A 227,346-nucleotide genomic window follows, 5' to 3' on the forward strand; every position below is an offset into this window, starting at 1 on the left:
GGCGAGCGTGGAATTAGCAAAGGCTGATGAAAGGGAGTTTTCAGCAATCTGAACTGCTTTTTCCCTTTCTCCTGAAGGAGCAGAAATGGCCGAGTGGACTGCCTGTCTTGCTTCCTGGAATAGTTTATTGCCCATTGCTATATTCCCCCAAGGGAGGATTCGCGTACATCTGCCATTTTCCGTGCTTCGGCTTCTGCGTAAGTGGTGTGGTACGGAATTCGATCAGCGTGCTTTGATACACTGTCAGCACCTTGCTGTACAAACCGTTTAGACTTGTTTCGTTTTCCCATCCTTAACCCCTCCTTAGAATATCCGAGCGTAAATGAAGCAGCTGTCTGCCTCGTATATAGTATGTACACAAGGAAAGCAAATGATGAAAAAACTTCGCGCCTCCCGCTCCAATCAACAGGGAAAGCGGGATAAAAAAAGCCATTTTTCCCTCAAAATCGGGAGAAAAATGGCGATTTTGTTTGATTCAAACTTGATCTTTGAAAAGACTGCTATTTCTTATAGTGCCTTTAAGCTTAGTGCATCATTCAGGTAAACGCCGACACCGTCTTTTTCATTGGAGAGGGTGGTTTCATTTGCAATCGATTTGACCACGTCAATCCCGTTATCCATGGCAATCCCTCTTCCGGCATATTCGAGCATGTCGAGATCATTGTCCTCATCCCCGAATGCAATAATTCTTTCAGGCGGGATATGGAAGTATTCTGAAGCTTTTCGGAGTCCGACAGCCTTGTTCAGGCCATATTTTACAATCTCAATGACATGCCATGGAGCTGCCCAGCTGCGGTGGTCAATTACTTCTGCATGTACTTCGGATAGATGGCTGCGAATTTTCGCCAAATCCTTTTGATCCGTATGAATCAACATACTCGTTGGCGATGTACGAAGGAATTTGCGCAAATCGCCCGTTGTCACCTCTGGGTTTCCCATTCCGAATATATCGAGGAGCTTTTCATCATGGTAATGAAAATAAACATCATCGATCACTTCTGCAATAATATTATGAAAATCGAAAGAATCGAGCGCATCGACGATGTCCTTAGCGACATCAATAGAAAGCGGAGAGTGATGAACACCCCAATTTTGGTCAAGTGGGTGGTGGATATAAGCACCATTGAAGTTGATTATCGGTGTGTCGAGACCGAGTTCATGATAATACATTTCGCTCGACCTGAATGGTCTTCCAGTCGCAATCATCACAACATGTCCTTCTTCTCGGGCTCTGGTGATCACTCGCTTGTTTACGTCTGAGATGGTCTTGTCATCTTTAAGCAGTGTGCCATCTAAATCTAGTGCAATCAAATGTTTTTCTGTCATATTTACTCCTTCTTGTACTCTTTTTATATCAGATATGTGGTAATTCCGTGCCTATTGTTGGACGCCGGAAAAGAAATAATAATACAATCAATTATAGGCAATTATAACAGCACTGTTTCCATGGATGATTAATATTCTACATGCTTTTTGTAAAAAAAACATGCTGTAAGCCTCATCTGCTAAGACAGGAGGGTCATCATGATAGCGATTGAAAAAATAAGCATAGACAATATTCCCGTTCTCCATGTTGTGAAACAGGATAGCATCAAACAATTACTTCCTACAGTATTCTTTCTTCATGGCTTTACAAGCACAAAGGAAACAAACTTGAATTATGCCTATCTCATGGCTGAAAAAGGGTTGAGAGTGGTACTGCCTGAAGCGCTATATCATGGCGAAAGGGGTGGCGACAAAACAGACAAGGAGTTGGGCTTCTCTTTCTGGGAAATTGTTCTTAATAACATTAAGGAACTAGAATCACTGAAGAACTACTTTACGGACAAAGGTCTCACAGATTCTGCTAAAATCGGTGTTGCGGGTACATCTATGGGTGCCATCACTACGCTGGGAGCGCTTAAGTGTTATGAGTGGATTTCCAGTGCGGTGAGCCTAATGGGGTCTCCAGCTTTCAGAAAACTGGCAGAATGGCAAATCGCAGAGACGGAAAAACTTGGTATCAGTCTTCCCTTTACGGAAGAGCAAACCGCAAGATTACTCGCTAGAATATCGGAGTATGACATTAGCCTTCACCCGGAAAAGCTATCTGGCAGACCTTTGTTATTCTGGCATGGAAAGCTAGATTCTGTAGTTCCGTATGAAGGCGCGGAGGATTTTTTTGAGGAAGTGAAAGAGGATTATAAAAGCTTCCCTGAAAAACTCCAGTTCATTTCAGACAGTCACGCAGGTCATAAAGTCTCCAAGACAGCTATTCGACAGACTGCAGAATGGTTTGAACTTCATCTCAACAGGCAATAGTTTTCATGACGGTGACAATAAGGTATGATTAAGTTTGCATTCTCGTACTTATGAAAGGAGCGGACAGATTTGGATAGAGAAATGAAAGAAAGCATCATGGGTGCACTGGAAATGGTGGTTGACCCTGAACTTGGCGTCGATATTGTCAATCTTGGTCTTGTTTATGATGCTGAAATGGATGAAGAGGGAAACACGACTATTACAATGACGCTAACATCGATGGGCTGTCCTCTCGCAGGAACGATTGTTGACCAAGTGAAGCACTCATTATCTGATTTACCCGAAGTAAAAGATGTGGAAGTAAATATTGTCTTTAACCCGCCATGGACGAAAGATATGATGTCAAGATACGCTAAAATAGCGCTTGGTGTAAGGGATTAAAACGTGTTTTACAAACCAATATATTAAAAGCCAGCCCTCCGGGGCTGGCTTTTATCATACATGCACGGATAATTGTGACAGAACTGTGTATTGTGAAGTCCGTCACACCCTGGGCTGTTCTCCTATGATAGCATGATTTCAACAAGGAATCCTAAAAAAACATTTTAAAAAAATATAAGATCAGGGGGAAACATCATGCCCAGAATTATGAGTTGGAATCCAGAGGATACGAAGTTTTGGGAAGCGGAGGGGAGGAAACATGCACAGCGAAATCTTTGGATCTCCGTCCCGTCTTTGATGATAGCTTTTATTATTTGGCAAATTTGGTCGGTTGTCGCCATACGGCTTAATGATATCGGATTTACTTTTTCACAGGAGCAATTGTTTACACTCGCAGCACTTCCAGGCCTTGTCGGGGCAACATTAAGGTTCTTTTATACGTTTGGAACAGGAGCTTTCGGAGGGAAGAATTGGACAGTTTTTTCCACGGGAATCCTTTTAGTCCCAGCGCTGGGAATCGGCTTTGCTGTGCAAAATCCTGATACTCCCTATTGGGTAATGGCTCTTCTTGCCGCATTATGTGGACTTGGCGGCGGTAATTTCTCTTCTTCCACAGCTAATATCAGCATGTTCTTTCCGAAAAGGGAGAAGGGGACAGCTCTTGGAATAAACGGTGGCCTTGGAAACATGGGAGTTTCTGTTGTTCAGTTTATTACACCTCTCGTCATTGCCTCAAGTACGTTTGCATTTATTGGCGGCAGCAGTGAAGGGCAAATAATGAAAGATGGAACAGAAATTTGGCTACAAAATGCTGCCTTTGTCTGGGTCATTCCCATCATTATCTTAACGATAGCTGCCTATTTCGGAATGGATAATCTTCCGGGAGCGAAACAATCTGTTCAGGAACAATTTATCATCGTAAAAAGAAAGCATACTTGGATTATGACAGTATTGTATGTGGCTACTTTCGGTTCTTTTATCGGTTATGCCGCAGCTTTCCCGCTATTGCTAAAGTCGCTGTTCCCAGAGCATATAGGGTTAGCTTTCTTAGGAGCTTTCCTAGCAGCTGCTGCACGCCCTGTAGGAGGGTGGATTTCTGATAAATGGGGCGGTACAAGAGTTACTTGTATGACGTTTATTATCATGGCAATTGGTGCGCTTTGCGTCATATACTTCTCACAAGAAATGAATTTTGCAGGCTTTTTAGCTTCATTCCTGCTCCTTTTCATTGCTTCTGGAATTGGTTCAGGTTCCACTTTTCAAATGATTCCGGATATTTTCCCTGCGAAAGAAGCAGCTCCGGTACTTGGATTTTCTGCAGCTTTTGCGGCTTACGGCTCCTTTTTTATCCCTAAGCTGTTCGGCTGGAGTACTGCGAATACAGGGACACCGATTAACGCGCTTTATTTCTTCATTGCATTATATGTGGTTTCATTTGGGTTGAACTGGTACTACTATCAAAGGGAAAGTGCAGAAATGAAGCTTTAAGAAGACGTGAAAAAGGAAGGAGTACAAAAAGTATTCCTTCCTTTTCCTATTCGATGCTGCAAAAGACAGCAGGGCAATTTTCACAGCCTATTTCATCTTTCAAATATTGAAGATCATGGACAGTGATTTTGCTTTTTTTGATGGATATTATCTTATTTTTTTTCAGTTCATTGAGAATCCGGTTAGTGCTTTCACGGGTAGTCCCGCAAAAGTTTGCCAGATCTTGATTTGTGAGAGGAAGGTCAATTAGGGTGCCGTCTTTTTTCTTTACTCCATAACTGTTCGTCATGCGAATCAGCGTGGAAAAAAGGGCGCCTTTTTTTCCATTCAGAACAAGGTCTCGGAACTTTGTTTGAGTTTTTCTAAAGTGATCGCTCATCCATTTCATAAATTCAAATGCAAGAGAAGGGTTGTGAAGAATCTCTTTTTCAATCACACTTTTCTTGATTGCAACAATTTCTCCATCTTCCAGTGCAAGTGCACTCAGTAAGTATTTTGGGGAATCGGTAAACAATGTTAATTCGCCACATAAATCGTTCTCTCCGCAAATTCTTAAGGCAAGCTCTCTCCCGTCCTTTGTCACTTTGCTGATCTGTATTTTTCCTGAAAGGATGAGATAAAGTTCTTCCGCTTCCATTCCTTCTTGGAATAAATAGCTTCCTTTTTTGGTGCGGATTGTTCGATCGGAAAAACGGATTAGTTCTTTTATTTCAATGGATCGGGTTGGTTTATTTTTATAAGTCATATTCATCCTCCTTCTTCGGAGTAATACTCTTTCACATATTAACATGAGCATAGTGTTAATTATGATGCGTCTTGATTCTGTTGAAAATTTGTCACTTTTAAACAGTAATCTGTTCACATTTTTGTTACAGATAAGACGGAAAATAAGGAAGATACTTAAAAGACTTCAAGATTTTACGAAAGAAATGTGTAGTGTTTATGTCAAGTTTGCAAACTTTAGGGTATAGGATTGAATGTAAAAGTTTTTTTCTTTTTCTATAGTATGATAGACGAAAATGTTTTTATCAAGTGTGAGAAGATTAACTGAATATCTCATTTATTACTGTTACAATATAGGTTAACGAACTTCTTTAATTGGAGTTGATGTTGGTGGAAAAAAAACATATCAAAGATAAATTGGACAGGCCGCTTCGTGACTTGCGTATTTCTGTTATTGACCGTTGCAATTTCCGATGCAAGTATTGCATGCCTGCTGAAATTTTCGGTCCGGATTTTAAATTCCTCCCACGTGAAGAATTGCTTAGTTATGAAGAGATTGAGCGGATTGCACGCATTTTTGTTAGGCTTGGTGTTGAAAAGATACGATTGACTGGCGGGGAGCCGCTGTTAAGGAAAGATATGCCTGTGCTGATTAAAATGTTATCTTCCATTGAAGGGCTTTCTGATATTGCGTTGACAACAAATGGAGTTCTGCTTCCTAAGCTTGCAAGGCAGCTTGCAGAGGCTGGGCTAAAGAGGGTAAACGTAAGCCTTGATAGTCTCAATGATGAATTATTCGGAGAGATTAATGGCAGGAATGTCGGCGTTGCTCCTGTATTACAAGGAATCAAAGCAGCGAAAGAAGCAGGTTTAGGCGTGAAGATTAATATGGTCGTGAAAAAAGGTTTAAATGACCAAGAAATACTTCCAATGGCAAGCTTTTGTAAAAAGGAAGAAATTGAACTCAGGTTCATTGAGTTCATGGATGTTGGAAGTACAAATGGTTGGAAAATGGATGATGTTGTGACAAAGAAATCGATTTTTGAACTTGTGAATAGCGAATACGATTTAGAAGAGACAGAGCCAGCTTATTTTGGAGAGGTTGCCCGCCGCTATCGCTATAAAGGATCCGATGTTCATGTAGGATTTATATCCTCTGTTTCGGAGTCATTTTGTTCAAGCTGCACAAGGGCGCGGCTTTCAGCGAACGGACAGATTTTCACTTGCCTGTTCAATGGAAACGGACTGGACATTCGTGATTTTATGCGGGACGGTGCGAAAGATGAAGAAATCAAGGATAGGATAATTTCTATTTGGAATCATCGTTCAGATCGGTACTCTGATGAAAGAACAGCAGAGACAATCGCGAATAGGAAAAAAATTGAAATGTCTTATATCGGTGGCTAAGGTCCTGGGCGAAAAAGCTCTGGACCTTTTTGCTTCATTTCGTTCTGATGTTTCCAACTGGCTCTCCAAAGGGTAAAGACCATTAAAGAAAATTATCATGACTAAATTCAGATGGAGATTGCCATGTTAAAAAGAAGAGTAGAGTTTATGTTTGTGCCAATATTATTGCTTTCCCTATATATTATGCTATTCACCTATTTCAGCTTCGAATGGAAGCTGTTTTTTTCCTGTGTTTATTCGGGAATTATCCTGTTCAGTATTTTTTCGCTTTTGCTCGAGAACAGGAGTCCTAATGAAACACTCGTGTGGATGTATGTTTTGATATTTTTCCCGGTCCTTGGCTATGGGTTTTATTTATTTTCAGGTCAGCTATATTTGAAAGGGTACCTTTTCAAAAACAAGCGGTCGTCGGCAAGGGCAGAATGGGAAAGAATGATGAGGAAGGAAGTAGAGCCAGACCTATCTTTCCTGAAAGATAATCAGCTCTGCTTCGCTAAGTTTGCCAAAAATACATCACTTACCCCAATCACTATTGGCTCATGTTCTACAGTACTTCGCAATGGAGAAGAGACTTTCGCTGACATTATGGACAGGATTGAAAAAGCAGAGAATTTTATCCATATCGAATATTATATATTTCGATCTGACAGGCTTGGAAGATTAATGATAGAGCGCTTGATTTCTAAGGCGAAGGAAGGAGTGGAAGTGCTGTTCATTTATGATGCAGCAGGAAGTCTTAAGTTCCACTCAAAGGACACAAAAAAAATGGAAGAGTCAGGGATAAGGGTTTACCCGTTTTCTCCGCTAAAATATGGTTTCTTTAACCAAAAATTCAATTTCAGGAATCACCGTAAAATTATTATTATAGATGGAGAAGTTGGATTCGTTGGCGGGCTGAATGTCGGGATGGAGTATCTTGGACTTGATGAGAATATCGGTTATTGGCGTGATACTCATCTTCTTCTAGAAGGTGAAGCTGTCTATTCACTTCACAATGTTTTTCTTCTCGATTGGGAGTATGTCAGCGGCGAGAAAGTGATGGAAAGCCATCGCGCTGATAAGGAAAGATCCGTTGTTCCTGACGATTTGCAGGATGGTGCAATCCAGGTTGTGGCGAGCGGGCCAGATACCCAGCAGGGAATTATGAGCGATCTCTATTTCACCTTGATGTCGTGTGCAAAGCAATCGATCTGGATTGCAACGCCATACTTTATTCCGGATGAAGCGATTAGAACAGCGTTAAGAACCGCAGCAGCTAAAGGAATCCAAGTTAGGGTGCTTGTACCTGAAAAAAATGACAGCTTCTTGACGCAATATGCAAGTGAATCTTACTTCTCTGAGCTGCTTCGATATGGAGTGGAAATATACTCCTACAAAAAAGGTTTTTTACATCAAAAAGTAGTTATAGTGGACGGAAATCTTGCCTCGGTCGGTACCGCGAACATGGATATGAGGAGTTTCCATCTTAATTTTGAAGTGAATGTATTCTTATATGGATGCCCCTCCATACAAGACCTGGTTGACGACTTTGAAGAGGACATTACGGAAAGCAATAAGATTGGAGCAGTGGAGCATTACAAACGAGGATTTGGACAAAAAATAAAAGAGTCAGTAGCAAGACTTTTTTCTGGAGTGCTATGAAAAACGACAAATCCGTCACAATAAATTCCTAGTGAGGTTTGTCATCTCTGCCTGTTTCCTATACGCTTATAGGTGTAAGAATACGTATGAAAAATATCGTGAAGAGGAGTTGAAAGGATGCTTGAAAAAAGGATTCCGATACAGATCGGGGAAGCCGTTAAAAGGGTGATGAATTATTATCAAAATGGCAAGACGGAGTATATCTCTATCATGGATAGCGCAGGCAGGTACCTCTCAGAGGATCTAGTTGCAACAAGTGATGTGCCGCATTTCGATAGAGCTCCTTATGATGGGTTTGCCATACGGGCAGAGGATACAGCAACTGCTTCTCAATCTAATCCAATATCTTTCAAGGTGATAGACAGTATCGGAGCGGGAATGGTATCAGCCAAAAAGCTCGGCCCTTTTCAGGCTGTGAGAATCATGACAGGAGCTCAGATGCCGGAAGGCTCTGATGCGGTAGTAATGCTAGAACTTGCGAAGACGGATGCAAACGGCGATAATGCGACAATGACAGTGAAGAGGGTACATAGAAAAGGCGAGAATGTCTCCTATCAAGGGGAGGATGCAAAGAAGGGTCAAGTGCTAGTTGAAAAAGGGACATACATTAATCCAGGGGTACAGGCAATGCTTGCTACCTTTGGATATGCGAACGTTCCTGTAGCTCGTAAACCGGTAGTTGGGCTGTATGCAACAGGAACAGAGCTTTTGGGAGTGGGCGATGAACTTGAACCTGGAAAGATCCGCAACAGCAATTCTTATATGATTGCTGCTCAAATCAAACGGGCAGGAGCCGATGTCCGTTATTTTGGACAGCTTCGTGATGAGTTTGATACATGTTTCCAAGCGGTAAAGGAAGCGATCGAGGAAGTGGACTTATTCATCACCACAGGAGGCGTTTCAGTCGGCGATTATGATTACTTGCCGGAGATATACAAGAAGCTTGAAGCAGAAGTTCTTTTTAACAAAGTGGCGATGAGACCGGGGAGTGTTACGACAGTAGCCCAGCTGGGAGGCAAGCTGCTTTTTGGTCTATCGGGGAATCCCTCTGCTTGTTATGTTGGGTTCGAGCTATTCGCAAGACCTGCTATCAGAACAATGCTTTTCAGTGAAACGCCACATCTGAGGAAAGAAAGTGCGGTGCTCGAAACTGATTTTCCAAAAGCAAACCCATTTACCCGTTTTGTAAGAAGCTCCGTGAGAATTGATTCTGGAAAGCTTGTTGTTAAGCCTAGCGGCAAGGATAAATCGAATATTATTATGAGTCTTGCCGGAGCAAATTCGCTTATGATACTACCTGGTGGATCGAGAGGCTTTGAAAAAGGAACACAAGTCGATGTACTTCTCTTGGAAGATCAGGTTGGAAGTAAATGGCCATGGTAAAACCGGTTATCTACCAAATTGCCGGTTACCAAAACAGCGGTAAGACAACCGTCATTTCCGCATTGGTAAGAACGCTAAAAGAGAGGGGTATGAGGATAGCGGTCATCAAACATCATGGTCATGGAGGAATGCCGGATGTGGCGTCCGAAAAGGATTCCGGCCGGCATATAAAGGCCGGGGCTATCTATTCTCTTGTGGAAGGCGGCGGCCGTTTAGTCCTGCATGCTGAAAAGGAAAAATGGAGTCTTGAAGAACAACTTACACTCCTCATTTCACAGCAGCCAGATGTGATTCTCATCGAAGGCTATAAAAAGGCTGATTTTGAGAAAACAGTCCTAATTAGAACTAAGGATGATCTACCTTTGCTTGAAGAACTAACGAATGTTGCTTCAGTCTTAGTAATGGACAGTGCACTCGAAGAAGGTGTTAATGGATATCCTGTTTTTGTTACAGGTTCAGCACAAGGATGTGAATGGATCGTTAATCACATCATGAAGAAAAGGCAGTAGGCCGATATGATAGCTTCTTCCGAAAAAGATGGCTTCAAAAAAAGTTCGATTTATTGACATATTAGCGACATATATCACTGTGCTGAATGGTTGCCAAGGCTAAAATGTGTATTGTGTGAGTTTTGCAAACATATAGCCAGGGGTGAAGGTTTTGGATATCGGTCTAGTGTTATTGTGGGTTGTTTTTCCGTATATGGTAGCAGCAGTTGTTGCAATGAGCCTAATCTGGCAATTAGATATTACAAACGAAGGCAATGAAAAATCGGTTAAGGGATTCAAGAAAAAGCTTTTATCCTATATCATCTGGGCTCTTCTTCTGTTAAGCAGCATTACTGGTTTGGCAATGGTGATAGAATCCGGTATGGGTAACGAACCAGCAAAGTTATTGCGCTGGCTGTTAAGCATGGTACAATTCCATCCTGATATTGATATGGTTAGGAATGTTTCATTACTTTCACGAATCCATTTTGTTATCGCTTTTTTATTTTTATCTTTCCTTGCGTGCAGCAATAAATTAGTCTATTTGATGAAACCACACCTATATTGGAAGAGGATCAGGACCAAACTAGTCAAAAGGCATACGTAATTTTAGGTTATGAATAAAAAGGAAAATATTCCTTTAATAATCCTTCGCTTCCTTGATAACACTAAGTTTGCAACTAAAAGTTCAAGGGGGCATGGACAATGGGACAAAACCATCAATTCAAGCCAGGACAGAAAGCTCCAAATAATGGCATATATGTAGAAATAGGTGAAACAGGGAGCACGGTGACAGAGCCGAAGCAGGTGAAATTAAAAACAGGAGATACTTTTCCTGATACATCCAACCATAATCGAATATGGACATACAAGCGGAAACCATGAAAAACAATATAATATGTGAAAATTTGTAATAAGCCATCCATACCGGATGGCTTTTCCTCTTTTTCAAAAACAACTATAATGATAATTAAGGTCAATAATAGTCAAAATGGGGGGATACCATGGATTTTAATGGGATGACGGAAAAGCTGCAAGAGGCTTTTTCTGGAGCGCAATCGTTAGCAGCGGCAAACAGCCACCAGGAGGTCGATGATATTCATCTGTTCCTAGCGTTGCTAAGGCAGAAGGACAGCCTTGTAATGCTGATCCTGGAGAGGGCCGGCAAGAACATCACCTCGTTTTTTTCCAAATTGGAGAGGGAATTGAAAAAGAAAACTCAAGTCTTCACGAGTGGAACAGAACAGGGGAGACTATATATTACCCCGCAATTGCAGAAGGTGCTAATTCGGGCTGAAACCGAAATGAAAACCTTACATGATGAATTCTTGTCGGCCGAGCATATTTTGCTGGCTTTAGAAGCAGAGAGCAGTTCTGCTGCAGGAAAGGTCATCCGTGATGCTCGTATTACTAGGGACTTGTTGCTAAAAGAAATCAAAGAGATAAGGGGGAATCAGCGGGTGACAACGCAAAATCCAGAGGCTGTCTACGATGTATTGAAAAAATATGGCCGTGATCTTGTCGAAGAAGCTAAATCCGGAAAGATGGATCCCGTAATTGGAAGAGATGGCGAAATAAGAAATGTCATCAGGATACTATCGAGAAAGACAAAAAATAATCCTGTTTTGATTGGAGAGCCCGGCGTCGGAAAGACAGCGATTGTTGAAGGTCTTGCACAAAGGATTGTCCGAAGGGATGTTCCAGAAGGATTGAAGGATAAAACAATTTTCTCCCTGGATATGAGTTCGCTGATTGCTGGCGCAAAGTTTCGCGGGGAATTTGAAGAACGTTTGAAGGCAGTGCTCCATGAAGTAAAGAAAAGCGAAGGGAAGATTTTGCTATTTATCGATGAGATTCATACGATTGTAGGAGCAGGCAAAACCGAAGGTGCGATGGATGCAGGCAATATGCTGAAGCCGATGCTGGCAAGGGGAGAACTCCATTGCATTGGAGCAACCACGCTGGATGAGCATCGGAAATATATTGAGAAAGACCCTGCATTAGAGCGGCGTTTTCAACAAGTATTAGTGGAAGAACCGAATGTAGACGATACCATCTCCATCCTCCGCGGTTTGAAGGAAAGGTTTGAGGTGCACCATGGTGTCAACATCCATGACAGGGCAATAGTTGCAGCAGCAACTCTTTCAGATCGTTACATTACGGACAGATTTCTTCCGGATAAGGCGATTGACCTTGTCGACGAAGCATGTGCCATGATTCGGACAGAAATAGACTCCATGCCTTTTGAACTCGACGAAGTGACAAGAAGAGTCATGCAATTGGAAATTGAGGAAGCCGCACTTCAAAAAGAAAAAGATGAAGCAAGCAAAGAGAGGCTCTCGGTCCTTTTGAAAGAACTAACAGATTTAAGGGAAACTTCGGCAGCGATGAAAGCAAAATGGGAAAAAGAGAAAAAAGGAATTCACCATATCCAGAATAAAAAGGAAGCATTAGAAAAGCATCGCAGGGAATTGGAAAAAGCCGAAAATGAGTATGATTTGAACAAAGCTGCAGAACTTCGCCATGGAACAATCCCTGCGTTAGAAAAAGAGATTGCTGCACTTGAAAAGGAAACAGGAAGAGACGGAGAAGAAAAACTCCTTCGGGAGGAGGTTACAGAAGAAGAAATTGCCTCGATTGTTGCACGCTGGACAGGAATCCCTGTCACTAAATTGGTGGAAGGGGAAAGAGAGAAACTCCTTCGTTTGGAATCAATTCTTCATGAGCGTGTGGTTGGCCAGGATGAAGCAGTAACCCTTGTAGCTGACGCGGTTTTGAGGGCCAGGGCTGGAATCAAGGATCCTGACAAACCTATTGGTTCTTTCCTTTTTTTGGGACCAACTGGCGTAGGAAAAACGGAGCTTGCGAAGACGCTTGCCCAATCGCTTTTTGACAGCGAGGATCATATCATTCGAATTGATATGTCTGAATACATGGAAAAACACGCTGTTTCTAGACTTATTGGGGCACCTCCTGGATATGTCGGGTATGAGGAAGGCGGGCAGTTAACCGAAGCTATTAGGAGAAAGCCGTATTCGGTTATCCTGCTGGATGAAGTGGAAAAGGCACATCCTGAAGTGTTTAATATTCTTCTGCAGATGCTGGACGATGGAAGGATTACAGACTCCCAGGGAAGGACTGTTGACTGTAAGAATACGGTCATTATAATGACATCCAATATCGGCTCACATTTTATTTTGGAAAATAAAGGAGAGGAAATATCCCAGGATATAAAGGAAACGGTGTTAGGCCAATTACATCAGCATTTCAGACCGGAGTTTTTAAACAGGATTGATGAATTGATTCTCTTTAAACCACTGGGTTTAAAGGAAATCAAAGAAATCGTGACAAAGCTGATGGTAAAACTCCAAAAGCGGCTTCAAGACCAACAAATCACGATTGAGATCAGCGATGCAGCCAAACAATTTATTGCCGAGAACGGGTTTGACCCTGTATTTGGAGCCCGTCCACTGAAGCGATATATTCAGAGGAACATTGAGACAATGGTAGCAAAAGAAATTATTTCCGGCTGTGTCCGGAGCGGTAACAAAGTGATCATCGACCTGGAAGGAAAACATTTCTCTGTCAAAATCGGATAGAATGAAAAAAGCCATCTTTAGGATGGCTTTTTCATTGTCTTCAGTGGGAAGCGTGTCCCGATGCAGAAGAGTCCTCCGGAATGATAAAAGGAAGTATGTAAATCAGGATAGTCGCTCCTACTGCAAGGATGCTTCCTTCTTTAAAATCATATCCAACCCCGATCATTGAGCTTGAAACATAAGTGAGCATTTGGATGAGAAGGAATGTCCAAAAAAACGTCCATACATATTTCATTCATTTTCACCTCAATGTATATTGAATCTTTTTCATCTTATCATAACGCTGTAAAATAATAAATGAATTTAAAAAATTTGTGAAGGTTTCTTTCTTCATAAAATGGGTTTGCTTGTGTAGGCAAATCCCCGTTCCTTTTAAACGGTATCCCATACAATATTATGAACAAACTGTGCAAAGGAGCGAAGAAAATGGAGACCCGGAACTTCAAGTTGGATACCGAGTGGTGCGTGGTTCATTACCCTGACAGGCCAAATGGTTTCGGTGTCCTGCTGATTGGTGACGAAAGGCATTTTGTGGACAGCGAAAGTAGTTTTTGGACCCAAAACGAAGGCAAACGAATATTTCTGCAAAAAGTCAGGGAGAAGGGCTATACCGTTTTCACATCTAATTTTTACGGAAAAAACTGGGGAAGTGATGCTTCAGTCAATATGGCTCGAGAACTTTATACCTATATCATGCGCACAGAAATCATGAATGATAAAATCCACATTCTGGCTGAAGGTATGGGAGCGCTTGCCGCCTTGAAACTTATCCATGAAGGAAAGATAAATGTCCGATCATTGCTCTTAATCAACCCAATCCTGTCCCTGACCCAGCATTTAGAACTAGAAAAAGAGCATAAATTTTTTCATAAAAAATTGTTAAAAGAACTGAGAAAGGCTTATGGAATGCCAGATAGTACGTTTGATAACAGTATTTTGAATGAGGAAGTTACTTTGCAGGATGTATCAGTTCCTGTTAAAATCATTCATGTTTTATCCGGGAACAGAGCATACCGCCAATCTATGCTGCTGAGAGAATATGATGCAATGTGGAGAAAAGAGAAGTTGCCTGTATCCATTATTTATATGCTACCAGAAAAGAAACCACAGCTGCCTTATCAGGCAATAAGATTTTGGAAGAACAAGGAACAAATTCTTTAAATCAGAAATACGTCATAGGATAACATGACAATACCTATGACGGAGGGCTCGGATGGAAGGTGTAATTGTTTATCATTCATATGGATTCATTGGATTTAGTTTGTGTAAGCAATTGCTAGAAAATGGGGTTGAAGTACTTGGAATTCATGATAGCGGTAAATCTAGCGCTGAAATAGAAGTGAAAAATATGGAAATCGGACGAAATGCTAATTTTTCTGAATGGGGCGATGGACTTTCACCTGCAATTATGGAGACAAGGTATTCGAGAATGATCGTACCCCTCCTGGATTTGTATATGGAGGAGTGGGGTGAGGAAATAGATATAAGTAGCGTCTTTCGGACAAATGAGATTCAGCTTTCTGAGGACTTTCGTGTGTCTTTTATTGTGCCGAGAAGGTGGCTCTTCCAGCCGGAAGAAATGGTGCCAGTTTTTCGCCACTTGCTAGCGTTTCTTGAGCAGAATTCAATCGGCTATCAAAAGATTTTTACTCCGACATTGTATGGTCCGTGGCAGTCTGAAGAATATTGTTTCCAACAATTAATTAAGGGTGTTGAACTTGGTATTGATCGTATCCCTTCTTTGGGAAAACGGGAGGACACGGAAGATGCTCTTTATATTGATGATGCAGTTCCCTATCTAATTGCACTAATAAAGCTTGGGAAAGGGGAATATTTGCTCCAAAGCGGAAATCCTGATTCCTGGTACCAATGTTATAACGTGATTCTATCGTTGTCCGGCTGCAAAAGTCCCCAAACAGACTTTTGCGGAGAGATAGGAGATAGCAGAAATAGCCCAAGACATTTAAGAGGAATCAAACGAATTACCGTAAAGGAAGAGGGTGATCTCAAAGAAAAAATAGCATCGCAAACACGACATTATGCACGAATCCGTTCATTTCTAGGAAAAGAATAAGCGAAAGCCTTTTCTTTTCCTTGCTTGCAAAGGTAAAATAAGAGAAATTACAGGAACAGAAAATAGTTGCAAAGGAGGGGGAGAATGGGTAGGAAGAGCATTTTTCTCATTTTACTGTGCATGCTGCTGATTTCTGGATGCGACCAGCCACTCCAAAAAGGGAAAATTGACAAAGTAGGTCTCTTGGTACCTGAAACAATTAATGACCAAGTATGGGGAACGAAAGGATACCATGGACTTCTGAAAATCCACTCCTACTTTGATGCGGATGTTTTTTATGAAGAAGGTGTGGATTCATTAGCCAAGGTCGAAAAATCTGTAGAGGACTTCCACAAAAAGGGGGTCAATTTAGTATTTGGCCATGGAAATGAATATGCAGAGTATTTCAATCGGCTATCGAGTAAATATCCTGATATGCACTTTATCAGCTTTAATGGAGATGCAAAAATGGACAACACAACGAGCCTGAATTTCGAAGCATATGCTATGGGTTTCTTTGGCGGAATGGTTGCTGGCCATTGTACGAAGAGCAATAAGATATCCATTTTGGCTGCATATGAATGGCAGCCGGAAGTGGAGGGATTTTACGAGGGTGTTATCCACGAACGTCCAGAAGCAGATGTGGATATTCGCTACGTTGGGCATTGGGATGATGACAAGAGAGCAATGGAAATTTTAGAAGATGCCATTTCCGATGGTGCCGACATAATCTACCCTGCTGGTGATGGATATAATGTTCCTGTTATTGAAAAAGCAAAGGAGAAGGGTCTCTATGTGATCGGTTACATATCTGACCAATCTGATCTTGGCAAATCTATGGTCCTTACAAGCACCGTTCAACACGTGGACGAGCTTTATCTTCTTGCAGCAAAAAGGTATAATGAAGGTAAGCTGGAATCAGGAAATTTTTCGTTTGATTTTAAGGATGGAGTTATCTCGATGGGAAAGTTCAGCCCGAAGGTAGACAAAGGGTTCAAAGAACATCTGAGGAAGGCGATTAAGAAATATGAAAAAACGGGGGTATTGCCGAGCAGTTAATGCAAGCATCCCGGAAGGAAAAAGGAGTACCATAACATGAATCAAGACAGAAGCCTGCAGTTTCTGCAAATAGCGATGAAGTATCTTCCTGAAGCAAAGGAAAAACTGGAGGGGGCAGGTGTTGAACTGAAGCCTGAAATGATCGCCCCGTTTATGGATATGTTCACGAAGGTAATGAATGAAGCATATGAACTGGGAAGAAATGAAGCACTGAATAAGGAAGACGAATAAAAAGCTGCGGCATTAGCCGCAGCTTTTTAATTTTTATTTAGGCGGGTTTGTTGATTTCTGCTTGAGAAGCTAAGCGTTCCGCAGTGTGTGCAGCTTGCCTCCTCGGCAATTTTATTTCTTCGGTAAGAACTGGTCCAAGAGGGGGCGGGCTTTTCGGAAGAGTGGCCGCAATTCGTTTGCCGCTGTCATGAAAGCATCGACATGCTGCAGCAATGCATCAACTTCAAATTGCTCAATGAAACCAGGTTTTTCAGTTTGCTGATTCTTTCCCATGCTTCGTCTGTTATCTCCGAACATCATTCGGGAAAAGGGATCCCCTCTGCCGGATTCGTGCTGATTTTGTTCAGTGTTATTACTATCCACAGTACATTCCTCCTATTTAGCACTTTTTATCAATTTATGTCTGTCAGCCCGGAATGGTATGGACAGATGCGGAGAAGAAATTTTTATTGAGAAAAAAGGTTTAGAATGTTAAAATTAGCACCAAGTCATAATAATTGATATAAATAATTGATCTTATACATTTTCATGAAAAAGGAGTGAAGGATCATGAATGTGGGGATAATTGGGTCGGGACGCTATGTTCCTGAGAAAATCGTAACAAACCATGATTTAGAGAAAGTCATGGATACCTCGGATGAATGGATTAGAACACGGACTGGAATCGAAGAGAGAAGAGTGGCAGAAGATGATATCAATACATCTGATATGGCCTATTATGCAGCGCTGCATGCGCTAAGTGATTCTGGCATTGAAGCAGAGGAACTTGACTTGATACTCGTTGCTACCGTATCACCTGACCATCCTTTCCCTAGTGTCGCTTGTCTTCTGCAAGAACGGCTGGGAGCAAAGAAGGCCGCTGCATTAGATATAAGCGCAGCCTGTGCAGGTTTTATGTACGGAATCGTTGTGGCAAAGCAATTTATCGAGAGCGGAACCTATAAGCACGTGCTAGTTATCGGAGCAGAAAAACTGTCTAAAATAACGGATTGGAACGATAGGAATACAGCAGTGCTATTTGGTGACGGTGCTGGAGCAGTTGTATTGGGGAAAGTGAGCGAAGGACGAGGAATTCTCTCATTTGAGCTTGGTGCAGACGGATCTGGAGCAAAGCACTTGTACCAAGAAGATTTCATTGTGATGAACGGCAGGGAAGTTTTTAAGTTTGCAGTAAGGCAGATGGGTGAAAGCAGTCTGCACGTTCTTGAGAAAGCTGGACTCTCCAAAGAAGATGTCGATTTCCTTATCCCCCATCAGGCAAACATTAGAATAATGGAATCCGCCAGGCAGCGCTTGGAGCTACCGATTGAAAAAATGTCCAAGACGATCCATAAATACGGAAACACATCAGCAGCTTCCATTCCAATTTCCATGGTAGAGGAATTACAAGCAGGAAAAATTAAGGATGATGATGTCGTTGTCATGGTTGGTTTCGGCGGGGGACTTACCTGGGGCGCTATCTTGATGCGCTGGGGACGTTAAAAGCGGATAGAGAACGCTTTACCAATAGTTGAATACTAGTGAACTGTATATTTGGAAGGAGCTGTGTTAAAACAATGCAAAAACGTAGGGTTGTAGTAACAGGGGTCGGGGCTGTCAGTCCGATTGGTAACGATGCAGGCACAAGCTGGGAAAATGCTAAGGCTGGGGTTTCCGGAATAGGGGCCGTCACTCGCCTGAACGCAGAAGAATTCCCTGCAAAAGTGGCAGGAGAAGTAAAAGACTTCAACATAGAACAGTTCATTGATAAAAAAGATGCAAGGAAAATGGATCGCTTCACACACTACGCTGTGGCGGCTTCGATGATGGCAGTGAAGGATGCAGGCCTTGAAATCCATGATGGCAATTCCCATAGAATCGGTGTCTGGATCGGATCGGGTATCGGAGGAATGGAGACATTCGAACAACAGCATGAAACCTTTATGAAAAGGGGATACCGCCGGGTAAGCCCATTCTTCGTTCCAATGATGATTCCTGACATGGCTGCAGGACAGGTTTCTATTACTCTTGGAGCAAGAGGCTTCAATTCCTGCACGGTTACGGCTTGTGCAACAGGAACGAACTCTATCGGCGATGCTTTTAAAGTGATTCAGCGCGGTGACGCAGATGCGATGGTAACGGGTGGTGCCGAAGCTCCAATTACAAAAATGAGCTTTGCAGGATTCTGTGCCAACACTGCGCTTTCGACTAATCCTGATCCACTAAAGGCGAGCAGGCCTTTTGATAAGGACAGAGATGGTTTTGTCATGGGTGAAGGATCCGGTATCCTTATTTTAGAAGAATTAGAGCGTGCACTCTCAAGAGGTGCAAAAATTTACGCAGAGATTGTCGGCTATGGAGCGACAGGGGATGCCTATCATATTACTGCTCCTGCACCTGAAGGGGAAGGCGGTGCCCGTGCGATGAAGGCAGCGCTTGAAGATGGCGGGTTAAACCCTGAGGATGTTGGTTATATCAATGCTCATGGTACAAGCACAGGGTATAATGATAAATATGAGACAATGGCAATTAAAAGTGTGTTTGGCGAGCACGCATACAAACTTGCAATAAGTTCTACTAAATCAATGACAGGCCATTTGCTTGGTGCAGCAGGCGGAATTGAAGCAATCTTTACAGTGTTGGCACTGAAGGAAGGTGTCCTTCCTCCAACTATTAATTACGAAACTCCAGATCCTGATTGTGATTTGGACTATGTTCCAAATGAAGCAAGAGATGTTGTAGTTGATGCAGCATTGAGCAATTCTCTCGGTTTTGGCGGACACAACGCTACACTTGCATTTAAGAGATATAACGGTTAATTTTTGAGGACAGAGGACAGGCGGATGCCTGTCCTTTCGTTTGTGGAACATTAAATAATTGAGCAACCTAGGTGTTACCTTATATATATCTTTGATACCGCAGACATCCTCATTATATAAGCATCATGTTGAAATAACTTCCGCGAGTATCCGGTTGATTGATGAGCACTGGAGATGGTATAACATTGCTCCCGTCGGTAAAAGTTCTGACGTATTCTTCTAGGAACCATATGCTATATAAACAGAATGTGGGAGGAGAAAAGATTGGGGTAGTCAGGACAAATCATCTTCTGGAAAAGTATTGCAACCAGCCTGAAAAGTTATGTAGGTTATTGCTTCCTTCCTTTAAGAGAAACAGGAATATGTCAGCGTATCAGTATTTAAGAAGTTTTGGAATGTGTAAACCAGGACCAGTTAGCAAAGCCATGTTAAAAAAATTGGAAAAACAAGACTTTTGGAAAAAAACAGATGCATTATATAAGAAGTACAAGAAGAGTTGGAAAGGTCCGGAAATTTCCGTGTTTATATTGCCGATCGATGCTTCCAACAGACGGCTTATGATAGAGGGAAAAGGGAAATCTGGTGTGTCTTTTCCTGATAGGTTATTCCTTTTTCTATCCCCTGAGGTGGAGAGCCTGCAGCTGGAAGCAATTTTTACCCATGAGTATCATCATTCCTGCAGGCTGCAAGCGCAAAAGAAAGACTTATCACAATATACTTTGCTTGATTCCCTGATCATGGAAGGTCTTGCTGAACATACTGCTGAAGAAGCTTGCGGATCAGATCATAGGGCTTCGTGGTGTGAACGACTGAATGAAAACGAATTAGAGTACTATTGGGAAAAGCATATAAAAAAGAATCTTGAAGCCAACAGAGAGAATTTGATCCATGATAAGATATTATTTGGGCAGGGCGGATTTCCTCCGCTGCTAGGTTATACGGTTGGCTATGCTCTTATCAAACAGTTTAAAAAAAATCAACCCCTCACTGTAAAAGATTCCATTGTCCTACCTTCAAGTGTTTTTTACCGTGAAAAGCTTTATTCCTGAACATATCAATTTAGGAATAATTTAACTCTTGCCTGACCATACTGATATAAAAACAGAATGCTGAAGCGAGGGGTTGTCGATGTTATATCTTCACGATGTTTGGGTGAACTGGTTCGAGGGGGAGGAAAATGGCTACAATGTATGTCATTTTCATGAGTGGCGAAAAGATGACGGAGTAGAACTTCTTGATCAAGTACCGTTGCTTAAAATTGAGTCGGTCTTATTCCGATACATTGAAAATGATTTATCTGAATTGCCGCAGCAGCTTCTCGATGATATTTACCGGAAAGCCTTTTTAAGAAAGAACCATGAGCGGAAGCAGTTAGACCATTGCTTTGTTGCAACAGATGGAACAGGTATTCTTGCTGTAGATACAATAGGGTACAATATTCCAATCAGAAAAAGCAGACTAATCCCGAGACAGGAACAGCTTGTATACGAAATGGTAGAGAATCAGGAAACAAAAGTTTATCATTTCAATGATCAAAGCGGTTTGAAAGATTTTCATATTCTGTCGCCTTCACCAGAAGTGATGAGAGGACTCACAAGGAAGGAAAGGCAGCTTAAGCAGTTGTTGTTTATGGCGCTCGATCAGCTTCAATCATCCGGAAATACGGCGGAAGTCAGGTATTGGCTAACAGAGTGGTGCCCAGAAAGATATGAAGATATTCAGCAACGGTCATTAGAGCAAGCTTGGGATGAGCTCTACAATGAAACGAAATTTGGGTGGTCGAGGAAGCACGAAGCTTTCTGTGAAAATATTATTAAAGGCCAGCCTTTTTTTGAAAAGCTCTGGGAAATGGAGCATGGACCGAAAGTGAATTAAGGGGAAAAACAAGCGCGTTTCCACTTGGAAACGCGCTTGTATTCTTTATTTTTTCTTTCTTCCAAGGCCCATAGCATTTTCCATTTTCTTGAGCATCTTACCTGCTGCTTTGTTGGCCTTTTCCGCCCCTCTGTCCAGAATATCATCAAGTTCCTTGGAATCGACAAGTTCAAAGTATTTTTTCTGTATCGGTTCAATTGCACCTGCCACTATTTCTGCGACATCATTTTTGAAATCCCCGTATCCTTTCCCTTCGTAATCCTTTTCGAGATCTTCAATACTCTTCCCGGAAAATAAAGAGCAGATGGAAAGAAGGTTGGAAATCCCGGGTTTGTTTTCCTTATCAAACTTGACAATACCCTCAGAATCAGTAACTGCGCTTTTGATTTTCTTCATGATCTGCTTTGGATCGTCTAGCATAGAAATGGAGGCTTTCTGATTCTGATCAGATTTGCTCATTTTCTTTAGCGGATCTTGCAGGGACATAATTCTTGCACCAACCTTAGGAATCCTTGCTTCCGGAATAGTGAAGACTGGACTGTATTTTTTGTTAAACCGTTCTGCAAGGTCTCTTGTCAGTTCAATATGCTGCTTCTGATCTTCTCCCACCGGCACAAGATCCGTTCCATAGAGAAGAATATCTGCAGCCATGAGAGGAGGATATGTCAGGAGTCCAGCAGGAATAGCTTCCTTACCTGCTGACTTATCTTTGAACTGGGTCATTCTTTCGAGTTCTCCAATGTATGCGACACATTGCATCATCCATCCTGCCTGAGCGTGTGCAGGAACTTCCGACTGGATGAAAAGAGTAACTTTTTTAGGATCTAGACCTGAAGCAATATAGAAAGCGGCAAGACTACGAATATTTTTCCGCAGTGCCAGTCTGTCCTGAGGTACGGTGATCGCATGCTGGTCGACGATACAGATATAGCAGTCGTAATCTTCCTGCAGCTCAACAAACTGCTTGATAGCGCCTAAATAGTTGCCGAGCGTGATGGTCCCACTTGGCTGAATCCCGGAAAAAATTGTTTTTCTCATCGTGTTCACTCCTAAAAAATAATATAAAAAAGACCATTCTCCCTCTATAAATAGGGACGAATGGTCCGTGGTGCCACCCTAATTGCCCGCGTTGCGGGCCGCTTGATACATGCCAAAAATAGCGCATGTTCCTCTTAACGCAAGGATTACGTCCGCGGATACTTAGCTTTCCCCGCGGGAGCTCGAAAGTCCATTCCTGCTGCAAGGCTGTTTGTTTTCACCTGCCACAAACTCTCTGAGAAACCTGTCTCAGCAGTACTACTCTTTGTCATAGCTTCTGTTTGAAATACTGTTAAAAGAAATTATAATGTTCTCTCACATGTAAATCAAGTGTATCTCTTCCTTACCTATAGTAGGCTGCTAATGCGGCAAGCATTAGCAGCAGGTTGAACAATCCGGCCATAGCAAGAGGGAAGTAGTTAAGGGAAACAATTTCTGAAAGGGGGGTGATTTCCTCTTCTTCTTTTGTTTCTAATTTATTCCGCGACCGAAAAATCACTCTGAAGGAATGGGAGATATTATCGAAGAAGCCGCCTGTTACCGTATAAAGCAGAAGTGACAATAATAGCATACCGCCTGCAATATAGAAAGAAAAGTTGATGTAATGCAGCAGCGTAAGCTCTCTCTCCATTGCAAGAGATAGCAGGAATACAAGTATTTGCATTGAGACGGTTAAGTAACATATTTTCTTCATTTTCCTCTTCCACCTATAAAATAATTATATTGTTTAAGACTTAACTCATTAATGTAATCATATATTACAGCTAAACAAAAGGCAGTGAAACCCCTCTTATTGGTTATAAGTCACTATTATAACACACTTTTTTTAACTATCTTTATTGCGAATGTTTCAGCTCTGTAAATTTTAGCAGAAAAAATATTGAACATTTTTTTGAGTAAATGTATAATAGAGAATGTAAAAAGTTTTCAGAAAAATAAATAAAAGGGGGATTACACTTGAAGAAGTCAAAATTATCGTTGTTTTTAGTCCTAACTCTAGTTTTTTCTTTGGTCCTAAGCGCCTGCGGTGGCGGCAAGAAGGAATCAGGGAGCGGTAGTGAAGGAGAAGGCGAAAGCAGCGCAAAACAGGAAATCAAAATCCTTGATTCTTCCGAGATTCCAACAATGGATACAAGTCTTGCGGAAGGTTCAACTAGTTTCACTTACATTGCAAACGTAGGTGAGGGGCTTTACCGCCTGAACAAAGACCATAAGCCAGTTCCGGCGATGGCAGAAGGCAAACCGAAAATTTCTGAAGATAAGAAAGTTTACACTTTCAAACTTCGTGATGCTAAATGGTCGAATGGCGATCCTGTAACAGCAGACGATTTTGTCTATGCATGGCAGCGTGCAATTGATCCAAAGACTGCTTCTCCTTACGGTCCATACATGATGGATGGGAAGATCAAGGGAGCAAAAGAAATCACTGAAGCAGGTGCTGCAAGCAAAGAGTATGACCTAAACACTCTTGGTATAAAAGCAATCGATGATAAGACGCTAGAAGTAACACTTGAGCAACCTTTCGTATTCTGGGAAGACTTGTTCGCATTCCCTACTTTCTATCCAATTAACAAGAAATTCGTTGAAGAAAAAGGCGAAAAATATGCAAGCAATGCTGAAAACCTTCTATACAATGGTCCTTTCAAGCTGACAAAGTGGGAAGGAACGGACGCTACTGACTGGGTATTGGAAAAGAACGAAAATTACTGGGATGCAAAGAACGTAAAGCTTGAGAAAATCTCTGTAAACGTTGTTAAAGATTCCAACTCTGCAGTAAACGCTTTTGAAGCAGGCGAAACTGATATGACAGGTCTTCTTTCTTCCGATATCGTGCCGCAATACGAGGGAGATGACAGAATGGTCAGCTGGCTTGAGCCAACTGTATTCTGGCTGAAGATGAACCAGCAAAACGAAGCACTGAAAAATGTTAACATCCGTAAAGCAATTGCACAAGGATTCAATAAAGAAGATCTTGCTAAGAGCATCTTGAACAATGGATCGATTGCTGCAAACTTTATGGTTCCTAAAGATTTTGTAGAATTTGAAGGAAAAGATTTCCGTGAGAAGCATGGCGATCTAATCAAGTACGATCCGAAAGCTGCTAAAGAAGCATGGGAAAAAGGTTTGAAAGAGCTTGGTGTGGACAAACTTGAAATTCGCTACCTTGGTGGAGACACTGAAGCAGCGAAGAAAACTGACTCTTACATGAAGAACCAGCTAGAAAAGAATCTTCCAGGTTTAACAGTTAAGCTTGAGAGCGTTCCTTTCGCTGTACGTCTTGAGCGTGACAATTCTCAAAACTATGACCTTCAGTTTGCAGGATGGGGACCTGACTACGGTAACGCTATTTCCTTCACAGACCTTTGGTTGACTGGCGGAGGAAGCAACCGTATGGACTACTCTAATCCTAAATATGATGAGCTGATCAAGAAAGCTCAAACCGATTATGCTACAAAGCCGAAAGAAAACTGGGAAGCTCAGCAGGAAGCTGAAAGAATCATGATTCAGGAAGATGCAGGTATTGCGCCGGTTTATCAACGTGGTGCCAATATCCTTCTAAATCCTAACGTTAAAGGTCTTGCAATCTATAACTATGGTCCTGACTATGCATTCCAGTGGGTTGAAGTAAAAGGCGAATAATAATTGTTCTCGCAAAGCTAATAATCTTGTTAGTCAAAAGAGAGTATATTCGAAAATATACTCTCTTTTTCCCTGTAAGCAAAGTGTCGGAAAATAGCAAATATTGAAATAATATAGGAGGTGTACATATGGGAAAATACTTGGCCAAAAGGGTCCTCTATATGTTTATCACTCTTTTTCTCATAGCTTCCCTGACTTTCTTCCTCATGAAGATTATCCCGGGAACCCCATTTGCAAGTGCAAATAAACTATCGCCGCAGCAAGTGGAAATTATGAAAGCGAAGTACGGGCTCGATAAACCTGTACCGGTACAGTATGTTACGTATTTAGGAAAGCTTGCGAAGGGAGATTTGGGTATTTCCTTCCAATTTAACAATACACCAGTAACTGATTTGATGATAAAGCGTCTCGGCCCTTCTGCCCAATTAGGATTTCAGGCAGTATTCTTTGGAACAATTGTGGGATTGCTGCTCGGCGTATTTGCAGCATTGCGGCAAAATACATGGGTGGACTATGGTGCTACATTCCTTGCGGTACTGGGGAAATCGATTCCAAATTTCGTGTTTGCAGGTTTAATGCAGTATTATATTGGCGTTAAGCTTGGCCTGCTTCCAGTTCTCTTTTGGAAGGGATTCGAATACACCATTATGCCGACAATCGCGCTTTCCATGTTCCCGATAGCAATTGCAGCGCGGTTCATGAGGACAGAAATGATTGAAGTGCTTGGCACTGACTATATTACTCTCGCAAAAGCAAAAGGTGCAAGCTTCTTTGAAATCGCTTTTAAGCATGCATTGCGCAACGCTTTAATACCACTTATCACGGTGCTCGGTCCGCTTACGATTTCGTTGATGACCGGTTCTCTTGTAATTGAACAGATTTTTGCAATTCCTGGACTTGGTGAACAGTTTGTAAAAGCGGTCAATGTGAACGACTATCCTGTCATCATGGGGACAACCTTGCTGTTTGCATTCTTGTTTGTTGTTGTCATCCTTATCGTAGATATCCTCTACGGAATCATCGATCCGCGGATCAGGCTGTCAGGAGGTAGCAAATAATGGATAGATCAGACATCAAAATTCCTAAGGATCGCTTTCGGCCCGCTGTTATTGATTCCTCGAAAAGTGAAGAAATCAACAAGCCAAGTCTGAATTTTTGGCAGGATGCATGGCTTCGCGTAAGAAAAAATAAAGGCGCAATCGCCAGTATGGTCATCATGTTGATAGTTGTTTTGCTAGCGTTTATTGGCCCTCTTATTAGCGGAAAAAGCTTTAGTGAACAAACAGTTTCCCATAATCACCTTCCACCAAGAGTCCAAGGTCTAGAGAATATAAGCTGGCTTCCTTTTGATGGAACAGAAGTCAACAGGGCAGGAAAAGAAATCAATGTATACGAGCAAAAAGGCATTGACGAGTACTACTGGTTTGGTACGGATGCACTTGGCCGTGATATTTTTACCCGCGTATGGAAAGGTACGCAAATCTCTCTATTAATTGCCTTTCTCGCTGCAACAATTGACTTGATCGTCGGGGTTTCGTACGGGGCAATTTCCGGCTACTTTGGCGGAAGGCTTGATAATATTATGCAGCGGATTACGGAGGTCTTGATTGGTATTCCAACACTTGTTGTCGTAATTCTTATGATACTCGTACTCGATCCAGGTATCATCTCCATAGCGGTCGCGCTCTCTGTAACAGGATGGGTAGGAATGGCAAGGGTGGTACGTGCCCAGGTGCTGAAAGTAAAGGAGCAGGAATTCGTACTTGCTTCCCGTACATTGGGTAATTCCCATAAATCTATTATTTACAAACATATTTTGCCTAACCTGGCCGGCGTCATTATTATCAACACTATGTTTTCAATTCCAAACGCGATTTTCTTCGAAGCTTTCTTAAGCTTCATCGGACTTGGTCTGCAGGATCCACAAGCATCGCTGGGAACCCTTGTTAATGAAGGATTCAAAGTGTTGAGGTTGCATCCGCATGAAATGATTGTGCCTGCAGCAGTCATCAGTATTCTCATGATAACTTTCAATATGCTGGCAGACGGATTGAGAGATGCTCTGGATCCGAAAATGCGCGACTAAGAAAGCAGGTGGACAGAATGACAAATATTTTAGAAGTTAAAGATTTGAATATCTCATTCCATACGTTTGCAGGGGAAGTAAAAGCAATTAGAGGCGTTAACTTCGAACTGAAAAAGGGGGAGACACTTGCGATTGTCGGTGAATCAGGTTCCGGGAAATCTGTTACGACGAAGGCAATCATGAAACTCCTTCCCCCGAACAATTCTGAGATAAAAAAAGGGCAGATACTTTTCGACGGTAAAGACTTAACAAATCTGACTGATCGTCAAATGCAAAAAATACGCGGTAAGGATATATCGATGATATTCCAGGATCCAATGACGTCGTTGAATCCAACAATGACGATTGGAAAGCAAATCATGGAGCCGCTTATTAGGCACCAAAATATGAGTAAAGCTGCGGCAACGGAGAGATCCTTACAGCTATTGCGTCTTGTTGGAATTCCGAAGCCAGAGCAAAGAATCAAACAATACCCCCACCAATTCTCGGGTGGGATGAGACAAAGGGTTGTCATAGCCATTGCGCTAGCTTGCAATCCAAAGGTGCTTATTGCCGATGAGCCGACAACCGCTCTAGACGTTACAATCCAAGCGCAAATTCTTGAACTAATGAAGGATTTGCAGAACAAGATTGAAACATCGATCATTTTTATTACACATGATCTTGGTGTTGTCGCTAACGTAGCAGACCGTGTTGCCGTCATGTATGGAGGCAAAATAATTGAAATCGGAACGGTAGATGAAGTGTTTTATAATCCGCAGCATCCATATACATGGGGCCTTATCAGTTCTATGCCAAGCCTTGATGCAAGGGATGAAGAGCTTTATGCTATCCCGGGAACGCCTCCAAACTTGCTTCACCCGCCAAAGGGCGATGCGTTTGCACCGAGGAATGAATATGCAATGCAAATCGACCTGGAAGAAGAACCTCCTATGTTTAAGGTATCTGACACTCATTATGCTGCTACATGGTTGCTGCATCCTGATGCTCCAAAAGTTGAGCCGCCTGCAGCAGTAGTGAAGAGAATGCAGAAATTTTCCGGTACGAAATAATGGAGCGGGAGGGCAGGAGCATGCAAAAAAAGGAAAAATTGCTTGAAATAAGGAACTTAAAACAATATTTTAATATTGGAAAACCGAATGAGGTAAAAGCCATAGATGGAATCTCTTTCGATATTTATAAAGGCGAAACTCTTGGACTTGTTGGTGAATCAGGCTGTGGGAAATCGACTACAGGCAGGACTATCATCCGTTTGTATGATGCTACAGAGGGCGATGTTTTCTTCAAGGGAGAAAGTGTCCATGGAAAAAAATCCCGTTCGGAACTGAAAAAGTTCAATCGCAGTATCCAAATGATTTTTCAGGATCCTTATGCCTCTCTCAATCCGAGGATGAAGGTATCCGATATCATTGCTGAAGGCATTGATATTCACAACTTAGCTAGGAACGGGAAGGAACGGATGGAACAAGTATATTCCCTTTTAGAAACTGTCGGTTTAAACAGGGAACATGCTAACAGATATCCGCATGAATTCTCCGGAGGACAACGGCAAAGGATTGGGATTGCAAGGGCGCTTGCCGTTCAACCAGAATTTATCATTGCAGACGAACCTATATCCGCGTTGGACGTTTCCATTCAGGCGCAGGTTGTCAATTTGATGAAAAAACTGCAACATGAAAAAGGTCTGACCTATTTGTTTATTGCCCATGACCTCTCGATGGTTAAATACATTAGTGACCGAATCGGTGTCATGTATTTCGGGAAATTGGTGGAGCTTGCTCCAGCAGAGGAGCTTTATAGCAATCCGCTCCATCCATATACACAATCACTGTTATCAGCTATTCCGCTTCCTGATCCGGAATTTGAGCGGACTAGACGAAGGAAGACATACGACCCATCGAGTCACCAGTACGCTGATCATGAAGAAGTAATAATGAGGGAAGTGAAGCCAGGACACTTTGTACATTGCTCTGAGCAAGAGCTAAAAAAATACCAGGCACAATATAAGAGCTAAAAAAACGATCTCATTTGAGATCGTTTTTTTTATGAAAAATGTTTAATGATTATTAAATAGGGAAAACATTTTTATGTAGCAAATTATCTTTTCTGTCCTCCGACTGTTTTCCACCCAGTTTGCATTTTGTCTGACTTGCCCTTAAACTCGGATTTGCGTTTGCCACCAAATAAAGTTTCTCCAATGCCATTTGTAAAAACACCCATTAGCGCGGTCATGCCGATCACCAGCAAAGCAACAATCATCAAATCTGCAATATAATCACCCATTAATATTGCCCCCTTTAATGTGAAGATAAGAATCACGTTATCCATGTCTCCATTATTATTTTATCGGATTGGCAACGCATTTGGAAGTGTGAAAGTACTGCGTCGGGATATGAAAGATAAAGAAGGAAGGGAGCAATTCTATGCATTGGTACGATAAATTGAATCAATATTTCCCGGTAGAGGAAATGAAGTCCCAGGAACATATGGAAGCATTGCTAAAGGAATATCCTCAGGTTTATCGCAAGGATGAAGGACAAAATCATGTCTTAATGTATGTAGAGATGGATAGTTTCATCTTTGTAGACTACCTGTTTGTTTCGAAAAATGCTAGAGGGCAGCGTCTTGGCCATAAGCTGCTTACTCGCCTGAAAGAAAAAGGAAAGCCAATCATTCTGGAAGTGGAGCCAATCAGCGAGGATGATATGGATACGGAGAAGCGCCTCCGGTTTTATAAAAGGGAGGATTTCCATCATGCCAGTTCTATTCGATATTCAAGGCGTTCCCTTGCAACGGAGGAAATTAACAGAATGGAGATTCTTTACTGGACACCAGGGGAGAAAGATGAAAAAGCAATATATGAAGCAGTGAAAACAACTTACAAAATGATTCATACATTTAAGGATAAAGAGCTATATGGAGCTACCTATGATGCTGTAGATAAAGTTGTTACAATAAAAACCCCTGAGTGGAACCTGCTAGAAGAGGTATAAACACTATTTAGTTTTCATTATTGGAATCTTAATTGAGAATGAATGAAAATAAAAAGCGAGGTTTTCTTGTCCTTAAATGGGGTAATAAACAAAAAGTAGAATAAAATTTTCTAAATGACCGTTCTCACCTCCCTAAAAGGAAAGCTATTAACGAATAAATATAATAGTGCAATAGGGCGGCCTAAAAAATTCATTAAAAATGTTGAAACTTTTTGTGACTTTATCCGTCTTATATAAGGACGGCAGGAAGTTACATAAAATCTTTTTTATTATTTTTTATGGAAAAAGCATACCCATCCTTCAATTGATGGTGTATAATTAATCTATAGAGATTACTAAATTAGAGTTATTTTAAACTAGGATGCCGCATCATTTTATTACTAACATATAATTGTTAACTTAAAGGGAGTGTGAATTAACCAATGGTCACTTTATACACTTCACCAAGTTGTACTTCGTGCAGGAAAGCTAAATCATGGCTTGAAGAGCATGAGATTCCTTATCAGGAACGGAATATTTTTTCAGAACCTTTGTCCATCAATGAAATAAAGGAAATTCTTCGAATGACAGAAGACGGAACCGATGAAATCATCTCCACCAGATCGAAGACATTTCAAAAACTTGATGTGAATCTTGAAACAATGCCACTGCAGGATTTGTTCGAATTAATCAAGGACAATCCGGGCCTCCTACGTCGACCTATTATCGTCGACGAGAAGCGCTTGCAAGTTGGTTATAATGAAGATGAAATACGCAGGTTTCTGCCTAGAAAAGTCCGTACTTACCAGTTGCGTGAAGCACAGCGCATGGTCAATTGATAGAGCTGCCCCGGTTTATTTTTACCGGGGTTTTCCTGTGTCTTCAAAAGACAGATTAAGTTTTTTCTGGGTAAAAGCTGGTTTTTGGATTATCAGGAGATTTTATTTCCCAAAAGTCTTTTTTTATCATAAAATATAAGTACAAGGCGGTATTATTTTTCTTACAGAGAACGGATGGCCGATTGGAAAGAATGCAATATGGGTATAGATAATAAATAAGCTTTACGGGGGTATTTTGTCCCTTCAATCCTTAGTCTGGAAGGGAGAGAGTAGAATGGAAATCGAACGTATAAATGACCACACAGTAAAGTTTTATATTTCGTATATGGATATAGAAGAGCGCGGATTTGACCGGGATGAAATCTGGTATAATCGTGAGCGTAGCGAAGAACTTTTCTGGGAAATGATGGATGAGGTTCATCATGAGGAAGAATTCGCTGTAGAAGGGCCTTTGTGGATTCAAGTACAAGCGTTAGAGAAGGGACTTGAGGTGCTTGTGACACGTGCGCAGCTTACAAAGGACGGACAGAAGTTTGAGCTGCCCGTTCCTGATGAAAAACTGAAGGATTATCCTGTCGATGAGAGGATAGAAGAGCTTTTGGATCAGCACTTTAATCCGAAACCAGACGATAGCGAGGATTCTGCTTTCGAGGACGAGCTTGACTTTATGCTTGTATTCCCGGATTTTGAAGATGTACTGTCGCTTGCAAAACGATCCTTGCCTGAGACAATAAACACATCTTTGTACAGCATGGATGGGAAATACTATCTGTATGTAGATTTTCCAGAAGAAGTATTTGTGGACGAGGACGAAATAGATGACCTTTTAAGTATTCTCCTCGAATACGGACAGGAATCAGCTGTTACGATTCACCGCCTGCAGGAATACGGCAACTCAATAATAGAAGAGAATGTTTTTCATGTTCTCAGGGGATACTTTTCCTGAAGTTAAGCCGGTTTCAATCATGAAATCGGCTTTTTATATAACTATTTTTTCATGAAAGTCTATTGGTCTTAGAAAAAAGGAGCGAAAATGAAAAACACTGTTAGATTGATTCTATTTATCGGGATTTTGGGGGCAAGTTATTATTTTATCAATGATACGCTTGGTATTAACTTTCTTGGTTACGCGAGTATTTTCATGACCCTATCTGTTGTATTAATTGGTTTCGTTATCTTCCTGGAAAACAGACACCCGACCCAGACTCTCACATGGTTAGTTGTACTTGGAAGTTTTCCGGTTGTCGGGTTTATTTTTTACTTGTTATTTGGCCGCAGCTACCGGAAGGAAAGGATGTACAGAAGGAAGTATTTCCTCGATAAGAAGGCTTTCCTTATGGTGGAGGGGGATAGCGAGAGAGCCAACATGGAAAAATTGATGAAAATGGGGGATCAACACCAAAAGCTTTTCAATTTAGCACAAAATATTGGGAACAGCCCGATTTCCTTCGCAACAACTACGGAAGTTCTCAATAATGGTGATGAAACATTTGGAAAGATACTGAAGGAATTGCAAAAGGCAAGGCATCATATTCATCTTGAGTACTACATTGTCCGGCATGACAGAATTGGCAAAGACATAAAGGATATTCTTATCGAAAAAGCACAACAGGGAGTCAAAGTTAGGTTTCTTTATGATGCTGTTGGTTCATGGCAGTTATCACATGAATACATAGAAGAAATGAAGGCTGCAGGTGTGGAAGTACGGGAGTTTGGTCCGGTGACGCTTCCTTTTCTTAATAGTAAATTCAATTTCCGAAACCATAGGAAAATCGTTGTTATCGATGGGTCCGTTGGTTTTGTGGGCGGATTGAATATTGGAGACGAGTACCTTGGCAGGGACAGTAACTTTGGTTTTTGGCGTGATACTCATCTGTATATTAATGGAGAAGCTGTACGAAGCCTGCAATTGATCTTCCTTCAGGATTGGTACTATATGACGAATGAGAGCTTCCTTACTCCGGAGTATCTGTCACCACCTCTTCAGCATCAGGGAGATGGCGGAGTGCAAATGATTGCAGGCGGACCGGATAATGAATGGAGTGTGATAAAACACATATTTTTCTCCATGATTGCTTCCGCGAAAAAAAATGTATGGATCGCATCCCCATACTTTATCCCTGACGAGGATATTCTTACAGCAATTAAAGTTGCCTCGTTGAGTGGTGTGGATGTAAGGATTTTGGTACCCCAGCGTCCAGATAAAAAAATCGTCTTTCATGCATCACGCTCTTATTTTCCTGCACTATTGGAAGCTGGTGTGAAAGTGTACGAGTACAAGAAAGGATTCATGCATAGTAAAATCGTTATTGTCGATGGAGAGCTTGCATCAATTGGAACTTCGAATATGGATATGAGAAGTTTCCATCTCAATTTCGAAGTGAATGCGTTCCTGTACCAGACAGAGAGTGTGAAGCGCCTAATGGAGGAATTTGAAAATGATTTGCTGGATTCCGTTGAAATTGAGGAAAATGAATTTAATCGCCGGCACTTTGGCTACAGACTGATTGAATCGACTGCAAGGCTTCTCTCTCCGCTTCTTTAAGTAAACACAGTTTTTGATCGTACTTTATCATATAGGCAAACTTGAGTTCCAAAGAGTTTGTCTCTTTTTTATTTTTATGGCTTCCCTGTTCCATGCTTCCGCAGGAGTCTTCGCGTCTTTTACTCCAACAAACAGGATTGAATTACCGTATGGATCTTTCTTCCCGCTTCTTTAATAAAACGTAGCTAAAGGTGGGGTATATTGTGAAATTTTTATGTCTAGCAGGATATTCGCTAGTGATCGCGAAAAGAGTATGGTGGAAGGAGGAATGAAAATGTTAGTTGCGTTAAGGGAAAATGGCGAACGCTTTTCCCTTGGAGAAAAACGGGAAAAAGCTGCGTTGGAAAAGCAAAGAAGAGCAGAAGTATTTTATTGTCCCTGCTGTGGTAAGAAAGTGCTAATGAAGCTGGGGAATAAGAAAATATGGCATTTTGCCCATGAAAGTGGGTGCGGCTGCCCTGGAGAGTGGGAGAGTGAAACAGCGTACCACCTTGCCGGGAAATTGGAAATATACCGGTTCCTTTTGCTAAACGGAATAACAGCACAATTGGAGGAGTACGTACGGCCCACTCGACAGAGAGCAGATGTGATGACAGTGTTCGGGAAGAACAGTGTTGCCATTGAATTTCAGTGTGCAACCGTTGAGGAGAATGAGCTGAAAAAAAGGACAGGACAATATGAAAGCATTGGAATAACCCCGGTTTGGATCCTTGGTGGAAAGAGATTGAAAAGGGTGGCAGCAAATATCGTCTCGTTAAGTGCTTTTGATGCTAATTTTATTCGAAAAAGTAATGATGGCTGGTTTCTCCCATATTTTTGTCCGGATATCCACAAATTTATTATTCTTACAAGTATTTTTTCTGTTTCCGAACGGCGATTTCTTACAAACATAACCGTTTTCAGCCATGATGAAATCCATTTATCTCATTTGATGGAACCTCGTTTTCAGGAGCATCTCTCCCTTTTCGAATGGCAGAAAGAAATGGCGAAATATAAGGCGAGTCTTTCTGTATATCCTTCTGTATATAAACGACAATTATTTTTAGAACTTTATCAACATAACCTCAACCTTCACTTATTGCCCCCAGAAATAGGACTACCGCTTAAAACCTCCATTTATTTAGAAACTCCTCCACTTATATGGCAAGCATATTTTTATATTGATTTTCTCCATATTTTTCAACACTCAGGGAAAGTTACCAGAAGCTCGCTTTATAGAGCTTTTCTAAGAAGAATCGACAGGGGAGAAGTTCGTTGCAGGCCGCTTCCATTAGTACTGGAACATCATTTCAGCAAGGCTATTGATGAATACCTTGACTTGCTGATTTTAACTGATTCGATTGAAGAAAGAGATGATATTTTTTATCCGCAAGCTTCATTCTTTGAGAAAGTGATAACTGGCGAATGGCCTGCTTATGCGAAACATTTTTTTTCAAAAAATGAAAAAATCATCAGCAATCATCTTTCAAAAGGCTTTTTCCTTAATGAATCCGGGAAAAGGAGTGTAAAATAAACAGTAGGAGTTCAAAATGATGGTGATGTAATCTTTAGGGCTTTAAGCCAGGATGGAGGATAAGAAATGGAGAGTAATGAGATTGTAAAGAAGCTTCCGGCAAGAAATGAAATCCCTGTGGAGGATACATGGAGGCTTGAGGATATTTTTTCATCAGATGAAGCTTGGGAGAAGGAATTTAGAGAAGTGAAGGAAATGGTACCTGCTATTCGCGATTTCCAAGGTAAACTAGAAGAGTCAGCAAAAGGGCTATTCTCCGCACTACAGTTCCAGGATCGTTTATTAGAACGACTTGGGAAGCTTTATACTTATGCCCATATGAAATATGACCAAGACACAGGCAACTCCTTTTATCAGGGACTTGATGACAGGATTAAGACTCTTTATGCACAGGCAAGTGCGGAACTGGCATTTATCGTACCTGAAATCCTTTCCATTGAGGAGGGCAGGATTTCAGAATTTCTTGAACAGCTTCACGATCTAAAGGTGTATAAACATGCGCTTGAAGAAATCAATCTCCAGAGGTCGCATATTCTTTCGGCAGAACAGGAAGCGCTTCTGGCGCAAGCTTCAGAAGTAATGAACACCCCTTCTGTGACCTTTGGAATGCTGAATAATGCCGATATGGAGTTTCCGTCCATCGAGGATGAAAATGGGAACAAAGTGGAAGTCACTCACGGACGCTATGCGACATTTTTAGAGAGCGGTAACAGACGTATCAGAAAGGATGCGTTTAAAGCGGTATATGATACCTACGGAAAGTTCAGGAATACACTTGCTAGCACTCTTGCGGGAACAGTGAAAAAAGATAATTTTCACGCAAGGGTACATCATTATCAATCCGCTAGGCATGCTGCACTTGCGGCCGACAGCATTCCAGAAACAGTCTATGATAATCTTGTTTCTACAGTGAACGAACAGTTGGATTTGCTGCATCGATATTTGAAACTTCGCAAAAAGGTACTCGGGGTCGATCAGCTTCATATGTATGACTTGTATACGCCGTTAGTTCAGAACGTTGATATGAAGATTACATACCCAGAAGCGAAGGAAATCGTCTTGAACGGTTTGGCGCCACTCGGAAAAGAATACGTATCAGTGCTGAAGGAGGGGTTCGATAACCGCTGGGTGGACGTTCGTGAAAATAAAGGTAAGCGAAGCGGAGCCTATTCTTCAGGAGTTTATGGTACAAATCCCTATATTCTTCTTAACTGGCAGGATAATGTGAATAATCTTTTTACGCTGGCGCATGAGTTTGGGCATTCTGTCCACAGTTACTATACAAGAAAAACACAACCTTATGCGTACGGTGACTATTCCATCTTCGTAGCAGAGGTGGCTTCGACATGTAATGAAGCTCTACTGAATGAATATATGCTTAATAATGTCGGTGACGAGCAAAAGCGCCTGTATTTGCTGAATCACTATCTTGAAGGATTCAGAGGAACTGTTTTTCGCCAGACAATGTTTGCGGAATTTGAGCATTCTATCCATCAAAAAGCACAGAATGATGAAGCATTGACAGCGGAGTCTCTGACGGAGGATTATTACGAACTCAACCGTAAGTACTTTGGTACGGAAGGTATGGAAATTGATCGGGAGATTGGACTCGAATGGGCAAGGATTCCGCATTTTTATTACAACTATTATGTTTATCAATATGCTACCGGGTTTAGTGCAGCTACTGCACTCAGCAAAAGGATCCTTGAAGAGGGGGAACAAGCGGTGGAGCGTTATATCGATTTCTTGAAGGCTGGAAGTTCGGATTATCCTATCGAGGTATTGAAGCGTGCAGGAGTTGACATGACAAGCTCCCAGCCGGTGAAGGATGCGTGTAAGGTATTCGAGGCGAAACTTTCAGAGATGGAAGATATCCTTTCCTAAATAAAAATTTCAGCTTCCGTTTTTAAATCCTTTGAACCGCTGACGTCCGTTCAAATGGCTGAATAAAAGGAGCAGCGACAAGAAAAGGATAGGCGAACTAAGGTAGATAGGAAAGAGATGCATCAGAGCAAGAAACTGGAGGCAGAGCGATATAAGAACAAGGAAAAGAATAATCGTATTAGTTAACATTTTTTTCATTGCTATCCTCCGAATGCTGTTTGTAAGAATTTTATGCGGATACTCCTTGAAGGATGTCCGCTTTATGACAATATTGTGAAAGAATTCGCAAAGTGGTTGTTCATACCTCTTTCACGTGGTATATTTATCTCGTGAAGTTGATCACAAGCAAACATATACCCCTTTGTTTGACCGTGAAAAATTTCTCCCATCCCCTTTGTTCGTATTATATAGAAAAGACCTTGCGGAATTGCCGCAAGGTCTTTTTCTGTTCTAATGCAAGAAAAAACCGCATTTGGTATGCGGTTCAAGCATCGGTGTATTTCCAGAACACCCCGTATTTTGCGGGGTGCTGTTCGACCTTTTGCTTTAGCTGAAGTTTTTTCAATTCTTTTTCAGCTCTGTTCATGCTCATATCATAAACAACGGAAACTTCCTTTGTTGCAACTGTCCGGAAATGTTTTAAGAAAGTTTCCAGCGGGGGAGGAAGGGAAGGTTCCGGACTTTCAGGCAGCATTTCCTCTAAGATTTGCACATATACCTCGTAAGGATAGTAGCCTGCAATCTTAATTCCCTCTTCTTCTACATTTGCATTGAAAAATACAAGCGTCGGAATTTCATTGACTTCCATCTCTGAAGTAATTTTTAAATCACATTGAAACGCACGTGCTGCAGAGGCGGAATGTATGTCTGTCACAAATTCTTCCACATCTAGTCCAATACTTTTTGCGCAATTCTTTAAAACTTCAAAATTCGAGATGTTTTGCTTTTCTAGGAATAATACTTCCTGAAGCCTCCTTAAAAAGCGGTGCCCTTTTCTTCTTCCCTGAAGCTCTGCAGATTTGATTGCAATGGATGCCAAGTAAGGGGATGAAACAGGATTTTCAAACCAGAGATTCCCATCACAGGACATTCCAGTACGGCTTGCTGTTCTTTCCCAAAGGTCCGCTATTGTCTCGTAGCGCTTTTTTCTGCTCATATTCAAGGTAGCAAGTTTGCCGCTCAGTATATGGCGAAGGGTGAAATACTTTCCGTATTCGATCTGCAGTTTCTTCATGATAGGCTCTAGTGCCCAACACTCTGGGCATAGAGGGTCGACGAATATATATATTTCCAAAGGTTTTTTCTCTTGACTAGAGCAGGCTTTGAGCCCTGGATACATCAAATCTTCCCGTTTCCACCTCACAGCTGGTCACCATCAAGATGTAAATCACGTGTATTAACCATATGCTGGGCTGTCAGTACAAGCCTTGAGAACAAATAATCTCTGATATTTCCGTGGAGTCCACATTCGTCCATCGCTTTTTCCATGCAGGAGAGCCATGCCGCAGCTCTCTTAGGCGTGATTTCAAAAGGCAGGTGTCGAGCCCTGAGCATTGGATGCCCATGCTCTTCTGTATACAAAGGCGGTCCGCCTAAATATTGAGTCAGAAACTGCTTTTGTTTCCGAGCCGTTTCTGTTAGGTCGTCAGGAAAAATAGGAGCAAGATCAGGATGCTGCGCAACGTGGCCATAAAACAGGTCAACAAGCCGGTGCAGCTGGTCCTCGCCGATGGCTTCGAACGGTACAGGCGTTTTCTCGACCATTTGGATAACTCCTTTTTAGTTATTATATTATGTTTTATATTTTAGCAATGCTATATAGTTATCTCAAACAAATAGCTTAAGACCATCTTGTACTTGAACAGTGGTTTGTTACTAATGTACACAAAAAAAACGTTCCTTACCACTTTGGGGTATGGAACGGCTGAGAAAAATTTATCCAATATATGCTTCGGTGACTTTCCTTACATAATCTCTCGTTTCGTTAAATGGGGGAACTCCGCCATACTTATCGACATTTCCCGGTCCGGCATTATAGGCTGCAAGTGCAAGTTCCACGTTGCCATTATAACGGTCCAGCATTTGGCGAAGGTATTTGCTGCCGCCTTCAATATTTTCTTTAGGATCAAAAACATTATTCACTCCAAGTCCCCTTGCAGTCTGGGGCATTAGCTGCATGAGTCCAGAAGCACCGCAATAGCTGATAGCATTCGGGTTAAAATTCGACTCCTTCTTAATCACTGCTTTAATCAGCTTCGGGGAAAGGTTATATTTCTGTGCCGCCTCTTCAATAATGGAATCGAAATCTGTTTTTTTGCCCGATAGCTTTGTAAGACCGACTGGAGGAAGCGCCGAAGAGCTTACTGCCATAAGAGGCGGACGGTTTTCCTTTGCAAAGGCATTACTTGCAAGGGCTTGGGCTTTCGCCGAGCCAAGAAAATCATCTAGTAGATTTGCGAATCCTTCTGATTGGCTTGAAGCAGGGTTGCTGTTGAAGTTTTGAAGAGCACTTAATTCAAGCATGATTTTGAGCTGGTTAATATCCATTTCGTCTACCCACCTGACATTACTAATGTTCTGTTCTGATTATTCTTCTTGGAAATTGGAGAACTTACGTTGATAGAAACGTTTAATTTTATTATCGGTTTTTCTCAAAGGAATATGAAGTTTTTCCAGCAACTCCCTGAAATTTTTTGCGCCTTCTCTTTCATCAGTGACTTCATATTCGAGTTCATAATCGTCGTGCCCTAAGTAAGTGCTATAGTCCAAAACGATAAGGCCGTTATTATAGTGTTTTTCTGCTCGGAAGGTTTTTAGACTGCCGAAACATACTAGGTGACCCGATGACGGTAAAAGCTCCAAAAGGGCATCTTTCACAGGACCGTCGGGTATGATGGCAGAGAAAAGCATTTGTTCTAATTCGGTGGAATTGATATCCTGGTTGATTTCAAGCAGCCCGACTTCTGCAGGCTGCTTTAATGTTATTTCCATATGGTTTCCCTTTTGCCTGATTCTTAGCGCGGAGTTGCTGTTTTTCAAATGGAAGTCCCGGGTATCAAAGTAGTGGTTCACCTGTGTCTGAAAGTCTTCCTGGTTGATGGAGAAATAGGACTGAAGCGTTGCAAATTCCTCCGGGAGGAGAATATTTTTGAATTCGATCTCGATGTTTTCTGACATACATAGACTCCTTTCATCATCTTCTTCTTTATTATCCTGCTAATTCGGTTTAGCATCAATGTGTAGGAGAAATTTTCATCAGTATGGTAAAATAAGAAGAACTTATGGAGGGTGAAAAGATGACTGAAAAAATACATATTGAACAAGGAAAAATCGAAAACGGAAAGCTCGTATTTACTGTTGGACATGCTGTTAATCTGCAAAATTGCACTGGAACAGGGAAGATGCTGGTTGATTCTGACAATCTGGCTTTTATTTACATTGCAGAGCAGGGAGAGGCATATACATATTTCGCTATACCGGAAAAAGTATGGCCAGAGTTAAAATCAGCATTGGATGATAAATTTGAAGTCGTAGCGAGTGATGGAAAGGACACCTTGCTCTTTACCGGCATTAAGGAGGAAATGGAATACCTGACCGAAAATATAAAAGGAAACAGCAATTATGGGGAAGATATGGTTGCGGCTGTAGAGAGAATTTTTTAATGAACAGTATAGAAGGTTGAGTTGAACAGATTCGGGTGAGGTGAGCAGCAATGAAACAATGGGATTTGTTTCTGGAGCCATATAAGCAGGCGGTTGAAGAACTGAAAGTAAAGCTTAAGGGGATGAGAAGCCAATACGAGCTGAATGCGGAGCATTCTCCTATTGAATTTGTCACAGGAAGAGTAAAACCGATTGCAAGTATCCTTGATAAAGCAAATCAAAAAGGAATTTCCCTAGACAGGCTGGAGACAGAGATGCAGGATATTGCAGGATTACGCATGATGTGTCAGTTTGTCGATGATATTAAACCGCTTGTGGAAATGTTAAGGAAACGCAATGATTTTGCCATCATCGAGGAACGAGATTACATCTCTCACAAGAAAGCAAGCGGATATCGCTCTTATCACGTAGTAATCGAGTACCCTGTGCAGACCATTAATGGGGAAAAGAAAATACTTGCAGAAATTCAAATTCGCACACTTGCCATGAACTTCTGGGCAACGATCGAGCATTCCTTGAATTATAAGTATGAAGGACAGTTCCCTGAAGACATCCAGCTTAGGCTGCAGCGTGCAGCGGAGGCAGCATTCAGACTCGATGAGGAGATGTCTATTATCAGAAATGAAATCCAGGAAGCTCAGGCGTTTTTTACACGAAAGAAAGAATTGCAAAAGGACGGGAATAAAACAGGTGCCTGACCAAAACTGCGTTTCAAAAGGAGGAGCGGCAATTGAAGTTCACAGTCACGTCAAAAGGAGATTCAAGGTCCAATTCGCTGGCACAAAAGATGAGGACCTATTTACAAGATTTTGACCTTACATATGATGAAGAACAGCCAGACATCTGTATTTCCGTAGGCGGTGATGGAACCCTTCTCTATGCGTTCCACCGTTATTCAAGCAGGCTGGACCGCACTGCTTTTGTGGGTGTGCATACAGGTCATCTCGGATTCTATGCAGATTGGGTTCCAGAAGAAATTGAAAAACTTGTGATTGCCATCGCTAAGACGCCATTTCAAGTAGTGGAATATCCTTTGCTTGAAGTGATTGTTCGCTATCAGAATGGCGGCAGGGAGACCCGTTATCTTGCGTTGAATGAGTCCACCGTCAAAGCGGTGGATGGCACTCTTGTAATGGATGTGGAAATTCGCGGCCAGCATTTTGAAAGGTTCCGCGGGGACGGTTTATGTATTTCTACACCTTCTGGCAGCACAGCATACAATAAGGCACTGGGGGGGGCGATTCTCCATCCTTCACTGTCAGCTATCCAGCTGACAGAAATGGCGTCCATCAATAACCGAGTGTTCAGGACGGTTGGTTCCCCGCTCATCCTACCTGCACACCATACATGTATCTTAAAGCCGGTGAACCGGACAGATTTTCATATGACAGTTGATCACCTGACGCTATTGCATCATGATGTCAAATCCATTCAGTTCAGAGTCGCTGATGAAAAAATGAGGTTTGCACGCTTTAGACCTTTTCCATTTTGGAAAAGAGTACATGATTCTTTTATTTCCGATTAACACGAATTCAGGAGTTTGTCATGAATAACTTCAAATTGCGATGGAAGGTTTCGGTTGATGAGAAAAATAACAGCCTACGGGATTTTCTGAAAGGAAAGTCAATCTCAAGGTCTGCGTTAACCGATATTAAGTTTAAAGGCGGTAAGCTGCTTGTGAATGAGGAGGAAGTGACTGTTCAAAAGGTTCTAGATGTGGAAGACATCGTGGAAGTGATTTTCCCTAAGGAAGAACCTTCAGCAGGCATCATCGAAGAACGGTTCCCGCTGGATATTCTCTATGAAGACGATTACTTTCTCGTCATCAATAAGCCTGCAGGGATGAGTACAATACCTTCACGTGAGCATCCCGCTGGAAGCCTTGCCAATGGGCTTATAGGGTATTACCGTGAAAAGAATATAGAGGCAACTACACATATCATCACAAGGCTTGACCGTGATACATCTGGAATCGTCCTTGTTGCAAAGCATAGGCATGTTCACCATTTGATGAGCGAGCAGCAGAAATCCGGTAGCGTGAAGCGCTCCTATGAGGCGTTGGTAGAAGGGATTCTTCAGGAGGATGAAGGGGTAATCGAGGAGCCAATAGCCAGGAAGCCTGACAGCATTATTGAACGCCACGTCCATCCGAGCGGACAGTATGCCTGTACACTATATAAGGTTATTCAGAGATATCAATCTTTCACGCATGCTGCAATTAGTTTAAAGACGGGGAGAACCCATCAAATACGTGTCCATATGGCTCATATGGGGCATCCATTGGTCGGTGATGATCTTTATGGGGGAACCACAGCTGGAATGTCACGGCAAGCTCTGCATTGCGAGAAAATCACCTTTGTTCACCCCTTTACGGCCGAGGAGATGGTTTTTACCGCAAAACGTCCTATGGATATGCAAAAAGCAATAGAAGAAAGCAAGCCGATATGAATTCCGGCTTGCTTTCTCTTTCCTTAAAAAAGGTTTTGTTAGGACAATAAAAAAAAGAAATGCTACTATTAGGAGCAGATAGATAGGGGGTGCGGAAGATTGGCGGAAAATAACGAATCGCTCTCAAAACAGCGTTTAACAGAAGATGTAATCCTGAAAGCCCTCATGAGAGAGGATATTGATGTTTTTCGGGAGGAATTTCTGGAACTTCACCCTTATGATCAAGCTGCTATTTTTTCGTCATTGGATGAGGAAGGACGAAAGAAGATGTATTACTTTCTTTCGCCTGATGAGATGGCTGATTTGTTTGAGAACCTAGAAGGGGAAGAAGAAGAATATCAAGATGTTCTCTCTGAGATGAGTCCGGACTACGCAGCAGAAATGCTTTCAAATATGTATGCGGATGATGCTGTTGATGTATTGAATGAGCTTGATAAGGATCAGGTAGCGAGTTATCTCACCATCATGGACAAGGAAACAGCAGAAGAGATCAAAGATCTTTTGCATTATGAAGAGTATACAGCAGGAAGTATCATGACGACGGAGTATATTGCGCTGGCTGCTAACCAGACTGTTCGCTCAGCCATGTACATTCTGAAAAAAGAAGCCCCGAGGGCGGAAACCATTTACTATGTATATGTAATTGACGAGGACAAAAGGCTGGTTGGTGTCATGTCCCTCAGAGATTTAATCGTTAGCGAGGATGACAGCATGGTATCGGAAGTAATGAATGACCGCGTCGTATATGCTATGGCAGGCGAGGATCAGGAAGAAGTCGCAAGAAAAATGAGAGATTATAATTTCCTCGCAATTCCTGTTGTTGATTTTCAACACCACTTGCTTGGAATCATTACTGTCGATGATATCATCGATGTTATGGAAGAAGAAGCTTCTGATGATTATTCGAAACTTGCAGGTATCGCGGATCTAGATGGGATTGACCGCAATCCAATTGCTGCTGCACGCAAACGCCTTCCATGGCTCGTTATCCTCTTATTCCTCGGAATGTTTACCGCAAGCCTAATCGGAAAGTTTGAGGATACGTTAAACAAGGTGGCAATCCTTGCTGTTTTCATTCCATTAATTGCGGGTATGGCTGGTAATACAGGAACCCAGGCACTTGCCGTTGCGGTAAGAGGAATTGCAACAGGAGATTTTGAAAAAGAAAGTAAGCGAAGCATCATAATCCGTGAAGCAGGCACGGGATTCATCACTGGATTGACTTGCGGTGTGCTCGTTACGTTAATTGTTTATTTTTGGCAGGGAGACATTTTCCTAGGGGCGCTAGTTGGAATATCGATATTTTGTACGTTGATTGTTGCAACACTTGCGGGCTCTCTCGTTCCACTGTTCATGCACAGAATGAATATTGACCCTGCGGTTGCTTCTGGACCGTTCATTACTACAATCAATGATATTATCAGCATCTTGATTTATTTTGGGATTGCATCAGCCTTTATGGGTTATTTAACAAAATAGAGAGGAGATGCTGCTATGGAACATTCGGGAATTCTTTCTCTTGTTATTGTTATGCTGACAGCATTTTTGACACCAATTTTTCTCCACAGATTCAAGCTGAATTTGATTCCTGTTGTTGTTGCTGAAATTTTGATGGGACTTATCATCGGGAAAAGCGGTTTTGATCTTGTGCACGAAGATGCTTGGCTCTCCACGCTTTCCTCGCTTGGTTTTTTATTTCTCATGTTTTTGAGTGGCCTTGAGATTGATTTTAGCGCATTTTCTAATAATGGGAAGAGGAAAAAACTGCCGAATGGGAGGATGGAGCCAAACGCGTTTGTAGTTTCCTCTGTTGTTTTTTTAGGTATATTTCTCCTTTCTTTAGGTTTATCTTATTTATTTGTAGCGGCAGGCTTTATTGATAATCTGCTATTGATGATTCTGATTATCTCGACCATTTCTCTTGGTGTCGTAGTGCCTACTTTAAAAGAAGCCCACTTAATGAAAACAAATATCGGACAGATTATCCTCTTGGTTGCTGTCATTGCTGACCTCACCACAATGTTATTGCTTGCAGTTTTTGTCTCGATTTACGGTGATGGCGGCACCAGCATGTGGCTTTTGCTTATCCTGTTTGCAGCAGGTGTGGTGCTATATTTTATTGGGAAGAGGTTCAAGAACCGTCAGCTTGTAGAAACACTTGCTACAGGTACGACCCAAATTGGTACACGGGCAGTTTTTGCCCTATTAATCATACTTGTAGCGATCTCTGAAACAGTCGGGGCAGAAAATATCCTTGGAGCTTTTTTGGCAGGTGTACTCGTTTCCATGCTTGCGCCTAACCAGGAAATGGTTCAGAAGCTGGATTCATTCGGCTATGGTTTTTTGATTCCAATCTTTTTTGTTATGGTTGGTGCGGAACTGGATGTTTGGTCCTTATTAAGTGAAAAGAAGCTGCTGCTGTTAATTCCGCTTTTACTAGCTGCTCTATTGCTTTCAAAAGTATTGCCTGTCTTCATTTTGAAAAAATGGTACGGAACGAAGACTGCATTAGCATCAGGGTTCTTACTGACATCAACCCTTTCGCTTGTCATCGCAGCTGCAACGATTGGGAAGAGGATGGAAGTAATTTCAGTAGAAATGGCTGGCACACTTATTCTTGTTGCGATTATTTCATGTGTCGTCACACCAGTGATGTTCAAAAAGCTGTTTCCAAAAACGCCTCCGGGAGAACGAAAGGTATCCATTTCGTTTATTGGAGCAAACCAGATGACTTTGCCTGTCTCAAGGGACCTCCAATCCTCTTTATACGAAATTGCCCTTTACCATACAAAGCAGGAAAAAACAGATAAAACAATTGCAAATACTGTTTTCAATATTTGTGAAGTGGATGATTATTTGGCTGAAACGCTTGAAGAAGCTGGTGTCTTTTCCGCAGATATTGTTGTCATTTCAACGGGGGAAGAGGAAGCGAATGCTGAGCTTGCAATGGCGGCGAAAAAGAACGGTGCCGAAAGGGTCATTGCAAGAATAGAGAGTCCAGAGCTTGGAAAAACCCTCACAGCAAATGAAATTGAAGTGTTTTCAGTCCTTCTGTCATCAACAGTTCTATTAAAATCACTGATTGAATCCCCAAGCATCATGACACTTCTTACCAACCAGGATAATTCTCTCTATGAGATAAAAATGCTTAATGAGCAATTCGATGGAATGATGCTCCGCAGATTTCCATTCACTGGGGATGTCATTTTTGTCAGGATTCTTAGAAATAATGAATCGCTCGTACCGCATGGAGATACGGAACTCCTGCTCCATGACCGGCTGCTTGTCACCGGATCGTCGCAGTATGTCGATGAACTGAAGCGAGAACTTGAGTACTGTGAGTGGTGCTAACCATATTGTTGGCCTGTCGTAGTCATGTTAGCAGGCTTTTCTTTTTGTTGGAGATAGTGTAATATTAGTACTAGGTACTAATATCATGTGTCAAATAGGGGGATGAGGTTATGAATCTATCAATGAACGGAAAAACCTTTGTTGTCATGGGAGTTGCAAATAAGCGAAGCATTGCTTGGGGAATTGCAAAATCATTACATGATGCAGGAGCAAACTTGATTTTTACATATGCTGGTGAAAGGCTTGAAGGAAGCGTAAGAGACTTAGCCTGTTCTTTAAATGAAAACTATCTTGTCCTTCCTTGTGATGTGACTAAGGATGAGGATGTTGCCAAGTGTTTCGCGGAAATAAAGGAAACTACTGGCATTATCCATGGAGTTGCCCACTGTATTGCTTTCGCCAATAAGGAAGAGCTTCAGGGCGATTATACGAACGTTACGCGCGACGGGTTCCTTCTTGCGCATAATATCAGTTCTTATTCATTGACAGCAGTGGCAAAAGAAGCAAAAGATTTGATGACAGAAGGTGGCAGCATTGTCACGCTAACGTATCTTGGCGGAGAGCGTGTCATGGAGAACTATAATGTAATGGGTGTTGCAAAAGCATCCCTTGATGCAAGTGTCCGTTACCTTGCTGCCGATTTTGGCAAGCATGGAATCCGTGTTAACTCTATTTCTGCAGGACCTATCCGTACGCTGTCTGCGAAGGGAGTAAGTGATTTTAACGTCATTCTCCGCCAGATTGAGGAGAAGGCACCGCTTCGCAGGAATACAACACCGGAAGAAGTCGGCGATACTGCATTGTTTTTGTTCAGCGATCTCTCAAGAGGGATTACAGGAGAAAATATCCATGTGGATTCCGGATACCATATCATTGGATAAGAAGTACTGTCTGCTAACAAGTTTAGCAGGCTTTTTTTTGCAATAAATGCTGTTTTTGATTGAACCTTCAACACCTTCCTGTCCTAAGCATATACTGTCATGGGAAATTAACATTGAGCGGGGAGGGTAGAAAATGAAAGATGATTCGCGGAAGAAGGCTGCTGAAGGTAGGCCATTGCTATATATTAACCAGCCGGAATTTGAATTGGATGGCTTTGTGATGCAGCGGACATACCGTAACAAGAAGAGCTGTAACAGCTGCGGAGAAAATACAGGAGCATCTCGTGAAAGCAGTGATCACGATAGCGGCCAAGGGGATGGACGGGTAGCAATTGAATTTGAAATGGATTTGAAGGATTTGCTTCGAGGGGATTCTGGTATCAATATTACAGACCTCGAGCTATCGCAAGAGTTAGAAGATAAATTGAAGAAAGCAGAATCTATTTATCTAAACGATGATCTCGGTTTTCAAGCTCGCGACACAGCTGAAGCTGATGAGAGAAAGAGCAGCGATGAATCGGAAGAAATTAATCGATCAGAAGAAATTAATGAATCAGTTGACCATCACCAACCGCAAGAGGAACGGATCACACAAAAAGCAATCAAAGAACTTATCAGGAAGCTTGTTCATTATCCACCAGTGCTCGATCGTCCCTTCTGTGAAATAACGTATGAGGGGAAAAGTATAAGGGCTCAGGTGCTCAGTAAACGCGGTAGCAAGGTAAAGTTAAAGATGGGAAGACGACATAAGCTTGTTGAAATCGACAGCATTGAAAAGATGAGGTTGATTTAACGAGAGGAGGGAATTCTAAAAAGAATTCCCTTTTTGCTTTGGATTTTGAAAAAATAAAAAGGGCTCCAATAGCCCTTTAACAAACGCTCCTGATAGGAGATACCGATCCTCAATCAGGAGCATAATTTTTCTCATTTCTTTAGACATTGATTGGAGACAGACATGTTACTCCACAGAAGCAGTTCAAGTCGACGGTGATGCAAGAACCTGTTTCTTCTAACACTTCGCCGGTTAATGCGTTTAACAGGTCGATTGGATCGGTCTTCAGACCACTCTTGATAACAATAGTCGGATCTTTGCTCAAAAGTTCAAGCGTTGCACAGCATGTCTCTGGATCCACGTCATTTACTCGGAAAATTGGGGAAATAGGAAACTCAAAAACGCGTTTATTAGTTGGCGGTGTTGGAGTGGTATCAATAGCTGCCCCTATTCCTACGAACGGAAGGCAAGTGTTTTTGCATGTCAGGATAACAGGGATAGTGTTGAATCTTCCGCTGCTCACACCGCCGACCAGTTCATGGATAGCGTTGTTGCAGCTGAAAGTGCAACTGCCTGGTCCATCTACTTTATCCTGGGCTTCCACAATCGCGAGAAGGGTATCACAAACACAATTGCTTGTGTGGTACTCAGAATTGCAACTCATGGTTTTTCCTCCTTGATGGAATAGATTATTTTTCATTAACAGGTTATGATGGCGGGCGGAAAATGGAATAGGATATCCGCCCATTTTTTCCTAGCGGTTAAATAATGTTTGCCGCTTCTAGGTAAGATAAGATTTTTTCTACGCACTCTTTAACGGTAGAACGGTCTGTTTCAACGATAAGTTCAGCTGTCATGGGCTCTTCATAGGGTGCGTCTATACCTGTAAAACCCTTTATTTCTCCATTGCGTGCTTTTTTGTAAAGACCTTTTGGGTCCCTTCTCTCACATTCATTTACACTGCACTTCACATATATCTCAATAAACTTTTCTTTAATCAGTTCTCTGACCGTTTCCCTGTCCGCAATATAAGGGGATATAAAAGAAGTGATGGTAATGATTCCAGCATCAGAGAACAGCTTCGCCACTTCTCCTGTCCTTCTGATATTTTCTTTCCTGTCGATTTCACTAAAACCAAGATCTCTATTGAGTCCGAACCGAAGATTATCTCCATCCAGGTGGAAGGTCTTTAAGCCCCTGTTAAATAACTCCCGTTCGACTTCGACCGCAAGCGTGGATTTCCCTGAACCAGATAATCCTGTCATCCAAAGGACGCAGCTTTTATGCCCAAATGCGTTTTCCCTGTCCGATGACTCTAGCTTCCCGGAATGCCAAGTAATATTCTGTGTTTTCAAACGATCATCCCTCCCTGTTACCCATTACTAAAAAAAAACACTACCATACATTATGCCGGAACAGAGAAAGCTGAAACTGAAAAAAACGAATGATTCAAATATCATAAATTGGAACGCAGTTCTTAAAAAAAAATTCATAAAAGCATGAGTGCATGTGGAAAATATGGGTGTAGAATCAGTGAATATGGATGGGAAGGGAAACGTATGAGGAAATTATATTTAATCACCTGCATTTTGTTTCTGGGAACACTCTGTCTTATTTTGCCCGGTTGCCAAAACAGAACGTCGGAAGATAGCAGGAAATCATTAGTGCAACAAGTGAATCCGGAACCAGCACAAGTCGAGGGAAATAACAAAAAAGATAAAAAGCTTGCCTTAAAAGTAAAGCGCGATATTCAGTCACTCCCTCAAATTTATGATGTCGCTGTGGTGAGAGGGAAAAAAGATACGCTTGTTGTCTATAAGGTTAAGCATATGCACCGGATGAGGATGAAGCAAATTGAGAAGGACATCAATAAAATGTTGGAAAAAAATTATCCTAAGGAAAACTTTACCGTCTCAAGTGACTTTAAAATTTTCATTGAAGCAATTGAGCTGAAGGATAAAATGGAAAACCAAAGCTATTCTGAAAAAGAAGCAGAAGAGAAGCTGCAGAAGGTAATTGAACTGAAGAAAGCGATGACTTAGGAAGGGAGATGGCATAATTGGGAAGGAAAACAAGCCCATCACCAGTCGAAAAAGGGTATCAGGAACTGCAGAAAAAGCATGAATTAAAACGACCAGTATTTAAAAACTGCATAAGGGCATTTCTTGTTGGAGGATTCATTTGTACTATTGGCCAAGCCATCACTTATTTTTATATATATTATTTTGATTTTACTGAACAGACTGCAGGAAACCCTACTGTTGCAACCATGATTTTCCTCTCCATGCTGCTAACGGGATTTGGCGTATATGATCATATTGGCCAGTTCGCAGGGGCTGGCAGTGCGGTTCCCGTTACGGGGTTTGGAAATTCAGTTATTTCCGCAGCAATTGAACACAGAACGGAAGGAATGGTACTTGGTGTTGGTGGAAATATGTTCAAGCTGGCGGGAACGGTGTTATTGTTCGGGGTGTTTTCAGCGTTCATTGTCGCGCTTGTGAGGACCCTACTTACAATGTGGGGGGTGTTATGATGCTGAAGGGAAAGCAGTCGTGGGTATTTCAAAATCGACCTGTCATTGAGGCTTCTGCAGTTTCTGGAGGTCCATTTGAAGGAAACGGGAGGCTAGCCGAAGACTTTGATATCATTCATGAGGATCTTTGGATGGGCAAAGACTCTTATGAAAAGGCGCATACTCTCTTATTAGAAGAAGCCATAACAACAGCAATCAAAAAATCGGGGTGCGAAACGGAAGAAATGGAATTTATGCTTGCTGGTGATTTGATCAATCAAATCACTCCCTCCAGTTTTGCAGCTAGAAGCTTATCGATTCCTTATTTTGGATTATTTGGCGCATGCTCCACATCAATGGAAGGATTGGCACTTGGCTCTTTCATTATTAATTACAATGGGGCGAAAAAGATTGTAACAGGTGCTTCAAGTCATAATGCTGCTGTGGAGAAACAGTTCCGCTACCCGACTGAGTATGGCGGACAAAAGCCTCCTACTGCCCAGTGGACAGTAACCGGAGCGGGGGCTGCAGTTCTTTCCAATAATAAAAATAAGGAAGGCAAGCTCGTTACAACATCTGCTACGATTGGTAAAGTAGTTGATTTGGGGCTATCCGACCCTTTTAATATGGGAGGGGCGATGGCTCCTGCTGCTGCCGATACAATCATTGCCCACTTCAAGGATATGGAGATTGACCCTTCTTACTATGATCTAATTGTGACAGGAGACTTAGGCAGAATAGGACAAGAAACCACATACGAACTTCTCCGAAAGTATGGTGTGATGCTGCAGCGTGAAAGGTTCGAGGACTGCGGGCTCCTTATCTATAAAGAAGATCAACCAGTTATGTCTGGTGGGAGCGGGGCCGGTTGTTCAGCAACAGTGCTTTATGGTCATTTACTTAAACAAATGCATAAAGGAATCTACAGCAAAATCCTGGTTGTTGCTACAGGAGCACTTCTTTCTCCGCTGTCTTTTCAACAGAAAGAAACGATTCCATGTATAGCACATGCAGTTTCCATCGAGATGTCCGACTAAATTTATAAAAGAATAACAGAAGGAGGAACCATATTGTTTCCGATGTTTTTTTGGGCTTTTGTCGTTGGGGGGCTAATTTGTGTGATCGGACAGCTCATGTTTGATGTGGCGAAACTTACTCCAGGGCATACTATGAGCATCCTTGTAGTTTCAGGCGCAGTTCTCGACGGCTTTGGCCTGTATGAACCGCTGGTAGATTTTGCGGGAGCAGGGGCAACTGTACCTATTACAAGCTTTGGGAACTCCTTGGCACATGGTGCACTGATGGAGGCAGAGAAGCATGGCCTCGTAGGAGTTCTTACTGGCATGTTCGAAGTAACGAGTTCAGGAATTTCTGCAGCCATCGTTTTCGGATTTATTGCAGCACTCGTTTTCAAGCCTAAAGGTTAAAGAAATGCATAACTGTCGTGCACCATTCTAACGCTCTTTCATAATATGTAAAGTAGCTTATGAAGGAGCGTGAAGAATGATGGATAATCACTTCTTTAAAAATGTGGAAAAGAAAACGGGAGTAAATATGAAAGATATACTTGATTTGGCTGGATCCCTCCAGAATGCCAATTTCAAGGATGAAAGCACAGTCCGAGGTGTTATTCGCAGGGTATCACAAATTGCTAACAAACCAGTATCGAAGGAAATGGAAGAGAAAATCGTCCAATCCATTGTTAAGGATGGGAAGAATCTCGATTTCAATTCAATTGCCAAGATGATGAATCAAAAATAATGCCTATCCATAAAAAAGTCAGGACCAGCAGTTAATCTGGTCCTGTTTTTTAGATTGGAGCTTTTTTTAGTTTGCTTATAAACCTTGAAGGAAGCGCTTTTCTGCCCCTGCGGTGGAGCGGTACGGATAGGAATAATGTCTCCTGCGCTCTTGTAATTCCCACATATAAGAGTCTCCGTTCTTCCTCGATAGCAGATGCATCACCCTGGCATAAAGTATCTAAAGCAAAATCATGAGGCAGACTTCCGTCAACCGCTCCTAGAATGTATACCGTTTTATATTCCAGTCCCTTGGAACGATGAATGGTACTGAGCGTAACAGCAGCAGGAAAGGATTTGGACAGCTGCTTTATTTCTCTATTCATACTGTTCATATGATCAGCATGATCAAGGAATTCAGAGAGGGTACTAAAGCTTCTTGCGGCTACCTTAAGGTCGCGAATGTCGTCTGATCCTTTTTCCATCCCGTTGCCTTCGTTTCCTCTTTTCTTAATGAAATCCTGGAAGCCGATTTCAGTCTCTACTTCCTGTATGGCTGCTATTGGGGACATTGTCCGGAGCTTTCGCACGAGACGAGAGAGTCTTTGCAATTTCTTTTCCTGAAAAGCAAAGCCTGTTTTCACATAGGAGAGAGACTCCAGCATGGTACAATCTTTCAAGATACTCTCAGCTTGAATATCACGATAGGCGCTTTGTTTTAAAAATAAGGATGGAAGGATATCTTTGATTGCCCGGGGATTATCCTCATTCAAACTAAGCCGGAAATAGCCCAGCATTCCTCTAATAATAAATCTTTCATAAAATGGGTCGATGTCTTGGTCCAACCGGAATGGGATACTGGATGAAGCCAGCCTTTCAAAAATCGCCCTTCCAGATGTATTAGTTCGGAAGAGGATGGCAAAATCGCTTGGATTTGCACCGTTTTCTATCCTTTCCTGTATATCAGTAACGACCATCGTTGCTTCTTCTTCCTCATCATAAGGGTAGAAGAGGATAGGATATTGCCCGTGAGCATGCTGAGCTTTCATCTCTTTTTTATGTCTTGTACCATTTTCGCTAATGATTATGTTAGCTGTCGACACAATTTCTTGGGGAGAACGGTAATTTTGATCGAGCACCACAACTTTCGTGCCTTCGAATTCTTCTCGGAAACGGAATAAGTAGGAAGGATCGCTTCCCCTAAATGCATAAATCGATTGGTCGTCATCCCCGACAGCACAAACATTCTTCGTTCTCTTCGACAGCATTTTGATCAGTTCATATTGCACCTTATTGATATCCTGGAACTCATCGATGAGAAAATGTTCGAAACGGTTTTGATACGCTTCCAAAAGATTGCTGTTTTTCTTGAAAAGGCGGTGGCAGCCAAGAAGCATATCATCAAAGTCAAATAAGGAACGAGCAGTTTTTATTTCCTCATAATGTTTGTATAAGAGTGCTGCTTTTTCCTCCCAGGCACTAGAAGCTTTTACCTCATCGGGTAGAGTCATCGAATTTTTCCATAGTCCGATTTGTTGGAGTGCTATATCATAGGCGAACTCTTTTTCATCGAGACCAAGTTTTCTCCCAGCTTCTTTCAAAATCTGATCCCGCATCCAATCTTTCTTCAAAAGACGGTCGCTAGACCATCTTTGTCTGTCATGGTGTGACAGAATCCGATAAAAAATACTATGAAATGTCCCAGCGACAATTTTTGAAATTCGATTTTGATTCATTGCAGGATACAGGGTTAGCCGTTTTTTCATTTCAGCTGCGGCTTTAGCTGTAAAGGTCACTAACATCAATGTATTCGGTTGCACTTTCTTTTCTTCCAAGAGATAGGCTGTTCTAGCAGTCAGAACCCTTGTTTTTCCACTTCCCGCGCCTGCAATGATAAGCAAAGGGCCTTCTTGTGCGTGGACTGCTTCCAATTGGTTACTATCGAATGTAATACCAGAATGGAGAAGTTCTTGTGCGTAGCCTGCTTTTTCGGATGGAACACCAGGACGGGAAGGTGGAATAGACGCCTTGGTGATAAGGGACTGGGCAGGTGTGAAACCATCGGAAGGTTCCATAATACCAATAGGACGGGATTTCGGCATTTTAAATCCATTTTGTTCAATATAATCGTTCTTTTTCTCGCAAATTGTTGAGTCAGCATTTATGGAAATATCTCCACAAGAATTTTCTCTATTGGGGTGATGCTGGAATTTTGGTTTTTTTATGATACCAAGCTGCAGCCGCACGGAAGCCCCGCATTGCGGACAAGATAGCAAGCCTTTTTTTCCGTCATCATACAGTCGATGCCAATCTGACCGGGGATAGTCTTTGAGACTGATCAGCTTATTTTTATGTATAACAGTGTTCATTCTATTTCCTTCTCCCAGGCAAAATTACATACTTTTAATCATAACAGACCGACGCTACAGAAAAAAGTCTGAATAGAGGTTTATGACCCTCATAAAGAAGGGTATAGAGAAGTATTATATAGTGAAGAAAATAAAGAGGCAATATAATGCTGTGTTCCCGGGAGGTAGAAAAATGGGATATATACTTCCAATGAATAATACGAGTTTTCAATATATGAACTATGCGGACAGAGACGCTGCAGCAGAATTTCATTCTAACGGAGTAGAACCGCTTCGAATCATCCAAAAACTCAGTCCGGCCAAGAAAGGCCAAGAGGTTATTGCAGACTCCCAACAGAGGCTGCTATTCGAAGGCAGGCAGCAAAGGGCGTTGAAACGCAAGGTGAACGATGAAGTGTTAAAGAGGACATATGCCGAGGTGACGGGGAAAGGGCAGCATATTTCTTTATCCATTTAAAAAGACTCCTGCTTATTTTGCAGGAGTCTTTATCGTTATAAGTCTTTTTTCATTGTCCTATGAGGAATGCCCGCATCCATAAATTCCTCCGAAATAATTTCATAGCCCAGTCTTTCGTAAAAAGGGATGGCTTGAATCTGTGCGTTAAGCTTCAGTAAATTTATTTTTTGCGATTTAGCGTAATTCTCGATTTTTTCCATGATGGCAGATCCTGCACCTGTGTTCCGTGCAGACGGCAGAACACAAATTCTCTCTATTTTGCCAATACCATCTATTGTTAGGAATCGGCCAGCACCTGCAGGTTCTCTATCAAGATAGAAGACAAAATGTGCAGAGGATGACTCAAATTCATCTAACTCCTCTTCTTCAGGGACATTCTGTTCCTCGATGAAAACTTTCTTGCGAATGTAAAAAGCATCCTGTAGACCCTTTTCACCATGAACATGCTTTACTTCTTGGGTCATAATGAAGCATTCCCAAGGCGGAAAGTCTCATACACTGTCCAAGATCCGTTATCCAGCTGATACAGTAGGTGGATACGATCGGCATGTTCGTCGAATTGGATTGTATTTAAACGCAAGGTGCCGTATACATCGGCGTGTTCTGCATCAGACATTTCCTGTCCGAGCGTGATATGTGGAACAAATTTATAAGATGTTTCACTTTTAAAAGCAGCCTTCAATTCTTCATGCAGATTTTCAAGCTCTTCGGTAGGGTCAACTTTCAAATAAATAACATTATTGACAGGAGAAAACGAGCTGAACTTTGTGACTTGAAGATGAACGGGATTGAATTTTTCTGCAATTTCACTAATTTTGTTCGCAATTGGCCCAATCTCTTCTTCAGTCGCTTCGAACGCAGATTTCAACGTGATATGCGGCGGAATCAGAGCGTAATGCGGGTCGTAACGCTTGCGGAAAGAATTTGCATAATCTTGGAGTTTTTTCGATGGAAAAATAACAATCCCAAATTTCATAAGACTACCTCCATTTTCTCTATTTTTATGACTTGAATCATCAAACTTAACGGGAAGTTACCCGCATTATAACAAATATTCTAAAATTATCATATTGAAAAAGCGTGCTTTAGGCTAAATTCCATAGGAAAACATTTTAGTGAGCGCGGTTCTTAGGTTAGGCTGCCAGTAAGTCCATGTATGGTTTCCATCGAATTCCTCATAATCGGCATGAAACCGGCTTGTTAAAATTGCAGAAAGCTTGCGGTTCGGAGTTAGGAAATCCTCTTTCTTTCCACTTGTTGTAACAACCTCCTTCTCCTTGTTCCCAATGGTATGATAGATGCCAAGGAGGGAAGGATCAGAAAAAGCTTCCGCGGCATCCAGAACCGATTGATCCACATATGGAGATTGAAGAATAACCTTCCCAAAAGTATGGGGATATTCAAACGCAGCCATAAGGGAAACCGTTGCTGCAAGGGAATCGCCTATCAATGCTCGACCTCTTCCCATATGGTAGGTTGGATATTCTTCATCAAGGAATGTTACCAGCTCATGCGCAAGGAATCGGATATAATCCTTATGCTGTTCTCCATCTGGATGGTATTTCCGGCGCCGGTCTTCGACGGATTTATAGGGAACTCCTACAATAATCAGGTTTTCAATCTCTCCTGCGGCAAGCAATTCATCTGCCACCCGACCGATTCTTCCTAACTGAAAATAATCCCGTCCATCCTGCGCAATAAGTACGGTGTATTTATATAGAGGAGAAAAGGATGCTGGTAAATAGACGAGCAGTGTCATTTCTTCCTTTAATGCTGCACTATCCAGCGTAAATTCTTTGATTGTGCCTCTAGGGTAATTCATCACGGACCTCCAATACAACAATAATCACAAAATTTTCTTATTTGTTAAGATATTGTAGCATAATAACATGGAAAAGTTCTAGTTTAAAGGCAGATAGCAGAAGATAGAAGGCTATCAGTAAGTTGGAAAGCAGGAAACTTCCGAATTAGTGTTAAAAAGTTTACTTTATTCCTATCAATATTCCAAGGAAACAAGGTTTATTTTTCAAGGTTATGCTAGGTTAGACTTGACTCCATTTATATTATTTGTGTAATATTATCATTAATATTGTAATAATTATAAAAAAGGGGGAAATTTTCAAAATATGAGAAAAAAGAGTTTTCTTATTTCATTGATTTTGCTTCTTTCTCTATCGATGCTGCTAGCGGCATGCGGTGGAAAAGAGAGTAAAAAGGCAGGCGGAGATGGCAAGAGCGGAAAAGCAGAATTTATCAGTATTTTAACTGGTGGGACAGGTGGTACATATTTCCCGCTTGGAGGATCTTTTGCCAAAGTCATAAAGGATGAAGCGGGAATCAAAGCTGATGCTGTAACGACAGGTGCATCCGCTGAAAACATTCAATCCCTTAAGGATGGCAGTGGTGAAATCGCTTTTTCGCAAACAGATATAGCTTCCTACGCTAAGGAAGGCAAGGAAATGTTCAAGGACAATAAAATCGACAATGTGAAAGCAATTGGAACACTATATTCTGAGACAATTCAAATCGTAACGACCGAGGAATCTGGGATTAAATCTGTTAAGGATCTAAAAGGAAAGAAAGTTTCCGTTGGAGCTCCTGGTTCAGGAACGGTCGGAAATGCAAAGCAAATACTAGAAATGTACAGTATGAGTTTTGAAGATATTAAGAAGCAGGATTTGAGCTTTGATGAGTCAGTGGAAGGATTACAAAACGGCACAATTGATGCTGCTTTCGTTACAGCTGGAACACCTACAGGAGCTGTAGAGCAATTGACTGCAACAGAAAAAGTTGTCATCGTCCCGATTGAAGCCGACAAAGCGGAAAAACTAATCAAAAAGTATCCATATTATACATTGGATAAAGTGCCTGTGGGCGTATACAAGCTAAAAAAGGAAGTGCCGACAGTTGCAGTCCAAGCAATGCTTGTTACAAGGGAAGACTTGTCTGAAGAAACAGTTTACGAGGTAACGAAGGCTTTGTTTGAGAACATGGATAAAGTAACGCATGCAAAAGCAAAGCAAATCAAACCAGAGAATGCATTGAAGGGTGTAGGCATCGACGTACATCCTGGTGCACAGAAGTATTTTGATGAAAAAGGAATTAAAGCATCAAAATAATATCCTTAGGGGAGCAGGCCAACGCAAAGGGCCTGCTTCCCGCATCTTTATGTATGGGAATAAAGGGAAATATCATTTCTATCTTTAGAAATAGGCGGCGTGATGGAATTGAAAATGTATAGGAATAAAAAGGGGATTTTTATTGTGCTAGCTGTTCTTGTGGTGATAGGCACACTTGTGATTCCCTGGAGATATTCTTTAGTATTATCCTCGCCAGAAACCGATAAAGTGTTCGCTTATGTTCCAATGAAAAAAGGCGGCAAATATAAAATGCTTTACACCCACTCCATTCACCTCAAGCCTGTCATCGAAAGCTATAAAATATTACAGAATGGCAATATTCGGCAATATGAATTAGAGTATGAGGACTTTGCCATCGGTATGCCGCAGAATGCGTTGCCAGGAGAAAAATTCGTTATGGAAGACGGCAAGTACAAAATTCTTCAAATGAAGAGGGACTTTCGCAGCTATAACCTCAGTGTGGGAAAGGTAAGGGCGAACCATACATTAATATGGCGGGATAAAAAGTACCCACTTTCTCGTTTTGTAGAACCGGGAAGCATTGTCCGGTTCAGTGTGGAAAGAATTAGTTTAATAGAAATGCTGGAAGGAGTGAACATCCAGAATGGTTAAGAATGAAACACTGTCAATGGAAGAACAGCAAGCGTTACTAGAGAAATACGATCCAGAGGCAGGGACAAGAAAACTGAAAGGGATATTGGGGTGGCTGGTTTTTCTCGGACTCCTAAGCTTCTCCCTGTTCCAACTGTATACAGCAGTGTTTGGCGTGCTTACTGCACAGCTTCAACGAACGATTCATTTAGGTTTTGCACTAGCTTTGATTTTTCTTTTATTTCCTGCAAGAAAGAAAAATTTAGTCAAGCATAAAGTCGCCTGGTATGATGTCCTCCTCGCAATCGGAGCGGTTGCTGTAGGGGCATATTGGCCTTTGATGATCGATGAGCTAACGATGCGTGTTGGCCGCTTGACAGAGCTGGACTTTTATATCGGACTACTGGCTATCGTGCTTGTACTGGAAGCAACGAGAAGGACGGTTGGCCTGCCAATTATGATTATCGCACTCCTCTTTATTGGTTACGCGCTCTTTGGTCCGTATATGCCTGGCTTCTTCGCTCATGGAGGACTTGAGCTTGATAGACTCGTCCAAACAATGTTTTTTACGACTGAAGGGATACTTGGAACACCACTGGCGGTATCTTCCACCTATATTTTCCTCTTCCTTTTATTTGGAGCATTTCTTGTGAAAACAGGAGTAGGGGAGTATTTCAATGATCTCGCAGTTTCGATTGCAGGCAAAAGAGTCGGAGGCCCAGCGAAAGTCGCCATTTTTTCCAGTGCTTTGCAGGGAACAATTAGCGGAAGTTCTGTTGCCAATGTAGTAACATCTGGATCTTTTACGATTCCAATGATGAAAAAGTTAGGCTACAGAAAAGAATTTGCCGGTGCAGTAGAAGCTGCAGCATCAACGGGCGGTCAGCTGATGCCGCCTATCATGGGAGCAGCCGCTTTTCTGATGGTCGAGTTTATTGGAAACGGAATTACCTATTGGGATATTGCTAAGGCAGCTGCCATACCTGCAGTTCTTTATTTTACAGGCATTTGGATCATGACCCATTTTGAAGCCAAAAGGACTGGTTTACGCGGCCTTCGAGATGAAGAAATGCCCGATAGGAGAGAAGTGCTGTCAAAAATTTATTTATTGCTTCCAATCATTATAGTCGTTGTATTAATGATGACAGGCATGTCGATAATGTGGGCAGCATTATGGTCCATTGTAGCGGCGGTTATACTAAGCGGTATTAAAAAAGAAACTCGGATGAGCTTCAAAGAAATTGTGGAAGCGTTAGTCGATGGTGCACGTTCAGCACTTGCTGTTGCAGCTGCTACTGCTGCAGCGGGAATTATCGTCGGTGTCGTTACCAAAACGGGACTTGGTCTTAAAATGGCGAATGGACTTATTGACTTGGCAGGAGGCGAGCTAATCCTCACGCTCATTTTCACGATGCTCGCAGCACTTGTCCTTGGCATGGGGTCGCCGACAACGGCAAACTATGTAATCACTTCTACCATCGCAGCTCCAGCGCTCATTAATTTAGCAGTACCTGCATTATCTGCTCATCTGTTTGTATTTTATTTCGGCATTATCGCCGATATCACTCCACCGGTAGCGCTCGCAGCGTTTGCAGCCGCAGGAGTCTCGGGTGGAGAGCCAATTAAGACAGGTGTCAATTCGGCGAAATTAGCGATCGCAGCCTTTATTATTCCGTACATTTTCGTTCTCTCTCCACAATTGTTAATGATTGATACAACTTGGCCGTACCTCATTTGGATTGTATTTACAGCATTTGCCGGAATGATGGCAATAGGGGCAGGAATTATCGGTTTCTGGATGAGAAAGATGTATTGGTTCGAACGAATTGCTGGTGTTGCCGGAGGATTGCTGCTCATTTATCCAGGGAAGGTCTCAGATATTATTGGTCTAAGCACTTTCGCAATTCTGCTTGCAATGCAATTTTTTATCAAGCGGGAAGATAAATTGAATTTGGAGCAGACTGGATGATAGTTAGGGAGCCTTCAAGGTTGAGGGCTTCCCTTTTTTTATAACTGGATACGATGATGGGAAGTAGATAAGATGCGGCTGCGTTTGAAAATTCGAATGCCTTTTCGGGAGGGTAATATTCATGAGAGTGTTGAAATTGACAGAAAAATACGCACATATCTACAGGCAGATTAGACTTGATGCGTTAAAGAATAACCCTGAAGCATTCGCCTCAAGCTTCGAAGAGGAGCAAGCATTGCCGGAAGCTGCATTTGCTGCGAGATTAGGTAACGAAAGCTCTTTCACGTTTGGTGCATGGATTGGGGAGGAATTGGCCGGAGTTGTGACATTATCCTTTGAAAAAAAACGAAAGCTTTCCCATAGGGCTAATATATTTGCCATGTATGTTACGCCCAAAAATAGAAACAAGGGAATCGCAAAGGCACTTATGAATGAGGCAATAATGACAGCAAAATCAATGGAGAGTATTGAACAAGTTATCTTGGGGGTAGTTGCGGGAAACCTTTCAGCAAAAAAGCTTTATGAAAGCTTAGGCTTTAAAACCTATGGATATGATCGAAATGCCTTAAAGATTGATGGATATTATTATGATGAAGTATACATGGTGCTGTATTTGTAAAAAAATCAGGACCGGAAAAACCGGTCCTCGTTCAATCTATTAGCAACCATCTATTCCACAGGAGTCTCCCAGGACAGGATTGCTGTCACTGCTTTCTTTTTCCATAATTTTTTCAAGCATATCCTTAGTATGAAGACCTTGTACACGGCGTTTTCCGATGAAAAAGGTAGGTACAGACGTAATTTGTGCTTCTTCGTAAGCATGTCGAAGACTTTCTTGGTGTTTTTCCTTGAAAGTACGACTTCTAAGAGATTGTTCGAAACTCTCCTGATTGAGACCGACAGAGGATGCAATGCTAGCAAGTTCCTCTATATTGCCAATGTCTTTGCCGGTTACCCAAAATGCCTTTAACACCGCTTCTGCATACTTATTACCAAGGCCCTTCGTTTTTGCAAACTGATAGCCTTCATGGGCGAGATGTGTGTGTGGCATAGGATCAATATGTAAGGGCAGGTTCATATTAACGCCAAACCGCTGGGACATCGGCTTAACTGACTGATTCCAACCTGTTTGGATAAACTCGCTCTTTGGCGAATGGGTCTTATGCGGGATTGGTCGAAGTTCAAAAGGCATCCATTCTACTTCCACATCTTTTCCTTTAATAGCTTCCTTTAGCGGAGCCTCCGCTATATAGCAAAACGGTCAAACATAATCAGAATAAATACGGATTTTCAAGCTCATTTAATATACCTCCATTCGTATAATAGTATTCTAATTGCACTAGCGGGAATTTTCCAATAATACGCTTGTAATACCTTAATTTTTCATTCCTGGTGCTCGTTACCCGAATGTTAGCAAATCATCTTTTCAGGCTAGAAATTACTTTTATCGAGAAAAACAAAAAAGCCTTGAATCCCTTATCACATAAGGGATTCAAGGCTTTTTTCATTGATGATTCCGACTGGGTTCGAACCAGCGACCTCTACCCTGTCAAGGTAGCGCTCTCCCAGCTGAGCTACGGAATCGTTATTTTGTTTGTCCCGGTTAGGACATAAATAAATATATAATGATTTAGAATAAAAGTCAACATTTTTTGTTTACTTTATTCTATATGGATCATGGCAGCTATTGTCTATATTGAAGTTTACATATTAAGTAGAAACTATTGAAATTATTGTGTCGGAAATTTCTTTCAAATAAATAAAAAATAAAGAAAATTATTTACAATGATGCTCGCTATATGCTATATTTCAGTTGGAAGCGTTATCAATAATTACAGTTGGGGGTCACGTTAACATGGAACTAGATAAATTCAAAGGGATATTTCCTGCTTTTTATGCTTGTTACGATGATGATGGAAATGTTTCAGAGGAACGGACGAAGAATTTATGTACTTTCCTTTTTAAAAAGGGTGTAACAGGGCTTTACGTTGGAGGCAGTTCTGGAGAATGTATCTATCAAAATCTTGAGGAAAGAAAGGCGACCTTAAAGTATGTCTCCGATTGTATGCGTGGGAAGCTGACACTGATTGCTCATGTCGGCGCACCTTCAACAAAAGAAAGTGTCATATTGGCAAAGTATGCAGAGGACTTAGGCTACAATGCCTTGTCCGCCATCCCGCCGATCTATTTTAAGCTTCCGGAAAGCTCGATCTTTAAGTATTGGTCTGCAATCATCGAATCTACAGAACTGCCATTTATTATTTACAACATCCCGCAGACGACTGGATATACCTTATCTATTGGGCTGTTTAAAAGACTGCTAGAGAATGAGAAAGTTATTGGCATAAAGAATTCTTCTATGCCTGTTATGGATATCGAAAGATTTAAAGCTGCAGCACATGAGGATTTTATCATTTTCAATGGACCTGATGAACAGTTTGTAGCTGGCCGATTGATGGGGGCAGACAGCGGAATTGGCGGAACGTATGCGGTTATGCCAGAATTGCTGCTCGCAGCAGATACATTTGTTCGAACTGGTAACTTTGGTGACGCAAGAAGAATTCAAAAGGATATAAATGACATCATCATCTCTCTTTGTTCCCTAAATGGCTCGATGTATTCAGCCATCAAGGAAGTACTGAAACAGGGAGGAGTCAATATTGGAAGTGTTCGCGGTCCCTTAGAACCTGTACATGGTGATGATTTATTGAAAATAGCGGACATCAAGATACAAATTGAGAAGGCGATTGAGAAGTATGCAGGGAAGAGCAAGTGATAAAAGGATTGTATGCTTTGGAGACTCCAATACCTGGGGCTACAATGCTCAATCAGGCGAAAGATTCCCAGCAGGCGTACGCTGGACAACTCTTCTAGCAGACTTACTTGGTGGAGAATTTCAAGTAGTGGAGGAAGGCCTGCCCGGAAGAACAAGTGTGATGGATGATCCATTATTCGAAGGGCTGAATGGCCTTACATATTTACATCCATGTTTAATGAGCCATTCTCCAATTGGACTGATCATCATAATGCTTGGGACCAATGACACGAAAGCAAGATTCCATCTTACTTCCTACAATATTGCACAGGGAATTACAAGACTTGCCTATAAGGCGAGTAGGACACCGGTAGGGCCTGATGGACAGTTTCCCCGAGTCTTAGTGGTTGCGCCTCCTCCCATTCACAAACAGTACTATAAAACAGAAATCGGGAAATCAATGGGAAAGCATTGCGATGTTAAGTCTGAGGAGCTTGCTATGCATCTGGAAGAACTATTATCCGAAACAGGTATCGATTTCCTTAATACAGGCAGGAAGGTTCCGATGAATACGATTGATTTTATGCATCTCGATGAATACGGGCACAGGCTCTTAGCCAGGCTTGTTTTCGATAAAATTAAAGATATTTTATAAAATGTTAGGAGGAGAAATGGATGTTTAAAAAAGGTTTTCTAGCTTCATCGATGGCAATGATATTGGTCCTGGGCATTCTATCCGGATGTACAGGAAATGATTCAGCAAAGACAAATGGTAAATCAAAGGACCAGGTGGAGATTTCTGTTTGGCTGACTCCTCAATGGAAGGGTGTCATGGATGGTTCGGAAAAGGGAGCGGATTACGACAGCTTTCTTAAGCACGCTGGAGAAAAGTTTGCAGCCCAGTACAAGGAACATGATGTAAAGGTAAATGTTGAAGTTATTGCAGGGGACCAAAGAGATGAACTCCTTAATGTTAACCTTAATGGTGGAACACCTCCCGATGTCTTTTTTGAAAGCGTATTCGCAATGGGAGATTATGTCCACAGAGGAGCTTTAGTACCGTTGAATGACATTGTTGATGAAAAGGCAAAAAAGGATATTGCAAAGAACTATTGGGATAGTGTCACTTTTGGTGATGATATTTATTTTTATCCGTTCTCTCATATGCCTGGTACATTGGCTTATAATGCCGATATGTTTAAGGCCGCGGGACTGGATGAATATATTGGTGATAAAAATGAAATTAAGACATGGAAACTGGCAGACTATGAAAAGATTCTCAAAGCTTTAAAAAAGGACCTGCCGAAGGATAAGTATCCAAATGCCTATCCGATGGCGTTGTACGCTCTCAATAACCAGGGTGATACATGGAACCTTGCTTATTTTAGAATGTTTGGCAATCCATTCTTCAATGACAAAGGAAACATTGCTCTAAATGATGCAAATGGCATAAAAGCAGCAGAGTGGATGAAAAAGATTTATGATAGCGGTCTGACAAATCCTGGTGCTGAATCTGTGTCTTCCAACGATGCGAACGCGATGTTCCAGAATCAGCAGCTTGCAATCAGCTTCACGAACTCTGTCTTGGCAAGTAATGCAAAAGCAGATATGGAAAGCGGAAAGGCACCAAAATTTGATATGAGGCTTGCAAATATCCCTTCTGAAAGTGGAAAACCTTTGACATTCACCTATGTCACAGGGGCTGCAGTATTTAACACCGAAGATAAAACGAGAATGAAAGTGAGTAAAGACTTTGTAAAGTTTATGTCGACGGATCCAGAATTAGTAAAAGCATCAAAGAACGGTGTACCTGTCAGAACATCTGTAGCCGAAGAGTTTAAGGGAGATAACCCTATTTTTGCGGCATACGATGAGAATGCCAAGTATATGTTCAACTTTACGGGCAATGTTCCTGGTTACAGTCAATTAAGACAAATTCTTTATCCGGAGCTTCAAGCCCTTTATACGGGTGAAAAAACAGCCGAACAAATAGTAAAGGATTATCAGGAAAAAGGAAATCAAATCATTGAAGAGTCAAAAGCAAACTCGGTGATCTATAAGAAATAATCTTGATCGCAGAAATAGATGGCAATCTTAAGCTCTCATCGAGAGCTTAAGATTGTTATAGAAAGGTAGGGGATTCCTATGCGAAATAATCAGCCGTCCATGAGAGAAAACCTGACTGGATATTTATTTATAGCACCGCAGCTTATGCTGTTTCTGGTGTTTATCGTTTATCCAATATTCGAAGGCATTCGTTTAAGTTTGTTTCGAATTAATTATCAGCAAGAAACATTTGTTGGCTTAGAAAACTACAGCAGATTATTTGCTGATCCCGTCTTCCTGCAGTCAACCATCAACACGGTAATATTTGTGGTTTGTATCGTTGCTTTAACCGTGGTTTTTGCCATCTTTGTTGCTTCGGCCATTTTTGATAAAAATGCTAAATATGTCTCTTTCATCAGGGGGAGTTATTATATCCCGGTAATGGTGTCAATGGTAGTAATGAGTATGGTGTGGAGCTTTTTACTCAACCCGGCTAATGGTCTTATTCCTTTTGCTGCCCGACAACTAGAAATGGTTTCAGTTAATTTCCTGGGGGATAAAAGCCTTGTATTGCCCGTGATAATCTTTATTACATTTGCAACTAATATAGGCCAGGCTATCATCCTTTACGTTGCAGCTATGATAGGTGTACCGAAAGACGTATTTGAAGCTGCAGAAGTGGATGGAGCAAGCAGGATGACGATTATCTTTAAAATCCTCATTCCTCTAGTAAAGCCAACAACGATATATATTATCATCATGAACATCATTGCTGTATTGAAAATCTTTGTGGTCATCCAGCTCCTGACAGGTGGAGGACCGAATAATGCATCAACTACTCTTATGTATTATTTATATAACAATGCCTTTAAGTATAATCAGCTAGGCATGGCATCAGCTGTAGGTGTCATTATGTTTTTGATCACATTATTATTATCAATCCCGCAATTAAAAGCTATGTTCAAAAAGGATTAGGGGTGAAGAGCGATGGTAGGAAACAAAAATAGGAACAAGAAGAAAAAAGAAAAAATGGACATCATCTCGAATGGTGTAGTCATTTTCTTTGCCCTGCTAAGTTTATTTCCACTTTACTGGTTAATGACCAGCTCCTTAAAGAACAGTTCTGATGTCGTCAAAATGCCGCCGGACTGGATTCCCAAAACGATTTCGTTTGAAAATTACGTAGACGTATTCAACAATCAGCCAGCTTTAAGATGGGCATTTAATAGCACTTACGTATCTCTGGTTTCTACTATTGCATTGATCATGGTGAGCTGCCTGGCTGCCTATGCCTTCTCAAAGCTTCGATTTAAGGGGAGAAACATTCTATTCATCATATTTATTTCAAGCCTTATGGTACCAAAAGAGGTAATGATTGTCCCTTTGTTCAGGATTATCCAAGATTTTGGTATGGTTAATACCCTTAACGGTATGATTTGGCCCAATGTGGCTACTGCTTTTGGTGTATTCATGCTTAAGGGATTCTTCGATGCTATTCCAGACTCCCTGCGTGAATCGGCAAAGATGGATGGAGCAAGTGAATTTACCGTATTCTTTAAAATCATGCTCCCGATGGTGAAACCAGGTATTGGAGCCTTATTTATTCTTAATTTCGTTCAAGTTTGGAACGATTATCTCTGGCAGCTAGTCGTAGGTCAGGATGAAAACTCGAAGACGTTGATGGTGGGAATTGCAACGTTGATGCAGGATTTAAATCCAAACTTTGCATACAAAATGGCAGGTGCTACTGTCGCGGCAGTTCCAATGCTCCTGATTTTTATCCTTTTCCAGCGGTATTTTACCAAGGGAATTTCTATTGGGGCAGTTAAGGAATAATTTCAAGAAACGGAGGTGGGAAGAATGCGCAACAAGAATAACGTACTGGAGCAATTAAACGGGAAACTCATTGTATCATGTCAGGCACTCCCAGAAGAACCGCTGCATAGCCCATTTATTATGGGAAGAATGGCATATGCCGCAATGCTTGGGGGGGCAGGCGGGATTCGTGCCAACAGCATTGAAGATATTAAAGAAATTAAAGGAACGGTTGATCTGCCGATTATCGGGATTATTAAACAAGTGTACAGGGGATCAGATGTCTTTATCACTCCTACAATGAAAGAAATCGAGCTACTTATCAATGAAAAGGTGGATATTATCGCCCTTGATGCCACCAAAAGAGTTCGGCCAGATGGTAAATCGATCAGCGAAGTATTCCCAATCATACGCGATTCATTTCCAAACCAAATATTCATGGCGGATTGCTCTACACTGGAGGAAGCGGAGGAGGCTTTTAAGCTAGGTTTTGATTGTCTAGCTACAACCTTAAGTGGGTATACGGCCTACACAGAGGACAGGAAACTGCCGGATTTTGAATTGATGGAAAGTATGGTGAACGCCTTTGATATTCCAGTGATTGCTGAAGGAGGAATCTGGACTCCTGAAGACCTGGGGAAGGCCTTTAGTATTGGAATCCATTCTGCTGTTGTTGGATCTGCTATCACCCGGCCGATGGAGATAACTAAAAAGTTCATAAGCGCGATTAAGGCGGAATGAAAAATGAGAATACTCGCAGCAGACATTGGCGGTACAGCTATTAAACTTGGACTATGCGATCAAAACGGAAACATTGAAAATTTTAAAGAATACCCGTCAGATAGTAAAAGAGGCGGGAAGTATCTAGTAGAAAATTTAATTCAAAAAATCGCCGAGTATCCGGATATTGATGCAATTGGCATCAGTACTGCTGGTCAAGTGGACCATACAGAAGGATTTATTAAATATGCGAACGACAATATCCCTCAATACACTGGGATGCGATTAAAGGACATATTGGAGAGTGCCTTCAACGTACCGGTAAAAGTTGAAAATGATGTGAACGCTGCGGCATTAGGAGAGAGCTTTTTTGGAGCAGGCAGGACCTTCGATAATTTCCTTTGTATAACCTTCGGCACGGGAATTGGTGGAGCCATGGTGTTGAATTCCAAGATTTATAGAGGGTATAATGGCATTGCAGGTGAGTTTGGACATATCATTACGCATCCAGGAGGGAAACCGTGTAATTGCGGAGGCTCTGGGTGTTACGAAACCTATGCTTCAACATCAGCTTTAGTAAAAGAAGCTATACAGATAGACAAAAAATATATAAATGGCAGGATGATTTTTGATGGCATCGTTCAAAAAGATGCTCGGTTAGAGAGAGTTTTACACCAATGGATTACAGAAATCGCACTTGGTTTAGCCTCTTTAATTCATATTTTTAACCCGCCGGCTATTATAGTAGGTGGCGGAATAATGGAGCAGGAGATACTGGTAAAGTTGATTAATGAAAGAGTCAAGGATTTCACCATGGGGAGTTTTTCAGATGTGAAAATTCTAAAAGCTGCTCTTGGTAATAAGGCAGGAGTTCTTGGAGCAGGGTCCCTGTATATGAAAAAGGAATACTAGTAGAGGTGCATAAATGGCATACCAAGATATATTTTCTCTTATTCATTCAAGGTACACTTCTTTTACGAACACCGAAAAAAAGGTTGCTGACTACATCCTCTCAAATACGAAAGATGTAATCTATATGTCGATAACCGATATAGCAGATGCTTGCAATGTTGGGGAATCGAGTGTTTTCAGGTTTTGTAAAACCATGAATTTAAAAGGCTATCAGGAATTTAAAATTGTATTGGCCCACAGTATATCTTTGGAGGATGAAACGCCACAGCTGTCGAGCCAGATTACGATGCAAGACACCATTCCTGAGCTTTCATCCAAAATATTGTCAACTAACGTTCATGCACTGACCGAAACTTACAATTTTATCAATGAGCAAGATGTTGAAAAAGCTGTAGAAAGAATGATTCAGGCTGAACGGATCCATTTCTTTGGAGTAGGATCTTCCTTAATGACAGCAATGGAAGCAAAAAATAAATTCATGAGAATCACAAATAAGACAGAGTGTTCCATCGATTCACATTTGCAAATCATGTCTGCGTCTTTATTGACCGAAAGAGATGTCGCGGTACTTATTTCATATTCCGGTTCCACAAAAGATACAATCGAAATTGCAAAGGTTGCTAAACAAACGGGGGCCAATACCATATGCATTACAAGGTTTGCTAAATCCCCCCTCACCAATTATTCTGATATTACCTTATTATGCGGGGCTAATGAGGGACCGCTTCAAGGCGGTAGCCTTACAGCCAAGATATCCCAGCTTTATCTTTTAGACCTTCTCTATTTTGCTTATTTTAAGGGTACAAAAAAAGAGTCTCTCTATAATAAAGAACAAACGGCAAAAGCTGTGGTCGAAAAAATGCTTTAAGGTTCGTGTTGAATAGTATATGAATGCTAAAAAGTCTTGAATCCTGTATAACGGTCAAGGCTTTTTTGTATTGTAAATTCGAATGGACAGAAAACACTAGGTGGGACTAAATGCAGGAAATAGGGAATGCCATCATGCTGGTCAGGATCCCAACGAGTTTGGGTGTCCTTATTAACTGGTGAAGACAGCTTATATTTTTAATTATTTACTAAATAATCAATATATGGTAAGTTTATTATACCGACGGTCAGTATTTTAATAGGAGGTTTAAAATTTGAGCAGAAAAAATGATTCAAAGAAGACAATGGAATCAATTCTATCCATTTCCGCTAAACTATTTCTTCAAAAGGGATACGATAAAACGAGTATCCAGGATATCATCAATGAATTAGGGATGTCCAAAGGGGTGATTTATTACCACTTTCATTCAAAAGAAGAAATATTGGCTGCTATCATGAATCGAACATTCGAGGAGTCGACTCAACGGTTGAATGAAATGGTATCCAGTACGTCTGCAGCCAATGCAAGGGAAAAATTAAAGATTGTATTGGAACAGAGTTTGAATAGCCAAAAGCGATATTCTTTTGAGGACGTATTAGAACCTCATGTGAAAAATCCGCAATTTATTGTCGCTAGTATTCAAAGTACACTTGTTAAAAGTGCCCCAATTTTGGAGGCAGTGATTCGTGAAGGCGTGAAGGATGGTTCTATTCAGACTGATTATCCAAAAGAGTGTGCAGAGGCTTTCTTAATTTTAATCACGGTATGGTGCAATCCGATATTCTCGAAGCGAAATCAAGAAGAGACGATTAAGCAACTGAAATTCTTGCAGCAAACGGTAAAACTTTTAGGTATGGATATCATGAGTGATGAACTAATTCGCAAATTGGTAAGTACCTATGAACAGGATGGTGAGATTGATGGAGATTGAGCATGCAATAAAAACAAGTCGTTTAAAAAAAGTATTTGATGGAAAGGAGGTTATCCAAAAATGTGATATGTCATGGCGGCATTTTCGACATTGGCATCTGCCATGTTTACAAAATTCATTATAGAAGAATACTCTGGAAAACGAGCAGTATTGCTGTTTTCTTATCCTATTAAAAGGAGCAAGGTGATGCTTGCTAAAATATTTAGTGTCTCTTTCTATACCATTGTTTCCATGTTGATCACCTATTCATCCATTTTACTCATATTTACTGTATCTGAAAAATTTTTCCTATTGTAAATGGTACTTATACATTAACGTTATTCTTCCAAAGCATTAAGCTCGCTGCTTTTTATTCTATCTCCGCTGCTTCAGTAGCTATCTTCTCCGTTGGAATTGGTTTTATAAAAAAATCAGTGCCTGTGACTATTCTTTCTGCTGTTCTCTTATCCTCGTTACTATGCAATATTATGATAAATACGTTAGAAAACAATATCAGTGCCATGATTTTTGCAGCAATGTCAAGATTTTTCGGATTGTTTGTTATTTTATCCTTTTTGAGAAATGTTAAACAAATGGAGGTAATGTAATGGAGCAGAATATAGACCGTATACTTGAATCAATTTTTGAAGGTGCAGGCGTACAGTTCGCTAATATTTTTCTCAGTTTATTTTTTCTTTTGGTTGGTTTGGCGCTGTTAAAATCGTCCGGAACAAAAAAGATAGGGGGGTGGACCTGTATAGGTATTGGTTGCCTAGGGATAATCAGCGGAAGTATTCAAATTCTTTTTTGAGGGGTATAGTACTAGAGGATAATAGTAAAAATATCTGATATAATGAAATTAATCATAATTTGAACGCAATTTCTTGGTTCGAATAAACAGGAGGTTTCAAATGATTTCTAACTTATATCCTTATCTTGTAATGAACGGAAATGGACAGGAAGCTGTTCAGTTCTATAGTGCTGCTTTAGACGCTAAGATACTCAAAATCCAAACTTTCGGAGAAATGCCATCGCATCCTGACCATCCTCTGCCTCCAGGAGCAAAAGATAGGGTACTGAATGCTCACCTGAAGGTTGGAGAATTCGATTTAATGCTTTCGGATACCTTTCCAGGACAGGATTATGATATTGGGTCCCAGGTAACGGTTGCTGTTATGGTAAACGGACTGGATAAGACAAAGGAAGTGTTTGATAAACTGAAGGATGGCGGCAAAGAGTTAATGGCACTTCAGCCAACTTTTTGGAGCCCGTTGTACGGACAGGTAACCGATAAATTTGGTGTAACATGGCAGGTTTCTGCGGAAAACCAACCTCAATAATCATCCTGTTATTACTAAAGAGCGATCGCTTAAGTATCATGCGGTCGCTCTTTTTACTATGCTTCTTTTGTTTGTCCTCGCCTTGCCATTTTTCTTGCCATTAATACTTGGGGAAGAATAATACCCGCGAGGATAAGGGCGACTCCGACCCACTGCATCGGAGAGACTACTTCTCTGAGTAGTACGATGGAAGCGATCATAGCAGTCGGGAGTTCGATTGCCCCAAGAATGGTTCCAAGACCGGGGCCGACTTTTGGCGCACCTATCGTAAAGCAAATGTTCGGAACAACAATACCGAATAGTGCTAGAAATAGAATAAAGTTCCACAAGCCAGCCTGCATGGAACCGTCTACGATAAAAGTAGGTGGGAAAGCAAGCGAGATGATGATAACCGCCCCTGTTGCCATTACAAAGCCCTTTAAGTATGGCGGAACTTCTGTTGCAATTCGGCTGCTAACAAAAACATATAGAGAAAAAGACAGTGCCGCAAGCAGGCCGAAAATCGTTCCTTTCATATTAAAGTTTTCAGCCATTCCTCCGGAAATCCCCCCAGCGAGCAATGTTCCGATAAACAAAATGAAAACAGAAATAAGCTTTTCTCGGCTTGGAAAAGTCCTGTTAGCAATTGCTTCAATGACAACTCCAATCCAGGCAAATTGAAATAAGAGCAGAACAGCAATAGAAGCAGAAAGTTCTTCTACTGCAAAGCCGTAAAAAATCCCCGTCATACTCATTGTTGTTCCAGCAATTAGTAGCTTAAAAAAATTCTTCTTAGTAATCTTTTTCTTTGAAAAGAACAATGCGAGCAGCATAAGGCCGAGCCAGCCGAATATATATTGCCCGCCAACGAGTGCCTCAATCGAAAATCCATTATGAAGCCCCAGCTTAACAATCGCTGAAAGCAATCCGTAAGAAAATCCCCCTAGAAGTACTAGAAAGGGATACTTCCATGTTTTCATATTATTCTACTCCTTTCTATCAAGTGTTTTTACAATAAAAAACGCCCGCCGTCCATTAAAATGGACAGCGGGCGACTGAAACAGAGCAATAACTCTACAAAATTTCGCCTCTCGCTTATAATGCGAGTTTGGGTATTTCCTAATTAATATGCATAGTTTAACAGCAGGATGAACGATAAGTCAATAAACAATTATCCTAAATAAATATTAAAATTTTCTGAAAAGTATTTGACTTTTTACTATTGACACGTTATCTTTAATTTAAATATATAACACTAATAAACTATCACGATATTTTAACGTCATATAAAATTGTATTTTGTGTAAGTGGGAGGAGAGCATTTGATTTTACATGAAATTGAGACGAAAAGCCGTGATTTTATTGAAGATGTTCAGCTACAACGGCTCAAATCCGTTGTAGAGAAGGTTGCGTCAACGGTTCCTTTTTATCGTGAAAAGTTTAATGATGTAGATTTTTCTCCTGAAATGCTGAATCGTTTGACTGATGTGAAAGCGCTTCCCTTCACTGAGAAACAAGATTTGCGTGATCATTATCCATTTGGGTTGTTTGCAGTCCCGGCTAACGAAATAGTGAGAATCCATGCTTCATCTGGCACAAGCGGTAAGCCGACAGTGGTGGGTTATACGAAAGCAGATATCGATATGTGGGGAGAAATTGTGGCAAGAGCGATTGTGCTTGCGGGAGGGGAGCCTGGCAAGACGCTGCACAATGCTTACGGATATGGCCTTTTTACAGGTGGACTTGGCCTTCATTATGGAAGTGAAAAGCTTGGTGCTGTAACGGTTCCTGTATCTGGAGGAAATACAAGGAGACAGATTACGTTAATCGAAGACTTCCGTCCAGAAATTATTTGTGGTACTCCTTCTTATATTCTCAATATCGCTGAAACGATGGAAGAAATGGGGAAAGACCCGCGTAAAACCTCTCTCCGATATGGGATTTTCGGTGCAGAACCGTGGTCGGAGGAAATGAGGAAGAAACTTGAAGAAAAGCTGAATATCAAAGCTTGTGATATTTATGGAATAAGTGAAGTGATTGGACCGGGAGTGGGGAACGAGTGCCATGAAGCCCAGGACGGTCTTCATATTGCTGAAGATCATTTTTTTGTCGAAGTGATTGATCCAGAAACATTAAAGCCTTTGCCCGATGGTGAAGAAGGCGAACTAGTTTTTACAAGCCTGACAAAGGAGGCGTTTCCGGTCATTCGTTATCGGACGGGAGACATCGCTTCTCTCAACAGAGAAAAGTGCTTATGTGGAAGGACGACTGTCAGGATGTCCAGGGTAAAAGGAAGAATCGATGACATGCTGATTATCAACGGCGTCAATATCTTCCCATCCCAAATAGAACATTGTTTGCTGACAATATGCGAACTCGCACCTCATTATCAAATTGTGATACTTCCTAAAAAGAATTTAAAAGTAATGGAACTGCATGTCGAAATGAGCGAAGAGCTATTCAAAGCTATTGGAGAGGATCCAATTTCCGAAAAGGTCTATGCTTTAGAACAGAGGATACAATCTTACGTCAAAAGCGAGTGCCTTATTTCCATGGAGGTTCGTGTGCATAGGCCTAAAACCATTCCTCGTTCGGAGGGAAAGGCAGTGCGGATTGTTGATAAAACGAAGCAGCCGATTGGCATGTAATGTAAAGGGGGAAACATCTTGGTAAACATAATATCCGCCGGACAGCCGACGGAAGAAGCGAAATACGAACAGTTTATGAAGCGGATTGAGGCGGGGGAGAAAATAGAAGCGGAGGATTGGATGCCGGAAAACTACCGGATGACGCTCATCAAGCTGATTTCCATGCATGGAATCAGTGAAATCATGGGAGCTTTGCCGGAAAAGGAATGGGTTCCCAAAGCACCAACGCTAAAAAGAAAGCTTGGGATCATGGCAAAGGTCCAGGATGAAATGGGCCACGGTCAGCTGTTGCTGCGGGTAACCGAGGATTTGATGAAGCCGCTTGGAAAAACACGGGAAGACATTCTGCAGGATCTTCTATCTGGAAGGTTGAAGTTCCACAACGTTTTTCACATGGAAACGAAATCTTGGGGAGATGCAGGTTTGATCGGCTGGCTGGTAGATGGAGCCGCAATTATCACGCAGACAAATATGCTTGATGCCTCCTATGGTCCATATGCACGGGCACTCAAGCGGATCTGTGCGGAAGAGGTTTTTCATGCTCAGCATGGAGAGGCAATTATCTTGGCTCTTGCGGAAGGAACAAAGGAACAGAGGGCAATGGTGCAGGATGCCTTAAATCGCTGGTGGGAAGCACTTTTGATGTTCTTTGGACCAGGAGATGCTGCGACAACAGGAACTTCAAAACAAGATACTACCATAAAGTACAGAATCCGGACGAAAACGAATGAAGAACTTCGCCAGGATTTCTTCACAAAGTATATCCCCCGCGTATTATCTTTAGGGTTAGAACTTCCGGATGAAGAGATGTACTTCGACAAGGAAGATGGGTTGTGGAAATATCAGCAGCCTGATTGGAGCAAGTTCAAGGAAATTATCCAAAACAAAGGACCAAAATCAAACGAAAGGCTTCGGCTGCGAGAAATTGCCTATAGCAATAATAAATGGGTTATTGATGCGTTGCAGCATTAACGCGTCGGGGGACTGTCCCCCATCGTGGTAATGCGATACAGGGAGAAAGGAGGGAATGAGAGTGTCTGAAAGTGGTTTTTATCAGGAATTTGAGGTATTCAGCAAACGCAGTGATACCTCACCTATACAATATCAGTTTTCCTTGCTTGCACCGAACAAGGAATTAGCGTTAGTTATGGCTCAGGAAAACTTTATGAGGCGGGAACCGGTCGCGGATATATGGGTTGTCAAACGAGAAGATATTCGAAAAATGACATCAGAAGAGCGCCAGTCGCTTCAGAGAATAGACAACAAAGAATATCGCAATACGAAAGGCTACGGTTATTTAAAGAAAAAATGGCGGCATTACGAGCAGGATATGCTTGATGAAAAGGAGATTCTTTCATGGGGAGGGAAACAGAAGACATGATCGTGAACCAGAAGGATATGTTACAAAAAGAAGGATACTTAGAAGCTGTAACACACCTCCTGTTCCAGCTTGCGGATGATGACTTTATCCTAGCTTACCGTGGCTCTGAATGGCTCGGGCTTGCGCCGCATATCGAAGAAGATGTTGCTTTTTCTTCCATCAGCCAGGATACGATGGGGCATGCTGCGATGTTCTATTCCCTGTTGGAGGAACTAGGGGCTGGAGATGCAGACAAACTTGCACATGCGAGACTAGCTAAAGACCGAAAGAATGCGATTTTACTAGAATTAGCAAACGGACCTGGAACTTACCTTAATGAGCCGCAATACGATTGGGCATTTACGGTTGTAAGGAATTTCTTCTATGTCCAAGCCAAGAAAGTAAAAATTCTTTCACTAAAAAATACATCCTATCAGCCAATGGCTGAAGCAGCAGTGAAGGTCAATATGGAGCTATATTACCATCTGTTACATTGGAAAACTTGGTTCATGCAGCTCATAGGAGCAGGTGGCGAGGCAAGGACTAGGATGGAAAAAGCAGTTACTGATGTTTTTAAGGACCTTGGTGGGCTGTTTTCGCAAGGGGCAACAGCAGTTGCATTTGGTGAAAACCAATTGATAGATACTGAGGAGCAGCTAATTGCAGCATGGAAGCATGAAATGACGCCAATCTTTGATTCTCTTGAAATGAAGATGCCTAAAAAATTCGGGATGGAAAAAGGAGACGGGCGAAACGGGGAGCACACACAGGATCTTGAGGCAGCTATTGAGACCCTTAGCGAGGTATACCGTCTCGACGTAAAGGCAAGCTGGTGAGAGCATGCTGAGGGAGAAGGTATTAGCGGCGCTCCAGTCGGTGAAAGATCCAGAAATTGATAGTATCTCGATTTTGGAGCTTGGCATGCTGGAAGACATAACATTTCATCAAGACAGGATTTCTATCAAACTGATTCCGACATTCATGGGGTGCCCTGCACTTGATATTATTAAGAAAAATGTGGAAGAGACAGTAGCAAAGGTGAAAGCAGACGAAAAAATCGAGGTAATCTTCGCTCTTCATCCGCCATGGACATCCGATAGAATAACAGATACTGGGCGCGAAAGATTAAAGGAATTTGGCATTGCGCCTCCGCCAATATACATTGCTGAATCAGGAGAATGGCAGGCAGATTGCCCATATTGCGGCTCGACGTATACAACGCTCGAGAATTTATTCGGTCCGACTGCCTGCAGAAGCATTCTTTATTGCAAGGCATGCAAAAATCCTTTTGAAGCGATGAAGCCCGTTTCTACGCTTATGTAATATGGAGGCACTAATAGATTTGAGTTAACTAGCATACATTAGCATAGACCAACAAAACTTTTGATAGAAGGAGAGAGAAAACGATGGTAAAACTAATTGCATTATACAAGCATCCAGAAAACAAAGAAGAATTTGATAAGCATTATTTTGAAATCCATGCGCCCCTTACTGCTAAAATCCCTGGTCTTCAGAGAATGAAGGTAACTCGTTTCACTGGGAGCCCGATGGGAGGAGAAGGGGAATACTACTTAATGTGTGAAATGTATTATGCCAATCATGAAGCAATGAAGGCAGGAATGAAATCTCCTGAGGGGAAGGCTTCTGGAAAGGATGCAATGAGCTTTGCCGGGAACTTGATTACTTTCATGATCGGTGAAGAAGTGGATGAGTAAAAGCTATGAGACTATTGAAACAACTTTAAGAGGGAAGGTAGGCCATATTGAGCTTAATCGCCCTAAAGTTCTGAATGCACTTAACCGAAAAATGGTTTCGGAAATTCTCTCTGCTATGGAAGAGTATGATAGGGACGAAAACGTCAAAGTCATTATTTTATCAGGAAAAGGAAGGGTTTTTGCTGCGGGTGCCGATATCGATGAAATGATGAATGCTAGCGCAATAGATTTAGAAAAGCTCAACCAATTTACAGATTGGGACCGGATAACATGGATTAAAAAACCGGTGATTGGCGCAATACACGGTTTGGCATTGGGAGGAGCCTTTGAACTTGCTCTATGCTGCGATATGCTTTTTGCTTCCGAACATGCTGAGTTTGGATTTCCAGAAGTGAATCTCGGTATTATGCCTGGAGCAGGAGGGACACAGAGGTTGACTAAGCTTGTAGGAAAAGCGAAGGCAATGGAGTGGATTATGAGCGGCAACCGGATTACAGCGACGGAGGCCCAGCAGCATGGCGTAATTAACCGAGTTTTTGCTGAAGAGGTGCTGTTCGAAGAAACGCTGAAGTTCGCCTCAAAGATAGCAGAACAAGCGCCATTGGCAGTCAGATTGATCAAAGAATCGGTTCTGAAAGCAGTGGATTACTCTTTATATGAAGGAATGCAATTTGAACGGAAAAACTTTTATCTTCTTTTTGCATCACAAGATCAGAAAGAAGGGATGCGGGCATTTAAGGAAAAACGCAATCCTGATTTCAAAGGAAGATAGGGGGAGATTTGTTGCAAACGATTATTTATGAAGTTGAAAGCAAGGTTGCATATATAAAACTGAATCGCCCTGAAAAGCTAAATGCATTTACCCAACAAGTTAATAAGGAAATAACGATGGCAGTAAAAGCTGCTTCCCGTGATGAGGCAGTTCGGGCAATCGTCATTACTGGCGAAGGAAGAGCGTTTTGTTCTGGGGAAGACCTATCGGGTGTGACAGATGAGATGGATCATGGCGAAGTGTTAAGAAAACGCTATACGCCAATGCTTCTGGAAATCGATCGTTGCGAAAAACCTATCATTGCGGCAGTGAATGGAGTCGCAGCAGGCGCTGGAATGAGTTTGGCGCTGGCAGCCGATTTTCGAATCGCTTCTGAAAAAGCCAGTTTCATTGAAGCCTTCATTCATGTAGGGCTTGTCCCTGATGCGGGGAATTTGTACCACTTAACGAGAATGGTGGGCCACGCTAAAGCGATGGAGCTTGCAGTCTTTGGAGAGAAGCTAACAGCGCATAAAGCAAAGGAAATCGGTATCGTGAACGAAGTGTATCATGCTGCCGAATGGGAAGAAAGCGTTACAGCCTACGCCGAAAGACTTGCGAACATGCCGACAAAAGCAATTGGTCTGATAAAAAGAAACTTAAAAGCTAGCTGGAATAATAGCTATGAAGATTTTCTTGAACGAGATGCACAGGCCCAGCGAATTGCAGGGCAGACAAAGGATCATAGCGAAGGAGTGGCAGCTTTTCTGGAAAAAAGGAAAGCGAGTTTTTCAGGAAGCTAGTTTCCACATTAAATGAATCTTAATAAAGAGGAGATGTTCGTATTGGCAACAATAAAAGAACAAAAGTTTGAAACCCTCCAAACAAAACGTGAACGATATCAGTTGATCATCAACGGACAGCGTCAAGATAGCGTCAATGGAGATACTTATCAAGTATTTAATCCAGCTACAGGAGAAGAAGTGGCAACAGTTTCAAAAGCATCAAGGGAAGATGCTGAACAGGCAGTACAGGCTGCCCGAAATGCATTCGATTTTGGAAAATGGCGTCATTTTCCTGTGAACAAAAGGTCCAGAACTTTGAATAAAATTGCTTCTATCATGCGTGCGAGATTCAATGAACTCGTTGAGCTGGAGATCCTCGATACGGGAAAATCGCTTTCTGCGGCACAAGGACAAGTCATGCAGGCAATCGAGGATTTTGAATTCTACGCAGGTGCGATTGTCAGCCATCGTGGAGCTGTCAACAGCATGCCTGGCGCATTCCAAAATATAACGGAAAAAGAGCCTGTCGGCGTTTGTGCGCAAATTATTCCGTGGAATTATCCGCTGATGATGGCCGCGTGGAAAATTGCCCCCGCTATCGCTGTGGGCTGCTCTGTGATTGTAAAGCCTGCTTCGCTTACTCCGCTTACAGCAATTGTACTCGGAGAAATCTGTGTGGAAGCGGGTGTCCCAGAGGGTGTAGTTAACGTCATCCCGGGCTCCGGTTCTGATATCGGAAACTACTTAGTGGAACACGACAAAGTGGACAAAGTGGCATTTACCGGGTCAACGCCTATTGGAAAAGATATCATGGCGCGGGCATCCAAGACGTTAAAACGTGTCACTCTTGAACTTGGCGGGAAATCTCCAAGCATAATTTTTAATGATGCAGATGTTGATGCCGCGGTGGATGGATCCCTATTCGGGATTTTCTATAATACGGGTCAATCGTGCGAAGCGCGTTCAAGACTGTATGTCCATGAGGGTATTTATGATACATTCATGGAGAAGTTTGTCGAGAAAACGAAAATGCTGAAGCTTGGAAATCCGTTCGATAAGGATACGCATGTTGGAGCAATTATCAGTCAACATCAAGTGGATGTAATCGACAGCTATGTGCAATCTGCTGCGGAAGATGGAGCGATGATTCTAGCAGGAGGCAAGCCAGCGGCACCGGAAGGTTTTGAAAATGGCTGCTGGTATGAACCGACGATTATTAGTGAGACAAACCACAGCATGAAAGCGGTCAAGGAGGAAATATTCGGACCAGTTGTCGTCGTGATGAAGTTTAAAGATGAAAAAGAAGCCATTCAGTTAGCGAATGATAGTGATTACGGCCTTGGATCAGCGGTTTGGACCAAGGATTATGGCCGGGCAACAAGAGTTTCAAAACAAATTCAAGCAGGAATCGTTATGGTGAACTGTCCGTTCTCTGCATTTCCTGGAACTCCGTTCGGTGGATATAAGCAATCAGGATTTGGCCGTGAATTATCGATAGAGACACTGGATCTCTATACAGAAACGAAAAGCATCGTTTCTTATTATGGCAGCAGGCCATTGAACCCATTCAATTTATAAAAATGCAGCGAGCACTCACGATCGGGTGCTCGCCTTCATGATGAAAGAGAGGCATATATAATGAAGAAACTCGTCATTATTGGTTCCGGTGTCATGGGAAGGGGAATTGCCTACGTTAGCGCACTTGGAGGCTTTCATACCTTCCTTATCGATATTGAAGAAAAACAGCTGGAGAATGCACGGAGGGACATTGATGCGATTTTTGAAAAAGGTGTTTCCCGCGGGAAAGTAACAGAAGAGGAAGCAAGGAATGCTAGCGAGCGGCTAACTTATTCTAAATTTTTATCAGAGAATATTAAGGATGCGGATATTGTCATTGAGGCAGTACCCGAAAAAATCGATATCAAGAAATCTATTTTTGAAGTGATGGATCAGCATGCACCATTACATTGCCTATTTGCGACAAATACTTCGACGATGAGCCCAACGGAGATTGCTTCGTTTACAAAACGGCCAGATAAAGTGATAGCGATGCATTTTTTCAATCCTGTTCATTTAATGCCATTAGTTGAAATCGTTCGCGGCTTGGAAACAAGTGATGAAACAGCTCAAGCAATCTCCCTTGTAGCAAAACAAATGGGGAAGGAGACGGTTACTGTTAATGAATTTCCTGGCTTTGTTACAAGCAGGATCTCAGCGCTTGTAGGGAATGAAGCCTTTTACATGCTGCAGGAGGGCGTTGGAACAGCTGAGGAAATTGACAAAGCTATCAAACTTGGTTTGAACTATCCGATGGGTCCGTTTGAATTAGGCGACTTAGTTGGCCTTGACACAAGATACAATAATTTAAAATATCTTCACGAAAAGCTCGGAGAGAAATACCGGCCTGCCCCGCTTTTGGAACAGTATGTTAAAGCAGGAAGACTTGGTAGAAAGACAGGACGAGGCGTTTACGATTATCGGAATCCTGTGAAATCATAGTTGAAATGGAAAGAGAGGAGCTGCAATGAGGGAAGCGGTCATCGTTGATGCAGTGAGAACACCGATAGGAAGATACAATGGCAGTTTGCGTCATATTCGGCCGGATGATTTAGCAGCGGTCGTTATTAAAGCATTGGTTGAGCGCAATCCGCGAGTTTCCCCTGAGTGTATTGAGGAAGTTATCATGGGGAATGCCAACCAAGCAGGGGAAGATAACCGAAATGTTGCCAGAATGGCCGGTTTGCTCGCTGGTTTGCCCGTAGATGTGGCAGGAACGACAATGAACAGGCTTTGCGGTTCTGGTTTAGATGCGGTAAATTATGCTGCCAGAGCCATCATTGCAGGGGAAGGCGATATCTTCATTGCTGGAGGTACGGAGAGCATGACGCGCGCGCCTTTCGTGATGGCAAAGGCAAATAAGGAGTTTCCAAGAGGAAACATGGAAATGTTCGATACGACGATTGGATGGCGTTTCATCAATTCAAGACTGGAAGAACGCTACGGGACGGACAGCATGCCGCAAACGGCGGAAAATGTTGCGAAAAGGTATGGCATTTCTCGCACCGCACAGGATGAGTTTGCAGCAAAGAGTCAGCTTCGTGCACAAATAGCAATGGAGACAGGAAAATTCAAGGATGAAATTATTCGTGTAATCAGTGTCGATCATAAAGGGAATGAATCTGTCATCGAAAGAGATGAGCACCCTCGTCCAGGAACAACTGCGGAAAAATTGGCTCGTCTTAAGCCTTTATTTGACAATGGCACCGTAACAGCCGGAAATGCTTCCGGTGTTAATGACGGGGCTTCTGCGCTTCTATTAACGAGCAGGGAAAAAGCAGAAGAACTTGGATTAGAACCCCTTGCTCTCTATAAGGCTTCAGCTGTCGCTGGGCTCGAACCTTCCATCATGGGAATGGGACCAGTTTACGCTGCCCAAAAGGCATTGCGCCGAGCAAAGCTTTGTATAGAAGATATAGGGTTAATGGAGTTGAACGAGGCTTTTGCTGCACAATCGATTGCATGCATAGAAGAACTTGGAGTGAATGCTACTAAGGTGAATGTGAATGGTGGTGCAATTGCTTTTGGCCATCCGCTTGGTGCAAGCGGGGCAAGAATCCTGACAACGCTTGTCCATGAAATGAAGCGCAGTGGAGAAAAGTTTGGCATGGCAACAATGTGTGTCGGCGTTGGGCAAGGAATTGCAACAATTATTGAAAATATAGGAGAGAAGCGATGAAAAATATTCTTACACAAAAAGAAAATGGAATTGCCTATATTACCATTAACCGTCCGGAAATTTACAATTGCTTCAATTATGAAACGCTTGGGGAGCTAGGAGAGACAGTTGAGAGCCTGCATCATGACAATGAAACAAAAGTGGTGATTTTTACCGGTGCTGGTGAGAAGGCTTTTAGTGCAGGGGCAGACTTAAAGGAGCGGAAAAATCTGACCTCAGATGAGGTTATTCGCAATGTGCACAAAATCCGCGATGTCTTTCAAGCGGTATCAGAATTGCCTCAGCCGACCATTGCTGCAGTGAATGGTGTCGCTTTCGGAGGCGGCTTTGAACTCATATTAGCCTGCGATTTCAGGATTGCATCGAGCAATACACTCATGGGTTTAACTGAAGTAAGCTGGGGAATTATCCCCGGGGCTGGAGGGACCCAACGTCTTACAAGGCTGATCGGTGAAATGAGGGCAAAAGAGCTTATTCTTACAGCAAGAAAAATTCGTGGAGAAATGGCAATGGAGCTTGGCATCCTTACTAGTATGGTCGAAGCCGGCAAGGTAATGGAAGCTTGTCGGGAATTGGCAGAAGAAATCATGCAAAATGCACCGATTGCTGTAAGGCAAGCGAAATACGCTATTAGTAGAGGCTCTGGGGTCACTCTGGAAACAGGACTCGCTATTGAGACAAAGGCATATGAAGTGACGATTCCAACAAAAGACAGGACCGAGGCGCTCCAAGCATTCAGCGAAAAGCGCAAGCCGGTTTTTACGGCGCAATAATGGAAAAATCCATAGAGAGAGACTCTATGGATTTTTTCATTTCTAAAGTAGTGATAATATTGTAAAATATCTTATAACGGTTTCTTTCCGTCTAATAAAAATAAAGGATGATTATAGTTTGAACACAAGGTCGATGATATTTACACTTTATGGTGATTATATTTACCATTATGGAAGCAAAATTTGGATTGGCAGCCTCATTCGCTTATTGAATGAATTTGGCCATAACGACCAGGCAGTAAGGGCGGCTATATCCCGAATGAATAAGCAGGGTTGGGTGCAGGCCGAGAAGGTCGGCAATAAAAGCTATTACTCTCTCACTCCTAGAGGTCAGAAGCGGATTGATGAGGCTGGCAAGCGGATATTCAAGCTTAAACCAGAGCAATGGGACGGAAAATGGCGCATCCTTATGTACAGCATTCCAGAAGAAATCCGTAATATTAGGGATGAACTTAGAAAGGAATTGATTTGGAGCGGTTTTGGCTCGATGTCTAACAGTTTTTGGATATCTGCGAACAGTTTGGAACGCGAGGTCCATGATTTGATAGAAAAATATGATATTACGCAATACGTTGATTTTTTCCTTGCGGAGTATAAGGGACCTCATGAAAACCAACGCATTGTTGAGAAAAGCTGGAATCTAGAAGAAATCAATATGCGATATCAGGACTTTATAGGTGAATATAGTCAAAAATACATCATCGATAAAAATAAAATAGCAAAAGGAAGCATGACGGAAGCACAGTGTTTTGTAGAACGGGCAAAATTGGTACATGAGTACCGGAAATTCCTGTTTTATGATCCAGGACTGCCGGAGGAACTGCTTCCGGATAAATGGTTAGGGAGCCATGCCGCCTCACTTTTCAGCGAATACTATAAAGAGCTTGCAGAACCTGCTTCCCGCTTTTTTGAATCTGTATTCAGTGAAGGAAACGAGCTCAAAAATAAAAATGCAAATTATGATGTATTGGATCACCCCTATATTTTAGAATAATTGTGTTTAAAAGGACTTTTCCTTGCTAAGCGTATAACATGAAAGAGTAAGAATCATATGTTACCTTTGTGGAATAAGAAAAAGGAAGGAGAAATGACTTTGGTTAACGGTGATGCAAAAAAAGAAGAGATTCTTCAAGCTTTTCATTTTCGGCATGCAACAAAGGAGTTTGATCCCTCAAGAAAGATTCCGGAAGAAGACTTTGACTTTATTCTAGAGACGGGAAGATTATCTCCAAGCTCTTTTGGCTTCGAGCCATGGAGATTTCTAGTGATTGAAAGCAAGGAACTGCGCGAGAAAATCCGCAATACCGCATGGGGCGCCTACGGTAAGCTTCCGGAGGCAAGCCATTTTGTTGTCATCCTTGCCCGGACGATAAAGGATACAAAATATGATACTGATTATTTGAAGGACCACTTTTCAAAGGTAAAAGAACTGCCTAATGATATGATGGAGAAATACTTAGAGAGAATTGAGGAATTTCAAAAAGAAGATTTTCGATTGCTCGAAGGAAATCGGCCGCTTTTTGATTGGGCATCAAAACAGACATATATTGCTTTGGCCAATATGATGACAGCTGCAGCACAAATAGGTGTGGATTCCTGTCCGATTGAGGGATTCAATTCGGATAGCATGAATCAGCTTCTCGAGGAAGAGGGATTGCTGGAAGATGGTCATTTTAAGATTTCAGTAATGGTTGCCTTTGGCTACAGAGTAAAGGAACCAAGAGAAAAGACCCGCCGTCCATTTGAGGATGTAGTAAAAAGGGTTTAAAGGAAAACCGAACGGCAGCGGCTTTGGATTGGCCGCTGCCTATTTTTATTTGGATAGCTCCTCTTTATACTCCTTTCCTTTTTGAACGTATGTATCAATGGACAGCTGTATCAGTTCTAAATCTTTTTCTCCTATTTCCCTAATGACCTTTCCTGGTGAACCGACTACAAGCGATCGCGGTGGAATAACTTTACCAGCAGGGATAAGGGTGTTTGCCCCAATAATGCACTCTTCACCGATGACTGCTCCGTCAAGAATGGTGGAACCCATCCCGATGATGCATCGGTTATGGATCCTACAGCCATGAAGAATCACATTATGCCCGACTGTTACTTCGTCTCCAATTTCAAGTGGGGACCCTTCGTAAAGATGGCATGTTGCATTGTCTTGGATACTACAGCTCTTGCCAATAGTAATGGTATCTTCATCTCCACGCAAAACAGCGTTAAACCAAACGCTTGAATTTTCTCCGATTACTACATCTCCAATAATATGGCATCCAGGGGCTTGGAATACTGTTTCATGAACAGATGGCTGTTTTCCATTATAGGAAAGAATCAAAATGACCACTCCTTTTCTTAATTGTCAAAATCTTAAAATTAGTATAACATTAATTTAGCGAAGGAGGAATTTTTGTGAATGGAATAACCTCAATTCTAGGAATTCATTATCCTATTATCCAAGGTGGAATGGGGAATATCAGCAACGCTATTTTAACAGCAGCTGTCTCTGAAGCAGGCGGCCTTGGAACAATAGGAGCAGGAACGATGACGGCAGATGAAGTAGAAAAAATAATTATAGAAACAAAGAAGTTGACAGAAAAGCCATTCTCTTTAAATGTTGCGCTCAGTGTGTCGCCCAACCCTATGGCAATCCTAAAGCTTGCGGTAAAACACAGGCTTGCTGTTGTAACGCTCTCGGCAGGCAATCCTGCCCCATTCATCGGTAAACTTCATGATGAAGGAATAGTAGTGATTACCGTTGTGGCATCTGTTAAGCAGGCGGAAAAAGCAGAAAAAGCTGGTGCTGATATTCTTGTAGCGGAGGGCTTTGAAGCGGCAGGTATCAATTCCGCTTTGGAAACAACCACCCTTGCCTTGATTCCGCAGATTTTGAACAGAGTGAACATCCCTTTAGTTGCGGCCGGGGGAATTGGAGATGGAAAAGGACTTGCTGCAATGCTCTGTCTCGGTGCTAGCGGAGTCCAAATGGGTACAAGGTTTATCGCAACAAAGGAAGCCCCTTTTCATGACTCATACAAGCAGAAATTATTAGATGCAAATGACCATGGAACAGTGATTGTAGGCCGCTCAGTCGGAAAAATACGGAGGCTTCTGGACACATCCTATGCGCATTGTTTGCTCCAAAGAGAAGCGGAAGGGATAACACCTGAAGTCTTTGCCGACTTGACGACAGAGGAAATACATAAGAAAGGAGCACTAGAAGGCAAGGAAGATGAAGGGTTCATGAATGGCGGACAGGTTTCAGGATTGATTACGGATATTCCTTCCGTTGCCGAACTTCTCGACCGGATGATGGAGGAGGCAAGGGCGGCGCTTTCCGCAGCAGGAAACAAGATAGGATAAAAACATGCTTTTACAAGCATGTTTTTTATTTTGAAAAAAAATGCTTGCTTGTCATGGCAGAAGGTGGTTTAATTAAAAACAAAAAATCATAAGATACTAAATTTTTTGAATATATTGACATCAATTCTTCGTGGTGTTAATATAACGTTGTATTTACGGTGTGGAAGCTTACTATCATATGTTAACAGCGTAATCAAAAATAAGTATCATTCGGCAAATGTATTGCTTGTCGGAAGAATATTAAGGGGGATGGGAATGAGAAAACCAGTTAAGGCGATTTCACTAGTTCTAGCAGGCGTTATCATGCTGGCAGGGTGTGGCGGAAAAGAAGTGACAAGTGAAAATGGCAAGAAGGAAAAAATGGTGAGTGTTGGAATTACGCAATTTGCAACGCATCCTTCCCTTGATGCTGCTACGAAAGGTTTTAAAGAGGCAATGGCTGAAAAAGGGTTTAAGGAAGGCAAGAATGTAGATTATGACTTCCAAAATGCCCAGGGAGACCAGAATAATACTTCGACAATTGCAAACAATTTTGTCGGGGACAAGGTTGACCTCATTTTTGCGAATGCTACGCCTAGTGCTACTGCAGCACTGAATGCAACAAAAAATATTCCTATCATTTTCACTTCGGTGACGGACCCTGTTGGCTCCGGATTAGTAGAATCATTAGACAAGCCTGGCGGAAATATCACCGGTACAACGGACAATCATCCTGATGCTACGAAAAAGACGATTGAGTTTATTACAGAGGAAATAGGAGCAAAGAAAATCGGCGTGATATATAACACCGGCGAACAGAATTCCGAGGTTCAGTTAAAAGAGGTGAAGAAACTTGCAGAAGCGAATGGAGCGAAGGTGACGGAAGCTTCCATCTCTACAACAGCAGAAGTCAAACAGGCCGCAGAGTCGCTCGTAGGAAGAGTGGATGCAATTTATATTCCTACAGATAACACGGTAGTTTCTGCTTTAGAATCCGTCATTTCGGTTGCAAATAATAAAAAGATTCCTCTTTTTGTAGGAGAACTGGACTCAATGAAACGTGGGGCTGTTGCTGCTAGCGGTTTTGATTACTATGATATCGGTTACCAGTCAGGATTGATGGCGGCGGAAATCTTGTCCGGAAAGAAAAAGGTTTCAGAGCTGCCTGTGGAACTCCCAGTATCTCTGACACTTACTATCAACAAGAAAGCTGCAGAGGCACAGGGTGTAGAAGTGAAGGAAGAATGGGGAAAAGAAGCGAAATTTTTTGAGGAATAGAGAAAGGATGATCAGCATTGTTCACTGCGATATTTGGAGCGTTTGAATCTGGCATTATATATGCCATTATGGCTCTTGGAGTCTATTTATCCTTTCGAGTTTTGGACTTTCCTGACTTGACGGTGGACGGCAGTTTTGTTACAGGAGCTGCCGTTGCAGCAATCATGATCATCAACGGCGTGAATCCGTATGCTGCTACTCTTGCTGCGCTTCTTGCAGGTTTCGCAGCAGGTTGCTTAACCGGAATCATTCATACTGCTGGAAAAGTAAATGCACTACTTTCTGGGATTCTGATGATGATCGCCCTCTTCTCCATTAATTTAAGAATAATGGGGAAAGCGAACCTTCCTCTGCTTAATAGCGAAACTGCCATGACTTCTGTTAGCGGCTTTGCTGAAAAAACTGGATTGGATGGTGTTCTCAATGGCATTTTGATGAAAGCAGGACTAGGAGAAAACCTGCCAAAATCTTGGGGAATCATTCTTTCGATGGTCATAGTCACCCTTGCAATAAAATTTCTCCTTGATGCATTTCTGAAGACAGAAGTAGGGCTGGCCATAAGAGCGACAGGTGATAATAAGAGAATGATTCGAAGCTTTTCCTCGAACACCGGTTTGATGACCATTCTTGGTTTAGGCCTGTCCAATGCATTGGTTGCTTTTTCAGGTGCTCTGATTGCCCAACAAGGAGGTTTTGCTGATTCGGGAATGGGAATTGGGATGATCATCATTGGATTGGCATCTGTCATTATTGGCGAGGCCATTTTCGGGACAAAATCGATTGCCAGGACTACCCTTGCGGTCATTGGCGGAGCCATTATATATCGTCTTGTTGTCACGGTTGCACTAAGAATAGAGTTCCTCCAGCCGGGGGATATGAAATTGATTACCGCGGTTATTGTGGTCATCGCATTGACCACACCGAAAATAGCCTCAGCATATAAGGAAAAGAAACGAAGGATCAGCCGGCGTTTGGAAGGGTTTGCTCCAATCTCCGTTCCTGCAGGAAGGAAGGGTGAAACTAGTGCTACAGTTAAATCAGATTAACAAGATTTTTAATGAAGGGACACCTGATGAGAAAGTGGCATTGAACAATATTAACCTTACACTTGAAGAAGGTGATTTCGTCACTGTCATTGGCAGTAATGGTGCTGGTAAATCAACCCTGATGAACATGATCTCCGGGGTGCTCCAACCTGATCATGGTTCGGTACTGCTGGGCGGGAAAGATGTAACCTACTTGACGGAGTACAGACGATCTAAATGGATCGGGCGTGTTTTCCAAGACCCTATGGCAGGCACAGCTCCAACAATGACGATTGAAGAAAACCTTTCCATTGCATACAGCAGGAATAAAATCCGGACATTAAAAAGAGGTGTTACCAAAAAAAGGCGGGAATATTTCAAAGAAGTATTGGAATCTTTGCACCTTGGTTTAGAAGAAAGGCTTTCAGCGAAAGTGGGACTTCTGTCAGGAGGTGAGAGGCAGGCACTTTCGCTTCTAATGGCAACTTTCACAGAACCTTCTGTCTTGCTCCTTGATGAACATACGGCCGCTCTAGACCCATCAAGAGCGGAACTGATTACGGGACTGACAAAAGAAATCGTCGGAAAATACGGACTAACTACCATTATGGTGACACATAATATGCAGCAGGCCATTGATCTCGGCAATAAACTAATTATGATGGATAAAGGTCAGATTATCCTTGAAGCAGATGAAAAGGAGAAGGAAAAGTTAACGATTGAAGATTTACTTAACGAGTTTCAGCGAATTAGAGGTATAAAAATGTCGAGTGACAGAGCCCTGCTAAGCTGATGATTGTCGGTGCTTCCTTTTAGGAAGGCCGGCTTTTTTTAGATTAAAACGAAACTAACGCATAAATTAAAATTATATTACAATTGTTTTTTGAAAATATTAAAATTTCTTACAATTTATTGACTAATCGTTTAACGTGATGTTATGATATCGTTAAATAAACGTTATACATATAAACATGGTGAAAAGGTGGGATGGAATGCGAAATGGATTTGGAGTCGGTATTTCAGCCGATATGGAAGTGACCGTAACGCCAGATATGTTTGCTAGTTTCAATGGTGAACTTGTTCATCCTGTCTACTCTACTGTATCGATGGTTTACCACATGGAATGGGTTTCGAGACAGACAATCCTTTCCCATCTGAAAGATCATGAAGAAGGGATGGGAGGGGCAGTTGCCATCAAGCATGTCGCTCCATGTATGGAAGGGGACATTATAAAATTTACTGCTACTGTTACCTCATATCGAAAAGACACTGTTATTACGAAGGTAAGAGCAGAATGCCAAGGCACTCTTGTCGGACATGGAGAGGTAAAGCAAGTAATATTGCGAAAAGATAAGATTGCCAGTTTCATAGACAGAAAAAATTAAATTTTTATTATTTGAAAGCGCTAACATTACTTAACGCATTAAAGGGGGAAACAAGTGGATATGTTTGAGAAAATAAATGAGCATGAACAAGTTGTCTTTTGTAATGATGAATCAACAGGTTTGAAAGCTATCATCGCCATTCATAGCACAAGTCTTGGCCCTGCGCTTGGAGGCTGCAGGATGTATCCATATACATCAGTAGACGATGCACTAGAAGATGTTCTAAGACTGTCAAAAGGGATGACGTATAAATGTGCAGCAGCAGATGTCGATTTCGGAGGAGGAAAGGCGGTTATTATCGGCGATCCTGAGCGAGACAAAAGCCCTGAATTGTTTCGTGCTTTCGGGCAATTTGTGGAGTCAATCAATGGGCGTTTTTATACAGGAACCGATATGGGAACAAGTCCCGAGGATTTCATCCATGCGCTAAAGGAAACCAATTGCATAGTAGGTGTGGATGAAGCTTATGGGGGCAGCGGAGATTCCTCCGTTCCCACTGCCCAAGGAGTAATCTATGGGCTTCAGGCTACAGGCAAGGCAGTTTGGGGAAGCGAGGACCTTTCCGGAAAGTCATATGCGATACAAGGTCTAGGAAAAGTAGGCTTCAAAGTGGCGGAAGTGCTGCTGGAACATGGAGCTGACCTTTATGTTACAGATATTAATGAGGCGGCCATCGATAGTATTACGAAAAAAGCACGGAAAATGGGCGCAGGCATTAAGGTTGTAAAACGTGACGAAATTTATTCACAGCCTGCCGATGTATTCGTTCCTTGTGCCCTTGGTGGAATTCTAAATGATGATACAATCGACGAGCTAAAGGTAAAAGCAGTTGCCGGTTCGGCTAATAACCAGCTAAAGGAAGAAAGACATGGTAAATCACTTCAGGATCTGGGAATTCTTTATGCACCAGACTATATCGTTAATGCAGGAGGGCTCATTCAAGTCGCGGATGAACTATATTCTCCTAATAAGGAGCGTGTCTTAAGAAAGACAAAGGCTATCTATACCTCCTTGCTGAACGTATACAAGCAAGCAGAAAAAGAAGGTATTACTACCGTTAAGGCTGCCAATCTATTTTGTGAAGACAGAATTGAAGCGAGAACGAGAAGAAACAGTTTCTTTTCTCATATGAAAAGGCCGAAATGGGCTGTCAGGCTATAAGAAGAACTAACAGAATAATCATGGTGGACTTCAATATGATAAAAGTCTAAGTTGGAGGTGGTCTTATGGAGGAGCAATTCCCCATCTTAACCATTATGGATGCTAACGGGCATATTGTATCCAAGAATGATGAAGCCCTTGTGACCGTGGACAGGGTCAAGGAGTTTTATCAGGCGATGGTGAAAATACGCTTGTTTGATAAAAAAGCAGTAAGCTTGCAGCGTCAAGGACGAATAGGTACTTATGCACCATTTGAGGGACAGGAAGCAGCACAGGCAGGAAGTGCGCTTGCACTAGAAAACAGCGACTGGATGTTTCCAACTTACCGTGATCACGGAGCTGCAATACTATTTGGGCATTCATTGAAGAATATACTGCTGTTTTGGAATGGAAGAAATGAAGGCTGCATACCGCCTGAAGGGAAGAATATCTTCCCGCCTGCCATTCCGATTGCTACGCAGATTCCCCATGCAGCAGGTGCGGCGCTTGCTGAAAAGAAAAAAGGAACGAAAAACGCCGCTATTTGCTATTTCGGCGATGGAGCAACTTCTGAAGGTGATTTCCATGAAGGTTTAAATTTCGCTAGTGTGTTCCAATCACCAGTTGTCTTTTTTTGCCAAAATAATCATTATGCTATTTCCGTTCCAGTGACTAAACAAATGAATTCACCTACCATTGCGCAAAAAGCATTATCTTATAGTATTCCTGGAGTAAGAATCGATGGAAACGATGTCTTTGCGGTTTATTCTGAGACGAGGCGAGCGCTTGAAAGAGCAAGACGCGGCGAGGGACCGACATTAATTGAGGCGGTAACTTGGCGATATGGCGCACATACAACGGCGGATGATCCAACAAAATACCGAGATCAGTCGGAAAGCAACAACAAGCGAAAGGAAACAGACCCGCTGCTACGCCTTGAAAGGTGGCTGAAGCAGCATGGCTCCTATGAGGATAGCTGGGTTCGGGAAATAGAAAATGTCGCAGGGGATGAAATTGATCGCGCAATTCGGGAGATGGAGAGTTCTCCAATCGCTGATCCTGCTGCAATTTTTGATTACGTATTCGAAACGCCTACTTGGACGATTGAGAGGCAAAAAGCGGAATATATTAAACTTTTGCGAGGAGGTGCCAAATGAAGGCCGCATTAATGACAAAAAATCTGACGCTTATTCAGGCGATAACAGATGCACTTGATGTCATCCTTGAATCTAGAGAGGAAGTTGTCCTTCTAGGGGAGGATATCGGTGTCAATGGAGGTGTCTTTCGTGCTACTGCCGGCTTGCAGGAGAAATACAGTGAAGACCGAGTGATGGATACACCACTGTCGGAAGCAGGTTTTGTCGGTGCAGCGGTCGGCCTAGCGGTGAACGGTTTTCGGCCTGTTGTGGAAATACAGTTCCTAGGATTCATTTATCCTGCTTACGAGCAAATTATGACGCATGTTTCAAGGCTCAGAATGCGGACGATGGGGCATTATCATGTACCGATGGTTATTAGGGCTCCGTATGGTGCGGGTGTAAGGGCGCCTGAAATTCATTGCGATAGTACAGAATCGCTTTTTACCCATATGCCAGGGATCAAGGTTGTCTGTCCGTCAACTCCATATGATGCAAAAGGACTTTTAATTGCTGCGATTGAAGATAACGATCCAGTACTTTTCCTTGAACCGATGAGAAGCTATCGAGCAGCAAAAGAAGAAATACCAGAAGGGGTTTACAGGGTCGAGATTGGAAAAGGAAAGAAGTTAGCAGAAGGCAGGGATGTCACTGTTATTGCTTGGGGAGCGATGGTACCCATTGCCATGAAAGCAGCAGAGAGCATGAAGCATAAAGGGATAGGTTGTGAAGTTCTTGACCTAAGGACATTATACCCCTTAGATAAAGACTTGGTAATCGAATCTGTCCAGAAAACGGGAAGAACCGTCATCGTCCATGAAGCTCACGAAACAGGCGGTATTGGAAATGATCTCGTTTCACTCATAAATGATGAGGCTTTTCTTTATCAAAAAGCACCTGTATCGAGAGTGACAGGATTTGATACCCCTGTCCCTTATTTCGGATATGAGGATCATTACTTGCCTACACCTAGGCGTGTTGAAGCAGCAATTGAAAAAGTAATGAGATTTTAGGAGGTGCGAATATAGTGGAAGTAAAGCTTCATGATATAGGAGAGGGAATGACGGAAGCGGATATAAATTGTTATTTGGTGAAACCTGGGGATGTGGTTAAGGCTGATGAACCTCTCATTGAAGTACAGACAGATAAAATGACAGCAGAAATTCCTTCTCCAATTGCCGGGATAGTCCGTGAAATACTAAAGAAGCCCGGCGAGACCGCAAAGGTGGGGGAAACGCTTCTTATATTGGGAGCGAGTGAGGAAACCGTTGATAAAAAGGAAATAACGGGCAGCACGCCGCCAAGAATTCTCGCATCACCATATACACGGAAAATTGCCCGGGAAAACACGATAAGTATCGAGGAAGTTACAGGCACTGGTCCTGCCGGAAGAATTACAGAGGGTGATGTTTTACAGCTGGTAGAAAAGCGGAAGAATGAGGTTTCGAGGATTTCAAAACCTGCTTCCGAAAAGGTTACGAACTCTTCGGAACCTATAACCGAAACCCTTTCGGAAGGTTCAGAACCCGTATTTGAACGGAGCCATAGGGAAAATGCAGCGCAGCAGCTTCAAAAAGATGAGAATGTCAAATTGCCATTTCGAGGACGGCGTAAAGCTATTGCCAAAAAAATGGTCCAGTCCCTATATACTATTCCGCATTGCACTCATTTTGAAGAAATCGATATGACAGAATTAATGCTGCTGAGAGAGCAATTGAGAGAGCATAATCGGCAAGTATCGGCAACGGCTTTCTTCATGAAAGCATTATCGGTAGCCTTGAGGGAGTATCCTGTATTTAATGCAAGGTTGGACGAGGAAAGAGAAGAGATTGTTCTATTGAAAGAACATCATTTAGGGGTTGCGGTGGATGCGCCTGATGGATTGGTTGTTCCGGTACTTCACAATGTGGAGCGCAAGAGCGTTGGAGAGATTCATCAAGAATGCAAGGCAGTGACGAAACAAGCGCTAGACGGCACGCTTTCGCTTAAGGCAACAGCCGGCGGTACTTTTACAATCAGCAATGTTGGACCGCTCGGAGGGAGTATTGGAGCTACGCCGATTATCCAGCATCCCCAAACTGCGCTTATCTCCTTTCATAAGACGAAGAAAAGACCTGTTGTCATCAAAAATGATGAAATTGCTGTCCGTTCGATGATGAATATATCGATGTCCTTTGATCACCGTGTTGCCGACGGAGCAACAGCCGTTGCATTCACAAATCGTTTCAGAGAACTAATAGAAAATCCGAATTTATTGGTTTTGGAGTTGAGATAATGGTTGTTGGCGAACTAGCGCATGAACGGGAACTTATCATCATTGGCGGTGGACCAGGGGGATATCATGCTGCCATTCGAGCGGCGCAGCTTGGCAAACAAGTAACATTGGTGGAGAAGTCCCTGCTCGGAGGCGTATGCCTGAATAAAGGCTGTATCCCTTCCAAAGTGTATACACATGCTGCAGAAAGATATCATGATGCAAAACGAAATAAAGAACTCGGAATTCTAACCTCCCAAATCACCATAGAACTTACGAAGCTTGCAGACTATAAAAATAGAATGATAAGTCAGCTTCGTGAAGGTGTGAAGTCATTATGCAGAGAAAACAAGGTGGAGATCCTGAAAGGAAATGCGTTTTTCCTATCGGATGACAGAATTGGCGTAGAAGAGGGGGATTGCTATGAAGTATATCGTTTTACTTCCGCGATTATCGCCACAGGAGGGGTGCCGCGCAGCTTGGAAGGGGCTCCTACAGATGACTCGAGAATCTTCAATGCTTGGAATATCTTCGAGCTGACAGAAGTCCCTCATTCTCTTATCGTCATGGGAGATGATTACATTGCGCTTGAAACAGCGATGGCATTCCGCTCATTCGGTTCTGACGTAACCATCATTTTACCTGAAGGAAAAAGTGGCTGGGATTTTGATGCATCGATCAACCGAGAACTTACAAGAGTTCTGAAAAAATCAGGTATCACCGTTTTGAAGAATACAAGTTCAATCAAAGTGATAGCTGACAAGGATGATATTTCCGTTAGTTTAATGAATGAGACGAAACAAAAACTGTTCACGGGAACGCATCTTTTCTATTCACTTGGCATCGAGCCAAATATAGATCATTTAGGAATCAACCGGATAGGTATCGAGCTTTCAGAGGATGGTTTTATCCTCACAGATTCCTCATGTAGAACTTCCATTCCTCATATTTATGCTGTTGGGGATGTAGCTGGAGGAAAGGCGCTTGCTTCAAAGGCGATCAGACAAGCAAAGGTTGCTGCAGAAAAGATTGGTGGGGAAAAAAGTGAAGAAGATTTTACTTATCTGCCAACAGTCGTGCAGACAATTCCTCCTATTGCAGTGGTCGGTTTGACGGAAGAAGAAGCAATTGAGAAAGGGTTTCAAGTAGGGACAGGAGAATTCCCGATTGCTTCAAACGGATATGCTTCGATTCTTGGGAAAAAAGAAGGATTGGCGAAAATTATTTTTGATAAGAGAACGGATTCCCTTTTAGGTGTTCACCTCATGGGGCAAGGTGCAGTCGAGATGATCTCAAATGGAATCACCGCACTGGAGATGGCAGCAAGACATGAGGATATTATCTTTCCGTCTTACCCTCATCCAAGCGTGAATGAAGCTTTTCTTGAAGCAGCAGAAGCCTTGAAAGGTAGCGCTATCCATCTACTCCCGAAAAAACAAGGCGTGAAAGTATAGTTGTACTGCTTTATCGCATAACAGTATTATAGCTTTACATCATGCTCTTGAGAAAAGTAGATGGATAATTGTAAAATAATTTGGAATATTTATAAAATAAAAGGAGGCGACAGTATGCAGAAGGTAACAAATTTAACAGGGATGACACAAAAGGATTTCTTTCCGGTTAAAGAAGTTGATTACCTTGAGCTTTATACAGGAAATGCAAAGCAAACCGCACACTATTTCCAGACTGCTTTCGGGTTTAAGGTCGTGGCCTATTCAGGGCTTGAAACAGGAAATCGCGAAACGGTTTCCTATGTTTTACGCCAGGAGAAAATCAGGCTTGTTATAACAGGCTCGTACACGGAAAGCAGCAGAGTAGCAGCGTTTACAAAAAAGCATGGTGATGGAGTCAAGGATATTGCTCTTACTGTTGAGGATGTGGAGGAAGCATATAAAGCAGCGGTGAGCCGAGGGGCAATTGAAGTGCAGCCTCCTATGGAAGTGAATGATGAGGATGGGACAGTAAAAAAGGCTGTTATCGGTACATATGGTGACACCATCCATACGCTTGTAGAACGGAAAAACTATCAAGGTATATTTCTTCCAGGGTTTGTATCCTATAGTACCACGGTTTCCAATGAAGAAGTTGGTCTAATCGGAATTGACCATGTCGTTGGGAATGTCGAGAGAATGGAAGAATGGGTGAATTATTACGCAAATGTTATGGGATTCAAGGAAATGAAGCATTTTTCCGACAAGGATATCACGACGGAATATTCTGCCCTCATGTCAAAGGTAATGCATAATGGAGGTCGGATTAAGTTTCCAATCAATGAACCCGCAGAAGGGAAGCGCAAATCGCAAATCCAAGAATATCTCGACTTTTATAATGGGCCTGGTGTTCAGCATCTGGCTGTATTGACGGAGGATATTGTTAGCACTGTAGCTGCTCTAAGGAAAAATGGAGTGGAATTTCTTCAAACTCCTGATTCTTACTATGACATGCTATCGGAACGGGTTGGCGAGATTGATGAAGAAATAGAGAAGCTTCGCGAGCTTAGTATTCTTGTCGATCGGGATGATGAAGGTTATCTTTTGCAAATTTTTACGAAGCCAATTGTCGACCGTCCGACATTATTCATTGAAATTATCCAACGCAAAGGCGCCCGAGGTTTTGGTGAGGGGAACTTCAAAGCGCTGTTCGAATCAATTGAACGAGAACAAGAAAGACGTGGAAACTTGTAATGATGACTAGGGGGGCAAATGCTCCCTTTTCGTCATGAACAATAGGAGGAAGAGTATGACGATTAAACCACGGGAGGAAATTGTTCCAATTATGCCATATGCCCTTGGCGATTCAGTCGAGGAAGTAAGGCGTCAATACGGGATAGATAATGTCAGGAGAATGTCTGAAAATGAAAATGTTTATGGCTTCTCTCCGCTTGTAAAGGAAGCATTAGCTCAGGAAGCAGCTAGTCTTCATCGATATCCGAATGGAATGGCGATAGAGCTTGTTCAAAGGCTGTCCAGCTTTTATAGGGTAGAGGAAAACCAGATTCTTGTGGCAAACGGGTCGGAGGAAATTATCCGGCTTATCGTGCGCGCCTATCTTAATCATAGTGAGGAAGCCATTATGGCTGATTTAACCTTCCCGCGTTATAGAACAAATGTTTTGATAGAAGGTGGTAAAGCGGTAACCGTGCCATTGAGGGAGGGGAGGCATCATCTTGAAGCGATGATTGATGCGGTGAACGAAAGGACTAAGGTGATTTTCGTCTGCAATCCGAATAATCCAACTGGTACGATAATTAGGAAAAAGGAACTTTTCCAGTTCCTTTCCGCTATTCCATCTCATGTTCTGGTTATTCTCGATGAAGCATACTTTGAATATGTTCAATGTGATGATTACCCCGACTCCATCTCGCTGCTGCAGCAAATGAAAAATCTTGTGATATTGAGGACTTTTTCGAAAATCTATGGGCTTGCGGGGCTGCGTATAGGATATGGAATAATGAATAGTGAAATTAACAACAACCTCCACAAAGTAAGGGAAGTCTTTAATGTAAACTGCATGGCGCAGGCTGCTGCATCTGCTGCATTAGCTGACAAGGAGTTCGTTTTGGAGGTTACAAAGAAGAATGCAGTGGAACGGAAATTTTTAAAAGGTGCTTTTGAGCAATTAGGGATGGAATGTTACGATTCGGAAACAAATTTCCTTTTTGTGAAAGCTAATCCCAACGAGATAATGAGGCTGAAAGAGAACGGTGTACTCGTAAGGCCATTTGCGATGAAGTCCGGTGGCACTTTGGATTCTTTCAGGATAACGATTGGAACAAGGGAAGATAACGAATATGCAATTGCTGTGCTGCAAAGCCTTCAGGAAAGAGTGGTATGAAAAATGGAAATTAATCCGGCATCACTGCAATGGAAAGATGCTTATAAGCTTCTTGTAGGTTCTATCCTGCCGCGACCCATCGCTTTTGTTTCAACCACCAATGCTTATGGTCAAGATAATCTTGCTCCTTTTAGCTTCTTTACTGCCATATGTGCGAACCCAATGATGGTTTGTTTTTCTCCAATGCGGAGGGGAAGCGATGGGAAAAAGAAAGATACATTACGTAATATTGAAGAAACAGGTGAGTTTGTCATTAATATCGTTGGAGAGCCACTAGTACAACAAATGCATGCATGCAGTGCAGAATTGCCATACAATGTTGATGAATTCGAAGCGGTTGGTCTCGGTAAAGAACGCAGCATAACGGTGAAACCTCCGCGGGTAAAAGAATCGCTAGTTCATCTAGAGTGTGTTTTGGACCAAGTCCTGCATTATGGCGAGGAGGCAGGGGGAGGCAGCCTTGTAATCGGCAAGGTGCTCCATGTTGCAGTCTCAAATGAACTATATAAAAACGGTCGAATCAATACAGAAAAATTAAATCCAGTTGGCCGAATGGCAGGAGCAGCCTATACACTGCCAATGGCAAAAATGTTTGAGATACAAAGAAAATAGGTGGAATCATGAAATTTTTAACATTTGTAGACAATGACGGGGCAAATCGAGCGGGCTTGCTGATTTCGGGTGATAGATTGATTGACATTCATCATAATTCAAATGGATTCCTGCCAGATAATATGCTTGATTTCCTTCGCGGCCAAGAGCAGTACATGGAATATATCCGCTCTAATCGTTCGTTATTGGAAAGCGGTATTACCTTTCGGCTACCGGATACTTCTTTAAATGCACCGCTACCTAATCCTGTTAGCATGAGAGACTTTTATTCTTTTGAGCAGCATGTGAAAACAGCCAGAAGTAATCGCGGGCTAGATATGGTGCCGGAATGGTATGAATTCCCCGTGTTTTATTTTTCTAACCACCTTGCCATCACCGGTCCAGAGGAGCAGATTTATTGTCCACCAGGCTGCTCCTGGCTTGATTACGAACTGGAAATCGCTTGCGTCATTGGAAAGGAAGGAAAAAATATTAAAAGAGAGGAAGCGGAAGAGTTTATTTTTGGCTATACGATCATGAATGACTGGAGTGCGCGGGATATTCAAAGAAAAGAAATGAAAGTCGGGCTTGGCCCTGCTAAAGGAAAAGACTTTTCGACATCAATAGGGCCTTATCTGATTACAAAAGATGAACTGCAAAGCAAGAAGTCTGGAAAAGGTTTTGATTTATCAATGGTTGCAAGGGTAAATGGAAAAGAACTTTCCAGAGGAAATACAAAGGATTTATATTATTCTTTCGCTGAAATGATAGAACGTGCTTCTCAGGGGACAACATTATACCCTGGTGAAATCATCGGTTCCGGAACTGTTGGCACAGGATGCATTCTTGAACTTGGCACTGATACGCATGGCTGGCTGGAACCAGGGGACTTGGTAGAACTTGAAATAGAAGGCTTAGGCGTCCTGAAGAATGAAATAGGGAAAGAAGGTGTCTAAATGTATTATCGAAAGCTTGGAGAGATTCCGAAAAAACGCCATACAATTTTCCGAAGAGAAGACGGGAATCTCTTTAGAGAGCAAGTAATGGGAACAAAAGGTTTCTCCGGAACCCAGTCCATTCTTTACCATCACCATATGCCGACAGAAGTAGCGGCATCTGAATATGTAGGGAGTTATTTGCCAGAGTATGAAGAACAAAGTTCCCTCCGGCATAGGCACTTTTTAACGGATAGAATGAAAAAATGCGGTGATGGACATACGAGTAGGGAATATTTGCTTGGGAATGAGGATTTGCTGATCGGGACAGCAATTATCACGGAACAGATGAAATGTTACATGAGAAATGGTGACGGTGATGAAATGTTCTATATTCACCACGGGTCAGGTATCATCGAAACGATGTTCGGAAGCATTCGCTATAAAGCGGGAGATTATATCATCATTCCAATCGGAACAGTATATAAGGTGATGCCGGATCAAGGGCAAACGACAAAAGCCCTATTTGTTGAATCCTTCAGCCAAATCACAACGCCGAAAAGATATCGGAATGAATATGGCCAGCTGCTAGAACATAGTCCGTTTTGTGAGCGGGATATTAGAGGACCGGAGAAGCTCGACACATTTACGGAAAAGGGCCATTTTGAAATACTGACGAAATCACGCGGACATTTGCACCGCCATATCCTGAACCATCATCCTTTTGATGTGGTTGGCTGGGATGGTTATTTGTATCCATGGGCGTTTAATATCTCCGATTTTGAACCGATTACCGGAAGGATCCATCAGCCGCCGCCAGTCCATCAGACTTTTGAAGGTCAGAATTTTGTTGTATGTTCTTTTGTACCGAGGCTATATGACTATCATCGTGAAGCCATTCCCGCGCCTTATTATCACAGCAATGTTAATAGCGACGAACTGCTTTACTATGTCGAAGGAAATTTCATGAGCCGCAAGGGCATCAAGGAAGGATCAATTACATTGCATCCAAGCGGAATCCCTCATGGCCCTCACCCGGGAAAAACAGAGGCGAGCATCGGTAAAAAAGAGACGCTTGAGCTAGCTGTGATGATCGATACCTTCAAACCGCTCCGCATTGTAAAAAAAGCGCAGGAAATAGAAGATGAAAGCTACATGTACTCATGGTTACCATCATAAATGATTACCCGTCTTGAAATATTAGCGAGTTCTTTTCCTTTAAAGGACCAACGATAGAATTTGCGCTATCGAACAAAAGAAGATAAAGAACAGTCCGTCCATGCTTTTTTAGGGCGGGCTGTTCTTTATTTCTTTTACGATGGTGGTAAAATAGCGAAGTTGACGAATTCCATTACCTGTCCCCACTTTATGTATATAGTCTAAAGCTATAAATATATTGACATATTGTATTGGTATTCTCATACTTAAATCAAATGATAATTCTGACTTTAAGAGCGAAGGAGGAGCCATGTATATTAAACCAGTGAAAGATATTTGGTCTGGGAGGACCGACAGTGAAACGGATATTCGCAGCTTCCGCTATCATCAGCAAGTAAAGATGATGGAAATTCAGGAAGATGGTGAGGGAGAAACTGCTTCAGCGCTACTGGGATTTTCTTGTGATGAAGGTGTTAGAAGAAATGAAGGAAGGCAAGGTGCAGCAAAAGCCCCACTTGCAGTAAAACAAGCATTGGCAAAATTGCCATGGCATTTGCCTGAAAGTGGGATAGTGTATGATGCAGGGAACATTGCTTGTGAAGGAATTAATATGGAAGAGGCGCAAGAAGAGTTAGGAAAAGCGGTATCTTCTTTGCTAAAGAAAAATATAACACCAATCATCATTGGCGGTGGCCATGAAACCTTTTATGGACATTATCAAGGGGCGAGAGAATATATTGGAGAAGATGCTAAGCTGGGGATTATCAATATCGATGCACACTTTGATATGAGGCCATATGATGCCCAAACCAGTTCAGGAACGATGTTCAGGCAAATTCTAGATCAAGACAAGCTTGCCAACTACCTATGCCTTGGGATACAGCAATCCGGTAATACTGCTGCACTTTTCGATGCAGCTGAACACTATGGAGTCAAATATTTGATGGAAGATCAAGTCTCTGATGGTAACCTTCAATCATTATTTATTGAAATTGATTCCTTTGTACAAAAATGCGATGCACTTATCCTGACGCTTTGCATGGATTCGATTGATTCCTCCTATGCCCCAGGTGTTAGTGCACCAACCCCATTTGGACTTCATCCAAAAATTGTTCGGAAACTGGTAGCCTATATCACTTCAATTAACAAAACACTGTCATTTGATTTATGTGAAGTGAATCCAGAGCTTGATGAGGGGGGGAAGACGGTTTCAGTGGCAGCAAATATGCTGCATACAGCAATGATGGGGTTTCACAAGATGAGAGGTGTATGAATGTGGCATTGGGAATTTTCCTGAGCATGGCACCTGTGAGCTTTGGTAACTTTATTCTGTTCAAAGTTTTTGAAAAAGAGGACGATGCTTCTGTAATGCCAGGCGGATATACAGATCATTGGCTTGGTGCAATTCCGAGTGCAAATATCTAATTTGTCTGGGAACGATTTCATAAACGACTTAAATTAATTGAAATAACGCAAGAAAGTGGCAGTTCCAAATGGATAATTTGGAGCTGCCACTTTCTTGCTAGAGTGGGGACTTTCTTCTTCCCTCTTTTTACTTTCATGTTTTTTTCATAAAACCGTAAAAATAAAAAGAACATGTTGGCTGTTATTACTCTTATAGTTATAAGGTATATATCCTGGATTGATTCTATAAGGGGAGAAAAACATGTTAAGAGAAATGCTGCTTGAGAAAATGGGGCTGAATTTGGAGAGAGCGCTTGAAAAATCTGTACAAAAGCTTCCGGTTATTTGGATTAGCGCTCTGGAGTGTACAGGGTGTAAAGAGGCGTTGATTAGGACAGAATATCCTTCACCTTCTAGTACATTGATGGACTTTTTTTCGTTTGAATACAGTGAGCTTTTATCAGCAGCAAGCGGCCAACAAATCGAAAACCATAAAAAATCTATTATGAAAGCGTTCGCAGGTGAGTATATTCTTATCGTTGAAGGAAGTGTTCCATTAAACAGTGAGTATTTGTTGGTTGCAGGTAAAAGTGTGCGTGAAGAGCTACGCTACGCTGCTTTTCATGCGAAGGCTGTTCTTGCGGTCGGAAGCTGTTCCTCATGGGGAGGTTTGCCGCAAGCGAGCCCAAATCCGACAGGTTCGGAAGATATTTCAGCACTAGTTCCCGACCACACACCGCTTGCTTTAATACCGGGATGCCCACCAATACCTGAAGTCATAACAGGTACGCTTTTATATCTTTATTTGCATGGACAGCTGCCCGAACTGGATAAAAAACAAAGGCCAAAAATGTTTTATCAAACAACGGTTCACATGACTTGTCACCGGAAGCATTACTTTGATAAAAAGCTGTTTGCTGAATCGTTTGAAGATGAAGGTGCCAAGAAAGACTATTGTCTTTTGAAGCTGGGATGCAAAGGGCCTTCTGCCTTCAATGCATGTGAATCCCTTGGAATTGATCGCTGTATTAAAGCGGGAATCCCATGTATGGCTTGTTCTGAGAAGGGGTTTTGGGATAAAGGAGGCTTTCTTCCTAGAAAGAAAAAGGGTTAAGGGTTTGGATTTATGTGGAAAAATGAATCATGAAGTTTATGGAGATAATAAGCATCGATATCCTTAGAAAGGAATGGATGCATATGTCTTTAGAATGGTTCGACAGAGTAACAGCAGAGCTACAGGAAAATTTACAGTCAATATGCGATAAGTATGATCAGGCAGGACAAATGCAAGTGGAGAAGAGCTCTAAACACCCTCGAATAGAATTTTTCGTGGAAATAAATGGAGATGAAAGAGAATATTTTTTCACGTTGTTCTTTGATCCTTATAATGAGGAATTCTATATGGAAACGTATGACTTTGATTATGAGCAGCCAGCGAGGACCATTCTAACTGATATTGAAGATATCCTTGATGCTATTCATGAAAGCTTTCACGAATATTTGGATGCCGATTTAGAGGATGAATATGATAATGAAAACGATGCTTTCTCCGCAGAGAGTGACGGGGAAGACAGTCAGGATGACGCAGAGGACTACCTCAAAAGTGTTGATGTTGAATGGGAGACACCTGAGGTGACTGCGGTAATGTACGAAGATGAAGTGGAAGTATCTTATAGATTTGGCATTCTCGTAGAAACAGGTGATGGAGTACTCCAACGAGTTAATCGAATTTGGACAGAGGATGATGAACTGATCAAGGATGAGACTAACTTTATCTTTTGTAAAGAAGAAGCAGGAACCATTATATCTTTGATAGCGAGCCATATGGACTTAATGCAAGAGTATGGCGGGCAGGAATAAGAGCGAAGGCATCGGTGCAATTGCACGGATGCCTTTTCACTTTATTTTGAATTTTATGTGACATAGAAGAACGTGCTTATGACAGTCTGCAATGATGCTATTGCATTGAACTTTTGTGAAGACTATAATTAGAGGCTGACAATGTTGTCTGCGGGCTGTACATAGCAATTATTCGCGTTTATTACTTTTATGTTCAAAGCCTAAAGAGAAACAAGATTGGCAGAAAACAATAGGGTGAAGGGCAGGGAAATAAATTGAAAGCTATTTTTAAAGGCTATCAAGCTACCATTTTGTTGCTTCTTGCTATTTTAGCAGGAGGTGCAGCAGGTCTTTATTTTGGTCCTGATGCAACAGTCGTAAAGCCGTTTGGGGATTTATTCCTAAATTTGATGTTTATGATTATTGTTCCGCTTGTATTTTTTAGCATTGCATCAGCAATTGCCAACATGAATGGAATGAAGCGGCTTGGAAAAATAATGGGGAGTATTTTTCTCGTCTTTGTTATCACTGCGGCAATCGCAGCAGTTGTAGGTTTTGCGGGGACATCTATGATGGATCCTCTCGGTAATGCGGACGTATCGTCCATAAAGGAAATGATGAAGGAGGCAGGGAAAGCAGAAGGAAAAACGGAAGAATTATCCTTCCTGTCCCAGCTTGTATCAACCTTCACTGTACCGGACTTTTCGGAACTGTTTTCAAAAAGTAATATGCTGCAGTTGATCGTTTTTTCTCTCCTTTTCGGTCTGGCGACTTCGATGACAGGAGAAAAGGGTCGTCCTGTTGCAGAGTTCCTTTCTTCTGGAACAGCGGTCATGATGAAAATTGTTCAATTCATTATGTACTATGCACCAATAGGGCTTGGCTGCTACTTTGCATCAGTTGTAGGCGAATTGGGACCGCAAATTCTTGAAGGGTATGCTAGGGCGTTTGTTCTTTATATGCTCCTGACAGTATTATATTTCTTTGGTTTCTTTACCCTTTATGCCTTTATCTCTGGAGGGAGAAAAGGGATTAGCGTCTTTTGGAGGAATGCCGTTGCACCATCTGTGACAGCTATTGCAACTTGTTCAAGCGCTGCTAGTATTCCAGTCAATTTGCAGGCGGTCAGAAGGATGGGCGTACCAAAAGATATTGCAGAAACAATTATTCCTCTTGGGGCAAACACCCATAAGGATGGATCGGTTTTTGGTGGTGTCCTTAAAATCGTATTTCTCTTTAGCCTCTTTGGAAGAGATATGACTAGTTTCACTAGTATCATGAGCATCCTTGCAGTCTCTTTCCTTGTTGGAGCTGTTATGGGCGCTATTCCAGGTGGAGGAATGATAGGTGAAATGCTCATCTTAAGCGTATTTGGTTTCCCGCCAGAAAGCCTGCCGATTATTGCGGTCATCAGTACAATCATTGATGCTCCTGCTACCCTATTGAATTCGACAGGAAATACAGTTTGCGCAATGCTTGTTACGAGGTTAGTTGAAGGGAAAAGTTGGATTGTAAATACTGTGACAAATAGCAAACCAGCCGCTTCATAAAATATGTGAAAAGTAACATCCAGTGGGGATTTCTTCACTGGATGTTTTTTTGCAGATCATAGTTATGCAGTAGTATAATGGGAATGAAAGCCAATAGTCTAATAGATTGGGGAGAATAACATGAATAACCACGAAATTGACTATGTTATACATGGAGACGATATGCAGTTTGTTGAAGTAGAACTAGATCCATCGGAAACAGTTATTGCGGAAGCTGGAAGTCTTATGATGATGGAAGAAAATATTCGAATGGAGACCATATTTGGGGATGGATCTGGAAACGGAAGCTTTATGGGGAAATTGTTTGGTGCGGGGAAAAGGCTTCTGACCGGAGAGAGTTTGTTCATGACAGCGTTTACCAATGACGGCCTTGAAAAAAAACATGTCTCATTTGCTTCCCCTTATCCAGGTAAGATCGTTCCGTTAGATTTAAGTGAGCTTGGTGGAAAAGTGATTTGTCAAAAAGATGCTTTTCTTGCTGCAGCGCAAGGTGTTGAGGTTGGAATCGAGTTTCAACGTAAAATTGGAGCAGGTTTTTTTGGCGGTGAAGGATTTATCATGCAGAAGCTGGAAGGCGACGGGATGGCATTTGTCCATGCGGGCGGTACGATTATCGAAAAACAGCTCGCGCCTGGGGAAGTACTGAGAGTAGATACGGGCTGTCTTGTTGCCATGACAAAAGATGTTGATTACAACATCGAAATGGTAAAAGGGGTTAAAACAGCTCTATTTGGCGGTGAAGGATTATTCTTTGCAACCTTGAGAGGTCCCGGAACAGTGTGGATTCAATCTCTGCCATTCAGCAGACTTGCCAGCAGAGTCTTTGCAGCAGCTCCGCAGAGAGGATCAGGAAACAGAGACGAGGGCAGTGTTCTTGGCGGCGTTTTTAGAATGTTGGACGGAGACTAATTTGTTGAATATTTTCCGCACTGTATTTACAGAAAAGGAAAAGCGAGGGAGCAAGTTGTTGATGCCTTGACATGAGTGGACAAAGGAATGGAGAAACAGCTAAAAAGACAGCCTATCTTGGCTGTCTGTCTTTATATAAGGCTACTGGATTTTTCGATGAACAGTTTAGAGACCAACGAAAGGGTTCTATCCTTATTGGTTGCCAAGTAAAAACTTCTTTCCTCAGTAAATCCTTTTATTTCATGCACAGAGACCATTTCGTTTTCACGGAAGGAGGCAGCGGCTATTTCAGAAACAAATGCTGCACCAACACCTTCTTTTACTAGCTGAATCAAGCTTGTCCCCGAATCGGATGTTGCAACAATATTTAGCTCTTTTTTGGAGATACCCATTTCTTTGAAATTTTTTTCAAGAATCGAATTTGTGCCCGATCCCGATTCTCTCATAACGAGCGGCAGGCTGAATAAATCTTCGATGGAGACAGCTCCTCGCAGTCTCCTTTCGAGTGGAACGATAAGGACTAGCTTTTCCTTAAATAAGGGGAAGTAACAAAGTTTTTCATCTTCATACTTTTCTCCCAATATCCCTATATCAACAAAGCCATTGTGTACTTTCTCCGCAGCACTCTTGGAAGAAGATTCGGAAATATGAAAGGTAGCAAGTGGATGTTCCTTGCGAAATTTACGAATCATTTTCGGTAAGAGATACTGTCCTGGACCGGAGCTTGCCGCAATTTTAATTACTCCGGAATATTCAGGACTTCCTTCTTTTAAATCAAGTATTGCCTGTTCTTTAAGAAGAAGAAGTTTCTGAGCCCATTTATATAATCTTTTCCCATGGGGAGTTAAGAGGACTTCCCGTCCTATTCTGTCAAACAACTTCATATTGAGGGATTTTTCAAGCGCTTGTACATGAGAGCTAACGGTGGACTGACTTAAGAAAATATCCTCTGCAGCCTTTGAGAAGCTTTTATGTTCCACGACCTTTGAAAAAACATAAAGCTGATGTAAGTCCATACCGTTTTCCCTCCATCTATATAAAACTGTTGATAGCTAATTGCTGTAATAGCCTGACGCAATACATATGCGAGGATACCATGATAATGTGATGAAATCAATGTTGACAAAAGAGAAGAAAATAAAAAAACCGCCGAAATCGGCGGCAAAAAGGGGATTGGGGGGTAAACAATCCTATGCTCATGCAGGGCAATGGAGCAATCGTGCTGAATATGCCAATTGGGAGAAGGTTTTGCTCCATGCTCATGTTCTTTGTTTATCCTATTTACACAAAATAAAACCTATTTCGGGTAAAAATTTATCACAGCAGAAGCTGCGTTTAACTTAGAAAAAATAAAGGTATTATTCTAGTATCCGCAAGAGCGGAAAGATCCCACCTGAAGGAGGAATATATCATGGCAAAAACAGTACTAGGTGTATATGAAAACCAAAATGATTTAATCCGAGCGATTGAAAACTACCAAGATAAAGGTTACTCTGTTCAGGACTTTTCTATTATTGGGGAAACGGAAGACCTTTCAGAAGCATTGGGTATGGATAATGCAATCGATAAGGAAAACATTGATGGTGAGGGACATAAGAAAGAAGGGTTCTGGAAGAACTTAATGTCAGCTTTTGACGGTGACGTAAATCTAGGAGGAAATGGCCTTTCCTTGGAAGACAGGCTGACAACCATCGGCTTATCCGAGGAGGATGCGCAAGAATATGAAGAGGATGTTAGAGAAGGAAGAATCATCCTTCTAGCGGACAGAGATGTTATTGGTTCAGGGGTGTCCGTTGATCTAGATTCAAATAAAGGTCCTTTGTCCAAACGAAATGGCCTTTATGGAGACAGAGTGGATGGCACTGAGACCGAACAAACCCTGAAACTTAGGGAAGAAGAGATCGAAGTATCAAAAGATCGTGTGCAGGCGGGAGAGTTATATGTAAATAAGGAAGTAGTCGAGGAACAAAAAACAGTCAATGTACCTGTCACACACGAAGAAGTATATGTGGAAAGACGTTCAGTTAATGATCGGGATGCTGGCAAGATTGCGGATGATTCCGAAACAATAAGAGTTCCCATTATGGAAGAAAAAGTGGAAGTAACCAAGCGTCCCTTAGTGAAAGAAGAATTGGTTATTACCAAGAGAGAAGTACAGGATACAGAACAGGTAAAAGAGAATGTGAGACGTGAAGAAGCGAAAATTGAAAAAGAGGGAGAAGGAAAAATCAACCGGATGGAAGATAGCCCTTGAAAACCTCTTTAATTATGGACAAGCCCGGGAGTTTTGCTTCCGGGTTTTGTTGTGTTACAAATGATGTAATGTTAAAATTGTTTTATAACAGAGCAAGAAAATTGTTGTGCAATTTTCTGTTTTAACATATAATTCGAAATATACGAAATATTTTTTTTGAAAAATGGGGGGATTTTTTTGGAGGGTTTTATCAATTCATTAGTCGGAGTGTTATGGAGTGCGCCTGTAATTTATATTTGCCTTGGCATTGGGCTGATCTTTTCTATTCTGACACGTTTTCTGCAAGTCAGGCATTTAAAAGATATGATCAAACTGATGTTTCATGGGAAAAGTTCTGATGCAGGAGTATCTTCCTTCCAGGCATTGGCCATTGCTCTTTCTGGCCGCGTCGGTACAGGGAATATCGCAGGAACCGCTACTGCAATCGCGATGGGGGGGCCAGGGGCTGTTTTCTGGATGTGGACGATTGCCTTTATCGGTGCATCAAGTGCATTTATTGAATCAACGCTTGCGCAAATATATAAGGTAAAGCAGGGAGGAGTTTACCGGGGAGGACCTGCTTATTATATTGAAAAAGGAATAGGGAAAAAATGGTTCGCTGTTTTGTTCTCATTGTCTGCACTGCTTGCGATGAGCATCCTTATGCCGGGAATCCAATCCAATTCCATTGCGGCCGGAATGAAGAATGCTTTTAATGTGGATGAAGCTATTACCGGAGGCGTGATTGTCCTGTTGCTAGCGGGCATCATCTTTGGGGGAGTTAAAAGGATCGCTACGGTTGCGCAATATGTCGTACCGTTTATGGCTTTTGGCTATATCCTTGTTTCACTAATTATCGTAGGAATGAATATTGGTGAATTACCTTCAGTTTTTTCTTTGATTTTTAAAAGCGCTTTCGCGGCAGATTCAATGTTTGGCGGGATTGTAGGAAGTGCAATTGCATGGGGAGTCAAACGGGGAATCTACTCTAACGAGGCTGGCCAAGGAACAGGTGCGCATGCGGCTGCAGCAGCGGAGGTTTCGCATCCTGTTAAGCAGGGACTCGTTCAGGCATTTTCTGTTTACATTGACACATTGTTTGTATGTTCAGCAACTGCCTTTATGATCTTGTTCACAAACTCATTTAATACATTTGGGTCGGATGGCAAAACACTATTAGTGGAGAATCTCAAAGGTGTGGAGGCTGGTCCCGCATTTACACAGGCAGCTATTGAAACAGCAATTCCGGGATTTGGTGCAGGGTTCGTAGCGATTTCTCTCTTCTTCTTCGCCTTTACGACAATCATGTCCTACTATTATATTGCAGAAACGAACATTGCCTATCTCACTAGAGGCAGGGACGGAAGGTTGCCAGTGTTCTTGTTGAAAATAGTTATTCTCGGAGCTACATTCTATGGTGCTGTTAAGGCTGCCAACTTGGCTTGGGCTCTAGGTGATGTGGGGCTTGGTTTGATGGTTTGGATCAACCTAATAGCAATTGTTCTGCTTGCGAAGCCAGCTCTTATTGCACTCAAAGATTATGAAGATCAGAAAAAACGTGGACTGGATCCCGTATTCAACTCCACAAAATTAGGAATAAAAAATGCAGAATATTGGGAAACAGAATACTCGGTAGAAAATAGTAAAAAAGAAGTCTCATAAAACAAAGGAAGAAAGGGGGTTAACTCTCCCCTTTCTTCCTTTGTTTTTTCTTTGAAAGCAAGAATATTGTGCTTAAAATTAATAAAGAGCCAAGCCATTCTATTGGCCCAAACGGTACGCGCAGCCAAATGACTGCAAGAAAAGCGGCGGATAAAGGTTCCACGCTTGCAAGAAGGCTGGTTTCTGATGCTGAAATATAATTGAGGCTTTCCATATAAGAATAGAATGCAACAAGCGTTCCAAAAAAAATAACAAAGCCGATAGCCAAAAGTGCAACAGCAGGAAAACTTTCGGTATAGCGCCAAGGGGGATGAATGAAGCTGGAACATATTCCCCCAATCATCATTCCCCAGCCTACAGTCAACACAGACCCCCATTTTGATAGCAGCTTTCCAGGTTGCAACGTATAAAAGGCTAAGGTAAGAGCAGAAGCGAGTCCCCATATTAATGCAGCAAAAGAAATTTCCAGTGCACCTAGATTTCCCCTTGTTACAAGCAGGATAGTTCCGGTGATTGCGAAAATCACTGATAGTATTTCTAATCTAGTTGGCCATTTCCTTGAACGGATAGCAAGGTAGCACGTAATCAAGACTGGGGCTAAGTATTGTAAGACAGCTGCAGTTGCAGCATTGCCATGTTCAATTGCTGAAAAAAACGTGTATTGGACACCAAGCATCCCAATGATTCCAAAGATAAGAAGGCTTAATCGACTTTCTTTGTCCTTCCAAATTCTCCAGATATTTCTCTCCCCTGTATAGCGTGCATAAAGCAGCAGCAGCAACCCGGAAGCCAACAAGCGTACATTCACAAGCCACCCTGTAGTAACTTCATGCGAATCAAATAAATATTGAACCACTGTGCCTGATATTCCCCACAGTCCGGCCCCCATTATCACAAGAGTAAAACCTTTTAGTCTCCCATTATGTAGCATCAGTCCTTTTTGTCTCCCCATTCCTATCTCCCTTTATTAAAAAACTCATTATTTTTGTTCTTAAAAAAAATCCTACATGTTCGCTTTCCTTCCGGCAACCTATTTTTTATAAACTATTCTCATGAAAATTTTTGTAAAAAAGTGAAACGTTTTGCTGTTGTTATTTAAAGGGTAAATAGGGAAAAAACTAAAGGAGGTTTGTCATGAATAAGAGGCTTTTAGGGTTAATTTCTATCGTATTTATCATCATTATTGTTGCTGGCTTTGCCATGTATGAAGGAAAAAAATCCGAGGATACGAAAGAAAAGCAGATTGTTGCTTTTGGAGACTCACTTACATACGGTTCTGGAGATGAGAAGGGATCAGGATATTTGGGAAGCCTTAAGACTATGCTGAACGAACGGAAACAGAACGTGCATTACAAAATCACGAATCACGCTGTATATGGTCTTGAATCCTCAGGTGTGCTAAAACAGCTTTCCGATATAAGGGTAACTGCAGAACTTGGAGCCGCTGATTATATCATTCTCTTTATTGGAACAAACGACTTATTGAACAGTAATGGCGGTGGCCTGAAATCTATCAATGAGGAGAAAATAGCTTATGGAAAGGAGGTATTCGTTGATAATCTCGCAGGAATCTTAAAGATCCTTCAATCAGAGAACGAAGAAGCGCCAATACTTCTAGTGGGACTGTACAACCCTTATCCACATAAAGAAAGCTATGATAAAATCTTTAAGAACTGGAACAAAGAAATAGTTTCGGTTGCTAAATCAAACTCAAGAATAAAATATATTGAAACAAACAATTTGTTCGAAAGAGGAAATAAAAAGCAGTATTTCAGCGATTCTCTTCATTTGAATGATAAAGGTTATGATAAAATAGCAGAGAGGCTGTTGGAAAAAGGGAAATTTCAATAAAAACTTCAGCCTCCAATTACGTTGGCTGGAGAGGAAAGCAACATGCAACGGAAAAGAAAGAGAAATAGAAAAAAAACATCACGGCTTTTGTCTTGCTTGCTTGTTGGATTGGCAATTCTTTTATACATCGAATTTTTCCATGGAGTTACACCATTCACGATAAAAGAAGCGCCGATGCCCACCGGGCTTCATCCAGAAGTGGAGATGAAAGCAGAAGCATTGGTGACAGAGGCGGCAAATAAAGGCATTGCCATAAAAATAACGGATGGATTCAGGAGTTCACAACAGCAGGATGAATTATATCAGAAAGGAAGATCGCTGGAAGGTCAGATTGTAACCCATGCAGAGGGTGGGGATTCCTACCATAACTACGGCCTCGCCATTGACTTTGCTATTATCACATCTGATGGCAGAGTGATTTGGGATATGGATTATGATGGAAATGGAAATGGTAAATCAGATTGGATGGAAGTAGTCGCTTTTGCCAAATCTCTAGGGTTCGACTGGGGAGGCGACTGGATTAGGTTTAAGGACTATCCTCATTTACAGATGGACTTTGGTTTATCTATTCGGGAATTAAAAAGAGGGAAACGTCCGCCTGGCAGTGAAGCAGTAGAGGAAAGTTAGTTTGAAAGCATGAAATTATCAGATGTAATGATAGTTTTCTAGAGAAAAGAGGCAATCCTAACGTTTTTAGGGATTGCCTCTTCTTTTTACATTATTTACTTTCTTGTACTGATGCTGCTTGAAGGTATGGTTTACCAGTCTTACTGAATTGTTTTAGTACAAGGGAGGGTCCGCCAAGAACAAATAAATAACGTGCTTCGATTACTTGCTTCATAAAGGCAGCGAAAAGGCCAGAAATACGAAAGCCAAAGACTTTACCAACAGCTGCTGTGGTACCGATTGAAGCAACCGTTCCCTTATGATGGTATTCAAATTCTTTTTGTGATTCTCCTCTCAGCGCTGCTACAATGTTGGGGGCACACGCTTCCGCTTGCTGGATGGCAACCTGCGCTGTTGGAGGGAGACAGCTGTTTTCTGATTTCGGGAAGTAAGCTGAGTCGCCAATGCAATAAATGTTTTCTGTGCCGACAACTCTCAGATACTGATCAACTTCAATTCTTCCACGGTTAAGTTTAAAATCTAAAGATTCAAGGAGCTTATTCCCTCTTACTCCTCCAGACCAAATCAAGGTTTTGGAAGGAATGGAAGTACCATTATCAAGTTTAATGTCGGTAGCATTATATTCAAGGATTCTAGTAGATGTCATCAATTCGACGCCATGTTTTTTCACATATTTAGTGGTAAATTCAATTGCTTCTTGATCAAAGCCCGGTAGGACATTTTCAGAAGCTTCAATATTGATAATTCGAGTAAGATTTACTGGAATATCGTATTTTTTGCAGAGCGCAGGGATTGCTTCAATCAACTCTCCTACAAGCTCAATACCCGTAAATCCTGCACCTGCAACAGTAAACGCTAATCTAGCTGGGTCTTTATCAGACTGATATGATTCAAACTGGTTAAGGATGTGATGATAGATGGCCTTTGTAGTTCTAAAGCTGCGAATTTTCAGCGCATACTCTTCAATTCCTGGAATGCCAAACGTATTGACATCGAAACCTAAAGCAATGAGAAGATAATCATAAGAAAGTTTATCACCATTCTCAAGTAATACTTCCTGCTTTTGTTTATCAATGAATTCAACTGTTCCTTTTTTAAAGGAAACTTTATTTGTCTTAAGCAGATTGGGGATGTTCATAATAATCTTGTTATCAACAGCAGTTCCTGCACCAGTTCTGTGCAGCTGTGTTGCGATATAATGATAGTCATGTTTATTAACAAGCGTTACTAAAGCTTCATCGTTCTTTAGCATTTTTTCCAACTTTCGGCTTGCAACCAGGCCACCGTAACCTCCACCAAGGATGACTATTTTAGGTTTTTCCATGATTATATTCCTTCTTTCAATCAGTATTATAAAATGTGAAGAGATTCACAATAATTCCCGAAAAATAGGAGCCAAAAGCCCAAAACTCTTTCACTGTCATTTTCTATCATTAGCTTACGATAAATGCAGTTTATCCGCAAGGTTGTTTGGAATAGAAATTATGGCAAAAATGAGGCGGAAAACGGGGAATATATAAGGGAAAGGGGAAGTGCCCAAATGGGAGCGCTTCCCTTTGTATAATTATGAATTCTCCAAATTTAACGTCTGAGGCGGTTCGTCATTATTCATGAGTCTGACTGTATCAGGAGTGATTTTTAACACAATATAATTGGGATCGTCAGGCCCATCAATCCACTTGTCCATACCATCTTTCCAAATTTCTGACTTTAACTTTTCGTCTTCTATGATTTGGGCTGTTCCTTGTATCTCTAAATACGCATCCCCCATGCCGTCTCCTGTATAACCAAGGAGGATATGAACGTTCGGATTTGCCTCTATTTCTTCTGCTTTGTAAGAATCTTTAGTGGTTGGAGTATATAGGGTCAGACCTTCGTTAAAGAATGTCATATAGCGAGAATGCGGCTTATTATCTTTTACTGTTGCCAGGGAACCGACCTTATTGTTTTCTAAAAGGGATAGGATGTCTTTTCTTAAATTGTCGCTCAAAATAACTCCTCCTTGCAGTTTTACTATCATTATTCCTTGTTTCCTCGAAATCATTCTGAATAAATGAATGTGTTAGAGGTTATGATCAACATCCATATTGTATTTTTTTTCGGAAGAGGAAGTATCTTTTGAGTGACGCCCTTTTTTTTCTTCCCGTTGTTCTTCTTTTAAATCTTCAAGCGGAATGGGATCCACCGTTTGTTCCTCCTCAAACATATCGTGAAGCGTTTTATTTTCTGTCAGAAATTGCTCTGGGTTATCCATGCTTTTCCTGTTATTATTATCGTTTTTCTTTGTATTCATCAGTCTAATTCCTCCTTTCATTTATTGTGTTATGCCCTTAAGTTTATTTATTTCTGTTTTCCTCCTGTGGTTTTTCAGGTGCGCGTTCAGGCTCAATGTCCTTTCTGTTTGCTTTCTTTTCTTTTTGCTCGAGGGAATCGTTGTTTCCTGTGTTTTTATTCATTAACCATTCCTCCTTTTTGTTTTTCGTTTCCTTAAACCGTACCCGCTTGAGAAAGAATGAAACAAACCTATGATGCATCTATCCGTCGTACTCAATGCCTCTAGTATTGGGAAGAAAGCAGCCAACAATTTAACCTGATTTTCGTTTTCAAGGGTAGGGTTAATGTCATTAAGATAATCGCTTGGAGTTAAAACTTCTATTTACCTTTTAGCTTTCATAACTTTTATAAGGAATGAAGGAAAAGGGGGAAGGAAAATGATTATATTTGAGGGGGCGCAAAAAAAAGTAGACCCAGGAGGTCTTGGGCATGTGGAAAAAATTATCTTTTATTCGCTTACATCCTCGAGAGCCATTTTCCGTTATATTTCCAAGGGGGAGCTTTTATTTGATCTCATGCTAAGGAAAAATATTATTGGTTCTGCAAGAGCAATGCTTGCTGGAGGAGCAGCATTCACTTCTTTTGAGAATTCCTCCTTTAATCCTGCCTATTGGTCACGTACATCTTCCGGATATCTTCTTCGCCCAGACGTCCTTCCTTCCGATGCGGTTAGGGATGTCTTTGTAAATGGAAAGCTTTATGGATTTGAGTGCTCTACAGCAATGGTGCTCATTTTCTATAAAGCTGTACTTGAATCGATCCGTGAGTCAGATTTCAATTATTTATTTGGCGGACTGCTAGTTTGGAATTGGCAGCATGATCCTGATTTAGCAATAATCACTCTGCTAGGAACTGAATTTATCCCAGGTGATGTAGTTTATTTTAATAATCCAGAACATAGGAAACCTATTTGGCGCGGGGAAAATGCTGTTGTCATGGAAAATAAATTATACTATGGGCATGGCGTTGGGATAGTAACTGGAGAAGAGATGATTGCTGGCCTGAACTCATTGCGAAGGAAGGACGCTGTCATAAGCGCCTATCTTCTTCCTCAGCATAGCAGATTAAATATCCGATATCTTTACCGTTTTTCTAAATATGCAGCGCTCGCTTAAAAAAACCTTTAGCGTTTAGAGAACGAATGAACTACAATTCCATCCACTCCAGTCGCTCGTAACTGTTCCGCTTCCGACTTGTTAGCGGCTGTCCAAACAATCATTTTCAATCCATGTTGATGAGCTTTTCGTACTAAGCTAGACTTTAACATCGTGCGTTTGGGGTTAAAGAAATCAGCAAATGCGGTAATTCTTCTTAGCTCCCAATTAAAAACACCATATGGTCTGTGACGGACAAGGAGTCCACGAGGAACACCCGGCAGCAGCCTTTTCATTTTGACTAGCGAATTGCGGTCGAAAGATTGGATAATGACAGGGTGCATCCCGGGTGAATCAAGGCCGAAATCCTTTAGAGTCTCCGCGACCTTTGCTTCTATTCCACGATAGAGGGAGGGTTTTTTCAATTCGATAAGAAAACCGATTTTTCCTCGGTATCTCTCCAGTACTTCGGTAAAAGCAGGAATTGTTTCTCCTTTGAACCTAGAATCAAACCAACTTCCGGCATCTAGCAGACGTATTTCCTCAAAAGACATTTCTCCCACTTTCCCTTTCCCATTTGTTGTTCTATCTACAGTGTGATCATGAATGACAACGAGGGAGCCATCCTTGGTTTGCTGGATATCAAGTTCTATGAAATCTGCTCCGTGTCGAAGCGCTGAATCAAAAGAAATGATTGTATTTTCTGGATAGTTCCCAGCGTCTCCCCTATGGCCTGCTAAGAAAGGTCTCTTTGTATTTGTATTTAGATCGAGTGAATTTCCATGAACGAATCTTTGCATTTTTTCACCTGTTATTTCTTTTTATTTTTAATGGTTTTTTTCTTCAATTAGAATGGGCAAGTACGTCTGTACACATGCTAACTGCCAAAATATTGGGCTCTTTTTTATTGTTTTTATCATTGCACATTTTAGCTCTTCTGAATAGGATGTATTGACAATCCAAAAGGAGGTAATTTCAAATGTCAGACGGTTGCGGTTATGGCGGAGGCTTCGCCCTGCTAGTAGTATTGTTCATTTTGCTTATCATCATTGGTGCTTCTTGGGGCTACGGCGGATTTTGCTAATACTTTAATATAGCGGAAAACCGTAATTCCTGTGAAACTCCTTCCAGGGCGATACAGTCTAATTTGACTAATGGTCCCTATTCCGAAAAAAAGGAGGCAACCAAACAATGGGCTACGGATATTGCGGAGGTTATGGTCATGGCTGGGCATGTGGAAATTATGGAACAGGCAACAGCTTTGTGCTAATCGTTGTCTTGTTCATTCTCCTCATCATTGTAGGCTGTGCATGCTACCATTAAAAGATTTGAGAAAAAAGCAGCGGGGTACTCCTGCTGCCTTTTTAATGGAATGGCGGAGTTTGCTTGTAAAATACTTGGGTATAGGTTACTTGGTTAGCAAGAATACATATACAGGAGAGGGTTTAATATGAAAAGAGTGTTTGCTGTCTTCGCTATTTCATTTTTGCTGATAGCTTTGCTGGCAGCTTGCACATCCGGTAAAAAGCTGTCAACAGGTGAAAAGACGAAGGACGGTCGGACAGTTGTTAGATTCTGGTCCTTCTGGGGATCGGAAACGAGAAGACCTGTCATTGAGAAAATCATCGGGGACTTTAATGAATCACAGAATGATATTGTTGTGAAACATACATTTTTGCCTTGGGGAGATATTTGGACGAAAAACCTTGCTTCTATTGCAGCTGGTAATCCTGCAGATGTTATTATCAATGATATTAATACAGTTGGCCAAAGAGCAGAAAATAAACAAGTAGAAGATTTAAGCAAATATATAGATAATGATTTTTCAAAAGGCTTTTACCCTCATCTTTGGGAGACAATTGAATATAAAGGGAAACCATACGCAGTTCCGTTCAATACGGATACAAGGCTTCTCTTTTATAATAAGGAAGCTTTCAAGTCTGCGGGTTTAAATCCCTCAAAGCCGCCTGAAACGTGGGAGGAACTGTCAATTTATGCGAAAAAACTTGATATAAAAAAAGGCGGTAAGTATGAGCGAATCGGTTTTTATCCACTTTGGGGCAATTTAGGGGCATCTTTCTGGATGATAAATGCTGATAACGGAGTGGGATTTCTCGATAATGGGAAGTTGGCGATTAATACAAAAAGGAAGATTGAGGCTCTCCACTGGATGATCGGATGGAAGGAAAGACTCGGGAATCGTACTGTACAAGCTTTCCAAGCGGAATTTGGAAGCGAGCAGGCAAACCCATTCATTGCGGGTAAAGTAGCGATGTGGGGAGATATTGGGACCTTTTATACCCAAATAAGAGATTATGGAAAAGATATGGATTTTGGTGTTGCTCCACTGCCAGCTTTTAAAAAAGGGTCTGGGCATTATGCTGAAGGAGGAGGATTCGTCGCTGAAATACCAAAGGGAGCAAAACACCCTAAGGAAGCGATGGAATTTATTAAATATTTAACAGGGGAAAAGGCGCAGAAATATTGGGCGCTGAAAAACTTTGACAATGTTGCGAATCGAAACGCTTCGAAGAGTGCGGCTTCTGAGATGGAGGGGAAGGAAAAAGCAGTTTATCAGGCAGCGGTGAAAAACTTGGAAGTAACAAAATTATTCCCTGTTCCGGTTGAGTACCCGGATTATCACAGCAGGCTGAATCCACACATCGATAATGCGCTGTTAGGGAAAATCAAGCCTGAAGAAGCATTGAAGAAAGCGGAAAGCGATGTAAAAAAAATAAAGAAGCAGTAATCCAGTTAAAACAAGGAAGGGGAACTATTCCATTTTTATCTTTGTTATTACAAATACTTTATCGAAAGGTCCAAAATCTGTTCTAGTTCAAAAGGGTAAAATCAAGCCCGGAAATCATGATTCCTCATGAATTTCCGGGCTTTTGATGATTTGGGACCTTTCTTGCTTCCAAATTGCGTAATCTGATAATTCATCTGAAACTTGTTTAAGTACGTAACCGAGCACTGCTACATCATCCACAATGCCAAGTCCAATAAGAAAGTCTGGTACAATATCAATCGGAGACACAAAGTAGAGGAGCGCTGCAACTATTGTAACTATTGTTTTAACGGAAACTTTTCGGTATTCGCCTTTTCTCCAAGAACGGACTAGCTCAATAAGTAATGAGAGACTTTTCCAAACATCCTTTAGGGAACTTCTCCTATGAGTGGCTTTTTTTCTTGCAGCGCTAATCAGTCTATCTGTCTTTTTGGGATCTCTAACATAGTCCTTTGCTTCACCAATATAATTGCGATAACCTTTTTCTATTCTTTTCCTTCCAAGCATTTCTTTGCACTCCTTCATAGTCCAATGTCGCTACCTTACGCTCTACCCATTTAAGATGAGCCATAAAACCCTTTTACTTTCCTGTTTATTTTTTCCGGAATTCTGCATCTCATTACTTAATCATCTAAAAGGGTTTTACCAATACCTTTTCATGGGGTTTACCGCCTGTCTCCTGGTGGAAAAGTATATTAAGCAGAAAATGAATTGAAATGGGGCTGGTAGGATGATAACAATAACATCAAACATTGACGGAAAGCAATTCTCTCTGCTTGAGGTGAAGGATGCATTGGAGCCGCTAGGTTTCGTTATGAACGGGAATTGGGAGTATGATCATGCTTATATCGACTATAAGATGGGAGATAACCATGGGGACCAACAATACTTGCGAATACCGCTCAAATCTCTACAAGGTGATCTTGGGAGCGACAATGCCCGCATTATGATTGGTACACCATTCCTTCTTGATCATGAGTTTAAGAATGATGTGGATGAGGAAGGAAATATCGGGAGTGTCTCTGCTTCCTTCAATCAGTTTAAACCTCCTGAAGATGAGGATGCACCATTTCCGGAAGAATACATTGGAAAAGCAAAAGACATTATGAGCGAAGCAGAAGCTGCTTTGGCTAATGAAGACGTCATTTAAAAGGTAGTCTCTTTTTAAAGGGACTGCCTTTTTCCTTACGGTTTGTGGTGATATAATTCATTTATACCGAGTTTTCTAGTAATGGGAGAGTGACTAAATCAATGGAACACAAGCTCTACTATAAAGACCCATACATAACAAGCTTTTGGACTGAAGTGATAGATACAGGCAAAGATAATTCAGGAAGAGATTTTGCAGTGCTGAAGGAAACTGCATTTTATCCTACTGGAGGCGGACAGCCCTTTGATACAGGTATAATTGATGGAGTACAGGTAATAGAAATAGAGGAAGTGGATGGAGAAATCAGACACTATCTAGAACGGCCGGTGGAGAAGAAAAAGGTTCATGGCCAAGTGGACTGGGAAAGACGTTTTGACCATATGCAGCAGCATTCTGGTCAGCATATTCTTTCTGCCGCTTTTGAAGATTTATTTGATATGGAAACGGTTGGCTTTCATCTCGGAAAAGAATTTGTCACCATTGATTTGGATACACCAGAACTAGAGGAAAAAGTGGCTCAAGAGGCGGAAAAGGTCGCCAACAAAATTGTCGCGGAAAACCGCCCTATTATTGTCAAATGGGTAGATGCTGAAGAAGCGAGAGAATATCCGCTTCGAAAAGAACTCTCTGTTGAGGAAAATATCAGGTTAGTCATGATTCCTGATTTTGATTACGGAGGCTGTGGCGGAACCCATCCTAAAAGCACTGGAGAAACAGGACCAATTAAAATACTTGGCTGGGAAAGACAAAGGAAAAAAATACGGCTGGAATTTGTCTGTGGGCAAAGAGTGTTGAAGCAGTTGCAAGCAAAGCAAACCATTATAAGAGAACTTTCAGGAATTTTGAACGCACCTGAAGGAAAGCTCCCAGAAGCAGCAGAAAAGCTTGTCCAAAATGGAAAGTCTTTAGATAAAGAGGTTGGAGAAGCTCGAGAAGCATTAATTAGAATGGAAGCGGAGAAGTTGGTAACAGATGAGCCAGCAAACTTCTATTGTAAGGCTTTTGAAGGAAGGTCTCTTCAAGAACTTCAAAAGCTTGCTAAATTCGCCATCTCCTTTAATCAGAAAGCGGTATTCCTGCTAGTTTCTAACGATGGAGAGCGACTGCAAGTGGTGTGTGGAAGAGGAGAGAATGCCGAGGGGAATATGAAAGATACATTGACAAATGCCCTTTCGCTCATAGAAGGAAAAGGCGGGGGAAATGAGGCTTTCGCTCAAGGCAGCGGTAAAATGCTTATTAGCCCGGAGGAATTATTGCGATGCTTAAAGACTTCTTTAGAAGCGTGAAAAAGTTGAAAGCGAAGGCTTAATAGTATAATTGAATTTATTACCATTTAAAATTTTTCCGTTCTCCCTCATAATGTAGACAAAAGATAAGGGGGAATGTTAAGCATGTTTGCAATGGAAAAAGGTTCTATGGAGGAAGTACTGTTAATTCTTCAGGATATCGGCCTGCAAATCAATGATTACGAAAAAAAGCAGTCGATGATTTCAGTCAAGACCTTCAAAGAACTCTTGGAGTTCAGCATTTCCATCGCCCGCCGCACCAATGAAGTTTCGGAAACAATCGATGAACTGATTGATGATATAGAAAAACGGTTATAGTGGAATAGCAGTCTGGGTCTCCAGGCTGCTGTTTTTCTGTCAGCTAGTATTATGTTAAAAGCCGATTGCAAACTTCGTTCTGTAAGGATAAGATTGGAGTTATGAGGTTTTTAAGCAATAGAAGACTGATATAGAGGGAACCCAGCGGCTCACATGTTCCATGGATGTTTCCCTAGAAGAAAGGAACTATGCGTATGCAAAAATTTGAAGATAAAGTATTATTCCGCCGGACTTTTGCTATCATTTCCCACCCGGATGCAGGAAAGACGACATTAACCGAAAAGCTGTTATTATTCGGAGGCGCCATTAGAGATGCCGGTACTGTAAAAGCGAAGAAAACAGGGAAATTTGCAACAAGTGACTGGATGGAAATTGAAAAGCAACGTGGTATATCCGTTACATCTAGTGTTATGCAATTCGACTATTCAGGTTTCCGTGTCAATATCCTCGATACACCAGGACACCAAGATTTCAGTGAAGACACTTACCGAACTTTGACTGCCGTTGATAGTGCCGTCATGATTATCGATTCTGCTAAAGGGATTGAGGAGCAAACTTTAAAGCTGTTTAAGGTTTGCCGGATGAGAGGAATCCCGATTTTCACTTTTATTAATAAGCTAGACCGCGAAGGGAAGTCTCCACTTGAGCTGCTTGCGGAGCTTGAGGAAGTGATGGGAATCGAATCTTATCCAATGAACTGGCCGATAGGTATGGGCAAAGAATTTCTCGGAATCTATGACCGTTTTCATTCGAGGATAGAGCAGTTCCGTGTTGAAGAAGAGGATAGATATATTACGCTTACGGATGAAGGAGAAATTGACGGAGAACATCCACTGAAAGATTCTCCGCTCTATGAACAGATGCTTGATGAGATCATGCTTTTGAATGAGGCTGGAAATGAGTTTTCAGAGGAACGTATCAATAACGGAGAATTAACTCCAGTGTTTTTTGGAAGTGCGCTTACAAACTTTGGTGTGCAAACCTTTCTTGAAGCCTATTTGAAGTTTGCTCCAGAACCACAGCCGCGGAACAGCAGTGCTGGTCCAATCAGTCCACTTTCTAGTGATTTTTCGGGGTTCATATTTAAGATTCAGGCGAATATGAATCCTGCCCACCGTGATCGTATTGCATTTCTGCGAATTTGTTCTGGAAGCTTTGAACGCGGAATGTCTGTAACGCTTCCTAGAACAGGTAAGTCAATCAAGCTAGCCCAGTCAACGCAATTCATGGCGGACGATCGCAGCACAGTTGATGAGGCAGTCGCTGGTGATATCATCGGTCTTTATGATCCAGGTGTGTATCAAATTGGCGATACAATCGTTTCAGGTAAAGGGTCTTTCCAGTATGAAAGACTCCCGCAATTTACACCGGAGCTTTTTGTCAGGGTTACAGCAAAAAACGTTATGAAACAAAAACATTTTCATAAAGGAATTCAACAGCTTGTTCAAGAGGGTGCAATCCAGCTTTTCAAGACGGTGAAAACAGAGGAGTACTTACTTGGTGCAGTCGGACAGCTTCAATTTGAAGTTTTTGAGCACAGGATGCGCAATGAGTATAATGTGGAAGTGCTCATGGAGAGTGTCGGATCAAAGATTGCCCGATGGATCGAGGACGAGGATATTAATGAAAACTTATCGAGCTCTAGAAGTCTCCTTGTCACCGACCGATTCGATAAGAAAGCATTCCTGTTTGAGAATGATTTTGCACTGCGTTGGTTCCAAGACAAAAACCCTGAAATAAAATTGTACAATCCAATGGATATGCATCAATAGGTAATGGAAGAAATGATTTCCAGGAGAAGGCCCCCGATTTGCCGCTTTATGGCAAATTGGGGGCCTTTTTTTAAAACGCCTTTTTGGCAATAGTGAGTTAATATGGCCGTGGGTCTTGACATATAACTACTATCACCATATAGTAAAAAAACAAACGCTTTTACGCATAAAAGCGTTTAAGTGAAAAAGTAAATGACGGGGGAAACAGATATGCAGCAACGACAAAAGGAACTTGCAATCAATCCTGCTGAGGCAGCAATACTTACACTAATTCTATTGGCATGCATATCATATTGCATCATCGTGCTTGAATTAGTACCGCACGTACCAGTAGTTTTTGCCATTATGGGCCTTTTCGTGTATGGAATGTTGAAAAAAGTTCCAGTCCGTTCCCTTGAAGCAGGGCTTACAGAAGGAGCAAAAACAGGACTTGGAGCCATCATGATTTTCTTTTTTATCGGTCTTCTGATATCGAGCTGGATGGCAAGTGGCACCATTCCTACCTTTATGTATTATTCTTTTGAATTACTTTCAGGTAAATGGTTTTATGCCATGACATTTGTTATCACTACAGCTATAGGACTTAGCATTGGAAGTTCCTTAACGACTTCTGCCACTGTAGGAGCTTCCTTTGTTGCCGTTGCAGTAGCGATGGGGATTTCCCCGGCAATAACAGCAGGGGCAGTAGTTTCAGGGGCGTTCTTTGGAGATAAGATGTCGCCGCTCTCTGATACGACAACGCTTGCTTCTTCCACTCTAAAAGTAGATTTATTTGAGCATATTAAGAATATGACATGGACAACCATCCCGGCATTTATCCTGTCGTTAGTTATGTTTATCTTCTTGTCGCCGGACGATCCAGGTGCCGGCTTTGAGAAAGTATCGACGATAAAACAAGAACTTGTGGCTATGAATCTTGTTCATTGGTATTCTCTTATCCCGTTTTTCCTTCTCGCTGCCCTGGCAATAAAGAAAGTTCCTGCGATTATTACGCTCGGATTAGGAACAGTTTCTGCATTGCTTATAGCCCTATTTATTTCCGAACCGGGAAAGTATAACGAACTGTTGATGTCGCTTTTTTCTGGTTACAAAGCAGAAACAAAAGTGGATGAAGTAGCTTCATTGCTTTCAAGAGGCGGACTTGAGAGTATGATGTTTTCGGTTTCTCTCGTCCTGCTAGCCCTTTCCATGGGCGGTCTCTTATTTCGATTAGGGATTATTCCGGCACTATTGAAAGGTATCAGCAGGGGATTGGAAAGTACGGCTGTTTTATTTAGTTCAGCAGCAGCTACTTCCATCGGAATCAATTTTCTTCTAGGGGAACAGTATTTATCCATCATCCTCACGGCAAATACGTATGAAGATCATTTTCTGAAAGCAGGACTTCATCCGAAAAATCTTTCAAGAATTCTGGAGGATGCCGGAACAGTAGTTAATCCCCTTGTGCCATGGGGGGTCTGTGGGGTTTTTTTGACACAGGTTCTTGGAGTTCCAACCATTGAATATTTGCCATTTGCGTTCTTTTGCCTGCTTTCTCCTATCATGACCATTCTTGCGGGAATTACAGGTAAAACAGTGACAAGGCTAACTAATAGATTGGAATAAACAAAGGCTGCCGATATTGGCGGCCTTTTTTGCAGGATTTCAAGAGAAAAAAACTAAAATAAACCTTCATCAAGTATTAAGCATGGAAGGAATAGGATGAATCGATTACAATAGATGTTGCAGTAGTCTGAAAGGAGCTAGGTTATGAAAATAAGCGATTTTTCGATCAGGAGACCGGTCTTTACCATTGTGACCATGTTTCTTGTTCTTGTCCTAGGAGCAGTTTCGCTCTTGAATATTCCTCTTAAACTCATTCCTGAAATTACTCCTCCTGTGGGAGTAGTGGTAACAAACTATAGCGGTGCAAGCCCTCAGGAGGTTGTCGAAAAAGTAACGAAACCGCTAGAAGCGAATCTAGCAACCACTCCCGGTATCAAGACGATGACTTCGACTTCCCAGGAAGGATCTAATCTTATCCTGATGGAGTTTTCCTGGTCGACGGATATCGAAGAAGTACAGGATGAAATATTGCAAAGGATCGACTCAGCTCAGCTTCCTGATGATTCGGAAAAGCCAAGGTTTCTAAAGTTCGATCCATCCCAGTTTCCAATCATTCAGCTCTCTCTCCGCTCAGATGGAAACAGCGATGTTCTCAGGGAACTTGCAGAAGACTTAAAGCTTCAGCTCTCAAAAGTAGATGGTGTGGCGAGTGTCAACCTGTCGGGTACCTCAGTGAAAGAGGTGAAGGTAGGCCTTGATCAAGAAAAATTAAAGCTTTATCGATTAAGTCAGTCTGAAGTCGTGAATATAATCCGAGCGAACAATGTATCCATGCCTGGAGATCCTATTTTGACAGAAGGAAAAGAACTCACGACAAGAATCATCAGCTCGATGGATTCCATTGACAGCTTGAAGAATCTCGCCGTGACAAGTGAACCACAGACAGGAAAAAAAATTCTTCTTTCCGACATTGCAAATGTCTCGCTTGAGAAGAAGGATGATCGTACCATTACGCGAACAAATCAATCGCCTTCGGTTCTCTTGAGCGTGCTTCAGCAATCCGATGCTAACACAGCTGCCGTCTCTAAGGATTTTACGCAAGAGCTTGAGAAGCTGTTGAAGAAGGATAAATACGATGGAATAGAATCAGAGGTAATGTTTGATCAGGGGGATTATATAAAGCTTGCAATCGGAAATATTTCTAACTCGCTTTATGTTGGCGGAGCTCTTGCGATGGTTGTGCTTTTCCTCTTCCTGCGTAACGTAAAAAGCCCGCTGATCATCGGAGTGGCAATTCCTTATTCTGTTATTTTTACGTTTGTGCTAATGTTTTTCTCCGATTTTACACTTAACATTATGACTCTTGGGGGCCTTGCACTAGGCATTGGAATGCTTGTAGATAACGCCATTGTGGTAATAGAGAATATTTATCGGCACCTTTCGATGGGAAAAGATTCAAAAAAGGCAGCCTTCGATGGCACGAAGGAGGTAGGCGGAGCAATCACAGCCTCAACGCTTACTACTGTTGCCGTTTTCTTGCCAGTCGTTTTTATCTCCGGGATCATTGGTGAATTGTTTACTGAATTTGCTATGACTATCTCGTTCAGCCTATTGGCATCGTTAATCGTAGCGCTGACTGTCATACCAATGCTCGCAGGCCGGCTTTTGAAAGCACCTAAAAAAAACATGGAAGCGAGAAGGCAACGTTCAAAGCCGATGCGCTTTCTTGAGAATGCCATCCGCTGGAGTTTGAGACACCGAGCAATTCTTTTGGTTTCCACCCTTGTATTGCTTATTGCAGGCGGAATTGGTCTTACTAGGGTTGGAACACAATTTTTGCCGCCTTCAGATGAAGGATTCTTTACTGTCAGCGTAAAACTGGAAAACGGTTCAGCACTTTCTGAAACAGAAAAAGTGATGAAGACACTTGAAGAGAGACTGAAAAAAGAAAAAGACGCTGAAGTTTATGTTTCTCTTATTGGAACTACTCAGGAATCATCTTTTAGAGGCTCTACTGAGTCAAAAGTAGGAGAACTATACGTAAAGATGAAGGAACTGAAGGATAGGAAAAGAAGTACATTTGAGTTTGTGGACGACGTAAAGAAAGATATGGAGAAGGCTGCAAAGGCTGCCAATCCAACTGCTGAAGTTTCTTTTAGTATGCAGTCTACTAGTGGCTCGAGTCCCAATACCCTTACTTTCAGCGTAAAGGATACGGACAAGAAACGTCTAGATGAAGCAATTGACAGCATCTATCAGGCTCTGCGGAATCTTGAAGATGTTAATGAACTTTCCACAGATAGAATGGATGAAGTGGAAGAAGTGCAAATCAATATAAACCGTGAGAAAACCCTTGCACAAGGATTGCTTCCAGCCCAAATTGCGCAAGTTGTCAACGATGTTACTAGGGGAAGTATGGCAACGCAACTAGTGGATGAGAATGGTTCTGTCAACGGAGTGATTGTCGAATATGACAAGAAGGTCACAGAAAATATTGATGGACTGAAAGGATTGCAAATCAAAAAGAGTGACGGAAGTTATATTCCGCTGGAAGCTGTTGCAGATATCGTGAAGGGTAGCGGTCCTGTGAGTATTCAGAGAATAAACCAACAGGATGCTGTTCAATTCACACTAAAGTATAAGTCTTCCACAAACCTTGGCCAGATTTCGAAAAAAGTAGATAAAAAGATCGAAAAATTAAATCTTGACGAAGGTACAGAGGTTACTTTTAGCGGTGATAGGGAGCTGCTAGAGTCCTCCATCGATGATTTGATGCTTGCACTCGGCTTGTCTGTGTTGTTCGTATATCTTGTAATGGCAGCTCAGTTTGAATCGTTAAAATATCCTTTTGTCATCATGTTTACAATGCCGCTGATGATGATTGGAGTTGGGGCCGCACTTGTCTTCACCAACACACCTGTGAGTCTGACGGCTATTATCGGGGTTATCGTTCTTTCCGGTATTGTCGTAAACAATGCGATTGTTATAGTCGATTATATCAATCAGCGGAAAAGAGCAGGTTTTACGACATATGAAGCAATCATTGATTCGGTAAAAGACAGGGTAAGGCCGATCCTGATGACCGCCTTGACGACAATACTCGGTCTTGTTCCACTAGCTCTCGGGGTTGGAGAGGGAACAGAAATGAACCAGCCGATGGGCATTGTAGTAATTGGGGGGCTTATCAGCAGTACTTTCCTTACGTTGTTTATCATTCCGATCGTATACAGCCTTTTTGATAAAGAGACGAGGAATATGAATAAGATGTATGCGACACCGGATGGTCATCTTGTACCAGGTTACATTCTAAAAGGCAAAAAGCGGTATGTACCAGAGGAACTCCGCAGAGGTGCAGAAGAAAGTGATAGGAATGAGACCGCTTTGGAAGAACGGTATGGGAAATATTCAAAAGAGGAAATGGCAGTTATGCTCGAAGAACTGAAAAGGTTATTACAAGACGGCACCGGAAAAAGTAATTAGTCTAGGGGCATCCAGTAAGGCGATTTTTCGCTTATTGGATGCCATTTTAATGTTTTGATAGAAGAGGAAAAGGAGATGTCTCAATGAATGATGTCGAAGATAGAAAAATTCTCTCTGCATACTCACCAGCCACAGGAAAAAAACTTGCAGACATAGAAGTTACACCGTTAGAGCAAGTAGAGTCTTATTATAGAAGGTCTAGGGAGGCATTTGATAGGTGGAGCGGAAACATGACCGAAAGGATAAAGCTTCTGCGAAATTTAAAAAAAGTAATAATAACAGACATGGCCGAAATTGCCAAACAGATTTCGGGTGATACTGGAAAGCCTCTAACAGAAGCTATCGTTGCAGACATTATGCCTACCCTTGATGCAATCGACTATGTAATCCGTCATGGAGAAAAGGAAATAGGCCGGAAAAAAGTAGGTACTCCCCTTTTGTTGATCGGAAAAAAATCCTATATTGAGTATATGCCGAGGGGCGTTGTACTAGTCATATCCCCGTGGAACTATCCATTTCAGCTTGCGATGGTCCCGGTCATAAGTGCTCTTGCTGCTGGGAATACAGTTATCCTTAAACCATCAGAAGTGACGCCAATTGTGGGGAAATGTATGGAGCAGCTATTTAAAAAAGCATGGTATCCGGAAGGGGTAGTTCAAGTTGCTCATGGAGGAAAAGAATTAGGGGCTGCATTTACAAAAGGAAAGCCAGATTATATCTTTTTTACCGGCTCTGTAAGAACCGGTAGGATGATCCAAAAGCAAGCTGCAGAGGACTTAATCCCTACAACCTTGGAGCTGGGCGGTAAGGATCCGATGATTGTCTTTGCGGATGCCAACCTTGAGCGGGCAGCTAAGGGGGCTGCATGGGGAGCTTTCACAAATTGCGGTCAAGTTTGTATGAGTGCAGAGAGATTATATGTGGAAGAAGGGATATTTGATAAATTTCTCGTCCTCTTGAAAAAAGAAGTGGAATCTCTGATCCAAGGTGCTGGAAGTGATGATGACATCGGATCCATGACTTTTCAGGCACAAAAGCACATCGTTCGTGAGCAGTTAGATGAAGCACTTGAGAGGGGAGCTAAAATAGAAATTGGCCAAACACTAGAAAATTGGTCAGAGGATATGTACATAAAGCCGACAATCGTCACAGGTGTTTCACATGATATGAAAATCATTCAGGAAGAGACGTTTGGCCCCCTGCTGCCAGTTGTTCCTTTCCGGTCTGAAGAGGAGGCGGTAGGGTTAGCCAACGGCACAGAATTTGGCCTGAATGCAAGCGTTTGGTCAAAGGATATCGAGAAGGCTAGAAGAGTGGCTTCTAGACTAGTATCAGGTGCTGTTGTTATAAATGATGTCATCGTGACAGTTGCAAATCACGGCCTTCCATTTGGCGGGGCAAAAAAAAGCGGTATTGGACGCTATCATGGGAGCGCTGGATTGCGGATCTTTTGTCATGAGAAAGCAATTGTGGAGGATCGAGGCAGGAGAACGGCTGAAATTCAGTGGTACCCTTACCGGGGTAAGTATTTCTTGTTCTTGAACCTTTTCAAAAGTTATTTCAGTGAAAGAAGAGACTGGGTGACGTTTATTAAAAGTTATATAGCGCTAATTTTGTCACGGTAGGTTTAATGATTTCACTAAAAGTACAGATTTTTGGAGGATCATTAGGACCTGTCTTTTTACCTATGTTTTTTTTAATACCTGGACTGGATATAGGAATGTTCTTACGTGAAATGCGCACCTGATGTAAAAAAGATAAAAAGAAATCAGAATGAACTGGAAAAATAATTTTATTTTTTCACCCCCAAAGCTTTTTCCCTCACCTCGTAACGTTTTAGTGAAAAGCGGCCGCTTACCAACATCATAGGTGGTAGGAAAGAAGATGACATTATGTGAAATGATGAATGCTAGTTTTGAAATAATCGATGAAGAATCTGAAAAGGTTGCCGATAATAAAAAGGATGAAGCTGTAGCGGGTATTGAAAAAGACGATATTGTTGATGATCGTGTGGAGGAAGAAGGTACTAAAACAGTCAAAGAGTAACACCGAAGAAGGCAGCGGGCATGCAGAAAGGGGCCACAGATTAAAGGCAATAAGAATAAATAAACGAAGGCAAAGGGAAGGTTGAACCTCCTTGAACGATAAAATCGGAAGATATCTTCACGGCTATCTTTTCGATGTCGAACCTACATTATGAATTGACACCATATGCTATAATGTGGGGAGGAAAGAGGTGAGACCGATGCTGAGTTTATTGTTCTTGGCGAAAAAGCCAAAACTTACGCTAGAAGAAAAGGTCGCCAAGATACAGCGGGGAGACCTGAAACTGAGGGATGATTTAATTCGCTCATATAAACCTTTCATTGCAAAAACAGTATCTTCAGTATGCAAAAGATATATTAGCGATTCTGATGATGAATTTAGTATCGGGCTTATCGCTTTTAACGAGGCTATCCAAAAGTATACTCCTGAAAAAGGGAATTCCCTCCTCAGCTTTGCCGAAGTGCTTGTCAAGCGGAGGGTAATTGATTATATAAGGAAACAGACGAAGAATCAGACGCTTAGCCTGAATGTGACGAATGATTCTTTTGAAGACGATATTCCTAGGAACTCAATTGAAGACGAACTGTCTATAGAGGATTTCAGGAAGAAGAGCGATGAAGAACAGAGAAGGGAAGAAATTATTCAGTTTCAACAAGTATTAAGGGAGTTTGACCTTTCTTTCAGCGATTTAGTCGAGCAATCGCCGAAGCATGCAGATGCCCGCAAGAATGCTATGGAAGTGGCTTGGATCCTTTGTGAAAACGAAAAACTAAGGAATCTGCTACTTGAAAAGAAGCGCCTTCCCATCAAGCAGCTTGAAACGATGGTAGATGTCAGCAGGAAGACCGTAGAACGTAACAGAAAATACATTATTGCCGTCGCACTGATTTTAATTGGGGACTATAATTATTTAAGGGACTACATAAAAGGGGTGCTCGAACATGAGAAAGGGAATCATCCTTGAAGTCAATGATCTTTATGTGACATTGTTGACCCCTGAGGGCGAATTTATGAAAACACGCAAGCTTCGGAAGGAATACCCGCTTGGCGGTGAAATTCAGTTCTTACCGCTGGAGGAGGCAGCTCCTGCAATACGTAAGAAGCGTTTAGCCTTGACTGAAGCCTTTAAGAGGAGTAAAGCTGGGGCTCTCATTTCTGCAGTCATACTATTGTTTGCCTTTTCGGTGCCAATGTTTAACAATAACCAAGTGTATGCATACTTGTCCATTGATGTAAATCCAAGCATAGAAATGGGTTTGAATGAAGACCTCAGAGTTGTAAAAATAAAAGCATACAATGATGATGGAAAAACTGTTCTCTCGGGACTGAAGGAATGGAAAAGCAAAGATGCTAACACTGTTGCAGAAATGCTTCTTGAGCGGATGAAAGAACTTGGATACATGAAGAAGAACCATGATGTTCTGATAGCAACTGTTCCCGCCAAAAAGGGCAAAGCGGATAGCAAGCTGAAAAAGACAGTGAAAAAGATTAAAGCTGTCACTAAGGAAGAGAACCTCCGTGTCACGGTCCTATCTGTTACAGAAAAGGAAAGGGAAATTGCAAAGAGCAAGGGTTTGACACCAGGTTTGTATAAAGAAAACAAGCTTCATAAAGTGAACGAGAAGCATAGCAAAGAGATCCGTTCAAAAGGTTCACAAAACGTGAAGAAGGAAAGGACTCTACAAAAGCCTGCAGGAAACCATGACAAACAGGGCGTAATAGTAACACCACAAGGTTCAAAGGAAGATGATAGCATTCTACGCAAGCAGGGGGAAGCAAGGCGGCCAGATACTTTGAATCCATCTATTCCAAGTGCTCAAGGGAATAATGGCTACTCAAAAGAAGAAACAAACCCAAACCATATTAGCGTTAAAAAGGAAGAGAACAAACAGCCGCCTGGACAAGAAAAGGGCCAGCGGGAGAAAGATGCAAACAAGGCGGGAAAGGGCCTGGCCCCAAGCAACAGAGATTCGGATGGTCCTCGGCCTAAGAATTGGGATAAACCTGGAAATGGATATGGCCGTGACAAAGAGAACAAAGGAAAAGCAAACGGTCAATTCAAGGATAAAAGCAACAAAAAAGGCAATGGACGGGAAAAAAATAAAGGTCACGGTTAATGAGTGAAGTCCGGAACAATTGTTCCGGACTTTTTCCATTGCTCTATATTATTGTTGAGTTCTGCCTGATATTTCAGCTTGTGCCTGACGAACCAGTCTTTTCGTTATTTCTCCTCCAACGGAGCCATTTGCACGGGAGACAGTTTCTGAACCTAGCTGTACACCAAACTCTTGGGCGATTTCATACTTGACTTGATCTAGAAATTGTTCAACTCCAGGTACAAGAAGCTTATTAGAATTGCTTGGCATCATTTTCAACTCCTTGGTCTTTTACCAGAGGATATCCTCTGTACTTTTATTTTCTTCGCTATTCCTTTCTTTCATGCATGGCAAATTTTATTAAGTATTAGAAGTGAGATTATTTAGCTTTAAAAATAAAGTGTGTTGGGCTATTATTGAAATTAATGTTTCTCACTAACATAGGAAGTCTGCAGAAAGGAATTTGAATATGCTGCGTAGTTTAAAAAACAGTGTCAGGCGGATGTCGCCGGCGCAGATGATCATTCTTTACTATTTAGTTGCCGTTCTCATATCGGTGCTGCTCTTAAGACTGCCGTTCTGTATCAAGGAAGGTGTGGAATTGTCTTTCATGGATGCATTGTTTACATCTGTCAGTGCGGTGAGTGTCACAGGGCTTTCAACAGTAAATATTTCAGAGACCTTCACGGTTCCTGGAAACTTTGTGTTAATGTTCGTCTTCCAGTTCGGGGGAATTGGCATCATGACGCTTGGTACTTTTTTCTGGCTCATTCTTAGGAAGAAAATTGGCTTGAGGGAACGCAGGCTTATCATGACTGATCAAAACCAGACAGGCTTGTCAGGTATGGTTAAACACTTAAAAAGTATTCTCGTATTAATCCTGCTAATTGAGCTGATTGGTGCTATCATTCTTGGTACCTATTTCCTCAATTATTATCCTGATTGGAAGGAAGCTTACCTACATGGTTTGTTCCTAGCTATCAGCTCCACCACGAATGCGGGCTTTGATATAACTGGTGCTTCCCTTCTTCCCTTTTCGCATGATTATTTCATTCAGTCAGTGACAATGGTACTCATCATAGCGGGAGCAATTGGTTTCCCAGTTCTCATTGAATTGAAGGAATTTATCAAGAATAGGCGCAAAGATCGGCGAACAAGACTTAGTCTGTTCACTAAGATTACGACTGTTACCTTTATGGGTCTCCTCGTGTTTGGAACGATGGCAATTTTCTTTTTGGAAATGAACGGGCATTTTCGTGGTATGGAATGGCATGAAGCATTCTTCTATTCGCTCTTTCAATCTGTCAGTACAAGAAGCGCCGGACTTGCTACGATGGACATGAACGATTTTTCTATTCCGACCCTTTTAGTGGTTAGCGGCCTGATTTTCATTGGTGCCTCACCCAGCTCTGTCGGGGGCGGTATCCGGACGACGACATTCGCTTTGAACTTATTATTCCTGTATCATTACGGACGAGGAAACAGGTCAATCAAGCTATTCAGACGCGAGCTGATGGAAGAGGATATTATAAAATCGATGGTGGTCACCATAATGGCATTAATTCTCTGTTTTGTAGCAACAATGGTGTTGACCATCACAGAAAAATTCACACTTATTTCCATTATTTTTGAAGTTGCGTCTGCTTTCGGAACAAGCGGCCTTTCTATGGGGATAACCTCCGAGCTAAGCAATATTGGAAAAATGGTCGTCATGATCCTTATGTTTATAGGCAGGGTAGGGATTGTTTCTTTTCTTGTTTCAATGGCAGGTAAGAGTAAAAGCTCTAATTACCATTATCCAAAGGAAAAAGTCATTATCGGTTGATCAATCCTGTCCTTTGCTTGCATCAATTGTCGGGTGCATGAAGGGATAAGCCTGAGGTTTTTTCAAGCTTTCAAGAAGTTCCTTGTTTTCTGTCGTATTCCACCCAATATCGTTAGTTGGATGCACCCATTCATCACCTGACATGATTTCCGGGTCTGTATCTTCTGTCCAATTTTCCAATGGGGAGTCAGCGGATGCATAGAAGCTGTCACCGATTACTACTCCATGGCTATTTACAAAAGGTTCTTGAAGCCTCATCCCTGTTTCCTTAAAACTTGGAGCATTCATTTGGTGGGGAAGTGTTTCGTCAATACCTAGATTATCCTTATGAAGTCGTTTCTTTTTTTGATCCATTATATCCATCCTTCTTTTTTTCTTTATTGTTTGACCGGCTCTTTGTTTTTATGAAACATTTTCAAAGCTTTTCGCTTGAAACCTTTTCCGCACATAATTACTTTTCAGCTGTTAAGGATAAAAAGGCACGAACATTAGCGAAAGGGCGGGATACAGTGGCAAAGCGAAAAGCAGAAAGCAACGCAATCGAAAAATATACGAAAACACCGAACAAGAATATTAATGAGTCCCATTTTACACCAGAGTTTGCCCATGGCGAGGATGAAGGAAAGTTTGCGAACAGGAACTCCAAGCATGGTCGTGAAGGAAGATCCTGATGGAGAATAAAGCTAAAAAAAAGAAAGATGTTCCGGGGGCCAATGCAGAATTTGGTATGGAATTTGGAGATGTTAACACTTTTAAAGTTTTTGAGCATCCGTTTCCTAAGAAAAAAAGAAAAAAGGAACATAAAAAGAGGCCAGGAATGTGATATTCCAGGCCTTTTTTCGATTCGATGTTGTTTTACTTCAAACTTGCTGATGTATAGTGGTATAGACTTCTGGAGCTTCATGACCACTATGGAAATGGATAAGCAAAAGTGATGGAACCCTCTTCACTACATGACTAATTAGGTATTCCTCCAAGTCGAAAGAAATTTCTTCTATAACGGTATGCTTTTGCATTTCCTTTTCGCTCAGGTTTTCAAGACTTGGAAACTTCTTTGTACTGAGAAGAGATTTATGAAGGGCGGAGCGGGTTTGCTTATCTTGAGAAGTCTCCCACCAATATTTCCTAGGACGTTGTTTTTTACCGGAAAGATAATCATACTTCATTAATCCTTCAATCACATCAAGATTTTCTATTTTATTAGACTCTAGGAATTTGAAGAGTCTGCGGAAAAGGTCCTCAAGCTGATGCCCGATTCGTGACCAACCTTGATTCTCCCAGTAAGAGCCGAATTCTTGGAAGAAATCGAAAGGCGTAGAGAATGTGTTTTTTACAAGATATTCTATTGTATGATCCATACGATGATCATTCCAATATTTTTCCAAAACGTCTTCTACTTGCTTGATTCTAATAATATCATTGAAATCCAAGACATTATTGCCAAGTATTTCGTACGGAGGAGTATCCATAAAAACATAATGATGGTCTTTGGCTCGCAGCCGAAGACCTGTGCCGCGGAGCATTTTCAAGAATCCAAGCTGTAGTTCCTCAGGACGTAGTGCGAATACATCGTTGAACGTGTTACGGAAGGAGTTATAATCTTCTTCTGGCAAGCCAGCTATGAGGTCGAGATGCTGGTCAATTTTTCTTCCTTCCTTCACCATTGTTACAGTACGCTTTAGCTTCTCAAAATTTTGTCTTCGCATGACCAGTTCATTCGTCTCGTCATTGGTGGATTGGACACCAATCTCAAATCGAAATAGGCCAGGGGGTGCTTCGTTGTTGAGAAACTGTATTACCTCGGGTCTCATGATGTCGGCAGTAATTTCGAATTGAAAAACGGTTCCTGGAAGATGTTCATCAATCAGGAAACGGAACATTTCCATAGCATAACTTCTGCTAATGTTAAAAGTCCTGTCCACAAACTTAATCGTCCTAGCTCCATGCGACATAAGATAACGTATATCTTCTTTGATTTTTTCACGATCAAAGTACCGCACTCCAACTTCAATAGAGGATAGACAGAACTGGCAGCTAAAAGGGCAGCCCCTGCTAGTTTCCACATAAGTTACTCTTTTTGATAATTCCTCCCTATCCTCTGGGAAGCGATAAGGTGAAGGCATTTCTTTTAAATCCAGCTTGTTTCGCTGGGGGTTAACAATGATTTTTCCGTTGCTCCGAAAGCTAATTCCAGGAACCTCTTTATAATCTTTCTCTCCAGCCAATTCATCGAGGAGCTGTTTGAATGTCTGCTCTCCCTCCCCGATCACAATGAAGTCCAATTCTTTATTATTTTCCATCCATTCGGTCACATCGTAGGTTACTTCCGGTCCTCCTGCGACAATAATGATAGAGGGATCGATTTTTTTGATCATCCGAATCACTTTCATTGTTTCTTCGATGTTCCAAATATAGCAGCTGAAACCGAGGACATTTGGTCTCTTTTGGATTAAGTCGGATACGATGTTCAAGACAGGATCCTTAATGGTATATTCAGCAAGTTCTATATGGTATTCTCGTTGGGCATACGCTTTCAAGTATCGTATGGCCAGATTGGTATGAATGTATTTTGCATTTAATGTTGCAATCGTTATATTCATGGCACTAATCTCCTTATTCATCCAAGCTAACAGTTAATTATAGGTGATTATCTATAAAAAAGAAAGTGACCAAATCCGAAAAAAAGGGGCGCCCAATTATTGGACAGCCCCTTGCTTTAACTGCTTAATATTTTTTTTCGATAGGCTTTAATGAATGCAGTTGATTTTGTCAGATAGGTTGTAAATCTTGTCATTTTTAGCTCAATGATAGGCTGGGTGAGAGCTGTTGCTGTTCTGCTTGAAAGAACAAGGGTCAATATTAGAGCAAGGGCTGCAAGCAGAAGGAAATTTTCAGGTTCGCTAAAGTATTCCTTTGCCTTGCTCTCTCGGAAAATCCGAATGAAGAAGCCGTGCAACAGGTACACATAAAGTGTGTTTTTTCCTAGTGATGTAAAGAAATACTGCCTTTTTGGAACTACTGCAAAGAAACTGAACACCATCGCAGTGCTTAATGCATACAAACCTAGTCGGATCAACATACCGGATGCAGCGGATGTTCCCATTGCGGCGTAAGGTTTAGATCCTAAAAGCCATTCGTAATCAATACCTGGAAACAAAGCAAATCCAGTGAAAACTACCGTGAAAGCTAGCAGTGCACCTAGTTTGTAGAAAGGTTTTGTAAGCGTCATTACTTGGTTTTTGTCCATATAATATCCAAGCAAGAACATGGGGAAGAAAACGAATGTCCTAGAAAGGCTAAGCCAGTTTGAAACGCCTTCAAAGTAGCCTGACAGCAGTCCTCCTGCAAGAGCAATACTTAGTCCTATGGCTGGATGAAGCTTTGAAAAACCGATGAGCATAATATTCCAGAAGAAAAGACTAATCAAAAACCATAGTGACCAGTGCGGGTCAAGCGGGCTGACAGTAAGTTGTGACTCATCATTCAAGAAAAAGTAAAATATAGAATAAATTAATTGGAAGATGAGGTAAGGCAAAATGAGCTTCTTCCCAATTTTTGCAATATAACCTTTCTCATTGAAACCCCGTGAGAAAAAGCCAGAGACAAAAATAAATGCTGGCATATGAAAAGTGTAAATTACTTTATAGATATTATAAACGGTGCCATTATCATTTATGAAAGACCGGAGCAGGTGGCCAAACACCACGCAAAATATCAAAATAAATTTGGCATTATCGAAGTAATAATCGCGCTTGTTCATATTTCTCCCCTCATTCCCCTTTTTCTATTCCGTTTTACCCGGGGGGAGAGTGAGGCAAACTGGGCAACTAACACGAACGTTGCCGACGATAAAAAATGTAAAATTCCTGTTATATTTGAAATAGGAATCTAATTAGAAAAAATCAAAGATAGCAAAGGGTTTAGCTCTATCATTTTTCCAGCTAATACATGATTTTTCAGTCTCCAACTTGATTATTTTACAACTACATGACATTTTAAGTTGTAATATTCTCTTGTTGCAGGGGACGAGCCAGCAATTTTTTTCAAAAATCAGAATAGGAAAAACGCAAGAGAAGGAGTACAATAAAATGGAGAGGGAAGGGCCATTTTACAAAAAAAAGGAGTGAAATGACCTTGCGGAAATTTAGGATGTTGGAAAAAACGCCGATTGGTAAGGTATTTTTAGTGGCAGAGGATGAACAAATCGTAGCAGTGCATATCGGAGAGGAAAATTTTCGAAAACATGAAAGTCCCGATTTTGCAGTTGAGGATCGTGATGATCTTCTATTGCAGGAAGGGAAGAAACAGATGATGGAGTATTTTGAGGGCAGCCGCAGAACATTCGACTTGTTGCTTTATTTCGAAGGTACGGACTTTCAAAGAGATGTATGGAATGCTCTGCAAGAGATTCCTTACGGCTGTACGAAAAGCTATCAGGATATTGCAGAACATACAGGCAGACCTAAAGCAGTAAGGGCTGTTGGGCAGGCTAATAAGGCAAACAAGCTGCCTATCTTCATTCCTTGCCACCGGGTCATCGGAAAAAATCACACACTGACAGGATATGCTGGAAGCAGAACGCATATAAAAGAAAAGCTGCTTAACCTTGAGGGCGCAGCTTACCGGGGAGAGAAAGTATAAATTTAATCGTGTTTTTTGAAGAGGGGAGGGCTGGCGCAATGCAGCCCTCTTTTCTCCGTAATAGACTTAATCGTACAATTCTGGCCTTCTGTCTGAAAAAACAGGAATATGTTTTCGAATTTCTTTTACTTTATCAAGATTGATGGAAGCATGGATGATTTCCTCACCTTCACCAGCTTCTGTGAGAACAGCACCCCATGGATTAATGATCATGGAATGTCCTGCAAATACGTTACGAGGATCAGAGCCCGCTCTATTACATGCAATCACATAGCATTGGTTCTCAATTGCTCTTGCGATAAGGAGAGTGCGCCAATGATCCAGCCGTGCCTTTGGCCATTCAGCGACAACAAACAATGCTTCTGTCCCTGTAAGCATTTGGGCGCGAATCCACTCAGGAAACCGGATATCATAGCAAATGACTCCGGCAAAGTTGTGACCATCCATATGAAAGGTGCCTTTCAAATGGCCCGGTGTTAAATATTGATGCTCATCCATAAGGCGAAACAAATGTGTTTTACTGTAAGAAAGTGCATGATGTCCGTCTTTTCGAACAACGAGCATAGTGTTCTCTACACCTTTTTTTGTTTTGTTGGCAACCGAGCCCCCAACGATGTGGATATTTAGTTTTTTTGCCATTTCAGAGAGGAATATTGTGCTCTCAGTTGCTTCTGCGTCGGCAGTCTTGTCTAAGTTTACCAGGTCATAGCCTGTTGTCCATAGTTCTGGTAAAACCGCTATGTCAGCGCCCTGGTCTGCCGCTTCCTTTAAAAGCTTTTCCACTTTTTCTCTGTTCTCTTGGGGACTTCCAAAAATAATATCCATTTGAATGCAAGAAATCTGCGGCACTAATATGTCATCCTTCCTGTTAAATGTTTAGAAAATTTACTCTTTGTCATATTCTTATAGTATAATACTTACAAAGACATTTCCGCATTGTTGAATGGAAAACCTTATGAATAAATAGGATATCGAATATAAATCCCACTTTGATCAATAACAATTACAACATAATCCCGGTAGCACTTGCTATTGGGATTTTTTAATTGGAAGAAAAATACATTCAGTTGAATAAATATACTACCATAATGGTTAATGCGCTTTACTTTGATAATCAGTGTTAATCTCTTCAAATGATACATCAGTTTTATCAAAGTTAGTCATTAATCATTGAGAAGTGAAATGGTTGGTATAGAGCAATTTGTCGAACTGAAAAAGTAACAATTGAAAAAAATGTCTAGTTTTGCGAATCTATTTACATTGATTTGAATTTCTGTAATACTGCTCTAGTAGCCCTTTAAAACTTATTCGAGAATAAAGATGGGGGAATAATAGGAGGAATTGCATGTGCGCGATACAAACAGTGCTCTAATGGAAAAAATCCAGGTGAAGAGGGAAGAAATGATGGCCTGGGCGCGCGCGACTGGGTTAAACAGTGAAGAGACGATACGCTGCAGCCAAGAACTGGACAGGCTTATATATCTGTACCAGGTTTTCTATAAAAGACGGCAGCAACGCAAGCAGAGCGGGCTTATGTTTGTCCGCCAGATGAAACTGCTGATGAACAAGTTTAATAGTCCGGCGCGTATTATTTAATCTACGAGAATATACAGAAAAGTGCTTAAGAGCAGTTGCCATTTGGCAACTGCTCTTTTTAACCCCTTTTTACCTGTCCTGTAGCTGATTTTTATCATATACCGTTGGAACTAGGAAGTGATTGCAATCTACTTATTTGGTAACGCACCTGGTAGTTGAAAAAAACTATTAAGGTAGTATCCTTACGAGGCTACCCTAATAGTCTTTTTTCTAAATTTTGTTTTTACCAATTAATATATCGAAATCTACAGTTATTTGTGCCGTATCTTTATATAAAAAAGATTTTAGTCTTTCCTCTGTTGTTGACCAGGTTAGTGGAGTCATTTGAACCAACCATTCAATTGAAGTTTTATTAAGGTTAATAACATAATTTAACCTTGAGCTTTCTACAAATTGAAAACTCTCTTTAAATCTCTCTACAGTCTCTAAATTAGAGTAATTTTGTTTTTCTTGTTTAAGAAATAGGTGTTCCCTTAACTCTTTTAAGTAACCACTTTGAGGCACAATCTTAATTACAATACCATCTCGTTTCAACAATCTCTTAAATTCGGTATAATTTGAAGGTGACAAGATATTGAGAATAACATCAAACTGTTTATTCTTAAATGGTGTGTTAGCAAGGTCTGCCACAGTCCAAATTTTATTAGGGTAGTTCTTGGAAGCTGCCATAATACCTTCTTTAGAAATATCTATTCCGATCCCTACTATACTTTCGGAAAAGTCAGTCCTAATTATATCGCAAATTTTAGAAAGAGGTGATCCCTCGCCACACCCCGTATCAAGTAAAAAAATTATTTCATTTGACTTAAAAAAACGTTCATTTATAATTTTTGCAATTGCATGGCTTAATGGTTTATAAAACGCACCTTCAGTAATAAGTTTTCTTCGTGCTTCAAAAAGACCTTTGCTGTACTTGGTGTTTCCTGTGTGAGTCGCAAAGTTCAAATATCCTTGCTTAGCAAAATCAAACGTATGGTTATTTGAGCAGATTAAACTTTTAAAATCAATAACCTTCATAGACGATTTACAAATTGGACAAGCAAAAATGGCTGCAAAATTGCTCACATATTTTGCACTCTCTATTCTATTATTCTTTTGTAACAAAGAAGTCACCTCATTCATTCGTTTTGAGATAAATGAAAAAGGCATAGACAAATAAACCCTCATCATATTTTTTAAAAAATATAAGTTGGATTTGAATGTAGTCTATACCTATTTCTATCTGTAACGAATGAATTGAATAATCATTGAAACTAACTCCTTTTTTACATAAATAGGTTTTACTCCCTCATCAAAATAATAACAAGTCTTTATCCTATTTACAATCATATATCAGTTAAATTCACAAAACACATATAAACAAAGAGCTAACCTCATAAATTCCAGTACATAAATAGAATGCAGAAAAGACTGACCCAAAGCAAATCTTAAAGGGTCAGCCTTTATAAATTATTAAATTCTATTCCATTGTGAAAGAGTTCTGTCTGATGGAAGAAACACTGTTAGCAAGCCTAGAACAGGAAGGAATCCTGTTAAAATGATTGTATTGCTCAAATTAATGATATCTGCAAGGTAACCGAGACCAACAGAACCAACAGCACCCATTCCAAATGCTAGTCCAACAGTCAAGCCAGCCATTGTACCGATTTTTCCAGGGATTAGCTCCTGTGCATAGACAACTGTTACAGAGAAACTAAGCATAAGGATGAACCCGCTGAGAATCAAAAGAATAAAGGCTTCTGTGGCCGGAACAAACGGCAGGGCAGACGTAATTGGCAACGCTCCAAGCATCGAAAGCAGTATTATATTCTTCTTCCCGTAACGGTCAGCGAGAGGACCCCCGAAAAAAGTTCCGACCGCTCCGGCTACTAGAAAGGCAAAAAGAAATACTTGTGCTTCTCTAATGGATAGATGATACTTGTCCATGGCAAAGAAGGAATAGAAATTGGTCATTCCCGCAATATACCAAGAGCGAGCGAAGATCAAAAACAGAAGGAGCAGAAGGGCACCCCTTACTGATTTTGCTGTTTCTCTCGTCCGTTTTCGCAAAGCACTGCTGTTCCTCACAGAACGATTTTCCTCCCTGAGTGTTGTGCTATACCAGCTGGCAATATATATGAGCAAGCCTACTGCCAGTGCAGCAACGCCTGCAAAAAAATAAGCCCCTTTTTGTCCAAATGGGACGAGAATCAATGCTGTGATTAAGGGTGCCAGCGCTTGACCTGTGTTTCCGCCTACCTGGTAGATGGATTGTGCAAGTCCCCTGCGGCTTCCAGCTCCCATATATGCTACTTTTGAGCCTTGCGGATGAAAGCCTGCAGAGCCTAGCCCAATAAGTATTACAGAAGTAATAATCATCCCAAAGTTTGGTGCAGCAGCTAGCATAACAACGCCTAATAGCGTAAAGGCAAGTGCAACAGGCAAAGCATATGGCATTGGTCTTTTGTCCGTAACCATTCCGATGACAGGCTGCAGAATGGAGGAAACAATATTAAGGGAAAAAGCAATCATACCCAGCTGTGTGAATGTAAAGCCCATCGATTTTTCTAGTATAGGAAACATTGCTGGAATAACAGCTTGGATGGAATCATTCAATAGGTGGCACATACCAATAATAAAAAGAATTTTATACGCTGTCTTTCCATTCTGAAATTGCTCCGGCCGGATAGCTTCGGCACGTTGACCCATTATAATCGCCTTCTTTTCGTTAATTCGCTATATTAGTAATCTTACAGCAGAATGACAATCAATGAAATGGTTTGTTTTATTACCTAATGGAATCCTATTAATTTCCTTGCTGTAAAAACAAAGCATGATAGGGTATACTGAAAATATCATGAATTAAAGGGAATGAAATTGTATGAGTGAAGAATCAATTCAGACATCGTTAAAATTATTTATTGTCCTTTCAAGGGCACATAGAGCTATAACTGAACGAGTAAATAGAACAATCCAGAAAAACGGACTTAATCCAACCGAGTTTGCGGTACTCGAGCTTTTGTATCATAAGGGTGACCAGCCGCTTCAGCAAATTGGCGGTAAAATTTTACTCGCTAGCGGAAGTATTACCTATGTAGTGGACAAGCTTGAGAAGAAGGAATTGCTGCGAAGAGTTGCCTGTCCGAATGATCGAAGGGTGACTTTTGCCCAAATTACGGAAGAGGGGAAGGCGTTTATGAAAGATATTTTCCCGGAGCACAGCGAAAGCATCGATGAATTGATGAGTGTTCTTTCAGAGGAAGAAAAAGCCACAGCAATTGATTTATTGAAAAAGCTTGGTTTGTCAGCAGGAAAATTTTAAGGGAAAAAAGTCGCCAATCGGGCATAGCAATGCAGCCGAGTGGCGGCTATTTTTATGCGCTCGGAAGGAAAAAAACACACAGTGTCGAATAGATTTAAGAATATAAAGGAGGAGAAATAAATGAAGTTTGAAGATTTTAAATACATAAGACCAGATTTTAATCGTTTCAAAGAGGATTTTAACAATGCATTGGAAACATTTAAATCTGCTGACGCAAAAGAGAAGCAAATATCAGCCATAAAGGAGATTAATCGTCTAAGAAATAATATGGCGACGATGTTCAACATTTGCTATATCCGCCACTCTGTTGATACGAACGACGAATACTACAAAGCGGAACAGGATTACCTTGATGAACTTGCACCAAATGTGGATGGGCTTGTAAGCGAATATTATAAAGAACTGGTCAGGTCTCCGTTCAGAAAGGAACTGGAAGAAAAGTTTGGACGGCAGCTGTTCGCTCTTGCCGAGGTCCAACTAAAGACTTTTTCTCCTGATATAGTCCCGCTCCTTCAAAAAGAAAATAAGCTATCAAGCGAATACACGAAACTGGTTGCTTCGGCAAAAATAAAGTTTGAAGGAGAAGAGAGGACGCTTGCACAATTGGATGCATTCACGGAGTCGGTTGACAGAGAGATGCGAAAGCGTGCGAGTGAAGCAAAATTCGGGTTCTTTGCAGACAATAGCGAGGAGTTTGATAGGATTTATGACGAGCTGGTGAAAACTAGGACGGAAATTGCCAAAAAACTTGGATTTGAAAATTTCGTTCAGCTTGCATATTACAGAATGAATCGGACTGATTATGACGCATCCATGGTAAAGGGGTACAGGAAACAGATTGAGGAATATATTGTTCCGATTGCGACAAAGCTTAAGGAACGGCAAAAGAACAGGATTGGCGTGGACGGACTAAAATATTACGATGAGCCATTTGAATTTAAGACAGGGAATGCCACGCCTAAGGGTGATCCCGAATGGATCATTGAAAATGGCCAGAGAATGTATAATGAGCTATCAAAGGAAACAGGAGAATTCTTCAAGTACATGAGGGATAATAACCTGATGGACCTTGTAGCGAAAAAAGGAAAGGCAGGAGGAGGGTATTGTACCTATGTAGAAGATTACCAGTCTCCATTTATCTTTTCTAATTTCAACGGGACATCCGGAGACATTGATGTATTGACACATGAAGCAGGACATGCATTCCAAATATATTCCAGTAGACATTATGAAATCCCGGAATACTATTGGCCAACTTACGAAGCATGTGAAATCCACTCGATGAGCATGGAATTCTTCACATGGCCATGGATGGAGTTGTTCTTTAAGGAAGACACTGATAAATATAAGTTTTCCCATTTAAGTGGAGCGCTCCTCTTCTTGCCTTACGGTGTTTCCGTTGATGAATTCCAGCATTGGGTTTACGAAAACCCAGAGGCTACTCCAGCGGATAGGAAGGAAGAGTGGAGAAAGATCGAAAGGAAATATACTCCTCATAAAGATTACGGTGGTAACAGCTACCTGGAGAGCGGCGGTTTCTGGCAAAGGCAGGCACATATATATAATTCTCCGTTCTATTATATTGACTATACCTTAGCACAAGTTTGTGCTTTTCAATTCTGGAAGAAATCACATGAGAATAGGGAGCAGGCTTGGCAGGACTATGCCAATCTATGCATGCTTGGCGGCAGCATGCCATTTACAAAGCTTGTAAAGGAAGCTGGATTAATTTCTCCTTTCGAAGAAGGCTGCGTGGAGTCCGTAGCAGGAGAAATCGAAGCATGGCTCGATTCCGTTGAAGATGATAAATTGTAATCACGAAGGCCCGGCATTTTGCCGGGCCTTTCATTATTAATGAAGCAAACAAAGCCCCAAGTAAGCCTTCTTTTACAAGTGTTTCGACGGAAAAAATAAAAAGCCGAGTCCTCAAATAGACCCGGCTTCTCCTGATTGCTTTGGCTGCCTTATCGACAGCTTCTTCTTGTCCAATCACTTTCATACTAATGTTTTGAGCAAGATGCTTCATACGGGTGTGTTCATCACCGTAAAGCTTGCTGACAGGGATGCCGGTTTTGCTCTCGATGATTTCTTTCACCAATTCTACTGTTACCACTGGTTTTTTGTTTATGCTATATTTACCCACCCTTTCAAGAAAGAAGGCATGGTTTGTCCAACGATTCATATATTGATAGGGGGAGGGAGTGTTTGTGAAAGTTGAATGGAGGGCAGCTTTCCAGGTTGCCGCTGTTTATATTGGTACAGTGGTTGGCGCTGGTTTTGCCACAGGTAGGGAAATAGTTGAATTTTTCTCGCGGTTTGGACTATATGGGCTTTTTGGAATTTTTGTAGCCGGATATCTGTTGATTTTATTGGGATCCCAGCTGCTTAGAACCGCAGCTATCATAGGTGCGAAATCGTATGAGGAGTTTAATGAATATCTATTCGGAAGATTTTTCGGAAAACTAGTGAATATCATTATGTTCTTTATGCTTGTCGGAGTAGGCGCTGTTATGCTTTCAGGGGCAGGTGCTGTTTTTGATGAACAGCTTGGTTTGTCAAAGACAATAGGCGTGGTTTTTACGCTTGCATTGACTGCACTAGTCATGGCTGTTGGAATGAAGGGAATCTTTGCGGTAAATGTCTTTGTGGTACCGGCTATGATTCTTTTCAATTTTATCCTGCTGTATTTGTCAATGAAGCTGCCGGGAATATCAGAAGCAGTTCTTGTAAGAGATAGAAATGCGGAATGGTGGAAGGTACTTTTTTCTCCAGTTTCTTATACTGCTTTCAACCTGTCTCTCGCCCAAGCTGTTTTAGTTCCGGTTGCTTCGGAAATTCGCAACGACAAGACGTTGAAATGGGGCGGCATTCTTGGAGGATTGGGTTTAACTGTAATCCTAATCTTCAGTCACTTAACGATGGTAATGCTGCCGAATCTCGAAGATTATGAGATTCCAATGGCTGTCATCATGAAAAACCTTGCCCCAGGATTGTATTGGCTTTTCCTTCTAATCATATATGGAGAAATTTTCACTTCTATCATTGGAAATATGTTTGGCTTGGACAGGCAGATGCAAGGGTACATGAAAGTACCACGGCTATTGACAGTAGGGGGGATTTTTGTAGCCACTTATATTATCAGCATGTTTGACTATGGACTCCTTCTCTCTTATCTTTATCCGATATTTGGTTATATTAGCATTATCTTCGTCGTGTGTCTCTTGATGAAGCCAGTGCCGAAAAGGTAGAAAACACGAAAAAGCGAAGCAGCAAAAAATAGCTGCCTCGCTTTTTTAACGCAAAGGAAAAAAACTAAATAAAAAAATATCAAAGATAATGTGAGACACGACTACGAGTGGAATGCTTCTTTTCCAAGCATACAAAGCCCCCCAAGCCAGTCCTCCGATAAAAGCTGCAAGTATAAGCGCAACCTGCCCTGAGTATAAGTGAGCCGAAGCATACATAAGTGCCGAAATAACAATGCTGGCTCTTAGGGAGGCTGTATTCATTAATCTTTTCTGTATGAAACCGCGCCAAAAAATTTCTTCACCTGGTGCAATAATAAGAATGAGCACGATTAAATGCCAGACTGTTTCAGGTTTAAACCAGCGATAAAGTCTGGAGATTTGTCGATCCAATGGCAGGCCGGTTATATCAATTAAGAAGTTTCCGGCCCAAAAAAGAAAGTAAAGGGCTATTCCAGATAGAATGCCAATAGCAAAATAGGAGAATGTCGGCAGGTTATCTTCCATGGATTCATGGATAATCGAATAGCTTATCAAAACCAGCATAGTTGCTGTAAATATATACCAGAAAACAGTTTTATCTTCAAAAGTAAAAAATAATAGAAGATGCGCGATCAAAAAGCCGAGATAAAAACGGCGATCGGTCACCAAATTTCCCATTGCTCTAACCCCTTTCACAAACACCAATTATTGTACCAGATTAACAGGCAAGATAGGAAGCGATTCCTCATTTTCCCTGTAATAACACCAGCCCGTATTGGCGAAAATGTGAACATAGGGAATGTCCTTGTTATTAAATAAACTGATTATTCGTAAGTCAGTTGAATGCAGTTTCTTTGATGACCCGGTAGTTCTTATGATTAATTACAGTTCTTTGTTCAAGCTCGAGTTCTCTGTAATTGTCCATATAGGTTAAATCCACAATAACTGAGTTTTCATTCACTTTCTCCACAATACCTCGGAGGCCTTCTTTAAATTCAATAACATTTCCCACTTGTGCTTTTTTCACAGGTTCTCTCTCCCGTCCTTCAGATTGGAACTGCTTCAAACCATGGTCAATTTTAAAAGAATAGGAAAATTGTTTTATCTGCCTCTTCCTATTTTTAATAGATTTCCATTACAGAAATTATAAATAAAATAACGGAAAATTCTTCAATATTCAATAGGTAAGTGAAAGTTTTCGAAAAGAAAAGGAATTAATTTAAATTTTCTTTGACTTTGTATAAAGTTTAGGGGTAAAAGCGGTTTCACTGGCATTGCAGGACGAGACTCCTTACAATGAGAAAGAATAGAACTTTTTATGGAGGTAATGGAATGGATCGCAATGAAATTAACGCCATTCTCGATAGTCTGAAAACAGGAGAGTTTCAAGAATATTATGTTTCAAAGGATGAATTTCTTCCTTTCAGAGAAGTTTTGGTGGGAAGAGAGGACTTCAAGCATTTTTCCGGAATTGCCCAGAGGGGCGGAGATGTATTATATCGTTATAACGAGGTAGAAAGAAGCTGATGGGTCCATTTGGAAAATGAAAACGCTTTAATGGCGAATCCCCTGCAGAATCGTAGGAAAAAGAGCTTTTTTTAATTGTTTCCTCCATCACATAATGTTATTCTTTTGATGATGATGCTAGTCGTCAGATGACCTAAGCTGCAAAGATTGCCAGAAAAATTTTGTGTTTGCAGGAATTTTCCTGGGTAAAATAACATTATTCTCCTGAGTCAATTGTTTAAACGGCATCATACTAGGACAAACATACTAAATTTAAAGGAGTCTGATTTACAATGGCTGAAAAAAAATTCACGGTAACTGCAGAAACAGGAATCCATGCCCGTCCCGCGACTTTGCTTGTTCAAGCTGCGAGCAAATTTAATTCTGAAATTCAACTTCAATATAAGGAAAAGAAAGTGAACCTGAAATCAATTATGGGTGTTATGTCCCTTGGCATTGGTCAAGGTGCGGAAATCACGATTTCTGCTGAAGGTAGCGATGAAGCAGATGCAATGCAAACAATCCAAGATACTCTAAAAAGGGAAGGGCTTGCAGAATAATGAGTTTTCTAAAAGGTATCGCAGCTTCCAGCGGAGTAGCAATTGCCAAGGCATACAGGCTGGTCGAACCTGATCTTTCCTTCGAGAAGCTTACTATTGATTCTTTTGAACAGGAAATTGCTCGCCTTCACGCTTCACTACAAATTGCACAGTCAGAACTTGAAGCCATCCGTGATAAAGCAAGGGAAGAACTAGGGGAAGATAAAGCAGCTATTTTTGAAGCCCATCTTCTCGTGTTAAATGATCCGGAACTTGTAAATCCAATTGAAGAAAAAATTAAAGCAGAGAGCGTTAACGCTGAGTTTGCTTTGAAAGAAACAGCCGACATGTTCATTTCCATGTTTAAATCAATGGATAATGAATACATGAAAGAACGTGCTGCAGATATTAGGGATGTGACAAAAAGGGTGCTTGCGCATCTCCTTGGTGCAAATATCCCTAACCCAGGAATGGTAGCGGAAGAGGTTATCATCGTTGCAGATGACTTGACGCCATCTGACACGGCCCAGCTAGACCGTAACTTTGTGAAGGGCTTTACAACTAACGTCGGTGGTCGTACTTCCCACTCAGCCATCATGGCTCGTTCTATGGAAATTCCAGCGGTTGTTGGAACGAAGAATGCTACGGAGGAAATCCATAATGGAGATCTCGTCGTAGTAGATGGGCTGAAAGGTGAGGTGCATATTAATCCTACTCCTGAAATGCTTCAATCATACAGAGCAGTTGCAGAGGACTATGAAAAACAAAAGGCTGAATGGGCAAAACTTGTAAATGAGCCAACGGTCACGAAAGATGGAATCCATGTGGAACTTGCCGCCAATATCGGAACGCCGAAAGATCTTAAAGGTGTTCTTGACAACGGTGGGGAAGGTGTAGGACTCTATCGGACCGAGTTTCTTTACATGGACAGAGACCAGCTTCCGACTGAAGAAGAGCAATTTGAATCTTATAAGGCAGTCTTGGAAGGAATGAAAGGGAAGCCTGTTGTTGTTCGAACGCTAGACATTGGCGGTGACAAAGAACTTCCCTATTTAAATCTTCCGAAAGAAATGAACCCATTCCTTGGTTTCCGTGCGATTCGGCTGTGCCTGGAAGAACAGGATATTTTCCGAACCCAACTCCGAGCACTTCTTCGTGCGAGCGTTCATGGTAATTTGAAAATCATGTTTCCGATGATTGCAACTTTAGCAGAATTCCGTGAAGCAAAAGCAATCCTCCTTGAGGAAAAAGGTAAGCTCATCTCTAAAGGAATTATGGTGAATGAAGCGATAGAACTCGGCATCATGGTTGAAATCCCATCTACTGCAATAATTGCTGACCAGTTTGCGAAAGAAGTCGACTTTTTTAGTATTGGTACCAACGATCTCATTCAGTATACGATGGCGGCTGACAGGATGAACCAGCAAGTTAGCTATCTGTACCAGCCTTATAATCCATCGATTTTACGGCTTGTGAAAATGGTCATTGATGCTGCTCATAAAGAAGGGAAATGGGCGGGAATGTGCGGAGAAATGGCAGGGGATGAAACAGCAATCCCTGTGCTTCTTGGCTTAGGTCTTGATGAGTTCTCCATGAGTGCTTCTTCCATTCTAAAAGCACGTTCGCTAATTCGTACCCTTAGTAAATCAGATATGGAAAAACTTGCCGAGGAAGTTGTGGCAATGGGAACAACGGAGGAAGTTGTGGAAGCAATAAACAAATGTTTACGACTGTAACATAACTGTAATATTTAATTGGTTTTAAAATATTAATATGGGGTATATAAAAGTAAGCGCTTTGGTAATACTGAAAGTAGCGAATCATTCTCATTTTCCCCAGACTTTGCCGGCTGTTCAAAAGAACAGCCGGCCTTTTTGTCCACAAGACTTTGTGATAGGAAAAATGCTTATTACTGTCCCGTTGATATACGATATAATTATGTTAAAGTCACATCGAAAGCAGGGGTAATGATGGGCAATGGAAATTTGATAATTGGCTTCATCGGAACGGGAGTAATGGGAAGAAGTATGGCGCGTCATTTAATGGAGGCGGGGCATGCAGTTATTGTACATACCCGAACAAAGGAAAAGGCAGCCGACCTTCTAACATCTGGAGCAGTTTGGGCAGAGACGCCAGGGGAACTTGCGAAAAAAGCGAATGTCATTTTTACGATTGTTGGATATCCGCAGGATGTTGAAGCAATTTATTTTGGAGAGGACGGGTTGATTGCCAATGGACAAAGCGGTGCCTTGTTCGTTGATATGACAACATCAACGCCGACCCTTGCGAAAAAAATCCATGTTGAAGCCATGAAGAAAGGGATAAAGACCCTCGATGCCCCAGTTTCAGGGGGAGATATTGGAGCTAGGGAAGCAAAGCTTAGCATTATGGTTGGGGGAGAAGAGAGCGACTTTGCGGAAATGGAGCCTCTGCTCCGTTTACTAGGAAATAATGTGGTTTACCAAGGAGAGCCAGGAGCCGGCCAGCATACGAAAATGGTCAATCAAATCGTCATTGCATCTACGATGATGGGGGTTGCAGAAGCGATGGTGTATGCAAAAAGAGCTGGACTAAGCACTGAAAAGGTACTATCGTCAATTTCAACCGGCGCAGCAGGAAGCTGGTCCCTTTCCAATCTAGCACCAAGGATGCTTGAGGGAAATTTTGAACCGGGATTTTATATTAAGCATTTCATTAAAGACATGAATATTGCACTTGAGGAAGCCGAGAAAATGGAAATGAAAGCTCCAGGGCTTGCACTAGCAAGAAGTATTTATGGAGAGCTCGAGGCTGAAGGCGAAGAGAACAGCGGCACACAGGCAATCTATAAGTATTGGAAACAGCAGTAAAACAGAATGATAAAGGGTATCCAGAACAGCGAGAAACTGTCTGGATACCCTTTGTTTTTTCCTAATGAAAGCTTACTCTAATTGTTAGCTTTTTTTAAGAATGCTTCCAGCCGGTCTAGTCCTTCTCTTAGCGTCTCCATCCCATATGCGAAGCTTAGTCGGAAGTAGCCTTCGCCAAAGCTTGAGAACGCACTGCCTGGAACTACTGCTAACTTTGCCTTTTTTACAAGGGTAAGTGCAAAATCAAAAGAGCTTATCCCTTCAAAAGGGATTTTGATAAAAAAGTAGAAGGCTCCGTCTGGTTTCACTGCTTTCAGTCCCATTGCTTCCAACCTGCTGTGTACATAATCCCTTCTTGCTGCATATTCCACACGCATAGATTCAGCGTCATCTATGCCGACAGTCAACGCCTCGATAGCAGCAGCCTGGGAGATAGAAGAGGCGCAGGTGACGTTGTATTGGTGGACTTTCAAAAGGTGCTTGCTTATTTCTTCAGGAGCAAACAGCATGCCAATCCTCCAACCTGTCATGGAGTGAGATTTGGACAGGCCGTTGATGACAATCGTATGTTCCTTCAAAAAGGAAGCGATGGATACATGCGTAGTCTCGTAGGAAAGCTCGCTGTATATTTCATCCGCAAGAATAATTATATCTTTTCCTTTGACAAGATTGGCAATCTGTTGCAGCTCATTTTCATCGAGACTCACGCCTGTCGGATTTGAGGGGTAAGGCAAGACGATGCAGCGTGTTTTAGGTGTAAGGTATCTTTCTATCACGCTTGCAGTCATTCGGAAGTGATTAGCTCGAATGTCCGCATGCACTGGAACAGCTCCGCACATTGTGATGATTGGTTCGTATCCTGGATAGACGGGTCCAGGAAGAATCACTTCTGCACCTTCCTCTAGGATAGTCCGGAAAGTAATGTCAATCGCTTCACTCGCGCCTGTTGTAATAATGGTTTCGTTTTCCGCACAATATGAAACATTGTATATTTTTTTATAAAAGTCAGCAGCAGCTTTCCTTAGTTCAGGATATCCAGCATTATGGGTATATGTTGTCCTGTTTTCCTCAATCGCTTTGATGCCTGCTTTCCGTACATGTTCAGGCGTGGGAAAATCCGGCTGTCCAATCGTCAGGGAAATCATATCCGTCATGCCGGAAACCATATTAAAAAACTTGCGGATACCTGAGATTTCAATTTTTTTTACTTTTTCGTTGATTAAGTGCTCCATTTCTATCCCTCCAGCAAATCATGACCTCATTTTACCACGAGAAAGCAATAAAACACCGCAAATAACTGAAAACAATTGTACTGTAGTCGACAAAAATTTGGTATAATAGTCGGAGATTTCCGGTTAAATAATAGGGGGCGATGGAATGGAAATGAAGATTGATGAAAATTTTGTAATGAAAGAGGAAAAAGATTATGGGGGATTTTGGATTAGATTTGCTGCTAATTTGATTGATGGGATTATTCTTGGTATACCTTTAAGCATTATCGGTTTTTTTCTATTGTTTGTAGTTGCAGGAGATCCAGCGATTTTGGATAAGGAGTTTGTTTCTGAAGAGATGGTAATCCAGTATGTTATGAGTATATTGCTTAGTGTATTACTATTTTATGTTATTGCTGTTATTGTTTCAGTTGGCTATTATGCGGGAATGCACTCATCTAAAATTCAAGGAACGGTTGGAAAAATGCTTTTGGGTTTAAAGGTAACGGATATAAATGGGAAAAGAATTTCCTTCTGGAGAGGGCTTGGCAGGTACTTTGCAATGTTCTTGTCTTCCTTTATGATGATTGGCTATCTCATGGCTGCTTTTACGGAGAAGAAACAGTCATTGCATGATATGATCGCTGGTACTGTTGTAATCAAAAGCAAATAATATTTTTGTGACAAAAAATCCTGGACAAGTGTTTAGGATTTTCTTTTTTTTACGATTAGTATTCCTCTTCCAAATATTTATGCTATAGTTTAAGTCAGAAAAAGGGAGGCGCAGAAAAAATGATAGAAACTTCGAAAGGTATTCTCCTTGAAAGCGGGACAAATGAATTGGAAATAGTTGAGTTCGGAGTGGGACAGAACAGGTTTGCTATCAATGTGATGAAAGTCAGGGAAATTATCAACCCTTGCCAGGTCATAGCTTTACCTCACACCCACCGGTTTGTCGAGGGGATTATTGAGCTTCGCGGCGAGGTGCTGCCAGTAATTAATGTAGCAGAAGCGCTTGGATTTCCGGCATCTGCCGACCCAGAGAAAGACAAGTTTATCGTCGCAGAGTTTAATCAGCAAAAAACCGTTTTTCATGTACACCAAGTAACGCAAATTCATCGGATATCTTGGGAGGACATTGAGAAACCTTCAGACTTATATAATGGACTAGAAACGCAAGTTATCGGGGTGATACAACTCGGTGATCATATGGTATTGTTCCTTGATTTTGAAAAAATTCTTTATGATATCAACCCGGATTCTGGCATGAAAGCAAATGGTGTGAAGAAGCTTGGAGAGAGGGAGCGCTCGGATAAAAGAATTGTCATAGCGGAGGATTCCGCAATGTTGAGGACGTTGCTGCGAGAAACTTTGAACCATGCCGGATACAGCAATCTCGAATTCTTTGAAAATGGGCAGGAGGCATACGAATATCTGGAGAGTGTTGGTAATGATATAGAAAAAGTCCCTGATCTTCTTATAACAGATTTAGAGATGCCTCAGATGGACGGCCACCACCTGACGAAAAGAATCAAAGAACACGCTGAACTGTCATCTCTGCCTGTTGTGATTTTTTCTTCTCTAATTACTTTAGATTTGATGCATAAAGGAAATATCGTAGGGGCTCAAGCGCAGATTAGTAAACCTGAAATAGGAAAACTTGTTGAGAAGATTGATGAACTTCTGCTTAACTTGTAAGTTCACAAAAATGAATGTTACCGAGGTTCGGAATGTAAGTATTCCGAACCTCTTTTGCTTAGAAAAAGCTTTCTCCAAGCTTCTTAAATACTGGTTTTTGATAGTTTTTTTTCTGCATTCCTTGGTGGTTTTCCTCTTTCTTTCCCGTATAGGAGAGCAATAGCTTTTTGGCTTGTGAAAGAGAAATAGTGGCTTTTGGATTTCTTACTGCATCGTCAAGTTTTCCTAAATGAGGCAAATTCTCAAAATCCTTTTTTGTAGACGGAATATGGAAAGAATATCGTCCGCAAACTACAAGAACATCTGATTGCTGTTGGCTGTACTTTGGGTTTTGGGAAAAATGCAACCCGATCTTGGTAGCTTTTCCTTCTCTTAGGAGCTTTTGCAATGCTTCATGTTTGAGAGAATATAAAAATTTCGGATTTGGTGCAGTTTTTGCATGCCTATTTACAATGAAGATAGCCTGGGAGAGGTTTTCAATCGTATGCTGGAGGGGTGTTTGCCGGTTCCTGTCACTATTCACTGGTCAGGCTCCTTTCATTTCATCTGAAGTAATGTATAAAGGTATTATACCCCTTTTCCATTTGTAAAAAAACAGAAGCTTTGCTGTAAATGTAAACAAGTAAGGATTAAGGGAGGATATTTACGATAGTACCGTTAGGAACCACCCTTGATAAGTCGAGAACATCATGGTTAAACATCCGGATGCAGCCTTTCGAAACAGATTTGCCGATGGAAGAAGGTTTGTTCGTTCCGTGTATCCCATATGCCTGTTTGGAGAGAGAGAGCCACATTGCACCGAAAGGACCGCCAGGATTCGGCTCACGATTAACGATTACAAAGCGCCCAATAGGGGTTCTGGAAAGTATTTTTCCTGTAGCGATAGGATATATTTTTATCTGTTCTCCCTTTCGTAATAATGTCAATCTTTTCTTACTGATGGAAACAACGATGGAATATGGAATGGAGGCGGGGTCGGGAAGGCGGGGGATGATGATGGCTTGGCCTGGAACGATGGCCTTCCCGACATTTGCAGCCGCAATTTCATTCATGCTTCTTCGGTAATCTGCCGAAAGTGATGCAAGGGTTTCCCCACGTTTTATTATATGAATCATATTTATCCCATCCCTTCAAAATACTGCGAAAAGTGGTTCTTCCTTAGCATATGCGTTGTTTTCAAAATTCTTTATGGAACTGAAGAAGTTGGTCATGGAATTTTCGTTAAATGGGTTAACGAAACCCCGTTTATTACCGATGATTATAGTGCGGAATTTAATTTACCATTGTTATCTTTTATAGAGCGGGGATGAATTTGCATGGTGAAAAAGGAAGATGACATTCTTATAAAGGGCGGAAATATGGAACAAATTATTTTTCATATAATATTTAAACATGTAAAAGATCTAGTCTTTATTATGGAAGTGGAGGAAGGAAACAGGTTCCGGTACGCATTTGCGAACCAGAATGCCCTGCTTCATGCGGATGTTACCGCTCAATGTCTCGGAAAGACATTGGAAGAAGTATTACCGGAAGAGAAGGCGAAGCTTCTCCAGAGCTATTACCGGCGAGCTGCCCAAAGCGGAAAGATTATAAGTTTTCATGACGAAGTGGAAATATCCTCAAATTGTAAGGTGTTTGGGGAGACTATTTTGACACCTGTAAAAGATGGAGTTGGAAAAGTTATTTATATTGTTGGAGTAACAAGGGATGTCACACAATCGTTTAAAGAAAAAAGACTCTTGATGGAGAGTGAGCAAAAGTATCGATCCATTGTCGATCATAGCCTTGATGGCGTATTGTCTATTAATCTATCAGGGGATATATTGGAAGTGAATCCTGCCGCTGTAAGGATGACTGGATATAATGAAGAATTATTAAAGCAAATGGATATTTCTGTGCTCTTTCATCCGGAAGACTTGCCAACTTTTCGCAACATGATCTTTCAAACCCATTATGGTTTGGCGATGGAGTCGTTTGACTGCCGATTCAGAAAAAGAAACAAACAATTCATCTCTGTGCAAATCAAAACGGTTCCCATCATCATCCATTCGCAAATTGAAGGGGTGTATGTGATTATCCGAGATATTTCGGAACAGGCGAAAACAGCGGAAATTATCAAATACATGGCTTTTCACGACCAATTGACAGGGATATTGAATCGAAGAGCATTGCTGGAAAAGCTCGATGTACTCTTGAAAGGGAAGAAAGAAAAGGAGTTTTCCCTTTTTTCGATGGACCTTGACAGGTTCAAGCTGCTTAACGATACAATCGGCCATCTTGCAGGGGATGTTATTTTGAAACAGGTAGCAGAGAGGCTATCGGGTATACATTCGTCTGGAGCAGAAGTATTCCGCCAGGGGGGGGACGAATTTGTTATCCTTCTTCACAATTCCTCGAGGCATGATGCGGGATTATTTGCTCAAAAAATCCTTGCAGCGTTTTCTGATTCCTTTTATCATGATTCAAAAGAATATTACCTTTCTCCTAGTATTGGTATCAGCGTCTATCCTTATGATGGGAAGAATGCTGAGACATTGATTAAAAATGCCAATGAAGCATTATATCGTGTGAAAGAAAAAGGGAAGGCCCACTTTCAGTTTTACTGTCCGGATATGAACAAGTTCAATACCAATGTTATAGCTCTTGAAACTCAGCTAAGGAAAGCTGCGGAACGAGGAGAATTCAAATTACATTACCAGCCGCAGGTGAACCTAAGGACAAAAGAAGTGGAAAGCATGGAAGCTTTACTTCGCTGGGATAATCCGGAACTAGGATCAGTCTCTCCTGGGGAATTCATCCCGGTTGCAGAAGATACTGGACTCATTGTACCCATTGGAAATTGGGTTATACAGGAAGCATGCAAGCAAATTCAAGAATGGCGGGGTCTTTGTAAAAATGGAGTCAGGGTGGCAGTGAATATTTCACCAAAACAATTTCTTCAGCTTGATTTGTTGAATATAATTGAAAAATCTCTAAACACTTTTAATATTCCGCCCCATCTTCTAGAGATAGAAATTACGGAAGGGGCCATGCAAGATACAAAGGAAGCCATCCCTATCCTTAAAAAAATGAAGGATTTAGGACTGATTATTTCTGTAGATGATTTTGGGACAGGCTATTCATCATTGAACTACCTGAAACAGTTCCCAATCGACATTCTAAAAATTGATCAATCCTTTGTCAAAGATTTGCCTAACAGTAATAAGGATGCTGCAATTATTTCATCTATTATCCATTTAGGTAGGAGCTTGGGTCTTGAAGTGATAGCGGAAGGTGTAGAAGAAGAATGCCAAGCGGAATTCCTCAAAAAAGGGAATTGTGACAAAGCGCAGGGATACTTTTTTGCACGCCCAATGCCGGCTTGCAGTGCTGAAAAGATAATACTAGAAGCATATCAGTAAAGAGGCTGTTTTCAGTCGCTTTACTTTTTTTACTTGCCTGAACTTTTTAATGTTAACAAGGAAATTTCCGGCCGAGACAGGAAACGGAAAGGCAGCCTGGTTGTTCCAATCCCTCGACTTACGAAGAGATGCATCTTTCCAATGGAATAAAAACCTTCATAGTATTTTTTTGCATAAGGTGGGGTAATGAGGGGGCCGATAAAAGGCAATTGAATTTGACCGCCATGGCTATGCCCGCTAATCTGCAGATTTATCCCCTTCTTTGCAGCCTCATCCGCTAGGTCGGGAGCGTGGGACAACAGAATGGCAAACGAATGATTCGGAATGTCCTTTAAGGTAGCACCTATATCGGGACGGCCAAGCATTGGCTCGTCAATCCCTGCAATCCAGATTCTGCTTCCGTCCAAGAGGTCGACAGGGACGGATTGATTTCTTAGCAGAGTAAATCCCACCTTAGTAAGGGCTTGTTTATAAACAGATGAACCATACCCTCCGTGGTCATGGTTACCGTATACCGCAAATTTCCCAAATGGTGCTTTTAATTCGGAAAGGATTTCTTCTAGTCTGCCCATATTAGAAAAGCTTTGCAGGTCATCAACCAGATCACCAGCAAATACAATAATATCAGGGTGCATTTCCGAAAGGTCTCTTGCCATTTTAGCAAACTGGTTTAGGTTAAATTGGAAACCAAGGTGAGTATCACTGAAGACTGCAATTTTGAGTCTGTTGAATCCTTGTGGCAAACCTTCCAAAGATACTTCATGGTGACTCTTTTCTAAAAAACGTGGTTCAATGAACCTTGAGTATCCATAACTCCCCATACATGTTGCTATAATAGCTGAAAACTTGAACGATATTTTCTTCAGGAAAACTCTCCGATTGATTTTAGTTTTCAATATAACAACCCACCATTTTTTCTGACTTGTTTTCATACTAGCAGAGTCATTTGAAAATAAGAAGAGAAGATTTGCTTAAGTATATTCTGTGATTACGATGGAGAAAAAGAGGGAATAGGAAGGGAAAGCCAGCGAGGCTGAATCGGCTATTAAGGAGATAGGTATCATGAAGTATGGAATAAAAAGGATGGAAATGGGAGTGTTTCCTTTAAAAAATGGTACCATTAAGATACGGGTTTACGGTTTTGCGACACCAAGAGATGAGGGAACAGTTACTGCGGAAATGAATGATGCAAGTGCTGCCGCACGGGGATTCGTAAAAAAGCGGACAATTATAAGGGCAATCGCTAAACTACATTATGCGCTCCAAAAGAAAGAGTGACATAACTGCGGGAAATCTTTTTGAAAGATGATTCAGCACGTCATTGAAATGTCTTCCAATAAGGTTAACAGTTTGATTCGGTATGTAATGCTCAAGTAAATGACCCAAAGGTTTGTCAACATCCGCATATTTGCCTCCTTTTTAGTCCTATTCTTATTTTTAACCCCTCTCGGATAATCAATAGCGCCTTTTAATGGGAATAATGCAACCTTGTGTGAAAAAAGATGGTAAAATAAATTCACTCCTTCTTTCTTGTATATAAAAAAGAAGGTACACAAAGGGGGCGGTACAATTGATAGATGCGTTGGATGTTATGGCAGCCCTTGATCAAGTTTATCCTGTCTTCCAACCAATTTTCAGCGCGGATGAACACCGTGTAATCGGTTATGAAATATTTGGAAGGTTCCGTCACGATGGGGAATCGCTAAGTTTGGGACCATTTTTTCTCGATGACCAGGTTCCCGCAGATTTTCGCCTGGAAGCTGATTTACTCATATTAGAAAAAGCTTTCGAGAAAGCTTTGGAACTCGATGGGGATATACTCCTATTCATCAATCGGGACGCTGAACTCCTTATAGAGGATAAGGAGGAGAAGCTGCTTACCCTTATACTTTCCCATAAAGAAAAAGGATTAGATCCTTCACGGCTTGTTCTTGAGATATCAGAGCGCAAGTCCATGCCGGATACAGCAAATATTGAACACATCCTCCATTATTATCGAACATATGGTATAAAAATTGCGATTGATAAGCTTGGAGCTGATAGCAGCAAGCTCGATCAGATTAATCTTTTGCAGCCAGATATCCTAAAGGTAGATCTTGGCACATTAAGGGGTGCAGCAATCGGACCATCCTATCAGGATATATTGCATTCCCTTTCTTTGTTGGCAAGAAAGATAGGTGCAAGTTTACTGTTTGAAAGTATTGAAACTGTATTTCAGCTTCAGTTTGCCTGGAAACACGGTGGAAGATACTACCAAGGATTTTATTTAATGAATCCCTCTCCTTCGTTCGTGAAAGAGGAAGTATTAAACGAAAAGCTAAGGACAGAATGCCATGCATTCATACTGACGGAACAGAAAAAAATCGAGCGCTTATTCAGTCTTCGTTCTGAATTGAACCAAAGATTACAGGAGCTAAACGGGAAATTGCGTAAGAAGCTGGATGATTACGAACTGTTAATGGCGATTGGAAATGAGCTTGATGAGATAGCTTTTCGAATGTATATATGTGATAGTGATGGATTCCAGGATATTCCGAACCTTGTTTCAAAAAAAGGATCATGGCAATTCGAAGAAGGGCACAGGCGAAAAAACTGGAGCTGGAGGCCATATTTTCTGGAGAATATTTCGAATATGCGCAGTGAGAGGAAAGGATTTTTGTCTGATCGCTATAATGATATCCAGTCTGGAGAAACGATAAGAACGTTCTCTTTTCCAATAGGGGAAGAACGATATCTGTTTGTTGATTTACATCCGAAATTTCTTAACAAAAGGGAAGAACTTTATTAACCTGAAGCATTGCATAGAAAAGGAACAACCGGTGGAAATTAAAGATAGCAATTGAAAAAACAGATAGATGGAGGGAAAGCAATGGCACCATATATGTCCATCCTAACACTCATATCCATCGGGTTGCTTCTTGGCGGAGTATTTTATACAACGAAGGTTGTTGCAATACAGAGAAAAGCAAAAAGAAACCTGGATGATAGCATCCCTGAAAAAGTGCAGGAAAAGCCATACATGAGAAACCCAATTTTTTTAGCTTTTTTCCTTTTTTTCTTCCTTGCAGTTTTGTTTATTATGTACAGCCAGGTCATTTACCGTTAGTGCAATAGCGCTGGCGGTTTTTTTTGATGCTGCAACTCATTCATGGCTATCGATGACTTCCTTTAGCCTCGCGAGATTAAAACCGACAATCCTCTCTTTTCCAGCAATAATCGTTGGTGTTGACATGATGCCATACTTTTCTGTGAGCTCATCCTTGAACGCATGATTAGAAGAAATATTTTTCTCTACATATTTTACGCCTTGGTCGTTTAAAAATAATTTAACAATCGTACATGGTGGGCATTCATCCTGTGTATATACAATAAAAGGTTTCAAAAATATCCCCCTCTAGGCAAAGTTTCATGGAAATTTTCACTTTTTCTTAAAAAAGTTCCTGCTTTGGGCAGCTTTTACTTGTACATGGCATGTCATTATTTTATTCTGTTTATATTGGCATGTAAAGAAAACAAGCAAGAATATTCAGTTTGCAATTACTGCGGATAAAATCATGTCAACGGAGAAGTCTAACAGATAACTTGATTGTTTTTGCTTGAAAGGAGAGAAATTATGTCACAGCTTCAAGGTATTATAACAAGGCTTAAGAGTCTTCAAGAACAGGCCGCAAGCGGAGAACCGGCACAGCGTTTTTTCGAAGTGAATGGTGAAAGAAAATGTCAGGTCACTTTCCATCCTAAAACGGAGACATTTGAACTTGAAGTATACAATGAAAAAGAAAAGCCGAAGAAATATCAGTTCGACAATATCGATATGATTACAATCGAAATATTTGATCTTATTCAGTAATAAGATAAAGGAGCCGCTATGGCTCCTTTGTTTATTTTCCAATTCCAAACGAGGCTTGCTTTTAAGACATTTTAGTTAAAACTATGTTAAAATAAGGTGGATTGAAATTCACTTTAGGGAGTTTTCAAAAGATGTTTAGCCTATATAGCGGAGAATTTATGAAATTAAGCATACAGGAATATATGATTCCTTCCGAACGTGTTGCCCATGTACAAATTGGAAACAGCCTTGAACACGCCCTTCTTGTCCTGACCAAAAGCGGTTATACGGCGGTGCCTGTGCTGGATCCTCACTACCGTCTGCATGGACTTATTAGCACCCCCATCATAATGGACAGCATCTTGGGGCTTGAACGAATTGAATTTGAAATGTTGGAAAAGAAACGTGTAGAAGAAGCAATGAACAGGAACATTCCTAGAATTAAGAGTGATTCATCGATGCAGACGGCCATCAGCCTGCTAGTTGATCATCCTTTTCTATGTGTAGAAGACAGCAACGGCTATTTTGATGGTATTTTGACAAGAAGATCGCTCTTGCAGGAACTGGAAAATGCAGTTCGACAATCTTAGGTAACAAAGGTCAGCCCCCTTATTTGGGGGCTGAATTTTTTAACGGAGGTGAATTATGAAGGACAACAAGAAAAGGGAAACGGTAAAGCCGTTCGTATTGGCATCAGTTATGCTTGCGATGTTTATGGGAGCGGTCGAGGCAACAATCGTTTCTACAGCAATGCCAGCCATTGTTGGAGACCTTGGGGGTTTCGTTCATTATAGTTGGGTATTTTCTGCTTACTTGTTGATGAACTCCGTCACGGTTCTTATATACGGGAAGCTATCTGATTTATTTGGGAGGAAACCTATCCTTACCTTTGGAATTATTGTATTTTTGATCGGTTCTATCCTATGCGGGCTCGCCGAATCGATGAGAATGTTAATTATCTTTAGATTAATTCAAGGAGTTGGCGCTGGTGCAGTAATGCCGTTGGCGACCACGATTATTGGAGATATTTATAGCAGGGAAGAGAGGGCAAAAATACAAGGCTATTTATCTAGTGTATGGGGCATTTCTGCCATCATGGGACCAGCCATTGGCGGTTTACTCGTGGAATTTGTCAGTTGGCGGTTTGTTTTTTGGGTGAATATCCCGCTTGGGATTCTTGCAATTGCAGGTCTGTGGCTTTATCTTCATGAAAATGTGGAAAAGAGACGGCATAACATCGATTACGGAGGAGCGGTATTGCTGACGATCTCGATCAGTACATTCATGTTTTTACTGGTGGAGGGAGGAGCACAGTTTTCATGGCTTTCTAGCACGGCGGGAATATTAATATCCGTCAGCCTTCTAGCGTTTTTGCTATTCGTTTTACAAGAGAAAAATGCTAATGAGCCAATAATGCCTTTTAATATATGGCGCGAACGATCTATCTTTGTTGCGAATATGACTTCATTGGCGACTGGTATGATGTTGATTGGGATATCCAGTTTCCTTCCGGCTTTTGTGCAGGGAGTAATGGAGCGTTCTCCTATTGTAGCAGGATTTACGCTTACTGCCATGTCAATCGGGTGGCCAATTGCGTCAATGATTTCAGGAAGAATGCTTCTTACAGTCGGTTACAGAAGGACAAGCATTGCAGGCGGCTTAGTTTTAATTGCAGGAAGTATTTTGTTTGCTACGCTAACACCTTCTGCAGGACCTTTATGGGCCGCATTAGGATCATTTTTTGTTGGAGTTGGAATGGGGCTGACAAGTACTGCTTTTATTGTTTCCATTCAGAGTACTGTATCATGGGAACAGAGAGGTATTGCTACCGCTGCAAATATGTTTATGAGAAATCTAGGAAATACTATTGGTGCTGCCTTGCTCGGAGGGATCCTAAACAGCAGACTAAAGGCTCATTTTGAAGAAAATGCTGCTGGAAAAGGTGAAAATCTTTCGGTTGACTCTGTTAACCTTCTTCTTAATGAACATAAACGTCAAGGAATGGAGACAGGCGTTAAATCACTGCTTCAAGAAGGACTTACAAGTGGTTTGCAATCAGTATATCTCGTTGTCCTTATCTTCTCCCTCGCTAGTTTTGTCTTGATCCTAGCGCTTCCCAAGCGGGAACAGAAAACGATAAATGGGGGGGGAATGTAATGTCTTCCCTTTCAGAACTTCACCTACTGTCTGTGCTTGGTCAGGAAATGAATATGAGAAAAGCTGCTGAAAGATTGTTCGTTTCACAGCCCGCTCTTTCCCAAAGGCTTCAGACCATTGAAAAGTCATGGGGGGAAAAGCTGTTTATTCGATCTCAAAAGGGATTATCCATGACTCCTGCAGGAGAGCTTGTTATTAGGTTTGCAAACGAAATGATTGCAAAGGAAGAAAAAGTGAAGGAATCAATTTCTGCTTTAAACAATGAAGTCCACGGCACATTAAAAATTGCTGTTGCATCCATTGTAGGTCAAAACTGGTTGCCTCAAGTTTTGAAAAAATATGTTGGCAAGTATCCCAATGCTAAAATTTCGCTTATTACAGGGTGGAGCAGCGAGATTGCCAGAGCGTTGTATGATGATGAAGTCCATGTTGGAATCATTAGAGGGACGCCTGATTGGAAGGGAGTCAAACTTCACTTATTCAAGGATAGACTGTTTCTTGTTGATACGGAAATCACCCATCCAGAGCAAATGCTAGAAACAGATCGGCCATTCATTCAATTTAAAAGTGACTCCAATTATTATCAGGAGATTCAGGAATGGTGGCTAAGAACCTTTCATGCAGCTCCAAAGCGGACAATTATAGTAGACCAAATAGAAACTTGCAAACAAATGACCTTCAATGGTATTGGGTACGCGATATTGCCTGAAATCACTCTGAATGGACGGGAAGAAAATATTTTTAAAGTACCCTTGCTTGATGAACATAATGAACCGATTAAAAGGGATACATGGCTGCTAGGGTATGAGACTTCGTTTCAGCTTAAGCAAGTTCAGGCATTTATTGAAACAGTGAAGGAGCATCTTCTTGAAACAGGGAAAAATTGAATGGTATTCCTTGTTTTCAACGCTTCTGTCTGTTAAAGTATTTTTAGCAAAATACATAACTTGGAGGGAATGGCATGAAAATGATGAATGCTAATGAAATTATTTCTTTTATCCAAAACAGTAAAAAATCTACACCTGTGAAAGTCTATGTAAAAGGAAATCTCGAGGGAATCGACTTTGGCTCAAACTCCAAGGCTTTCATTACAGGCAATAGCGGAGTAGTGTTCGGGGAATGGGAACAAATTAATGCCGTGCTTGAAGCAAACAAAGAAGCGGTGCTAGATTATGTAGTAGAAAACGACCGCAGAAACTCAGCCATCCCTCTTCTTGACATGAAAAATATTAAAGCCCGCATCGAACCGGGTGCACTTATTCGTGAACAAGTACAAATTGGCGACAATGCTGTCATTATGATGGGGGCTGTCATCAACATCGGGTCTGTTATTGGCGAAGGAACAATGATTGACATGAACGCAACTCTTGGCGGCAGGGCGACTGTGGGTAAGAACTGCCATGTCGGCGCAGGAGCTGTGCTAGCAGGCGTGATTGAACCGCCGTCCGCTAGGCCAGTTGTTGTAGAAGATGATGTTTTGATTGGTGCAAATGCTGTGATTCTCGAAGGAGTACAAGTCGGAAAAGGCGCTGTTGTGGCAGCTGGAGCCGTTGTGGTAGAAGATGTACCTCCCAATACGGTAGTAGCTGGCATTCCAGCAAGAGTTATTAAGGTAATCGATGAAAAAACTAAGTCTAAAATAGAAATCAAACAAGAATTGCGCCAACTGTAATCGGACGCAAACTTATGGAGCGTGGATTGCGAAAATCCGCGCTTTCTTTCTATATACATTCAGGAGGATTAGAAATGGAGATACAGCATCTCATTAAGGTTAGAAGAGAATTGCACCAAATACCCGAATTAGGGTTTCAAGAAATTAAAACGCAAAATTATCTTCTAACATTCTTAAAAGGCTTGAATCAGGAAAGACTGGAAATAAAGCTTTGGAAAACAGGTGTTTTTGTAAAGATTAATGGCTTGTCTCCATCAAAGACGATTGGCTATAGAGCCGATATGGATGGTTTGCCCATTGAAGAGGAGACAGGCCTCGTCTTCCGTTCTGTTCATGAAGGGAGGATGCATGCGTGCGGCCATGATTTTCATATGACTATCGCCCTCGGGTTGATTGAACATTTTATTCAAGAACCTGTGAATGATAATCTTCTATTTATTTTTCAGCCTGCTGAAGAAGGGCCTGGCGGGGCACTTCCCATGATGAATTCACAAATTATGAAGGAATGGAAACCAGACATGATAATGGCCCTTCATATTGCTCCGGAATATCCTGCGGGTACTGTTGCAACAAAGGAAGGGATGCTGTTTGCTAACACTTCTGAGCTCTTTATAAACTTGAAAGGCAAAGGAGGCCATGCAGCCCGTCCTCATCAGGCGAATGATATGATTATCGCCGCTTGCATGCTAGTCACCCAACTCCAAACAATTATTTCGCGCAGTGTTGATCCGCTGGACAGTGCGGTCATTACGGTGGGGAAGCTTACAGCAGGCACTGTGCAGAACATCATTGCTGAATCATCAAGGATTGAAGGAACGATCAGGACATTTTCTGCTGATTCGATGGCGATGGTAAAAAAACGACTTGAGGCTATTGTTAAAGGTGTGGAAGCAGCATACGAATGCAAGGCTGAAATCGATTATGGAGCAATGTATCACCAGGTTTATAATGACCATACATTAACAAGGGAATTTATAAACTTTGCCAAGTCGCTTCATAATATGAAGCTGATTGAGTGCAATGCGGCCATGACAGGAGAGGATTTTGGCTATATGTTAAAAGAGATTCCTGGTTTTATGCTTTGGCTTGGTGTGGGTTCGGAATACGGTCTGCACCATGCAAAGTTGAATCCTGATGAAAGTGCCATTGATACAGGCGTCAGACTTCTAAAAGCATTTATCCGCCATAAAAGCTGCTAAATACAGCAGGTTCATTTTGAATCAAACAACCCGGGGCAGCCTTTTTGCTTTGAAATCGGAGTAGAGCATGATAGACTCTAGATGAGAAATGGAAAATTTGCCAGCTGAGTAAAATAACCTGTTTATATTGGTCGTCTACAGGATAATATATATATGGCTTTATTTTTCTATAATAATAATTATTTTTTATTTAAATTAATTATCATTTAATATTGACTATATATAGTGACGGCGATATAATACAGAAGAGAGTTCGATAAGGCAGAATATTTTGCCTTACAATATAAGCAATGGAGGGATTTTCACATGCCAGAAAGAATGGTAGGAAAACAAGCACCGCGTTTTGCAATGGACGCAGTAATGCCTAACAAGGAATTCGGAAAAGTTAGTCTTGAAGAAAACATGAAGAACGACAAATGGACAGTATTGTTCTTCTATCCAATGGACTTTACATTCGTTTGTCCTACGGAAATTACAGCGATGTCTGACCGCTACGATGAGTTCCAAGACCTTGATGCTGAAGTAATCGGTGTTTCTACTGACACAATCCATACACACCTAGCATGGATCAAAACAGATCGTAAGGAAAATGGCCTTGGCGATCTTAAATACCCACTTGCTGCTGACACTAACCATGTTGTATCACGTGAGTACGGCGTGCTTATCGAAGAAGAAGGCATAGCACTTCGTGGTCTCTTCATCATCAACCCTGAAGGCGAAATGATGTATTCCGTTGTAAATCATAACAACATTGGCCGCGATGTTGACGAAACATTGCGTGTGCTTCAGGCGCTCCAAACAGGCGGACTTTGCCCTGCGAACTGGAAACCTGGACAAGCTACACTTTAAGAACAATTGTGCTAATAAAGACCTAACCATCGTTAGGTCTTTATTTCTTAATAGATAAGGAGGTAAAATTTCATGAAATTGCGTGAACAAATGCCGGAACTTACCGGAGCAACAGAATGGCTCAATGGTGAAGTAAAAAGAGAAGATCTGATTGGTGAAAAGCCGACATTAATTCATTTTTGGTCTATTAGTTGCCACCTATGCAAGGAGGCAATGCCGCAGGTGAACGAATTCCGTGATAAGTATAATGGGAAACTGAACGTTATCGCAGTTCATATGCCAAGATCTGAAGACGATTTGAACATGGAAGAAATTAAGAAAGTAGCGGAAGAACATGGCATAGAACAGCCGATTTTTGTTGACAACGAACATAAGCTGACGAATGCTTTTGAAAATCAATACGTGCCCGCTTATTATGTATTTGATAAGGAAGGCAAGCTGCGCCACTTCCAGGCTGGCGGCAGCGGGATGAAAATGCTTGAAAAGCGTGTAAATCGTGTGTTGGATGAATTGGAAAAGAGTGAATAGAATCTTTAAAAAGCCGGCATAAATTGTCGGTTTTTTAGTTTGTATTAGTAAAGAAAAGGGTAAAAAATGCCGGCTGAGCCATTTTTGTGAAAAATTTCACAAAAATAGAAGAATGAAGTGATGATGTCTGTCATAACAATGATACATAGTGATGAAAGGAGCCTGTCAATGGAATGGAGTAACGTAGATTGGAGTCGGATGTTAACCGCAATGACATTGGGATTTCATATTATTTTTGCGACAATTGGAGTCGGTATTCCTGTAATGATATGTTTGGCAGAATGGATAGGGATTAAAAAGGGTGATTCACATTATATCTTGATGGCAAGAAGGTGGGCGAGAGGTTTTACGATTACTGTTGCCGTTGGGGTTGTGACAGGAACTTGCATTGGCCTTCAGCTTTCCCTTTTATGGCCAAGCTTTATGAGAATTGCTGGACAGGTGATAAGCTTGCCGCTATTTATGGAGACATTTGCCTTCTTTTTTGAGGCTATTTTTCTTGGTATTTACTTATATACCTGGGACAGGTTCAAAAAGCCGATTTACCACTGGTTGTTATCCCTTCCTGTTGTTATAGGTTCTTCAGCATCAGCCTTTTTCATTACAACAGTGAACGCATTCATGAATACACCACAAGGGTTTAAGCTTAAAGAAGGAGCGTTGGTGGAAATCGAACCTATCATTGCAATGCTGAATCCTGCTACTCCTTCTAAAACCTTTCACGTGTTAACCTCCTCCTATTTATCAGCAGCTTTTATTCTAGCAGGAATTGCAGCATTTGCCATCCTTCGAGGCAGAGGAGGGGATTACCAGAGGAAAGCGTTAAAGCTGACATTGACCGCAGGATTTGTATTTGCGCTAGGTACAGCAATTGCAGGCGATGTGTCGGCAAAGTTTCTTTCAAAATATCAGCCGGAAAAACTTGCTGCCTTGGAGTGGCACTTTGAAACGGAGCCAGGAGCAGACTTGCTGTTATTTGGAAAAATTGATGAAAACAATGAAATTACAAATGCTATTAAAATACCAGGAATGCTAAGCTTTCTAGCGGGAAATTCTTTTGGGCACGAGGTCACTGGGTTAAATGAATTTCCCGAAGAAGTAAGGCCGCCACTTTGGATCCATTATTTATTTGACTCTATGGTGGGGATTGGGGTTTTTGCTTTAATGATATCAGGGACCTATACCATAATAGGGAAACGAAGAAGTAGTATTCGCAATAGCAAGCTGTTATTAATGATGATTATCTCCGGTGGGCCACTATCTATGCTCGCTGTAGAGCTAGGCTGGATATTGGCAGAAGTGGGAAGGCAGCCGTGGATCCTCAGAGGATATATGAAGGTGTCTGAGGGAGCGACTACAGCAGCCGGAGTTCGAATGACCTTTATGCTTTTTCTCGGACTCTATCTTTTGCTTGGCACCATTACTGTGGCGGTTTTGGGTAAAATGTTCAAAAATAAGCCTCCACATGTTGAGTTGGGAGAAAGGTATGGTAAGTAAATAAAATAAAGAAAGGAGGAAAAGAATAGATATGGAGATTTTAGGTATTTCAATACTATGGATATTTTTGTTTGGTTATTTAATCGTTGCCTCCATTGATTTTGGTGCAGGATTCTTTGCGTTTTATGGGCGGATTACCGGGCATGAACATGTCATCAATCATCTGATTAGCCGCTACCTTTCACCGGTCTGGGAAGTAACCAATGTATTTTTTGTTTTCTTTTTTGTCGGACTGATAGGATTTTTCCCTGATGCTGCTTATTATTATGGGACCGCATTGCTAATTCCCGGCAGCATTTCGCTTATTCTGCTTGCAATTAGAGGCTCATTTTATGCTTTTAGCAATTATGGTTCGCGGGAAAGCACTCTCTACTTGTTCCTTTATGGTGCGACAGGACTACTAATACCGGCATCACTCAGTACAGCATTAACCATATCGGAAGGCGGTTTTTTAGTGAAAGAAGGGGATAAGGTTGTGTTCCTTGCTTCTAAACTTTTCACTAGCCCTTATTCATGGTCAGTTGTTGTGCTTGCTATTGTGTCTGTTCTTTTTATCAGTTCTTCCTTTTTAACCTACTATGCCTCAAGGGCGCAAGATAGGAAGGCCCTTGGTTTGGTCCGAAAATTTGCCCTCTTTTGGATTGGTCCGACCATTTTAGCGAGTTTGCTTGTTTTTGCTTCCCTCGGCAAGCATAATCCGGGTCATTTTGAGAAAGCGTTGGATTTATGGTATTTGTTTGGTTTATCCTTATTGTTCTTTTGTATTGCTTTCATTCTTCTTATAAAAGGGAAAAGATATGGTCTATCATTTATCATGGTACTCTTTCAATTCTTCTTTGCGTTTTTTGGATACGGAGCTTCCCATTTGCCTTATATTCTTGAACCATATGTAACTATTTTCTCTTCCCATACGAACGAAGCAATGGGATATGCCCTTGTTACTGCATTCATAGCAGGCCTGCTTCTTCTCATTCCTTCACTGGGTCTGCTGCTAAGGCTGTTTCTGTTCGATGCAGACTATATAAAAGGGAAAAAGTAGTTCTTCTCCCGATATTCATGCTAAAATGAAAATAATTGCAGTTTATGGTTGGGGGTAACTTATGATGAAAAAGGAATATGCCGTTATTGGTCTTGGCCGTTTCGGTGGAAGTATATGTGAAGAACTGTCGCAGCAAGGTCTGCAAGTTTTAGCAATTGACCGAGACGAGGAACGAGTGAACAAATTTTCATCGGTTGCTTCACATGCAGTAGTAGCGGACACAACCGATGAAGTTGTCCTGAAAAGCCTTGGAATTAGAAACTTTGACCATGTGATTGTTGCGATTGGAGATGACATCCAAGCAAGCATTCTCACAACCTTGATTTTAAAAGAACTTGGAGTCAATAAAATTACCGCAAAAGCACAGAACGATTATCATGAAAAGGTGCTTCGAAAAATTGGAGCGGACAAAGTAGTTCACCCTGAAAGGGATATGGGGAGGAGAATTGCCCATAATATCGTTTCGAAAAGCGTTTTGGATTATCTCGAATTATCCGATGAGCATAGCATTGTGGAAATAGCAGTTAACGAAAAGCTTGGGGGCAAGACGATTATTGATTTAGATATAAGGGCAAAGTATGGAATCAATATTGTTGCAATCAAGCGGGGAAACGAAATTATTGTCTCTCCACAGGCTGATGAGTTAATTGTGACAGATGACATTCTTATAGCGATTGGTGCAGACTCAGATATTAACCGGTTTGAAAAGAAGGTACTATAGGATAAATAAAACCCCGTGCAGACTATTGCGCGGGGTTTCGCTATCTATATTTATACTTCCATGATGATTGGCAGAATCATCGGACGCCTTTTCGTCTTTTCATATAGGAATGGCGCCAGCGTATCGGTAATCTCATTTTTGATTTCTGACCATTGGGAGGTTCTGCGTTCCATTACTTTGTTTAAATGTTTTGTGATTAGGCTTTGAGCATCGTTAATCAAATCACCTGATTCACGCATATAGACAAAACCGCGAGAAATAATATCAGGTCCTGCCGCAATTTTGAAATCCTTCATGTTGATCGATACAACTACGACAACAAGGCCTTCCTCTGAGAGAATACGGCGGTCGCGAAGGACGATATTTCCGATATCACCAATTCCGCTGCCGTCAATATAGACGGAGCCAGAAGGGATTTTACCGGCAACCTGCGCTTCACTGCTGCTAAGCGCGAGCACCTCTCCATTATCCATGATGAAGCAGTTTTCTTCGCTTACACCACAATCAACAGCAAGTTTTGCATGCATTTTCTGCATTCTGTATTCTCCATGGATCGGCATGAAGAATTTAGGCTTAATAAGCCTTAGCATTAGCTTCTGTTCTTCTTGACCGCCATGACCTGAAGTATGGATATCACTTAGTTTGCCATGTACGACTTCTGCTCCTGCACGCGATAGCATATTGATCGTGCGGTTGACACTGATAGTGTTACCGGGGATTGGAGAAGAAGAGAATACAACCGTGTCTCCAGGAATGATCTGAATTTGGCGATGGGTTCCATTCGCAATCCTAGAGAGAGCTGCCATTGGTTCGCCTTGGCTTCCTGTGCAAAGGATGGTTACTTTGTTAGCTGGGAGCCTATTAATTTGCTGCGCGTCAATGAATGTATCCTTAGGTGCACGGATGTAACCGAGATCTTGTCCAATATTGATTGCAGCCTCCATGCTTCGTCCAAAAACGGCAATCTTTCTGCCGTTGGCCACCGCAGCTTCCGTAACTTGCTGAAGACGGTGAATATTAGATGCAAACGTTGCGAAAATCACCCGTCCATCCACTTTGCGGAAAATATCATCAATGCTCTCGCCGACACGTCTTTCTGACATAGTAAAGTTAGGAACTTCACTATTGGTACTGTCAGATAATAGGCAAAGAACACCTTCCTTACCGATTTCAGCCATTTTGGTTAGGTTAGCTGGTTCTCCTACCGGTGTAAAGTCGAATTTGAAATCGCCGGTATGGACGATTTGACCCGGAGGCGTTTTCACGACAATTCCGTATGAATCAGGGATACTGTGAGTTGTCCTAAAAAAGCTTACGGACGTTTTCCTGAATTTAATGACATCCTCTTCTTGGAAATCAATCAATTTTGCTTGGCGAAGGAGACCATGTTCCTCCAATTTATTACGGATCAGACCTAATGCCAACTTTCCTCCGTAAATTGGAATATTCACTTGTTTAAGCAAATAAGGAATGCCGCCGATATGGTCCTCGTGTCCATGAGTGATGAAGAGTCCTTTGATCTTATCTTCATTTTTTACCAAATAAGAATAGTCGGGGATGACATAGTCAATACCAAGAAGTTCATCCTCAGGGAATTTGATACCAGCATCGATTAGGATAATTTCATCTTGAAATTGAACGCCGTAAGTATTTTTACCGATTTCGCCAAGACCTCCAAGGGCGAAAACAGCAGTCTGGTCATTTTTAACAAATTTCATAAATTATTCAATCTCCAATACGTCAAATTCTGGTCTTTCTTGTTCATACTCTAGATGTTTACCCGTTATTGCCTCAATGTACTCAATATTATAGCCACGTTCCGCCAGTTTTGTCCTAACATGCCGTTCTGATTCAGCATTGAGATACAATGTCTGGGTTTTCTCTCTAACTGGTACTTCTTTAATGGACTCCTGAAAAAATACTTTAAAAATCATCTTAGTTCTCTCCTTGTTAACATAGCTTTATCTATTATATAAAAAATTAACATTTTTTTCATTCTTTTTTAGAAATGCGAATGAAGCAATAATATCCACTGTACAATAAGGAAGGAGCCCTCCGCAAGTTTGAAGGGCTCGGCTTATTTTATGCAATGGTTTTCTTTCGAAGCATATCTCTCCACTGTTTTAAAAGCTTCCGTCTTAGCTTCTTTAACATAGTGGATCATCTCCTTACCTCTTATTTTAAACCATCCTTGTCCAAAGTAAAGCAAACAAGGAAAGTTTAATTAAGAAACATGGTTTTTTGATCTCTTTATATATATTATATGACAAAACCCTGCAATTTTTCATGGGTAAAGATGGAATTTTGTGATATGTCAAACATTTGACATCATTTGCTTAAGCGTTTAGTCTTTCTTACATCAAGAATGTAAGGGAGATATTATGAGTAAGATTGTATTTTTTGATATTGATGGCACGTTGTTAGATCATGATAAGAAATTACCTGTCACTGCTAAGGAAGCCATAACTGAATTGAAAAAAAGAGGGGTTTTCGTTGCGATTGCTACCGGCAGGGCACCGTTCATGTTTCAATCGATTCGCGATGAGTTAGAAATCGATTCGTTTGTCAGCTTTAACGGCCAATATGTAGTGTTTGAACAAGAGGCAATATACAAAAATCCGCTTGATGAGGCGGAAATTGAAAGAATTGCTATGGACGCAAAGCGAAATGGCCATCCTTTAGTATACATGAATGAACAGACCATGAAGGCTACTATAAGCCACGATTATATCGAAACAAGCATGGGCAGTTTGAAATTTCCTCATCCAGAACAAGATGCTCAATTCTATAAAGGCAGGGAAATTTATCAGAGCCTTATTTTTTGCCGTGAAGGAGAGGAAAATGTATATATTCCTGAATATCCTCGATTCCACTTCATTCGTTGGCATAAATATTCCTCAGATATTCTCCCTGCAGGTGGGTCAAAAGCTGAGGGGATCAAAAAAATGGTCGATAGACTTGGTTTTCGCCTAGAGGATGTCTATGCTTTTGGCGATGGCTTGAATGATATAGAAATGCTCCAAGCTGTAGGCACTGGTGTAGCGATGGGCAACGCTCTTGACGAAGTGAAATCACATGCTGACCATATTACTGCGGATGTGAGTGATGATGGAATTTGGAAAGGCCTGAGCAGCTTGGGTCTTATATAAATTATGATGATAATTTTGACGTATATTTTGTGTCATTTTTCTTGAGTTCCCTTCATCACACTATCGACAATAAAAGAAGGCAGCTCACTATTAAGGGAGCTGCCTTCTTTACGTTTTATGCTCGAAAACAATGTAACTTCATCTGTTGCTGTGCAGGGTAAATCCCATAGCTGACTGCGTGAGAGCGCATTCATTTCAATAATGTAATAAAAATTTAATTTTATCTATGCACAGCCTATGATACATCAGATTTAACATTGCGCGAAATCATTTTAAGATAACGATAAACACTTGATTCGGACATACCCATTATATCTGCAACCTCATTTATTGTACCTTTAATATCAAATACTCCGTATTCCTTCAATTTGGCAATCGCCAATTTCTTTTGTTCGGGCGATAGTTGCGCACCTGATTCCAATATATCTTTATCAATGACTGTATCAATGATATCCCGGACATTTCCGGTTAGTTTTTCGACAGGATGTTCTTGGTTGTTGTCCTTCTCAATTTGTTTTATATCCATGTTTATATTGACCAGCTTTAATACATCATTTGCGACTTTCCAATACGCGTCTGCATCAAAGTTTATGCATAAAAGGCCCTGCAATTTCCCCTGGCTATCCTTGATAAATAACGTTGATGAACGGAATTTTTTCCCTCTCGGCCCTTCTCCGACATAATTTACAACATGATCTTTCTGTGAATAGACCTTTTCGTTGATTAACTTTCTTGCATAGGCAGTTAACGGCCCGTTTAAAGACCTTCCGCTTAACTCTCCATTGACGATGTGACCAATCTGAGAACCTCCATCAGGATTTAAAACATGTAAAACAAATTCATAGTTAGGTCCCAATATTTTCCCGAAATAATTCATGATATTTTGATAGTGCCGAAATAATTCTTTATCCAATTACGTAAACCTCCTTCTGCGATCATTTTTTTACTATAAATTTTATTCACTAAAAAAGGGAACATTTCGATACCCAAATTATATCAGAGTTTAGTTATTTTCCAAGATGTAATAAAAAACTTTCATAAAAATAATTTATTATTAAATCCATTGACACTTATATAAGGACTGTGATAATTTGTTGTTGTAGTAATAAAAAATAATTACTGTAATAAATTTTTCTGAAAACTTTGAGAATGTATACATCTCTGGCAAATCATCCCAAGTTTTCACGCTCACTGAAAGAGGTAAAATGTTTTTTAAGTAGTTTGCAAAATCGTCTTTCTTACTTGAAGCTTTTCTAATTTATTCATAGGTGGTGTGGAAAAAAACTATAGTACATTTAGTAATCTCTTAGATCAGCAAATTAGTACTTAAAGTCATAGGTGAATTATTATTGCTGTTTTAAATGAAAACCCTTACACACACAATATTTCCCCCTTGCTCAAACTAACAGTAAGTTAAGTGTTGTCGGGACTTTAAGAAACTATTATTGCAGATTGCAGGAATACAATGAAGAATAGAATTTTGAAAGAAACACAATCAGAAAAAATAGTAGACATACTAGGAGGACTAATAATATGGATGGAAATACTGTCAGAAAATCAGTAGTTGAACCGGAAAACATTGGAGAAGATAATAATAAATGGCTAGATCCTAAAAAGTGGCATAAACAAGACACAACATGGGCATTGAGCCTATTTGGAACAGCCATTGGTGCGGGAGTACTCTTCTTGCCAATTAATGCAGGTGCGGGCGGATTGCTCTCATTACTATTAATTACAATACTCTCATTCCCGGTCATGTACTACTCGCATAGGGCGCTTGCTAAAATGATTTACGCCTCCAATTCGGCTGAAGAGGGGATTACAGGTACTATACGTGAGTATTTCGGAAATAAGGCAAGTATTATTTTTAACGTTGTCTATTTTGTTTCAATCTATACGATCGTACTCATGTATTCGGTTGCCCTAACAAATACTGCAAGTAGTTTTATCGTGAATCAAATGCACATGAGTGAACCGCCAAGAGCCATTTTGTCGCTTGCATTGGTGCTCGGACTTATTGCTATACTGAATTTTGGCCAGGACATTACTGTAAAGGTAATGAGCATGCTTGTTTATCCATTCATTATTTCTCTGCTAATAATCGCAGTATCTTTGATTCCAAAATGGAATACGTCAATGCTCAGTTTTTCAAGTGTTTCGAATGTTTCATCAGGTACAGGGGTTTTCGCAACAATTCTAATGGTTTTGCCAATCATCGTATTTTCTTTTAACCATTCGCCCATCATTTCGTCATTTGTTGTGAAACAGAGGCAAACTTACGGAATTAATGCTGTTGATGCTAAAAGTAATCAAATACAAACAGTTTGTTATATACTTACATTTGGTGTGGTAATGTTCTTTGTCTGGAGTAGCGTCTTGAGTCTGACTCCAAATGATTTAATTATGGCAAAGGAACAAAATTTATCAATCCTTTCCTATCTTGCTAATCAAATTAATTCGCCAATTATCAAAATTGCAGCACCTATCATCGCTTTCGTGGCCATAACGAAGTCCTTCCTTGGCCATTATGTAGGAGCGTACGAGGTAATGCGTGACATGATTATCGAGTCTGGCAGAGCGCGCGGTAAGAACATAAAAGAAAAATCAGTTAAGACAATGATTCTTGCGTTTGTCGTATTAACTTGCTGGTATGCTGCTTATAAAAATCCAAGCATACTCGGACTAATCGATAGTCTTAGTGGTCCATTGGTCGCTGCTATCCTATGTATCCTGCCAATGTATGCAATCCTAAAAGTTCCTGTATTGGCTAAATACAGAGGCAAAATGAGCAATATCTTCGTCATCATTGTGGGCGTGCTGACAATAGTGGCAAGCATTAAATCATTATTATAAAATCAATCCGGTTCCATATCTGCCTATGGTCAGCGTTGCGGAATATTTTAAAACTGCTATTACTTTAAAGGAGTGATAAAATGTCTTTTAAAAATTTGCAAGAATTAATTGAAGTGGCTGAAAAAGAAAATACAACTCTTTCAGAATTAATGATAAAAGCAGAAATGGTACAGAAAGGCTTATCGAGAGAAACGATTTATGAAAAAATGTCGGAACAATTCACAGTCATGGAGGAGGCTGTCCGCAGGGGAACCGAAAGTCCTGTTATGTCTCGTACGGGTCTAACCGGTGGAGATGGAAATCGCCTTTATGAATACGCCAAGAAAGGGAACACCTTTGTTGATGCTAATACTTTAAATGTCTCAGCCAATGCACTTGGCGTATCAGAAGTGAATGCAGCAATGGGGAGAATAATTGCGACACCAACGGCTGGTTCGGCAGGGATTTTGCCGGCAGTACTTATTCATGCCCTGGACAGCGGAAGATTTACCCGTGACCAGATTATCCAGTCCATTTTCACTGCATCCGCACTTGGCCTCGTGATGGCCAATAAAGCATCGATATCAGGCGCTGAAGGAGGCTGCCAGGCTGAGATTGGTTCAGCAACGGCAATGGCTGCAGGTACACTGGTGGAACTTGCTGGAGGAACACCTAGGCAGGTGGGAAATGCAGTTGGAATCGCGTTGAAAAATTCCTTGGGACTTGTCTGTGATCCAGTTGCCGGGCTGGTGGAAATTCCTTGCATCTATCGCAACGGTTTACATGCCCTTACCGCCCAAGCTGCAGCAGATATGGCTTTGGCTGGTGTCATCAGCATCATCCCTCCGGATGAAGTCATTCGAGTGATGCATGAAGTTGGACAGCAAATGCCTGAATCATTAAGAGAAACGGGAATAGGAGGCTTGGCTGGAACTCCAACAGGACAGAAATTAAAAGAGAAGATCCTGGGCGGAAAACCAACTGACAGCGGACCGGCAAAATACCAAAGTGCTTATGATATCATTGGTCCTGTAATGGTGGGACCTTCGAGTTCCCATACGGCAGGAGCTGTCCGGATTGGTAATATTGCACATCAGCTATTAAATGAAAAACCACTATATGCAAAGTTCACTTTAATGGGGTCTTTTGCTGAAACTTATCAGGGACACGGCACCGATTTAGCTCTTTTGGCAGGTGTCCTTGGGCTGACAACAATGGATGATGACATACCGAATGCGATAGAAGTAGCTGAAAATCAGGGCTTGAAATATGAATTTACAAAACGGATACTCGGAAGCTACCATCCGAACACCGTGTTGATTGAATTAGCAGGGGAGTCGCATAAAATAAAGGTGTTAGCCAGCTCTTTAGGCGGGGGTAAAGTGGAAGTTCAGGAATTTGAAGATTATCCGTTAAAATTCAGCGGAGAACGTCCAACCCTTGTGATTCGCCATAGTGATAAAAGAGGAGTAATTGCAGAACTATCGAAAATTCTTCAGGTAACAGGTTTTAACATCGCCCGCATGGCAAATGAACGTTCTAAAATCGAAGGTCCTGCCATTACGATATGTGAAGTAGATGGTGCAATTGACGAAAGACTTTTGGATATCTTGAAAAGAGAAATTCCGACTATTGAAGAAGTACTTGTGGTTGAAACCTTGTAATGGATTACAAAAAGTGAAGTCCAAAAAGCCAGCATCCGCTGGCTTTTTGGACTTCTTTTTGGATGAAGCGCCGGATCAACCCGTTCCCCTTTCAAAGAAAGTAAAGGGTGGGTGAATCTCTCGTGGTGGTATCCCATGCTAACTTATGTTATCGGCCGATTATCTTTGCGTTTTCAATAGGGGCGAAAGGATCTTTTTTATTAATATGGTCGTAGAACATAACTCCATTTAAATGGTCGATTTCGTGTTGAAAGACAATTGAAGGAAGACCTTTTAGCCGCAATTTCACACTATTTCCCTCAAGGTCGGTCCCATTAACGGTTATTCTCGAATACCTTGGAACATATCCCGGGTAAGGTTCATCCACTGAAAGGCAGCCTTCTCCAGCCGCAAGGTAAGAGAGTTCTACAGAGTGGCTAACAATTTTCGGGTTGAAAAGTGCGTAGCTGTATAAATCTCCTTTTTCATCATGGACGTGTACTGCAATCATTCTTTTTGAGACATTAATTTGGGGGGCTGCAAGCCCAATTCCAGGACGGAGACCAAATCGCTTGGCTGTTTCTTCTTCCTGGCTCATTTTCACATATTCAAGCATGCTTGCTAGTATTTGCTTTTCCTCTTCTGATGGTGGGAGGGCTACTTCTTCTGCAACCATGCGCAAAACATGGTCGCCATCCTTAATAATATCTTCCATAGTGATCAATGTTGTTCACCTCAAATTGCTGTTTTTATGTAAACAAGTCTATCAAATTCATACCAAAAAGTTAATTAAATTGTAAATGGCTGATAGCAAGATGAAAAGGGGGGCTGCTGCCCCCCCTTCATTCGATTAGAACTTCCAGCAAGCGCATCCTACGATAATAAGAAGGATGAACAAAACGACAATTAGGGCGAAGCCTCTTCCGTAACCGCCACCGTAGCCGTAACCACCGAATCCGCAACCATATCCGTATCCATACATAATGGAAAAACCTCCTGTTTCTGATTTCACCCTGTTTTACCAAGGGATTACTATAACCTATGAAGAAAGAGGAATATTGTGTAGGCATTGGCCCAGCATATTCGTAAGAAGAGAGGAATATAATGCTGAAATAGGTGGACAGGCTTTTTACATTCTACTTAGATGAACGATATCAGAGGAGGCAATAATATGGTCGTCTTAACGAAAATGCGAAACATATTAACCGTGGCAGCATTAACCATTATCCTTCTAAGCAGCTGTGCGAAAGAAAAAAGTGATGTAGAGAAAATCCATTCAATATTAGAAGAAACCGCAATCATTGAAAAAAGTTTAGAAAAGCTGCAGCGCTCACTTGTCGATCTAGAAAGGAAAGATAGTAAAGCATTCAAAAAAATAATTGCATTGGAAAAGGGGGGAAAGGAAAGAATAGTACTCTCAAACGAGGCGATTGGAATTTCGGATAAAAGGAAGGAGCTGGTGGAGAAAGAAAGGGAATATATTGAAAAAGCCCAGCGGAAATTTAACAGTGCAAAAGCAAATATGGATAAATTAACGGATCCAGATTTAAAAAAAGCTGCCGTCAATCTTTCGAAAAGCATGAATGATAGATACGACAGCCATCAAAAGCTTTATGAATATTATTTAAACGGCTTACAGCATGATAAAAAACTGTATGGATTACTGAAAAAGAAAAATATCTCTGTTTCCCGTTTAGAGAAAGAAGTTAAAGAAGTAAACGATGCCTACAAAACGGTAATGGAGATGAATGATGCATTCAATGAAGCAACGAAGAAATATAACAGCGAAAAGAAAACCTTTTTTAGAAAGGCAGGATGGAAAATAAAATAAATCTAACAAAACCCGGCAAGCGTTAGGTGCCGGTTTTTTGATAATTTAAACGAGAAAACCATTATAGTACAGTGGTATTTTTTTTAGTAATACAGGGGTTGGCACCTGTACATGACTTTCCCCTATAAATAATTTAAAAAAATATTAATCCTAGCATTTGACGAAGAGTTTTCATTGTTGTAAACTGAAAAACGTAGAAAGGAATTGTATTAATTCTTTTATAAAAATGGTTAGTACAGGTCTGGTAAAGCAGATTTCCGACAAACGGTGGTGTTTCCTCAGCAGGTACATTTGGGTAAATGCAACAGAGGTTTAACGCTTTGTTTAGGGCAACCTGAATCTGTATGAACGATTAAAAATATTTAGGTGATGAAAGGATAGGTGACGTTGGATGGCATCCAAAACAAAGAAAACGCTTGCCGATGCGGTAAAACAGCTGGAGAAAGTCCAGGATCAATTCGAAACTCTGCAAATCCTCAATGAAGAGGGAGAAATCATCAATGAAGCAGCAATGCCTGAAATGTCAGATGAACAACTTCAGGAATTAATGAAAAGAATGGTCTATACAAGGATACTGGATCAGCGTTCCATTTCCTTAAACCGTCAAGGCCGTCTTGGTTTTTACGCTCCAACTGCAGGCCAAGAAGCATCACAGCTAGCGTCGCAGTTTGCCCTTGAGAAAGAAGACTTCATCCTTCCGGGATATCGTGATGTACCGCAAATAATTTGGCACGGTTTGCCGCTTTACCAGGCATTTTTATTCTCCCGTGGTCATTTCAAAGGGAACCAAATTCCTGAAGGTGTAAACGTTATCTCCCCACAAATTATAATTGGGGCTCAGTATATACAGGCAGCTGGTGTAGCGCTTGGAATGAAGAAGCGCGGCAAAAAGTCAGTCGCTATTACTTATACAGGTGATGGGGGAGCTTCACAAGGCGATTTCTATGAAGGTATTAACTTTGCTGGTGCTTTTAAAGCGCCTGCAATCTTCATCGTTCAAAATAACCGATTTGCTATTTCTACCCCTGTTGAAAAGCAATCCGCTGCAAAAACAATTGCTCAGAAGGCTGTGGCTGCAGGTATTCCTGGAGTTCAAGTTGATGGCATGGACCCATTGGCTGTTTACGCTGCAGTTAAAGATGCCCGCGAGCGTGCAGTCAACGGAGAAGGCCCTACACTTATTGAAACGCTTACCTACCGTTACGGTCCACACACTATGGCAGGTGATGACCCTACAAGGTACCGTACTTCCGATCTGGACAATGAATGGGAGAAGAAGGATCCTCTTGTTCGCTTCCGTAAGTTCCTCGAGAAGAAGGGGATTTGGAGCGAAGAAGTGGAAAATGATGTGATTGAAAAGGCGAAAGACGACATTAAAGAAGCGATCAAAAAAGCGGATGAAACACCTAAACAAAAGGTAACAGACTTAATGGAAATTATGTATGAAGAAATGCCAAATCATCTTCAAGAGCAATATGAAATATATAAAGAGAAGGAGTCGAAGTAAGCCATGGCTCAAATGACAATGATTCAAGCAATAACGGACGCACTCCGGACGGAGCTTCGCAATGATCCTAATGTACTAGTATTTGGTGAGGACGTTGGTGTTAATGGTGGTGTATTCCGCGCCACTGAAGGTTTGCAAAAGGAATTTGGAGAGGAGCGAGTATTTGATACTCCTCTTGCTGAATCCGGGATTGGCGGACTTGCTATCGGACTAGCATTGCAAGGCTACAGACCTGCAATGGAAATCCAATTCTTCGGTTTTGTGTATGAGGTTATGGATGCAATCAGCGGCCAAATGGCGAGGATGCGTTACCGTTCAGGCGGAACCTACACTTCTCCTATTACAATTCGCTCCCCTTTTGGCGGGGGTGTTCATACTCCTGAAATGCACGCGGACAGTCTCGAAGGTCTTATGGCTCAACAGCCTGGTGTGAAGGTTGTCATTCCTTCAACCCCATACGATGCTAAGGGATTGTTGATCTCGTCAATTAGAGATAACGATCCAGTAATCTTCTTGGAGCATATGAAACTTTACCGTTCTTTCCGCCAAGAAGTACCTGAGGAAGAATACAGTATTCCGCTTGGAAAGGCTGAAGTGAAACGTCAAGGTTCTGACCTGACAATCATCACATATGGTGCAATGGTACATGAGTCTTTGAAAGCAGCAGAGGAACTCGAGAAAGAAGGACATTCAGTCGAAGTGATTGACCTTCGTACGATTATGCCTCTAGATATTGAAACAATCGTTGCATCAGTTGAAAAAACAGGACGTGCTATCGTAGTGCAGGAAGCTCAAAGACAAGCGGGAATCGCAGCACAAGTGATTGCTGAAATCAATGAACGTGCAATCCTTAGCTTGGAAGCTCCAGTGCTTCGAGTTGCGGCACCAGATACTGTGTTCCCATTCTCTCAAGCAGAGTCAGTGTGGCTTCCAAACTTCAAGGATGTTATTGAGACAGCTAAAAAGGTTTTGAAATTCTAATATCCAATCGGGAAGAAACAAGCAGACATAGAATATAAGGAGGCTGAATATCTGTGGCATTTCAATTTAAACTGCCAGATATAGGTGAAGGCATTCATGAAGGCGAGATCGTTAAATGGTTCGTTAAAAAGGGTGATAAGGTCCAGGAAGACGATGTGCTTTGTGAAGTGCAAAATGATAAAGCAGTTGTAGAAATCCCTTCTCCGGTAGCAGGTACAGTAGAAGAAGTACTTGTAGAGGAAGGTACTGTTGCAACAGTGGGACAAGTACTTATTACATTTGATGCTCCAGGATACGAAGACTTGAAATTCAAGGGTGATGAAGAAGAAGCTCCTGTTAAAGAAGAAAAATCTCCAAAGACAGAAGCACAGGTTCAATCTACACTTGAGTCTGGTCAAGACATCAAGAAAGATAGCGCAAACGTTTCTGAAAATGAAGGAACAACTGGTGCGGGTGCAGCAGGTGCTGCTCAAACAGATGTAGACTCTGACCGTCGTGTTATCGCAATGCCTTCCGTAAGGAAATACGCGCGTGAAAAAGGCGTTGAAATCCGCATGGTTAAAGGAACAGGGAAAAACGGCCGCGTTATGAAGGATGACATCGACTCATTTATGAAAGGCGGCGTGCAGCAAGACTCCCAGACAGAGACTCCAGCAGCTGCAGAACCGGCTAAAGAAGCTCCTAAAGCAGCAGCCGTGGTACAGGGACAATATCCTGAAACTCGCGAAAAGATGAGCGGCATCCGCAAGGCAATTGCAAAAGCGATGGTAAATTCGAAACATACAGCTCCACATGTTACACTTATGGATGAGATTGACGTAACAAAGCTTGTTGCTCACCGTAAAAAGTTCAAGGATGTAGCAGCACAAAAAGGTATCAAGCTTACATTCCTTCCTTATGTGGTAAAGGCTCTAACAAGTGCGTTGCGTGAATTCCCAGTTTTGAATACTTCACTCGATGATGAGGCAGGCGAAATTATCCAGAAACATTACTATAATATTGGAATCGCAGCAGACACTGACAAAGGATTGCTTGTACCTGTTGTAAAGGATGCAGACCGCAAATCCGTGTTCTCGATTTCAGGAGAAATCAATGAGCTTGCTGGAAAGGCGCGCGATGGAAAACTCGCTCCTGATGAAATGAAAGGTGCTTCATGTACCATCACAAACATTGGATCTGCAGGTGGACAGTGGTTCACACCTGTCATCAATCATCCTGAGGTAGCGATTCTTGGAATCGGCCGCATTGCTGAAAAGCCTATTGTCAGGGATGGAGAAATTGTTGCGGCTCCGGTGCTTGCACTATCATTGAGCTTTGATCACCGTATGATCGATGGAGCGACAGCCCAAAATGCTTTGAATCACATTAAACGCTTGTTGAATGATCCAGAATTATTGCTAATGGAGGCGTAATAAAATGGTAGTAGGAGATTTTCCAATTGAAACAGATACGATAGTAGTCGGAGCAGGTCCTGGGGGATACGTTGCAGCAATTCGAGCAGCCCAGCTCGGTCAAAAAGTGACAATCGTAGAAAAAGGAACTGTAGGCGGTGTCTGCCTTAACGTTGGCTGCATTCCATCTAAAGCATTGATTGCAGCGGGTCACCGTTATGAGAATGCCTTGCATTCATCCGATATGGGGATAACAGCAGAGAATGTTACCCTTGATTTCTCAAAAGTGCAAGACTTCAAATCAAGTGTTGTTAAAAAGCTTACTGGCGGCGTGTCTGGTCTTTTGAAAGGCAACAACGTTGATATTGTTAACGGTGAAGCGTACTTTGTTGATGCCAATACATTGCGTGTCATGAATGAGACATCTGCACAGACTTACACATTCAAGAACGCGATCATTGCAACAGGATCCCGTCCAATTGAAATTCCTGCTTTCAAGTATTCTAAGCGTGTTCTTGATTCAACAGGTGCATTGAACCTTACAGAACTCCCAGAAAGCATTGTTGTTATCGGTGGAGGCTATATTGGTACAGAGTTGGGCGGAGCTTATGCAAGCTTTGGAACGAAAGTGACAATTCTTGAAGGCGGAGAAGAAATTCTAAATGGTTTCGAAAAGCAGATGTCTGCATTAGTAAAGCGAAACCTTAAGAAAAAAGGTGCTGAAGTTATTACAAAAGCACTTGCCAAGGGCGTTGAAGAAAAAGAAGACGGCGTCATCATTAAATACGAGGCAAAAGGCGAAGAAAAGCAAATTGAAGCTGATTATGTGTTCGTCATGGTAGGACGCAGACCAAACACTGATGAGCTTGGGTTAGAGCAGGCTGGTGTCGAGCTCGGTGAGCGCGGTATCATTAAAATTGATAAGCAGTGCAGAACGAATGTTAGCAATATTTATGCTATTGGTGATGTTGTAGAGGGGCCGCCTCTTGCTCATAAAGCATCCTACGAAGGAAAAATTGCAGCGGAAGCAATTGCAGGACATTCATCTGAAATTGACTATCTTGGCATTCCGGCTGTTGTCTTTTCCGATCCAGAGCTAGCTTCCGTTGGTTATACCGAAAAACAAGCGAAAGAAGAAGGTCTTTCAGTCAATGCTGCGAAGTTTCCTTTTGCAGCAAATGGCCGCGCACTTTCTCTTAATGAGTCAGACGGCTTCCTCAAGCTTGTTACCCGGAAGGAGGATGGATTGGTTATTGGTGCACAAATCGCTGGTCCTAATGCATCTGATATGATTGCCGAGTTAGGTCTAGCAATTGAAGCAGGCATGACTGCTGAAGACTTAGCGATGACTATCCATGCTCATCCAACTCTTGGTGAAATTACAATGGAAGCTGCAGAAGTAGCGCTTGGAAATCCTATCCATATCATTAAGTAAAGAAAAACCCTTTCTCGGAAACATTCGGGAAAGGGTTTTTTACGATGCGGTTAGTTCTTATTTTCGAGCCCTTTAGAAATTGGCTTCATGATTTGATTTTTTGTGGCATTCCCGGCTACCTTAGCTTTTATTTTTTCCTTGTGGAGAATGAGTAAGGCGGGTCCCTCGTCAACCTCTAGCTGTTTGTAATATTTTTTCGCATTCTTCGTGGGTAGAATCAGCATGTTTTCCATTTCTTTTGGGTAGTCTTTTTTTAACTCAATAATCGCATCATAATATGCGTCTTCTGTTCTATAATTTGCATCATCAGACAAGAATACGACCTGTTTTACATCATGATCAACTCGAAGGTGGGCACTTTTATCAACAATAGAACAAGATGGTGTTAATAGAAGGATAGCAGCAGCAGTGGCCAAGGTTGTTGATTTCATTTTTTTCTTGCCTCACTTTTTGAATTGGTTGAGAGGGATCCAGCGGATTTCCAAATTACAGTTATTTTAACATAAAAATTTCCCAATCTCTTCCTTGTCATCAGAATGTTATGAAAATGAAAAATAAGGGAACTTTCCTTGCATATATATGGATCAAAGGGAAAAAAGAAAGGCAGTCAAAGCGAGCATAGAAAGGGAAAAATGTGAGAATCTATACTGCAATTACTGTCCAAATGATGATTTGGAGTGCATTTACATTAATAGAATGGCTCTCAAAACACGATAAACCAGCGTATAACTATGTTATGTTTGCCATCTTTTTTTATCTGGCGCTTCTTGCTGCAAGACAATTTCTTGATTCTGCAAGGAAGGTTGCCTTTGCCACTGTTTCTAGCCTTATCATCTATTTTTTATTCTACTGGATGATGTCTCCATTTGTATAAAAAGAAAAAAAGCAGCAATCTGCTGCTTCCCGGGTCCTTATTTTCTTGGGTAAAAATACATAACTCTTCCGTTAAACAAGTGAAGCTCTCCCTGTAATTTTCTTGCTGCAAATTTACAGAATTCGTTAGCCTTCGCTTTATCACCCGCTGTTGCCTTTTCTGGAAGAGTTACCTGGATATATGTCTGGTTTGTTTCTGTTCCATCTTCCCCTATGATGTTTTCTTGATCGACACCTATCAATATCGCATAATAACGGTCCAAATTCGATGATAAGTAAAACCATGATCCTTTGCCATTGTTTTTTTCCTTTATTTCATAAGGAAAAGCAGAATCTTCATAATTCCATCCAACCTGGTTTCCTGTTTTCGCGGTGATTTCTTTGTAGTAGGAAAACAGACTCTTTATTTCATCTGTTGTAATCGACTCCTGAACGGATGCTGGTACAAGTTTTATATAAGCTGTATTTGACATGCTCCATCCCCCTGACATATCCATCACTTTACCTTTCCATTCTAGCATTTCTAAAATAATGCGACAACTTAACGGGAAAGCACAGAGAGCTTGAAAAAAATAAAACAGTAATTTATAATAATATTATAAATAATCAGATAATTGGAGGGGTAATGATGGATTTGTTCGAAAAGCTTTATGATGAGCACGAAAAGGTGCAAGTGAGATTTGTCGGTTTTACAACAGATGAAACACGCTATGACTTTGGCATCGTGTATACCAATATGTTTTTCGGAAAACCGCTTGTCGTTTGCATGCAGACTGGTAAATCCACACTCCTCGCTCCGGAAGACCTCAATAATATGGAGAACTTGCAAAAGGCCTTTAACATAAAGGAAGTAAAGCAGGCAGCCGATTTTGCAGAATTCTTTCGTGAAGCATTGCCAATGATTCCTTTTGAAACCCAATACGAATAACAAAAACAGGCGAATGCCCGTGTCAAATCGTAGACAAACTTGGTGAAAATTGAGTTTGTCTTTTTTTTTATTTATAACATTCTTGCTCAATTAGAATAATAAATAATCCAGAAAAACGTAATATGTTATACAATTACCACTTGAAAACTTAATAATGTTATATTATTATTGATTTAAGAGTTATTAAGCGCTTTCAATAATAATAATAGGAAACGGGGTTAGAAAAGATGGGTACAATCGTATGTCAGTCATGTAATGCAACCATTGATACTTTCGAAGATGAAAAGGTTTCTGTCCTTTATTCCCACAAATGTAATTGCTGTGAAGAAGAGAAACATGAACATCAATAATAAATTATAAATAAAATAAACCTGCTGAAAAGCAGGTTTATTTCTATAAAAAACAGGCGGGGTCCAATTTGGACCCCGCCTGCCGCTTTATCTAATTGCTTTATGCTCTTTTATGACCCGAATCATCTTTAACTCTGCATCTTCTGGTCCTTGTACTGGTAGTCCTGCTTCCATGTTCATTTTAATGTAGCTAAGGTTATCAGCTGTGATAATTTCACCAGGAATGAAAATTGGTATTCCTGGTGGGTAGACCATTACAAATTCTGCTATAATTCTGCCCACTGATTCGTCGAGCGGAATCACTTCCGTATCAGCGTAAAAGGCATCCCTAGGTGTAAGAGCCAATAATGGAATGTCAGGGAGTACCACTTGGACATGCTTTTTCTCAGCAGTTGCATGGAACGTCTCTGAAAGATGCTTTAGGGCATGAACAAGTGCTTCTCCTTCGGCATCTGTATCTCCAGGAGTAATGATGCAAAGAACATTATAAAGATCAGAGAGCTCTACTTCGATATTATGGTACCGACGAAGCCATTTCTCTGCTTCGTATCCAGATATCCCTAGGTCTTTCACAGATATAATCAGCTTTGTCGGATCATAGTCAAAAGTTGCCTGCGTTCCGAGAATGTCCTCTCCCACACAAAAGAGGTGCTGGATGCTATTAATTTCCTTGCGCAGATTCTTCGCAAGAGTAATCGCTTTGTCAATCAATTCGCGCCCTTCAGTAACAAGCCTCCTTCTTGCAACGTCCAATGAAGCTAGAAGAAGGTATGATGTGGAAGTTGTTGTCAGCATGCTGAGAATTGATTGCACTCTTTTATGGGAAACGAGACCTTCCTTAACATTTAGGATGGAGCTTTGGGTCATCGATCCACCGAGCTTATGAACGCTTGTTGCAGCCATATCAGCACCTGCCTGCATTGCAGATAACGGAAGTTCATCATGGAAATGAATATGAACACCGTGAGCTTCGTCCACAAGAACAGGTATATCATAAGAGTGGGCAATGTCTACAATCTTTTTCAAATCTGCACAGTAGCCGAAATAGGTCGGGTTAATCACAAGCACGCCTTTTGCATCAGGATGCTGCTCGAGTGCCTTTTCAACGGAATCGGTAGTAATCCCGTGAGAGATACCAAGGTTCTCATCTATTTGCGGATGGATGAATACTGGAACAGCTCCGGAAAATACAATGGCTGACATAACTGACTTATGAACGTTCCTAGGGACGATAATTTTATCTCCGGGCCCGCATACTGTCATGATCATGGCAATGATTGCGCCGCTTGTACCTTGAACAGAGAAAAACGTGTGATCCGCTGAGAATGCTTCTGCAGCAAGACGCTGTGCTTCCATAATCATCCCTTTCGGGGAATGCAGGTCATCAAGAGGCCCAATATTGATCAAATCGATGGAAAGCGCATTATCGCCAATGAATTGTCTGAATTCAGGATCAATGCCGCTTCCTTTTTTATGTCCGGGTATATGGAATTGGACCGGATTGCGTTTTGCATGTTCTAACAGTCCGCTGAATAACGGTGTATCGTATTGTGACAAAACATTCACACCCTTTTTTATTGATAAAATCTATTCCAGAATAATTGTAAAACAATTGAATTATAGCACTATTCATACCCATTGCATAGATTTTTCATTACAAAATCCGATAATGTTTTACATTAAATTTACCTATAAGGCGAATAAAGGAGTTGATTATCCTTGAGGCGAATAAATCAAAAAGATGAATATTTATTAAGGAGATGACACGATGAATTGGAATACGAAGGTGACAGAGTTATTGGGAATTCAGTTTCCTATTATACAAGGAGGGCTTGCTTATCTCGCGTATGCGGAACTTGCATCAGCGGTTTCGAACGCAGGCGGGCTCGGTCAAATAACAGCCATGTCTCTTCCAAGTCCTGAAGCTCTCAGGGAGGAAATAAAGAAAGTTAAAACAATGACGGATAAGCCGTTTGGAGTTAACTTTGCCATCGGTCAACATGGAAAACTATTTACTCATTACCTTGAAGTAGCGATAGAAGAAACGGTTCCGGTTGTAACAATGACAGGAGGTAATCCGGAGCCAATCTTTAGGCAGCTTGAGGGAAGCGATATAAAAAAGCTAGTGCTGGTAGCGGCAAAAAGGCAAGCGCAGAAAGCAGAAGAACTAGGTGCTGACGCTGTAATGGCAGTAGGGCATGAAGGCGGCGGCCATCTTGGAAAGAATGACATTGGGACGATGGTTCTGATCCCATCCATTGTTGACGCAGTGAGCATTCCTGTCATCGCTTCTGGCGGTATTGGTGACGGGAGAGGGTTGATGGCTGCGATGAGTCTTGGCGCCGAAGGAATTGAAATGGGAACAAGGTTCATTGCAACAAAAGAATGTGTACATGCAGTGCAAGATTACAAAGAGAAACTGATAAATGGGACTGAGAATGATACCGTGGTTATCAAAAAGACATTAGGATCGCCTGCAAGAGCTATTGCAAACAGTCATACAGAAAGAATTTTAGAGGTAGAAAAAGCTGGAGGCGGATACGAAGCGTTAAGGGATATGATTAGTGGTGAAGCCAACAGAAAGTATATTTATAGCGGTGACCAGGAAAATGGATTTGCTTGGGCTGGGCAGGTAATGGGTTTGATCAAGGATATTCCTTCTGTGGATGAACTCCTTGCTAGAATAATGAAAGAAGCTGAACTCATCAGGAATAGATGGGTGTAAAAACAGTTATGGTTGTAATAATAGTTCTGGGGAGTTAAAATCAACAGGGATTTCTATGAAGAGGTGAGGTAATGGAGTATCAATATCCTATTGATTATACTTGGAGCACGGAGGAAATAATCGATGCTGTTCATTTTTTCGAATGCGTTGAAACCGCGTATGAAAAAGGGATTGCGAGGATCGAGCTTTTGGATGCTTACCGGAGATTTAAGGAAATTGTCCCTGGGAAAGCCCAAGAAAAAACGATATGCAATGAATTCGAGGCGGCAAGCGGCTACTCCACATACAGGACAGTACAAGCAGCAAAAGCGGCTGCAGATGAGACTACAATTAAAATGAAATAACGATAAAAAACCGGGCGCCATGTGCTCCGGTTTTTTTTGTGGAAATGGTTATTTTATTAAATAAATAGCGATGTTAAATGACATTTATATAGTGTTTGCAAGGTTTATGCCAATTTATATAGGGGTATTAAAATTCTAAACACAGAATCAATCTTTTCTAAAAGTTCATCAGCACCCATTGCCACAGCTTTGCATCGAGGAATATGGAAGCCGCAAAGAATCTCAGCCTTTTTGATGGACTGCAGCCTTGAAAACATTCTTTGTAAATCTGCTTTTTCCAGGCTGCTGTGGGGATGGCCCTCTGGTTTTGCATGATCACTTGACCAGACGAAGTCAGACGGTATTGAGTCTATGATGAAATCAATATTTTTTTCAAGACACTCGCCGAACTGGTGCTTGTTTGGGGCTTCATAAATTACTGCGAACCAAATGAAAAGATGGGTCTCCCAAAGTCCGATTTGGAAATGGGGCATCATTTTATAGCCGCGCGGGTTTGCCGCAAAGGCAACCCAAGTATCATTTGGAGGATTGATCTTTCTTCTTGCATGCTTTGCTACATGAGGAAACATTTCATCGCCAGTTAAGGATGAAAGAGTAGGGGCGATGTGCTCTCCAAGAGCCTCAAGCTTCGGTCGTACTGTCTCTTTTAATGCTCTCATTCTTTCATCCAATCCATCTATCGTAAATACGTTGAAATCTGTGTCAGTAAAACCATTGAATGGCATGTATGTTACCTCCCGTTCACTTTGTCAAACATTGTAGCAAAAAAGTGGCGGGTAGTGAAGTTTTCTGTTTCGAATGGGTGTTTGCACATATTTGTTACGTTGATCTCTCAAGGTTCATATGATAATAAAAAATTCATTAATCCTAAAGGAGTGCTTAATATTGAAACAGTTAATCAATACAACGAGAAAGAAAAATGTCGACCAGCAGAAAACCGCCGTCTTGAAACTGGAAATGGACTATGAGCTAGCGACATTATTCGATGCAATGAAAACCTCTGATAAGCGACAGGTAAAAGAAAGTAAACAAAAACTAGAAAAAATCCGCCAAGAATTAGTGAAGCTGAAAGCTCTGTAAATCTGTAGCATAAAAATGAAGAAGAAGGAAAATATAAAATGAAAAATAATTAAGACGGACTCCTCAAACAAAATAGGAGTTCGTTTGCTGTTTGGTTTGAAAAGGGAATTGCTTGTATGCATAGTGTTTTTCCATTAAGCTGATAGTAAACGGTAATCAAGCATTACAACGTAGCATGCGGAGGGTAATGATGAATAATAGCATAGCAGAAATCAATACATATGCCAAAAAATGGGTTTTGGCTGCAGGGGAAAGGATAAAAGAGTCCTTTTCCAAGACGCTCGATATCCAGGCAAAATCCAATCCTAATGACCTTGTGACGAACATAGATAAAGAAACAGAGCAGTTTTTGATCGGCAAAATAAAAGAAACCTTCCCTTCCCATAGGATACTTGGAGAAGAAGGTTTCGGTGATAAATTAATGGATCTTTCTGGCGTAGTATGGATAATTGATCCCATAGACGGTACCATGAATTTCATCCATCAGCAACGGAACTTCGCTATTTCCGTCGGTATATACATCGATGGGGAAGGAATAATTGGACTGATATACGATGTCGCCCATGATGAACTGTATCATGTTGTTAAGGGACAGGGAGTATATATGAACGAGAAAGAACTTCCTGAGTTAAGGGAGCGGAAGGTTTCTGAGTCCATTATCGCTTTAAATGCTACATGGGTGACAGAAAACAGAAGACTTAAACCCGAATTACTCGCTCCGCTTGTGAGAAATGTAAGAGGGACGCGTTCATATGGCTCTGCAGCAATGGAACTTGTATACGTAGCAACAGGACGTCTCGATGCTTATATTACGCCGCGTCTTGCGCCATGGGATATTGCAGCTGGAATTCTGATGGTAAAGGAACTTGGTGGCATTGCTACTGATTTAAGAGGAAAGTCTCTGAATTTGATAAAAGAGAATTCAGTACTTGTTACTGCTCCTGGGCTGCACCAAGAAATATTAGGCGGATACTTAAAAGACGGCAACTGGTAAAAAACATGAAATTACATTATGTTATAGAAGCATAAACAAAGGGCACCACAGCTGAGTGCTGTTGTGCCCTTACTTTTTTGACGATTAGATTAAAGCTTGCCGCTTTCTCTTCTTTTCTTTTTTGTTTTGAAGCCGTATCCCATTACTGCAATCAGCCCGATGATAGATAAAATCACGCCTGTCAAACTGTCTTCTGCAATAGAAATACCGATTCCCATCATGCATACTGCTGAGAGAATTGCAAAGCCAAGAAAAATCCACTGGATGTTTTTCATTGTAAATGAGCCTCCTTATCGCGCTTGATCCTCACACTAATAGCATTGTACATCAAAATGATTTTAAGTTTCCATACTAATTATGCTATAATAATTAGGTTGTAAAAAAGTTGATAATATTTTTAAGATAAAGTCAGGAGTGACGTTTTTGAAACGAAGAGAAAATATCAGGAATATCGCCATCATTGCACACGTTGATCATGGTAAGACAACCCTTGTGGATCAGCTGCTAAAGCAATCAGGCACCTTCCGAGCCAATGAGAGTGTGGAAGAGCGGGCGATGGATTCAAACGATCTCGAAAGGGAACGCGGAATTACCATCCTAGCCAAAAATACCGCGATTCAATATAAAGACACAAGGATCAACATCCTCGATACGCCAGGCCACGCCGACTTCGGGGGTGAAGTGGAACGTATCATGAAAATGGTGGATGGCGTATTGCTTGTTGTTGATGCATACGAGGGCTGCATGCCGCAGACCCGGTTTGTACTGAAAAAAGCGTTGGAGCAACAACTGACACCAATCGTTGTTGTAAACAAAATCGACCGCGATTTTGCTCGTCCTGCAGAAGTCATTGACGAAGTCATTGATTTATTTATTGAGTTGGGAGCAGATGAAGAACAGCTTGAATTTCCAGTTATCTATGCTTCTGCCATCAATGGAACAGCTAGCATTACACCAGAAAAACAAGATGAAAATATGCAGTCTCTGTACGAGGCTATCATTGACCATATTCCAACACCTATTGATAATAAGGAAGAGCCTTTGCAATTCCAAGTGGCTCTTCTCGATTACAGTGATTACGTCGGCAGAATTGGAATTGGACGTGTGTTCCGCGGTACAATGAAGGTAGGCCAGCAAGTTGCTTTAATGAAGCTTGATGGAACGGTCAAACCATTCAGGGTAACAAAAATGTTCGGTTTCTTCGGCTTGAAGCGCCTTGAAATCGAAGAAGCTCAAGCAGGCGATTTGATTGCCGTATCCGGTATGGAGGATATCAATGTTGGGGAGACTGTTTGTCCGATTGAACATCAGGATGCACTTCCAATTCTAAGGATAGATGAGCCAACCTTGCAAATGACTTTCCTTGTAAATAACAGTCCTTTTGCTGGAAGGGAAGGAAAGTACCTTACATCAAGAAAGATCGAAGAGAGACTGCGTGCACAGCTTCAGACAGATGTGAGTCTGCGGGTAGAAAATACAGATTCTCCGGATGCATGGACTGTCTCAGGACGCGGGGAGCTTCACTTATCAGTCCTCATTGAAAACATGCGCCGTGAAGGCTACGAGCTCCAAGTCTCCAAGCCTGAAGTTATCGTAAAAGAAATTGACGGCGTTCGTTGCGAACCAGTCGAAAGGGTTCAAATTGATGTTCCGGAAGAGCATACTGGCTCTGTTATGGAATCCATTGGAGCTCGTAAAGGCGAAATGCTTGATATGGTCAACAATGGAAATGGACAAGTCAGGTTGATCTTTAATGTGCCTGCACGCGGGCTAATTGGATATACAACGGAGTTTTTGACGCTTACTAGGGGATACGGTATCATCAACCATACGTTTGATAGCTACCAGCCTATGCAGCAAGGTCAGGTTGGCGGAAGACGCCAAGGTGTCCTCGTCTCCATGGAAACCGGAAAAGCTTCCACGTATGGAATCATGCAAGTGGAAGACAGAGGAACTATTTTTGTAGAGCCGGGCACAGAAATTTATGAAGGTATGATTGTTGGAGAACATACGCGTGAAAATGATATTACTGTCAATATCACGAAAGTAAAACACGCAACTAACATCCGATCAGCTAATAAAGATCAGACTTCTGTCATTAAGAAACCGCGCATCATGACACTTGAGGAATCGCTGGAGTACTTGAACGATGATGAATACTGCGAAGTTACGCCAGAATCCATCAGACTTCGTAAGAAAATCCTTGATAAGAATGAACGCGAACGTTTCGCCAAGAAAAAGAAATACGCTGAACAATAGGGGTATAAGGGGGAAATAACATGGATATTAGCCAGAGACTATCTTTTTTTGCTGCGCTGTACAAAGTGGACGAGCAGCCTGACGTGGGAATGTGGCTGTTGTATATTACGCTTGTAGGACTTTGCGTGATCGTTTATAAATTAGGGTTCGCAAGAAAATTGCCGCTGGGGAAATCCATTGTTATATATATCTTCCTTGCATTGGGCTGCCTTGTTCTAACTGCCCTCGGTGTATTCCTTCCAATTGGCGAAGGGCTTGTAGTAGCGGCTCTCATCCTCATCATATATAAAATTCGCTTGCATCAACAGAAGAAGCATGATGCTGGTGCAAGGCAGGGGTGACTTAGTTCATGAGGTCATTGCAGGATTCATTGTATAATTGGCTTACGATCAAGATTGTTAGCGATGCAAGGCCGGAAGACAAAGCAGCGAGAGAGACAGCGGAACTATTTGCCTCGATCCTTGCAGATGAGTATGGAGTTCGGTACCCGGAAATAACAGTGGATGAAGAGCTATACTATGTCCAAGCAGTAAGCAAAGGGGAAGAGAAGAAGTACCGCTTCCCGCGTGAACTGGTTGAAGGCATGCTCTCTCAAATCAACAATGAACCAGAAAAATATGTGAACTATCCAGAAGAATGAGGATACAAAAGAAAACAGCCAAGAATTTTTCATGGCTGTTTTCTCTTTACCATTCATCTTCTTCTGTCCGTGAACGGTAAAGCTTAAAGTTACCTGTAGCAATCCTCTTTTGTGTTTTTTTTGCAATTCTTTCATGGCAAGAGTCACACATATATGTATGTATCGGTCTGTTTCTCAGCCGTTTTGCAACAAGTGTATCATTTTCAATTGACTCTATTTCATCACATATTACACATTTAACCCTCATCGGTGTCACCTCAAGTCATGGTCAGTTTTATTAGCATTATATAGCAAAGGCAATTTGTTTACATTATAACATTGTTTTACCTAACTTTTCATGCATGTTGAAAAACATCAGGTTTGCCCTTGGGCGGGCAACGTAGTAAGATGATGATAAGTGTTAAGGAGGTAGGACAATGGCAAACCAAGTTGAGAACAAGCTTATTAAACCTTTGTTCGATGAATTGCAAAAAGAGAGATTTGTCACAATTGCGACAGTCGACCATGTAACAGGGGGACCAAATGTAAGTGCAATCTCCTGGGTACTCGCAAAAGACGAAGAAACAATCCTTTTTGCAGTGGACAATCGGTCGAGAATTGTTGAAAATATTAAAGTAAACAGCAGTGTGGTTATCAATCTGATTGCTAATGAATCGACATATTCCATTGCTGGAAAGGCTAAACTCAAAAGTGATAGGTTAGAGGATGTTCCGCTAAAGTTGGCTCTTATTGAAATTGCCATTAGCGAAGTAAGAGATGTTATGTTTTATGGTTCAAAAATTACTGTGAATCCAGAATATGATAAAACATATGACAAAGATGCTGCTGCAAGACTTGATAGGCAAGTGATGGACAGCATGAGAAAAGCTTAAGCAGTATGAGAGGCTAATCAAAACGCAAGCGCTTTTGATTAGCCTCTTTTTCTTTATTTCGATATTAATCTTTGTAATTGTTAGACTGCTCTTCTTGATCTTTTTCCAATTTTTGTTTATCATTATGATTTAGCTGTTTCTTTGGTTTTTCCGTTCCGGTTTTTGGGTTGGGATCAATTAAGTCTGCCGGAACTTCGGGCATGACTCTTCCGGTTATATCAGAAAGCTCATTTAAAATTCCCTGTCCTGGCTCTCCATTTTTAATATCCTCCGCTACTTCCTTCAGTCTGGCTGTCATATCAGGGTCTGCAACTATCATAGCTTTGGCACCGTTAGGGTCGTCTTTCAAGCTTTCGGCAACTGAATATTTTAAAGTTCCAGCTTTTGAACGGTCCAAATCGGAATCGATATCAATCCCAATTACGGCATATCGTCCAATAACTACAGCTGTTGCGTTGGAAACACCAGGAACACTCTCTGCCAGAGTTTCTAAATGTTGAGATATGTTCTTTCCATCTTCACGGCTCACATTTTCGTTCGTCGTATTTTTGACAGTGATAAGCTGTTCTTTCCCTGACTCTTGATTTTCCATTACACAGCCGGAAAGGATCACGAAAGAAAGGGCTATCAAGATTGCTTTCATTTTCACATCACCCCGAATTATGGCGTGTTTCGCCTTCTATACAAGCTATTGTGCAAAAAACCTTCTATCTTTATGCGCTAAAACATATATTTTATCAAAGTCGCAGCTGAAGCTTGGCTGATGGATGAAAAAGAACATAAGCAGGGGGCGTACCTTTGGAAAAAATATATGTGCTTGATACAAACGTACTTTTGCAAGATCCTTATTCCATTTTTTCTTTCCAGGATAATGAAGTCATAATTCCGGCAGTTGTCTTGGAAGAAGTGGATTCAAAGAAACGGTATATGGATGAAATCGGGCGCAATGCTAGGCAAGTATCCAGGATGATTGACAGCCTGCGGGAAACCGGAAAATTACATGAAGCGATTCCATTAGAGCATGGTGGGTCCATAAGAATCGAATTAAACCACCGTTCCTTTCATCAATTGCAGGAAATATTTGTGGAAAAAACAAATGACAACCGTATTCTTGCTGTGGCAAAAAACCTTTCCCTTGAAGAGCATGCAAAGAAGAACGGAAGAAAGGTCATCCTTGTAAGTAAGGATGCCTTAGTAAGAGTTAAAGCGGATGCAATCGGCCTAACAGCGGAAGATTTTCTTAGTGACAGGGTTGTTGAGGTAGATGATCTTTACCATGGATTTAAGGAAATGTATGAAGATGCGGGTATGATAAAGGCTTTTTATGAAAATGGAGAAGTAGATATCAAGTCATTCGGCGGACAGGCATATTATCCGAATGAATTCGCATTGATGAAAAGCAGTGATAAAAAGTCGGTATCTGCTCTCGGAATGGTAGATAAGTCTAGAAATAAAATTAAAAAAATGGTGTTTGATCAGGATAGCAGACCGATTTGGGGGATAAAGGCTCGGAATGTTCAGCAGACGATGGCCCTAGAGTTGCTTTTACGAAGTGACATCCCGCTTGTTACCTTGATTGGACGTGCAGGTACTGGTAAAACGCTGCTTGCTCTTGCGGCTGGGTTGTATCAAACAGAAGATCTTTGTCTATACAAAAAGCTGCTTGTAGCACGGCCTATTGTACCGGTAGGAAAAGACCTAGGTTTTCTTCCGGGAGAGAAAGAAGAGAAGTTAAGGCCATGGATGCAGCCAATTTTTGATAATTTAGAATATTTATTTGATACGAAGAAAAAAGGTGAAATTGATGCTATCCTTGCAGGGATGAATTCTATTGAGGTAGAAGCACTGACATATATTAGGGGAAGAAGTATTCCGGAGCAATTTATCATCATTGATGAAGCGCAAAACCTGACAAAGCATGAAGTAAAAACAATACTGACTCGTGTTGGAGAAAAAAGCAAGATTGTCCTGATGGGAGACCCGGAACAGATTGATCATCCATATTTAGATGCATACAACAATGGACTCACATATGTTGTGGAGAAATTTAAGGATGAAGCTATTTCTGGTCACGTGAAGCTTCTCAAAGGGGAAAGGTCCGGGCTAGCTCAACTTGCTGCAGAGATATTAACATAAAACAGAAGAACCTGCTGGGGAACCTTTAAAGCGAACATTAACAGGACAAAAGAAGATAAGAAGCTGTAGCTAAAAATAAAATAAAAGTCATTCTTCCACCTAGACAGGATGGAAGAATGACTTTTTTGTTGAAAAGTGGCATCGTTTATGTGTGTAGTGGTCTTTTGTGTTTCTTTATTACATCACGAAGATTTACTCAACGATGAAACCGTTGACATGTTTAATTGGTGAATCGAAATTTGAACCATCTCCGAAATAAACATGAACAGGTCCATCCTCTTTTAATGGTTTCCCACATTTAGAGAAGGCAAGGACTAATTTCTTCGCTTCTGAGAGAAGGATGGTGGTACTGTCTCCGCCGTGCTGAATGATCAATTTTTCCGCTTTTTCATGCGGCTTAGCATTTTGAAGAAAAGGTTCAAATGGGATTCCAAAAGTACCAGTCATCATTTTTTGTTTTTCGAATTTCTTCTCGCTTTTTAAAGTCGGCGGAAAAACCGAGCCTTCCGCAATTTCGCGATCCCAATGTGCGGAAATGTCTTTTGTATATTCTTCCAAGGCGTTCAATCTATCTTTAGATGAATGAAAATATGTATCTAAATCAACCTTTCTGTCATCGAAAATCCAGACCCCAGGGTCAAGTGTGATCTTGTATTGAACGTTTCCGCCGAGAGGCAATATGGTTTCCATTTACTTCCTCCTGTGTTGATGAATATATTGTCTTTTCCCTCCAAGTATAGCCTTTAAAAGGCAAAAAGTCACCGCAGGGGCTTTTCGGCAACTGGAAGTGTCCATATCCCTTATTACCCTTGCATTTTTGCCTGCCAAAAGGTAAAATTTAAAGATAGGATCGGGTAATGCTCGGAAACGGGGGGATTATGTTGGCGTCCGAAATGATCGTCAATCATCAGGAAAAGGCCCACGCCTTGCTCAAGGCTGACGCTGATAAAATATTAAGGCTGATTAAAGTGCAGATGGACAACCTTACAATGCCTCAATGCCCTCTTTACGAAGAGGTTCTTGATACTCAAATGTTTGGCTTGTCTAGGGAAATAGATTTTGCGGTGAGGCTCGGCTTAGTGGATGAGCGAGAGGGAAAGGAAATTCTCGATCAGCTTGAACGGGAATTATCCGCCCTTCACGAGGCTTCACAAAGAAAATAACATTTTAAAAACCTGAACAGCATCTACCTGTTTGGGTTTTTTTGTCAATCTAATATTTTTCGACTAATCAAATTTGTTTGCAGGAAATAGGATGTATCGAACCGAATACATACAACAACTTAGAAGATGGGGAAAAGACAATGTTGAAAAATATACTGAAATCATATGATTACACATTGATCGTCGTCATGGTGCTTTTGTCTCTCTTCGGGCTCATCATGGTATACAGCGCGAGCATTGTTGCCGCGATACAGCGGTATGACTACCCGAGTGACTTTTTCTTTCAGAAGCAAAAATGGAACCTTTTCATTGCAGGCATTGTTTTTTTGGTCGGTGCTGTTTTTCCATATAAGGCAATGAAGAGCACGAGATTTCTTGTATCGATGGTATTATTGATTATTGGGGGATTATTAGCAATTTTCTTGTTCGGAAAGGTAGCAGGAAATGCCCTAAGCTGGATTGAGCTAGGCAAAAGGAGCATCCAGCCATCGGAGTTTGCCAAACTAAGCGTCATCATTTATTTAAGTGCTGTTTATTCAAAGAAGCAGCCCATTATTAATCAATTTAACAGGGGAATCGGTCCACCGCTTCTTTATCTTGTTATTATATGCGGGCTTGTCGCCATTCAGCCCGATTTTGGTACCGCTGCAATCATTGCGGCAATAGGTGGTACGATTGTTCTTTCTTCTGGTATCAATATGAAAAACATGCTTGTTTTACTAGGTATTGCCTTTTTGTTTTTGTTAATTATTGGATTAGGGTTCAAAGAAGAGATTTTTTCGGAGACGAGACAAGACCGATTAACTTCTTACAGTGATCCATTTGCGGATGAAAAAAACTCAGGCTATCACCTTGCGAATTCTTATTATGCAATTGGTTCTGGCGGAATAAAGGGACTTGGACTAGGACAGAGTGTACAGAAGCTTGGATATCTCCCAGAGCCCCATACAGACTTCATTATCTCAGTTATTTCTGAAGAACTTGGTGTTTTAGGTGTAGGTTTTGTCATATTGGCGTTGGCATATATTGTGTTAAGGGGCATTTATATTGGCCTCAGATGCAAGGATCCCTTTGGAAGTCTTCTAGCCATTGGCATATCGAGCATGATTGGAATACAGGCTTTCATCAACTTAGGAGGAGCATCAGGCGTTATTCCTCTCACAGGCGTACCTCTTCCTTTTGTCAGCTACGGGGGATCATCATTGCTGCAGCTCGCCCTTGCGATGGGTGTTCTTGTGAATGTTTCAATGTTCATGAACTTTGAAGAAAAGTATAACAATAAAGATAAGACGGAAAAGCATTTAAAGGCTGTACCGAAAAGAAACGGAACGAAAAACTTCAAACCTGTAAGTAAATCACATAGATACTAAAAAACAGACTGCCATCGTTTTTTGATGGCAGTCTGTTTTTATGCATGATGGCTTTGGGTTGTGCGATCTTGTGAAAGTGCTGATGCATTTTTCTTGCTTCTAGAAACAAGGAGGAGCATATAGCTTAGGACACCGAACATACAAGAAATAAAAAATGCATGCCCGAGCGCAACGTATAGATTAAGCCTTGAGTAAATTACCAATGCACCTGCAATTACTTGAAGTGTCACAAGGAGAAGGGTAACCATCCAGTTCCAAAAGAGCACTTTCTGATGGAGGTAATGCTTTGCAGCGATAGCAGAAGCATAAGCAATCCAGATAAAAATCAATCCAGCCGCAGCCCTGTGGCCCATTTGCACCCATTCATGCATGTTTCCTGGCAGACCAGGCTGGGTATTGACACAAAGCGGCCAATCCTTACATACGAGACTCGCATTCGTATGTCTAACGAGCGCCCCTGTGTAAACGACTATATAGCTGTAAATAGTGATACCGATAATGTGGAAACTCATCCTCCGGTCGATGATCAGCCGGCCTGCATCGAACTTCTTGTCTATTTCGAAGATTAAAAGGGTTAGCAGGAATACTGAGGCAAAAGATATGAGTGAAATTCCAAAGTGGAGAGCAAGTACAAAATCGGATTGTCCCCATTTCACAGCCGCTGCGCCTATCAGTGCCTGCAGCATCAAAAAGAAAAACGATAGGAAAGACAGGAATTTTGTCTCTCGGATATGACCAATAGCACGCCATGACAAAATGGAGAGTGCTAGGACAAGAAGTCCGACTGTACCGGAAACGACCCTGTGAGCTAATTCGATAACCAATTCCGGTGTAATGTTTGAGGGAACTAGTTCTCCCTTGCAGAGGGGCCATGACCTTCCACAACCCATGCCGGATTCTGTCTTAGTCACGAGTGCGCCGCCGATCAATACAAAGAGCATGCCGATAGTGGTTACCACTGCCAACGGTTTTAATGAGCGATTCATGAATTCACCTGCTTGTGCTAATAGTTCGATTAATTGTCTAACAGATATCTTGACATGTATAATAAAAGATATCGTATGAAAATATTAAATTTGGTTCTATCATATCCGATTTTTTGAAAAAAGGACAGAAAACTGACTTTCTATATTTATTTCCAAAAAAATTCAATCGTAATAGAGTGTGGAAAACAACCATAATTAATACAAAATAGTTGAAAATAAACATATTGTCTGATAGTAATATAGATGGGGTCTCTTTGGGAAATGTTTGCAAACACTGATAATGTATGCGGAACCGGGATATTTTTGAAACAGACATGATTTACACGTCCACTAATGGTGCCTTCATTAAAACACCAGCTTAGAAATAAAGATTATGAGTAGAAAAGAACCTTTGTACATAAATTTATCACAAATTGTTCAAAAAATATTCACAAAAGCAATCCAAAGTATGTTTTAATATATCTCAGGAATGTTTATTTTTCTACGCAAATATTTAACAACTTCTCTATAATGATAATAGTGATAAAATCACGTGAATGTTGACCGTCTATCTTCCTGTCGTTAAGACAGAGAATAGCGGGACAATTAGGTGTGAAATGAAGGAGGAATGGAGATGTCAGACCATAAGGCTTTCACGGAAGCCGCACTTGAGACGAACCAGCCAGGCATTCAGGCTACTGCTGGGCAGAACAATGCTCTGAAAGACTTTTTGGCTTTGGTGAAAATTGGTATTGTTAATTCAAATGCCATCACGACATTCACCGGTCTCTGGCTTGCCCTTCACTTTAGTGGTAGTCGTTTCCTGGAGAATCTGGATATCGTATTTTTGACGCTCGTTGGTTCATCTCTTATCATTGCCGGGTCATGCAGTTTGAATAATTATATTGACCGGGATATTGACCATTTAATGGAGAGGACGAAAGGACGCCCAACTGTAACAGGAAAAGTAGAGCCGGGGAAGGTGATGACGCTGGGTTTCATGCTGATCGCCTTGGGAACCGTGCTTCTTTTTATGACAACGGTTACCGCTGGAGTAATTGGACTATTAGGAGTCTTTACTTATGTTGTACTTTACACTATGTGGTCCAAACGCCTGTATGTATCCAATACGATAATCGGCAGTATATCCGGTGCGGTTCCTCCTCTGATTGGATGGGCCGCGGTTGACGCGAATCTTAGTTTAATGGCATGGACGCTGTTTGCCATCATGTTTGTGTGGCAACCGCCTCACTTTTATGCACTGGCAATGCGGCGAGCTGAGGAATACCGTGCAGCGGGAATCCCGATGCTTCCAGTCGTAAAAGGTTTCAAGGCTACAAAAAAATCAATTGTCCTATGGGTGGCATCTCTCATGCCATTGCCATTCCTTCTTCCTGCTCTCGGTACTCCGTTCCTTGTCCTAGCAACAGCCCTTAATATTGGCTGGCTAGCAATGGGATTATGGAGCTTTAGAAGTGGAGATGATATCAAGTGGGCAACCCGCATGTTTGTCTATTCATTACAATACTTGACAATCCTTTTTGTGGCTATGGTAATTGTCACAGTCATTTAATGTAATAACCATCGTTAGGAAATTCTTTCTTTCAGTGACTGAAAGAATTTATCCATTATATTTAGTACTTTTAGAATTTTAAACGAAAGAGGGGTTTTTAAAGCTATGAAACGGCTTGCAAACTGGCGTCTGCTCTTGATGTTTGCGGTTATGTCTCTATTGACGGGCTGCGGAGAAAATTATCTTTCTGCACTAAAGCCTGCCGGTGAGGTAGCGCAAATGCAGTATGACCTGATGAAGCTAAGCACAGCAATCATGGTGGGAGTAATTGCTGTTGTGACAATCATCTTTATTATCGTGGTATTTCGATTCCGCAGAAAAAGCAACGACGAAATGCCAAAACAAGTGGAGGGGAGCCATACACTGGAAATCATTTGGACAGTTATTCCAATCCTTTTGCTTTTAGTATTGGCAGTCCCTACTGTTGCAGCAACATTTAAACTTGCTGATGTGTCTCCAATGGAGAAGAAAAACAAAGACGGCAAAACAGATGCACTTGTTGTCAATGTACGCTCCAATCTCTATTGGTGGGAATTTGAATATCCAGACGAAAAAATCGTTACAAGTCAAGACCTCGTAGTCCCGACAGATGAAAAGGTTTACTTTAACCTGAAAGCATCAGATGTTAAGCACTCCTTCTGGATTCCAGCAGCAGGCGGAAAGATGGATACAAACACAGACAATATTAATAAGTTCTGGCTTAAATTCGATTCCAAGTCTGCGGAAAAAGCAGAAAACGTCTTCTATGGAAAATGTGCAGAGCTTTGCGGTCCTTCCCATGCATTGATGGATTTCAAAGTAAAAACCGTATCCCGTGAAGAATTTGATAAATGGGTGAAGGATATGCAGGAAGTGAAGAAGCCTGCAAAACCTGAAACAGCTAAAGCTCAAGCAGGTCAAGAAGTTTTCAATAAGAGCTGCATTGGCTGTCACGCTGTAACTCCAGCAAACAGTACACCTGAAAAAGCTAGGGTAGGTCCAAACCTTTCCAACTTTGGAGAGCGGGAACGCGTTGCCGGTATCCTAGAACACAACAAAGAGAATGTTGAGAAATGGATCAAAGATCCGGAATCATATAAGCCGGGAAATAAAATGACCGGTAAATACAACCTCAGCGACGAGGAAATTGATGCTGTCTCTGAATACCTAATGGGCCTTAAGGTTCAGGAATAATTGTAACACGATGGAAAGGGAGGTAAAACTGTGAGTACCTACGCTCAAAAGAAAGGGTTTGGCGCGACAATATGGGACTACTTAACGACAGTCGACCATAAAAAAATCGCGATCCTTTATTTGATAGCTGGAGGAATTTTTTTCATCCTTGGTGGATTGGAAGCAGTGTTCATCCGTATCCAGCTAGCTGTACCTGATAACAACTTTGTCACTGCAGGACAATATAATGAAATTTTGACGATGCACGGAACAACGATGATTTTCCTTGCAGCGATGCCATTATTGTTTGCATTCATGAATGCAATTATGCCATTGCAAATCGGGGCGCGTGACGTTGCGTTCCCATTCCTAAACTCACTTGGATTTTGGCTGTTCTTCTTCGGGGGGCTTTTTCTAAACCTTTCTTGGTTCCTAGACGGCGCGCCTGATGCTGGATGGACATCTTATGCATCGCTATCGCTTGACTCAGCCGGACATGGCATTGACTTTTATGCACTTGGACTTCAAATATCGGGAGCGGGTACATTGATCGGCGGGATTAATTTCCTTGTTACGATCATTAACATGCGTGCCCCAGGTATGACTTACATGCGTATGCCATTGTTTACATGGTCAACTTTTGTTGCTTCGGCATTGATCTTGTTTGCTTTTCCTCCATTAACTATCGGCTTGTTCTTCTTAATTTTCGATAGAATGTTTGGCTCTAATTTCTTTGATCCAACAATGGGAGGAAACACAATCCTATGGGAGCACCTATTCTGGATTTTCGGTCACCCGGAAGTTTATATTCTGATTCTCCCTGCATTTGGAATTTTCTCTGAAATTTTCGCTACTTTCTCAAGGAAGCGTCTATTCGGATACTCTTCCATGGTATTTGCAACTGTTTTGATCGGTTTCCTTGGATTCATGGTTTGGGCTCACCATATGTTCACAACTGGAATGGGGCCTGTTGCAAACGCCATTTTTGCTGTTGCAACGATGGCAATTGCCGTTCCAACAGGTATAAAAATCTTCAACTGGCTATTCACAATGTGGGGTGGAAGTATTAAATTCACCACTCCAATGCTATGGGCTGTTGCTTTCATTCCATCATTTGTTGCTGGTGGGGTAACAGGTATAATGCTAGCAACAGCAGCCGCTGACTACCAGTATCATGACAGTTACTTTGTTGTTGCTCACTTCCACTATGTTATTGTTGGCGGTGTAGTATTTGCCCTTTTGGCAGGAACGCATTTCTATTGGCCAAAAATGTTTGGTACAATGCTTAATGAATTTCTGGGCAAAATAACATTCTGGCTGTTCTTGATTGGTTTCCATTTAACCTTCTTCATCCAGCATTTCCTAGGTTTGATGGGTATGCCAAGACGGATCTTTACATTCCTGAAAGGCCAAGGGCTCGAGACTGGAAACATGATTAGTACAGTAGGCGCCATTTTTATGTCGATTGCTGTGATTGTCTTGTTGATTAACATTGTCATTACAAGTGTCAAGAATGAAAAAGTAGGAAATGATCCATGGGAAGATGGACGTACGCTTGAATGGGCGCTTCCATCACCGCCACCATTTTATAACTTCAAGCAGCTTCCGCTCGTACGCGGTCTAGATGCTTACTGGATTGAAAAAATGGAAGGCAAGCAAGGAATGACTCCTGCGGAACCACTTGGAGACATCCATATGCCGAACAATTCTATCATTCCGGTTATTATGTCTATTGGCTTGTTTATCGCTGCTTTTGGTGCAATGTACCATAACGAGCATTCATGGGGCATACCAGTATTGATCGGTGGCATGCTGATCACTTTGCTGTCGATGTTCTTCCGCTCTGTGAAGGATGACCACGGTTTCCATATCCATAAAGAAGATTTGCTTGAAGATGAAGATAAAGGGGGTAAGGCATGATGCACGCAGAGGAAAAATTCACGCATGAAACATGGCCTGCTTCACCTGAAAGGGCTACCCTCGAAGCGAAAAACAAGTTTTTAGGTTTCTGGCTATTCCTTGGCGGAGAGACCGTATTGTTTGCTTCCCTTTTTGCAACATACTTGGCATTAAAAGATAAGGTGCCAAATGCAGAACAGGCGCTTGCAAAAGATTTGTTTGAGCTTCCACTTGTATTTATCATGACAATGCTGTTACTGACGAGTTCTTTGACTAGTGTTTACGCAATGTATCATATGAAGAACTTCCATTTTAAGAAAATGCAGTTATGGCTGGGAATTACTGTCCTATTGGGTCTAGCTTTCCTTGGTTTTGAAATCTATGAGTTCAACCACTATGTACATGAGTTCCATCATACCTTCTCTAGCAGTGCTTTCGGATCAGCTTTCTATACGCTTGTTGGGTTCCACGGTGCCCACGTTGCACTTGGCCTATTGTGGATTACAACATTGATGGTAAGAAACGCAAGGCGCGGACTCAGCTTGTACAATGCACCTAAATTTTATGTTGCAAGCCTTTACTGGCACTTCATTGATGTTGTATGGGTGTTCATCTTTACGGTTGTATACTTAATGGGAATGGTGGGATAAACTGATGGCAAATCAACAACCAACTTCAGGAAACCCAAGAGTCGATATTGCTTACAGAAAGAAAAAAAATGCGGAAGAGATGAGGCACCAAGTCATTACTTTCGCTCTCATGATCTTCCTGACACTTGTAGCATTTGCAGCAGTCGGTTATGCTGACTTTTCGGGCTGGTTCGTCGTTCCGTTCATCCTACTGCTTGCAATTGTACAGGTAATCTTTCAGCTTTATTATTTCATGCATATGAGTCATAAGGGGCATGAGAATCCACAGCTTTTCCTTTTCACTGGTGTACTGGTTGGAGCTGTTACGATTCTTGCCTTCATGACTGTAATTTGGTGGTAATAAACTGTAGAAAAAACCGGCTAATTCAGCCGGTTTTTTCTATGGATATTACTTTTGAGGGCAGGATTTATAGATAATGGAAGAAAGCAGTTTCTTTGCCGCGGTATATAAGTAAGGTTATAATGAATCTATAGTTTTGCATTTTATGATGGGGTGATGGTTACATGTTTTCACTTGATATGTTCGGCTTCCGTGCACTTTGGAGCCCCTTTTACTTTCTAACGCTAGCTGCAATCCTTGTTGCATATTATTTAATCGGTTATAAATACTATTCCCGCTTCAACGGAGAAAAAACGACAGGTAAACAAGCAGCCTTTTTTACCATTGGAATTATAACGCTTTACATTATTAAAGGGTCACCGCTTGACTTGCTGGGGCATATCGCTTTTTATGCCCATATGATACAGATGGCTTTTCTTTATCTTGTAATACCGCCTTTGTTCATTTTCGGTATACCACATTGGGTATGGAGAAGAGTCCTTCAATTACCAATTATGAAGCCTGTATTTACATTCCTTACAAGACCACTCATTGCACTTATTGTTTTCAATGGTATGTTCTCTTTTTATCATATACCGCTTGTCTTTGACGTTATTAAAACGAATATGTGGTACCATGCGGGCTACACTTCTATCCTGTTTGTTTTTGCAATTGCCATGTGGTGGCCGCTGATTAACGAACTCGAAGAGTATGAAACCATTTCAGGAATTATAAAGGTAGGCTATATTTTTGCAGATGGGATTCTCATTACTCCTGCATGTGCTTTAATTATTTTTGCTGATAGCCCAATGTATGCAACGTTCTCCGATCCACAGGCGTGGGCGCAGGCAATGGAGCTTTGTGTTCCCGCCGCTACGCTTGCCGGGCTGAATTTAAGCGGACCAGAAATGTTTACCTCGCTGTCACTTATTGATGATCAGCAGCTTGGTGGAGTCCTTATGAAAATTATCCAGGAAATTGTTTACTTAATATTCCTTGCCCATACCCTTTTCAGCTGGTTCCGCTCAGAACAAAAGGTCGACGCGCTGCCAAATGCAATTGAACCTAGAACAGCAGAGTAAGAGAGGGAAGTTTCTAAGAGAAGGTTTTCCTTCTAAGGAGGAAAACCCTTTTACTTTGCCTGTCCAAGATTGAAAAATAACCTGCTGTCTAATACAATGGAGATGGGAGAAAAAAGAGAGAGAGGTATAGAAAATGACTGATTTGCCAATACTACCAACAATAAGTACGACGTTTATCGTTTTAAGTGCCATTTGGGTTGCTATCGGATGGGTACAGATTGCCAAAGGGAAAGTGGAAAAACACAAACGTACTATGATTACCGCAGCGGTTTTCGCGGTTATTTTCTTTGTTATTTATGCAACTAGGACAGTATTTATCGGAAATACTGCTTTTGGCGGTCCTGATGATATCAAAATCTACTATACAGTGTTTTTAATTTTCCATATAACTCTTGCAACAGTCGGTGCCGTTATGGGAATACTGTCATTGGTCAGCGGTTTTAAAAATAATCTTGATAAGCATCGCAAGCTTGGTCCTTTTACTAGCACCATTTGGTTCTGTACTGGAATTACCGGTGTTGCCGTTTATTTGCTTTTGTATGTATTTTATAAAGGTGGAGAAACCACTTCTGTTATCAAAGCAATTCTTGGAAGCTAAATTAGAGAGTTTGTTGAAAGTTTACTAAAAATATAACTGGACATGCTATTGGCATGTCCAGTTATATTTTTATATTTAATTTAAATAAGCCTGCCTCACGAGCTGTCTGAAAAATAATTAGAAGCATTGGTCCAATTAGGAATCCCCATAGCCCGAGTATCTTTATACCAAGGTACATACTTACAAGTGTTGCGAGTGGAGATAAACCTATTTGGGCTCCCATTAGTTTTGGTTCGATTGTTCTTCTAATAATAAGCAAGACAGCAGCTAGTATGGATAACTTTATCCCTAGTGCGAAGCTTCCAGACAGTAAATGGAATAGGGCCCAAGGACCGAGAATGACAATGGAGCCAATAATCGGAATAAAGTCGATAACCCAGATGATTACGGAAATAAAAAATGCAGTCTTTGGGACAATGAAGGAAAGGCTAATAAAAGAGATCGCGAAAATGATGAGGCTAACCAAAAACTGCGCTTTAATAAAACCGTAAAGAACCCTCGAAAGCCTTGTATTCATTAACTTTGCCCGTTCCGCTGTGGATATTTTCAAATGGCTTAAAGCTGCGTGACGTAGCCTTGGTAAATCGAGCAGAAATAGGAACAAGGCAATCATATATACTAAAAAGCTGATAAAATAACTGGGGATATTGGTTAACCAAATTTTTAAATTGTTAATGTTTAAGTATTCCAGCAGTCCATCTCTAATATTTTCAAGGAATTGCCCGGTCCGGTTATTAATTTCCTGAACAACTTCTTTAGGCATCTCTTTTGCAACATTTACGAATTTATCTTGGACATCTGACCAGACAGCGGTCATTTCGTTAATTTGGTCTGGGGCATGCAAAGCAAAATTAATCGATTCTGAAATGAGCCTTGTTGCAAGATAAGATCCGAGACCGCCGATGATGAGGATAAAAGAAGTAAAGACAATCAAAACAGAGATTTTGCGGCCCAACTTAAATCGATTCTGAAAGAAGCGGACTGCCGGCTCCAATAATATGGCAGTTAGGAGAGCGACAGCTAGCGGAACTGAGACAGGCAGGATGATATATAGGAATAGCGCCGCAGCGGTCAATCCAGCTATCAGTGTAATGGTTTTTCTATTTATATACTTCCTCAATTCGTCCAGCTCCTATCCTGTCTCCTATTACAAATGATGAAGAGAAAAGGCGCATGCAGCCATGCGCCTTTGTCATTACAATGCGTATTTTTCTACTTCAGTTTTAATGGATGCAAGCAGTTTTTCACATTGGCTTACAAGGGATTTAGGGAAGTCTTCCCCTTCTCCGTATTCTACGCCATGCGGATAATAGTGTTTTCCAAGAAGTGGATCAATCAGCTTTATGACTGCATGATTGGAATCTACTTCTCCCTCCGTAACATAACCTTGGATTCGAAGGTAGAATGTTCCGTCCTTCAATTCGAATTTCCTGTCGAAGGTTACTCTGTCATAATCCCATTGCCCTTCCCGCACCAAACCGTGTTCATTCATTGTGACATCAAGTCTTTGCAGTTCGACTGTAAGGTTCTCCAGTCCGGTTTTCTCAAATCTCATCCTAACCCCTCCTAAAAACACAATAAGCAACAATCAAAATGTTGATATCTCAGTATCAATAATAGTAAAAAAACATTGAAGTTGCAATGAATAAACGATAATACGACTGAAAAACAATGAATTTTATGAAATCGTACTTAATATCTTCCCATACGTATAAATCACTGGTTTAGAGAAAAGCTATCACGAGTAAATAAAAAAACCAGGAGGGATACTCGTTGGAAAAGGTTAGTGATTTGATGACTGCCTCCGTTGAAACATGTTCGCTTCTCGACAATGTTTTTGAAGTGGCTGTCAAGATGAGAGAACATAATGTTGGTTGCATTCCAATTGTAGATGGAGAGAACCTTGTAGGATTGATGACTGACAGAGATATCGTGATAAGAGGTGTAGCGGAAAAACGACCACCTTCTTCAAAAGTGGAGGAGCTTATGACAGGAGCGATTATCTCCATATCTCCTGACGCTTCTACAGAAGAAGCCGCAAAAATGATGGCAAAGCATCAAATTCGCCGTCTTCCAGTTGTTGATAATGGGAAGCTTATAGGCATTGTTGCGTTGGGGGATTTGGCTATAGATCAAAAGACCGATAATCAGGCGAAGCAGGCTCTGACAAACATCTCAGAACAAAGCCATCCCCTACAATAATAAAAGGGTGCTCCGGCACCTTTTTACGATTTTTCAGCTTCATACCGTCACTATCATATGTTGCCGAGGGAATGCTATAATAATATATAGTGGTGTTACATATAATGATAGAAATAGTGCTAGAGAGAAGGTGAGTATCTGCGTACCGTAATCCGGATTTTTATTTTTTCACTGGTTTTCTTGGCTATTGGTTTTTATTTGGGGAACGAAAAAACCTATGACAATAAAGATTATATTAGCCATAAAGAAGTTTCTCCCAAAGTGGATAAGACGCTTAATAAAAATAACAATCAAAACAAGGGAAAAGGAACAGAGCATCCCTTAAGCGGACTCGCAAGTTACATTGGTAAGGATGTAAGCTACTTAATAGCTATTCTTGGTCAGCCTTCAAGGACAGATCAGTCTCCCTATGATTTTCATTGGCTTATCTTTAATGAAAAACAAGGTCAATATGTACAGGCTGGTGTGAAGGATGGAAAGCTAGTGACTATTTATGCTGTAGGGGAAAAGCTTGATACCGCTCCATTCAAAATAGGGGACCCTGCAGAAAAAATATTTTCAAGTCATCCTGTGAACCCGGTCGTAGAATTTAACGATAGAGGGAGTTCCTATAAGTTTGAAATGTCAGAAGACGATATGAATACAAGACCGCTTGTTTCTATCGGAAATATTTTTGCTCAATTATATATAGATAGGTTTACGGGTAAGCTGTCAAGCATCCGTTTTCTCGACGGTGAAACACTTCTGAAACAATTGCCGTATGAAGTGGTTTATCGCGGGACACTCGTAGAGGCTACAGAGCCGAGCGAAAAACAATGGGAAGAAATTCAAGAAAGTGCTGCTAAACAAATACTTGAAATCACTAATATCTTCAGGGAACGTCATAAACTCAAACCCCTTGCATGGGATGAAAAGACAGCCGAAGCGGCATTTCTGCACAGCCGAGAAATGGAGGAAGAAGACTATTTTTCTCATACTTCTAAGGAACATGGAGACCTTTCCGACCGATTGGAGGAAGCGGGTGTTGATTACGAGTTAGCTGGAGAGAACATTGCTGCTAACTACTCTGATGCTCCTGAGGTAACAGAAGGTTGGATGAACAGCGAGGGACATCGTGAAGCTCTCCTAGGCAGTGAGTATACGCATATTGGGGTAGGGGTTTACCGGAAGCATTACACACAGAATTTTATCTTGAAACCATAAAGCGCCCGGTATCTATCGGACGCTTTATATTTTCACTATTCTATTAACTTGAAAGTATCTTTCCTCCCACCGTCCAAAAAGCAGGAGTTTTTCGCCTTTTTGGACGGTGGGAAGATTTATGCCATTTTTGATTGGGATAGTTTTTTTTACGACAATGATATTTTGGCCGCACCTGATCCTAAAGGATAATACATGATTATAGCGATATAGATAGTATCTTTCTTTGTATGATGATGCATCAAGCACTACACCTGTAACGGATGCTTCCTCAGAAAAAGTCTCCATTGCTTCCCATTCTTTATCATGACGTTTTATTTCATTCATAGTTTTCCGGTAGAAATAGAATAGAATAATGGGGATTACGATGGCAGTAACCAAACTATATCAACATCCTTACTTGTTTGCTGGCACTACAAAAAAACTTCCAGTAGCAAATGCGGCTTTTTTTCCATCCTCCCGAAAAACCTCCGCTTCAAGAACCATTGTTTTAGAACCCTTATGTAAAAATCTTGCGGTACATGACAGGCTTTCGCCGTTTCCTGGAGCAAGATAATGTGTGTTCAGCTGTGTTGTCACAGCAGCATATCCTGTCTCTAAGACTTCATTCGCTAAAATTCCCATAGCTGAATCGGCGAGTGTTGCAATGATTCCGCCATGCACGATGTTCAGATTATTATGTACGAGGGAGGAGATGGGAATGGTAATGGTGCATGAATCTTTTGATACAGCTTTCTCCGCTGAAAGCAGACATCCGATATATGAATTGTCGGGAACGGTCAATTTTTTCTCTATTCCCTTCAGGATTTGATCAATTACGAGCCTGTCTTGTACCTCTGCCTTTTCGAACAGTTCCTCAAGCAATGCTATCGCTTCTGCCTTATTCATAAATGAACCTCTTTCGTTTTTTCCCATTTTACCATTTTTTCTGACTGAAAGTGAAAAATGATAATTCACCATTGCTGGTAAAAATTCATACCGTAATATAGGCACTTTTATTGTCGAGGTGAATTACTATGAATAAAAAGAAGGAACTCCATCCATCCGTACAGAAGTTCAAGGAGTTTGTGGCCTCCAACCCTCATATCATTAAGGAAGTCCGTTCAGGAAAAGCAACATGGCAAGGTATATATGAAGAGTGGTATCTGCTGGGCGAAGAGGATGCTCGGTGGAGAGAGGAAAAAAATAACCAAGAGAACTCCTCCAAGGATGAGAAGAAAGATTTTATGGGCCAGATAATGGGAATGTTAAAAAACTTAGATCCTAATCAAGTACAAGGACAAATTCAGAGTCTTAGCGAGGCGATTGGAGCTGTCCAGGCGGTATTATCGCAATTCCAAGGAAAAGGGAGTGCTCCGGGTCAGCCGAAGAATAGCCAGCATCATCCATTCTCTTTTAGGAAGGACTAGACGATATGCGAAGAGAGGTAATGGAATTTATTAGTAGAAGAAAGGACTTGCTCGATTATATAAGGATGCACCCACAATGGTATCGGAAATTATCGAGAAATCCATACGAAGTATCAGCACTTGAAATCGCAGCGTTGCATTTTCATGAACGGACGATCCCTCATCATGTCCAAAAGTTTTCAAACGGAGTCCAAATGGCATCTATGATGATGGGGATGCTTGCTAGTATGAAACAACAAGACTGAGATTTTTGTAAACTTATTCCTTTTTGAAAGGTACTTCTTCGCAAACCTTCCTTTTTCATGGTAAAATATGAAATGGAGGTGGGCGTTGCATGCTTGCTACAATGGAAAGAGTACACTTGCTGGAGGAAGCTCGTTCCTTGGCTTATATGATTAAAGAGTCTGAACAGGCTGAATATTATTGGCAATGTTACAATAGATTGCAAAACAATCAGGATTCCCAACGGAAAATAAAGGCTTTCGTAATGATGAAAAATCGTTACGAAGAGGTTCAAAGATTTGGAAGGTACCACCCTGATTACAAGGAGGTAATGGGACAAATCAGGGTCCTAAAGAGAGAAATGGATCTTGATCACGCTGTTGCAGAATTTAAAAAAGCGGAAAATGAACTGCAAAGCCTTCTTGATGAAGTGAGTATCATTGTCGGTAAATCTGTTTCGGAAAGTGTAAAGGTGCCTACCGGAAATCCGTTTTTCTCAGCTTCCTCCTGCGGCGGGGGATGTGGAAGCGGTGGCGGCTGTGGCTGTTCTGCTTAAGCTAGAGAAAATGAACCGAGTCAAATACGAGGCCATATAAAATTTATATAGTTTGGCCTGTGAAAAAAACATAGAAACGTTGGCGATAACATTGAAAAATTTCTGTTTTCTATGCTAGACTAGGAGAAGCATACGCTTTCTGAAGGGGAAAAAATATGATAGGTCAAAGACAAGGAATTATTGTTTGGCTTTATTCTTTAAAGCAGGCGAAGATGTTAAGAAGATTCGGCAATGTCCATTATGTATCGAAGAAACTCAAGTATGCAGTATTATATTGTAATCAGGAAGAAGTAGAGACATTATTGAAGAAACTTCAATCTTATTCGTTTGTAAAGAAAGCGGAGCCTTCATTCAAACCATTTTTGAAGTTGGAGTATGAGAATTCGGCTCCTGATAAAGCAAAAGAATATGACTATAAGATGGGAATTTAAAGCGAGGAGCAATCCCCGCTTTTTTTCTTGGAAAAGAGGTAGTTCCATGGGTAAAGCTGGACGCTTGCTTTTTTGTTTGATTGTTGGTGTAATTGCTGTCATTATCGCTGTACAGTGGACGACATTCAATGATCAGCGAAAGAGTGATACCACAATGAAAATTCACCATGCCGTTATCACGGTTTCCGTTGAAACGAGTTCGAATGAGCTCGATATCACCGAAGAAATTACTGGCTTAAATACAGATTCAATTTATCAATTTCAATTCCCAACCAACGTGAGTGGATTCACATGTTCCAATCTTGACGGTAAACCCTGCAGGAAAACCGATGAACAAGGCGCATCATATAGTACGAAAGATAAAGGCTTTGTGCTCAGGTACCATGTCCCTATAAATGGTGATTCCCGAGCTTTTCTTTTGGAAGATTGGATAGTTAAGGTAGGTGGAGTGGAAAAATGGCGAATTTCCATCAATATTACCGATACCAACAAACAAAAAGGGAGTTGGGCAGCAGGCATTCCTTTTCATGGCTCTGAGAGCAAGGATCTCATTCAATATACTGTATTCAAAGGGAAAAATACTTATCCCGCTATTTATTGGCAAAGAGAAAAATTGGAAAATGTCAGAATAACTAATGGAATAGATATTTATAGAAAATCCCAAAGCAGTATGGGAACCCCAGAGTTTTCAGATTTCGCAGCACTAGCAAAAAAAGGACATGTATCTATGGTCCTGACTGATAGCGGGATTGACGCTTCCAGCAGTGGGTTGATTGTTTCTCGTGAGGATAAGGGGCTGCGATATCAGTTAGCGCGGGAGCTTGTTTCCCGACGCTTTGCTCAATTGCGTTCTGAAGAAGCTTGGATAATAGAGGCAATCACTTCTTTATTTGCGAATGATATTGCGACGACTGGCAGGGCCGAGAAGGCAATAACAGAGTTAAAGCGTAATTTGTCCTCAGAGGAACTCTATGCGTTTAAAGAATTAATTGCAAAAGAAAAAAACCTCCTTTCCTTCCGCAGACTTGATAAGTTGCTCGGGATTGCAGCAGGTCTAGAAACAAATTACTTTTCAATGAACAAAGATATCAGAAGTCCATATACCGAACTTGCCTTTCATGGAAAACGGTCACTTTTTGTGAACGGTCGCTCAAAAGGCTACTTAACAGTGATGGATCTTGGGGAGAGTATTTTGCTTCCTGCGCGGGAAACTATTGAAGCACTTGGCTATACTTATAAGGTAAATAAAGGCTTTGTATACATGGAAAAAGGTAAAGAAAGCTATAGATTTCAAAAGGATAGCGCGCTATTTGAGCATAACGGAGAGAAATTCGGGTTGGTCGAACGTCCCTTTGTTGAAAAAGAGGGGGTTTTATTCGTAAAATCCGAAACCATTCAAACATTATTTAACGTTTTCGTTGCCGAGGAAGGAAGAAAAATAAAGCTTACATCCGGCTGATTGCTTTAAAAATAAAAAAACCTGCATTTCTGCAGGTTCCTTCTATATCTTTACAGGACAGAAGGCAAAGGGAGAGGAGAAACCGGAGGAAGAACTTATGGGGAACGTAAGCCTTCTCCGCGGTTGGCAACAACATCCTTACTGATGTTGTTACTATCATTATTTCCGTAATTCCATAATATATACACACTTTTTTGATAACCCTTTTTTAAATATGGTAGGATAGGAAGCGTAAAAATAGTAAAATCGATACTTAAGGTCATTCTAAACATATATATATTAAAGGAGTTTGTTTATGAGGGTAGTATCAGGAGTCTTAAAAGGACGGGCGTTGAAAGCGGTGCCTGGCAATACAACAAGACCTACTACAGACAAGGTGAAAGAGGCACTCTTCAACATGATCGGTCCTTATTTTTCGGAGGGAATCGGTCTTGATCTATTTGCTGGCAGCGGCGGATTAGGGATAGAGGGATTGAGCCGGGGACTAGATAAGGTCATTTTCGTTGATAGAGATAAAAAGGCAATCGCTACCATTCATGATAATATCGAATCGCTTGGTCTTCAAAGCAGGTCGGAAATTTATCGGAACGATGCAGAAAGAGCTTTAAAGGCTTTAAAAAAGAGGGATTTCCTGCTTGATTTTGTCTTCTTAGATCCTCCCTACAGAAAACAGCAGCTGATCAAGCTGATGGAAATGATGGTAGAGAGCAACTTGCTCGCATATGATGGGAAGGTTATTTGCGAACATGCTTCCGATATTGTATTGCCTCCTAAAATTGGTCTATTAGAGCAGGTAAGGCACGAGGTGTATGGCATCATTGGAATAACAATATATATTTGGAATGAGAACAAGAGGGAGGACATTTAATTATGGCAAGTATTGCGGTATGTCCAGGGAGTTTTGACCCGATAACCAATGGGCATTTGGATATCATTACAAGAGGGGCGAAAGTTTTTGACCAGGTGTATGTTGTTTTATTAAACAATTCTTCAAAGAACCCGCTCTTTTCAGTAGAAGAACGAATCGAGCTAATCAAGATGGTAACGAAAAGTCTTCCTAATGTAAATGTGGATTCCTTTCAAGGCCTCCTTGTCGATTATGCTGAGGCCGTTCGTGCAAATGCCATTATTCGCGGCTTGCGTGCAGTATCCGATTTTGAATACGAAATGCAAATTACATCCATGAACAGGGTGTTGAACGAAGATATTGAGACGTTTTTCATCATGACGAATAATCAGTATTCTTTTTTAAGTTCAAGTATTGTTAAAGAGGTTGCAAAATATGGTGGGAATATTAGTGAATTGGTACCTCCTGAAGTGGAAAGAGCATTGAATGGGAAATATGTTAAAAAAGCATAAAAAAACGAGCCACTTGTGCTCGTTTTTTTTATGCTTTAGTCATCGCTGTTCTTTTTATCTGGATATAGATGTAACAACAAAGAGTGAATATGGTGATAATTGGCCCAGTTGTTTCAAGTTGAACATGCCATTGAGCAATGTTCCAGCCGCTATCAGCCATCGCTCGGAATACAGGCAATGCCAAAGAGGATTCACTATCTTGAAAAAATGACTTCAGATATAGAGGATTCCAGAGGATTAGGGCATAAATGCCCGCAAAGCAGCCGTGCAGAATCCTTGCAATGAAAAAAGGTTTAAAACGGATATCTGTCTGGGCAAGTATGCTTGCTACCTGTGCCTGTACGCTAAATCCGCTAAAACCAAGCACCATACTTGTGATGATAGCCTTCTGCAGTAGGGAAGCATCTTGCGCCTGGCTAGTCATTTGGCTTCCAAGGGTGATTTCAAACAAGCCTGATAAGAATGGCAGACTTAGCTCAACGGGTAGGTGAAACAATAGAAATAATTTCTCGAGAAAAAAAGAAATAAACCCAGTTATTTGAAGGTGAAATAAAAGCTTATTAATGACAGAAAAAAGAATGATAAATCCGCCAATCATCAGGAGTGTATGGACCGACGACATAACCGCATCTCCCAGCATCTTTCCGATGGGACGGTTATCCTTAAGCCTTGTCGTATGAAGGACTTGAAAAGCTTTACGGAGAGTGGGGCGGCTATCGTTTTTTTTATTAGGGGGTTTCTCTTCCGCTCCGTGAAACCTCATGATTAGCCCAACGGTAAAATTCCCCAAGTAATGTGCGAGTGCAAGAATAACTCCGAGACGAACATCGTAGAAAAAACCGACGGAAACCGCTCCGAATATAAACAATGGATTGGAGGAATTGGTAAAGCATACGAGGCGCTCCGCTTCGAGTCTTGTTAGTTGTCCTTCTTGCCGAAGCCTTGCTGTCAGTTTTGCCCCTGATGGATAGCCTGAAGCCATGCCCATAGCCCATACGAATCCTCCGGCACCAGGAACTCTAAAAAGGGGACGCATCAAGGGTTCTAGAAGGAAACCAATGAATTTTACAACACCGAAGCCGATTAACATTTCTGATACGATAAAGAAGGGAAGCAGCGATGGAAAAACAATTTCCCACCACATGTCAAGCCCCCTGATGGAGGCATCAAATGCTTCCTGTGGGAAGGCAATCAATGAGAAAGCCATCAGTGTTACTACTGTGGCAAGGAACAGGGTTTTCAATTTTGCGTTTTGCACCGTACATCCTCCCTCCGGGGGTATAAAGCTGTGAAACGATGGCAATTGGTGTTAAAATGAAGCATATTATAAACCCACCAATGGGTAAAAGAATCTATGCCAGCACAGACGTGTCCATTGCTGCTGTAAAGCCATTCCATCGGCCTTGTCCTCATATAAATCAATATACTCGAAAGGGCGCAAATTAGACCATCTGTTTATATGGCTCGAGAGATTTCTTAGGAGGGATAAGGAATGAAACGACCTAAGATAGGATTGGCTTTAGGATCTGGTGGAGCAAGGGGATTTGCCCATTTAGGGGCAATACGAGTGTTGAAGGAAGAAGGCGTTCCAATCGATTTAATAGCTGGAAGCAGCATGGGGGCAATGGTTGCTTGCTTCTATGGTGCAGGTCTTGATATTACGAAGCTCTATAAGCTTGCGAGTGCTTTTAGACGTAAATACTATCTCGATTTCACCGTACCTAAAATGGGGTTCATAGCCGGTAACAGAGTGAAGGAGTTGATCAGAATCTTTACTCACGGGAAGAAAATGGAGGAGTTGGATATTCCTGTTTCAGTGGTAGCAACAGATCTTTTATCAGGGGAGAAAGTCATTTTCAAAGAAGGGCCGATTGATGAGGCAGTTCGGGCGAGTATTTCCATCCCGGGAATTTTTGTTCCCGTTAGGCGAAATGGGCGCATACTAGTGGATGGAGGAGTTGCAGACAGGATTCCCGTTTCTGTGGCAAGGGAAATGGGTGCAGATATTGTTATAGGTATTGATGTCTCACACGTAAAGGCAAATGCAGAAATTTCATCTATATACGATGTCATCATGCAGAGTATTGATATAATGCAAATGGAGCTTGTTTCCCATCGCAAGGTGGCATCCGATATTATGATTCAGCCAAGGGTAGAAATGTTCAGTTCTAGGGCTTTTACAAACATAGAAGAAATTATTCAGATTGGCGAACAGGAAGCGAGAAGGCACATCAGCGAAATCAAGAAAGCGATTGAGGAATGGAAGGAGTCCAATGGAGGATGAAAAGAAAAATAACATTTCGTGTAAGTTTGCTAGCGGCAATACTTTTGGTGGCAAGTGCTTTTTATTATTTGCCCTATTATATAACCAAACCAGGAATGGCAAAGGAGCTTGCGCCAATTATTAAAGTGCATGGCGGCTATGAAGAAGAGGGGAGTTTTATGCTCACGACCGTCCGAATGGGGCGGGCTAATATATATTCATACGTGATAGCAAAATACAGCAAGTACCAGGAAATCTTTCCTGTAGAAGCAATCAGGCAGGAAAACGAGACGGAAGAGGATTATACGAAAAGGCAGCTTCATATGATGGATAGTTCCAAGAACAATGCCATATCTGTAGCGTACAAAGAGGCAGGATTGCCGGTTAACTATGATTACAAGGGAGTTTATGTCATGCAGGTTGTGCCGGGAATGCCGGCAGAAGGAAAGCTGGTTCCTGGTGACCGCATCACTCGTTTAGACGGACATAAATTTCAATCATCTTCCGAGTTTATTGAATATGTTAGTGCTAAAAAAGCAGGAGAAAAGGTAAATCTCCTCATTAAGCACGCAGGAAAAGAAAAAGCTATTGTCCTTCCGTTAAAGCAATTCGACAAAAAGAATCCACGGGCAGGAATAGGGATTGTTCCAGTAGATGACAAAACTATCAAAGTAGATCCGAAAGTGACTGTCAATTCCGAAGAAATCGGTGGTCCATCTGCAGGATTGATGTTTACGCTTGAAATTTATAATCAGCTGAACAAGGAAGATATAACAAAAGGGTATGAAATAGCTGGAACGGGAAGGATATCGGAGGATGGTAATGTTGGACCGATAGGTGGCATAGAACAGAAGATTATTGCAGCAGACAAAGCGAAAGCAGAGATATTTTTTGCACCTAATGAAGGCGGTGCAAAAAAATCAAACTACACGGATGCGATGAGAACTGCAAAAGACATTGGAACTAAGATGAAGATAGTTCCAGTTGATACTTTTAAAGACGCATTGAATTATTTGAATGGCTTAAAAGAAAAAGCAAGCTGAAAATTAAAGCTTGCTCAAACTGTAGACAAACTCGATTTCCATTGAATCTGTCTACAGTTTTTTATTTTCAAGCTGAATGGGCTGTTGATTCCGTTCAAGAAGTTTCGTTTTCCAGGGGTGGTACGGGAAACATCCTCGGCTCCTTTTGGGCAATTAAAGTTCCAGGAATGGGGATTGAATAAATTCCTTTTCCATAAGTTTCTTTTTTGCGCTTCCACTAATGCCCATGGCATAAATTCTAGCCGCTTTGATGTCATTATCGAGCTCCCCATTCTTTGCGGAAGAAGCCTTCGTAAACAAAGGGAGCCCTAAGTTTTTTTTATAGTGCTGCAGGTAGGTTCTCCCCTTTTTTGTGAAACCAAGAAGCCGGAGGTAGTCCGCCTTTCTGCTTGCTTGGATTACCTTGTCTCTTAAAGAGTTTAACAGGAGGTGAGTACAAACCCGTTGAAGCCTTGTCCATGTGTACCTTTTGGTTTTTACCTCTGTCATAAAGCTCGAAAAAGAATCCGAGCGCAAGACATATTTTCGAAAGCGGGATTCCAGGCCTTCATCCATGCCATAAATGGAACGCAACTCATTATCGGTGCTCTCAATTAGCCTGTATTGAAGAAACGGCCAATAGAGCTCCCATGTATGAAGCTTGCCGTAAAGATGTTGATACTCTTTTAACAAGCGGGATGAATATTCTGGTATGTAGGGGCTAATATCCGTTCCTTCACCGCCTGAAAAGATAGCTTTTCGGATGCTTGTCGCACTTGCAATTGAGTCAGAGGAAAAGTGTTCATCATGATATCCAGCATTTTTTCTAGTAATTGTATAAGGGATAAGGTCTACTCCAAGTTCCTCGATGGCACGCATATATTGAAATCCAAGGATATTGTTCGGTAATGATAAGTCGACAAGACCGTCATTTGGGTGACATTCTTGAAAGGCTAACGCGGCAGCTTTCGGATAACTGACTCCATTGGTAACATGGCTTTTTATTTTCTTTTGGTAAGATTCTTTTTGACTATTCAAAAATTCAAGTGTCCGGCCGAATGCGGCGGTATCCCCGGATTCACTGCCAAAACACAGGTATTTACATTGTGCAGCACCTAGGAGCGAAACAGCTCCCTTGGCGAATATGTCTGCCTGTTGGACGGCAAAATGAAATGGCAGCTCAAAGACAATATCTGCCCCGCCCAACAAGGCCATTTGAGCTCTTGTCCATTTATCGCAAAGAGCAGGTTCTCCCCGCTGAAGAAAATTGCCGCTCATGACTGCGATAACGACATCTGCTCCAGTATTCTTCCTTGCCTCGGCCAAGTGGAATCTATGGCCATTATGGAAAGGATTGTATTCAACAATCACACCTACTGCTTCCATGACTGCTCCCCTTTCAAACTTGCTCTCCCAAGTATATAATGGATGAAGGTTATAAAAAATGTTTAACAATGTTCCATTATGCCTAAATTATAGTGTAAAGAAAAAATATTGACAAATGGGTAGGCGAAAGCTATAATTACCTTTGTTGCCTTGGGGTGATTCTATGAAATGGACAATTAGTCAGCTACAAAAATACCGCAATAAGGAATTCACGATTGATGAAACGGTTAGGGCAGATGAAATAAAGGAAACTGATTCTTCAATAAGATCAGTATCTCCAATGCACATAACCGGTAGGGCAGACATCAGCGCTAGAAAGGTGACTTTTCATCTCCATATCGAAGGCTATCTCATTCTACCTTGCTCTCGTACCCTAGTGGATGTAAATTATCCAGTGGACGTAAGGACAACGGAAATTTTTCTATTGAATGGCAGCGAATATGAAACAGAAGAAGAAGTTCACCAGGTGAAGGGCGATGTCATCGATGTGATGCCCGTCATTAGGGAAATCCTTTTGCTTGAAGTTCCAATCCAGGTTTTTTGTGAAGACGACAGCAATCAGGAAGGTGCACCCCAATCGGGGAAGGACTGGGAAGTGGTCCATGAAGTGAAAAAAGAAAAAGTGGATCCCCGTCTTGCCGGATTGGCTAATTTCTTTGATCAAAAAGACTCGTCGGAAGATTGAATCGCCGAAAAAGAATCATGGAGCACCGGCTGTTTTGCCGGCCTTCATAGACTACCTTTATTCTCTTTAAGGAGGTGGGAAGAATGGCTGTACCATTTAGAAGAACGTCTAAAACTGCGAAAAGAAAACGCCGTACTCATTTTAAATTACAGGTTCCAGGCATGGTTGCATGCCCTAACTGCGGTGAAATGAAACTTGCTCACCGTGTTTGCAAGGAATGCGGAACATACAAGGGAAAAGATGTCGTAAACGACTAATCTCCCTTGAAAAAAGCACAGGATAATCCTGTGCTTTTTTGCGTTTTCGAACAAGAAAAATCTAATTAGCAAGGATAGCTTATGATAAAATGATAGGAATTGTATTCCAATAGAGTTAGGAGGAAGGAACATTGGCATATAAGTTAATAAACATGCCTGGGGGGCAGCTTGTTTTCTCTATCGAAAGACCAGAAAGGAGAAATGCTGTAAATTATGCTGTGATGGATGGATTGAAGGAAGCAATCCGCCTATCAAAGGAACCATATGTGACAGGATTAGTGATTACAGGCAGTGGAAACGCTTTTTGCTCTGGCGGTGACTTGTCTATATTTCATGGCTTGATAACCGCAGATGAAGCAAAACAAATGCTTTCAAGAATGGCAGGTATCTTGTATGAACTTATGACGCTTACGAAGCCGACTGTAGCTCTGCTAAATGGTACGGCTGTCGGGGGAGGATGTGAGCTTGCGGCAGCATGTGATTTCAGGATAGCGAAGGATGGAATCAGGGCAGGTTTCATTCAAGGAAGGCTTGGAATCACGACAGGCTGGGGAGGAGGAACAATCCTTCTCGAGAGAATGCAGCCTTCTAAAGCATTAAAAATGCTCGCAAGCGCAAAGGTTTATTCAGCGAAAGAACTGATGGAAATAGGATTTGTAGACGTCATCACTGATGGCGAGCTATTTCAAGCTTGTGAAGAATTTTTTACGGATAATGACGGTAAAGAGATAGGGGTCTTAAGCGCATATAAACAAATGCTAGTACGCAAGTGGAGGGCTGCTTCCCTGTGGGAAAGGATAGAAGAAGAGGTAGGTCAATGTTCACTTCTATGGGAAACGGATGCCCATCATGAAAAAGTAGCAGCGTT

At 41.4% G+C, this 227,346-nt stretch carries 248 protein-coding genes, 1 tRNA gene, 1 pseudogene and 1 other annotated feature (2 of these 251 cut by a window edge); of the genes and pseudogenes, 184 read left to right on the top strand and 66 right to left on the bottom strand.

Going from position 1 to position 227,346, the window contains the following annotated elements:
- From BQ5796_RS04435 to BQ5796_RS04440, 3 genes are all read right to left on the bottom strand, one after another.
- A protein-coding gene (locus BQ5796_RS04435; RefSeq protein ID WP_071459123.1) for a DUF3813 domain-containing protein crosses the window boundary here: on the bottom strand, positions 1–135 show its 5' portion. 54 nt of this gene lie to the left of the window's left edge; the window shows 135 of its 189 coding nt (coding positions 1–135); its start codon is at positions 133–135; the stop codon falls past the left edge of the window.
- A gap of 2 nt (positions 136–137) precedes the next feature.
- The gene (locus tag BQ5796_RS18255) at positions 138–290 is read right to left on the bottom strand and encodes a hypothetical protein (RefSeq protein ID WP_200792862.1); all 153 of its coding nucleotides are present in this window, start codon (positions 288–290) and stop codon (positions 138–140) included.
- A 217-nt stretch (positions 291–507) separates the two neighbouring features.
- Positions 508–1,326 carry a Cof-type HAD-IIB family hydrolase gene (locus tag BQ5796_RS04440; protein WP_071459124.1) on the bottom strand — a complete coding sequence of 273 codons (819 nt, stop codon included), beginning with the start codon at positions 1,324–1,326 and terminating at the stop codon, positions 508–510.
- A gap of 198 nt (positions 1,327–1,524) precedes the next feature.
- On the opposite strand from BQ5796_RS04440, the gene BQ5796_RS04445 reads away from it, so the two are divergent.
- The 3 genes from BQ5796_RS04445 (at position 1,525) to BQ5796_RS04455 (ending at position 4,170) form a co-directional block, all read left to right on the top strand.
- On the top strand, positions 1,525–2,301 hold the full coding sequence (locus BQ5796_RS04445; protein WP_071459125.1) for a prolyl oligopeptidase family serine peptidase: 777 nt from the start codon (positions 1,525–1,527) through the stop codon (positions 2,299–2,301).
- 81 nt (positions 2,302–2,382) lie between these two features.
- Positions 2,383–2,682 (top strand): metal-sulfur cluster assembly factor, encoded by a 300-nt coding sequence (locus BQ5796_RS04450; protein WP_428839315.1) that lies wholly within the window; start codon positions 2,383–2,385, stop codon positions 2,680–2,682.
- A gap of 195 nt (positions 2,683–2,877) precedes the next feature.
- Positions 2,878–4,170: an MFS transporter gene (locus BQ5796_RS04455; RefSeq protein WP_071459127.1), complete on the top strand. Its 1,293-nt coding sequence runs from the start codon at positions 2,878–2,880 to the stop codon at positions 4,168–4,170.
- A 46-nt stretch (positions 4,171–4,216) separates the two neighbouring features.
- Here the strand turns inward: BQ5796_RS04455 and BQ5796_RS04460 are convergent, their stop codons facing one another.
- Positions 4,217–4,915: a Crp/Fnr family transcriptional regulator gene (locus BQ5796_RS04460; protein ID WP_097677975.1), complete on the bottom strand. Its 699-nt coding sequence runs from the start codon at positions 4,913–4,915 to the stop codon at positions 4,217–4,219.
- Between the two features lie 362 nt (positions 4,916–5,277).
- Between BQ5796_RS04460 and moaA the strand changes: the two genes are divergently transcribed.
- From moaA to clpB, 7 genes are all read left to right on the top strand, one after another.
- Entirely contained in the window at positions 5,278–6,300 is a 1,023-nt protein-coding gene (moaA, locus tag BQ5796_RS04465) for a GTP 3',8-cyclase MoaA (RefSeq protein ID WP_200792863.1), read from the top strand.
- A gap of 123 nt (positions 6,301–6,423) precedes the next feature.
- Positions 6,424–7,941, top strand: coding sequence for a cardiolipin synthase (gene cls, locus BQ5796_RS04470; RefSeq protein WP_071459130.1), 1,518 nt, complete (start codon positions 6,424–6,426; stop codon positions 7,939–7,941).
- A gap of 117 nt (positions 7,942–8,058) precedes the next feature.
- Positions 8,059–9,324, top strand: a complete 1,266-nt coding sequence (locus BQ5796_RS04475) for a molybdopterin molybdotransferase MoeA (protein WP_071459131.1) — start codon at positions 8,059–8,061, stop codon at positions 9,322–9,324.
- Positions 9,312–9,833 carry a molybdopterin-guanine dinucleotide biosynthesis protein B gene (gene mobB, locus BQ5796_RS04480; RefSeq protein ID WP_234969303.1) on the top strand — a complete coding sequence of 174 codons (522 nt, stop codon included), beginning with the start codon at positions 9,312–9,314 and terminating at the stop codon, positions 9,831–9,833. Before BQ5796_RS04475 ends, mobB begins: the two co-directional genes overlap by 13 nt.
- Before the next feature lie 151 nt (positions 9,834–9,984).
- A complete protein-coding gene (locus BQ5796_RS04485; RefSeq protein ID WP_071459133.1) occupies positions 9,985–10,419 on the top strand; it encodes a respiratory nitrate reductase subunit gamma in 435 nt (144 codons plus the stop codon).
- 98 nt (positions 10,420–10,517) lie between these two features.
- Positions 10,518–10,697 carry a YjzC family protein gene (locus BQ5796_RS04490; RefSeq protein WP_071459134.1) on the top strand — a complete coding sequence of 60 codons (180 nt, stop codon included), beginning with the start codon at positions 10,518–10,520 and terminating at the stop codon, positions 10,695–10,697.
- Positions 10,698–10,816: 119 nt separating this feature from the next.
- Positions 10,817–13,411: an ATP-dependent chaperone ClpB gene (clpB, locus tag BQ5796_RS04495; protein WP_071459135.1), complete on the top strand. Its 2,595-nt coding sequence runs from the start codon at positions 10,817–10,819 to the stop codon at positions 13,409–13,411.
- A gap of 40 nt (positions 13,412–13,451) precedes the next feature.
- On the opposite strand, the gene BQ5796_RS04500 is transcribed toward clpB, so the two are convergent.
- Positions 13,452–13,646, bottom strand: coding sequence for a YjzD family protein (locus tag BQ5796_RS04500; RefSeq protein ID WP_071459136.1), 195 nt, complete (start codon positions 13,644–13,646; stop codon positions 13,452–13,454).
- Between the two features lie 191 nt (positions 13,647–13,837).
- On the opposite strand from BQ5796_RS04500, the gene BQ5796_RS04505 reads away from it, so the two are divergent.
- The 4 genes from BQ5796_RS04505 to BQ5796_RS04520 all read left to right on the top strand — a co-directional run bounded on the left by BQ5796_RS04505 (position 13,838) and on the right by BQ5796_RS04520 (position 16,754).
- Positions 13,838–14,572: a hydrolase gene (locus BQ5796_RS04505; protein WP_071459137.1), complete on the top strand. Its 735-nt coding sequence runs from the start codon at positions 13,838–13,840 to the stop codon at positions 14,570–14,572.
- 52 nt (positions 14,573–14,624) lie between these two features.
- Positions 14,625–15,485 carry a hypothetical protein gene (locus tag BQ5796_RS04510; protein ID WP_071459138.1) on the top strand — a complete coding sequence of 287 codons (861 nt, stop codon included), beginning with the start codon at positions 14,625–14,627 and terminating at the stop codon, positions 15,483–15,485.
- A gap of 84 nt (positions 15,486–15,569) precedes the next feature.
- Positions 15,570–16,523 carry a BMP family ABC transporter substrate-binding protein gene (locus BQ5796_RS04515; RefSeq protein WP_071459139.1) on the top strand — a complete coding sequence of 318 codons (954 nt, stop codon included), beginning with the start codon at positions 15,570–15,572 and terminating at the stop codon, positions 16,521–16,523.
- 36 nt (positions 16,524–16,559) lie between these two features.
- On the top strand, positions 16,560–16,754 hold the full coding sequence (locus BQ5796_RS04520) for a ComZ family protein (protein ID WP_071459140.1): 195 nt from the start codon (positions 16,560–16,562) through the stop codon (positions 16,752–16,754).
- A gap of 111 nt (positions 16,755–16,865) precedes the next feature.
- Here BQ5796_RS04520 and BQ5796_RS04525 read toward each other — a convergent pair whose 3' ends face one another.
- Positions 16,866–17,117, bottom strand: coding sequence for a hypothetical protein (locus tag BQ5796_RS04525; RefSeq protein WP_071459141.1), 252 nt, complete (start codon positions 17,115–17,117; stop codon positions 16,866–16,868).
- A 186-nt stretch (positions 17,118–17,303) separates the two neighbouring features.
- Here BQ5796_RS04525 and BQ5796_RS04530 point away from each other — a divergent pair, with 186 nt between their 5' ends.
- The 4 genes from BQ5796_RS04530 (at position 17,304) to BQ5796_RS04545 (ending at position 21,427) form a co-directional block, all read left to right on the top strand.
- Positions 17,304–18,236, top strand: a complete 933-nt coding sequence (locus BQ5796_RS04530) for a beta-ketoacyl-ACP synthase III (RefSeq protein ID WP_071459142.1) — start codon at positions 17,304–17,306, stop codon at positions 18,234–18,236.
- 74 nt (positions 18,237–18,310) lie between these two features.
- A complete protein-coding gene (gene fabF, locus BQ5796_RS04535) occupies positions 18,311–19,552 on the top strand; it encodes a beta-ketoacyl-ACP synthase II (RefSeq protein WP_071459143.1) in 1,242 nt (413 codons plus the stop codon).
- Positions 19,553–19,914: 362 nt separating this feature from the next.
- Positions 19,915–20,601 (top strand): DUF2268 domain-containing putative Zn-dependent protease, encoded by a 687-nt coding sequence (locus BQ5796_RS04540; protein ID WP_071461144.1) that lies wholly within the window; start codon positions 19,915–19,917, stop codon positions 20,599–20,601.
- A 79-nt stretch (positions 20,602–20,680) separates the two neighbouring features.
- Positions 20,681–21,427, top strand: coding sequence for a YjbA family protein (locus tag BQ5796_RS04545; RefSeq protein ID WP_071459144.1), 747 nt, complete (start codon positions 20,681–20,683; stop codon positions 21,425–21,427).
- A 45-nt stretch (positions 21,428–21,472) separates the two neighbouring features.
- Here the strand turns inward: BQ5796_RS04545 and trpS are convergent, their stop codons facing one another.
- Entirely contained in the window at positions 21,473–22,465 is a 993-nt protein-coding gene (gene trpS, locus BQ5796_RS04550; protein WP_071459145.1) for a tryptophan--tRNA ligase, read from the bottom strand.
- Positions 22,466–22,514: 49 nt separating this feature from the next.
- Positions 22,515–22,746 (bottom strand) — a binding site (T-box leader).
- A 62-nt stretch (positions 22,747–22,808) separates the two neighbouring features.
- Positions 22,809–23,159 carry a DUF3899 domain-containing protein gene (locus BQ5796_RS04555; RefSeq protein WP_071459146.1) on the bottom strand — a complete coding sequence of 117 codons (351 nt, stop codon included), beginning with the start codon at positions 23,157–23,159 and terminating at the stop codon, positions 22,809–22,811.
- A gap of 263 nt (positions 23,160–23,422) precedes the next feature.
- Between BQ5796_RS04555 and BQ5796_RS04560 the strand changes: the two genes are divergently transcribed.
- From BQ5796_RS04560 to BQ5796_RS04580, 5 genes are all read left to right on the top strand, one after another.
- Positions 23,423–25,105 (top strand): peptide ABC transporter substrate-binding protein, encoded by a 1,683-nt coding sequence (locus BQ5796_RS04560; RefSeq protein ID WP_071459147.1) that lies wholly within the window; start codon positions 23,423–23,425, stop codon positions 25,103–25,105.
- Positions 25,106–25,233: 128 nt separating this feature from the next.
- Entirely contained in the window at positions 25,234–26,163 is a 930-nt protein-coding gene (gene opp3b, locus BQ5796_RS04565) for an oligopeptide ABC transporter permease (protein WP_071459148.1), read from the top strand.
- Positions 26,163–27,191 (top strand): oligopeptide ABC transporter permease, encoded by a 1,029-nt coding sequence (gene opp3C / locus BQ5796_RS04570; RefSeq protein WP_071459149.1) that lies wholly within the window; start codon positions 26,163–26,165, stop codon positions 27,189–27,191. The genes opp3b and opp3C overlap by 1 nt, the downstream gene beginning before the upstream one ends.
- 17 nt (positions 27,192–27,208) lie before the next feature.
- The gene (locus BQ5796_RS04575) at positions 27,209–28,243 is read left to right on the top strand and encodes an ABC transporter ATP-binding protein (RefSeq protein ID WP_071459150.1); all 1,035 of its coding nucleotides are present in this window, start codon (positions 27,209–27,211) and stop codon (positions 28,241–28,243) included.
- A gap of 20 nt (positions 28,244–28,263) precedes the next feature.
- A complete protein-coding gene (locus tag BQ5796_RS04580) occupies positions 28,264–29,205 on the top strand; it encodes an ABC transporter ATP-binding protein (protein ID WP_071459151.1) in 942 nt (313 codons plus the stop codon).
- An 83-nt stretch (positions 29,206–29,288) separates the two neighbouring features.
- Here BQ5796_RS04580 and BQ5796_RS04585 read toward each other — a convergent pair whose 3' ends face one another.
- The gene (locus BQ5796_RS04585; RefSeq protein ID WP_071459152.1) at positions 29,289–29,474 is read right to left on the bottom strand and encodes a hypothetical protein; all 186 of its coding nucleotides are present in this window, start codon (positions 29,472–29,474) and stop codon (positions 29,289–29,291) included.
- A gap of 140 nt (positions 29,475–29,614) precedes the next feature.
- Here BQ5796_RS04585 and BQ5796_RS04590 point away from each other — a divergent pair, with 140 nt between their 5' ends.
- From BQ5796_RS04590 to pepF, 6 genes are all read left to right on the top strand, one after another.
- The gene (locus tag BQ5796_RS04590) at positions 29,615–30,184 is read left to right on the top strand and encodes an N-acetyltransferase (protein ID WP_071459153.1); all 570 of its coding nucleotides are present in this window, start codon (positions 29,615–29,617) and stop codon (positions 30,182–30,184) included.
- A gap of 422 nt (positions 30,185–30,606) precedes the next feature.
- Entirely contained in the window at positions 30,607–31,002 is a 396-nt protein-coding gene (gene spxA / locus BQ5796_RS04595; protein ID WP_071459154.1) for a transcriptional regulator SpxA, read from the top strand.
- A 274-nt stretch (positions 31,003–31,276) separates the two neighbouring features.
- Positions 31,277–31,948 (top strand): adaptor protein MecA, encoded by a 672-nt coding sequence (gene mecA, locus BQ5796_RS04600; protein WP_071459155.1) that lies wholly within the window; start codon positions 31,277–31,279, stop codon positions 31,946–31,948.
- Between the two features lie 87 nt (positions 31,949–32,035).
- The gene (cls, locus tag BQ5796_RS04605) at positions 32,036–33,547 is read left to right on the top strand and encodes a cardiolipin synthase (protein ID WP_071459156.1); all 1,512 of its coding nucleotides are present in this window, start codon (positions 32,036–32,038) and stop codon (positions 33,545–33,547) included.
- 274 nt (positions 33,548–33,821) lie between these two features.
- Positions 33,822–35,060 (top strand): competence protein CoiA, encoded by a 1,239-nt coding sequence (locus BQ5796_RS04610; RefSeq protein WP_071459157.1) that lies wholly within the window; start codon positions 33,822–33,824, stop codon positions 35,058–35,060.
- Positions 35,061–35,126: 66 nt separating this feature from the next.
- Entirely contained in the window at positions 35,127–36,944 is a 1,818-nt protein-coding gene (gene pepF, locus BQ5796_RS04615; protein ID WP_071459158.1) for an oligoendopeptidase F, read from the top strand.
- Positions 36,945–36,953: 9 nt separating this feature from the next.
- Here pepF and BQ5796_RS04620 read toward each other — a convergent pair whose 3' ends face one another.
- From BQ5796_RS04620 to BQ5796_RS04640, 5 genes are all read right to left on the bottom strand, one after another.
- The gene (locus BQ5796_RS04620) at positions 36,954–37,142 is read right to left on the bottom strand and encodes a hypothetical protein (RefSeq protein WP_083413043.1); all 189 of its coding nucleotides are present in this window, start codon (positions 37,140–37,142) and stop codon (positions 36,954–36,956) included.
- A gap of 286 nt (positions 37,143–37,428) precedes the next feature.
- The gene (locus BQ5796_RS04625) at positions 37,429–38,283 is read right to left on the bottom strand and encodes a ClpXP adapter SpxH family protein (RefSeq protein ID WP_071459159.1); all 855 of its coding nucleotides are present in this window, start codon (positions 38,281–38,283) and stop codon (positions 37,429–37,431) included.
- A gap of 20 nt (positions 38,284–38,303) precedes the next feature.
- On the bottom strand, positions 38,304–38,708 hold the full coding sequence (locus tag BQ5796_RS04630; RefSeq protein WP_071459160.1) for a globin domain-containing protein: 405 nt from the start codon (positions 38,706–38,708) through the stop codon (positions 38,304–38,306).
- Between the two features lie 171 nt (positions 38,709–38,879).
- A complete protein-coding gene (locus tag BQ5796_RS04635) occupies positions 38,880–39,491 on the bottom strand; it encodes a lytic transglycosylase domain-containing protein (protein WP_071459161.1) in 612 nt (203 codons plus the stop codon).
- 39 nt (positions 39,492–39,530) lie between these two features.
- Entirely contained in the window at positions 39,531–40,121 is a 591-nt protein-coding gene (locus BQ5796_RS04640) for a CYTH domain-containing protein (protein ID WP_071459162.1), read from the bottom strand.
- A 119-nt stretch (positions 40,122–40,240) separates the two neighbouring features.
- Here BQ5796_RS04640 and BQ5796_RS04645 point away from each other — a divergent pair, with 119 nt between their 5' ends.
- From BQ5796_RS04645 to BQ5796_RS04680, 8 genes are all read left to right on the top strand, one after another.
- Complete coding sequence (locus BQ5796_RS04645) at positions 40,241–40,606, top strand: UPF0738 family protein (RefSeq protein ID WP_071459163.1); 366 nt, start codon at positions 40,241–40,243, stop codon at positions 40,604–40,606.
- Positions 40,607–40,656: 50 nt separating this feature from the next.
- The gene (gene yjbM / locus BQ5796_RS04650; RefSeq protein WP_071459164.1) at positions 40,657–41,304 is read left to right on the top strand and encodes a GTP diphosphokinase; all 648 of its coding nucleotides are present in this window, start codon (positions 40,657–40,659) and stop codon (positions 41,302–41,304) included.
- A 32-nt stretch (positions 41,305–41,336) separates the two neighbouring features.
- Positions 41,337–42,131 carry an NAD kinase gene (locus tag BQ5796_RS04655; protein WP_071459165.1) on the top strand — a complete coding sequence of 265 codons (795 nt, stop codon included), beginning with the start codon at positions 41,337–41,339 and terminating at the stop codon, positions 42,129–42,131.
- Between the two features lie 20 nt (positions 42,132–42,151).
- The gene (locus tag BQ5796_RS04660; RefSeq protein ID WP_071459166.1) at positions 42,152–43,054 is read left to right on the top strand and encodes an RluA family pseudouridine synthase; all 903 of its coding nucleotides are present in this window, start codon (positions 42,152–42,154) and stop codon (positions 43,052–43,054) included.
- Positions 43,055–43,219: 165 nt separating this feature from the next.
- A complete protein-coding gene (gene mgtE, locus BQ5796_RS04665; protein WP_083413160.1) occupies positions 43,220–44,533 on the top strand; it encodes a magnesium transporter in 1,314 nt (437 codons plus the stop codon).
- 15 nt (positions 44,534–44,548) lie between these two features.
- Complete coding sequence (locus BQ5796_RS04670) at positions 44,549–46,405, top strand: monovalent cation:proton antiporter family protein (RefSeq protein ID WP_071459168.1); 1,857 nt, start codon at positions 44,549–44,551, stop codon at positions 46,403–46,405.
- Between the two features lie 110 nt (positions 46,406–46,515).
- The gene (gene fabI, locus BQ5796_RS04675; RefSeq protein ID WP_071459169.1) at positions 46,516–47,286 is read left to right on the top strand and encodes an enoyl-ACP reductase FabI; all 771 of its coding nucleotides are present in this window, start codon (positions 46,516–46,518) and stop codon (positions 47,284–47,286) included.
- A 133-nt stretch (positions 47,287–47,419) separates the two neighbouring features.
- Positions 47,420–48,079, top strand: a complete 660-nt coding sequence (locus BQ5796_RS04680; RefSeq protein WP_071459170.1) for a CotO family spore coat protein — start codon at positions 47,420–47,422, stop codon at positions 48,077–48,079.
- Between the two features lie 139 nt (positions 48,080–48,218).
- Here the strand turns inward: BQ5796_RS04680 and BQ5796_RS04685 are convergent, their stop codons facing one another.
- The gene (locus BQ5796_RS04685) at positions 48,219–48,722 is read right to left on the bottom strand and encodes a CotY/CotZ family spore coat protein (protein ID WP_071459171.1); all 504 of its coding nucleotides are present in this window, start codon (positions 48,720–48,722) and stop codon (positions 48,219–48,221) included.
- Between the two features lie 97 nt (positions 48,723–48,819).
- Positions 48,820–49,413 carry an adenylyl-sulfate kinase gene (gene cysC / locus BQ5796_RS04690; RefSeq protein ID WP_071459172.1) on the bottom strand — a complete coding sequence of 198 codons (594 nt, stop codon included), beginning with the start codon at positions 49,411–49,413 and terminating at the stop codon, positions 48,820–48,822.
- A gap of 309 nt (positions 49,414–49,722) precedes the next feature.
- On the opposite strand from cysC, the gene BQ5796_RS04695 reads away from it, so the two are divergent.
- The 5 genes from BQ5796_RS04695 (at position 49,723) to spoVIF (ending at position 52,331) form a co-directional block, all read left to right on the top strand.
- Positions 49,723–50,100 (top strand): YhcN/YlaJ family sporulation lipoprotein, encoded by a 378-nt coding sequence (locus BQ5796_RS04695; protein WP_234969304.1) that lies wholly within the window; start codon positions 49,723–49,725, stop codon positions 50,098–50,100.
- A gap of 17 nt (positions 50,101–50,117) precedes the next feature.
- Positions 50,118–50,591, top strand: coding sequence for a stage V sporulation protein AC (gene spoVAC, locus BQ5796_RS04700; RefSeq protein ID WP_071459174.1), 474 nt, complete (start codon positions 50,118–50,120; stop codon positions 50,589–50,591).
- Complete coding sequence (spoVAD, locus tag BQ5796_RS04705; protein WP_071459175.1) at positions 50,591–51,607, top strand: stage V sporulation protein AD; 1,017 nt, start codon at positions 50,591–50,593, stop codon at positions 51,605–51,607. The genes spoVAC and spoVAD overlap by 1 nt, the downstream gene beginning before the upstream one ends.
- A gap of 33 nt (positions 51,608–51,640) precedes the next feature.
- Positions 51,641–51,997: a stage V sporulation protein AE gene (gene spoVAE, locus BQ5796_RS04710; RefSeq protein WP_097677976.1), complete on the top strand. Its 357-nt coding sequence runs from the start codon at positions 51,641–51,643 to the stop codon at positions 51,995–51,997.
- Positions 51,998–52,076: 79 nt separating this feature from the next.
- Entirely contained in the window at positions 52,077–52,331 is a 255-nt protein-coding gene (gene spoVIF, locus BQ5796_RS04715; RefSeq protein WP_071461147.1) for a sporulation-specific transcription regulator SpoVIF, read from the top strand.
- 49 nt (positions 52,332–52,380) lie between these two features.
- Here the strand turns inward: spoVIF and BQ5796_RS04720 are convergent, their stop codons facing one another.
- Positions 52,381–54,678, bottom strand: a complete 2,298-nt coding sequence (locus BQ5796_RS04720; protein WP_071459176.1) for a UvrD-helicase domain-containing protein — start codon at positions 54,676–54,678, stop codon at positions 52,381–52,383.
- Between the two features lie 172 nt (positions 54,679–54,850).
- Here BQ5796_RS04720 and BQ5796_RS04725 point away from each other — a divergent pair, with 172 nt between their 5' ends.
- Positions 54,851–55,135, top strand: coding sequence for a hypothetical protein (locus BQ5796_RS04725; protein WP_071459177.1), 285 nt, complete (start codon positions 54,851–54,853; stop codon positions 55,133–55,135).
- A gap of 35 nt (positions 55,136–55,170) precedes the next feature.
- Here BQ5796_RS04725 and BQ5796_RS04730 read toward each other — a convergent pair whose 3' ends face one another.
- From BQ5796_RS04730 to BQ5796_RS04740, 3 genes are all read right to left on the bottom strand, one after another.
- Complete coding sequence (locus BQ5796_RS04730; protein WP_071459178.1) at positions 55,171–55,599, bottom strand: GNAT family N-acetyltransferase; 429 nt, start codon at positions 55,597–55,599, stop codon at positions 55,171–55,173.
- Positions 55,596–56,111 (bottom strand): 2'-5' RNA ligase family protein, encoded by a 516-nt coding sequence (locus BQ5796_RS04735; protein WP_071459179.1) that lies wholly within the window; start codon positions 56,109–56,111, stop codon positions 55,596–55,598. The genes BQ5796_RS04730 and BQ5796_RS04735 overlap by 4 nt, the downstream gene beginning before the upstream one ends.
- Positions 56,112–56,225: 114 nt before the next feature.
- The gene (locus tag BQ5796_RS04740; RefSeq protein ID WP_200792864.1) at positions 56,226–56,957 is read right to left on the bottom strand and encodes an alpha/beta hydrolase; all 732 of its coding nucleotides are present in this window, start codon (positions 56,955–56,957) and stop codon (positions 56,226–56,228) included.
- A gap of 304 nt (positions 56,958–57,261) precedes the next feature.
- Between BQ5796_RS04740 and BQ5796_RS04745 the strand changes: the two genes are divergently transcribed.
- The 4 genes from BQ5796_RS04745 to BQ5796_RS04760 all read left to right on the top strand — a co-directional run bounded on the left by BQ5796_RS04745 (position 57,262) and on the right by BQ5796_RS04760 (position 61,454).
- A complete protein-coding gene (locus BQ5796_RS04745) occupies positions 57,262–58,254 on the top strand; it encodes a TAXI family TRAP transporter solute-binding subunit (RefSeq protein ID WP_071459181.1) in 993 nt (330 codons plus the stop codon).
- A gap of 102 nt (positions 58,255–58,356) precedes the next feature.
- Positions 58,357–58,887, top strand: a complete 531-nt coding sequence (locus BQ5796_RS04750) for a DUF1850 domain-containing protein (protein ID WP_234969305.1) — start codon at positions 58,357–58,359, stop codon at positions 58,885–58,887.
- Positions 58,880–60,835, top strand: coding sequence for a TRAP transporter permease (locus BQ5796_RS04755; protein ID WP_071459182.1), 1,956 nt, complete (start codon positions 58,880–58,882; stop codon positions 60,833–60,835). Before BQ5796_RS04750 ends, BQ5796_RS04755 begins: the two co-directional genes overlap by 8 nt.
- Before the next feature lie 121 nt (positions 60,836–60,956).
- A complete protein-coding gene (locus tag BQ5796_RS04760) occupies positions 60,957–61,454 on the top strand; it encodes a GNAT family N-acetyltransferase (RefSeq protein ID WP_071459183.1) in 498 nt (165 codons plus the stop codon).
- A 39-nt stretch (positions 61,455–61,493) separates the two neighbouring features.
- Here the strand turns inward: BQ5796_RS04760 and BQ5796_RS04765 are convergent, their stop codons facing one another.
- Both BQ5796_RS04765 and BQ5796_RS04770 read right to left on the bottom strand, forming a co-directional pair.
- Positions 61,494–62,084, bottom strand: a complete 591-nt coding sequence (locus BQ5796_RS04765; protein ID WP_282956870.1) for a DsbA family oxidoreductase — start codon at positions 62,082–62,084, stop codon at positions 61,494–61,496.
- 262 nt (positions 62,085–62,346) lie between these two features.
- Positions 62,347–62,419: transfer RNA gene (locus BQ5796_RS04770), tRNA-Val, on the bottom strand.
- Positions 62,420–62,690: 271 nt separating this feature from the next.
- On the opposite strand from BQ5796_RS04770, the gene BQ5796_RS04775 reads away from it, so the two are divergent.
- The 11 genes from BQ5796_RS04775 (at position 62,691) to BQ5796_RS04830 (ending at position 72,201) form a co-directional block, all read left to right on the top strand.
- The gene (locus BQ5796_RS04775; RefSeq protein WP_071459184.1) at positions 62,691–63,611 is read left to right on the top strand and encodes a dihydrodipicolinate synthase family protein; all 921 of its coding nucleotides are present in this window, start codon (positions 62,691–62,693) and stop codon (positions 63,609–63,611) included.
- On the top strand, positions 63,592–64,245 hold the full coding sequence (locus tag BQ5796_RS04780) for an SGNH/GDSL hydrolase family protein (protein ID WP_071459185.1): 654 nt from the start codon (positions 63,592–63,594) through the stop codon (positions 64,243–64,245). Before BQ5796_RS04775 ends, BQ5796_RS04780 begins: the two co-directional genes overlap by 20 nt.
- A 20-nt stretch (positions 64,246–64,265) precedes the next feature.
- A complete protein-coding gene (locus tag BQ5796_RS04785; RefSeq protein WP_071459186.1) occupies positions 64,266–65,657 on the top strand; it encodes an ABC transporter substrate-binding protein in 1,392 nt (463 codons plus the stop codon).
- 78 nt (positions 65,658–65,735) lie between these two features.
- Complete coding sequence (locus tag BQ5796_RS04790) at positions 65,736–66,611, top strand: carbohydrate ABC transporter permease (RefSeq protein ID WP_071459187.1); 876 nt, start codon at positions 65,736–65,738, stop codon at positions 66,609–66,611.
- Positions 66,612–66,623: 12 nt separating this feature from the next.
- Positions 66,624–67,472 (top strand): carbohydrate ABC transporter permease, encoded by an 849-nt coding sequence (locus BQ5796_RS04795; RefSeq protein WP_071459188.1) that lies wholly within the window; start codon positions 66,624–66,626, stop codon positions 67,470–67,472.
- Between the two features lie 24 nt (positions 67,473–67,496).
- Positions 67,497–68,192 carry an N-acetylmannosamine-6-phosphate 2-epimerase gene (locus BQ5796_RS04800; RefSeq protein WP_071459189.1) on the top strand — a complete coding sequence of 232 codons (696 nt, stop codon included), beginning with the start codon at positions 67,497–67,499 and terminating at the stop codon, positions 68,190–68,192.
- Positions 68,193–68,195: 3 nt separating this feature from the next.
- On the top strand, positions 68,196–69,083 hold the full coding sequence (locus tag BQ5796_RS04805; protein ID WP_071459190.1) for an ROK family protein: 888 nt from the start codon (positions 68,196–68,198) through the stop codon (positions 69,081–69,083).
- A gap of 13 nt (positions 69,084–69,096) precedes the next feature.
- Positions 69,097–69,951 (top strand): MurR/RpiR family transcriptional regulator, encoded by an 855-nt coding sequence (locus tag BQ5796_RS04810; RefSeq protein WP_071459191.1) that lies wholly within the window; start codon positions 69,097–69,099, stop codon positions 69,949–69,951.
- 274 nt (positions 69,952–70,225) lie between these two features.
- On the top strand, positions 70,226–70,882 hold the full coding sequence (locus BQ5796_RS04815) for a TetR/AcrR family transcriptional regulator (RefSeq protein ID WP_071459192.1): 657 nt from the start codon (positions 70,226–70,228) through the stop codon (positions 70,880–70,882).
- Between the two features lie 586 nt (positions 70,883–71,468).
- Positions 71,469–71,672, top strand: a complete 204-nt coding sequence (locus tag BQ5796_RS04825; protein ID WP_071459194.1) for a hypothetical protein — start codon at positions 71,469–71,471, stop codon at positions 71,670–71,672.
- 100 nt (positions 71,673–71,772) lie between these two features.
- A complete protein-coding gene (locus BQ5796_RS04830; RefSeq protein WP_071459195.1) occupies positions 71,773–72,201 on the top strand; it encodes a VOC family protein in 429 nt (142 codons plus the stop codon).
- A 56-nt stretch (positions 72,202–72,257) separates the two neighbouring features.
- Here the strand turns inward: BQ5796_RS04830 and BQ5796_RS04835 are convergent, their stop codons facing one another.
- Positions 72,258–73,160, bottom strand: a complete 903-nt coding sequence (locus BQ5796_RS04835; protein WP_071459196.1) for an EamA family transporter — start codon at positions 73,158–73,160, stop codon at positions 72,258–72,260.
- 342 nt (positions 73,161–73,502) lie between these two features.
- Here BQ5796_RS04835 and BQ5796_RS04840 point away from each other — a divergent pair, with 342 nt between their 5' ends.
- The 14 genes from BQ5796_RS04840 (at position 73,503) to BQ5796_RS04905 (ending at position 85,716) form a co-directional block, all read left to right on the top strand.
- Positions 73,503–74,828: a phenylacetate--CoA ligase family protein gene (locus BQ5796_RS04840; RefSeq protein ID WP_071459197.1), complete on the top strand. Its 1,326-nt coding sequence runs from the start codon at positions 73,503–73,505 to the stop codon at positions 74,826–74,828.
- A 75-nt stretch (positions 74,829–74,903) separates the two neighbouring features.
- Positions 74,904–75,800, top strand: a complete 897-nt coding sequence (paaA, locus tag BQ5796_RS04845; protein WP_071461149.1) for a 1,2-phenylacetyl-CoA epoxidase subunit PaaA — start codon at positions 74,904–74,906, stop codon at positions 75,798–75,800.
- A 55-nt stretch (positions 75,801–75,855) separates the two neighbouring features.
- A complete protein-coding gene (gene paaB / locus BQ5796_RS04850; RefSeq protein ID WP_083413045.1) occupies positions 75,856–76,209 on the top strand; it encodes a 1,2-phenylacetyl-CoA epoxidase subunit PaaB in 354 nt (117 codons plus the stop codon).
- The gene (gene paaC / locus BQ5796_RS04855) at positions 76,185–77,024 is read left to right on the top strand and encodes a 1,2-phenylacetyl-CoA epoxidase subunit PaaC (protein WP_428839287.1); all 840 of its coding nucleotides are present in this window, start codon (positions 76,185–76,187) and stop codon (positions 77,022–77,024) included. The genes paaB and paaC overlap by 25 nt, the downstream gene beginning before the upstream one ends.
- Before the next feature lie 4 nt (positions 77,025–77,028).
- Entirely contained in the window at positions 77,029–77,511 is a 483-nt protein-coding gene (paaD, locus tag BQ5796_RS04860; RefSeq protein ID WP_071459199.1) for a 1,2-phenylacetyl-CoA epoxidase subunit PaaD, read from the top strand.
- An 83-nt stretch (positions 77,512–77,594) separates the two neighbouring features.
- Positions 77,595–77,903: an EthD family reductase gene (locus tag BQ5796_RS04865; protein WP_071459200.1), complete on the top strand. Its 309-nt coding sequence runs from the start codon at positions 77,595–77,597 to the stop codon at positions 77,901–77,903.
- Entirely contained in the window at positions 77,896–78,675 is a 780-nt protein-coding gene (locus BQ5796_RS04870; protein WP_071459201.1) for an enoyl-CoA hydratase-related protein, read from the top strand. Before BQ5796_RS04865 ends, BQ5796_RS04870 begins: the two co-directional genes overlap by 8 nt.
- Before the next feature lie 8 nt (positions 78,676–78,683).
- Positions 78,684–79,457 (top strand): enoyl-CoA hydratase-related protein, encoded by a 774-nt coding sequence (locus BQ5796_RS04875; protein ID WP_071459202.1) that lies wholly within the window; start codon positions 78,684–78,686, stop codon positions 79,455–79,457.
- 42 nt (positions 79,458–79,499) lie between these two features.
- On the top strand, positions 79,500–81,017 hold the full coding sequence (locus BQ5796_RS04880) for an aldehyde dehydrogenase family protein (RefSeq protein WP_071459203.1): 1,518 nt from the start codon (positions 79,500–79,502) through the stop codon (positions 81,015–81,017).
- 60 nt (positions 81,018–81,077) lie between these two features.
- Positions 81,078–81,938, top strand: coding sequence for a 3-hydroxyacyl-CoA dehydrogenase (locus tag BQ5796_RS04885; RefSeq protein WP_083413046.1), 861 nt, complete (start codon positions 81,078–81,080; stop codon positions 81,936–81,938).
- Positions 81,939–81,963: 25 nt separating this feature from the next.
- The gene (locus tag BQ5796_RS04890) at positions 81,964–83,175 is read left to right on the top strand and encodes a thiolase family protein (protein ID WP_071459205.1); all 1,212 of its coding nucleotides are present in this window, start codon (positions 81,964–81,966) and stop codon (positions 83,173–83,175) included.
- The gene (locus BQ5796_RS04895) at positions 83,172–83,948 is read left to right on the top strand and encodes an enoyl-CoA hydratase-related protein (protein WP_071459206.1); all 777 of its coding nucleotides are present in this window, start codon (positions 83,172–83,174) and stop codon (positions 83,946–83,948) included. Before BQ5796_RS04890 ends, BQ5796_RS04895 begins: the two co-directional genes overlap by 4 nt.
- A 118-nt stretch (positions 83,949–84,066) precedes the next feature.
- On the top strand, positions 84,067–84,942 hold the full coding sequence (gene paaX / locus BQ5796_RS04900) for a phenylacetic acid degradation operon negative regulatory protein PaaX (protein ID WP_071459207.1): 876 nt from the start codon (positions 84,067–84,069) through the stop codon (positions 84,940–84,942).
- A 99-nt stretch (positions 84,943–85,041) separates the two neighbouring features.
- On the top strand, positions 85,042–85,716 hold the full coding sequence (locus BQ5796_RS04905; RefSeq protein WP_234969307.1) for an NAD(P)H-dependent oxidoreductase: 675 nt from the start codon (positions 85,042–85,044) through the stop codon (positions 85,714–85,716).
- A 45-nt stretch (positions 85,717–85,761) separates the two neighbouring features.
- On the opposite strand, the gene BQ5796_RS04910 is transcribed toward BQ5796_RS04905, so the two are convergent.
- Entirely contained in the window at positions 85,762–86,277 is a 516-nt protein-coding gene (locus BQ5796_RS04910) for a gamma carbonic anhydrase family protein (RefSeq protein WP_071459208.1), read from the bottom strand.
- A gap of 74 nt (positions 86,278–86,351) precedes the next feature.
- On the opposite strand from BQ5796_RS04910, the gene BQ5796_RS04915 reads away from it, so the two are divergent.
- From BQ5796_RS04915 to BQ5796_RS05010, 21 genes are all read left to right on the top strand, one after another.
- Positions 86,352–87,302 (top strand): NAD(P)H-dependent flavin oxidoreductase, encoded by a 951-nt coding sequence (locus BQ5796_RS04915; RefSeq protein WP_071459209.1) that lies wholly within the window; start codon positions 86,352–86,354, stop codon positions 87,300–87,302.
- A 255-nt stretch (positions 87,303–87,557) separates the two neighbouring features.
- Entirely contained in the window at positions 87,558–88,559 is a 1,002-nt protein-coding gene (locus tag BQ5796_RS04920; protein ID WP_071459210.1) for an ABC transporter substrate-binding protein, read from the top strand.
- Between the two features lie 17 nt (positions 88,560–88,576).
- The gene (locus BQ5796_RS04925; protein WP_071459211.1) at positions 88,577–89,605 is read left to right on the top strand and encodes an ABC transporter permease; all 1,029 of its coding nucleotides are present in this window, start codon (positions 88,577–88,579) and stop codon (positions 89,603–89,605) included.
- Positions 89,583–90,377, top strand: coding sequence for an ABC transporter ATP-binding protein (locus BQ5796_RS04930; RefSeq protein ID WP_071459212.1), 795 nt, complete (start codon positions 89,583–89,585; stop codon positions 90,375–90,377). Before BQ5796_RS04925 ends, BQ5796_RS04930 begins: the two co-directional genes overlap by 23 nt.
- Before the next feature lie 199 nt (positions 90,378–90,576).
- Complete coding sequence (locus tag BQ5796_RS04935) at positions 90,577–90,969, top strand: thioesterase family protein (RefSeq protein ID WP_071459213.1); 393 nt, start codon at positions 90,577–90,579, stop codon at positions 90,967–90,969.
- Positions 90,970–91,029: 60 nt separating this feature from the next.
- Positions 91,030–92,130: a Leu/Phe/Val dehydrogenase gene (locus BQ5796_RS04940; RefSeq protein ID WP_071461152.1), complete on the top strand. Its 1,101-nt coding sequence runs from the start codon at positions 91,030–91,032 to the stop codon at positions 92,128–92,130.
- Between the two features lie 65 nt (positions 92,131–92,195).
- Entirely contained in the window at positions 92,196–93,266 is a 1,071-nt protein-coding gene (pdhA, locus tag BQ5796_RS04945) for a pyruvate dehydrogenase (acetyl-transferring) E1 component subunit alpha (RefSeq protein ID WP_071459214.1), read from the top strand.
- Positions 93,263–94,258 (top strand): alpha-ketoacid dehydrogenase subunit beta, encoded by a 996-nt coding sequence (locus BQ5796_RS04950; RefSeq protein WP_071459215.1) that lies wholly within the window; start codon positions 93,263–93,265, stop codon positions 94,256–94,258. The genes pdhA (BQ5796_RS04945) and BQ5796_RS04950 overlap by 4 nt, the downstream gene beginning before the upstream one ends.
- 14 nt (positions 94,259–94,272) lie before the next feature.
- On the top strand, positions 94,273–95,520 hold the full coding sequence (locus BQ5796_RS04955) for a dihydrolipoamide acetyltransferase family protein (RefSeq protein ID WP_071459216.1): 1,248 nt from the start codon (positions 94,273–94,275) through the stop codon (positions 95,518–95,520).
- Complete coding sequence (gene lpdA, locus BQ5796_RS04960) at positions 95,520–96,953, top strand: dihydrolipoyl dehydrogenase (protein WP_071459217.1); 1,434 nt, start codon at positions 95,520–95,522, stop codon at positions 96,951–96,953. Before BQ5796_RS04955 ends, lpdA (BQ5796_RS04960) begins: the two co-directional genes overlap by 1 nt.
- A gap of 114 nt (positions 96,954–97,067) precedes the next feature.
- Positions 97,068–98,183, top strand: a complete 1,116-nt coding sequence (hppD, locus tag BQ5796_RS04965) for a 4-hydroxyphenylpyruvate dioxygenase (protein ID WP_071459218.1) — start codon at positions 97,068–97,070, stop codon at positions 98,181–98,183.
- A gap of 55 nt (positions 98,184–98,238) precedes the next feature.
- A complete protein-coding gene (gene hisC / locus BQ5796_RS04970) occupies positions 98,239–99,333 on the top strand; it encodes a histidinol-phosphate transaminase (protein ID WP_071459219.1) in 1,095 nt (364 codons plus the stop codon).
- A 3-nt stretch (positions 99,334–99,336) separates the two neighbouring features.
- Positions 99,337–99,945 (top strand): flavin reductase family protein, encoded by a 609-nt coding sequence (locus BQ5796_RS04975; protein ID WP_071459220.1) that lies wholly within the window; start codon positions 99,337–99,339, stop codon positions 99,943–99,945.
- An 8-nt stretch (positions 99,946–99,953) separates the two neighbouring features.
- A complete protein-coding gene (locus BQ5796_RS04980; protein WP_071459221.1) occupies positions 99,954–100,880 on the top strand; it encodes a fumarylacetoacetate hydrolase family protein in 927 nt (308 codons plus the stop codon).
- Positions 100,881–102,038 (top strand): homogentisate 1,2-dioxygenase, encoded by a 1,158-nt coding sequence (locus tag BQ5796_RS04985; RefSeq protein ID WP_071459222.1) that lies wholly within the window; start codon positions 100,881–100,883, stop codon positions 102,036–102,038.
- Positions 102,039–102,327: 289 nt separating this feature from the next.
- Complete coding sequence (gene hutG, locus BQ5796_RS04990; protein WP_071459223.1) at positions 102,328–103,290, top strand: formimidoylglutamase; 963 nt, start codon at positions 102,328–102,330, stop codon at positions 103,288–103,290.
- On the top strand, positions 103,287–103,442 hold the full coding sequence (locus BQ5796_RS18055; RefSeq protein ID WP_234969308.1) for a sodium/glutamate symporter: 156 nt from the start codon (positions 103,287–103,289) through the stop codon (positions 103,440–103,442). The genes hutG and BQ5796_RS18055 overlap by 4 nt, the downstream gene beginning before the upstream one ends.
- Before the next feature lie 241 nt (positions 103,443–103,683).
- The gene (locus tag BQ5796_RS04995) at positions 103,684–104,535 is read left to right on the top strand and encodes a hydrogenase small subunit (protein WP_071459224.1); all 852 of its coding nucleotides are present in this window, start codon (positions 103,684–103,686) and stop codon (positions 104,533–104,535) included.
- 83 nt (positions 104,536–104,618) lie between these two features.
- Positions 104,619–105,281, top strand: a complete 663-nt coding sequence (locus BQ5796_RS05000; protein ID WP_071461153.1) for a hypothetical protein — start codon at positions 104,619–104,621, stop codon at positions 105,279–105,281.
- Positions 105,282–105,535: 254 nt separating this feature from the next.
- Positions 105,536–106,810 carry a dicarboxylate/amino acid:cation symporter gene (locus BQ5796_RS05005; protein ID WP_071459225.1) on the top strand — a complete coding sequence of 425 codons (1,275 nt, stop codon included), beginning with the start codon at positions 105,536–105,538 and terminating at the stop codon, positions 106,808–106,810.
- Positions 106,811–106,930: 120 nt separating this feature from the next.
- A complete protein-coding gene (locus BQ5796_RS05010) occupies positions 106,931–107,719 on the top strand; it encodes a TIGR00266 family protein (protein ID WP_071459226.1) in 789 nt (262 codons plus the stop codon).
- 131 nt (positions 107,720–107,850) lie between these two features.
- Here the strand turns inward: BQ5796_RS05010 and BQ5796_RS05015 are convergent, their stop codons facing one another.
- Positions 107,851–108,735 carry a selenium metabolism-associated LysR family transcriptional regulator gene (locus BQ5796_RS05015; protein WP_071459227.1) on the bottom strand — a complete coding sequence of 295 codons (885 nt, stop codon included), beginning with the start codon at positions 108,733–108,735 and terminating at the stop codon, positions 107,851–107,853.
- 88 nt (positions 108,736–108,823) lie between these two features.
- Here BQ5796_RS05015 and BQ5796_RS05020 point away from each other — a divergent pair, with 88 nt between their 5' ends.
- The 3 genes from BQ5796_RS05020 to BQ5796_RS05030 all read left to right on the top strand — a co-directional run bounded on the left by BQ5796_RS05020 (position 108,824) and on the right by BQ5796_RS05030 (position 111,614).
- Positions 108,824–109,063, top strand: a complete 240-nt coding sequence (locus BQ5796_RS05020) for a hypothetical protein (RefSeq protein ID WP_071459228.1) — start codon at positions 108,824–108,826, stop codon at positions 109,061–109,063.
- Between the two features lie 67 nt (positions 109,064–109,130).
- Positions 109,131–109,973: a YsnF/AvaK domain-containing protein gene (locus BQ5796_RS05025; protein WP_071459229.1), complete on the top strand. Its 843-nt coding sequence runs from the start codon at positions 109,131–109,133 to the stop codon at positions 109,971–109,973.
- Positions 109,974–110,150: 177 nt separating this feature from the next.
- The gene (locus tag BQ5796_RS05030) at positions 110,151–111,614 is read left to right on the top strand and encodes an alanine/glycine:cation symporter family protein (RefSeq protein ID WP_071459230.1); all 1,464 of its coding nucleotides are present in this window, start codon (positions 110,151–110,153) and stop codon (positions 111,612–111,614) included.
- Between the two features lie 19 nt (positions 111,615–111,633).
- Here BQ5796_RS05030 and BQ5796_RS05035 read toward each other — a convergent pair whose 3' ends face one another.
- On the bottom strand, positions 111,634–112,566 hold the full coding sequence (locus tag BQ5796_RS05035) for a DMT family transporter (protein ID WP_097677978.1): 933 nt from the start codon (positions 112,564–112,566) through the stop codon (positions 111,634–111,636).
- Between the two features lie 182 nt (positions 112,567–112,748).
- Here BQ5796_RS05035 and BQ5796_RS05040 point away from each other — a divergent pair, with 182 nt between their 5' ends.
- On the top strand, positions 112,749–113,465 hold the full coding sequence (locus BQ5796_RS05040; RefSeq protein ID WP_071459231.1) for a GDSL-type esterase/lipase family protein: 717 nt from the start codon (positions 112,749–112,751) through the stop codon (positions 113,463–113,465).
- Between the two features lie 42 nt (positions 113,466–113,507).
- On the top strand, positions 113,508–114,092 hold the full coding sequence (locus BQ5796_RS05045; protein WP_071459232.1) for a M15 family metallopeptidase: 585 nt from the start codon (positions 113,508–113,510) through the stop codon (positions 114,090–114,092).
- A gap of 91 nt (positions 114,093–114,183) precedes the next feature.
- On the opposite strand, the gene BQ5796_RS05050 is transcribed toward BQ5796_RS05045, so the two are convergent.
- The 4 genes from BQ5796_RS05050 to BQ5796_RS05065 all read right to left on the bottom strand — a co-directional run bounded on the left by BQ5796_RS05050 (position 114,184) and on the right by BQ5796_RS05065 (position 116,548).
- Positions 114,184–115,416 (bottom strand): NAD(P)/FAD-dependent oxidoreductase, encoded by a 1,233-nt coding sequence (locus BQ5796_RS05050; protein WP_071459233.1) that lies wholly within the window; start codon positions 115,414–115,416, stop codon positions 114,184–114,186.
- Positions 115,417–115,656: 240 nt separating this feature from the next.
- Positions 115,657–116,085 carry a pyridoxamine 5'-phosphate oxidase family protein gene (locus tag BQ5796_RS05055; protein ID WP_234969369.1) on the bottom strand — a complete coding sequence of 143 codons (429 nt, stop codon included), beginning with the start codon at positions 116,083–116,085 and terminating at the stop codon, positions 115,657–115,659.
- A 69-nt stretch (positions 116,086–116,154) separates the two neighbouring features.
- Positions 116,155–116,385 (bottom strand): hypothetical protein, encoded by a 231-nt coding sequence (locus BQ5796_RS05060; protein ID WP_071459235.1) that lies wholly within the window; start codon positions 116,383–116,385, stop codon positions 116,155–116,157.
- Positions 116,386–116,428: 43 nt separating this feature from the next.
- Complete coding sequence (locus BQ5796_RS05065; RefSeq protein ID WP_071459236.1) at positions 116,429–116,548, bottom strand: 3-methyladenine DNA glycosylase; 120 nt, start codon at positions 116,546–116,548, stop codon at positions 116,429–116,431.
- A 255-nt stretch (positions 116,549–116,803) separates the two neighbouring features.
- On the opposite strand from BQ5796_RS05065, the gene BQ5796_RS05070 reads away from it, so the two are divergent.
- Positions 116,804–117,541, top strand: a complete 738-nt coding sequence (locus tag BQ5796_RS05070; protein WP_071459237.1) for a protein-glutamine gamma-glutamyltransferase — start codon at positions 116,804–116,806, stop codon at positions 117,539–117,541.
- Positions 117,542–117,549: 8 nt separating this feature from the next.
- On the opposite strand, the gene BQ5796_RS05075 is transcribed toward BQ5796_RS05070, so the two are convergent.
- Positions 117,550–118,320, bottom strand: a complete 771-nt coding sequence (locus BQ5796_RS05075; RefSeq protein WP_071459238.1) for a glycerophosphodiester phosphodiesterase — start codon at positions 118,318–118,320, stop codon at positions 117,550–117,552.
- A gap of 179 nt (positions 118,321–118,499) precedes the next feature.
- Here BQ5796_RS05075 and BQ5796_RS17305 point away from each other — a divergent pair, with 179 nt between their 5' ends.
- From BQ5796_RS17305 to BQ5796_RS05085, 3 genes and pseudogenes are all read left to right on the top strand, one after another.
- Positions 118,500–118,604, top strand: a complete 105-nt coding sequence (locus BQ5796_RS17305) for a YjcZ family sporulation protein (RefSeq protein ID WP_074033899.1) — start codon at positions 118,500–118,502, stop codon at positions 118,602–118,604.
- 113 nt (positions 118,605–118,717) lie between these two features.
- A pseudogene (locus BQ5796_RS05080) lies at positions 118,718–118,843 on the top strand (YjcZ family sporulation protein); the annotation flags it as partial.
- Between the two features lie 127 nt (positions 118,844–118,970).
- A complete protein-coding gene (locus tag BQ5796_RS05085) occupies positions 118,971–120,269 on the top strand; it encodes an ABC transporter substrate-binding protein (protein WP_071459240.1) in 1,299 nt (432 codons plus the stop codon).
- 114 nt (positions 120,270–120,383) lie between these two features.
- Here BQ5796_RS05085 and BQ5796_RS05090 read toward each other — a convergent pair whose 3' ends face one another.
- A complete protein-coding gene (locus tag BQ5796_RS05090; RefSeq protein ID WP_083413047.1) occupies positions 120,384–120,815 on the bottom strand; it encodes a YkvA family protein in 432 nt (143 codons plus the stop codon).
- Positions 120,816–121,038: 223 nt separating this feature from the next.
- On the opposite strand from BQ5796_RS05090, the gene BQ5796_RS05095 reads away from it, so the two are divergent.
- From BQ5796_RS05095 to BQ5796_RS05135, 10 genes are all read left to right on the top strand, one after another.
- Entirely contained in the window at positions 121,039–121,458 is a 420-nt protein-coding gene (locus BQ5796_RS05095) for a YugN family protein (protein WP_071459242.1), read from the top strand.
- A 101-nt stretch (positions 121,459–121,559) separates the two neighbouring features.
- Complete coding sequence (locus tag BQ5796_RS05100) at positions 121,560–122,744, top strand: alanyl-tRNA editing protein (RefSeq protein ID WP_071459243.1); 1,185 nt, start codon at positions 121,560–121,562, stop codon at positions 122,742–122,744.
- 105 nt (positions 122,745–122,849) lie between these two features.
- Positions 122,850–123,062: a hypothetical protein gene (locus BQ5796_RS05105; RefSeq protein WP_071459244.1), complete on the top strand. Its 213-nt coding sequence runs from the start codon at positions 122,850–122,852 to the stop codon at positions 123,060–123,062.
- Between the two features lie 194 nt (positions 123,063–123,256).
- Positions 123,257–124,834, top strand: a complete 1,578-nt coding sequence (locus BQ5796_RS05110) for a peptide chain release factor 3 (RefSeq protein ID WP_071461155.1) — start codon at positions 123,257–123,259, stop codon at positions 124,832–124,834.
- 210 nt (positions 124,835–125,044) lie between these two features.
- Positions 125,045–126,439, top strand: coding sequence for a Na+/H+ antiporter NhaC (gene nhaC, locus BQ5796_RS05115; protein WP_071459245.1), 1,395 nt, complete (start codon positions 125,045–125,047; stop codon positions 126,437–126,439).
- 144 nt (positions 126,440–126,583) lie between these two features.
- Complete coding sequence (locus BQ5796_RS05120; protein WP_074033901.1) at positions 126,584–129,859, top strand: efflux RND transporter permease subunit; 3,276 nt, start codon at positions 126,584–126,586, stop codon at positions 129,857–129,859.
- 83 nt (positions 129,860–129,942) lie between these two features.
- Positions 129,943–131,484: an aldehyde dehydrogenase family protein gene (locus BQ5796_RS05125; RefSeq protein WP_071459246.1), complete on the top strand. Its 1,542-nt coding sequence runs from the start codon at positions 129,943–129,945 to the stop codon at positions 131,482–131,484.
- A 259-nt stretch (positions 131,485–131,743) separates the two neighbouring features.
- Complete coding sequence (locus BQ5796_RS18060; protein WP_159430980.1) at positions 131,744–131,905, top strand: hypothetical protein; 162 nt, start codon at positions 131,744–131,746, stop codon at positions 131,903–131,905.
- Positions 131,906–132,104: 199 nt separating this feature from the next.
- Complete coding sequence (gene sigI, locus BQ5796_RS05130; RefSeq protein ID WP_071459247.1) at positions 132,105–132,869, top strand: RNA polymerase sigma factor SigI; 765 nt, start codon at positions 132,105–132,107, stop codon at positions 132,867–132,869.
- Entirely contained in the window at positions 132,847–134,022 is a 1,176-nt protein-coding gene (locus tag BQ5796_RS05135) for an anti-sigma-I factor RsgI family protein (RefSeq protein WP_071459248.1), read from the top strand. Before sigI ends, BQ5796_RS05135 begins: the two co-directional genes overlap by 23 nt.
- Before the next feature lie 48 nt (positions 134,023–134,070).
- Here the strand turns inward: BQ5796_RS05135 and BQ5796_RS05140 are convergent, their stop codons facing one another.
- Complete coding sequence (locus BQ5796_RS05140; RefSeq protein WP_071459249.1) at positions 134,071–134,271, bottom strand: alpha/beta-type small acid-soluble spore protein; 201 nt, start codon at positions 134,269–134,271, stop codon at positions 134,071–134,073.
- Between the two features lie 199 nt (positions 134,272–134,470).
- Between BQ5796_RS05140 and BQ5796_RS05145 the strand changes: the two genes are divergently transcribed.
- On the top strand, positions 134,471–135,826 hold the full coding sequence (locus BQ5796_RS05145; RefSeq protein ID WP_071459250.1) for a TrkH family potassium uptake protein: 1,356 nt from the start codon (positions 134,471–134,473) through the stop codon (positions 135,824–135,826).
- Here the strand turns inward: BQ5796_RS05145 and BQ5796_RS05150 are convergent, their stop codons facing one another.
- Entirely contained in the window at positions 135,827–136,180 is a 354-nt protein-coding gene (locus BQ5796_RS05150) for a DUF3905 domain-containing protein (RefSeq protein WP_071459251.1), read from the bottom strand.
- A 155-nt stretch (positions 136,181–136,335) separates the two neighbouring features.
- Between BQ5796_RS05150 and BQ5796_RS18260 the strand changes: the two genes are divergently transcribed.
- On the top strand, positions 136,336–136,497 hold the full coding sequence (locus BQ5796_RS18260; RefSeq protein ID WP_200792866.1) for a hypothetical protein: 162 nt from the start codon (positions 136,336–136,338) through the stop codon (positions 136,495–136,497).
- Positions 136,497–136,649: a hypothetical protein gene (locus BQ5796_RS18065; RefSeq protein WP_159430981.1), complete on the top strand. Its 153-nt coding sequence runs from the start codon at positions 136,497–136,499 to the stop codon at positions 136,647–136,649. The genes BQ5796_RS18260 and BQ5796_RS18065 overlap by 1 nt, the downstream gene beginning before the upstream one ends.
- A gap of 37 nt (positions 136,650–136,686) precedes the next feature.
- Here BQ5796_RS18065 and BQ5796_RS05160 read toward each other — a convergent pair whose 3' ends face one another.
- Positions 136,687–138,426 (bottom strand): B12-binding domain-containing radical SAM protein, encoded by a 1,740-nt coding sequence (locus BQ5796_RS05160; protein WP_071459253.1) that lies wholly within the window; start codon positions 138,424–138,426, stop codon positions 136,687–136,689.
- A gap of 116 nt (positions 138,427–138,542) precedes the next feature.
- Positions 138,543–139,586, bottom strand: a complete 1,044-nt coding sequence (locus BQ5796_RS05165; protein WP_071459254.1) for an acyltransferase family protein — start codon at positions 139,584–139,586, stop codon at positions 138,543–138,545.
- Between the two features lie 374 nt (positions 139,587–139,960).
- Between BQ5796_RS05165 and BQ5796_RS05170 the strand changes: the two genes are divergently transcribed.
- Positions 139,961–140,467 carry a methylated-DNA--[protein]-cysteine S-methyltransferase gene (locus tag BQ5796_RS05170; protein WP_346190280.1) on the top strand — a complete coding sequence of 169 codons (507 nt, stop codon included), beginning with the start codon at positions 139,961–139,963 and terminating at the stop codon, positions 140,465–140,467.
- Between the two features lie 66 nt (positions 140,468–140,533).
- Here BQ5796_RS05170 and BQ5796_RS05175 read toward each other — a convergent pair whose 3' ends face one another.
- Positions 140,534–141,316 (bottom strand): carbon-nitrogen family hydrolase, encoded by a 783-nt coding sequence (locus BQ5796_RS05175; RefSeq protein WP_428839288.1) that lies wholly within the window; start codon positions 141,314–141,316, stop codon positions 140,534–140,536.
- A gap of 498 nt (positions 141,317–141,814) precedes the next feature.
- Between BQ5796_RS05175 and BQ5796_RS05180 the strand changes: the two genes are divergently transcribed.
- Complete coding sequence (locus BQ5796_RS05180) at positions 141,815–142,063, top strand: aspartyl-phosphate phosphatase Spo0E family protein (RefSeq protein WP_083413048.1); 249 nt, start codon at positions 141,815–141,817, stop codon at positions 142,061–142,063.
- 210 nt (positions 142,064–142,273) lie between these two features.
- Here the strand turns inward: BQ5796_RS05180 and BQ5796_RS05185 are convergent, their stop codons facing one another.
- Positions 142,274–143,167: a putative RNA methyltransferase gene (locus tag BQ5796_RS05185; protein ID WP_234969309.1), complete on the bottom strand. Its 894-nt coding sequence runs from the start codon at positions 143,165–143,167 to the stop codon at positions 142,274–142,276.
- A 348-nt stretch (positions 143,168–143,515) separates the two neighbouring features.
- Positions 143,516–144,751 carry an MFS transporter gene (locus tag BQ5796_RS05190; RefSeq protein WP_071459256.1) on the bottom strand — a complete coding sequence of 412 codons (1,236 nt, stop codon included), beginning with the start codon at positions 144,749–144,751 and terminating at the stop codon, positions 143,516–143,518.
- 172 nt (positions 144,752–144,923) lie between these two features.
- Between BQ5796_RS05190 and BQ5796_RS05195 the strand changes: the two genes are divergently transcribed.
- From BQ5796_RS05195 to BQ5796_RS05205, 3 genes are all read left to right on the top strand, one after another.
- The gene (locus BQ5796_RS05195) at positions 144,924–145,364 is read left to right on the top strand and encodes a MarR family winged helix-turn-helix transcriptional regulator (RefSeq protein WP_071459257.1); all 441 of its coding nucleotides are present in this window, start codon (positions 144,924–144,926) and stop codon (positions 145,362–145,364) included.
- A 120-nt stretch (positions 145,365–145,484) separates the two neighbouring features.
- The gene (locus tag BQ5796_RS05200; RefSeq protein WP_071459258.1) at positions 145,485–147,179 is read left to right on the top strand and encodes a M3 family oligoendopeptidase; all 1,695 of its coding nucleotides are present in this window, start codon (positions 145,485–145,487) and stop codon (positions 147,177–147,179) included.
- A 392-nt stretch (positions 147,180–147,571) separates the two neighbouring features.
- Positions 147,572–148,612 carry a YkvI family membrane protein gene (locus BQ5796_RS05205; RefSeq protein ID WP_071459259.1) on the top strand — a complete coding sequence of 347 codons (1,041 nt, stop codon included), beginning with the start codon at positions 147,572–147,574 and terminating at the stop codon, positions 148,610–148,612.
- A 45-nt stretch (positions 148,613–148,657) separates the two neighbouring features.
- On the opposite strand, the gene BQ5796_RS05210 is transcribed toward BQ5796_RS05205, so the two are convergent.
- On the bottom strand, positions 148,658–149,269 hold the full coding sequence (locus tag BQ5796_RS05210; RefSeq protein ID WP_071459260.1) for a CPBP family intramembrane glutamic endopeptidase: 612 nt from the start codon (positions 149,267–149,269) through the stop codon (positions 148,658–148,660).
- A 157-nt stretch (positions 149,270–149,426) separates the two neighbouring features.
- Positions 149,427–149,618, bottom strand: coding sequence for a YkvS family protein (locus tag BQ5796_RS05215; protein WP_071459261.1), 192 nt, complete (start codon positions 149,616–149,618; stop codon positions 149,427–149,429).
- Positions 149,619–149,923: 305 nt separating this feature from the next.
- On the opposite strand from BQ5796_RS05215, the gene BQ5796_RS05220 reads away from it, so the two are divergent.
- The 4 genes from BQ5796_RS05220 (at position 149,924) to BQ5796_RS05235 (ending at position 153,485) form a co-directional block, all read left to right on the top strand.
- Entirely contained in the window at positions 149,924–150,118 is a 195-nt protein-coding gene (locus BQ5796_RS05220) for a hypothetical protein (RefSeq protein ID WP_071459262.1), read from the top strand.
- A 272-nt stretch (positions 150,119–150,390) separates the two neighbouring features.
- A complete protein-coding gene (locus tag BQ5796_RS05225; protein ID WP_071459263.1) occupies positions 150,391–150,657 on the top strand; it encodes a phosphocarrier protein HPr in 267 nt (88 codons plus the stop codon).
- The gene (gene ptsP, locus BQ5796_RS05230) at positions 150,657–152,372 is read left to right on the top strand and encodes a phosphoenolpyruvate--protein phosphotransferase (RefSeq protein WP_071459264.1); all 1,716 of its coding nucleotides are present in this window, start codon (positions 150,657–150,659) and stop codon (positions 152,370–152,372) included. The genes BQ5796_RS05225 and ptsP overlap by 1 nt, the downstream gene beginning before the upstream one ends.
- A 231-nt stretch (positions 152,373–152,603) precedes the next feature.
- Positions 152,604–153,485 (top strand): NAD(P)-dependent oxidoreductase, encoded by an 882-nt coding sequence (locus BQ5796_RS05235; RefSeq protein WP_071459265.1) that lies wholly within the window; start codon positions 152,604–152,606, stop codon positions 153,483–153,485.
- A 77-nt stretch (positions 153,486–153,562) separates the two neighbouring features.
- Here the strand turns inward: BQ5796_RS05235 and BQ5796_RS05240 are convergent, their stop codons facing one another.
- Positions 153,563–154,717 carry an aminotransferase A gene (locus BQ5796_RS05240; RefSeq protein WP_071459266.1) on the bottom strand — a complete coding sequence of 385 codons (1,155 nt, stop codon included), beginning with the start codon at positions 154,715–154,717 and terminating at the stop codon, positions 153,563–153,565.
- 145 nt (positions 154,718–154,862) lie between these two features.
- Here BQ5796_RS05240 and BQ5796_RS05245 point away from each other — a divergent pair, with 145 nt between their 5' ends.
- Positions 154,863–155,369: an RDD family protein gene (locus BQ5796_RS05245; RefSeq protein WP_071459267.1), complete on the top strand. Its 507-nt coding sequence runs from the start codon at positions 154,863–154,865 to the stop codon at positions 155,367–155,369.
- 122 nt (positions 155,370–155,491) lie between these two features.
- Positions 155,492–156,394, top strand: coding sequence for a chemotaxis protein (locus BQ5796_RS05250; RefSeq protein ID WP_071461160.1), 903 nt, complete (start codon positions 155,492–155,494; stop codon positions 156,392–156,394).
- A gap of 58 nt (positions 156,395–156,452) precedes the next feature.
- On the opposite strand, the gene BQ5796_RS05255 is transcribed toward BQ5796_RS05250, so the two are convergent.
- Entirely contained in the window at positions 156,453–156,917 is a 465-nt protein-coding gene (locus BQ5796_RS05255) for a YkyB family protein (protein ID WP_071459268.1), read from the bottom strand.
- Positions 156,918–157,023: 106 nt separating this feature from the next.
- A complete protein-coding gene (locus tag BQ5796_RS05260) occupies positions 157,024–157,509 on the bottom strand; it encodes a L,D-transpeptidase family protein (protein WP_071459269.1) in 486 nt (161 codons plus the stop codon).
- Positions 157,510–157,710: 201 nt separating this feature from the next.
- Here BQ5796_RS05260 and BQ5796_RS05265 point away from each other — a divergent pair, with 201 nt between their 5' ends.
- The gene (locus tag BQ5796_RS05265; protein ID WP_071459270.1) at positions 157,711–159,795 is read left to right on the top strand and encodes a sensor domain-containing protein; all 2,085 of its coding nucleotides are present in this window, start codon (positions 157,711–157,713) and stop codon (positions 159,793–159,795) included.
- 29 nt (positions 159,796–159,824) lie between these two features.
- Here BQ5796_RS05265 and BQ5796_RS05270 read toward each other — a convergent pair whose 3' ends face one another.
- A complete protein-coding gene (locus tag BQ5796_RS05270) occupies positions 159,825–160,691 on the bottom strand; it encodes a metallophosphoesterase (protein ID WP_097677979.1) in 867 nt (288 codons plus the stop codon).
- 166 nt (positions 160,692–160,857) lie between these two features.
- Here BQ5796_RS05270 and BQ5796_RS05275 point away from each other — a divergent pair, with 166 nt between their 5' ends.
- The 3 genes from BQ5796_RS05275 to BQ5796_RS05285 all read left to right on the top strand — a co-directional run bounded on the left by BQ5796_RS05275 (position 160,858) and on the right by BQ5796_RS05285 (position 162,901).
- A complete protein-coding gene (locus tag BQ5796_RS05275) occupies positions 160,858–161,073 on the top strand; it encodes a hypothetical protein (RefSeq protein ID WP_071459272.1) in 216 nt (71 codons plus the stop codon).
- Positions 161,074–161,368: 295 nt separating this feature from the next.
- Positions 161,369–162,583: an EAL domain-containing protein gene (locus BQ5796_RS05280; protein WP_071461161.1), complete on the top strand. Its 1,215-nt coding sequence runs from the start codon at positions 161,369–161,371 to the stop codon at positions 162,581–162,583.
- Between the two features lie 81 nt (positions 162,584–162,664).
- Positions 162,665–162,901, top strand: a complete 237-nt coding sequence (locus tag BQ5796_RS05285) for a hypothetical protein (RefSeq protein WP_071459273.1) — start codon at positions 162,665–162,667, stop codon at positions 162,899–162,901.
- 36 nt (positions 162,902–162,937) lie between these two features.
- Here the strand turns inward: BQ5796_RS05285 and BQ5796_RS05290 are convergent, their stop codons facing one another.
- On the bottom strand, positions 162,938–163,177 hold the full coding sequence (locus BQ5796_RS05290; RefSeq protein WP_071459274.1) for a glutaredoxin family protein: 240 nt from the start codon (positions 163,175–163,177) through the stop codon (positions 162,938–162,940).
- Between the two features lie 231 nt (positions 163,178–163,408).
- Here BQ5796_RS05290 and BQ5796_RS05295 point away from each other — a divergent pair, with 231 nt between their 5' ends.
- The 11 genes from BQ5796_RS05295 (at position 163,409) to BQ5796_RS05345 (ending at position 173,286) form a co-directional block, all read left to right on the top strand.
- Entirely contained in the window at positions 163,409–163,645 is a 237-nt protein-coding gene (locus BQ5796_RS05295) for a YkuJ family protein (RefSeq protein WP_071459275.1), read from the top strand.
- A gap of 131 nt (positions 163,646–163,776) precedes the next feature.
- The gene (cbpB, locus tag BQ5796_RS05300; RefSeq protein ID WP_071459276.1) at positions 163,777–164,214 is read left to right on the top strand and encodes a cyclic-di-AMP-binding protein CbpB; all 438 of its coding nucleotides are present in this window, start codon (positions 163,777–163,779) and stop codon (positions 164,212–164,214) included.
- Positions 164,215–164,269: 55 nt separating this feature from the next.
- The gene (locus BQ5796_RS05305) at positions 164,270–165,781 is read left to right on the top strand and encodes an MDR family MFS transporter (protein ID WP_071459277.1); all 1,512 of its coding nucleotides are present in this window, start codon (positions 164,270–164,272) and stop codon (positions 165,779–165,781) included.
- Positions 165,781–166,668, top strand: coding sequence for a transcriptional regulator CcpC (gene ccpC, locus BQ5796_RS05310; protein ID WP_071459278.1), 888 nt, complete (start codon positions 165,781–165,783; stop codon positions 166,666–166,668). Before BQ5796_RS05305 ends, ccpC begins: the two co-directional genes overlap by 1 nt.
- A gap of 74 nt (positions 166,669–166,742) precedes the next feature.
- On the top strand, positions 166,743–167,453 hold the full coding sequence (gene dapD, locus BQ5796_RS05315) for a 2,3,4,5-tetrahydropyridine-2,6-dicarboxylate N-acetyltransferase (protein ID WP_071459279.1): 711 nt from the start codon (positions 166,743–166,745) through the stop codon (positions 167,451–167,453).
- Between the two features lie 74 nt (positions 167,454–167,527).
- Positions 167,528–168,652, top strand: a complete 1,125-nt coding sequence (locus BQ5796_RS05320) for an N-acetyldiaminopimelate deacetylase (RefSeq protein WP_071459280.1) — start codon at positions 167,528–167,530, stop codon at positions 168,650–168,652.
- Between the two features lie 306 nt (positions 168,653–168,958).
- Positions 168,959–169,501, top strand: coding sequence for a peroxiredoxin (locus tag BQ5796_RS05325; RefSeq protein WP_071459281.1), 543 nt, complete (start codon positions 168,959–168,961; stop codon positions 169,499–169,501).
- Positions 169,502–169,573: 72 nt separating this feature from the next.
- Positions 169,574–170,029 (top strand): TlpA family protein disulfide reductase, encoded by a 456-nt coding sequence (locus BQ5796_RS05330; protein WP_071459282.1) that lies wholly within the window; start codon positions 169,574–169,576, stop codon positions 170,027–170,029.
- A 168-nt stretch (positions 170,030–170,197) separates the two neighbouring features.
- Positions 170,198–171,526: a cytochrome ubiquinol oxidase subunit I gene (locus BQ5796_RS05335; RefSeq protein ID WP_071459283.1), complete on the top strand. Its 1,329-nt coding sequence runs from the start codon at positions 170,198–170,200 to the stop codon at positions 171,524–171,526.
- A 25-nt stretch (positions 171,527–171,551) separates the two neighbouring features.
- Positions 171,552–172,565: a cytochrome d ubiquinol oxidase subunit II gene (locus BQ5796_RS05340; RefSeq protein WP_071459284.1), complete on the top strand. Its 1,014-nt coding sequence runs from the start codon at positions 171,552–171,554 to the stop codon at positions 172,563–172,565.
- Between the two features lie 64 nt (positions 172,566–172,629).
- Positions 172,630–173,286 carry a potassium channel family protein gene (locus BQ5796_RS05345; RefSeq protein ID WP_071461162.1) on the top strand — a complete coding sequence of 219 codons (657 nt, stop codon included), beginning with the start codon at positions 172,630–172,632 and terminating at the stop codon, positions 173,284–173,286.
- Positions 173,287–173,336: 50 nt separating this feature from the next.
- Here BQ5796_RS05345 and rnjA read toward each other — a convergent pair whose 3' ends face one another.
- Positions 173,337–175,004: a ribonuclease J1 gene (gene rnjA / locus BQ5796_RS05350; RefSeq protein ID WP_071459285.1), complete on the bottom strand. Its 1,668-nt coding sequence runs from the start codon at positions 175,002–175,004 to the stop codon at positions 173,337–173,339.
- Positions 175,005–175,007: 3 nt separating this feature from the next.
- Positions 175,008–175,220: a DNA-dependent RNA polymerase subunit epsilon gene (locus BQ5796_RS05355; protein WP_071459286.1), complete on the bottom strand. Its 213-nt coding sequence runs from the start codon at positions 175,218–175,220 to the stop codon at positions 175,008–175,010.
- Positions 175,221–175,664: 444 nt separating this feature from the next.
- Between BQ5796_RS05355 and BQ5796_RS05360 the strand changes: the two genes are divergently transcribed.
- Positions 175,665–176,435 carry a Cof-type HAD-IIB family hydrolase gene (locus tag BQ5796_RS05360; protein ID WP_200792901.1) on the top strand — a complete coding sequence of 257 codons (771 nt, stop codon included), beginning with the start codon at positions 175,665–175,667 and terminating at the stop codon, positions 176,433–176,435.
- 235 nt (positions 176,436–176,670) lie between these two features.
- On the opposite strand, the gene BQ5796_RS05365 is transcribed toward BQ5796_RS05360, so the two are convergent.
- Positions 176,671–177,348 (bottom strand): helix-turn-helix transcriptional regulator, encoded by a 678-nt coding sequence (locus BQ5796_RS05365; RefSeq protein WP_071459288.1) that lies wholly within the window; start codon positions 177,346–177,348, stop codon positions 176,671–176,673.
- 620 nt (positions 177,349–177,968) lie between these two features.
- Here BQ5796_RS05365 and BQ5796_RS05370 point away from each other — a divergent pair.
- Positions 177,969–179,288 carry an aromatic amino acid transport family protein gene (locus BQ5796_RS05370; RefSeq protein WP_071459289.1) on the top strand — a complete coding sequence of 440 codons (1,320 nt, stop codon included), beginning with the start codon at positions 177,969–177,971 and terminating at the stop codon, positions 179,286–179,288.
- An 80-nt stretch (positions 179,289–179,368) separates the two neighbouring features.
- On the top strand, positions 179,369–180,931 hold the full coding sequence (sdaAA, locus tag BQ5796_RS18745; protein WP_071459290.1) for an L-serine ammonia-lyase, iron-sulfur-dependent, subunit alpha: 1,563 nt from the start codon (positions 179,369–179,371) through the stop codon (positions 180,929–180,931).
- Between the two features lie 148 nt (positions 180,932–181,079).
- On the opposite strand, the gene def is transcribed toward sdaAA, so the two are convergent.
- Positions 181,080–181,634: a peptide deformylase gene (gene def / locus BQ5796_RS05380; RefSeq protein WP_071459291.1), complete on the bottom strand. Its 555-nt coding sequence runs from the start codon at positions 181,632–181,634 to the stop codon at positions 181,080–181,082.
- 126 nt (positions 181,635–181,760) lie between these two features.
- Entirely contained in the window at positions 181,761–181,892 is a 132-nt protein-coding gene (locus tag BQ5796_RS17310; RefSeq protein ID WP_074033904.1) for a YjcZ family sporulation protein, read from the bottom strand.
- Positions 181,893–182,081: 189 nt separating this feature from the next.
- On the opposite strand from BQ5796_RS17310, the gene BQ5796_RS05385 reads away from it, so the two are divergent.
- The 5 genes from BQ5796_RS05385 (at position 182,082) to lpdA (BQ5796_RS05405) (ending at position 188,055) form a co-directional block, all read left to right on the top strand.
- The gene (locus BQ5796_RS05385) at positions 182,082–182,741 is read left to right on the top strand and encodes a YkyA family protein (RefSeq protein WP_071459292.1); all 660 of its coding nucleotides are present in this window, start codon (positions 182,082–182,084) and stop codon (positions 182,739–182,741) included.
- A 391-nt stretch (positions 182,742–183,132) separates the two neighbouring features.
- A complete protein-coding gene (pdhA, locus tag BQ5796_RS05390) occupies positions 183,133–184,248 on the top strand; it encodes a pyruvate dehydrogenase (acetyl-transferring) E1 component subunit alpha (RefSeq protein WP_071459293.1) in 1,116 nt (371 codons plus the stop codon).
- A 3-nt stretch (positions 184,249–184,251) separates the two neighbouring features.
- The gene (locus BQ5796_RS05395; protein ID WP_071459294.1) at positions 184,252–185,229 is read left to right on the top strand and encodes an alpha-ketoacid dehydrogenase subunit beta; all 978 of its coding nucleotides are present in this window, start codon (positions 184,252–184,254) and stop codon (positions 185,227–185,229) included.
- Between the two features lie 53 nt (positions 185,230–185,282).
- Entirely contained in the window at positions 185,283–186,641 is a 1,359-nt protein-coding gene (locus BQ5796_RS05400; RefSeq protein ID WP_071459295.1) for a dihydrolipoamide acetyltransferase family protein, read from the top strand.
- A gap of 4 nt (positions 186,642–186,645) precedes the next feature.
- Positions 186,646–188,055, top strand: coding sequence for a dihydrolipoyl dehydrogenase (lpdA, locus tag BQ5796_RS05405; RefSeq protein WP_071459296.1), 1,410 nt, complete (start codon positions 186,646–186,648; stop codon positions 188,053–188,055).
- A gap of 50 nt (positions 188,056–188,105) precedes the next feature.
- Here the strand turns inward: lpdA (BQ5796_RS05405) and BQ5796_RS05410 are convergent, their stop codons facing one another.
- A complete protein-coding gene (locus tag BQ5796_RS05410; RefSeq protein WP_083413051.1) occupies positions 188,106–188,486 on the bottom strand; it encodes a hypothetical protein in 381 nt (126 codons plus the stop codon).
- Between the two features lie 203 nt (positions 188,487–188,689).
- Here BQ5796_RS05410 and BQ5796_RS05415 point away from each other — a divergent pair, with 203 nt between their 5' ends.
- Positions 188,690–188,929: a hypothetical protein gene (locus BQ5796_RS05415; RefSeq protein WP_071459297.1), complete on the top strand. Its 240-nt coding sequence runs from the start codon at positions 188,690–188,692 to the stop codon at positions 188,927–188,929.
- Positions 188,930–188,966: 37 nt separating this feature from the next.
- Here the strand turns inward: BQ5796_RS05415 and BQ5796_RS05420 are convergent, their stop codons facing one another.
- Positions 188,967–189,401: a DUF1885 family protein gene (locus BQ5796_RS05420; RefSeq protein WP_071459298.1), complete on the bottom strand. Its 435-nt coding sequence runs from the start codon at positions 189,399–189,401 to the stop codon at positions 188,967–188,969.
- 155 nt (positions 189,402–189,556) lie between these two features.
- On the opposite strand from BQ5796_RS05420, the gene BQ5796_RS05425 reads away from it, so the two are divergent.
- Entirely contained in the window at positions 189,557–189,856 is a 300-nt protein-coding gene (locus BQ5796_RS05425) for a DUF3055 domain-containing protein (RefSeq protein ID WP_071459299.1), read from the top strand.
- Between the two features lie 227 nt (positions 189,857–190,083).
- A complete protein-coding gene (locus BQ5796_RS17315; RefSeq protein ID WP_074033907.1) occupies positions 190,084–190,206 on the top strand; it encodes a GapA-binding peptide SR1P in 123 nt (40 codons plus the stop codon).
- Positions 190,207–190,293: 87 nt separating this feature from the next.
- On the opposite strand, the gene BQ5796_RS05430 is transcribed toward BQ5796_RS17315, so the two are convergent.
- Entirely contained in the window at positions 190,294–191,763 is a 1,470-nt protein-coding gene (locus tag BQ5796_RS05430) for an aminotransferase class I/II-fold pyridoxal phosphate-dependent enzyme (RefSeq protein ID WP_071459300.1), read from the bottom strand.
- Between the two features lie 211 nt (positions 191,764–191,974).
- On the opposite strand from BQ5796_RS05430, the gene BQ5796_RS05435 reads away from it, so the two are divergent.
- Together BQ5796_RS05435 and BQ5796_RS05440 are read left to right on the top strand one after the other, a co-directional pair.
- The gene (locus BQ5796_RS05435) at positions 191,975–192,931 is read left to right on the top strand and encodes an NAD(P)H-dependent flavin oxidoreductase (RefSeq protein WP_071459301.1); all 957 of its coding nucleotides are present in this window, start codon (positions 191,975–191,977) and stop codon (positions 192,929–192,931) included.
- A 71-nt stretch (positions 192,932–193,002) separates the two neighbouring features.
- The gene (locus tag BQ5796_RS05440) at positions 193,003–193,275 is read left to right on the top strand and encodes a UPF0223 family protein (protein WP_071459302.1); all 273 of its coding nucleotides are present in this window, start codon (positions 193,003–193,005) and stop codon (positions 193,273–193,275) included.
- Between the two features lie 104 nt (positions 193,276–193,379).
- On the opposite strand, the gene BQ5796_RS05445 is transcribed toward BQ5796_RS05440, so the two are convergent.
- Positions 193,380–194,000: a YktB family protein gene (locus BQ5796_RS05445; RefSeq protein ID WP_071459303.1), complete on the bottom strand. Its 621-nt coding sequence runs from the start codon at positions 193,998–194,000 to the stop codon at positions 193,380–193,382.
- Positions 194,001–194,160: 160 nt separating this feature from the next.
- On the opposite strand from BQ5796_RS05445, the gene BQ5796_RS05450 reads away from it, so the two are divergent.
- On the top strand, positions 194,161–194,355 hold the full coding sequence (locus BQ5796_RS05450) for a hypothetical protein (RefSeq protein ID WP_071459304.1): 195 nt from the start codon (positions 194,161–194,163) through the stop codon (positions 194,353–194,355).
- A 190-nt stretch (positions 194,356–194,545) separates the two neighbouring features.
- Positions 194,546–195,349 carry an inositol monophosphatase family protein gene (locus BQ5796_RS05455; RefSeq protein WP_071459305.1) on the top strand — a complete coding sequence of 268 codons (804 nt, stop codon included), beginning with the start codon at positions 194,546–194,548 and terminating at the stop codon, positions 195,347–195,349.
- A gap of 89 nt (positions 195,350–195,438) precedes the next feature.
- Here BQ5796_RS05455 and BQ5796_RS05460 read toward each other — a convergent pair whose 3' ends face one another.
- Positions 195,439–195,624: a YlaF family protein gene (locus tag BQ5796_RS05460; RefSeq protein WP_071459306.1), complete on the bottom strand. Its 186-nt coding sequence runs from the start codon at positions 195,622–195,624 to the stop codon at positions 195,439–195,441.
- Between the two features lie 148 nt (positions 195,625–195,772).
- Here BQ5796_RS05460 and typA point away from each other — a divergent pair, with 148 nt between their 5' ends.
- From typA to BQ5796_RS05475, 3 genes are read left to right on the top strand one after another with little or no spacing between them, the layout of a single operon-like run.
- Entirely contained in the window at positions 195,773–197,608 is a 1,836-nt protein-coding gene (gene typA, locus BQ5796_RS05465; RefSeq protein ID WP_071459307.1) for a translational GTPase TypA, read from the top strand.
- A 20-nt stretch (positions 197,609–197,628) separates the two neighbouring features.
- Positions 197,629–197,949, top strand: coding sequence for a YlaH-like family protein (locus BQ5796_RS05470; protein WP_071459308.1), 321 nt, complete (start codon positions 197,629–197,631; stop codon positions 197,947–197,949).
- A gap of 8 nt (positions 197,950–197,957) precedes the next feature.
- Positions 197,958–198,248 (top strand): hypothetical protein, encoded by a 291-nt coding sequence (locus tag BQ5796_RS05475; protein WP_071459309.1) that lies wholly within the window; start codon positions 197,958–197,960, stop codon positions 198,246–198,248.
- Positions 198,249–198,294: 46 nt separating this feature from the next.
- On the opposite strand, the gene BQ5796_RS05480 is transcribed toward BQ5796_RS05475, so the two are convergent.
- Positions 198,295–198,495: a YlaI family protein gene (locus BQ5796_RS05480; protein ID WP_071459310.1), complete on the bottom strand. Its 201-nt coding sequence runs from the start codon at positions 198,493–198,495 to the stop codon at positions 198,295–198,297.
- A 169-nt stretch (positions 198,496–198,664) separates the two neighbouring features.
- Here BQ5796_RS05480 and BQ5796_RS05485 point away from each other — a divergent pair, with 169 nt between their 5' ends.
- Positions 198,665–199,120, top strand: coding sequence for a pyridoxamine 5'-phosphate oxidase family protein (locus BQ5796_RS05485; protein WP_071459311.1), 456 nt, complete (start codon positions 198,665–198,667; stop codon positions 199,118–199,120).
- A 64-nt stretch (positions 199,121–199,184) separates the two neighbouring features.
- Here the strand turns inward: BQ5796_RS05485 and BQ5796_RS05490 are convergent, their stop codons facing one another.
- Positions 199,185–199,763 (bottom strand): YhcN/YlaJ family sporulation lipoprotein, encoded by a 579-nt coding sequence (locus BQ5796_RS05490; protein ID WP_071459312.1) that lies wholly within the window; start codon positions 199,761–199,763, stop codon positions 199,185–199,187.
- A gap of 155 nt (positions 199,764–199,918) precedes the next feature.
- On the opposite strand from BQ5796_RS05490, the gene BQ5796_RS05495 reads away from it, so the two are divergent.
- Positions 199,919–201,256: a PhoH family protein gene (locus BQ5796_RS05495; protein WP_071459313.1), complete on the top strand. Its 1,338-nt coding sequence runs from the start codon at positions 199,919–199,921 to the stop codon at positions 201,254–201,256.
- Positions 201,257–201,448: 192 nt separating this feature from the next.
- Here the strand turns inward: BQ5796_RS05495 and BQ5796_RS05500 are convergent, their stop codons facing one another.
- On the bottom strand, positions 201,449–201,946 hold the full coding sequence (locus BQ5796_RS05500) for a hypothetical protein (RefSeq protein ID WP_071459314.1): 498 nt from the start codon (positions 201,944–201,946) through the stop codon (positions 201,449–201,451).
- Between the two features lie 191 nt (positions 201,947–202,137).
- Between BQ5796_RS05500 and BQ5796_RS05505 the strand changes: the two genes are divergently transcribed.
- Both BQ5796_RS05505 and BQ5796_RS05510 read left to right on the top strand, forming a co-directional pair.
- Positions 202,138–202,419 (top strand): Fpa/YlaN family protein, encoded by a 282-nt coding sequence (locus tag BQ5796_RS05505; protein ID WP_071459315.1) that lies wholly within the window; start codon positions 202,138–202,140, stop codon positions 202,417–202,419.
- 140 nt (positions 202,420–202,559) lie between these two features.
- Positions 202,560–203,789 (top strand): FtsW/RodA/SpoVE family cell cycle protein, encoded by a 1,230-nt coding sequence (locus tag BQ5796_RS05510; protein ID WP_071459316.1) that lies wholly within the window; start codon positions 202,560–202,562, stop codon positions 203,787–203,789.
- Between the two features lie 38 nt (positions 203,790–203,827).
- On the opposite strand, the gene BQ5796_RS05515 is transcribed toward BQ5796_RS05510, so the two are convergent.
- Positions 203,828–204,775 carry a COX15/CtaA family protein gene (locus BQ5796_RS05515; protein WP_071459317.1) on the bottom strand — a complete coding sequence of 316 codons (948 nt, stop codon included), beginning with the start codon at positions 204,773–204,775 and terminating at the stop codon, positions 203,828–203,830.
- Positions 204,776–205,388: 613 nt separating this feature from the next.
- Between BQ5796_RS05515 and cyoE the strand changes: the two genes are divergently transcribed.
- The 7 genes from cyoE to BQ5796_RS05550 all read left to right on the top strand — a co-directional run bounded on the left by cyoE (position 205,389) and on the right by BQ5796_RS05550 (position 212,027).
- Entirely contained in the window at positions 205,389–206,327 is a 939-nt protein-coding gene (gene cyoE / locus BQ5796_RS05520) for a heme o synthase (RefSeq protein WP_071459318.1), read from the top strand.
- 105 nt (positions 206,328–206,432) lie between these two features.
- Positions 206,433–207,500 (top strand): cytochrome c oxidase subunit II, encoded by a 1,068-nt coding sequence (gene coxB, locus BQ5796_RS05525; protein WP_071459319.1) that lies wholly within the window; start codon positions 206,433–206,435, stop codon positions 207,498–207,500.
- A 30-nt stretch (positions 207,501–207,530) separates the two neighbouring features.
- Positions 207,531–209,399: a cytochrome c oxidase subunit I gene (gene ctaD, locus BQ5796_RS05530; RefSeq protein ID WP_071459320.1), complete on the top strand. Its 1,869-nt coding sequence runs from the start codon at positions 207,531–207,533 to the stop codon at positions 209,397–209,399.
- A complete protein-coding gene (locus tag BQ5796_RS05535; RefSeq protein ID WP_071461164.1) occupies positions 209,399–210,028 on the top strand; it encodes a cytochrome (ubi)quinol oxidase subunit III in 630 nt (209 codons plus the stop codon). The genes ctaD and BQ5796_RS05535 overlap by 1 nt, the downstream gene beginning before the upstream one ends.
- A gap of 4 nt (positions 210,029–210,032) precedes the next feature.
- The gene (gene ctaF / locus BQ5796_RS05540) at positions 210,033–210,368 is read left to right on the top strand and encodes a cytochrome c oxidase subunit IVB (RefSeq protein WP_071459321.1); all 336 of its coding nucleotides are present in this window, start codon (positions 210,033–210,035) and stop codon (positions 210,366–210,368) included.
- A gap of 164 nt (positions 210,369–210,532) precedes the next feature.
- Positions 210,533–211,429 carry a cytochrome c oxidase assembly factor CtaG gene (gene ctaG / locus BQ5796_RS05545; RefSeq protein WP_071459322.1) on the top strand — a complete coding sequence of 299 codons (897 nt, stop codon included), beginning with the start codon at positions 210,533–210,535 and terminating at the stop codon, positions 211,427–211,429.
- Between the two features lie 133 nt (positions 211,430–211,562).
- On the top strand, positions 211,563–212,027 hold the full coding sequence (locus tag BQ5796_RS05550; RefSeq protein ID WP_071459323.1) for a DUF420 domain-containing protein: 465 nt from the start codon (positions 211,563–211,565) through the stop codon (positions 212,025–212,027).
- A gap of 61 nt (positions 212,028–212,088) precedes the next feature.
- Here BQ5796_RS05550 and ytvI read toward each other — a convergent pair whose 3' ends face one another.
- Positions 212,089–213,147 (bottom strand): sporulation integral membrane protein YtvI, encoded by a 1,059-nt coding sequence (gene ytvI / locus BQ5796_RS05555; protein ID WP_071459324.1) that lies wholly within the window; start codon positions 213,145–213,147, stop codon positions 212,089–212,091.
- 75 nt (positions 213,148–213,222) lie between these two features.
- Entirely contained in the window at positions 213,223–213,582 is a 360-nt protein-coding gene (locus BQ5796_RS05560) for a YugN family protein (RefSeq protein ID WP_071459325.1), read from the bottom strand.
- A gap of 218 nt (positions 213,583–213,800) precedes the next feature.
- Here BQ5796_RS05560 and BQ5796_RS05565 point away from each other — a divergent pair, with 218 nt between their 5' ends.
- Both BQ5796_RS05565 and BQ5796_RS05570 read left to right on the top strand, forming a co-directional pair.
- The gene (locus tag BQ5796_RS05565) at positions 213,801–214,229 is read left to right on the top strand and encodes a CBS domain-containing protein (RefSeq protein ID WP_071459326.1); all 429 of its coding nucleotides are present in this window, start codon (positions 213,801–213,803) and stop codon (positions 214,227–214,229) included.
- 261 nt (positions 214,230–214,490) lie between these two features.
- Positions 214,491–215,432 (top strand): CAP domain-containing protein, encoded by a 942-nt coding sequence (locus BQ5796_RS05570; protein ID WP_234969311.1) that lies wholly within the window; start codon positions 214,491–214,493, stop codon positions 215,430–215,432.
- Between the two features lie 24 nt (positions 215,433–215,456).
- Here BQ5796_RS05570 and BQ5796_RS05575 read toward each other — a convergent pair whose 3' ends face one another.
- Positions 215,457–215,810 carry a hypothetical protein gene (locus BQ5796_RS05575; RefSeq protein WP_071459328.1) on the bottom strand — a complete coding sequence of 118 codons (354 nt, stop codon included), beginning with the start codon at positions 215,808–215,810 and terminating at the stop codon, positions 215,457–215,459.
- 15 nt (positions 215,811–215,825) lie between these two features.
- Positions 215,826–216,317: a PaaI family thioesterase gene (locus tag BQ5796_RS05580; RefSeq protein ID WP_071459329.1), complete on the bottom strand. Its 492-nt coding sequence runs from the start codon at positions 216,315–216,317 to the stop codon at positions 215,826–215,828.
- Between the two features lie 128 nt (positions 216,318–216,445).
- On the opposite strand from BQ5796_RS05580, the gene BQ5796_RS05585 reads away from it, so the two are divergent.
- From BQ5796_RS05585 to coaD, 7 genes are all read left to right on the top strand, one after another.
- Complete coding sequence (locus tag BQ5796_RS05585) at positions 216,446–216,838, top strand: YlbD family protein (protein WP_071459330.1); 393 nt, start codon at positions 216,446–216,448, stop codon at positions 216,836–216,838.
- Between the two features lie 20 nt (positions 216,839–216,858).
- Positions 216,859–217,083: a YlbE-like family protein gene (locus BQ5796_RS05590; protein WP_346190281.1), complete on the top strand. Its 225-nt coding sequence runs from the start codon at positions 216,859–216,861 to the stop codon at positions 217,081–217,083.
- 89 nt (positions 217,084–217,172) lie between these two features.
- Positions 217,173–217,616, top strand: coding sequence for a YlbF/YmcA family competence regulator (locus BQ5796_RS05595; protein ID WP_071459332.1), 444 nt, complete (start codon positions 217,173–217,175; stop codon positions 217,614–217,616).
- Between the two features lie 155 nt (positions 217,617–217,771).
- Positions 217,772–218,047, top strand: coding sequence for a YlbG family protein (locus BQ5796_RS05600; protein ID WP_071459333.1), 276 nt, complete (start codon positions 217,772–217,774; stop codon positions 218,045–218,047).
- Positions 218,048–218,093: 46 nt separating this feature from the next.
- Positions 218,094–219,506: a stalk domain-containing protein gene (locus BQ5796_RS05605; RefSeq protein ID WP_071459334.1), complete on the top strand. Its 1,413-nt coding sequence runs from the start codon at positions 218,094–218,096 to the stop codon at positions 219,504–219,506.
- 295 nt (positions 219,507–219,801) lie between these two features.
- On the top strand, positions 219,802–220,374 hold the full coding sequence (gene rsmD, locus BQ5796_RS05610; protein ID WP_071459335.1) for a 16S rRNA (guanine(966)-N(2))-methyltransferase RsmD: 573 nt from the start codon (positions 219,802–219,804) through the stop codon (positions 220,372–220,374).
- 2 nt (positions 220,375–220,376) lie between these two features.
- Entirely contained in the window at positions 220,377–220,865 is a 489-nt protein-coding gene (coaD, locus tag BQ5796_RS05615) for a pantetheine-phosphate adenylyltransferase (RefSeq protein WP_071459336.1), read from the top strand.
- Between the two features lie 28 nt (positions 220,866–220,893).
- Here coaD and ylbJ read toward each other — a convergent pair whose 3' ends face one another.
- Complete coding sequence (gene ylbJ / locus BQ5796_RS05620) at positions 220,894–222,123, bottom strand: sporulation integral membrane protein YlbJ (RefSeq protein ID WP_097677980.1); 1,230 nt, start codon at positions 222,121–222,123, stop codon at positions 220,894–220,896.
- Between the two features lie 234 nt (positions 222,124–222,357).
- On the opposite strand from ylbJ, the gene BQ5796_RS05625 reads away from it, so the two are divergent.
- Positions 222,358–223,149 (top strand): patatin-like phospholipase family protein, encoded by a 792-nt coding sequence (locus tag BQ5796_RS05625; RefSeq protein WP_071459337.1) that lies wholly within the window; start codon positions 222,358–222,360, stop codon positions 223,147–223,149.
- A complete protein-coding gene (locus BQ5796_RS05630; protein ID WP_071459338.1) occupies positions 223,146–224,171 on the top strand; it encodes a SepM family pheromone-processing serine protease in 1,026 nt (341 codons plus the stop codon). The genes BQ5796_RS05625 and BQ5796_RS05630 overlap by 4 nt, the downstream gene beginning before the upstream one ends.
- 153 nt (positions 224,172–224,324) lie before the next feature.
- Here BQ5796_RS05630 and BQ5796_RS05635 read toward each other — a convergent pair whose 3' ends face one another.
- Positions 224,325–225,536: a nucleotidyltransferase gene (locus BQ5796_RS05635; protein ID WP_071459339.1), complete on the bottom strand. Its 1,212-nt coding sequence runs from the start codon at positions 225,534–225,536 to the stop codon at positions 224,325–224,327.
- A gap of 163 nt (positions 225,537–225,699) precedes the next feature.
- Between BQ5796_RS05635 and BQ5796_RS05640 the strand changes: the two genes are divergently transcribed.
- The 3 genes from BQ5796_RS05640 to BQ5796_RS05650 all read left to right on the top strand — a co-directional run.
- Positions 225,700–226,221: a YceD family protein gene (locus BQ5796_RS05640; protein WP_071459340.1), complete on the top strand. Its 522-nt coding sequence runs from the start codon at positions 225,700–225,702 to the stop codon at positions 226,219–226,221.
- Positions 226,222–226,304: 83 nt separating this feature from the next.
- A complete protein-coding gene (rpmF, locus tag BQ5796_RS05645; RefSeq protein WP_071459341.1) occupies positions 226,305–226,478 on the top strand; it encodes a 50S ribosomal protein L32 in 174 nt (57 codons plus the stop codon).
- Between the two features lie 152 nt (positions 226,479–226,630).
- A protein-coding gene (locus BQ5796_RS05650; protein WP_071461166.1) for an enoyl-CoA hydratase/isomerase family protein crosses the window boundary here: on the top strand, positions 226,631–227,346 show its 5' portion. The gene runs 16 nt beyond the window's last position; the window shows 716 of its 732 coding nt (coding positions 1–716); its start codon is at positions 226,631–226,633; its stop codon lies beyond the right edge, outside the window.

The organism is Bacillus massilinigeriensis (assembly GCF_900111815.1).
GTDB classification, from domain to species: domain Bacteria; phylum Bacillota; class Bacilli; order Bacillales; family Cytobacillaceae; genus Mesobacillus_C; species Mesobacillus_C mediterraneensis.

What these genes read in the sequence shown, in the direction of transcription:
- BQ5796_RS04510 (WP_071459138.1), top strand. Translation starts at nt 14,625, where the DNA reads ATGGAAGGTGTAATTGTTTATCATTCATATGGATTCATTGGATTTAGT.
- cbpB (WP_071459276.1), top strand. Translation starts at nt 163,777, where the DNA reads ATGTTTAGCCTATATAGCGGAGAATTTATGAAATTAAGCATACAGGAA.
- paaB (WP_083413045.1), top strand. Translation starts at nt 75,856, where the DNA reads ATGAGAGTGTCTGAAAGTGGTTTTTATCAGGAATTTGAGGTATTCAGC.
- BQ5796_RS05245 (WP_071459267.1), top strand. Translation starts at nt 154,863, where the DNA reads ATGGAAATGAAGATTGATGAAAATTTTGTAATGAAAGAGGAAAAAGAT.
- BQ5796_RS04455 (WP_071459127.1), top strand. Translation starts at nt 2,878, where the DNA reads ATGCCCAGAATTATGAGTTGGAATCCAGAGGATACGAAGTTTTGGGAA.
- BQ5796_RS05460 (WP_071459306.1), bottom strand. Translation starts at nt 195,624, where the DNA reads ATGAAAAACATCCAGTGGATTTTTCTTGGCTTTGCAATTCTCTCAGCA.
- BQ5796_RS05075 (WP_071459238.1), bottom strand. Translation starts at nt 118,320, where the DNA reads ATGCAAAGATTCGTTCATGGAAATTCACTCGATCTAAATACAAATACA.
- BQ5796_RS04755 (WP_071459182.1), top strand. Translation starts at nt 58,880, where the DNA reads ATGGTTAAGAATGAAACACTGTCAATGGAAGAACAGCAAGCGTTACTA.
- BQ5796_RS05200 (WP_071459258.1), top strand. Translation starts at nt 145,485, where the DNA reads ATGAAGTTTGAAGATTTTAAATACATAAGACCAGATTTTAATCGTTTC.
- ctaF (WP_071459321.1), top strand. Translation starts at nt 210,033, where the DNA reads ATGGCAAATCAACAACCAACTTCAGGAAACCCAAGAGTCGATATTGCT.
- BQ5796_RS05330 (WP_071459282.1), top strand. Translation starts at nt 169,574, where the DNA reads ATGAAATTGCGTGAACAAATGCCGGAACTTACCGGAGCAACAGAATGG.
- pepF (WP_071459158.1), top strand. Translation starts at nt 35,127, where the DNA reads ATGGAGAGTAATGAGATTGTAAAGAAGCTTCCGGCAAGAAATGAAATC.
- fabI (WP_071459169.1), top strand. Translation starts at nt 46,516, where the DNA reads ATGAATCTATCAATGAACGGAAAAACCTTTGTTGTCATGGGAGTTGCA.
- BQ5796_RS04635 (WP_071459161.1), bottom strand. Translation starts at nt 39,491, where the DNA reads ATGGATATTAACCAGCTCAAAATCATGCTTGAATTAAGTGCTCTTCAA.
- BQ5796_RS04935 (WP_071459213.1), top strand. Translation starts at nt 90,577, where the DNA reads ATGCGAAATGGATTTGGAGTCGGTATTTCAGCCGATATGGAAGTGACC.
- BQ5796_RS04450 (WP_428839315.1), top strand. Translation starts at nt 2,383, where the DNA reads ATGAAAGAAAGCATCATGGGTGCACTGGAAATGGTGGTTGACCCTGAA.
- spoVAD (WP_071459175.1), top strand. Translation starts at nt 50,591, where the DNA reads ATGCTGAAGGGAAAGCAGTCGTGGGTATTTCAAAATCGACCTGTCATT.
- BQ5796_RS05095 (WP_071459242.1), top strand. Translation starts at nt 121,039, where the DNA reads ATGATAACAATAACATCAAACATTGACGGAAAGCAATTCTCTCTGCTT.
- BQ5796_RS04685 (WP_071459171.1), bottom strand. Translation starts at nt 48,722, where the DNA reads ATGAGTTGCAATTCTGAGTACCACACAAGCAATTGTGTTTGTGATACC.
- BQ5796_RS04830 (WP_071459195.1), top strand. Translation starts at nt 71,773, where the DNA reads ATGATTTCTAACTTATATCCTTATCTTGTAATGAACGGAAATGGACAG.
- BQ5796_RS05440 (WP_071459302.1), top strand. Translation starts at nt 193,003, where the DNA reads ATGGAGTATCAATATCCTATTGATTATACTTGGAGCACGGAGGAAATA.
- BQ5796_RS04625 (WP_071459159.1), bottom strand. Translation starts at nt 38,283, where the DNA reads ATGTATCCAGGGCTCAAAGCCTGCTCTAGTCAAGAGAAAAAACCTTTG.
- BQ5796_RS05480 (WP_071459310.1), bottom strand. Translation starts at nt 198,495, where the DNA reads ATGAGGGTTAAATGTGTAATATGTGATGAAATAGAGTCAATTGAAAAT.
- BQ5796_RS05210 (WP_071459260.1), bottom strand. Translation starts at nt 149,269, where the DNA reads ATGGGAAATTTGGTGACCGATCGCCGTTTTTATCTCGGCTTTTTGATC.
- BQ5796_RS17310 (WP_074033904.1), bottom strand. Translation starts at nt 181,892, where the DNA reads ATGTATGGATACGGATATGGTTGCGGATTCGGTGGTTACGGCTACGGT.
- BQ5796_RS05605 (WP_071459334.1), top strand. Translation starts at nt 218,094, where the DNA reads ATGGGTAAAGCTGGACGCTTGCTTTTTTGTTTGATTGTTGGTGTAATT.
- pdhA (WP_071459293.1), top strand. Translation starts at nt 183,133, where the DNA reads ATGGCATCCAAAACAAAGAAAACGCTTGCCGATGCGGTAAAACAGCTG.
- BQ5796_RS05490 (WP_071459312.1), bottom strand. Translation starts at nt 199,763, where the DNA reads ATGAAAGCAATCTTGATAGCCCTTTCTTTCGTGATCCTTTCCGGCTGT.
- BQ5796_RS05105 (WP_071459244.1), top strand. Translation starts at nt 122,850, where the DNA reads ATGTTTGCAATGGAAAAAGGTTCTATGGAGGAAGTACTGTTAATTCTT.
- BQ5796_RS04540 (WP_071461144.1), top strand. Translation starts at nt 19,915, where the DNA reads ATGTCAGCGTATCAGTATTTAAGAAGTTTTGGAATGTGTAAACCAGGA.
- BQ5796_RS05590 (WP_346190281.1), top strand. Translation starts at nt 216,859, where the DNA reads ATGGAATTTATTAGTAGAAGAAAGGACTTGCTCGATTATATAAGGATG.
- BQ5796_RS04530 (WP_071459142.1), top strand. Translation starts at nt 17,304, where the DNA reads ATGAATGTGGGGATAATTGGGTCGGGACGCTATGTTCCTGAGAAAATC.
- BQ5796_RS04660 (WP_071459166.1), top strand. Translation starts at nt 42,152, where the DNA reads ATGAATAACTTCAAATTGCGATGGAAGGTTTCGGTTGATGAGAAAAAT.
- BQ5796_RS05110 (WP_071461155.1), top strand. Translation starts at nt 123,257, where the DNA reads ATGCAAAAATTTGAAGATAAAGTATTATTCCGCCGGACTTTTGCTATC.
- BQ5796_RS04865 (WP_071459200.1), top strand. Translation starts at nt 77,595, where the DNA reads ATGGTAAAACTAATTGCATTATACAAGCATCCAGAAAACAAAGAAGAA.
- BQ5796_RS04800 (WP_071459189.1), top strand. Translation starts at nt 67,497, where the DNA reads ATGCGCAACAAGAATAACGTACTGGAGCAATTAAACGGGAAACTCATT.
- BQ5796_RS05355 (WP_071459286.1), bottom strand. Translation starts at nt 175,220, where the DNA reads ATGATTTTTAAAGTATTTTTTCAGGAGTCCATTAAAGAAGTACCAGTT.
- spxA (WP_071459154.1), top strand. Translation starts at nt 30,607, where the DNA reads ATGGTCACTTTATACACTTCACCAAGTTGTACTTCGTGCAGGAAAGCT.
- BQ5796_RS05420 (WP_071459298.1), bottom strand. Translation starts at nt 189,401, where the DNA reads ATGTCAAATACAGCTTATATAAAACTTGTACCAGCATCCGTTCAGGAG.
- mecA (WP_071459155.1), top strand. Translation starts at nt 31,277, where the DNA reads ATGGAAATCGAACGTATAAATGACCACACAGTAAAGTTTTATATTTCG.
- BQ5796_RS17315 (WP_074033907.1), top strand. Translation starts at nt 190,084, where the DNA reads ATGGGTACAATCGTATGTCAGTCATGTAATGCAACCATTGATACTTTC.
- sigI (WP_071459247.1), top strand. Translation starts at nt 132,105, where the DNA reads ATGCTGAGTTTATTGTTCTTGGCGAAAAAGCCAAAACTTACGCTAGAA.
- BQ5796_RS05425 (WP_071459299.1), top strand. Translation starts at nt 189,557, where the DNA reads ATGGATTTGTTCGAAAAGCTTTATGATGAGCACGAAAAGGTGCAAGTG.
- hppD (WP_071459218.1), top strand. Translation starts at nt 97,068, where the DNA reads ATGCAGAAGGTAACAAATTTAACAGGGATGACACAAAAGGATTTCTTT.
- BQ5796_RS05295 (WP_071459275.1), top strand. Translation starts at nt 163,409, where the DNA reads ATGTCACAGCTTCAAGGTATTATAACAAGGCTTAAGAGTCTTCAAGAA.
- BQ5796_RS05580 (WP_071459329.1), bottom strand. Translation starts at nt 216,317, where the DNA reads ATGAATAAGGCAGAAGCGATAGCATTGCTTGAGGAACTGTTCGAAAAG.
- BQ5796_RS04500 (WP_071459136.1), bottom strand. Translation starts at nt 13,646, where the DNA reads ATGAAATATGTATGGACGTTTTTTTGGACATTCCTTCTCATCCAAATG.
- BQ5796_RS05345 (WP_071461162.1), top strand. Translation starts at nt 172,630, where the DNA reads ATGAAAAAGGAATATGCCGTTATTGGTCTTGGCCGTTTCGGTGGAAGT.
- BQ5796_RS04460 (WP_097677975.1), bottom strand. Translation starts at nt 4,915, where the DNA reads ATGACTTATAAAAATAAACCAACCCGATCCATTGAAATAAAAGAACTA.
- BQ5796_RS05145 (WP_071459250.1), top strand. Translation starts at nt 134,471, where the DNA reads ATGCTGCGTAGTTTAAAAAACAGTGTCAGGCGGATGTCGCCGGCGCAG.
- BQ5796_RS04475 (WP_071459131.1), top strand. Translation starts at nt 8,059, where the DNA reads ATGCTTGAAAAAAGGATTCCGATACAGATCGGGGAAGCCGTTAAAAGG.
- BQ5796_RS04555 (WP_071459146.1), bottom strand. Translation starts at nt 23,159, where the DNA reads ATGAAGAAAATATGTTACTTAACCGTCTCAATGCAAATACTTGTATTC.
- yjbM (WP_071459164.1), top strand. Translation starts at nt 40,657, where the DNA reads ATGAAACAATGGGATTTGTTTCTGGAGCCATATAAGCAGGCGGTTGAA.
- BQ5796_RS05085 (WP_071459240.1), top strand. Translation starts at nt 118,971, where the DNA reads ATGAAAAGAGTGTTTGCTGTCTTCGCTATTTCATTTTTGCTGATAGCT.
- BQ5796_RS05220 (WP_071459262.1), top strand. Translation starts at nt 149,924, where the DNA reads ATGGATCGCAATGAAATTAACGCCATTCTCGATAGTCTGAAAACAGGA.
- cls (WP_071459156.1), top strand. Translation starts at nt 32,036, where the DNA reads ATGAAAAACACTGTTAGATTGATTCTATTTATCGGGATTTTGGGGGCA.
- BQ5796_RS04890 (WP_071459205.1), top strand. Translation starts at nt 81,964, where the DNA reads ATGAGGGAAGCGGTCATCGTTGATGCAGTGAGAACACCGATAGGAAGA.
- BQ5796_RS05040 (WP_071459231.1), top strand. Translation starts at nt 112,749, where the DNA reads ATGAATAAGAGGCTTTTAGGGTTAATTTCTATCGTATTTATCATCATT.
- BQ5796_RS04720 (WP_071459176.1), bottom strand. Translation starts at nt 54,678, where the DNA reads ATGAACACTGTTATACATAAAAATAAGCTGATCAGTCTCAAAGACTAT.
- BQ5796_RS05395 (WP_071459294.1), top strand. Translation starts at nt 184,252, where the DNA reads ATGGCTCAAATGACAATGATTCAAGCAATAACGGACGCACTCCGGACG.
- BQ5796_RS04825 (WP_071459194.1), top strand. Translation starts at nt 71,469, where the DNA reads ATGGAGCAGAATATAGACCGTATACTTGAATCAATTTTTGAAGGTGCA.
- BQ5796_RS05320 (WP_071459280.1), top strand. Translation starts at nt 167,528, where the DNA reads ATGGAGATACAGCATCTCATTAAGGTTAGAAGAGAATTGCACCAAATA.
- BQ5796_RS04745 (WP_071459181.1), top strand. Translation starts at nt 57,262, where the DNA reads ATGAGAAAAAAGAGTTTTCTTATTTCATTGATTTTGCTTCTTTCTCTA.
- BQ5796_RS04805 (WP_071459190.1), top strand. Translation starts at nt 68,196, where the DNA reads ATGAGAATACTCGCAGCAGACATTGGCGGTACAGCTATTAAACTTGGA.
- BQ5796_RS04920 (WP_071459210.1), top strand. Translation starts at nt 87,558, where the DNA reads ATGAGAAAACCAGTTAAGGCGATTTCACTAGTTCTAGCAGGCGTTATC.
- BQ5796_RS04995 (WP_071459224.1), top strand. Translation starts at nt 103,684, where the DNA reads ATGTTAAGAGAAATGCTGCTTGAGAAAATGGGGCTGAATTTGGAGAGA.
- BQ5796_RS05060 (WP_071459235.1), bottom strand. Translation starts at nt 116,385, where the DNA reads ATGAATACAAAGAAAAACGATAATAATAACAGGAAAAGCATGGATAAC.
- cls (WP_071459130.1), top strand. Translation starts at nt 6,424, where the DNA reads ATGTTAAAAAGAAGAGTAGAGTTTATGTTTGTGCCAATATTATTGCTT.
- sdaAA (WP_071459290.1), top strand. Translation starts at nt 179,369, where the DNA reads ATGTCTTTTAAAAATTTGCAAGAATTAATTGAAGTGGCTGAAAAAGAA.
- BQ5796_RS04445 (WP_071459125.1), top strand. Translation starts at nt 1,525, where the DNA reads ATGATAGCGATTGAAAAAATAAGCATAGACAATATTCCCGTTCTCCAT.
- BQ5796_RS04640 (WP_071459162.1), bottom strand. Translation starts at nt 40,121, where the DNA reads ATGTCAGAAAACATCGAGATCGAATTCAAAAATATTCTCCTCCCGGAG.
- BQ5796_RS05000 (WP_071461153.1), top strand. Translation starts at nt 104,619, where the DNA reads ATGTCTTTAGAATGGTTCGACAGAGTAACAGCAGAGCTACAGGAAAAT.
- BQ5796_RS04545 (WP_071459144.1), top strand. Translation starts at nt 20,681, where the DNA reads ATGTTATATCTTCACGATGTTTGGGTGAACTGGTTCGAGGGGGAGGAA.
- BQ5796_RS04835 (WP_071459196.1), bottom strand. Translation starts at nt 73,160, where the DNA reads ATGAAAACATGGAAGTATCCCTTTCTAGTACTTCTAGGGGGATTTTCT.
- BQ5796_RS04895 (WP_071459206.1), top strand. Translation starts at nt 83,172, where the DNA reads ATGAAAAATATTCTTACACAAAAAGAAAATGGAATTGCCTATATTACC.
- BQ5796_RS04575 (WP_071459150.1), top strand. Translation starts at nt 27,209, where the DNA reads ATGACAAATATTTTAGAAGTTAAAGATTTGAATATCTCATTCCATACG.
- BQ5796_RS05240 (WP_071459266.1), bottom strand. Translation starts at nt 154,717, where the DNA reads ATGGAGCACTTAATCAACGAAAAAGTAAAAAAAATTGAAATCTCAGGT.
- ccpC (WP_071459278.1), top strand. Translation starts at nt 165,781, where the DNA reads ATGTCTTCCCTTTCAGAACTTCACCTACTGTCTGTGCTTGGTCAGGAA.
- BQ5796_RS04980 (WP_071459221.1), top strand. Translation starts at nt 99,954, where the DNA reads ATGAAATTTTTAACATTTGTAGACAATGACGGGGCAAATCGAGCGGGC.
- paaC (WP_428839287.1), top strand. Translation starts at nt 76,185, where the DNA reads ATGGGGAGGGAAACAGAAGACATGATCGTGAACCAGAAGGATATGTTA.
- BQ5796_RS05385 (WP_071459292.1), top strand. Translation starts at nt 182,082, where the DNA reads ATGGTCGTCTTAACGAAAATGCGAAACATATTAACCGTGGCAGCATTA.
- BQ5796_RS05015 (WP_071459227.1), bottom strand. Translation starts at nt 108,735, where the DNA reads ATGGACTTACATCAGCTTTATGTTTTTTCAAAGGTCGTGGAACATAAA.
- BQ5796_RS04610 (WP_071459157.1), top strand. Translation starts at nt 33,822, where the DNA reads ATGTTAGTTGCGTTAAGGGAAAATGGCGAACGCTTTTCCCTTGGAGAA.
- BQ5796_RS05500 (WP_071459314.1), bottom strand. Translation starts at nt 201,946, where the DNA reads ATGGAAACCATATTGCCTCTCGGCGGAAACGTTCAATACAAGATCACA.
- BQ5796_RS05595 (WP_071459332.1), top strand. Translation starts at nt 217,173, where the DNA reads ATGCTTGCTACAATGGAAAGAGTACACTTGCTGGAGGAAGCTCGTTCC.
- BQ5796_RS04515 (WP_071459139.1), top strand. Translation starts at nt 15,570, where the DNA reads ATGGGTAGGAAGAGCATTTTTCTCATTTTACTGTGCATGCTGCTGATT.
- paaD (WP_071459199.1), top strand. Translation starts at nt 77,029, where the DNA reads ATGCTGAGGGAGAAGGTATTAGCGGCGCTCCAGTCGGTGAAAGATCCA.
- BQ5796_RS05050 (WP_071459233.1), bottom strand. Translation starts at nt 115,416, where the DNA reads ATGGAAAAACCTAAAATAGTCATCCTTGGTGGAGGTTACGGTGGCCTG.
- BQ5796_RS05510 (WP_071459316.1), top strand. Translation starts at nt 202,560, where the DNA reads ATGTTGAAAAATATACTGAAATCATATGATTACACATTGATCGTCGTC.
- BQ5796_RS04780 (WP_071459185.1), top strand. Translation starts at nt 63,592, where the DNA reads ATGCAGGGAAGAGCAAGTGATAAAAGGATTGTATGCTTTGGAGACTCC.
- BQ5796_RS04790 (WP_071459187.1), top strand. Translation starts at nt 65,736, where the DNA reads ATGCGAAATAATCAGCCGTCCATGAGAGAAAACCTGACTGGATATTTA.
- trpS (WP_071459145.1), bottom strand. Translation starts at nt 22,465, where the DNA reads ATGAGAAAAACAATTTTTTCCGGGATTCAGCCAAGTGGGACCATCACG.
- BQ5796_RS05070 (WP_071459237.1), top strand. Translation starts at nt 116,804, where the DNA reads ATGATTATATTTGAGGGGGCGCAAAAAAAAGTAGACCCAGGAGGTCTT.
- BQ5796_RS05025 (WP_071459229.1), top strand. Translation starts at nt 109,131, where the DNA reads ATGGCAAAAACAGTACTAGGTGTATATGAAAACCAAAATGATTTAATC.
- BQ5796_RS04740 (WP_200792864.1), bottom strand. Translation starts at nt 56,957, where the DNA reads ATGAATTACCCTAGAGGCACAATCAAAGAATTTACGCTGGATAGTGCA.
- BQ5796_RS04760 (WP_071459183.1), top strand. Translation starts at nt 60,957, where the DNA reads ATGAGAGTGTTGAAATTGACAGAAAAATACGCACATATCTACAGGCAG.
- BQ5796_RS04870 (WP_071459201.1), top strand. Translation starts at nt 77,896, where the DNA reads ATGAGTAAAAGCTATGAGACTATTGAAACAACTTTAAGAGGGAAGGTA.
- BQ5796_RS05410 (WP_083413051.1), bottom strand. Translation starts at nt 188,486, where the DNA reads ATGAAATCAACAACCTTGGCCACTGCTGCTGCTATCCTTCTATTAACA.
- BQ5796_RS18065 (WP_159430981.1), top strand. Translation starts at nt 136,497, where the DNA reads ATGGAGAATAAAGCTAAAAAAAAGAAAGATGTTCCGGGGGCCAATGCA.
- BQ5796_RS04505 (WP_071459137.1), top strand. Translation starts at nt 13,838, where the DNA reads ATGGAGACCCGGAACTTCAAGTTGGATACCGAGTGGTGCGTGGTTCAT.
- BQ5796_RS04750 (WP_234969305.1), top strand. Translation starts at nt 58,357, where the DNA reads ATGGAATTGAAAATGTATAGGAATAAAAAGGGGATTTTTATTGTGCTA.
- BQ5796_RS04940 (WP_071461152.1), top strand. Translation starts at nt 91,030, where the DNA reads ATGTTTGAGAAAATAAATGAGCATGAACAAGTTGTCTTTTGTAATGAT.
- BQ5796_RS04775 (WP_071459184.1), top strand. Translation starts at nt 62,691, where the DNA reads ATGGAACTAGATAAATTCAAAGGGATATTTCCTGCTTTTTATGCTTGT.
- ctaG (WP_071459322.1), top strand. Translation starts at nt 210,533, where the DNA reads ATGTTTTCACTTGATATGTTCGGCTTCCGTGCACTTTGGAGCCCCTTT.
- BQ5796_RS04810 (WP_071459191.1), top strand. Translation starts at nt 69,097, where the DNA reads ATGGCATACCAAGATATATTTTCTCTTATTCATTCAAGGTACACTTCT.
- BQ5796_RS05635 (WP_071459339.1), bottom strand. Translation starts at nt 225,536, where the DNA reads ATGGAAGCAGTAGGTGTGATTGTTGAATACAATCCTTTCCATAATGGC.
- ptsP (WP_071459264.1), top strand. Translation starts at nt 150,657, where the DNA reads ATGAGTTTTCTAAAAGGTATCGCAGCTTCCAGCGGAGTAGCAATTGCC.
- BQ5796_RS18255 (WP_200792862.1), bottom strand. Translation starts at nt 290, where the DNA reads ATGGGAAAACGAAACAAGTCTAAACGGTTTGTACAGCAAGGTGCTGAC.
- BQ5796_RS04985 (WP_071459222.1), top strand. Translation starts at nt 100,881, where the DNA reads ATGTATTATCGAAAGCTTGGAGAGATTCCGAAAAAACGCCATACAATT.
- BQ5796_RS18055 (WP_234969308.1), top strand. Translation starts at nt 103,287, where the DNA reads ATGAATGTGGCATTGGGAATTTTCCTGAGCATGGCACCTGTGAGCTTT.
- BQ5796_RS05625 (WP_071459337.1), top strand. Translation starts at nt 222,358, where the DNA reads ATGAAACGACCTAAGATAGGATTGGCTTTAGGATCTGGTGGAGCAAGG.
- BQ5796_RS05325 (WP_071459281.1), top strand. Translation starts at nt 168,959, where the DNA reads ATGCCAGAAAGAATGGTAGGAAAACAAGCACCGCGTTTTGCAATGGAC.
- BQ5796_RS05225 (WP_071459263.1), top strand. Translation starts at nt 150,391, where the DNA reads ATGGCTGAAAAAAAATTCACGGTAACTGCAGAAACAGGAATCCATGCC.
- BQ5796_RS04795 (WP_071459188.1), top strand. Translation starts at nt 66,624, where the DNA reads ATGGTAGGAAACAAAAATAGGAACAAGAAGAAAAAAGAAAAAATGGAC.
- BQ5796_RS04730 (WP_071459178.1), bottom strand. Translation starts at nt 55,599, where the DNA reads ATGACCCAAGAAGTAAAGCATGTTCATGGTGAAAAGGGTCTACAGGAT.
- BQ5796_RS05195 (WP_071459257.1), top strand. Translation starts at nt 144,924, where the DNA reads ATGAGTGAAGAATCAATTCAGACATCGTTAAAATTATTTATTGTCCTT.
- BQ5796_RS05335 (WP_071459283.1), top strand. Translation starts at nt 170,198, where the DNA reads ATGGAATGGAGTAACGTAGATTGGAGTCGGATGTTAACCGCAATGACA.
- coaD (WP_071459336.1), top strand. Translation starts at nt 220,377, where the DNA reads ATGGCAAGTATTGCGGTATGTCCAGGGAGTTTTGACCCGATAACCAAT.
- BQ5796_RS05370 (WP_071459289.1), top strand. Translation starts at nt 177,969, where the DNA reads ATGGATGGAAATACTGTCAGAAAATCAGTAGTTGAACCGGAAAACATT.
- BQ5796_RS04680 (WP_071459170.1), top strand. Translation starts at nt 47,420, where the DNA reads ATGAAAGATGATTCGCGGAAGAAGGCTGCTGAAGGTAGGCCATTGCTA.
- rpmF (WP_071459341.1), top strand. Translation starts at nt 226,305, where the DNA reads ATGGCTGTACCATTTAGAAGAACGTCTAAAACTGCGAAAAGAAAACGC.
- BQ5796_RS05140 (WP_071459249.1), bottom strand. Translation starts at nt 134,271, where the DNA reads ATGCCAAGCAATTCTAATAAGCTTCTTGTACCTGGAGTTGAACAATTT.
- BQ5796_RS05265 (WP_071459270.1), top strand. Translation starts at nt 157,711, where the DNA reads ATGGTGAAAAAGGAAGATGACATTCTTATAAAGGGCGGAAATATGGAA.
- BQ5796_RS04520 (WP_071459140.1), top strand. Translation starts at nt 16,560, where the DNA reads ATGAATCAAGACAGAAGCCTGCAGTTTCTGCAAATAGCGATGAAGTAT.
- BQ5796_RS04950 (WP_071459215.1), top strand. Translation starts at nt 93,263, where the DNA reads ATGAAGGCCGCATTAATGACAAAAAATCTGACGCTTATTCAGGCGATA.
- hisC (WP_071459219.1), top strand. Translation starts at nt 98,239, where the DNA reads ATGACGATTAAACCACGGGAGGAAATTGTTCCAATTATGCCATATGCC.
- BQ5796_RS04580 (WP_071459151.1), top strand. Translation starts at nt 28,264, where the DNA reads ATGCAAAAAAAGGAAAAATTGCTTGAAATAAGGAACTTAAAACAATAT.
- BQ5796_RS05135 (WP_071459248.1), top strand. Translation starts at nt 132,847, where the DNA reads ATGAGAAAGGGAATCATCCTTGAAGTCAATGATCTTTATGTGACATTG.
- BQ5796_RS05435 (WP_071459301.1), top strand. Translation starts at nt 191,975, where the DNA reads ATGAATTGGAATACGAAGGTGACAGAGTTATTGGGAATTCAGTTTCCT.
- mgtE (WP_083413160.1), top strand. Translation starts at nt 43,220, where the DNA reads ATGAGAGAGGATATTGATGTTTTTCGGGAGGAATTTCTGGAACTTCAC.
- BQ5796_RS05305 (WP_071459277.1), top strand. Translation starts at nt 164,270, where the DNA reads ATGAAGGACAACAAGAAAAGGGAAACGGTAAAGCCGTTCGTATTGGCA.
- BQ5796_RS05045 (WP_071459232.1), top strand. Translation starts at nt 113,508, where the DNA reads ATGCAACGGAAAAGAAAGAGAAATAGAAAAAAAACATCACGGCTTTTG.
- BQ5796_RS18060 (WP_159430980.1), top strand. Translation starts at nt 131,744, where the DNA reads ATGACATTATGTGAAATGATGAATGCTAGTTTTGAAATAATCGATGAA.
- BQ5796_RS05535 (WP_071461164.1), top strand. Translation starts at nt 209,399, where the DNA reads ATGCACGCAGAGGAAAAATTCACGCATGAAACATGGCCTGCTTCACCT.
- mobB (WP_234969303.1), top strand. Translation starts at nt 9,312, where the DNA reads ATGGCCATGGTAAAACCGGTTATCTACCAAATTGCCGGTTACCAAAAC.
- paaA (WP_071461149.1), top strand. Translation starts at nt 74,904, where the DNA reads ATGAAGCGGATTGAGGCGGGGGAGAAAATAGAAGCGGAGGATTGGATG.
- BQ5796_RS04670 (WP_071459168.1), top strand. Translation starts at nt 44,549, where the DNA reads ATGGAACATTCGGGAATTCTTTCTCTTGTTATTGTTATGCTGACAGCA.
- BQ5796_RS05190 (WP_071459256.1), bottom strand. Translation starts at nt 144,751, where the DNA reads ATGGGTCAACGTGCCGAAGCTATCCGGCCGGAGCAATTTCAGAATGGA.
- opp3C (WP_071459149.1), top strand. Translation starts at nt 26,163, where the DNA reads ATGGATAGATCAGACATCAAAATTCCTAAGGATCGCTTTCGGCCCGCT.
- cyoE (WP_071459318.1), top strand. Translation starts at nt 205,389, where the DNA reads ATGTCAGACCATAAGGCTTTCACGGAAGCCGCACTTGAGACGAACCAG.
- BQ5796_RS17305 (WP_074033899.1), top strand. Translation starts at nt 118,500, where the DNA reads ATGTCAGACGGTTGCGGTTATGGCGGAGGCTTCGCCCTGCTAGTAGTA.
- BQ5796_RS04590 (WP_071459153.1), top strand. Translation starts at nt 29,615, where the DNA reads ATGCATTGGTACGATAAATTGAATCAATATTTCCCGGTAGAGGAAATG.
- BQ5796_RS04735 (WP_071459179.1), bottom strand. Translation starts at nt 56,111, where the DNA reads ATGAAATTTGGGATTGTTATTTTTCCATCGAAAAAACTCCAAGATTAT.
- nhaC (WP_071459245.1), top strand. Translation starts at nt 125,045, where the DNA reads ATGCAGCAACGACAAAAGGAACTTGCAATCAATCCTGCTGAGGCAGCA.
- BQ5796_RS05090 (WP_083413047.1), bottom strand. Translation starts at nt 120,815, where the DNA reads ATGCTTGGAAGGAAAAGAATAGAAAAAGGTTATCGCAATTATATTGGT.
- BQ5796_RS05065 (WP_071459236.1), bottom strand. Translation starts at nt 116,548, where the DNA reads ATGAATAAAAACACAGGAAACAACGATTCCCTCGAGCAAAAAGAAAAG.
- BQ5796_RS05515 (WP_071459317.1), bottom strand. Translation starts at nt 204,775, where the DNA reads ATGAATCGCTCATTAAAACCGTTGGCAGTGGTAACCACTATCGGCATG.
- lpdA (WP_071459217.1), top strand. Translation starts at nt 95,520, where the DNA reads ATGGTTGTTGGCGAACTAGCGCATGAACGGGAACTTATCATCATTGGC.
- lpdA (WP_071459296.1), top strand. Translation starts at nt 186,646, where the DNA reads ATGGTAGTAGGAGATTTTCCAATTGAAACAGATACGATAGTAGTCGGA.
- clpB (WP_071459135.1), top strand. Translation starts at nt 10,817, where the DNA reads ATGGATTTTAATGGGATGACGGAAAAGCTGCAAGAGGCTTTTTCTGGA.
- rsmD (WP_071459335.1), top strand. Translation starts at nt 219,802, where the DNA reads ATGAGGGTAGTATCAGGAGTCTTAAAAGGACGGGCGTTGAAAGCGGTG.
- BQ5796_RS04645 (WP_071459163.1), top strand. Translation starts at nt 40,241, where the DNA reads ATGACTGAAAAAATACATATTGAACAAGGAAAAATCGAAAACGGAAAG.
- BQ5796_RS05160 (WP_071459253.1), bottom strand. Translation starts at nt 138,426, where the DNA reads ATGAATATAACGATTGCAACATTAAATGCAAAATACATTCATACCAAT.
- BQ5796_RS05560 (WP_071459325.1), bottom strand. Translation starts at nt 213,582, where the DNA reads ATGAGATTTGAGAAAACCGGACTGGAGAACCTTACAGTCGAACTGCAA.
- fabF (WP_071459143.1), top strand. Translation starts at nt 18,311, where the DNA reads ATGCAAAAACGTAGGGTTGTAGTAACAGGGGTCGGGGCTGTCAGTCCG.
- BQ5796_RS05165 (WP_071459254.1), bottom strand. Translation starts at nt 139,586, where the DNA reads ATGAACAAGCGCGATTATTACTTCGATAATGCCAAATTTATTTTGATA.
- BQ5796_RS04490 (WP_071459134.1), top strand. Translation starts at nt 10,518, where the DNA reads ATGGGACAAAACCATCAATTCAAGCCAGGACAGAAAGCTCCAAATAAT.
- BQ5796_RS04785 (WP_071459186.1), top strand. Translation starts at nt 64,266, where the DNA reads ATGTTTAAAAAAGGTTTTCTAGCTTCATCGATGGCAATGATATTGGTC.
- BQ5796_RS05285 (WP_071459273.1), top strand. Translation starts at nt 162,665, where the DNA reads ATGGCACCATATATGTCCATCCTAACACTCATATCCATCGGGTTGCTT.
- moaA (WP_200792863.1), top strand. Translation starts at nt 5,278, where the DNA reads ATGTTGGTGGAAAAAAAACATATCAAAGATAAATTGGACAGGCCGCTT.
- BQ5796_RS05585 (WP_071459330.1), top strand. Translation starts at nt 216,446, where the DNA reads ATGAATAAAAAGAAGGAACTCCATCCATCCGTACAGAAGTTCAAGGAG.
- coxB (WP_071459319.1), top strand. Translation starts at nt 206,433, where the DNA reads ATGAAACGGCTTGCAAACTGGCGTCTGCTCTTGATGTTTGCGGTTATG.
- hutG (WP_071459223.1), top strand. Translation starts at nt 102,328, where the DNA reads ATGTATATTAAACCAGTGAAAGATATTTGGTCTGGGAGGACCGACAGT.
- opp3b (WP_071459148.1), top strand. Translation starts at nt 25,234, where the DNA reads ATGGGAAAATACTTGGCCAAAAGGGTCCTCTATATGTTTATCACTCTT.
- BQ5796_RS05445 (WP_071459303.1), bottom strand. Translation starts at nt 194,000, where the DNA reads ATGCCATTCAATGGTTTTACTGACACAGATTTCAACGTATTTACGATA.
- pdhA (WP_071459214.1), top strand. Translation starts at nt 92,196, where the DNA reads ATGGAGGAGCAATTCCCCATCTTAACCATTATGGATGCTAACGGGCAT.
- BQ5796_RS05235 (WP_071459265.1), top strand. Translation starts at nt 152,604, where the DNA reads ATGATGGGCAATGGAAATTTGATAATTGGCTTCATCGGAACGGGAGTA.
- BQ5796_RS05600 (WP_071459333.1), top strand. Translation starts at nt 217,772, where the DNA reads ATGATAGGTCAAAGACAAGGAATTATTGTTTGGCTTTATTCTTTAAAG.
- BQ5796_RS04630 (WP_071459160.1), bottom strand. Translation starts at nt 38,708, where the DNA reads ATGGTCGAGAAAACGCCTGTACCGTTCGAAGCCATCGGCGAGGACCAG.
- dapD (WP_071459279.1), top strand. Translation starts at nt 166,743, where the DNA reads ATGAAAATGATGAATGCTAATGAAATTATTTCTTTTATCCAAAACAGT.
- BQ5796_RS05150 (WP_071459251.1), bottom strand. Translation starts at nt 136,180, where the DNA reads ATGGATCAAAAAAAGAAACGACTTCATAAGGATAATCTAGGTATTGAC.
- BQ5796_RS05485 (WP_071459311.1), top strand. Translation starts at nt 198,665, where the DNA reads ATGGCAAACCAAGTTGAGAACAAGCTTATTAAACCTTTGTTCGATGAA.
- BQ5796_RS05275 (WP_071459272.1), top strand. Translation starts at nt 160,858, where the DNA reads ATGAAGTATGGAATAAAAAGGATGGAAATGGGAGTGTTTCCTTTAAAA.
- BQ5796_RS04885 (WP_083413046.1), top strand. Translation starts at nt 81,078, where the DNA reads ATGAAGAAACTCGTCATTATTGGTTCCGGTGTCATGGGAAGGGGAATT.
- BQ5796_RS05640 (WP_071459340.1), top strand. Translation starts at nt 225,700, where the DNA reads ATGAAATGGACAATTAGTCAGCTACAAAAATACCGCAATAAGGAATTC.
- rnjA (WP_071459285.1), bottom strand. Translation starts at nt 175,004, where the DNA reads ATGAAATTTGTTAAAAATGACCAGACTGCTGTTTTCGCCCTTGGAGGT.
- BQ5796_RS05035 (WP_097677978.1), bottom strand. Translation starts at nt 112,566, where the DNA reads ATGGGGAGACAAAAAGGACTGATGCTACATAATGGGAGACTAAAAGGT.
- BQ5796_RS05475 (WP_071459309.1), top strand. Translation starts at nt 197,958, where the DNA reads ATGAGGTCATTGCAGGATTCATTGTATAATTGGCTTACGATCAAGATT.
- BQ5796_RS04975 (WP_071459220.1), top strand. Translation starts at nt 99,337, where the DNA reads ATGGAAATTAATCCGGCATCACTGCAATGGAAAGATGCTTATAAGCTT.
- BQ5796_RS05550 (WP_071459323.1), top strand. Translation starts at nt 211,563, where the DNA reads ATGACTGATTTGCCAATACTACCAACAATAAGTACGACGTTTATCGTT.
- BQ5796_RS04620 (WP_083413043.1), bottom strand. Translation starts at nt 37,142, where the DNA reads ATGAAAAAAATGTTAACTAATACGATTATTCTTTTCCTTGTTCTTATA.
- BQ5796_RS05010 (WP_071459226.1), top strand. Translation starts at nt 106,931, where the DNA reads ATGAATAACCACGAAATTGACTATGTTATACATGGAGACGATATGCAG.
- BQ5796_RS05630 (WP_071459338.1), top strand. Translation starts at nt 223,146, where the DNA reads ATGAAAAGAAAAATAACATTTCGTGTAAGTTTGCTAGCGGCAATACTT.
- BQ5796_RS05120 (WP_074033901.1), top strand. Translation starts at nt 126,584, where the DNA reads ATGAAAATAAGCGATTTTTCGATCAGGAGACCGGTCTTTACCATTGTG.
- BQ5796_RS05260 (WP_071459269.1), bottom strand. Translation starts at nt 157,509, where the DNA reads ATGATTCATATAATAAAACGTGGGGAAACCCTTGCATCACTTTCGGCA.
- BQ5796_RS04440 (WP_071459124.1), bottom strand. Translation starts at nt 1,326, where the DNA reads ATGACAGAAAAACATTTGATTGCACTAGATTTAGATGGCACACTGCTT.
- BQ5796_RS04725 (WP_071459177.1), top strand. Translation starts at nt 54,851, where the DNA reads ATGGGATATATACTTCCAATGAATAATACGAGTTTTCAATATATGAAC.
- BQ5796_RS05470 (WP_071459308.1), top strand. Translation starts at nt 197,629, where the DNA reads ATGGATATTAGCCAGAGACTATCTTTTTTTGCTGCGCTGTACAAAGTG.
- spoVIF (WP_071461147.1), top strand. Translation starts at nt 52,077, where the DNA reads ATGGATAATCACTTCTTTAAAAATGTGGAAAAGAAAACGGGAGTAAAT.
- BQ5796_RS04585 (WP_071459152.1), bottom strand. Translation starts at nt 29,474, where the DNA reads ATGGGTGATTATATTGCAGATTTGATGATTGTTGCTTTGCTGGTGATC.
- BQ5796_RS05125 (WP_071459246.1), top strand. Translation starts at nt 129,943, where the DNA reads ATGAATGATGTCGAAGATAGAAAAATTCTCTCTGCATACTCACCAGCC.
- BQ5796_RS05455 (WP_071459305.1), top strand. Translation starts at nt 194,546, where the DNA reads ATGAATAATAGCATAGCAGAAATCAATACATATGCCAAAAAATGGGTT.
- BQ5796_RS05100 (WP_071459243.1), top strand. Translation starts at nt 121,560, where the DNA reads ATGGAACACAAGCTCTACTATAAAGACCCATACATAACAAGCTTTTGG.